The organism is Leucobacter edaphi, assembly GCF_016522535.1.
GTDB classification, from domain to species: domain Bacteria; phylum Actinomycetota; class Actinomycetes; order Actinomycetales; family Microbacteriaceae; genus Leucobacter; species Leucobacter edaphi.
In genome coordinates this window covers 1-207,629 of sequence record NZ_JAEHOI010000009.1, presented here as the reverse complement: position 1 = coordinate 207,629, position 207,629 = coordinate 1, and the positions used below count along the sequence as shown (strand labels likewise).

At 69.6% G+C, this 207,629-nt stretch carries 172 protein-coding genes, 4 tRNA genes, 1 other RNA gene, 1 pseudogene and 1 riboswitch; of the genes and pseudogenes, 67 read left to right on the top strand and 111 right to left on the bottom strand.

The window, feature by feature from the left end; genetic code table 11:
- Together JD292_RS10060 and JD292_RS10055 are read right to left on the bottom strand one after the other, a co-directional pair.
- A partial coding sequence (locus tag JD292_RS10060) for an HtaA domain-containing protein (protein ID WP_200132606.1) occupies positions 1-1,004 on the bottom strand: 1,004 nt, incomplete at its 3' end.
- Positions 1,005-1,422: 418 nt separating this feature from the next.
- Entirely contained in the window at positions 1,423-3,981 is a 2,559-nt protein-coding gene (locus JD292_RS10055; RefSeq protein WP_200132605.1) for an HtaA domain-containing protein, read from the bottom strand.
- Positions 3,982-4,378: 397 nt separating this feature from the next.
- Between JD292_RS10055 and msrB the strand changes: the two genes are divergently transcribed.
- Positions 4,379-4,816: a peptide-methionine (R)-S-oxide reductase MsrB gene (msrB, locus tag JD292_RS10050; RefSeq protein WP_200132604.1), complete on the top strand. Its 438-nt coding sequence runs from the start codon at positions 4,379-4,381 to the stop codon at positions 4,814-4,816.
- Complete coding sequence (locus JD292_RS10045) at positions 4,813-5,388, top strand: nitroreductase family protein (protein WP_200132603.1); 576 nt, start codon at positions 4,813-4,815, stop codon at positions 5,386-5,388. Before msrB ends, JD292_RS10045 begins: the two co-directional genes overlap by 4 nt.
- Here JD292_RS10045 and JD292_RS10040 read toward each other — a convergent pair.
- The 4 genes from JD292_RS10040 to secA form a co-directional block, all read right to left on the bottom strand.
- Positions 5,351-6,292 carry a DMT family transporter gene (locus tag JD292_RS10040; RefSeq protein ID WP_200132602.1) on the bottom strand — a complete coding sequence of 314 codons (942 nt, stop codon included), beginning with the start codon at positions 6,290-6,292 and terminating at the stop codon, positions 5,351-5,353. The genes JD292_RS10045 and JD292_RS10040 overlap by 38 nt on opposite strands.
- 82 nt (positions 6,293-6,374) lie before the next feature.
- Positions 6,375-6,447: transfer RNA gene (locus JD292_RS10035), tRNA-Thr, on the bottom strand.
- A gap of 32 nt (positions 6,448-6,479) precedes the next feature.
- Complete coding sequence (locus tag JD292_RS10030) at positions 6,480-7,451, bottom strand: DsbA family protein (RefSeq protein ID WP_200132601.1); 972 nt, start codon at positions 7,449-7,451, stop codon at positions 6,480-6,482.
- 59 nt (positions 7,452-7,510) lie between these two features.
- Entirely contained in the window at positions 7,511-10,306 is a 2,796-nt protein-coding gene (gene secA / locus JD292_RS10025; protein ID WP_200132600.1) for a preprotein translocase subunit SecA, read from the bottom strand.
- 164 nt (positions 10,307-10,470) lie between these two features.
- Here secA and JD292_RS10020 point away from each other — a divergent pair, with 164 nt between their 5' ends.
- On the top strand, positions 10,471-11,223 hold the full coding sequence (locus JD292_RS10020; protein ID WP_369411228.1) for a polyprenol monophosphomannose synthase: 753 nt from the start codon (positions 10,471-10,473) through the stop codon (positions 11,221-11,223).
- A gap of 81 nt (positions 11,224-11,304) precedes the next feature.
- On the opposite strand, the gene hpf is transcribed toward JD292_RS10020, so the two are convergent.
- From hpf to mtrA, 5 genes are all read right to left on the bottom strand, one after another.
- Positions 11,305-11,934, bottom strand: a complete 630-nt coding sequence (gene hpf / locus JD292_RS10015) for a ribosome hibernation-promoting factor, HPF/YfiA family (RefSeq protein WP_200132599.1) — start codon at positions 11,932-11,934, stop codon at positions 11,305-11,307.
- 118 nt (positions 11,935-12,052) lie between these two features.
- On the bottom strand, positions 12,053-12,811 hold the full coding sequence (locus JD292_RS10010; protein ID WP_200132598.1) for a ComF family protein: 759 nt from the start codon (positions 12,809-12,811) through the stop codon (positions 12,053-12,055).
- A gap of 132 nt (positions 12,812-12,943) precedes the next feature.
- Positions 12,944-14,620 carry an LpqB family beta-propeller domain-containing protein gene (locus JD292_RS10005; RefSeq protein WP_200132597.1) on the bottom strand — a complete coding sequence of 559 codons (1,677 nt, stop codon included), beginning with the start codon at positions 14,618-14,620 and terminating at the stop codon, positions 12,944-12,946.
- The gene (gene mtrB / locus JD292_RS10000) at positions 14,617-16,317 is read right to left on the bottom strand and encodes an MtrAB system histidine kinase MtrB (RefSeq protein ID WP_200132596.1); all 1,701 of its coding nucleotides are present in this window, start codon (positions 16,315-16,317) and stop codon (positions 14,617-14,619) included. The genes JD292_RS10005 and mtrB overlap by 4 nt, the downstream gene beginning before the upstream one ends.
- Positions 16,318-16,320: 3 nt before the next feature.
- Complete coding sequence (gene mtrA, locus JD292_RS09995) at positions 16,321-17,004, bottom strand: MtrAB system response regulator MtrA (protein ID WP_200132595.1); 684 nt, start codon at positions 17,002-17,004, stop codon at positions 16,321-16,323.
- A 125-nt stretch (positions 17,005-17,129) separates the two neighbouring features.
- Between mtrA and JD292_RS09990 the strand changes: the two genes are divergently transcribed.
- Positions 17,130-17,771: an MIP/aquaporin family protein gene (locus tag JD292_RS09990; protein WP_200132594.1), complete on the top strand. Its 642-nt coding sequence runs from the start codon at positions 17,130-17,132 to the stop codon at positions 17,769-17,771.
- Positions 17,772-17,853: 82 nt separating this feature from the next.
- On the opposite strand, the gene JD292_RS09985 is transcribed toward JD292_RS09990, so the two are convergent.
- From JD292_RS09985 to truB, 6 genes are all read right to left on the bottom strand, one after another.
- Complete coding sequence (locus tag JD292_RS09985) at positions 17,854-18,291, bottom strand: hypothetical protein (protein ID WP_200132593.1); 438 nt, start codon at positions 18,289-18,291, stop codon at positions 17,854-17,856.
- 96 nt (positions 18,292-18,387) lie between these two features.
- Positions 18,388-19,779 carry a DUF5719 family protein gene (locus JD292_RS09980; protein ID WP_200132592.1) on the bottom strand — a complete coding sequence of 464 codons (1,392 nt, stop codon included), beginning with the start codon at positions 19,777-19,779 and terminating at the stop codon, positions 18,388-18,390.
- A complete protein-coding gene (locus tag JD292_RS09975; protein ID WP_200132591.1) occupies positions 19,776-23,105 on the bottom strand; it encodes a glycosyltransferase in 3,330 nt (1,109 codons plus the stop codon). The genes JD292_RS09980 and JD292_RS09975 overlap by 4 nt, the downstream gene beginning before the upstream one ends.
- 70 nt (positions 23,106-23,175) lie before the next feature.
- Positions 23,176-23,472, bottom strand: coding sequence for a WhiB family transcriptional regulator (locus JD292_RS09970; RefSeq protein WP_200132626.1), 297 nt, complete (start codon positions 23,470-23,472; stop codon positions 23,176-23,178).
- Positions 23,473-23,699: 227 nt separating this feature from the next.
- Positions 23,700-24,056, bottom strand: a complete 357-nt coding sequence (locus JD292_RS09965; RefSeq protein WP_200132590.1) for a hypothetical protein — start codon at positions 24,054-24,056, stop codon at positions 23,700-23,702.
- Positions 24,053-25,012: a tRNA pseudouridine(55) synthase TruB gene (truB, locus tag JD292_RS09960; RefSeq protein ID WP_200132589.1), complete on the bottom strand. Its 960-nt coding sequence runs from the start codon at positions 25,010-25,012 to the stop codon at positions 24,053-24,055. Before truB ends, JD292_RS09965 begins: the two co-directional genes overlap by 4 nt.
- A gap of 50 nt (positions 25,013-25,062) precedes the next feature.
- On the opposite strand from truB, the gene JD292_RS09955 reads away from it, so the two are divergent.
- Positions 25,063-25,944, top strand: coding sequence for an iron-sulfur binding domain-containing protein (locus JD292_RS09955; protein WP_200132588.1), 882 nt, complete (start codon positions 25,063-25,065; stop codon positions 25,942-25,944).
- Between the two features lie 113 nt (positions 25,945-26,057).
- Here JD292_RS09955 and rbfA read toward each other — a convergent pair whose 3' ends face one another.
- Positions 26,058-26,489, bottom strand: coding sequence for a 30S ribosome-binding factor RbfA (gene rbfA, locus JD292_RS09950; protein ID WP_200132587.1), 432 nt, complete (start codon positions 26,487-26,489; stop codon positions 26,058-26,060).
- 92 nt (positions 26,490-26,581) lie between these two features.
- Between rbfA and JD292_RS09945 the strand changes: the two genes are divergently transcribed.
- The 4 genes from JD292_RS09945 (at position 26,582) to JD292_RS12485 (ending at position 30,218) form a co-directional block, all read left to right on the top strand.
- Entirely contained in the window at positions 26,582-27,268 is a 687-nt protein-coding gene (locus JD292_RS09945; RefSeq protein ID WP_200132586.1) for a DUF805 domain-containing protein, read from the top strand.
- 76 nt (positions 27,269-27,344) lie between these two features.
- Positions 27,345-28,355 (top strand): DUF805 domain-containing protein, encoded by a 1,011-nt coding sequence (locus tag JD292_RS12495; protein ID WP_200132585.1) that lies wholly within the window; start codon positions 27,345-27,347, stop codon positions 28,353-28,355.
- A 105-nt stretch (positions 28,356-28,460) separates the two neighbouring features.
- Positions 28,461-29,060, top strand: a complete 600-nt coding sequence (locus JD292_RS12490; protein ID WP_200132584.1) for a DUF805 domain-containing protein — start codon at positions 28,461-28,463, stop codon at positions 29,058-29,060.
- A 192-nt stretch (positions 29,061-29,252) separates the two neighbouring features.
- Entirely contained in the window at positions 29,253-30,218 is a 966-nt protein-coding gene (locus JD292_RS12485; protein ID WP_200132583.1) for a DUF805 domain-containing protein, read from the top strand.
- 323 nt (positions 30,219-30,541) lie between these two features.
- Here JD292_RS12485 and infB read toward each other — a convergent pair whose 3' ends face one another.
- From infB to JD292_RS09905, 5 genes are all read right to left on the bottom strand, one after another.
- On the bottom strand, positions 30,542-33,286 hold the full coding sequence (infB, locus tag JD292_RS09925) for a translation initiation factor IF-2 (protein WP_200132582.1): 2,745 nt from the start codon (positions 33,284-33,286) through the stop codon (positions 30,542-30,544).
- A gap of 74 nt (positions 33,287-33,360) precedes the next feature.
- Positions 33,361-33,618 carry a YlxR family protein gene (locus JD292_RS09920; RefSeq protein ID WP_200132581.1) on the bottom strand — a complete coding sequence of 86 codons (258 nt, stop codon included), beginning with the start codon at positions 33,616-33,618 and terminating at the stop codon, positions 33,361-33,363.
- Between the two features lie 308 nt (positions 33,619-33,926).
- Positions 33,927-34,922 carry a transcription termination factor NusA gene (nusA, locus tag JD292_RS09915; RefSeq protein WP_200132580.1) on the bottom strand — a complete coding sequence of 332 codons (996 nt, stop codon included), beginning with the start codon at positions 34,920-34,922 and terminating at the stop codon, positions 33,927-33,929.
- A gap of 101 nt (positions 34,923-35,023) precedes the next feature.
- A complete protein-coding gene (locus JD292_RS09910; protein ID WP_369411227.1) occupies positions 35,024-36,283 on the bottom strand; it encodes a DUF418 domain-containing protein in 1,260 nt (419 codons plus the stop codon).
- A 350-nt stretch (positions 36,284-36,633) separates the two neighbouring features.
- On the bottom strand, positions 36,634-38,400 hold the full coding sequence (locus JD292_RS09905) for a proline--tRNA ligase (protein ID WP_200132579.1): 1,767 nt from the start codon (positions 38,398-38,400) through the stop codon (positions 36,634-36,636).
- A 78-nt stretch (positions 38,401-38,478) separates the two neighbouring features.
- Between JD292_RS09905 and JD292_RS09900 the strand changes: the two genes are divergently transcribed.
- Positions 38,479-39,978, top strand: a complete 1,500-nt coding sequence (locus JD292_RS09900; RefSeq protein WP_233613985.1) for a dolichyl-phosphate-mannose--protein mannosyltransferase — start codon at positions 38,479-38,481, stop codon at positions 39,976-39,978.
- A 51-nt stretch (positions 39,979-40,029) separates the two neighbouring features.
- Here JD292_RS09900 and JD292_RS09895 read toward each other — a convergent pair whose 3' ends face one another.
- Entirely contained in the window at positions 40,030-40,713 is a 684-nt protein-coding gene (locus tag JD292_RS09895) for a LuxR C-terminal-related transcriptional regulator (RefSeq protein WP_200132577.1), read from the bottom strand.
- Entirely contained in the window at positions 40,710-42,299 is a 1,590-nt protein-coding gene (locus tag JD292_RS12215) for an ATP-binding protein (protein ID WP_233613979.1), read from the bottom strand. Before JD292_RS12215 ends, JD292_RS09895 begins: the two co-directional genes overlap by 4 nt.
- 114 nt (positions 42,300-42,413) lie before the next feature.
- On the opposite strand from JD292_RS12215, the gene JD292_RS09880 reads away from it, so the two are divergent.
- On the top strand, positions 42,414-44,147 hold the full coding sequence (locus JD292_RS09880; protein ID WP_200132576.1) for a PspC domain-containing protein: 1,734 nt from the start codon (positions 42,414-42,416) through the stop codon (positions 44,145-44,147).
- A complete protein-coding gene (locus JD292_RS09875; protein ID WP_200132575.1) occupies positions 44,144-44,695 on the top strand; it encodes a hypothetical protein in 552 nt (183 codons plus the stop codon). The genes JD292_RS09880 and JD292_RS09875 overlap by 4 nt, the downstream gene beginning before the upstream one ends.
- Before the next feature lie 82 nt (positions 44,696-44,777).
- Here JD292_RS09875 and JD292_RS09870 read toward each other — a convergent pair whose 3' ends face one another.
- The gene (locus JD292_RS09870) at positions 44,778-46,289 is read right to left on the bottom strand and encodes a sensor histidine kinase (protein WP_200132574.1); all 1,512 of its coding nucleotides are present in this window, start codon (positions 46,287-46,289) and stop codon (positions 44,778-44,780) included.
- A 198-nt stretch (positions 46,290-46,487) separates the two neighbouring features.
- Between JD292_RS09870 and JD292_RS09865 the strand changes: the two genes are divergently transcribed.
- Complete coding sequence (locus JD292_RS09865; RefSeq protein WP_200132573.1) at positions 46,488-46,997, top strand: Rv3235 family protein; 510 nt, start codon at positions 46,488-46,490, stop codon at positions 46,995-46,997.
- Positions 46,998-47,038: 41 nt separating this feature from the next.
- Here the strand turns inward: JD292_RS09865 and rlmB are convergent, their stop codons facing one another.
- The 3 genes from rlmB to phoU form a co-directional block, all read right to left on the bottom strand.
- Entirely contained in the window at positions 47,039-48,037 is a 999-nt protein-coding gene (gene rlmB / locus JD292_RS09860) for a 23S rRNA (guanosine(2251)-2'-O)-methyltransferase RlmB (RefSeq protein WP_200132572.1), read from the bottom strand.
- Complete coding sequence (gene cysS / locus JD292_RS09855; protein WP_200132571.1) at positions 48,034-49,458, bottom strand: cysteine--tRNA ligase; 1,425 nt, start codon at positions 49,456-49,458, stop codon at positions 48,034-48,036. Before cysS ends, rlmB begins: the two co-directional genes overlap by 4 nt.
- A gap of 185 nt (positions 49,459-49,643) precedes the next feature.
- Positions 49,644-50,285: a phosphate signaling complex protein PhoU gene (gene phoU, locus JD292_RS09850; protein WP_200132570.1), complete on the bottom strand. Its 642-nt coding sequence runs from the start codon at positions 50,283-50,285 to the stop codon at positions 49,644-49,646.
- Positions 50,286-50,424: 139 nt separating this feature from the next.
- Here phoU and JD292_RS09845 point away from each other — a divergent pair, with 139 nt between their 5' ends.
- On the top strand, positions 50,425-51,750 hold the full coding sequence (locus JD292_RS09845) for a sensor histidine kinase (RefSeq protein WP_200132569.1): 1,326 nt from the start codon (positions 50,425-50,427) through the stop codon (positions 51,748-51,750).
- Complete coding sequence (locus JD292_RS09840) at positions 51,750-52,445, top strand: winged helix-turn-helix domain-containing protein (RefSeq protein ID WP_200132568.1); 696 nt, start codon at positions 51,750-51,752, stop codon at positions 52,443-52,445. The genes JD292_RS09845 and JD292_RS09840 overlap by 1 nt, the downstream gene beginning before the upstream one ends.
- 172 nt (positions 52,446-52,617) lie before the next feature.
- Here JD292_RS09840 and JD292_RS09835 read toward each other — a convergent pair whose 3' ends face one another.
- Positions 52,618-53,196: a DNA modification methylase gene (locus tag JD292_RS09835; RefSeq protein ID WP_200132567.1), complete on the bottom strand. Its 579-nt coding sequence runs from the start codon at positions 53,194-53,196 to the stop codon at positions 52,618-52,620.
- A gap of 168 nt (positions 53,197-53,364) precedes the next feature.
- Between JD292_RS09835 and JD292_RS09830 the strand changes: the two genes are divergently transcribed.
- Positions 53,365-53,850, top strand: coding sequence for a CarD family transcriptional regulator (locus JD292_RS09830; protein ID WP_200132566.1), 486 nt, complete (start codon positions 53,365-53,367; stop codon positions 53,848-53,850).
- Positions 53,851-53,978: 128 nt separating this feature from the next.
- A pseudogene (ispD, locus tag JD292_RS12550) lies at positions 53,979-55,234 on the top strand (2-C-methyl-D-erythritol 4-phosphate cytidylyltransferase).
- Positions 55,235-55,257: 23 nt separating this feature from the next.
- On the opposite strand, the gene purM reads toward ispD, so the two are convergent.
- Positions 55,258-56,367 (bottom strand): phosphoribosylformylglycinamidine cyclo-ligase, encoded by a 1,110-nt coding sequence (gene purM / locus JD292_RS09815; protein ID WP_200132564.1) that lies wholly within the window; start codon positions 56,365-56,367, stop codon positions 55,258-55,260.
- 115 nt (positions 56,368-56,482) lie between these two features.
- On the opposite strand from purM, the gene purF reads away from it, so the two are divergent.
- Positions 56,483-57,943, top strand: a complete 1,461-nt coding sequence (purF, locus tag JD292_RS09810; RefSeq protein ID WP_200132563.1) for an amidophosphoribosyltransferase — start codon at positions 56,483-56,485, stop codon at positions 57,941-57,943.
- 618 nt (positions 57,944-58,561) lie between these two features.
- Positions 58,562-60,034, top strand: coding sequence for a helix-turn-helix transcriptional regulator (locus tag JD292_RS09805; RefSeq protein WP_200132562.1), 1,473 nt, complete (start codon positions 58,562-58,564; stop codon positions 60,032-60,034).
- Positions 60,035-60,094: 60 nt separating this feature from the next.
- Here JD292_RS09805 and tatA read toward each other — a convergent pair whose 3' ends face one another.
- The 4 genes from tatA to JD292_RS09785 are packed head-to-tail and all read right to left on the bottom strand — an operon-like array spanning position 60,095 to position 61,563.
- Positions 60,095-60,427, bottom strand: coding sequence for a twin-arginine translocase TatA/TatE family subunit (gene tatA, locus JD292_RS12385; protein ID WP_200132561.1), 333 nt, complete (start codon positions 60,425-60,427; stop codon positions 60,095-60,097).
- A 33-nt stretch (positions 60,428-60,460) separates the two neighbouring features.
- A complete protein-coding gene (locus tag JD292_RS09795) occupies positions 60,461-60,724 on the bottom strand; it encodes a twin-arginine translocase TatA/TatE family subunit (protein ID WP_200132560.1) in 264 nt (87 codons plus the stop codon).
- A gap of 33 nt (positions 60,725-60,757) precedes the next feature.
- Positions 60,758-61,138, bottom strand: coding sequence for an MFS transporter (locus JD292_RS09790; RefSeq protein ID WP_200132559.1), 381 nt, complete (start codon positions 61,136-61,138; stop codon positions 60,758-60,760).
- Between the two features lie 56 nt (positions 61,139-61,194).
- Entirely contained in the window at positions 61,195-61,563 is a 369-nt protein-coding gene (locus JD292_RS09785) for a sterol carrier family protein (RefSeq protein WP_200132558.1), read from the bottom strand.
- Positions 61,564-61,691: 128 nt separating this feature from the next.
- On the opposite strand from JD292_RS09785, the gene purD reads away from it, so the two are divergent.
- Positions 61,692-62,945: a phosphoribosylamine--glycine ligase gene (gene purD / locus JD292_RS09780; RefSeq protein WP_200132557.1), complete on the top strand. Its 1,254-nt coding sequence runs from the start codon at positions 61,692-61,694 to the stop codon at positions 62,943-62,945.
- 140 nt (positions 62,946-63,085) lie between these two features.
- Here purD and JD292_RS09775 read toward each other — a convergent pair whose 3' ends face one another.
- Positions 63,086-64,249 carry an SRPBCC family protein gene (locus tag JD292_RS09775; RefSeq protein ID WP_200132556.1) on the bottom strand — a complete coding sequence of 388 codons (1,164 nt, stop codon included), beginning with the start codon at positions 64,247-64,249 and terminating at the stop codon, positions 63,086-63,088.
- A 244-nt stretch (positions 64,250-64,493) separates the two neighbouring features.
- On the opposite strand from JD292_RS09775, the gene JD292_RS09770 reads away from it, so the two are divergent.
- The 3 genes from JD292_RS09770 to purQ all read left to right on the top strand — a co-directional run bounded on the left by JD292_RS09770 (position 64,494) and on the right by purQ (position 66,441).
- Complete coding sequence (locus JD292_RS09770) at positions 64,494-65,411, top strand: phosphoribosylaminoimidazolesuccinocarboxamide synthase (protein WP_200132555.1); 918 nt, start codon at positions 64,494-64,496, stop codon at positions 65,409-65,411.
- A 68-nt stretch (positions 65,412-65,479) separates the two neighbouring features.
- Entirely contained in the window at positions 65,480-65,737 is a 258-nt protein-coding gene (gene purS, locus JD292_RS09765) for a phosphoribosylformylglycinamidine synthase subunit PurS (RefSeq protein ID WP_200132554.1), read from the top strand.
- Positions 65,737-66,441: a phosphoribosylformylglycinamidine synthase subunit PurQ gene (gene purQ / locus JD292_RS09760; RefSeq protein ID WP_200132553.1), complete on the top strand. Its 705-nt coding sequence runs from the start codon at positions 65,737-65,739 to the stop codon at positions 66,439-66,441. The genes purS and purQ overlap by 1 nt, the downstream gene beginning before the upstream one ends.
- A gap of 88 nt (positions 66,442-66,529) precedes the next feature.
- Here the strand turns inward: purQ and JD292_RS09755 are convergent, their stop codons facing one another.
- The 5 genes from JD292_RS09755 to JD292_RS09735 all read right to left on the bottom strand — a co-directional run bounded on the left by JD292_RS09755 (position 66,530) and on the right by JD292_RS09735 (position 71,634).
- Positions 66,530-67,309, bottom strand: a complete 780-nt coding sequence (locus tag JD292_RS09755) for an iron ABC transporter ATP-binding protein (RefSeq protein WP_200132552.1) — start codon at positions 67,307-67,309, stop codon at positions 66,530-66,532.
- Entirely contained in the window at positions 67,306-68,334 is a 1,029-nt protein-coding gene (locus JD292_RS09750; protein ID WP_200132551.1) for an iron chelate uptake ABC transporter family permease subunit, read from the bottom strand. Before JD292_RS09750 ends, JD292_RS09755 begins: the two co-directional genes overlap by 4 nt.
- A complete protein-coding gene (locus tag JD292_RS09745) occupies positions 68,327-69,352 on the bottom strand; it encodes an ABC transporter permease (RefSeq protein ID WP_200132550.1) in 1,026 nt (341 codons plus the stop codon). The genes JD292_RS09750 and JD292_RS09745 overlap by 8 nt, the downstream gene beginning before the upstream one ends.
- On the bottom strand, positions 69,349-70,350 hold the full coding sequence (locus tag JD292_RS09740; RefSeq protein ID WP_200132549.1) for a siderophore ABC transporter substrate-binding protein: 1,002 nt from the start codon (positions 70,348-70,350) through the stop codon (positions 69,349-69,351). Before JD292_RS09740 ends, JD292_RS09745 begins: the two co-directional genes overlap by 4 nt.
- Positions 70,351-70,596: 246 nt before the next feature.
- Entirely contained in the window at positions 70,597-71,634 is a 1,038-nt protein-coding gene (locus JD292_RS09735; RefSeq protein ID WP_200132548.1) for a hypothetical protein, read from the bottom strand.
- A 186-nt stretch (positions 71,635-71,820) separates the two neighbouring features.
- Between JD292_RS09735 and purL the strand changes: the two genes are divergently transcribed.
- Positions 71,821-74,154, top strand: a complete 2,334-nt coding sequence (gene purL, locus JD292_RS09730) for a phosphoribosylformylglycinamidine synthase subunit PurL (protein WP_200132547.1) — start codon at positions 71,821-71,823, stop codon at positions 74,152-74,154.
- A gap of 104 nt (positions 74,155-74,258) precedes the next feature.
- On the opposite strand, the gene tmk is transcribed toward purL, so the two are convergent.
- From tmk to JD292_RS09700, 6 genes are all read right to left on the bottom strand, one after another.
- On the bottom strand, positions 74,259-74,888 hold the full coding sequence (gene tmk, locus JD292_RS09725) for a dTMP kinase (protein WP_200132546.1): 630 nt from the start codon (positions 74,886-74,888) through the stop codon (positions 74,259-74,261).
- Between the two features lie 49 nt (positions 74,889-74,937).
- Positions 74,938-77,763 carry a type I DNA topoisomerase gene (gene topA / locus JD292_RS09720; RefSeq protein WP_200132545.1) on the bottom strand — a complete coding sequence of 942 codons (2,826 nt, stop codon included), beginning with the start codon at positions 77,761-77,763 and terminating at the stop codon, positions 74,938-74,940.
- A gap of 273 nt (positions 77,764-78,036) precedes the next feature.
- Positions 78,037-78,828, bottom strand: coding sequence for a M23 family metallopeptidase (locus tag JD292_RS09715; RefSeq protein WP_200132544.1), 792 nt, complete (start codon positions 78,826-78,828; stop codon positions 78,037-78,039).
- Between the two features lie 498 nt (positions 78,829-79,326).
- Positions 79,327-79,662 (bottom strand): DUF4244 domain-containing protein, encoded by a 336-nt coding sequence (locus JD292_RS09710; RefSeq protein WP_233613971.1) that lies wholly within the window; start codon positions 79,660-79,662, stop codon positions 79,327-79,329.
- Positions 79,663-79,887: 225 nt separating this feature from the next.
- Positions 79,888-80,784 (bottom strand): type II secretion system F family protein, encoded by an 897-nt coding sequence (locus tag JD292_RS09705; RefSeq protein WP_369411226.1) that lies wholly within the window; start codon positions 80,782-80,784, stop codon positions 79,888-79,890.
- 1 nt (position 80,785) lies between these two features.
- Positions 80,786-81,859 carry a TadA family conjugal transfer-associated ATPase gene (locus JD292_RS09700; protein ID WP_200132542.1) on the bottom strand — a complete coding sequence of 358 codons (1,074 nt, stop codon included), beginning with the start codon at positions 81,857-81,859 and terminating at the stop codon, positions 80,786-80,788.
- 322 nt (positions 81,860-82,181) lie between these two features.
- On the opposite strand from JD292_RS09700, the gene acs reads away from it, so the two are divergent.
- A complete protein-coding gene (gene acs / locus JD292_RS09695; RefSeq protein WP_200132541.1) occupies positions 82,182-84,164 on the top strand; it encodes an acetate--CoA ligase in 1,983 nt (660 codons plus the stop codon).
- A 138-nt stretch (positions 84,165-84,302) separates the two neighbouring features.
- Here the strand turns inward: acs and JD292_RS09690 are convergent, their stop codons facing one another.
- From JD292_RS09690 to sp36, 3 genes are all read right to left on the bottom strand, one after another.
- A complete protein-coding gene (locus JD292_RS09690) occupies positions 84,303-84,692 on the bottom strand; it encodes an MmcQ/YjbR family DNA-binding protein (RefSeq protein WP_200132540.1) in 390 nt (129 codons plus the stop codon).
- Positions 84,693-84,859: 167 nt separating this feature from the next.
- The gene (locus JD292_RS09685) at positions 84,860-85,336 is read right to left on the bottom strand and encodes a RidA family protein (protein ID WP_200132539.1); all 477 of its coding nucleotides are present in this window, start codon (positions 85,334-85,336) and stop codon (positions 84,860-84,862) included.
- Position 85,337: 1 nt separating this feature from the next.
- The gene (sp36, locus tag JD292_RS09680) at positions 85,338-85,505 is read right to left on the bottom strand and encodes a Sp36 family protein (RefSeq protein ID WP_200132538.1); all 168 of its coding nucleotides are present in this window, start codon (positions 85,503-85,505) and stop codon (positions 85,338-85,340) included.
- A gap of 103 nt (positions 85,506-85,608) precedes the next feature.
- On the opposite strand from sp36, the gene JD292_RS09675 reads away from it, so the two are divergent.
- Both JD292_RS09675 and JD292_RS09670 read left to right on the top strand, forming a co-directional pair.
- Positions 85,609-88,227, top strand: coding sequence for a transglycosylase domain-containing protein (locus JD292_RS09675; protein ID WP_233613969.1), 2,619 nt, complete (start codon positions 85,609-85,611; stop codon positions 88,225-88,227).
- Between the two features lie 8 nt (positions 88,228-88,235).
- Positions 88,236-89,228: a metallophosphoesterase gene (locus tag JD292_RS09670; RefSeq protein WP_200132537.1), complete on the top strand. Its 993-nt coding sequence runs from the start codon at positions 88,236-88,238 to the stop codon at positions 89,226-89,228.
- Positions 89,229-89,315: 87 nt separating this feature from the next.
- Here the strand turns inward: JD292_RS09670 and JD292_RS09665 are convergent, their stop codons facing one another.
- The 14 genes from JD292_RS09665 to JD292_RS09600 all read right to left on the bottom strand — a co-directional run bounded on the left by JD292_RS09665 (position 89,316) and on the right by JD292_RS09600 (position 110,171).
- On the bottom strand, positions 89,316-91,700 hold the full coding sequence (locus JD292_RS09665) for a helix-turn-helix transcriptional regulator (RefSeq protein WP_200132536.1): 2,385 nt from the start codon (positions 91,698-91,700) through the stop codon (positions 89,316-89,318).
- A gap of 726 nt (positions 91,701-92,426) precedes the next feature.
- Entirely contained in the window at positions 92,427-93,488 is a 1,062-nt protein-coding gene (locus tag JD292_RS09660; RefSeq protein WP_200132535.1) for an aspartate-semialdehyde dehydrogenase, read from the bottom strand.
- An 88-nt stretch (positions 93,489-93,576) separates the two neighbouring features.
- Positions 93,577-94,854 carry an aspartate kinase gene (locus tag JD292_RS09655; RefSeq protein WP_200132534.1) on the bottom strand — a complete coding sequence of 426 codons (1,278 nt, stop codon included), beginning with the start codon at positions 94,852-94,854 and terminating at the stop codon, positions 93,577-93,579.
- A gap of 129 nt (positions 94,855-94,983) precedes the next feature.
- A complete protein-coding gene (gene recR / locus JD292_RS09650) occupies positions 94,984-95,580 on the bottom strand; it encodes a recombination mediator RecR (protein ID WP_200132533.1) in 597 nt (198 codons plus the stop codon).
- A 66-nt stretch (positions 95,581-95,646) separates the two neighbouring features.
- The gene (locus JD292_RS09645) at positions 95,647-98,712 is read right to left on the bottom strand and encodes a DNA polymerase III subunit gamma and tau (protein WP_233614019.1); all 3,066 of its coding nucleotides are present in this window, start codon (positions 98,710-98,712) and stop codon (positions 95,647-95,649) included.
- A 135-nt stretch (positions 98,713-98,847) separates the two neighbouring features.
- Complete coding sequence (locus JD292_RS09640; RefSeq protein WP_200132531.1) at positions 98,848-100,077, bottom strand: acetate/propionate family kinase; 1,230 nt, start codon at positions 100,075-100,077, stop codon at positions 98,848-98,850.
- Complete coding sequence (pta, locus tag JD292_RS09635; protein WP_200132530.1) at positions 100,074-102,194, bottom strand: phosphate acetyltransferase; 2,121 nt, start codon at positions 102,192-102,194, stop codon at positions 100,074-100,076. The genes JD292_RS09640 and pta overlap by 4 nt, the downstream gene beginning before the upstream one ends.
- A gap of 94 nt (positions 102,195-102,288) precedes the next feature.
- Positions 102,289-103,767, bottom strand: a complete 1,479-nt coding sequence (locus tag JD292_RS09630) for a phytoene desaturase family protein (RefSeq protein WP_200132621.1) — start codon at positions 103,765-103,767, stop codon at positions 102,289-102,291.
- Positions 103,768-103,894: 127 nt separating this feature from the next.
- Positions 103,895-103,991, bottom strand: an RNA gene (gene ffs / locus JD292_RS09625) — signal recognition particle sRNA small type.
- Positions 103,992-104,004: 13 nt separating this feature from the next.
- A complete protein-coding gene (locus JD292_RS09620; protein ID WP_200132529.1) occupies positions 104,005-106,125 on the bottom strand; it encodes an ABC transporter ATP-binding protein in 2,121 nt (706 codons plus the stop codon).
- Positions 106,125-107,861 (bottom strand): ABC transporter ATP-binding protein, encoded by a 1,737-nt coding sequence (locus JD292_RS09615; protein ID WP_200132528.1) that lies wholly within the window; start codon positions 107,859-107,861, stop codon positions 106,125-106,127. The genes JD292_RS09620 and JD292_RS09615 overlap by 1 nt, the downstream gene beginning before the upstream one ends.
- Positions 107,862-108,126: 265 nt before the next feature.
- On the bottom strand, positions 108,127-108,507 hold the full coding sequence (gene rplL, locus JD292_RS09610) for a 50S ribosomal protein L7/L12 (protein ID WP_200132527.1): 381 nt from the start codon (positions 108,505-108,507) through the stop codon (positions 108,127-108,129).
- Positions 108,508-108,583: 76 nt separating this feature from the next.
- Positions 108,584-109,093 carry a 50S ribosomal protein L10 gene (gene rplJ, locus JD292_RS09605; protein ID WP_200132526.1) on the bottom strand — a complete coding sequence of 170 codons (510 nt, stop codon included), beginning with the start codon at positions 109,091-109,093 and terminating at the stop codon, positions 108,584-108,586.
- A gap of 355 nt (positions 109,094-109,448) precedes the next feature.
- Entirely contained in the window at positions 109,449-110,171 is a 723-nt protein-coding gene (locus JD292_RS09600; protein ID WP_200132525.1) for a response regulator transcription factor, read from the bottom strand.
- Between the two features lie 321 nt (positions 110,172-110,492).
- On the opposite strand from JD292_RS09600, the gene JD292_RS09595 reads away from it, so the two are divergent.
- Complete coding sequence (locus JD292_RS09595) at positions 110,493-111,023, top strand: YqaJ viral recombinase family protein (RefSeq protein WP_233614015.1); 531 nt, start codon at positions 110,493-110,495, stop codon at positions 111,021-111,023.
- Between the two features lie 23 nt (positions 111,024-111,046).
- On the opposite strand, the gene JD292_RS09590 is transcribed toward JD292_RS09595, so the two are convergent.
- The 7 genes from JD292_RS09590 to JD292_RS09560 all read right to left on the bottom strand — a co-directional run bounded on the left by JD292_RS09590 (position 111,047) and on the right by JD292_RS09560 (position 120,701).
- A complete protein-coding gene (locus JD292_RS09590; RefSeq protein ID WP_233613967.1) occupies positions 111,047-111,730 on the bottom strand; it encodes a PH domain-containing protein in 684 nt (227 codons plus the stop codon).
- Positions 111,731-111,840: 110 nt separating this feature from the next.
- Complete coding sequence (locus JD292_RS09585) at positions 111,841-113,616, bottom strand: flotillin family protein (protein WP_200132523.1); 1,776 nt, start codon at positions 113,614-113,616, stop codon at positions 111,841-111,843.
- 8 nt (positions 113,617-113,624) lie between these two features.
- A complete protein-coding gene (locus JD292_RS09580) occupies positions 113,625-114,197 on the bottom strand; it encodes an NfeD C-terminal domain-containing protein (RefSeq protein ID WP_200132522.1) in 573 nt (190 codons plus the stop codon).
- Positions 114,198-114,371: 174 nt separating this feature from the next.
- The gene (locus JD292_RS09575; RefSeq protein ID WP_233613965.1) at positions 114,372-116,921 is read right to left on the bottom strand and encodes an ABC transporter ATP-binding protein/permease; all 2,550 of its coding nucleotides are present in this window, start codon (positions 116,919-116,921) and stop codon (positions 114,372-114,374) included.
- On the bottom strand, positions 116,918-117,880 hold the full coding sequence (locus tag JD292_RS09570; protein WP_369411223.1) for an ABC transporter permease: 963 nt from the start codon (positions 117,878-117,880) through the stop codon (positions 116,918-116,920). Before JD292_RS09570 ends, JD292_RS09575 begins: the two co-directional genes overlap by 4 nt.
- Positions 117,881-117,969: 89 nt before the next feature.
- The gene (locus JD292_RS09565) at positions 117,970-119,556 is read right to left on the bottom strand and encodes an ABC transporter substrate-binding protein (protein ID WP_369411222.1); all 1,587 of its coding nucleotides are present in this window, start codon (positions 119,554-119,556) and stop codon (positions 117,970-117,972) included.
- Complete coding sequence (locus tag JD292_RS09560; protein ID WP_369411221.1) at positions 119,553-120,701, bottom strand: amidohydrolase family protein; 1,149 nt, start codon at positions 120,699-120,701, stop codon at positions 119,553-119,555. Before JD292_RS09560 ends, JD292_RS09565 begins: the two co-directional genes overlap by 4 nt.
- Before the next feature lie 129 nt (positions 120,702-120,830).
- Between JD292_RS09560 and JD292_RS09555 the strand changes: the two genes are divergently transcribed.
- The 3 genes from JD292_RS09555 to JD292_RS09545 all read left to right on the top strand — a co-directional run bounded on the left by JD292_RS09555 (position 120,831) and on the right by JD292_RS09545 (position 122,694).
- On the top strand, positions 120,831-121,196 hold the full coding sequence (locus tag JD292_RS09555) for a YrdB family protein (protein WP_200132520.1): 366 nt from the start codon (positions 120,831-120,833) through the stop codon (positions 121,194-121,196).
- A 159-nt stretch (positions 121,197-121,355) separates the two neighbouring features.
- Positions 121,356-122,453, top strand: coding sequence for an LLM class flavin-dependent oxidoreductase (locus JD292_RS09550; protein WP_200132519.1), 1,098 nt, complete (start codon positions 121,356-121,358; stop codon positions 122,451-122,453).
- A 46-nt stretch (positions 122,454-122,499) separates the two neighbouring features.
- The gene (locus JD292_RS09545) at positions 122,500-122,694 is read left to right on the top strand and encodes a hypothetical protein (RefSeq protein WP_200132518.1); all 195 of its coding nucleotides are present in this window, start codon (positions 122,500-122,502) and stop codon (positions 122,692-122,694) included.
- 45 nt (positions 122,695-122,739) lie between these two features.
- Here the strand turns inward: JD292_RS09545 and JD292_RS09540 are convergent, their stop codons facing one another.
- Together JD292_RS09540 and JD292_RS09535 are read right to left on the bottom strand one after the other, a co-directional pair.
- Positions 122,740-123,807, bottom strand: a complete 1,068-nt coding sequence (locus tag JD292_RS09540) for a C45 family autoproteolytic acyltransferase/hydrolase (RefSeq protein ID WP_200132517.1) — start codon at positions 123,805-123,807, stop codon at positions 122,740-122,742.
- 101 nt (positions 123,808-123,908) lie between these two features.
- Positions 123,909-125,123 (bottom strand): NADP-dependent isocitrate dehydrogenase, encoded by a 1,215-nt coding sequence (locus JD292_RS09535; protein ID WP_200132516.1) that lies wholly within the window; start codon positions 125,121-125,123, stop codon positions 123,909-123,911.
- Between the two features lie 233 nt (positions 125,124-125,356).
- On the opposite strand from JD292_RS09535, the gene JD292_RS09530 reads away from it, so the two are divergent.
- The 5 genes from JD292_RS09530 (at position 125,357) to JD292_RS09510 (ending at position 129,337) form a co-directional block, all read left to right on the top strand.
- Complete coding sequence (locus JD292_RS09530; RefSeq protein ID WP_200132515.1) at positions 125,357-125,809, top strand: GNAT family N-acetyltransferase; 453 nt, start codon at positions 125,357-125,359, stop codon at positions 125,807-125,809.
- A 3-nt stretch (positions 125,810-125,812) separates the two neighbouring features.
- A complete protein-coding gene (gene rarD, locus JD292_RS09525) occupies positions 125,813-126,721 on the top strand; it encodes an EamA family transporter RarD (protein WP_200132514.1) in 909 nt (302 codons plus the stop codon).
- A gap of 110 nt (positions 126,722-126,831) precedes the next feature.
- Positions 126,832-127,194 (top strand): metal-sensitive transcriptional regulator, encoded by a 363-nt coding sequence (locus tag JD292_RS09520; RefSeq protein WP_200132513.1) that lies wholly within the window; start codon positions 126,832-126,834, stop codon positions 127,192-127,194.
- Between the two features lie 196 nt (positions 127,195-127,390).
- Positions 127,391-128,356 carry a polyphosphate kinase 2 gene (ppk2, locus tag JD292_RS09515; protein ID WP_200132512.1) on the top strand — a complete coding sequence of 322 codons (966 nt, stop codon included), beginning with the start codon at positions 127,391-127,393 and terminating at the stop codon, positions 128,354-128,356.
- 165 nt (positions 128,357-128,521) lie between these two features.
- Positions 128,522-129,337 carry a chlorite dismutase family protein gene (locus JD292_RS09510; RefSeq protein WP_200132511.1) on the top strand — a complete coding sequence of 272 codons (816 nt, stop codon included), beginning with the start codon at positions 128,522-128,524 and terminating at the stop codon, positions 129,335-129,337.
- A 75-nt stretch (positions 129,338-129,412) separates the two neighbouring features.
- Here JD292_RS09510 and ccsB read toward each other — a convergent pair whose 3' ends face one another.
- From ccsB to JD292_RS09485, 5 genes are all read right to left on the bottom strand, one after another.
- Positions 129,413-130,465, bottom strand: a complete 1,053-nt coding sequence (ccsB, locus tag JD292_RS09505; RefSeq protein WP_200132616.1) for a c-type cytochrome biogenesis protein CcsB — start codon at positions 130,463-130,465, stop codon at positions 129,413-129,415.
- Between the two features lie 198 nt (positions 130,466-130,663).
- Positions 130,664-131,377: a DedA family protein gene (locus tag JD292_RS09500; protein WP_369411220.1), complete on the bottom strand. Its 714-nt coding sequence runs from the start codon at positions 131,375-131,377 to the stop codon at positions 130,664-130,666.
- Between the two features lie 156 nt (positions 131,378-131,533).
- Positions 131,534-132,409, bottom strand: coding sequence for a bifunctional methylenetetrahydrofolate dehydrogenase/methenyltetrahydrofolate cyclohydrolase (locus JD292_RS09495; RefSeq protein WP_200132510.1), 876 nt, complete (start codon positions 132,407-132,409; stop codon positions 131,534-131,536).
- Positions 132,410-132,412: 3 nt separating this feature from the next.
- Positions 132,413-133,696 (bottom strand): serine hydroxymethyltransferase, encoded by a 1,284-nt coding sequence (glyA, locus tag JD292_RS09490; protein WP_200132509.1) that lies wholly within the window; start codon positions 133,694-133,696, stop codon positions 132,413-132,415.
- Between the two features lie 49 nt (positions 133,697-133,745).
- Positions 133,746-133,830: riboswitch (ZMP/ZTP riboswitch) on the bottom strand.
- 48 nt (positions 133,831-133,878) lie between these two features.
- Entirely contained in the window at positions 133,879-135,204 is a 1,326-nt protein-coding gene (locus JD292_RS09485) for a hypothetical protein (RefSeq protein WP_200132508.1), read from the bottom strand.
- An 87-nt stretch (positions 135,205-135,291) separates the two neighbouring features.
- Between JD292_RS09485 and purU the strand changes: the two genes are divergently transcribed.
- Positions 135,292-136,176: a formyltetrahydrofolate deformylase gene (gene purU / locus JD292_RS09480; RefSeq protein ID WP_439649271.1), complete on the top strand. Its 885-nt coding sequence runs from the start codon at positions 135,292-135,294 to the stop codon at positions 136,174-136,176.
- 27 nt (positions 136,177-136,203) lie between these two features.
- On the opposite strand, the gene JD292_RS09475 is transcribed toward purU, so the two are convergent.
- Entirely contained in the window at positions 136,204-136,962 is a 759-nt protein-coding gene (locus JD292_RS09475; RefSeq protein WP_233613959.1) for a TetR/AcrR family transcriptional regulator, read from the bottom strand.
- Between the two features lie 212 nt (positions 136,963-137,174).
- On the opposite strand from JD292_RS09475, the gene JD292_RS09470 reads away from it, so the two are divergent.
- The 3 genes from JD292_RS09470 (at position 137,175) to JD292_RS09460 (ending at position 141,860) form a co-directional block, all read left to right on the top strand.
- Positions 137,175-138,584, top strand: a complete 1,410-nt coding sequence (locus JD292_RS09470; protein ID WP_200132506.1) for an APC family permease — start codon at positions 137,175-137,177, stop codon at positions 138,582-138,584.
- A 94-nt stretch (positions 138,585-138,678) separates the two neighbouring features.
- Positions 138,679-140,304, top strand: a complete 1,626-nt coding sequence (locus JD292_RS09465) for an amidohydrolase (protein WP_200132505.1) — start codon at positions 138,679-138,681, stop codon at positions 140,302-140,304.
- A gap of 143 nt (positions 140,305-140,447) precedes the next feature.
- A complete protein-coding gene (locus JD292_RS09460) occupies positions 140,448-141,860 on the top strand; it encodes an APC family permease (RefSeq protein ID WP_200132504.1) in 1,413 nt (470 codons plus the stop codon).
- A gap of 86 nt (positions 141,861-141,946) precedes the next feature.
- Here the strand turns inward: JD292_RS09460 and JD292_RS09455 are convergent, their stop codons facing one another.
- On the bottom strand, positions 141,947-142,810 hold the full coding sequence (locus tag JD292_RS09455; protein WP_200132503.1) for a biotin--[acetyl-CoA-carboxylase] ligase: 864 nt from the start codon (positions 142,808-142,810) through the stop codon (positions 141,947-141,949).
- An 86-nt stretch (positions 142,811-142,896) separates the two neighbouring features.
- On the opposite strand from JD292_RS09455, the gene JD292_RS12380 reads away from it, so the two are divergent.
- The 6 genes from JD292_RS12380 (at position 142,897) to JD292_RS09425 (ending at position 150,044) form a co-directional block, all read left to right on the top strand.
- On the top strand, positions 142,897-144,858 hold the full coding sequence (locus JD292_RS12380) for a TPM domain-containing protein (protein ID WP_200132502.1): 1,962 nt from the start codon (positions 142,897-142,899) through the stop codon (positions 144,856-144,858).
- A 130-nt stretch (positions 144,859-144,988) separates the two neighbouring features.
- Positions 144,989-145,723, top strand: a complete 735-nt coding sequence (locus JD292_RS09445) for a PspA/IM30 family protein (protein ID WP_200132501.1) — start codon at positions 144,989-144,991, stop codon at positions 145,721-145,723.
- A 168-nt stretch (positions 145,724-145,891) separates the two neighbouring features.
- Positions 145,892-147,217 carry a hypothetical protein gene (locus JD292_RS09440; RefSeq protein ID WP_200132500.1) on the top strand — a complete coding sequence of 442 codons (1,326 nt, stop codon included), beginning with the start codon at positions 145,892-145,894 and terminating at the stop codon, positions 147,215-147,217.
- Positions 147,218-147,342: 125 nt separating this feature from the next.
- Entirely contained in the window at positions 147,343-148,947 is a 1,605-nt protein-coding gene (locus JD292_RS09435; protein ID WP_200132499.1) for an acyl-CoA carboxylase subunit beta, read from the top strand.
- Positions 148,944-149,339, top strand: a complete 396-nt coding sequence (locus tag JD292_RS09430; protein WP_233613957.1) for a hypothetical protein — start codon at positions 148,944-148,946, stop codon at positions 149,337-149,339. Before JD292_RS09435 ends, JD292_RS09430 begins: the two co-directional genes overlap by 4 nt.
- Positions 149,340-149,342: 3 nt before the next feature.
- Positions 149,343-150,044 carry an NUDIX hydrolase gene (locus tag JD292_RS09425; RefSeq protein WP_200132498.1) on the top strand — a complete coding sequence of 234 codons (702 nt, stop codon included), beginning with the start codon at positions 149,343-149,345 and terminating at the stop codon, positions 150,042-150,044.
- Between the two features lie 22 nt (positions 150,045-150,066).
- Here JD292_RS09425 and JD292_RS09420 read toward each other — a convergent pair whose 3' ends face one another.
- The 3 genes from JD292_RS09420 to JD292_RS09410 all read right to left on the bottom strand — a co-directional run bounded on the left by JD292_RS09420 (position 150,067) and on the right by JD292_RS09410 (position 153,668).
- On the bottom strand, positions 150,067-151,308 hold the full coding sequence (locus JD292_RS09420; protein ID WP_200132497.1) for a hypothetical protein: 1,242 nt from the start codon (positions 151,306-151,308) through the stop codon (positions 150,067-150,069).
- Positions 151,309-151,410: 102 nt separating this feature from the next.
- Entirely contained in the window at positions 151,411-152,052 is a 642-nt protein-coding gene (locus JD292_RS09415; protein ID WP_369411219.1) for a class II aldolase/adducin family protein, read from the bottom strand.
- On the bottom strand, positions 152,049-153,668 hold the full coding sequence (locus tag JD292_RS09410; protein ID WP_200132496.1) for a deoxyguanosinetriphosphate triphosphohydrolase family protein: 1,620 nt from the start codon (positions 153,666-153,668) through the stop codon (positions 152,049-152,051). Before JD292_RS09410 ends, JD292_RS09415 begins: the two co-directional genes overlap by 4 nt.
- A gap of 97 nt (positions 153,669-153,765) precedes the next feature.
- Between JD292_RS09410 and JD292_RS09405 the strand changes: the two genes are divergently transcribed.
- The 3 genes from JD292_RS09405 (at position 153,766) to JD292_RS09395 (ending at position 156,215) form a co-directional block, all read left to right on the top strand.
- The gene (locus tag JD292_RS09405) at positions 153,766-154,338 is read left to right on the top strand and encodes a hypothetical protein (RefSeq protein WP_200132495.1); all 573 of its coding nucleotides are present in this window, start codon (positions 153,766-153,768) and stop codon (positions 154,336-154,338) included.
- A 65-nt stretch (positions 154,339-154,403) separates the two neighbouring features.
- Complete coding sequence (locus JD292_RS09400) at positions 154,404-155,378, top strand: diacylglycerol/lipid kinase family protein (protein WP_200132494.1); 975 nt, start codon at positions 154,404-154,406, stop codon at positions 155,376-155,378.
- Positions 155,379-155,501: 123 nt separating this feature from the next.
- Complete coding sequence (locus JD292_RS09395) at positions 155,502-156,215, top strand: YceI family protein (RefSeq protein WP_200132493.1); 714 nt, start codon at positions 155,502-155,504, stop codon at positions 156,213-156,215.
- A gap of 66 nt (positions 156,216-156,281) precedes the next feature.
- Here the strand turns inward: JD292_RS09395 and JD292_RS09390 are convergent, their stop codons facing one another.
- Together JD292_RS09390 and JD292_RS09385 are read right to left on the bottom strand one after the other, a co-directional pair.
- On the bottom strand, positions 156,282-156,890 hold the full coding sequence (locus tag JD292_RS09390; protein ID WP_200132492.1) for a hypothetical protein: 609 nt from the start codon (positions 156,888-156,890) through the stop codon (positions 156,282-156,284).
- A gap of 184 nt (positions 156,891-157,074) precedes the next feature.
- Complete coding sequence (locus tag JD292_RS09385; protein WP_200132491.1) at positions 157,075-158,268, bottom strand: RimK family alpha-L-glutamate ligase; 1,194 nt, start codon at positions 158,266-158,268, stop codon at positions 157,075-157,077.
- Positions 158,269-158,292: 24 nt separating this feature from the next.
- Here JD292_RS09385 and JD292_RS09380 point away from each other — a divergent pair, with 24 nt between their 5' ends.
- Complete coding sequence (locus JD292_RS09380; RefSeq protein ID WP_200132490.1) at positions 158,293-158,772, top strand: ATP-dependent zinc protease family protein; 480 nt, start codon at positions 158,293-158,295, stop codon at positions 158,770-158,772.
- 22 nt (positions 158,773-158,794) lie between these two features.
- On the opposite strand, the gene JD292_RS09375 is transcribed toward JD292_RS09380, so the two are convergent.
- Positions 158,795-159,247, bottom strand: a complete 453-nt coding sequence (locus tag JD292_RS09375) for an META domain-containing protein (protein WP_200132489.1) — start codon at positions 159,245-159,247, stop codon at positions 158,795-158,797.
- A gap of 287 nt (positions 159,248-159,534) precedes the next feature.
- Between JD292_RS09375 and JD292_RS09370 the strand changes: the two genes are divergently transcribed.
- The 4 genes from JD292_RS09370 to JD292_RS09355 all read left to right on the top strand — a co-directional run bounded on the left by JD292_RS09370 (position 159,535) and on the right by JD292_RS09355 (position 166,054).
- Positions 159,535-161,796, top strand: a complete 2,262-nt coding sequence (locus JD292_RS09370; protein WP_200132488.1) for a hypothetical protein — start codon at positions 159,535-159,537, stop codon at positions 161,794-161,796.
- Positions 161,797-161,964: 168 nt separating this feature from the next.
- Positions 161,965-163,326, top strand: coding sequence for a heparan-alpha-glucosaminide N-acetyltransferase domain-containing protein (locus JD292_RS09365; protein ID WP_200132487.1), 1,362 nt, complete (start codon positions 161,965-161,967; stop codon positions 163,324-163,326).
- Positions 163,327-163,400: 74 nt separating this feature from the next.
- Positions 163,401-164,651 (top strand): MalY/PatB family protein, encoded by a 1,251-nt coding sequence (locus tag JD292_RS09360; protein ID WP_200132486.1) that lies wholly within the window; start codon positions 163,401-163,403, stop codon positions 164,649-164,651.
- Positions 164,648-166,054, top strand: a complete 1,407-nt coding sequence (locus tag JD292_RS09355) for an O-acetylhomoserine aminocarboxypropyltransferase/cysteine synthase family protein (RefSeq protein ID WP_200132485.1) — start codon at positions 164,648-164,650, stop codon at positions 166,052-166,054. Before JD292_RS09360 ends, JD292_RS09355 begins: the two co-directional genes overlap by 4 nt.
- 46 nt (positions 166,055-166,100) lie before the next feature.
- On the opposite strand, the gene panB is transcribed toward JD292_RS09355, so the two are convergent.
- From panB to JD292_RS09320, 7 genes are all read right to left on the bottom strand, one after another.
- Entirely contained in the window at positions 166,101-166,958 is an 858-nt protein-coding gene (gene panB / locus JD292_RS09350) for a 3-methyl-2-oxobutanoate hydroxymethyltransferase (protein WP_200132484.1), read from the bottom strand.
- 85 nt (positions 166,959-167,043) lie between these two features.
- Positions 167,044-167,988 carry a pantoate--beta-alanine ligase gene (gene panC / locus JD292_RS09345; RefSeq protein WP_200132483.1) on the bottom strand — a complete coding sequence of 315 codons (945 nt, stop codon included), beginning with the start codon at positions 167,986-167,988 and terminating at the stop codon, positions 167,044-167,046.
- Positions 167,985-168,758: a DUF2520 domain-containing protein gene (locus JD292_RS09340; protein WP_369411218.1), complete on the bottom strand. Its 774-nt coding sequence runs from the start codon at positions 168,756-168,758 to the stop codon at positions 167,985-167,987. Before JD292_RS09340 ends, panC begins: the two co-directional genes overlap by 4 nt.
- A 5-nt stretch (positions 168,759-168,763) precedes the next feature.
- Positions 168,764-169,870: a UDP-N-acetylmuramate dehydrogenase gene (locus JD292_RS09335; protein WP_200132610.1), complete on the bottom strand. Its 1,107-nt coding sequence runs from the start codon at positions 169,868-169,870 to the stop codon at positions 168,764-168,766.
- Between the two features lie 62 nt (positions 169,871-169,932).
- Positions 169,933-170,358 (bottom strand): MaoC/PaaZ C-terminal domain-containing protein, encoded by a 426-nt coding sequence (locus tag JD292_RS09330; RefSeq protein ID WP_200132482.1) that lies wholly within the window; start codon positions 170,356-170,358, stop codon positions 169,933-169,935.
- Positions 170,359-170,361: 3 nt separating this feature from the next.
- On the bottom strand, positions 170,362-170,805 hold the full coding sequence (locus tag JD292_RS09325) for an FAS1-like dehydratase domain-containing protein (RefSeq protein ID WP_200132481.1): 444 nt from the start codon (positions 170,803-170,805) through the stop codon (positions 170,362-170,364).
- Between the two features lie 133 nt (positions 170,806-170,938).
- A complete protein-coding gene (locus tag JD292_RS09320; protein WP_200132480.1) occupies positions 170,939-171,586 on the bottom strand; it encodes a DUF937 domain-containing protein in 648 nt (215 codons plus the stop codon).
- A gap of 186 nt (positions 171,587-171,772) precedes the next feature.
- Between JD292_RS09320 and JD292_RS09315 the strand changes: the two genes are divergently transcribed.
- The 3 genes from JD292_RS09315 (at position 171,773) to JD292_RS09305 (ending at position 176,172) form a co-directional block, all read left to right on the top strand.
- Positions 171,773-173,542, top strand: coding sequence for an acetyl/propionyl/methylcrotonyl-CoA carboxylase subunit alpha (locus JD292_RS09315; RefSeq protein ID WP_200132479.1), 1,770 nt, complete (start codon positions 171,773-171,775; stop codon positions 173,540-173,542).
- Positions 173,543-173,759: 217 nt separating this feature from the next.
- Positions 173,760-175,133 (top strand): MFS transporter, encoded by a 1,374-nt coding sequence (locus tag JD292_RS09310; RefSeq protein ID WP_200132478.1) that lies wholly within the window; start codon positions 173,760-173,762, stop codon positions 175,131-175,133.
- 46 nt (positions 175,134-175,179) lie between these two features.
- Positions 175,180-176,172, top strand: coding sequence for an LLM class flavin-dependent oxidoreductase (locus JD292_RS09305; RefSeq protein WP_200132477.1), 993 nt, complete (start codon positions 175,180-175,182; stop codon positions 176,170-176,172).
- Here JD292_RS09305 and JD292_RS09300 read toward each other — a convergent pair.
- From JD292_RS09300 to JD292_RS09290, 3 genes are all read right to left on the bottom strand, one after another.
- Positions 176,162-177,601 (bottom strand): LssY C-terminal domain-containing protein, encoded by a 1,440-nt coding sequence (locus JD292_RS09300; protein WP_233613955.1) that lies wholly within the window; start codon positions 177,599-177,601, stop codon positions 176,162-176,164. The two genes, JD292_RS09305 and JD292_RS09300, sit on opposite strands and share 11 nt — an antisense overlap.
- A 29-nt stretch (positions 177,602-177,630) precedes the next feature.
- The gene (locus tag JD292_RS09295; RefSeq protein ID WP_200132476.1) at positions 177,631-178,488 is read right to left on the bottom strand and encodes a class I SAM-dependent methyltransferase; all 858 of its coding nucleotides are present in this window, start codon (positions 178,486-178,488) and stop codon (positions 177,631-177,633) included.
- 64 nt (positions 178,489-178,552) lie between these two features.
- A complete protein-coding gene (locus tag JD292_RS09290) occupies positions 178,553-179,815 on the bottom strand; it encodes a glutamyl-tRNA reductase (RefSeq protein ID WP_200132475.1) in 1,263 nt (420 codons plus the stop codon).
- 115 nt (positions 179,816-179,930) lie between these two features.
- Here JD292_RS09290 and hemE point away from each other — a divergent pair, with 115 nt between their 5' ends.
- From hemE to JD292_RS09255, 7 genes are all read left to right on the top strand, one after another.
- Positions 179,931-181,034, top strand: a complete 1,104-nt coding sequence (gene hemE, locus JD292_RS09285; protein ID WP_200132474.1) for a uroporphyrinogen decarboxylase — start codon at positions 179,931-179,933, stop codon at positions 181,032-181,034.
- A complete protein-coding gene (locus JD292_RS09280) occupies positions 181,027-182,649 on the top strand; it encodes a protoporphyrinogen/coproporphyrinogen oxidase (RefSeq protein WP_200132473.1) in 1,623 nt (540 codons plus the stop codon). Before hemE ends, JD292_RS09280 begins: the two co-directional genes overlap by 8 nt.
- A complete protein-coding gene (hemC, locus tag JD292_RS09275; protein WP_200132472.1) occupies positions 182,646-183,710 on the top strand; it encodes a hydroxymethylbilane synthase in 1,065 nt (354 codons plus the stop codon). The genes JD292_RS09280 and hemC overlap by 4 nt, the downstream gene beginning before the upstream one ends.
- On the top strand, positions 183,707-184,504 hold the full coding sequence (locus JD292_RS09270) for a uroporphyrinogen-III synthase (RefSeq protein WP_200132471.1): 798 nt from the start codon (positions 183,707-183,709) through the stop codon (positions 184,502-184,504). Before hemC ends, JD292_RS09270 begins: the two co-directional genes overlap by 4 nt.
- A 37-nt stretch (positions 184,505-184,541) precedes the next feature.
- Positions 184,542-185,519 carry a porphobilinogen synthase gene (hemB, locus tag JD292_RS09265; protein ID WP_200132470.1) on the top strand — a complete coding sequence of 326 codons (978 nt, stop codon included), beginning with the start codon at positions 184,542-184,544 and terminating at the stop codon, positions 185,517-185,519.
- Positions 185,516-186,901: a glutamate-1-semialdehyde 2,1-aminomutase gene (gene hemL / locus JD292_RS09260; protein ID WP_200132469.1), complete on the top strand. Its 1,386-nt coding sequence runs from the start codon at positions 185,516-185,518 to the stop codon at positions 186,899-186,901. Before hemB ends, hemL begins: the two co-directional genes overlap by 4 nt.
- 235 nt (positions 186,902-187,136) lie before the next feature.
- Positions 187,137-189,287 (top strand): acyltransferase family protein, encoded by a 2,151-nt coding sequence (locus JD292_RS09255; RefSeq protein WP_200132468.1) that lies wholly within the window; start codon positions 187,137-187,139, stop codon positions 189,285-189,287.
- A gap of 84 nt (positions 189,288-189,371) precedes the next feature.
- Here JD292_RS09255 and JD292_RS09250 read toward each other — a convergent pair whose 3' ends face one another.
- The 3 genes from JD292_RS09250 to JD292_RS09240 form a co-directional block, all read right to left on the bottom strand.
- On the bottom strand, positions 189,372-190,871 hold the full coding sequence (locus JD292_RS09250; protein ID WP_200132467.1) for an alanine/glycine:cation symporter family protein: 1,500 nt from the start codon (positions 190,869-190,871) through the stop codon (positions 189,372-189,374).
- Between the two features lie 520 nt (positions 190,872-191,391).
- Positions 191,392-191,468 (bottom strand) — tRNA-Met (locus tag JD292_RS09245).
- 27 nt (positions 191,469-191,495) lie between these two features.
- A tRNA-Thr gene (locus tag JD292_RS09240) sits at positions 191,496-191,567 on the bottom strand.
- A 142-nt stretch (positions 191,568-191,709) separates the two neighbouring features.
- Here JD292_RS09240 and JD292_RS09235 point away from each other — a divergent pair.
- Entirely contained in the window at positions 191,710-192,192 is a 483-nt protein-coding gene (locus tag JD292_RS09235) for a hypothetical protein (protein ID WP_369411217.1), read from the top strand.
- Positions 192,193-192,254: 62 nt separating this feature from the next.
- Here the strand turns inward: JD292_RS09235 and JD292_RS09230 are convergent.
- The 3 genes from JD292_RS09230 to serS form a co-directional block, all read right to left on the bottom strand.
- Positions 192,255-192,345 (bottom strand) — tRNA-Ser (locus JD292_RS09230).
- Between the two features lie 394 nt (positions 192,346-192,739).
- Positions 192,740-193,630 (bottom strand): HAD family hydrolase, encoded by an 891-nt coding sequence (locus tag JD292_RS09225; RefSeq protein ID WP_200132466.1) that lies wholly within the window; start codon positions 193,628-193,630, stop codon positions 192,740-192,742.
- Between the two features lie 12 nt (positions 193,631-193,642).
- Entirely contained in the window at positions 193,643-194,914 is a 1,272-nt protein-coding gene (serS, locus tag JD292_RS09220; protein WP_200132465.1) for a serine--tRNA ligase, read from the bottom strand.
- A 181-nt stretch (positions 194,915-195,095) separates the two neighbouring features.
- On the opposite strand from serS, the gene JD292_RS09215 reads away from it, so the two are divergent.
- Complete coding sequence (locus tag JD292_RS09215; protein ID WP_200132464.1) at positions 195,096-196,097, top strand: diacylglycerol/lipid kinase family protein; 1,002 nt, start codon at positions 195,096-195,098, stop codon at positions 196,095-196,097.
- Between the two features lie 21 nt (positions 196,098-196,118).
- On the opposite strand, the gene pheA is transcribed toward JD292_RS09215, so the two are convergent.
- Complete coding sequence (gene pheA, locus JD292_RS09210) at positions 196,119-197,078, bottom strand: prephenate dehydratase (protein WP_200132463.1); 960 nt, start codon at positions 197,076-197,078, stop codon at positions 196,119-196,121.
- 42 nt (positions 197,079-197,120) lie between these two features.
- Positions 197,121-198,767 (bottom strand): phosphoglucomutase (alpha-D-glucose-1,6-bisphosphate-dependent), encoded by a 1,647-nt coding sequence (gene pgm / locus JD292_RS09205; RefSeq protein WP_200132462.1) that lies wholly within the window; start codon positions 198,765-198,767, stop codon positions 197,121-197,123.
- A 75-nt stretch (positions 198,768-198,842) separates the two neighbouring features.
- Here pgm and JD292_RS09200 point away from each other — a divergent pair, with 75 nt between their 5' ends.
- Complete coding sequence (locus JD292_RS09200; RefSeq protein WP_200132461.1) at positions 198,843-199,631, top strand: HAD-IIA family hydrolase; 789 nt, start codon at positions 198,843-198,845, stop codon at positions 199,629-199,631.
- Between the two features lie 41 nt (positions 199,632-199,672).
- Here the strand turns inward: JD292_RS09200 and JD292_RS09195 are convergent, their stop codons facing one another.
- The 7 genes from JD292_RS09195 to JD292_RS09165 form a co-directional block, all read right to left on the bottom strand.
- Positions 199,673-200,887 carry an amidohydrolase gene (locus JD292_RS09195; RefSeq protein ID WP_369411216.1) on the bottom strand — a complete coding sequence of 405 codons (1,215 nt, stop codon included), beginning with the start codon at positions 200,885-200,887 and terminating at the stop codon, positions 199,673-199,675.
- The gene (locus JD292_RS09190) at positions 200,880-202,331 is read right to left on the bottom strand and encodes an amidase (protein ID WP_200132460.1); all 1,452 of its coding nucleotides are present in this window, start codon (positions 202,329-202,331) and stop codon (positions 200,880-200,882) included. The genes JD292_RS09195 and JD292_RS09190 overlap by 8 nt, the downstream gene beginning before the upstream one ends.
- Positions 202,332-202,476: 145 nt before the next feature.
- Positions 202,477-203,256 carry a sulfite exporter TauE/SafE family protein gene (locus JD292_RS09185; RefSeq protein ID WP_200132459.1) on the bottom strand — a complete coding sequence of 260 codons (780 nt, stop codon included), beginning with the start codon at positions 203,254-203,256 and terminating at the stop codon, positions 202,477-202,479.
- Positions 203,257-203,311: 55 nt separating this feature from the next.
- Positions 203,312-204,874 carry a gamma-glutamyltransferase family protein gene (locus JD292_RS09180; protein WP_200132458.1) on the bottom strand — a complete coding sequence of 521 codons (1,563 nt, stop codon included), beginning with the start codon at positions 204,872-204,874 and terminating at the stop codon, positions 203,312-203,314.
- Positions 204,871-205,593, bottom strand: a complete 723-nt coding sequence (locus JD292_RS09175; protein WP_200132457.1) for a FadR/GntR family transcriptional regulator — start codon at positions 205,591-205,593, stop codon at positions 204,871-204,873. The genes JD292_RS09180 and JD292_RS09175 overlap by 4 nt, the downstream gene beginning before the upstream one ends.
- 242 nt (positions 205,594-205,835) lie before the next feature.
- A complete protein-coding gene (gene pyrE / locus JD292_RS09170) occupies positions 205,836-206,390 on the bottom strand; it encodes an orotate phosphoribosyltransferase (RefSeq protein WP_200132456.1) in 555 nt (184 codons plus the stop codon).
- An 88-nt stretch (positions 206,391-206,478) separates the two neighbouring features.
- On the bottom strand, positions 206,479-207,417 hold the full coding sequence (locus JD292_RS09165) for an ABC transporter substrate-binding protein (protein WP_200132455.1): 939 nt from the start codon (positions 207,415-207,417) through the stop codon (positions 206,479-206,481).
- Positions 207,418-207,629 lie beyond the last annotated feature (212 nt).

Here is a 207,629-nt window from a genome sequence, read left to right as displayed (position 1 = left end):
GGATGCGCCTCAGGATCAAACCCGGACCCCCGCACAACGATCTCATCGCCCTCATACACCGTCGCACCCGACGCCAACGCCTTCCCATCAACCGTCGACACCGCAAGCTTCGGCGCCCACACCTGGGCAGGTGCCGCAGGGGTGGAGAAAGTGAACGGGTCCGTGGCCTGGCCCGAATACCGCGAGATCCCGCTGGGAGCAAGGGAAGGAGCGAACGTGCCGTTTGCTCCGGTCCAGGTGATCTTCCCGTCCGCCGTAGCCGGGGTCCCGACCGCGGGAATCGTAGCAACGATAATGCGCGCGACCGAGCTCGCACCCGCGGTGTCCGCGGTGCTGCTCTCCGCGGACACCGTCGCGGAGCCGTCGCCGTGAACGTCAACGCGCGGGTTCTGGAGCGCGATCGAGAAGCCGTGGGCCGTGCTCGTCCAGAGCACTCCGCCCGTGTAGGCGATCGTGCCGGTCCCGGCCACCGGATCGAACGTCGAGGCCGTGGACTCGGGGAAACGCGTGGTGCCGTCTGCGTTCAGGGTCGCGCCGCCGAACGGGGTCTGCGTGCCCGATGCCCAGTCGGACAGGTAGGTGCGCCAGCTCGCTTTGAAGCCCCAGTTCAGATTTCCACCCGAGTTGCGAATGTTCTCGAGCGATGCGGGGGCCGATGTTGCGATCGCCGGGGCCTTCGGCTCGCTCGGCTGCTCCGCCGCGGGCTTCTGGGGTGCACTCGGAGGCGACGCCTCGCCCGCCGGCTTGGTTGCGGGGGCCGGCGGCAGAGCGCCCTCGTTCGGAGCGCCTGGCTGGGACTTGGTCTCGGTGCTGCCCACGCCCGCTGAAGCACTGCCCGCCTGATCCCCCGTCGGTGCCGCTTCGTCCCCGCTGGCCACCACTGCCGGGCCCTGAGGAAGCTCCTCTGCCGACGCCGCAGGGATGCCCGAGGCCATGCCGCCGAGCACGAGCGTCGCGGTGATCAGTACGGATAATGCGCCTCGGAGTGTCCGGGCTTCAGCCATGGTGATTCATCCTTTGAGCCTGCGCGCTTCGGCGCTGTGCAGCACTCAATTGAGCCGAGTGAAATGGCCGATCAACGCTGAGAGGGTGACGGTTCTCCGTCCGTTCATAAGTCTGATGTTTTTCATCTGATGATGCAAGTCACGGTGTTTCTTTCGCCTCTGCAGGCGTTCGGAAGGCCTCACTGTTCTGCTGAGTGCGCGCCGTTTCTGCCCGTGGGAGCTCCGGAGGCAACTGGCGCTGAACGCGCACTCAGCGCACGTGGATCGCAGTGAGGCATTGCTATGTGCCCCAAATGGAATACTCCGGCAGTTCCGTGGCGAGTGACACCGAACGGGTCGTTTCGTCGCAACGCAAGAGCGTCACGGATCCTGGTCCATTTGCCCCAGAACCCGTGACGCTCTCAGCGCTCAGCGGGACTTACGCCTCTCGCTCGGTCCTGCTGCGGCGGCGGATGACGAGCGCGCCTCCACCGAGCGCGAGCAGGATTCCGGCCGCGAGAAGCGCTGACGTGAGCTCTTCGCCGCCGGTCTTCACGAGCCCCTTCTTCGCTTCTGCAGCGGGCACGCCGGGCTTCGCGTCAGCCTTGGGCGCCACGGTGACGGCCTCGGACTTCGGATCCGGCTTCGCCTCGGGCTTTGCCTCGGGCTTTGCCTCGGGCTTCGACGCGGGGGCCGGAGCAGGCTTCACCTCAGGCTTCACCTCGGGCTTCACCTCAGGCTTCACCTCGGGCTTCACCTCGGGCTTCACCTCAGGCTTCACCTCGGGCTTCACCTCAGGCTTCACCTCAGGCTTCGGAGCCGGTGCCGGTGCCGGAGCCGGAGCCGGGGCAGGCGCCGGAGCCGGAGCAGGAGCCGGAGCCGGGGCAGGCGCCGGAGCCGGAGCAGGTGCCGGGGCGGGCGCCGGAGCCGGAGCGGGCGCCGGAGCCGGGGCAGGCGCCGGAGCCGGGGCGGGAGCAGGAGCCGGAGCAGGTGCCGGAGCGGGCTCAGGCTTCACCTCAGGCGCAGGCGCAGGCGCAGGTGCGGGCTCGGGCTTCACCTCGGGCTTCTCAGGCACGGCGGGTGCCGCAGCCTTGTCTACGACGAAGGGCGCTTCGAGCGACTTCGCACCCGCGGTGAAGACAACCTTGTGGTCGCCCACTGCGAAGTCGCTGGGCACCTTCCACGTGACGCGAGCGACGCCTTCGGCATCCGCGATAACCTCGCCGACGGAGGTCGGCTCAGAGTGCACAGAAACCGCGACCTTCTCGTGCTTTCCGAACGGGCCGGCAACGAACGTCACTTCCTTACCCTGCTCCGCCTGGGTAGCAGGCTTACCCGCGACCTCGACTCGAGCCGCGGCCTTCGCCGCGTCCCACTCCCATGCAACCTGGAGCGGGGACGCCGGCTTGCTCGCGTCACCCTGCGCGCCAGAGTCGTAGTAGAACGAGCGGATATCCTTCGGCACCAGGTGCACGAACGGATTGGCCCAGGCTCCGCTGCGGCCCTCGCTCCAGCTGCCCGCCGCGGCTCCCTTCGCGTAGTCGAAGGCGACCGAATCGTTGATCTTGGCCGCCCCGAAGTCGGGAGCCTTGCCACCGATCACCTTTGCGACGACGACAGACTTCGATGCCGTCGGCGTGAGCGTTCCGGAACCGACGCTCACCTTGCCGGACCAGCTCCCCGTTCCCTGTCGATCGACCGCGAGCACAGGGTTCTCGATCTCGACCCAGTAGCCGTGCTCTGCCTGCGCGGATCGGTAGGCTTCCACGCGCATCTTGCCGGTGAAGGCGATGGAGGTGCAGTTGTCCGCCACCGTTGCCGTGCCGCCGGACAGGACGAAGTCCTTGTCATCGACCGCGATGTTCCCCTCGGCGACCTTCGCCCACTGGTAGCCGGACCCCACGTGCGCCGGGGAGTTCGAGTAGTCGCTCCACGCCCACTTCGCCGTGACGCCGGAGTACTCGCGCGTCGGCGTGAAGGGCTGGCAGGGCGCGGGAACGTCGGGGCTGACCACGCCGAAGCTCTTGGCCTTCTGGGAAACGCTCGCGCCGTACGCACCGGTGGGCACGTAGTTCGCGCCGAACACGTGTCCGCCGGCGTCAAGGGACTTCGTGCGGAGCACGGCCTCGCCTCCTGCGACCTCGACGGGCTTGCCCAGCTGGCGGTCTCCATCGGTGAACTGCACGGCCCCCGTCGCGCTCGCTGGCTCGACCTTCGCGGTGAGGACGACTTCCTCGCCGGTCAGTACCGGCGAGGCGGGGCTGACCTCGAGTGTCGTCTTCGTGTCGACGATCTTGGCGGGCACCGGAAGCGTGAAGCTGACCGGGTCCATGCTTTCGCCGGCCTTGTAGTGCCCCTCGAACACCTTCTGGCCGGCTTCGGTGAGCGTCGTCTTCGCCTGGGTGAACTGCTGCTTTCCGTCCGAAAGGACCGGAGCGGGAAGTTCGACCTTCGCGATTTCCACCCCCGCCTTATTGATGGCTTCACCGATTGCTTCGTCATCTTCGCTCAGCTGACGGCCTGCCACGTCCATCTTGAGGGTGGCCGTGGTCTTCCCGGAGAGTACCAGGTGGAGGTTCGTGAACTTGAGGTCCATCGCGTAGTTGGTCGTGTCCTGGGCGTCCTTCTTCGGGTGCGCCTTGAAATGCACACCGTTCGCTGCGCCGAAGCCGATATCGCCCGTCATGGTGTTGGGGTCGAAATTGCCCGAGCCCGCGGGCCACTGATAGGGACCGGCGATGACTTCCTGTTCGACACCGCCCAGCGTCTCGATCGAGGCGCCCCGCGAGACGAGGTTGCTGACGTACCGCTGCAGCGAGGCTCTGATACCCCAGCTCATGTCGACGCCCGATACGGTCTGCTCGACCGCCTGTGCGGTGGCCGGCAGGCTGATCACCCCACCCAACATCACGACACTCGCGGTTGCGAGGCTTATTGCGCGGCTCAATCGCCGCCGGATCCGCGGCACTCCCGGTGCCGCTTCGTATGGATGTGCCATATGACTCTATTCCTCTGCAGATAGAATCAGCGTGGCCGGAAAGCCTCGCTGTTTTCGAATGCGCTCACGCGCGTACGGCTCGCGGATCCGGCCGGGTGCGGGCGTGCTTCTTGGAGGGAGAGCGTCCGCACCACCACTGCAGCCCAAGGGCCGCACAGGAGCAACGAGTTCGCGGCGGACTCCGCACCGCCGGGCATTCTGTTACTGCTCGGCTCGCGAAGGCAACCGAGGCTCAACCTAATTCACATCTGATGAATCGGCCAGGGCGTTTGTGCCACTCGCCGTGGCTCATACTCCTTTCGCCTCATTTGTCGTGGCGCCAGCGCGGATCGATCCTGTCGCACCGGGGTGCCACGGGGATACACTGGCCACGGCAGTCAACCCCCGGGAGCGAACCATGAGCACCGAGCACCACAGCGGCGAATACCCGATCCAGCGCAGCGAGGATGAGTGGCGGCAGCGCCTCTCGCCGGAGGAGTACGCAATCCTCAGACAGGCCGCCACCGAGCGGGCCGGCACCGGCGAGCTCCTCGACGAGGAGCGAGACGGCCTGTACCGCTGCCGCGCGTGCGGAAACGAGCTCTTCGTCGCCGGCACCAAGTTCGATTCCGGCTGCGGCTGGCCGAGTTTCTACGAGAGCGTCCGGCCCGAGGCGGTGGAACTCATCGAGGACCGCAGCCTCGGGATGGTGCGCACCGAGGTCCGCTGCGCACGCTGCGGCTCCCACCTCGGGCACGTGTTCCCCGATGGTTTCGGCACCCCGACCGGAGATCGCTACTGCATGAATTCGCTCGCCCTGAGCTTCGACCCCGGCGCAGCCCCTGAGGCGTCATGAGCCAGAAACCCCCGGTCCAGGCCGCTGTCGAGGCGCGTCGCTCCTATTCCAAGGTCACCGACGAGGCACCCGGACAAGCCGAGCTCGAGCGCATGATCGCCTCGCTGGTCTCCCTTCCGGATCACTCGGGACTCCGCCCCTGGCGCTTCATCGCGCTCCGCGGCGCGGCGCGCGACCGTCTCGGCCACGGCCTGGCCGCCGCCGCGAAGACCGATCCCGAGAAGTACGTTTCCAAGGCGAGGCGCGCACCGCTCGTCATCGCGATCGTGGTCAGCCCGCGCCCGAGCGACAAGGTGCCCCTCTGGGAGCAGGAGGCGGTTGCGAGCGGGGCCGCCCACACGCTGGCCCTGCTGCTCCACGAAGCCGGTTGGGGCGTGATCTGGCGCACGGGCGAGCTCACGCGCAAGAAAGCCGTCCGCAAAGCGCTCGGTATCAAGAAGCCCGAGTACCTGCTCGGCTGGCTCTACGTCGGAGGAATCCCGCCGCGCAACAAGACGCCGAAACCCCGGAAGCCGCTCCAGGTGGAGCGGCACCTCACGACGCTCGTGAGCGGCCCGGAAGCGCGGCGATAACCACCGCGAGCAAGGCAATCAAGGCGCCGATGATCATGCCTTGCGAGAGACCGCCCGCGAGCGGGAGCCCCGCTTCGAACGCGACGGCCGCGATGAGCTGACCCGCAACGTTCGACATGCTCAACAGCAGCACCCCCGCGGCGCGCACGAGCATCGCGGCAACGGCGATGAAGACCGTGCCGACGAGTCCGCCCAGGTAGTACACGGGCGAGGTCGGCCACGTGGTCGGCCATCCCTCGATCGCCACCGAACCGGCCGCGATCACGAGCAATAGCGCGGCCCCGACGATGAAGTTGATGAGCGTCGAGGTGATCGCGCTCTGCGCTGAGGCGCGGACGAGACCGTTCACCATCGATTGCCCCGCAACAGCGACTCCGACGAGCACCGGGAACACCACGAGCGCGGTGGCCCGGCCGGCACCGGAGCCGAGCCCGGCGGCGAGCACCACGGCAACGATCGCGAGCGCGGTTCCCGCGACACGCGTGAGCGTCGGATCGATCCTGCCGCCAGGCCCCAGGCCCACGCGATCGAGCACGAGCCCACCGAGCACCTGCCCGGCCACGATTCCGACGGTGAAGAGCGCGAGACCGGTGAGCGGAGCGACGAGCCCCTGGCAGAGGACGAAGAAGGCACCGCCCGCACCCCCGAGCAGCGTCCACACCGGCAGCCTGCCAGCGCGAATGTCGGCACGCACCGAACGGAGGCCGGTGCGTGCTCGCCGGGAGCAGAGCGTCACCGCGATCATGATCACCAGCCCGATCGAGAAGGAGAGCGCGGCCGCGACGAACCCGTTGCCGAGCTGTTGGCTCAGACCTCCGTTGATGCGAGACTGCACGCCCACGAGAACGCCGGCCAGGCCGGACCCGAGGAGCGCAGCCCAGACCGGGATTCCGCGTCGCGCCATTCGTTCGCCCTTCCGTCTCACCGCACGGCCCCAACGCCGGAGGCCCGCACGATCACTCGCGCGGGCCTCCGCGTGTTGCCAGAGCCGCCTGTCGGACTCGAACCGACCACCTGCGCTTTACAAGGGCGCTGCTCTACCAGATGAGCTAAGGCGGCGAAGCGGGACGGCCGAGGCCGCCCCGAGAAGTCTACTGGGACTTCTTCGTATCTCCGGCGCCCTGCTCGGCACCGGCCTTCTGCTCGATCTCGCCCTTGACCTTGAGGAGGTAGGCCTCGAGGTCGCCGTCGCGGTTGGACACCCACTGCTGACCGTTCACGATGACGGTGGGGGTGCTGCGGAGACGCTGCGGCTCGCCCGCCTTCTGCAGCTCGCCCGTCGTGGGGTCGCCGACGACCTGAGCGTCCTTTGCGAGACCCTTGATCCCGACCTCGCTCACCGACTTGTAGTTCGCGGCGATAAAGCTGCCGAAGCGGACATCCTTCACGCACTGCTTCAGCTCGGTGTTGACGTCGGCTCCCGCCTTCTTCGCAACGTCGAGGAGCTGATCGTCCGTGAGACCAGGCGTGTTCTCCTGCGGCTGCTCCTCCTTGCTGAGCAGGAGGTTATGCAGCTTGAACGCAACGTCCGGCTGCTCCTCGACCACGCAGGCGAACATGTTGCCCGCTCGCGTCGAGTACTTCGTCCCGAGCGAGGAGGAGTCGAGGAAGTTCAGCGGGTACACCTGGAGATTCACGTCACCGGATCCCACGTAGTTCTCCAGCATGGTGCCGTACTGCTGCTCGAAGGCGCCGCAGGCGGGGCACATGTAGTCGACGTAGACCGTGACGTCCAGGGGAAGCTTCTCGCGGTCCGTCGAGACCGCCTTCCGCTGACCATCCGCCTTGAGCGCCGGGCCCTCCACGACCTTGAGATCCTTGGTGAACACGACTCCGCCGGACGCCATGTTCTTCGGGCCGGGACCGGCAGGTTTCATGGTCTGCGTGAGCACGAGACCGATGATCGCGAGGATCGCGAGCACACCGAGGACGATCCCGCCCTGGATGAAGAGGCGGTTCCGCTTCTCCCGCTTCTTCTCCTGTTCACGGGCGATGCGGGCCTGTTCGCGGGCCTGGTTGCGTCGTTCGTTCTTCGAGGGTCGACTGCCGGTCTCGTTTGCCATGAATGCTCTCCGTGTTCAGGGCCGCTTCGCGGCACCCGGTGATTCGTGGGGGTGGTGCACTACTTCTTCTTGTTGGCGCGACGCTCGGCGCGGTTCGCCGGGGCATCGTCCGCGGGGACCGCCTGGCCGAACGCTCCACGCTGCTGCGGCTCGGCCGGAGCCTGCTGGGCGTCGCGGCGCTCCTGCGCACGCGCCGCCTTCGCGGTCCGCGCCGAGGCGCCCTGCTGAGCCTGTGCGGGCGCGCCGCTGAGCGCGGGGGCGCCGTCCTCGTCGGGGGCGCTGTAGCTGAGCTTCGTGGTGTCCGGCGCGTCCTGATCCTCCAGGCCGCCGCCCTCGAGGTGCACGTGGTCCTGCGGGCCCTCGGCCGGACGAACCTTCACCTCGAGGTTGTAGAGGAGGCCCATGGACTCCTCCTTGATCTGGCCCATCATGCCCTCGAACATGCTGAAGCCCTCGCGCTGGTACTCGATGAGCGGATCGCGCTGGGCCATGGCGCGCAGGCCGATGCCCTCCTTGAGGTACTCCATCTCGTAGAGGTGATCGCGCCAGCGGCGGTCGATCGTTGCAAGAACGACGCGGCGCTCGAGCTCGCGCATCGCCTCGGAACCGAGCGCGGATTCGCGCTTCTCATAGGCGACCTTGGCGTCGGACATGATCTCGCGGCGCAGGAACGCCTTGTCCACGCGCTTGGAGCCGGCCTCGGCGAGCAGCTCGTCAACCGTGATGTCGATCGGGTAGACCTGGCGGAGGTCGCTCCAGAGCGCGTCGAAATCCCACTCGCCATCGGAACCGTGCGAGTCGAGGATCGCGTCGATCGTCTGCTCGCGGAACGCGTCGATCCGCGGCTCGATCTCCTCGCCGTCAAGAATCTGCTGACGGTCGCCGTAGATGGCCTTGCGCTGGCGATCGAGAACGTCATCGTACTTGAGGACGTTCTTCCGGATCTCCGCGTTGCGCTGCTCGACCTGGCTCTGCGCGCTCTGGATGGCGCGGCTCACCACCTTCGACTCGATCGCGAGATCGTCGGGGAAGCTGTCGCGGTTCATGAGCGCGGCGGCGGCCCCCGAGTTGAAGAGGCGCATCAGATCGTCGGCGAGCGACAGGTAGAAGCGGCTCTCGCCGGGGTCGCCCTGACGGCCGGAGCGGCCGCGGAGCTGGTTGTCGATGCGGCGCGACTCGTGCCGCTCCGTGCCGAGCACGTAGAGTCCCCCGGCTGCGACGACCTTCTCGGCTTCGGCGCCGACGGTCTCCTTGACCGCTGCGAACACGTCATCCCACTCGGCCTCGTACTCGTCAGGCGTCTCCGTGGTCGACAGGCCGCGCGCTGCCATCTCCTGCACCGCGAGGAACTCAGCGTTGCCGCCGAGCATGATGTCGGTACCGCGGCCGGCCATGTTCGTGGCGACGGTGACGGCACCGAGGCGGCCAGCCTGAGCGATGATCGCGGCCTCGCGAGCGTGGTTCTTCGCGTTCAGCACCTCGTGGCGGACGCCCGCCTTCGCGAGGAGGCGCGAGAGGTACTCGCTCTTCTCGACGCTCGTGGTGCCGACGAGGACCGGCTGGCCCTTCTCGTGGCGCGCCGCGATGTCGCGGACGACCTCGGCGAACTTCGATTCCTCGTTCTTGTAGACGAGGTCGGGCTGATCCTTGCGCTGCATCGGCTTGTTCGTGGGGATGGGGACCACACCGAGCTTGTAGGTCGACATGAACTCGCCGGCCTCGGTCTCGGCCGTGCCCGTCATGCCGGAGAGCTTCTCGTAGAGGCGGAAGTAGTTCTGCAGCGTGACGGTGGCGAGCATCTGGTTCTCGGCCTTGACCTGCACGCCTTCTTTCGCCTCGATGGCCTGGTGCATGCCCTCGTTGTATCGGCGGCCGGCGAGGATACGACCGGTGTGCTCGTCGACGATGAGCACCTCGCCGTTCAGCACGACGTAGTCCTTGTCCCGCGTGAACAGGGCGTTCGCCTTGATCGAGTTGTTCAGGAACGAGATCAGCGGGGTGTTGACCGACTCGTAGAGATTCGTGATGCCGAGGTGGTCCTCGACCTTCTCGATACCCGGCTCCAGGACGCCGATGGTGCGCTTCTTCTCGTCGACCTCGTAGTCGACGCCCGGCTCGAGCTTGCGCGCCACGCGGGCGAACTCGGCGAACCAGCGGTTCGCCTCGCCCGAGGACGGACCCGAGATGATGAGCGGGGTGCGCGCCTCGTCGATGAGGATCGAGTCGACCTCGTCGATGATCGCGAAGAAGTGGCCGCGCTGCACGCGCTCCGAGGCCTCGGACGCCATGTTGTCGCGGAGATAGTCGAAGCCGAACTCGTTGTTCGTGCCGTACGTGATGTCGGCGTTGTACTGCTCGCGCCGCTCGGTCGGATCCTGACCGGAGACGATGCAGCCGGTGGTCATGCCGAGGGCGCGGAACACGCGGCCCATCAGCTCCGACTGGTAGCTCGCGAGGAAGTCGTTGACCGTGACGATGTGCACGCCCTTGCCCGCGAGCGCGTTGAGGTACGCGGGCAGCGTGGCGACGAGGGTCTTGCCCTCACCGGTCTTCATCTCGGAGATATTGCCGAGGTGCAGGTTGGCGCCGCCCATGACCTGGACGTCGAACGGGCGCAGGCCGATCGTTCGCTTCGCCGCTTCGCGGACCGCGGCAAACGCCTCGGGCATGAGGTCGTCGAGGGACTCGCCCTTCGCGAGCCGCGCGCGGAACTCGTCCGTCTCCGCCCGCAGCTCCTCATCGCTGAGCTCGGAAAACGAGTCTTCGAGCTCGCCGACGAGCTTCGCCTGTCGCTCAAGCTTCTTCAGGGTGCGCCCTTCGCCGACGCGAAGGAGCTTCTCGAGAACTGTCGCCACGTTGTCTCTCCTGTAGGGTTCTGCACGGTGACCGGGCTATTGAGCCGGGTTGCCGGCGTTGCCAAATTGTGACAACTCCTCAGCTTAGCAAGGCCGGGACATGATCCTGCTGGGGAGAAGCCCAAGAGCGACGCGGATTCCTGAAACAACCCGGAGGCGAGCGAGTGCACGAGCGAAATGGCGAAGTGCTCGTCATCATGCCCACCTATAACGAGGCGGAAACACTCGAAACCGTGCTCCGGGGCGTCCGGCGGGCGGCCCCGCACGCCGACATCCTGGTCATCGACGACGGCAGCCCAGACGGCACCGGCGCGATCGCGGATCGAGCGGCCTCAGAAGATTCCCAGATCACGGTGCACCATCGCGCGGGCAAGCTCGGGCTCGGCACGGCGTATCGGCACGGCTTCCAGCACGCGCTGGCCCACGGCTACTCCACGGCGGTCGAAATGGACTCCGATGGATCCCACCTCCCCGAGCAGCTGCCCGATCTCATCTCGGCGGTCGCCTCAGGTTCGGACCTCGCGGTGGGGACCCGCTGGATCCCCGGTGGCGAGATCGTGAACTGGCCCTGGTACCGGCGGCTGATTTCCCGGACCGGGACCGGCGTCGCGCGCGTCGCGCTGCGCTCACGACTCCGCGATCTCACGAGCGGCTACCGCGCGCTCTCGGCCGACGCCCTGCGCGAGCTGGATCTCGACCGGCTCGATTCCCAGGGCTACGGCTTCCAGGTTGAGACGGCGTGGCTCCTCGAGCGCGCGGGTCTCCCGATCGCGGAGGTGCCGATCACCTTCGTCGAGCGCGCAGGTGGCAGTTCCAAGATGTCGCCGGGGATCGTGCTGGAGGCGCTGCGGAACGTGATCCGCTGGGGCTTCGAGATCCGGTTCGGCCGCTTGTCGGGAAGAGGCTCGCGAGTCTGAGCGCGAATGACAGCGGGGCGGGCCATCGCTGACCCGCCCCGCTGCTTCGTTCGACCGGCAGAACCGGTCACATCTCGCGCGCTACGCCTCCGAGAGGGTGATCACGCCGTAGTTCCAGCCCTTGCGGCGGTAGACGACGCTGGGCCTTCCGGATTCGTGCTCCACGAAGAGGAAGAAATCGTGGCCGACGAGCTCCATGAGATCGACGGCGTCCTCGACCGAGAGCCGTTCCTCCGGGAACTCCTTCGATCGGATGACCACCGGGGTGTACTGGGCATCGCCCTCGGCGAGCTCCTCCGGGGCCTCCCCCGCTGCGACCTTCTCGAGCACCTCGAGCGGTGCGGGGGTGACATCGACCATGTCGAAGTCGTTGGAGGCGGCGTCGCCGAGCGACGTCCGGCCGCGGCCGCGGCGATCCTTGCGACGATCCTTCATGCGCCGGATCCGCTCGAGCACGCGAGCGTACGCCATGTCGAAGGCCGAGTACTTGTCCCCTCCCTCGGATTCCGCTCGGATCACGGGCCCCGGTCCGATCAGAGTGATCTCGACGAGGTCCCCGGACTTGGGACTGCGATCACTCTTGCGGGAAACCCGCACCTCGAACGCCTGAGCTCTGGGGAGCAGACCCGCAATCTTCTCGGACTTCGATTCGACATAGTTCTCGAATCGGTCCGTGATTCCGACGTTCTTGCCGCGGATGTTCACTTCCATGGTGACCTCCAGAGGACTCGGGCGGGTGCGCCTGATTGGCGCGCCGTCACGCCTTTCTCGAACTTTACTCCACCCCGCGATTGGGTTTCCACTCGAAACGCGCCTCGCTTTCCCCACCTCATCTGGGACGCTGTTCCGGGACTGCGCACAGCACTGCGATCGCGGCGACGTGCGCTCCTGCGGCCTCGACCGCACGCGCCGCGGCGTTCGAGGTGGCCCCCGTGGTGCGCACATCGTCGACGATGATCACGCTCCTCCCCCGAAGCACGCCGCCGCGGCCGTGCCGGACCGCGATGAGCGCGGCGTTCTTCTCGCGCTCGGCCCTGGAGAGCCCCCGCTGCGGGACGCGCCCACGGGTCACCCTGAGCGCGTCGACCCTGAGCGCCGGGAGACGCACCGCGCGCAGGGCGGAGCGCAGCAGCAGGCGCACGGGATGGCATCCTCGCTGTCTGGCGTGCGCCGCGCGCGAGGGCACCGTGACGATGACCGGCGCGTGAGGTCCGCGGCAGTGCTGAGCTGCGGCGAGGAGGGACGGACCGAGGGAGGCACCGAGCTCGCCGGCGAGTCGGGTACGGCCCCCGTATTTCAGCGCGAGCAGCGCGCCGCGGAGCGCCCCGGAATACGATCCGGCCGCGTAGCAGGGCGGCTCAGCACCGGGAAGCGCGAGCGGCCGCTCCCCCGCGAGGCGCAGCTCGGCCCTGCAGCTCACGCAGAGCTCCCGGTCGGGGAAGCCGCACCCGACGCACGCTCCCGGCCAGAGGATCGCGGCGAGGTCGGCACCGACCTCGCGAAGGGCACGCGCGGCCGCCGACCGCGGACGGGCCCGCTGCCGGATCGCCGCATCGCTTCGCCTGGGGTGGGGTGAGCCTCGTGACATGGCTCCATGCTGGTGCGGCGCCGCGGCTCGCGGAGTCCTGCGGCGAGAACTGTGGAGAATCGCGGGAGCAGTGGCGACGTGTCGATCTGTGCACGACGATCGCCAATGTGACCGCGCCCACAAAATTCCTGATCAGCCCCGTTTCGCAAGCAATTGCACGTCGCCCTTGACCCGCTGCCAACCGCTCGCCTGCGGCGCGAACAGTCCACCACCCTCACCGAGCACCCTGATCTGAGCCGAGCTTCCACCCCCGGAGATCCGCGAGCCGCCGGGCACGGACCCCTGCTCGGTCGGGAACGTGCCGAGCCCGCCGCGGGTCACCTTCGTCGCCGTATCGGCCCGGGACAGGACGGCGAAGCGCATCGTTCCCACCCAGTCGAAATCGACGGGACGGCCCTTCGCCCACAGCAGCGCGTCCGCCTCGGCCGAGGTCCTGAGCGGCTGGCCGGTCTTCTCACGCACGATGCCGCCGACGAGGATCTCGCTCCCGCCGTCATCCTCGACGAGCGCCGCAAGCCGGCTCCCGTCCGGGGAGACGCGGAGCGCGACGGTGCGCCGCCCGGTGAGCCACGGCACGGCGATCGAGGCCGGGGTCCCATCGGGCGCCGTCACCCTGACCGTGCGGCCGGCGTCCACCGTGGTGGTCCAGGCGTAGCCGAGCAGATCATAGCTCGGCGACAGCAGGCCCGGCCGATTATCGATCAGGTCCGTTCCCTCCTCTCGCACGAGGCTGACGCCGTGCGCACCGAGCACGAGCGCGCGCTTCTCGTCGTGAGAGAGCGAGATCGATCTCGCGTCCAGCGCCGGAATCGTGTCCAGCGGTTCGGGGAGCTTCTTGAATTGCCCCGTGACCAGGTTCCCGAGTTCCTTATTGACGACGACGGCCGGATTCGAGATGTCGACCGACGCCAGGAGCTCACCCCCCGGGTTCACGGAGGTCTCGCGGACGGCGGTTCCCTCGGCGAGCAAGTCGAAGCCGTTCACGGCGCGCACGGCCTGCAGGCTCGCCTTGAGCTGCTGACGCATCTCGGAGGCAGCGGCCGGGCCGGCAGAGAGCATCGCCCCGCTGAGGTCGATCTGCGCGCGCCCGTCGACGATCGGCACGGTTCCGCTCGCGAGCTCGGTACCCGCGGGGAAGCCCGTGCGAGCGGACTCGCGCAACCGCTCGCTCGGCCCCTCGATCAGGGCGTTCACGATCTCGGTGGCCGTCGAGGCGCGGATCAGATACCACCGCGATTCCGGCACGAGAACCTTGCCAGGGCCGATGAAATAGAGCTGATGCTGCGACCAGATCGTCTGGAACATCGCCGTGTCGAGTACGATCCCGCTCGGGGCGGAAGAGATGCGCCACTCCGAGCCGATCTTCTCGAACTCGAAGCGCAGCTCGGTCTTGCTGCCCGGTTCGACGGGGAGCATCAGGCCCTGGGCGTCGACCTTCGCGGTCGCCGAGACCGACAGCGCTCCCGATCGATCGCCCTCGGAGTGGTACGGACGGCTGCCGTTGTCCACGAGCACCCCGTAGTCCGGATCCCACTGTTCCGCGTACGCCGGCGTGAGGTACTCGCGCGCGATCGCGTAGTCATCGGCGGGGGCGCTTCCCGCCTGCAGGAAGCCGGCGACGAGATCCGCTTGACTCGCGCCGGTGATCGGGCGCTGCGGATTGAACTGGATGTACTGCTCGGCCTGCTCGAGGTCCGGGAGCCCGTTCTGCACCGGCCCTGCGGAGGGGATCGTCGAGCAGCCCGTCAGGGCGAGCCCGGCGAGCACCGCGGTCGCGATCATCCGACGCCAGCGGGATCTGGTCCTCATCGGCGCCCCTCCTTCCGGATCCTGCGGCCCGGCCTGCGCAGCCAGCCGCCAGTTGCCTTCGGATCTCCCCCGGCGTCAACGTCCTCGGGGATCAGCGGCAGCGGAGACATGTAGCTCGTGACCCCATCGGTACGGGGCAGCGTGAGACGAAACACGGTTCCCACCCCGATGCGGGACCAGGCCTCGATCGTTCCGCCGTGCACCGCAGCGTCCTCCTGGGCGATCGCGAGGCCGAGGCCCGTGCCGCCGAGCGTGCGCTTCCGCGAGGGATCGGCGCGCCAGAAACGGTCGAACACGTGCTCGACGTCCGCCGCGGCCATGCCGATGCCCCAGTCGCGCACCGTGAGCGCGACCGCCGAGGCGTTCGAATCGAGCGCAACGACGATCGGCTTCCCCTCGCCGTGCTCGATCGCGTTTCCCACGAGGTTCGACACGATTCGCCTGATCCGACGGGCATCCACCTCGACGGGCACGTAGCCGCCCATCGCCCGCACCTCGATCACGCCCGCGCTCAGCGGCTGCAGCGACCCCACGACCTCGTTCGCGAGCGCCACGAGGTTCGTCGGCTCAGTCTCGAGAGTCACCCGCCCGGCGTCGTACCTCGAGATCTCCAGCAGGTCGGTGAGCAGCGACTCGAAACGCTCGACCTGGCCATTGAGCACCTCCACTGCGCGCTGATTGACCGGCCCGAGATCGCCCGCCGATCCCTGCAGCACCTCGCTCGCGAGGCGGATCGTCGTGAGCGGCGTTCGGAGCTCGTGCGAGACGTCGGATACAAAGCGCTGCTGCATCTCGGAGAGCGTGTCGAGCTCGGTGATCCGCGCCTGGAGAGTGTCCGCCATGTCGTTGAAGCCGTCCGAGAGCACATCGAAGTGCTCATCGTTCATGCGGGGCATCCGAGCATCGCTCTCGCCCGCCGTGATCTTCCGGCTCGTGTCGGCCGCGGCGCGGATCGGCCGGAACGCGAACCGGGACATCACCCAGACGAGGATTCCGATGAACGCCATCATCGCCGCAGCGGTGATCAACAGCGTGCGCTGCACGAAATTCAGGGTCGACTGGGTGTCCGACAGGTCGTACCCAATGAACAAGTCATAGGTACCGGCTCCCGCGGGGAAGGTGAGGCTCGAGGCGACGACGATGCCCGGCGATGACTTCCCAGTGTCGTCGGTGAGCGTGACGGCCTGCCAGTGCTGCGGCGCATCGCCCCTCGCGACGGCGGACGCCAGATCGGCGCTCACGGCCTCGCGCAGCTTCATGTCGGTCGTCGACGGCGGCGGCGCCTCCGCGAACGCCGGCTGCCCCGGTTGCCTGCGCAGGTAGACCATCTGGCTCGACGAGCTGTCCTGCACCGTGCGCCGCACCGTGACCGCGAGATTCGAAAGCCCTCCGCGGTCGACCGCGTCGGACGCGTCGATCTGCCGCTGTGCCGCGAGCGTTGCGCGCGCCGAGTCCTGCAGCGCCTGGTCCTTGCGGGAGGAGTAGAGGTCGCCGCCAACGCTCGACAGAATGAACAGCCCCGCGACGAGAACCATGAAACCCGTGATGAGACCAGTGATCGTCATCGTGCGGAACATCAGCGACCGGCGCCACCGGCTCCGGTACGGGCCGAGCACCGGCTGCGTCGCTCGCAACCAGTGCAGCCGCAGTCGCCTGAGCGCGGTCAGGATCCGCGAACGCCCCCGTCGAGCGGACATGGGCTAGCCCGTGGGCGTACCGGCGCGATAGCCGACGCCGCGCACGGTGGTGACGATCGTCGGCCGATCCGGATCGATCTCGATCTTGGCGCGCAGCCGCTGCACGTGCACGTTCACGAGTCGCGTGTCCGCCTTGTACTGATAGCCCCACACCTTCTCGAGCAGCACCTCGCGGGTGAACACCTGCTGCGGCTTCTGGGCGAGCAGGGTGAGCAGGTCGAACTCCAGCGGGGTGAGGGCGATCACCTGGTCGCCGCGGCGGACCTCGTGTGCGGCGACGTCGATCGTGAGGTCGCCGACCCGCAGCGACTCGTTGACCTCCTGCTGGGGCTCGCGCAGGCGGGCGCGAATGCGCGCGATGAGCTCCGCGGGGTTGAAGGGCTTGACCACGTAGTCGTCGGCGCCGGCCTCGAGGCCGCGCACCACGTCACGCGTGTCGGTGCGAGCCGTCAGCATGATGATCGGCACGCCCGATTCGGCGCGGATCCGCTCGCACACCTCCACGCCGTCCAGGCCGGGGAGCATGACGTCGAGGAGCACGAGGTCGGGACGCATCTCGCGGAAGCGTTCGAGCGCTTCGGCACCATCGGCCGAGGTCTCCGTGGCGAAACCCTCGCCCTGGAGCACCATCCCCAGCATTTCGGCCAGGGCCCTGTCGTCGTCCACCACCAGGATGCTTGCGCTCATGCCCCCATTATGTCGGGAACGGCGGGGAAACTCCGGCATGCGAGGTTCCGCGCCGTGGCGAACGCTGTCTGCGATACTGGACGCGAAATAAATCCCTAGCAGACAGCAATTGAAAGTGAGCTGACATGACTGGAACCGTACGCAAAGCGGTGACCGAAGCCCTCGCTACCTTCCTCTTCGTATTCGGCATCATCGCAGCGGTGAACGCCGAGGTGAATGCCGCGGCCGCGATCGGCTTCATGCTCATGGTCCTCGTGTACGCGACCGGCCACATCTCCGGCGGCCACCTCAACCCTGCGGTTTCGCTCGCCATCCTCATCCGCGGCGCGATGTCCGTCACCGAGTTCTTCGCCTATGTGGTCGCGCAGTGCGTCGGCGGCGTGATCGGCGCCGTGCTCTCGATGGCGATCTTCCAGCGCCCGGTTCCCGGCGATCCGATCAACATCGGCCCCTCGTTCCTCGTCGAGGCGTTCTTCACCTTCGTCCTCGTGTTCGTCGTCCTCAACGTCGCCACCTCGAAGGATCACCCGAACAACTCGTTCTACGGCCTCGCGATCGGCGCAACCGTCTTCGTCGGCGCGACCACGGTCGGCGGTATCTCCGGCGGCGGCTTCAACCCGGCCGTGGCCCTCGGCCTCGCCGTCAGCGGCCAGTTCGCCTGGAGCAGCATGTGGCTCTACATTCTCGCCCCGCTCGTCGGCGCAGTGCTCGCCGCGCTCGTGTTCCGCTTCCTCAGCCCGAACGATCACGTGAAGGCAGAGGCCTGATCACAGCGCCCTGATCGACGGCCCCGGCGGAGTATCCGCCGGGGCCGTCGCCGTTCCTGGATCCGGCGGGCGGACAGCGCACTCAGTAGTGGTCGAAACGGCCGGGGAGCAGCTCCCACGGCTCGCGCTGCAGGTACTCGCACACGGCGAGATAGACGCAGTGCTCAACGAAGTAGCGACGGTGCTCGTCGTCGTTCACGTGGAGCCCGCGCGCCCGCTGGATCGGCATTCGATACAGCATGATCGAGCGCGTGGAGCGATCCACTGAGTAGAGCATCGGGAGACGGCTCTCGCCCTCTTCCACCGGCGCGGTGCGGAAGCTGATCCGGACGCCCCGGAGTTCGTCGGGGAAGTGCGACTGCAGCACCTGGACGGCGCCGCGCGCGTACACGTCGAACCGCGACACCCTGCCGTCGGGATCGGGGAGCGTCGGCCCCGCGAGGGAGGAGCGGACCGGGCGCCGCCCGTGGCGCCTGGTGACGCGTGAGGAGGCGCGCGCAGCGCGTCGACGACCGAACATGCCAGCCATTCTACGCGCGGGAGCCCCGCAGGCCCGATCCACGCGCTCCGCGGTCCGAGCGCCGGTGCGGATCCGCTCGGACGACGAGCGCCCCGATCAGCGGTTGTAGACCGTGAGCGTTCCGTCTCGCGGATCGAGCGGCAGCACGGGATAGCCCGCGAGATCTCCGTTCGACAGGACGCGGACGCCCGCGTGGATCGACCGGTCCGAGGTGACGAGCGCCGCCGGTGGAGCCGACACCTCCGTCGCGGATCCGGGGTTCAGCCGGACCTCCGTGGTCTTCGCCTTCTCCTTCGCGTCGGCGATCCTGACGGTCGCGGACTCTTCCCCGGGGTTCACGAGGACGAGCTTGCCGCCGTCAACGATCGGAACCGCCGTCGCGGCGTCCGGCAGGATCTCCGGTGCGGGGACGAACCACTCGTTGTCGTGATCGTCGTCGTGCTGGACCGAGCCCTGCACCGCCGCAACGATCGGGAGATTCGAATCGATCACCACGGCGTTCGCCCCGGCGGGCCAGTGCTTGATCGTCAGCTCGGCGACCCCGCCGGCGAGGAGCGAGAGCTCTCCGACGTCGGTGCTCCGGCCGGCCTCGTCGAGCGCGCGCACCTTCGCTTTCCCGATGTCACCGCTCGGAGCGATCGCGCGGACGATCACCGGGAACTGGTCGCCCTCCCCCGCATCGCTCGGGCCGGCCTTCCGGTTGCTCTGGTTCGCGACACCAGGGATGACCAGGTGCTTTTCCGGCTCGCCCTGACGCGTGACGCTCGACACCGCGAACGGGTTGATCCCCGAGACCTGGCCGACCCCGAGACTCGCCGTGACCGGGGCACCCGAGCTCGACACGCGAACCGCGATTCGATCCCGCTCCGGCGCGTACCCGTTCAGGGAGATGATCTGCTGGGTCCCCGGCGCGAGGATCACGCCTGCGGTCTTGATCGCCGCGACCGGGCCCTCGCCGTCGTACAGGCTGATCTTGACCGTGGCCGTGACCGTTCCCGGGTTGCCGAGGGAGAGCGTGGTTGCGGAACCGACCGCGGTGCTTCCGCCGATGAGCCACTGCTCATTGCGCGGCTCGGCGCAGGCGCTCGCCGTGGAACCGCGCAGGTTCTCGGTCTTCACGCTCTGAATCTGGGCCGCGCCGAGGGTCTCGTGGGCGTCCGCACGGAGCACGGTCGGATCGCCGCCACCGCTCGGGCGCGTGAGCTTCGAGGCCTCCCCCGTTCCCGAGACCGCGACCGTGGCGAAGCCCTGCGGGACGGCGGTGCTGGGGTGCTCCGGATCGGCGCCGAGTTCGGCGAAGGATCCCGCGCACGCGAGGGTCCGCTGCGCCTTCTGGGTCGTATCGACCGTGACGGCGGCCGGTTTCGTGCTGACCTCGGGAAGCTTCACGGTTCCCAGCAGCGTGACGGCCGCCGCGGCAGCCCCGATGACGACGAGGCCCGTGACGGCCCGCGCGCCTCCGCGCAGCAGCCGGTTGTTGTCGCTCATCGCTCGTCCTTCCGCTGCTCGTCGTTCTCGTCGGTGTCCACGGAGTCCGCGGCGTTTGCCTCATCCGCTGCGTTCGGGGCGCGGCTGGCGTCGGCCGCATCCGCAGCCGCGGCGTCGTCACCGTCCGCAATCGATGCCGCATCCGCATCCGCATCCGCAGCCGCACCCGCATCCGAGCTCGGCTCAGAATCGGGGGCGGCCATGGTCTCGGGGTGCTCGACGGGCTCGGCGTGCTCGGTCACGACGTGCGCGTTCTCAACGTGCTCGGTCTCGGCCGGTGCATCGGTCGCGGGTGCCGCAATCGCGGGTTCCTCGCCCACGGCCTCGGCGGAGGCGTGCGCCTCGCCTTCCGTGCGGGCATCGTCGGCGAATTCGGTATCGCCTGTCTCCGCGTGGGGCGCGATCACGGTGCCGCCAGCTGCCGCTTCCTCGGCCCCGGCGATCTCGCGCTCATCGCGTTCAGCAGGCTCGTCGTGCTCCGCGAGTTCGCGACCATCAACCGCGACGGGGGCGACGACGGTCGTCTCCGGGGCGCGACCGCCGCGGCGCTTCGAGGGCTTCCTCCTGCGCTCGGGGCGGTACGTGACCTCACCGGTCGGCAGCGCGAGCAGCAGCACGCCGAAGAGGACGACGAGCTGGATGATCCAGATGGTCGTGCCGGGAAGCGTGGTGCCGAACAGCTTCTCGTTCGCGTCGCCGGGCGCGGGCGTCGCGCCCTTCGGCTCCCCGACGCGCCAGAGCAGGCCCTGCTCGGTGATGCCGGTGCTCACGAGCGCCTGCTGCTGATCGAAGATCTTCTGCAGGACGGCACGCTCCGATGCGTCGCCGCCGGTGGTCAGGAGGACGAAGCCGATCCGCTCCTCCGCGAGCTCCGCGGTGATGTCGGCGCCGCCGGCGCTCGCGAGTCCACCGACGAGCTTTGCGGTGACGCGGTCGGCGTCGGACACGCGCTGCGTCTCGGCGGCGGTGCGCATCTGGTCGAGGCGGAGGCCGGTGCCCGTGACGACGTGCGCGCGCACGCTGTGCGAGCCGTCGGCGTCGATCACGATGGTGCGCAGGCCCGGATCGTTCTCGCCTGCGGCCTGCACAAGTGCGGGCATCTGCGAGTACCCGGGGCTGAACGGGGTGTCGTTGGTGATGAGGCGGGCGCCGAGCGGCGCGATCGCGACGAGCGCGGTGACGAGGCCCACCGCGACGATCGGCCCGGCCGCTCGGCGGAGGACCCCTGCGCCGGTTGCGGCAAGGCCGAGGATCGCGATCCAGTACAGCGCGAGCCCGGATCCGGTCCAGATGCTCACGCTCTGCGAACCGATCGCTGCGAGCTGCAGCTGCGCTGCCGCGACCGCGGTGATCATGCCGAGCCCGCCGAGCAGCGCGAGCAGCATGGTGCGGCCCACGCGACCGGTGAACAGGCCGAGGAGGGCGAGCAGGGCGATCGGAAGCATGAGCACGCCGACGAGCAGCGTCGCCGGCGGGCCGCCGAGGCCGATCCCCTCGAGGATGCCAGCCCAGCCTTCAAGGCCGAAGGTCGGGAAGCCCAGCAGCAGGTGCCAGTTCGTGCCCGGCTCGAAGACCGAGACGATCCCCGGATCCATGAAGAGTTCAAGAGGCTGCTTCGAGGTCAGCGCCGCGAACGCCTTCGGGGCGAAGAGCACGGCCGGCACGAGTGCCGTCGTGAGCACGCGCGCAATGCCCCGGATCGTGGTGAAGAGCCCGACCACGAGGACCACGATCGCTGCCGGGATCAGGATCGGGGCCGAGGCGAGCGCCACCGCGGCGAGCAGCGAGGCCGTGCCGGCCCAGCTCCAGGACTCGCGGCAGCGCGAACCGGCGAGGAGCAGCCACGGCAGCACCACGGCGAGCACGAGCGTGGGAAGTCGGCCAGCGTCGATCGAGCCGAGCAGCACCGGGCTGAGCGCGAATCCGATGCCGAGCAGCGCGCGACCGGCGCGCGACTCCGTCAGCTGCGCCGCCCAGATCCATCCGCCGAGCGCCGCGAGCGGGATCGCCAGGATCATGAACAGCACCACCGCGTGCGACGGATTCCAGAACGTCAGGGTGCCGAGCAGCGCGAGCACCCACGTGAACGGATCAGCGGGAACGCCGTCGAGGGTCCTCGTGTTCCACCACAGCTCGCCGATCGGGCTCAGCGGGGCGAGCCCGCCTCCCGTGAGGCTCGTCTGCGGGAGCGCCCACCAGGTCAGCGCGATCGCGGCGACGACGGCCCCGATGAGGGTTGCGAGTCCGCCAGACGAGATGAAATGCAGTTCCCGCCGTTGCATGCCGTTCGAGGCAAGGATCGCCTCGCGGTCGATCATTCTCGCGGTGCGGACGGCCTTCGGATCGACCCTCAGCTGCCGGATCGACGACCATCCGGCGGTGTTGTTCTGCCTGATCCTGCGACGAGACGCGATGAGCGCATGCGGCTTGAAGAATACAGCGAAGGCCGACACGAACTCGCCCAGCATCTGGCCGGGCTGCTCGCGGATGAGGGCCCACAGGACGCGTGCGATCGCGTACAGCGGAAGCCCGAGCCACTCGAAGAACGCGACGAGCGCTGGAGCGTAGGCGATCCGCCGGTGGAGGTGCGAGGTGCGGGCTTGCCGGTGCGCGGCTCGCATGACGGAGCGGCGGCGGTCGATGCGCGGCCCTGCGACGCCGCTCTGGGCGAAACGGACACGCGAGGTCGGCGCGACCTCCACGCGGTAGCCGGCGAGGCGGGCGCGCACGGAGAAGTCGAGTCCGTCGTCGTAGACGGGAAGCGCGGGATCGAATCCGCCGAGCTGGTCCCATACGTCGCGGCGAACGAGCATGCCGACCGGGCCGACGCCCAAGACGTCCTGGAGGTGGTCGTACTGCTGCTGGTCGAGTTCCTGGCGGCGAAGCAGCCAGCGCGCGCCGTACCGGGTGAGACTCTGGCCGAGCTCGATGATGCGCTCGGGATGATCCCAGTCGACGAGTTTCGGTCCAGCGACCGCGACGGAGGGCGCCTTCTGCACCGCTCTCAGGATGCGCTCGAGCGCCTCGGGCTCCGGGCACGCGTCCTCGGGGAGGAGCCACAGCCACTCGTCGGTGCCGCTCGTGGGTTCGGGGATGGCCTGCACGCCCTGCGCGACGGCGCGGCCGAAGGAGACCCTGTTGGTGATGCCGACGACGCGGTCGGCGCCGCTCGAGAGCAGCTGCTCACCGACGCTCTCGGAACCGCCGTTATTCACCGCGACGATCGTGGCGGGCGCGACGGACTGCGCCGAGATCCCGGCGATGGTCTGTTCGAGCCACTCGCCACCGCGCTCGGCGACCAGAATGGCAGTTACTCTTGTGCGCATCGCCGCTCAGTCTAGGACCGGAACGCGCGGCAGCGGCTGTGCCGTGCGGCGAGGCGCGCAGATGCGCGTGTTACATGGCCTCCCGGCGGAGCTTTCGGCGCTCACGCTCGGAGAGTCCGCCCCAGATCCCGAAGCGTTCGTCGTTCTGAAGTGCGTAATCGAGGCATTCGGAACGGACCTCGCAGCCCTCGCAGATCTTCTTCGCCTCGCGCGTCGAGCCGCCCTTTTCGGGGAAGAAGGCCTCGGGGTCCGTCTGCGCGCACAGCGCGTCAGCCTGCCACGAAAGCGCCTCGTCTTCCTCCTTGCGCACCCCGGGGACACCGAGGAACACGGGATCGACGAACCAGTTACCGGGGACTGGAGTCATCGGTGAATCGTTCACGTAGTGCTCCTCTCCTCGCAGTCGATGTGCCGCGGGGCCGCGGCGATACCTCACAATTACACCGTTGTGATTCGTTCAAGTCAAGCCGGGAAGTGTAAACCCTCAAGTGCAACTTGAGGCTCTTTGACACGCCAGCGTGTTGGAATCGCGATCTCGGGGACGCGGTACATTCAGCGAGTTATGGCTTTCCCATTGGCGACACGCCGCACGCCTCACCCCCAGATGACGAGCATCCGGTAGGTCATCACCGCCGCGGAAAAATGTACGACGGCCAGCACGAGATTCGCCCAGCGGGTCCGGTCCATGAGCGCCCAGAAGCCAGCTCCGAACGGCAGAATTGCCGCGACGATCAGGTACATCCAGAACTCGAGCGGGTCTCCGCGCGACGGATTCCCGACGAGCGGCTGCACGATGCCGATGACGATCTGCACCAGAAGGAGCACGCCGACGAGCAGCGTCGCACCCATGGTCCAGTCATCCGGACCGCGTTTCCTGAGCGCCCACACGAGGCAGAGCACGGCGCTCGCCAGTGCGATGGCGATGAGCGCGATGGCGTACCAGGTGATCATTTACTGCCCCCATCGGGAGTGGGGAAGTTGGTCACGACCCGCGTGCGCCCCTTCCGCACCTCGATCAGGCCGATCAACGCGCCCCCAGGAGCGATCGCCGCAACGAGTGGGGCATCGGCCACGCGATCGGGAGCGACCTCGAAGCGCTTGCCGTGACCGAGATCGATCGTCTCGCCGGCCGTCAGCTCGAGGACCGGGAAGAGCTCTGAAGCGACACTGGCCGGTTCGAGGAGCACACCCGCGCGGCCCTCCGCGAGCTCGCTGTTGGGCGTGGCCGCCGACACGTCGAACGGGCCCACCCGGGTGCGTCGCAGCGCGGTGAGATGGCCGCCGACGCCGAGCGCGGCCCCGAGGTCCCGCGCCAGCGCACGAATATAGGTGCCGGACGAGCAGACGATAACCGCGTCGAGATCGAGAACCGGCGCACCGTCCGCCTCGCTCGCCGCCCGCGGCTCCCCCGCCGCGAACTCGTGCACGGTGACCGGACGCTTCGGAAGCTCGACGTCCTCGCCGCCCCGCACCCGGTCGTAGGCGCGCCTGCCATCCACCTTGATCGCGCTCACGGCGCTCGGGGCCTGTTCGATCGGGCCGGTGAGCTGCGCAATCCCCGCCGCGATTCTCCCGGGATCGGCCGCGAGCGCGGCAATCGCGGCGGGGTCCGCCGCGCTGATCCGATCGCCCTCGCGATCATCAGTGACCGTCGCGGTGCCGAGCCGGATCGTCGCCTCGTACGTCTTGTCGAGCCCGACGAGATGGGTCAGCAGGCGCGTCGCCGGGCCGGCCCCGAGCACGAGCAGGCCCGTGGCCATGGGATCGAGGGTTCCCGCGTGGCCCACCTTCCGCGTTCCGAGCGCGCGACGGGCCTTCGCGACGACGTCGTGGCTCGTCCAGCCGTCGGACTTGTCCACGAGCAGAATGCCGCCTTGCGGCGGGAGCGGGGCGGGGTCGATCGTCACCGCACCAGCCTAGCCGCGTCCACTGACTCCGAACTCCCTAGACTGGTGCGATGCGCGCAGCGGAGATCTCGGGGCCGATCATCGCCTGGTACACCTCGTCGGCGAGGGAGCTGCCCTGGCGCGAACCCGGCGTGAGCGCGTGGGCGATCCTCGTGTCGGAATTCATGCTGCAGCAGACGCAGGTCGACCGCGTCCTCCCCCGCTGGCAGGCCTGGCTGGAGCGCTGGCCCACCCCGCAGGCGCTCGCGGGCGAGGAACCCGGCGAGGCGGTGCGCGCGTGGGACCGGCTCGGCTACCCGCGCCGTGCCCTGTGGCTGCATCGCGCCGCGGTCGAGATCACCGAGCGGCACGGCGGGATCGTGCCCGCCGAGGTCGAGGACCTGCTGGCGCTGACCGGGATCGGGCCGTACACGGCGCGCGCGGTCGCCGCCTTCGCGTACGGCGAGCGGCACCCCGTCGTCGACACGAACACGCGGCGCGTGATCGCCCGCGCCGTTCACGGTCGAGCCGCGGCCGGAATACCTGCGCAGGCCGATCTCGCCGACATGTCCGCCCTCCTCCCGGGAGATCCCGCGGATGCCGCGCTCTTCAACGCCGGCGCGATGGAACTCGGCGCCGTCGTCTGCACCGCTCGCGCGCCGCGCTGCGGAGAATGCCCGATCGCGGACCTGTGCGAGTGGCGGGGCGCGGGCTATCCCGACAATGCTCCCGAGAAGCGACTGAGGCAGGCGCGCTTCGAAGGCAGCGACCGCCAGGCGCGCGGCAGAGTGCTCGCGCTGCTCCGTCGGGCGACGGGCCCGGTGGCGCGCACCGAGGCGATCACCGCGGCGGCCGACGATCCTGCGCAGGCGCAGCGGGCCGTCGATTCACTGCTCGCCGATGGCCTGCTGGTTCTCGACGGTCCCGGGCCCGATCGGCTCAGGCTTCCCTGATCGCCCCGCGCGGAAAGCGCAGCTGAGGCGCCCGGCGGGCACGGCTCGCGCGGACGGATCGGGGAGCCTCACCGGCGAACGCCGAGACGGGCCGTCCCTCGATCGGAGGCGAGCTAGGCCTCCTCGTCCTCGCGCGGCTTCACGTAGGGATCCGCCTCACCAGCGAACTTCGCGCCTGCGGCGAGCGCCGCGGACTCCTCGTCGCGGCGGCGGGCCTCGGCCAGGAGGTCGTTCATGTGCTGCGCGGACTCCGGCAGTTCATCGTGGATGAACTCGAGGGTCGGCGTGAGGCGAGTGCCGAGCTGCTTCCCCACCTCGCTGCGCAGCATCCCCGTGGCGGCCTTCAGCGCGGCGGCCGTGTCGGTCTGCTCCTGCTCGTCTCCGTAAACGGTGTAAAAGACGCTTGCGTGCTGCAGATCGCCCGTCACCCGGACGTCGGTGATCGTGACGAAGCCGAGGCGCGGGTCCCGCAGCCCCTTCTCGAGACGTCGCGCGATGATCTGCTGGATGCGCTCTGCCACCTTGCCGGCACGTGGATTGCTCATGGCGTCGATTGTAGCGTTCGCAGCCGCCTTCCGAAGTTCGGCCATACGCTGGAGACAGGCGCGCCAGCGCTGCTGAACGGGAGGCGGGATTCATGACTGACTCGAACGCAGGCGGCCAGCCGCGCTACGCGCCGCCCAGCCAGCCGCCGCAGTACGCCGCACCCCAGTACGGGCAGCCGCAGTATGTCGACGCGAGCGCCTACAGCTACGCGCAGCAGGTGCCGCCTGGCGGCCTGTACCCGCCGCCCGGTCCCGGCGAGCCCTTCGACGGAGCGTTCACCGCGGAGGATCTCACCCGCCCGCTCTACGGCGCGACCTTCGGGCAGGCGGTCAGGCGGTTCTTCCGCTCGTACGCCCGCTTCAGCGGCCGCGCCTCGCGGAGCGAGTACTGGTGGGCGATGGCCTTCATCGCGATCGTGCAGTTGATTCCCCTGATCCTGCTCATCGTCGGGATCGTGATGACGATCATCGGTGCGAGTGTTGCGAGCGAGACCGCCCTCGCGCGGCCGAGCGACAGCGGCATCGGTGTGGCACTCCTCGTGATCATCCTTGCTGGCGCGATCAGCGGACTCATCGGCCTCGCACTCGTCGTCCCAGCACTCGCGGTCGCGTGGCGCAGGCTGCACGACGCCGACTTCGCGGGCCCGCTCGCGCTGCTCTCGTTCATCGCCGTGATCCCGTACCTCGGCTGGGTGTTCGGCTGGATCGGGAGTATCGTCGTCCTCGTCTTCATGCTCATGCCGTCGAAGCCCGAGGGGCGGCGCTTCCTCGCCCACTGACGCCGCATCGGGCCGCGCAAGTGCGGGGCAACTACCATGGGAGGTTCCCGAGTTCTTCGACCCTGGAGTTGGTACCGTGACGCACCCCCCGCAGTCTCAGCACCCTGAACCCACGGCCGGCGACGGATCCGACCCGACGACGTCGCCACAGGCGCCGCAGCAGCCGGAGCCCTCCGTGCAGCGGGGACCGGCCGTGCCGCAGCCGCCGATCGATCCGCAGCAGGGACAGCCCGGCGCCGATCCCGGGGTCCCTGGACCGCATCCCCAGTCGCCGCAGCAACAGGGCCCGCAGCCCTACGGACCGGCGTACGGGCAAGAGGGCTACTGGCAGCAGGGGTATGGACAGCAGGGCTACGTGCAGCAGGGGTACGGCCAGCCGGGCTTTGTCCAGCCGGGCTACGGGCTGCCCACTCCTCCGCACGGCCCTCAGGCGCCATACACCGGCGCCACCGGCTACGGCCACCCGGCCGCCCCGCATCAGGCGTACCCGGCGCCGTACCCCGTCGCCGCGGCTCAGCGCCCGTCCTACGTCGGCCCGTTCCCTGCCCCGGGGCCCGGCGAACCCTTCAACGGCGCGGTCAACCCCGACGATCTCACGCGTCCCCTCTACGCGGCCACCCTGCCGCAGGCGTTGAAGCGTTTCTTCCGCTCCTACGTGCGGTTCTCTGGCCGTGCGTCGCGCAGCGAGTTCTGGTGGTCGATGCTGTTCGTGGGGCTGCTCACGATCGTGCCGTCCATGTTGCTCGACTATCTCTCCGAGGTTCAGCATCGTCACGGCGGCGGTTACGGCGGCCCGGCGGTCTTCGACTCGCTGCACACCGCGGCGATCGTCGCCCCGGCGAGCCCGCTCATGCCGGGCACCGAGACCGCCCTCACGTCATTCCTCGGTCTGGTGACCGTGGTCGCGTTCCTCGGACTCCTGCTGCCCTTCCTCGCGATTACCTGGCGGAGACTTCACGACGCCAACCTCGCCGGCCCCATGTATTTCCTGAGTTGGATCCCCTACGTCGGCGTCATCGTCTTCCTGGTGTTCACGCTGCTGGCCTCGAACCCGAACGGCCGTCGCTTCGACACGGCGCTCCACTGAGCGAGTCCTCGCGTTTCACCCGCGGGTGAATTTCCGCGACACGCGTCTGTTTCGGTCTACGATTGCTCCATTGCAGAGCGAAACACCCGTTGAGGAGGCACTTACGTGACTCAGACCCCGCCCCAGCCGCAGTACGCGTATCAGGCTCCCGTGCCGGTGCTCGCATACGGGGTTCCCGGCCCCGGCGAGCCGTTCAACGGCGCGGCCGACCCGAGTGATCTCACCCGCCCGCTCTACGGCGCCTCGCTCCCTCAGTCGCTGAAGCGCTTCTTCAGCTCATACGTCCGCTTCGGCGGACGCGCCTCTCGGAGCGAGTTCTGGTGGATGGCCCTGGTCACGACCGTCCTCCAGGCGATCCCGGTCATCCTGCTCATGATCGGCCTCGGCCTCGTCCTGAACAACTCCGGGGGCACCTACCAGTCGAGCGCGTTTGATCCCTCCTACGGCGGCGCCGTGGTAACGCCCGAGAACGAGGCCGCAGCTGCGCTCGGTTCGACGCTCTGCGGGATCGCGTGGATCCTGATCTTGGTGCTCGGCCTCGGATTGCTCCTGCCCACGATTGCCCTGATCTGGCGTCGGCTGCACGACGCGAATTTCCCCGGTCCTCTCTATTTCCTCGGTCTGATCCCCATGATCGGCCCCCTCGTCTTGCTCGTCTTCATGTTCCTGAGCCCGAACCCGAGCGGTCGTCGCTTCGACACCTGAGCGGCAATTCTGCAGTTCCCACCGGCCCCGCAGCTCATGCAGTTGCGGGGCCGAATCATTGCATCGCGGCAACACATCGAGACGGCCGATCACGAGTCGGAAACAACAAGCAAACACAAAGCAGACAGAAAGACTTGGAACTAGTATGGAGTCCGATCGACTCGTAACCCTAGGCCCAGGAGGCAAGACAACGTGACCAATCCGCCGAACCCCGATCCCTCGGGCGAGCAGGACGCCACCCCGCGGGACCCCGCGCAGCCGGAGACGCCCGAAACGGCGAACGCCGCCGCCCCTGAGTCCCCCGCAGCGCCCGGCGACCAGGCCCCGGGAACGCCCGAGCAGCCGTCGGCACCCACAGCGCCTCCGGCTCCGCCCGCCCCGCAGTACCAGGCCCCGCAGCCTCCTTCCGCCCCGCAGTACGGCGCGCCGCAGCAACCCTCGGCACCCCAGCAGCCTGCCGCCCCCGGCTACGGAGCCCCCGGCCAGCCCCAGTACGGCCAGCCCAACCAGCCCCAGTACGGCCAGCCCGGCCAGCCGCCCTACGGTCAGCCGGCACCGCCGCAGTACACCGCGGCCGCGCCGATGGGGCAGCCCGGCGCCTACCAGCAGCCCGTTTCCCCGGCGGGCCCGTACCCCCCGCCCGGACCGGGAGAACCCTTTAACGGCGCGATCAGCCCCGACGACCTCACCCGCCCCCTCTACGGGGCGACCTTCTCGCAGGCGGTCAAGCGGTTCTTCAAGTCCTTCGCGAAGTTCTCGGGCCGCGCCTCGCGCAGCGAGTACTGGTGGGTAGCGCTGTTCACGTTCCTCATCAGCCTGATTCCGCTGACACTCTACTTCGGCGGCGCCATCATCCTCGCGAGCACGAGCGCCTCCGCCTCCAGCGGCTACAGCGGCTACGACGGCACCATGAGCCCGGCGACGGCCCCCGCGAACGGCCTCGGCGTAACGTTCTTTGTCCTCGGCGGGATCCTGCTCCTCATCGTGAGCCTCGGCCTGCTCGTACCCAACCTCGCGATCACCTGGCGCCGGCTCCACGACGCCAACTTCGCTGGACCCTTCTACTTCATCGCGCTGATCCCCTACGTCGGGGGCCTCGTGGTCCTCGTGTTCACGATCCTCGGATCGAACCCCGCGGGCCGTCGCTTCGACGTCTGATCGGTCGCACCCGAACGGCAGCGGGCCCCCCCCCCACCCCGGGCGGGGCCGCGGGCGTTTGCGCTGACCACCCCGCGGGCCGTCGCTTCGACGTCTGATCGGTCGCACCCGAACGGCAGCGGCCCCGCACCACACCCGGTGCGGGGCCGCTGCCGTTTCCGCTTCCCTCACGCAGGGCTCTCGGTTCACGCGGTTCACACCGGGCGCCTCGTCGCAGGGGCGAAGCGCCTCACGGCGCGGAACCCCCTGGGATCGGATCCGGGAACGACGAAGCGGCCGGAGGCAATCGCCCCCGGCCGCTTCGCAGTCTCACCGCATCGACGCTAGTCGCGCGGCTTCTCGACCATCTCAGTCGTCTCGATCTCGTCGCCGATCTGGATGTCGTTGTACTTGCCCAGGCCGATACCCGCCTCGAAGTCAGTCTTGACCTCGGTGACGTCGTCCTTGAACCGGCGCAGCGACTCGATCGCGAGCCCGTCGGCGATCACGACACCCTCGCGGATGACGCGAGCCTTCGCGTTGCGCGTGATCGTTCCGCTGCGGACGATGACACCCGCGATGTTGCCGAACTTGGAAGAACGGAACACCTCGCGGATCTCCGCAACACCCGACTGGACCTCCTCGTACTCGGGCTTCAGCATGCCCTTGAGCGAGCTCTCGATGTCGTCGAGCGCGTTGTAGATGACGTTGTAGAAGCGGATGTCGATCCCCTCGCGCGCTGCACGCTCGCGGGCCTTGACATCGGGACGGACGTTGAAGCCGATGACGATCGCATTGTCGATCGTCGCGAGATCCACGTCGCTCTCCGTGATCGCACCGACGCCGCGGTGCAGGATCCGGAGCTGGACCGAATCGTCGACCTCGATCTTCATCAGCGATTCCTCGAGCGCCTCGACGGCACCCGACACGTCGCCCTTGATGATGAGGTTGAGCGACTCGACCTTGCCGTCCTCGAGCGCCTTCGTGAACTCCTCGAGGCTGATCCGCTTGCGTGCCTTCGCGAGCTGCGCGTTGCGCTCGGCGGCCTCGCGCTTCTCAGCGATCTGACGGGCGGTGCGATCCTCGGTCGTGACGATGAAGTTGTCACCAGCGCGCGGAACGCTCGAGAGACCCTGCACCTGCACCGGACGCGAGGGCAGAGCCTCGGCCACCGGATCGCCGTTCTCGTCGCTCATCGCGCGGACGCGACCGTAGGCCGTGCCAGCAACGATCGCGTCTCCGACGCGGAGCGTACCGGACTGGATGAGCACGGTCGCGACCGAGCCACGACCCTTATCGAGCTTCGCCTCGATGGCGACGCCGCGCGCGTCCTTGTCCGGGTTAGCGCGCAGATCAAGACCGGCGTCCGCGGTGAGGAGCACCGCGTCGAGCAGATCGTTGATGCCGACGTTGTTCTTCGCCGAGACATCGACGAACATGACGTCGCCGCCCCACTCCTCCGACACGAGGCCGAACTCGGTGAGCTGCTGACGCACCTTCTCCGGGTTCGCACCCTCCTTGTCGATCTTGTTGACCGCGACCACAATCGGCACGTTCGCCGACTGGGCGTGGTTCAGGGCCTCGATCGTCTGCGGCATGATGCCGTCATCCGCCGCGACCACGAGGATCGCGATATCGGTGACCTGAGCACCACGGGCACGCATCGCGGTGAACGCCTCGTGACCCGGGGTATCGATGAACGTGAGCGCGCGCTCGACGCCCTCGTGCTCCGTGTGAACCTGGTAGGCGCCGATGTGCTGCGTGATACCGCCGGCCTCGCCGCCGCCAACGTTCGCCTTGCGGATCGCGTCGAGCAGTCGGGTCTTACCGTGATCGACGTGGCCCATGACCGTGACCACGGGGGGACGCGGCTGCAGGACGTCGTCGCCCTCTTCCTCGAGCTCCGCCTCGATGTCGATATCGAAGCCCTCGAGCAGCTCGCGATCCTCGTCCTCCGGGGAGACGATCTGGATCTTGTAGCCGAGCTCCTCGCCGAGGATCTGGAACGTCGCCTCGTCGAGCGACTCCGTCGCCGTAGCCATCTCACCGAGGTGGAACAGGACGGTGATCAGGTTCGATGCACTCGTGTTGATCTTGTCGGCGAAGTCCGAGAGCGACGCGCCGCGACGCAGGCGAACCGGCGTCGACCCGTTGCCGCGGGGAACGCTCACGCCGCCGAGCGACGGGGCCTCCCGCATTTCGAACTCTTGCCGCTTCGCCCGCTTCGACTTGCGCGCCTTGCTCTTGGAGCCGCCACGACCGAACGCGCCAGCCGTACCGGCACCGCGGCCACCGCGACCGCGACCGGCAAAACCGCCGCCGGGACGGGGCCCGCCGAAGCCGCCGGGACCGCCGGTGCCGCCACCGGGACGGTTGAAACCGCCGCCACCGCCCGGACGACCGCCGCCGCCGGGACGACCGGGACCGCCCGGACGACCGGCACCCGCACCCTGGGGGCGCGGAGCGGGCCGCGGGATGTTCCCCGGATTCGGGCGACCGGCGCCGCCACCACGGCTCATGCCCTGGTTCGGAGCGAACGGGTTGTTCCCCGGGCGCGGGGGACGGGGAATCCCCATGCCCTGGCTCGAGGCGAACGGGTTGTTCCCGGGACGCGGGCCGGAAGGCTTCGGCGCACCGGGCTTCGCAGCACCGGGCTTCGCAGCGCCCGGCTTCGCACCGGAGGCCGGCTTCGCAGCACCGGGCTTGGGCGCACCGGGCTTCGCAGCACCGGGGCTCGGGGCACCGCTGACCGCGGGCGTAGCCGCGGACTTGGACTTGGGAGCCGGGGCCGACGGGGCCGCGGCAGGGGTCTCGGCGGGGGCAGCAGCCTCCTTCTTCGGGGCCGGCTTCGGGCCCGGCTTCGGAGCGCCTGCGCCGGGCTTCTTCGCGGCGGGCTTCGGGGCCTCGTCGCTCTTCGCCTGTGTGACGCCTTCAGCCTCGAGCGCTGCCTTGACCTTGCGCGCCACCGGGGGCGCGACGGCGGACGAGGACGCTTTCACGAACTCGCCCATTTCTTTCAGTTTGGCCAGAACGACCTTGCTATCGACACCGATCTCCGCAGCGATCTCGTGTACGCGTGGGTTTGCCACTTTTCTCCTGTCTGGGTTCACGCCAGACAGGCGAGAACCATAATTATCGGACGGGCCTCATCGTGAGCCGCTCATTAGTTGTCCATGAGTGTTTTCAGCCTGTTCTCTAAAGGGCCGGCATCGAGTTTCCCCGACACCTTCAATGCGCGCGACAGGGCGCCGCGCGACACCGCGAGTTCGAGACACCGAGCAGTGGGATGCACCCACGCACCGCGCCCCGGAAGTACCGCGCGATCATCGGGAATCAACCGACCATCGCGCACCACGATCCGAAGCAGAACTGTGCGCGCCTCGCGCTTGCGACACGCAACACAGGTCCGAACCGCATCCATCTTACCAGCTTCCCACTTTCGCGTTGTGTCCGCGCTGGGCGCGATCAGGAGAATTCACGGAGTTGTTCGCCGCGAGAACACGGCCGGCGCGCGCATCCGCCGAGATCGGCGGACACGCGCCGCTCCGCTGGTCGGATCACTGCGACGCGCGCATCCCGCGTCACGCCCGTGGGCGCTCCGCGGGATGCGCGAAGATCGACATCCGACTCAATCATTCATGATTGAATCCGGCTGAATCACTGCGATCCGGACATCCCGCGTCACGCCGGTAGGCGCTCCGTGGGATGCGCGAAGATTGATATTCAGACTCAATCATTCATGATTGAGTCTGGCTGAATATCAATCTTCGCGCCCGTCAGCTTCGCAGCGAGGCGGGCGTTCTGACCCTCCTTGCCGATCGCGAGGGAGAGCTGGAAGTCCGGGACCAGGGCGCGCACCTGCTTGAGCGCCGCGTTCAGCATGAACACGTCCGTCACCTTCGCGGGAGACAGCGCGTTCGCAACGAAAGCCGGCAGTTCAGGCGAGTAATCGACGATGTCGATCTTCTCCTCGCCCAGCTCGCTCATCACCGCGCGCACGCGGCTCCCCATCTCACCGATGCAGGTGCCCTTCGCGTTGATTCCGGCCTGCTTCGCGCGCACCGCCACCTTCGTGCGATGCCCCGCCTCGCGTGCCAGCGACACGATCTCGACGAGCCCCTCGGCGAGCTCGGGCACCTCCCGCTCGAACAGCTTGCGCACGAGTCCGGGGTGGGTACGCGACACCACGACCTGCGGGCCCTTCGTGCCCTTCGACACGCTCGTCACGTAGACGCGCATGCGCGTTCCGTGCGCGTACTTCTCGCCGGGCACCTGCTCCTCGGGAGGCAGGATCGCCTCGAGCTCACCCAGGTCGATGTGCACCATGCGCGGGTTGGGGCCCTGCTGCACGACACCGGAGACGATCTGCCCCTCCTTGTCCTTGAAAGAGCCGAGCACGGCATCGTCCGTGAGATCACGGAGACGCTGATTGATGACCTGCTTCGCAGCGCTCGACGCCACGCGTCCGAACTCATCGGTCGTGACGTAGGCCTCGCCGATCACGCCACCCTCATCGTCGTGCTCGGGAATGAGCACGGAGATCTCGCCCGACTTGCGATCGAGGGTCACGCGGACCTCGTCCTCGCGCGGGACGGGAAGGTTCTGGTTCTCCGCGTGGCGGATGTAGGCGGACTGGATCGCCTGTTCGATAATCTCGACCAGTTCGTCGAAGGGGATCTCCTTCTCACGCTCGATCTGTCGCAGCGTGACGAGTTCGATCTTCACAGTGGGCCTCCTGGGTATTGAGATGTCTATTCAGCTATGCACCCGCACGGGGGTGAAACCGAGATTCTACCTCAGACCGCCGATACGGGGCCGGGCGCCGATCACCCGAGCGTTTCCCGTCCCGGGCTCGCACCGGCGCCGGACGTGGCCATCGCATTCGGCGCGGCCGGATCATACTTTCCGTAGGTGAGCCGGCGCAGCAACACCTCGGCGGGCCCGCGTGCGCCCCGCCGCTCGAGCAGTGCCGCGATCAGGATCGAGAGCAGCCAGTACCCGATCGCGATCGCGTACGCGGCCGCGGTACCGATCCGGCTGCCGAGCCCGAAGCCCCACGCCGACAGCAGCGGGGCGAAAATCACGGACTGGAGCAGGTAGAAGCTGAGGGAGCGCTTGCCCACGGCGGCGATCGCTCGCGTGAGACCGGACTCCCTGCCCTGCAGCCGCTGCCCGATCAGGCCGAAGAGCGCTGCGTAGCCGATCCCGCCGGCCATTCCGGTGAACTGCACGACGCCGACGAACGCCCACGGTGCGGACTCGAAGCCGCGCAGCTCGCCCAGGAAGGCGAGCACCTGCGGGATCCCGCCGAGCACGCCGACGGGGATCCCGATCGCCGCGACGAGGCCGAGGCTCGGGCGCACCCCGGAGACCTCGAGCCAGCGGTGGCGCGCCGCGAGGACGCCCAGCAGCATGCTCGCGGGAACGAACACCATTCCGACGGTCATGGGCACGCTCAGGAGCCACATGCCCACTCGGAGGAGCATCGCGAGCAGGAAGTGCGATTCCCCGGCCATCAGATCGGCGTTGCTCGTGTCGTTGATCCCCATGCCGCCCATCTGCTCGAGCGATTCGACGGGGAACTGCGCAAACAGCGCTCCCATACCGATCGTCAGCAGCGAGAACAGCGCGGCAAGCCCCACCATGATCCAGACGGTGAGCTTGATCGCCCCGTCGCTGCGTCCGAAGAAGCAGGCGGTGAGGATCAGGCCCGCGAGCCCGTAGGCGCCCAGGATGTCGCCGCCGAACAGGAGGAGCGCGTGCACCGCGCCGAAGGCGATCAGCCACCAGTGGCGCCGCTGCAGCATTCGCTTCACGTTCTGCGCCGGCACACCGCGAGCGACGCGGGAGCGGGCGAACTGCACCATCCCGTACCCGAAGAGGAACGCGAACATCGGGTAGGTGCGCTGCTCGACGATGAGCATCCCGAAGATGGAGAGTCCCCGATCGAGCGCGGTTCCGTCGCTGGGGTGGTTCGTCGGCTGGTTCACGCGCTGGCCCCACAGGTAGACCATGATGTTGGCGAGCGCGATGAAGAGGAGCATCCATCCGCGCGCGAGGTCTGGCGCGAGGACGCGTGTGCTCACCCGTCGTGCGGCCGCGCTCTGCGTCGTACCTGTGGTCGTATCCTGCGGCGCACCGATGGTGACGCACCTCCTTCTCTCGGGGCGATCCGGGTGTGGTGCTCGCGCACTGGGCCCGGATCGGTTTCGATCACCTCAATCCTGACGGGGCGCGGCGGCTGGCGCCTCCCCCGAGCGATTGAGTTCCTCGAAGTAACGTAACCCAAAACCTCCGCCTCCGGGTGGAACACCGTCCACGAAACACACGAAGCGGGACGCCGCCCCAGGCAGCGCCCCGCTCAGTGCCGAGGTCCGGATCCGGGCAGGGATCGACTCCCCCGCCCGGATCCGAGAATCTCAGAGAGTCAGCTCGATCAGGCTCCGAACAGGGCAGGAACGTCCGCGAGCGCGACCTTTTCCTTGGCCCCGGTACGACGGTCCCAGACCTCGGCGAAGCCCTCCGCCGCGTCACGGCCCACGACCACGACGCGCGGCACGCCGAGCAGTTCGGCGTCCCCGAACTTCACACCGGGCGACACTTTCGGACGGTCATCGAACAGGACCTCGACGCCCGCCCGATCGAGCGTCTCGGCCAGCTCGGCGGCGATCTCGGCGATCGCGGCGTCCTTGCCCGTTGCGACCAGGTGAACATCGAACGGCGCAACGGCGTCGGGCCAGATCAGGCCGCGATCGTCGTGATGCAGCTCGGCGAGGATCGCCATGATGCGGGTGACGCCGATGCCGTAGGAACCCATCGTGACCGTCACGAGCTTGCCGTTCTCGTCGAGCACTTTGAGGCCGAGCGCCTCCGCGTACTTGCGGCCGAGCTGGAAGACGTGTCCGATCTCCATGCCGCGCGCCGTCTCGATCGGGCCCGAGTCGTCGGGCGCGGGATCGCCGTCGCGCACCGTCGCGAGGTCTGCGACGCCGTCGGCCGAGAAGTCGCGGCCGACCACGAGGTTGGCCACGTGCTTCTCGTCGATGTTCGCGCCCGTGATCCAGGCGGTGCCGTCGACGACGCGGGGATCGAGGAGGTAGCGGATCCCGGTCGTTCCCTCAAGACCGAGCACGGCCTCCTCGCCCCTCACCGGGCCGATGTAGCCGCGGACCAGGCCCGGGTGCTTCTCGAAGTCGGCGGCCGTTGCGGGCTCGACCTCGAAGCCCGCGAACGCGACCTCGGCGCGCTTGAGGTCTGCGTCGCGATCGCCGGGGATGCCGACGACGACGACCTCCCGCTCGCCCGCGGGCGAGGTGATCGCGAGGACGATGTTCTTGAGCGTGTCAGCCGCGTTCCACTCGCGACCGTCGGCGCGCGGCAGCACCGCGTTCGCGTGCGCGACGAGCGTCTCGATCGTGGGCGTGTTCGGGGAGTCGAAGACCTCGGCCGCGGGCTGTCCCGCGATCGGGAGCGCCTCGGGAGCGGGCACCTGGTATGCCTCGACGTTCGCCGCGTACCCACCGGCGGAGCGCACGAAGGTGTCCTCGCCGATCTCGGTCGGGAGCAGGAACTCCTCCGAGCGGGAGCCCCCCATCGCGCCAGCGTCTGCCGACACGATCACGTACTCGAGGCCGAGGCGGGTGAAGATCCGCTCATAGGCGTCGCGCTGCGCCTGGTAGCTCGCGGCGAGCCCCTCGTCAGTGGCGTCGAAGGAGTAGGCGTCCTTCATCGTGAACTCGCGGCCGCGCAGGAGGCCGGCGCGGGGCCGCGCCTCATCGCGGTACTTGTCCTGGATCTGGAACAGCGACAGCGGGAGATCCTTGTAGGAGCTCACGATGTCCTTCACCATCAGGGTGAAAGCCTCCTCGTGCGTGGGCGCGAGGAGGTAGTCGGCGCCGTGGCGGTCCTGGAGCCGGAAGAGCGCGTCGCCGTACTCCTCCCAGCGGCCGGTCGCCTCGTAGGGCTCTCGCGGCAGCAGGCCGGGGAAGTGGACCTCGTGGGCGCCCGCGGCGATCATCTCCTCGCGGATGATCGTCTCGAGCTTGCCCTTCACGCGCAGGCCGAGCGGCATCCACCCGAACACCCCTGGCGCCTGTCGGCGAATGTACCCCGCCCGGACCAGCAGCTTGTGGCTGGCGACCTCGGCGTCTGCGGGATCCTCACGGAGGGTCTTCAGGAAGTAGTTGCTGAGCCGTGTAATCACCCCCCTATCGTAGCCGCCGCGGGCACCCGGCTCGCTAGCCTGGGATGCATGCGGGTGTTCGAGCGTCACGGATGGGTCTTGCCCGCCGCGGTTCTCGTCGTCGCCGCGGCGCTGCGCTTCTTCGCGCTCGACCGCCCGGGCACGCTCGTCTTCGACGAGCTGTACTACGTGCGCGATGCGATCTCGCAACTCGCGCACGGTTTCCCCACGTCGTGGCCGGATTCGGAGCCGGGGATGAGCGGCGGGAGGGCGACCGCCTTTCTCGACGACCCCTCGTACGCGGTCCACCCGCCTCTGGGAAAGTGGCTGATCGGGATCGGCGTTCTCGCGTTCGGGCCCGACAACGGGTGGGGCTGGCGCAGCGCCTCCGCGCTGTTCGGCGCGCTGACGGTGGCGCTGGTCATGCGGCTCGGCTGGCATCTCTCGAAGAGCCTGATCGTCGCGTCGATCGCGGGCCTTCTGCTCGCGCTCGACGGCGTTCACGTGACGCTCTCGCGGGTGGGACTTCTGGACGGCTTCCTCACCTTCTTCGTGCTGCTCGGTGCGCTGTTCGTGTGGAAGGGTCTCGTCGCGAGCGGCCGGATCGTCGCGAGCGCTGCTGGGCCCGATGGGCGCCCGGCTGCGGCGCACCCCGGGGAGCCTCCCCCGGCGCCGATCAGGATCCCGATCACGTGGGGCCGCCCCTGGCTCGTCGCGGCGGCGCTCACGTTCGGGGCGGCCGCCTCGGTGAAGTGGTCGGGGTTGTATCCGCTCGCGGCGTTCCTGATCCTGATCGCGCTCCGCGATCTCGCGAGCCGGCTGCGCGCGCACGAGCGGTTCGCCGTGCTGCGCTCCCTCGCCCAGGCTGGGGTCACGGCCGTTCTGACGCTGCCGCTCACGGTGCTCGTGTACGCGGCGAGCTGGGTCGGCTGGATCGTGACTCCCGGCGGGTGGGGACGCGACCCGGCGGTTCCGTGGTGGTCCTCGCTGCTGAAGTACCACGCCGACATGCTCTCCTGGCACGGAACGCTCGACGCGCCGCATCCCTACCAGTCGAATCCGCTGACCTGGCCGCTCGCACTCCGGCCGACCGCGATGTACGAGACCCGCTGGACCGACGGCTGCCCGTGGCACGAGTGCGTCGCCGCGGTCACGCCGCTGCCGAACCCGATCCTGACCTGGGGCGGGGCGCTCGCGATCTGCGCGCTCGCCTGGTTCGCGGCGCGCGCCAGCTCGACGGGGAGCATCTCACTGCCGACGCGGGCCGCGACCTTCGTGGTCGTCGGCTTCCTCTCGGGGTGGCTGCCGTGGGTACTCACGTTCTCGCGCCCCGCGGTGTTCCAGTTCTATGCGGTCGTGCTGACGCCGTTCACGGCGCTCGCGCTCGCGCTCGTCTTCGCGAGGCTGTGCCGATTCGGCGAGACGGAGCCGGGCCTCGAGGCGCTGTCTCGCGACGAGCTGGGCAGCCGTCGCGCGGCCCTCGGGGTGTTCCTCACGATCGCCCTCGCCCTAGCACTGTGGTTCTTCCCGCTGTGGTCGGGGATGCCGGTCACCGACTGGTTCTTCCGATTGCACGTGTGGCTCCCCGGCTGGGACTGATTCCTCCGGTCGGAGCGCACCCCCGGGACGGCCTGCGGGAGGAACTCCTGTTCAGAGCAGGCGCCGCGACAGGGCCCACGCCGTGAGCTCGTGCCGGTTCGAGAGCTGCAGCTTACGGAGCACGTTCGACACGTGCGTCTCGACGGTCTTCACCGAGAGGAACAGCTCGGCGGCGACCTCCTTGTAGGCGTAGCCGCGCGCGATCATCCGCATGACCTCCTGCTCTCGCGCAGACAGCCGGTCGAGCTCGTCGTCCGCGGCCGCGGTCTCTCCGGTGCCCGCGCCGAACGCGTCGAGCACGAAGCCGGCGAGCCGCGGCGAGAACACGGCGTCGCCGTCACGCACGCGCAGCACGGCGGCCGTGACCTCGGCGCCCGACGACGTCTTGGTGAGGTAGCCGCGCGCGCCCGCTCGGATCACGCTCACCACGTCGTCTGCCGCGTCGGAGACGCTGAGCGCGAGAAAGCGGGTCTCCGGGGCCGAGCCGGCCGCGGCGAGCGCCCGGACCACCTCTGCGCCGCCACCGCCCGTACCTCCGGGCAGGTGAACGTCGAGGAGCACGACCGCCGGCCGGGTCTGCGCGATCACGGCGACGGCCTCGTCCACGGTTGCCGCCTCGCCGACGACATCGAGCTCGGCACCCAGTTCAGCGCGGAGGCCCGTGCGGAAGATCTGGTGATCGTCGACGATCACGATGCGGATCGCCGTTTCGGCTCCCGGCTGCTGTTCGGTCATGGCTGCGTTCCTTCCGTGGTCGGGTTCGCTGGCTGTGCGGGGCCGTGAGGCCCCTGGCCGTGGTCTCCGCCCGAGAGCGGCGTGCGCGCGATTCCGAGGCGCACCGAGGTCCCCCCGCCCGGGCCGGGAACGATGCGTGCGGTGCCGCCCGCGCGCTCCATGCGGCCGAGGATCGACTCGCGGACGCCGCCGCGATCCTCCGGCAGGTTCTCGGGGTCGAGACCGGGTCCGCGATCGGTGACGTCGATCGAGAACCGCTCGGGGGTGCCCTCGACGTACACGGTGACCTCTCCCCCAGCGTGGCGGGCCGCGTTGAGCATGGCCTCGCGGGCGGCTGCGATGAGGGGTTCTGGAGCCTCGGCGCGGTCGCCATCGCCCACCGAGACGACTTCGAAGCGCACCTCGTGCCGCTCCTCGAGCTGGGCGGCGTGCGTTCGGAGTTCGACCGCCGCGGCCTCGCGCGGCGGCGCTTCGCCGCCGTCTGCGGTCATGAACAGCCAGTCCCTGAGCTCTCTCTCCTGACCGCGGGCGATCCGCGCGACCTCGCTGCCCGGCTCGGAGCGCTGCTGGATCAGTGCGAGCGTCTGCAGCACCGAATCGTGCAGGTGCGCGGCGATCTCCGCGCGCTCCGCCTCCCGCGCCCGCGCCGAGCGCTCGGCGACGAGCTCCCGGTTGATCCGGAGGAGCAGCGGCGCGAGGGCGAGGGCGACGCCCGCAAGGACGGCGAGCGATGCGACGATCACCGTCCACACGCTCGGCTCCCGCGCCGTGACGAAGAACATCAGCACGCCGACCGCCACGAGCGCGAGAGCGCCGAGTACGCGGGGAATCTGGTTGCGATCGGGACGCTCCCGGTCGACGATCTGCCACCAGGCGAGGCCGACACCCGCGAGCACCGCGAGACCGGGGAGCACGATACCGAGGTCGATTCTGACCCCGAAGCGGGTCAGCACGAGACCGATCCCAGCCACGAGGAACGCCGTTCCGAGCAGGAGTTCTGCGATCGGGAAGCGGCGCCTCGCCTGGCGCTCGGCTGCCGGCACCTTGCCGCTGGCCCGGGCTCGTTCCCCGGTGGATCCCGCGGCGCCCCCGGCCCCGGGGGCTGCGGCGGAGTCCGGAGCCCGGAACCCCGGCGCGTTCGCGGCTCCGCCCGATCGCGCCGCGGGGTCCGCGGTTCGCGGCCCGGCCTGAGCTGGCGGGGGAACGGGAACCGCGGTCGGCGCCGCGGTGAGAGCGGCGGCCTGCGGGGCGATCGGACCGGGGCGAGCCGGGGCTTTCGCTCCGGGTTGCGCGGCGCCCGCCGCGCTCGGTGCGGCCGCCGCCGCGCCGGACCCCGCGGGGGCCGCGGGTCGCTCCGGCGCCGTCAACGCACTTCTCATACGCGGCGTCGCCGCCGTTTCGCCCTCTGCCGGGATCATGATCCAGAACCAGGCGTAGAGCATCGCGCCGGCGCCGCCGAAGAGCGTCAGCAGGAGGAGTGCGGCGCGCACCCCATTCACGGGCACGCCGAGGTGCGCCGCGAGGCCCGCGCTCACTCCAGCGAGCAGGCGGTCCTGCTGCGCACGCACGAGCGGAGGACGTTCCATACCCACTATCAAAGCAGGGACCGCCGACCCCGAAGCGCGCTGAGCCGATATCTCAGGGTCGCATCAGGGGGAACCCCCATAGCCCCGAAATCCCAGCGACGGCAGACTCGAAGCATGAACTCGACACCCGATCCCCAACCCTCCAACGCCGGCTCCGGCGCCGGAGCCCCCATGGGCGGTTCCGGCAGCGGTTTCTTCGCCTGGCTGCGCGGTCTCGGAGTCGTTCGCGGCGACGATCGCTGGTTCGCCGGCGTAGCGGGCGGCATCGCCCATCGCCTCCGCATCGATCCGCTGATCGTGCGCGGCGCCTTCGTCGTCCTCGCCCTCATCGGCGGGGCCGCCATCCTCGCCTATCTCATCGGCTGGCTCCTGCTGCCCGACAAGTTCGGGCGCATCCACCTGGAGGAGATGTTCCGGGGGCGAGCGCAAGCCGGAGTGATCATTGCGGCAGTCGTCATCGCGGCGATGCTCGTCACTCCGGTGATCTTCGGCCAGGGATCCCCGTTCGGGATCGCGAACCTGGTTCTCCTCAGCCCCTTCGGCCTCCCCGGCTGGCTGACGGCGACGCTCACCTGGATCCTGTGGATCGGTGTGATCGTCGGACTCGCGATCTGGCTGCCGCGCATCATCAAGGAGCGGGGCTCGGGATCTGCGGGAACTCCGCCGGCCGGTCCGCCGTCAGCCGGTGATCCGGGAGCCGCTGGCGCCCAGGGAGGGTACCCTGGCGCGCCCCGGTCCGGCGGAACGGAGGCACCGGCAGCGGCCGCGCACACGCAGAGCTTCGCGTCCGCGCCCGGGGCCTGGACGGCTCCCGCCGCCGGAAGCCCTGATCCTGGCGCCACACCGACCTCCTCCGGCGCACCGACCGCCTCCGGCGCGCCCACCGTTCCGCTCGACCCCGACGCGTTCCCAGCTGGTCCCGGCCCGGGAGCCGCTCCTGGCGCCACCGCGGGGGCCAGCGCCACCGGCGGCGCGGACGGCTCCGCCGAGAGCTTCGCGAGCCGCGCCGACGAGTGGGGCCGCCGCACCGGCGAGCAGGCCACCGAGTGGGGGAAGAAAGCGGGCAAGCGAGCGGAGGCGTGGGCCGAGGACGTGGGTAGGCGCTCCGAGGAGCGGGGCGCCAGATACGCGGCCGAGCACGAGGCGCGCAAGGCCGGCCCGGTGTTCACGCTCGTCTCGCTCGCGGCGGCGCTGCTCGCCGCGGGAGGCGCCGCCGCGTTCGGGCTGGCCTCCGGCCTGCCCAGCCATGATCTCCTGCTCGCCGGCCTGATCGCGGGACTCTCAACGCTCGCGCTCGCGCTGATCGTCGCGGGCATCCGCGGCAGCCGCACCGGGTGGGTCGGGTTTCTCGCGGCCTGCGGCGTGGTCGCGCTCACGGTGGCCGCGATCCTGCCGTCCGGAAGCCGCTTCCAGGCCTTCGGGAACGTGGTCACGAACGGATCGGAGCCCGGGGTTCTCGCGGTCTCCGGCAACGTCCAGCTCGACCTGAGCGAGGACACCCCGCTCAGCGACGGCAGCGGTCCGCACGCGTTCACCGCCTCGCTCGTCGCAGGGAACCTCTATGTCACCGTCCCCGAGGATCGCCCCGCGGTCGTCAACGTGCGCGTGCTCGCCGGCGTGATCGAGGACGAGGTCACGGGTTCCGGCGGCATGCACACGGGCGGCCCCCTCCTCCTCCGCACGATCACCAGCGGCGGGGCGAACGCCGCACATCCGACGAGCGATACGCTCCTGGTGACGGTCTACGTCGCTGCGGGCCGGGTCGCGGTCGACCACGCGGTACCGGGATCGGCCCCGAACGCGACCACGACGGCTCAGCTCCAGCTCGATTCGGAGAACGCACGATGAACACCCAGTACCCCACCCCCGAACCCGAGGACCGCGCTGACCCCCAGCGAACGACCCCGCTTCCGGAGCTGCCCGGACGGCAGGCGGAGTCCCCCGACGCCGGAGACGCGACGCCCGCGGGGACGTCGGCGGCAACCGCGCCAGGGTCCGGTGACCTCCCGGTGCCCCCGGCGGCCCCGGCGGCCCCGGACCCAGACCCGGCCTTCGAACGGTCCGTCCCGCCGGTCCCGCCGTCCGCTCCGGCCCCGCCCGCAGGCGAGCCCGCGCCGTCGCCCGCAGGAGAGTCTGCGCCGTCGCCCGCGAGCGTGCCCGCCTCCACACTGCCCCGCGCTGACGGCGCCGTCCCGCAGCGGCACCGATTCAACCCGCGGCCCAGTCCCATCATCTGGGGCGTCATGATCCTGGCGTTCTGCGGCTACCTCGCGCAGCGCCGCTTCGGCCCCTCGGCGAGCGAGCCCGAGATCTGGGCCATCGGCGGGATCCTCTCCGTCGGAGTGCTGCTCCTCACGATCGCTGCCGTGGTCCTGATCCGGAACCGAAAACCCTGATCGGCCCTCTTGCACGCGTGAGGCCCGTCACCGAATAGCCCCGGGAAGGGCTCGGTGACGGGCCTCACGCGATCGCTCGCCGCTACACGTTGATGCGCGGAATCTCTCTGGTCTGAGCAGAAATCCAGTGCAGGGGAACCGCCACGGCGACCTTCGTGCCCCCGCTCTCGGCCGGGCCCCAGACGATGCTTCCGCCGAGCTCGCCCTCGATGAGCGTGCGGACGATCTGCGTGCCGAGCCCGTCGCCCACCGCTCCGTCCGGCAGACCGGCGCCGGTGTCGATGACCTCGACCGTCAGCCGCTCATCCGTGCGATTCGCCCGAATCGAGACGTCGCCTTCACGCCCGGCGAGACCGTGCTCGACCGCGTTCGTGACGATCTCCGTGAGCGCGAGCGCGAGCGGCGTCGCGTACTCGGAGGGGAGCTCGCCGAACTTGCCGTCGCGGTGAAGATGAACGGTCGTATTGTGCAGGCTCGCGACCTCGGCCGCGAGGCCGAGCACGCGGTCGAACACCACGTCGAAGTCGACGATCTGCGACAGCCCGGTGGAGAGCGTGTCGTGCACGACGGCGATCGCCGCCACGCGCCGCATCGCCTGCCCGAGCACCTCCTTCGCCTCCTCGCTGCGCGCGCGGCGCGCCTGGACGCGCAGCAGCGACGCGACGGTCTGCAGATTGTTCTTCACCCGGTGATGGATCTCGCGGATCGTCGCGTCCTTGGTGATGAGCTCCTGGGCCTGCTGGCGCAGCTCGGTCACATCGCGCGTGAGCACGATCCCGCCGATGCGGACGCCGTCGCGGATCACGGGGATCGACCGCAGCGTGACGGTGCGCCCGCGCGCGTCGATCTCCACGCGCTTCGCGATCTTTCCCTGCGCGATCAGGGGAAGCGATTCGTTCGTGTCGAACTGTCCCGCGACGACCTCGGCAACGACCTCGGCGAAGTTCTCGCCCTCGATCTCGTCGCGGTAGCCGAGCGAGGAGAAGATGCTCTGGGTGTTCGGGCTCGCGAACGTCGCGATGCCCTCGGGATTGATCCGGACCAGGCCGTCCGATGCCCGCGGGGAGCCCTGCTCGCCGCCGCGCCCGCTCACCTTCGACGGGAACAGGCCGAACTGGATCATCGCTGAGAGATCCTGGGCGACCTCGCGGAACGCGGCTCCGATGCGAGAGGCCCGCTGCGTATCGCCGATGCTCGTGTGCACCGTGACGACCGCGAACGGCCCCTTCAGCTCGTCATGTTCATCGACCCGGCTCACCGAGTAGGCGGCGAGCCGCATCGGGTTCTCCTCGTACCAGGCCGGGGAGGTGGAGACGGCAGGTTGCCTCGTCTCCATCGCCTCGTCGACGAGCTCGCGCCACTCGGGGCGCAGGAAGTCACCGATGACGTCCCGGTAGAAGAGCGTCACCGAGCCAGCGGGGCGCGCGTGCGCGACCGCGAGGTACCCGTCCTCCTTCGTCGGGATCCACAGCACGACGTCGCTCAGCGCGAGGTCGGCGAGAAGCTGCCAATCAAGGACGAGCGTTTCGAGCCACTCGATCTCCGCTTCGTCGAGGTTCGAGTACTTGGTCGCGAGGTTCCGCAAAGATGCCACGCGACCAGCCTAAGGCACTGATGAGGCCGCGCGGAGCAGATGCCGAGGCGGACGGTTGAGGCACCGCGAACCACCTGTCTCGCGGAGCCTGAGCAGCCCGCTCCGCGCCCGAGCCTGGGAGCTTCCTCCATAGTGTTGATCTCCCGGCTTGCCATCCGGATCGCCACCCAGGTCGATCGCCCCTCGAGGAGAATCGTCATGCCACCTGCTCTGCGCGCGCACCTCCGCCCCGTCGCGGATCCGCCGCCCCTCGCACCGTCGCCTCCCCCGCTCAGGCCGGTCCCGCCGCTTCCCCCGGATCCGGGAGACGCGGCGGATGCCGGGGCGCATGCTCAGGAGCCCGCAGAGGCCTGGGAGGCTCAGGATCCTCTCCCCGAGCCTCCGGGGGCCGGCACCCTGCGCACGCTCGCGCTGATCGCGTTCGAAGCGCTCGAGGGGGTGCGCGCGATCGCGCAGCTCGGTCCGTGGATCACGACCGGGGTGGCGCAGCAACTGCGCGAGCGGCGAGCGGCGCGAACCGAGTTGCGGACGCTCACCCGAGACGCTCGGCGCACGGTCGCCCGGCCGGGGCGCGCGCACGCGGTGCGCGACGGCGGGGTCATCGAGGCGGTCGTGGTGCTGCACGCCGAGGCGCGCGCAACGGCCGTCGCGCTGCGCCTGGAAGTGGTCGGAGGTCGCTGGCGCGCAACCGACCTCGTGGTGCTGTGATGCGGCGGCCAGGGGTCCTGCCCGGCCGCCGCATCACCGGATCAGGCGCCGTTCTCGGCGCGGAGCTTCGACACCTCGTAGAGGGCGACGCTCGCGGCGATACCGGCGTTGAGCGACTCGGTCGCCGAGCTGATCGGGATCGAGACGATCGCGTCGCAGGTCTCGGTGACGAGGCGCGACAGCCCCTTGCCCTCGCTGCCGATGACGAGGAGCAGCGGGCGATCCGCGAGCTCGAGGCCCGGCAGCTCCACATCGCCGCCGCCATCGAGGCCGACGACGAAGACGCCCTGCTTCTTGAACTCCTTGATCGTCTGCGTGAGGTTCGATGCCATCGCGACGGGGATCCGCGCAGCGGCCCCGGCGGACGTCTTCCAGGCCGCGGAGTTGAGGGCGGCCGAGCGGCGCTGCGGGACGATGACGCCCTGGCCGCCGAACGCCGCGACGGACCGGATGATGGCGCCCAGGTTGCGCGGGTCGGTGACCCCGTCGAGGGCCACCATGAGCGGGGTCGCGTCGCTGTCGACGATCTCATCGAGCATTTCCATGGGGTGCGCGTACTCCATGGGCGGCACCTTGAGGACGACGCCCTGGTGCACCGTGTCGCGATCCGTCATGCGGTCGAGCTCGGGGCGCATGACCTCGAGGACGGGCGTGCCCCGGTTCGTCGCGAGGCGCAGGATCTCGCGCATGCGGTCGTCCATCTCGACGCGGGCCGCGATGTAGAGCGTGGTCGCGGGAATGCGCGCGCGCAGCGCCTCGAGGACGGCGTTGCGTCCGGTCACGAGCTCGGAGTCGTCGCTCTTGCGGGGGCGCGAGCCGCGCTCGGGGGCCCGGCCGCCTCGGGCCGCGTGACGTTCCTTCGCGGCCTCGTAGCGCTCGCGCGACTTCTTGGCCTTGTAGGCGGCGTGATACTCGCGATCCTCGGCCTTCGGCGTCGGGCCGCGGCCCTCGAGCGCCTGACGCCCCTGACCGCCGCTGCCGACGGCCTTGCCGAGGCCCTTCTTGCGCACGGCTCCGGTGCGGCTCTTCTTGTTCGTCATGTCAGGCTCCAGCGTGTTCCGTTCGAAGTGTCTTCCAGAGCGATGCCCGCGGCCGCCAATCGGTCGCGGATCTCATCGCTCCGTGCAAAGTCCTTTGCCGCGCGCGCCTCCGCGCGCTCGGCGGCGAGCGCACCCACGAGGGCGTCCAGCGCGTCGCGCGAGCCATCCCCCGAGGCGGACTCCCCGGCCCACTCGGCCGCGAGCGGGTTGATACCCAGCACGTCGAGCATGGCGATGGTCTCGCCGGCGTGCAGCGCGAGCGCCGCGCGATCGCCGGCTTCGAGGGCGGTGTTGCCCGCGCGCACGGTGCCATGCACCGCGGCGAGGGCCTGCGGCACCCCGAAGTCGTCAAGCATAGCGGCACGGAACTCCTCGGGCAGTTCGCCGGGCTCCGGCTCGGCCCCCAGCGCCTCCGCCGCGCGCGCGAGGAACCCCTCGATCCTGTCGAAGGCCGCCGCCGCCTCGGCGAGCGAGGACTCCGAGTACTCGAGCACCGAGCGGTAGTGCGCCGAGCCCAGGAAGTAGCGCAGCACGATCGGTCGCGCCTGCGCGAGCAATTCGGCTGCGAACAGGGAGTTTCCGAGCGACTTCGACATCTTCTGGCCGCCGGTGTTGACGAGGCCGTTGTGGATCCAGTGCCGCGCGAACCCGTGACCGGCGGCGCGTGACTGCGCGAGCTCGTTCTCGTGGTGTGGGAAGCGCAGGTCGAGTCCGCCGCCGTGGATATCGAACTCCTCGCCGAGGTAGCGCGTGGCCATCGCCGAGCACTCGATGTGCCAGCCGGGACGGCCGCGACCCCACGGCGATTCCCACGACGCCGAGGCGGGCTCGGAGTCGCGGTGCGCCTTCCACAGCGCGAAATCGCGCGGGTCCCGCTTGCCAACGGGCTCCGAGTCCGGGGCGTCCTCCATCTGCTCGCGGCTCTGCCTGGTGAGTTCGCCGTATGCCGGCCAGCTCCCGGTGTCGAAGTACACGCTCGCGGAGCCGTCGCCGGCCTGGTAGGCGTGGCCTCGCTCGATAAGCGTCTCGATCAGCGCGATCATCTCGGGAACGTTGGCCGTGGCGCGCGGCTCGTAGACGGGCGGAAGCACCCGCAGCGCGTCGTAGGCCTCGGTGAACTCCCGCTCGACGCGGTACGCGAGCGCCCACCACTCCTCGGACGAGCCCTGCTCCTGCGCCAGCCGGGCGTGCTCGAGGATCTTGTCATCGATGTCGGTGACGTTGCGGATCAGGGTGACGTCGTGCCCTGTCGCAGCGAACCAGCGCCGCATCTGGTCGTAGACCAGGGCGCTGCGCAGGTGGCCGATGTGCGGCGACGACTGCACGGTGGGTCCGCAGACATACAGCCCGACCTTCCCGGGCTCCCGGGGCTCGAAGTCGGTGACGGCCTGCGTGCGCGAGTCGTAGAGGCGTTGTTTCACGCTCCAAGCCTAGGTCATCCGGGTGGCTCCGGCCCGGGGAACGATGGCGTGGCCCTCTCGAGTCGTCCGCGCGGCGTGTCCCCCCTGGGAACGCCGAAGGGCCCGGTCCCGCGGCGTGTAAGCGACGCGCGGGATCGGGCCCTTCGGGAGGCGGTCCCGGATCCTGATCCGGGTTCGGCGCTTCCTTACTCGGCGACGCCGTGCAGGAAGAAGGCCATCTGCTTCGCCACGCTCACCGCGTGATCGCCGAAGCGCTCGTGGTAGCGGCTCGCGAGCGTCGCATCGACAACGCCGGTGGGGTTATCGGCGAGCTTGTCGCTGAGCACCTTCTCGAACACCTTGGCGTGCAGCTCGTCGAGATCGTCGTCGAGGTCGCGGATCTCGTCGATCGTGTTCGGATCCTGATCGCGGAGCAGTTCGACGACCTTCGCCGCCATCTCGACGTCGAGGGCGCCCATGCGGACGAAGGTCTTCTTCAGGCCCTTCGGGATGGCGCTCTCCGGGTAGCGGTAGCGGGCGAGCTGCGCAATGTGCTGCGCGAGATCGGCCATCCGCTCGAGCGAGGCGCTCATGCGGAGCGCGCCGACCATCAGGCGCAGGTCCGATGCGACCGGCTGCTGCCTGGCAAGGATGTCGAACGTCTGCTGATCGAGCTCGGCGACCAGTACTTCAACGGCCTCGGACCCGTCGATGACCTGCTCCGCCAGAGCGACGTCGGAGCTGCCGAACGCCGTCGTCGCATTATCGATCGCGACCTCCACGAGCTCGGCGATCTTCACGAGGCCGTCTTGGACCTCGCGCAGCGACTGCTGAAAGACCTCACGCATTCGGTATTCCCTTCCGTAGTTCAGCGCTGACGCGCACTCACCCAGTGTGATCTGCTGCTGTGAACCATGCCGCACCAGCAGGTGAACAACAGTTGAACACTACCGTTTGCGCAGACACCCCCCATCTACGATGAGAGTCATGGACCCGGTCATCATCGTGCTCGCCTCCACGGCCCTGGGCGTGGTGATCGGAGTCGCCGTCACCCTTGCGATCATGGGGGCCCGCCGCGCCGGCCGCCGCCGCTCCGCCGAAATGCGCCCCGAACTCCCCGAGGTGGCCACCGCGATCCTCGACGAGATCGACACGTTCGCCGTCGTACTGGACGCCGCGCTCGCGCCCGTCTACGCGAATCCGACGGCCCGGCAGGAACGGCACATCACCGACGAGCAGCTCACGGATCCCGAGTTCCTCGGGCGCATTCGCAGGGTCATGACCTCCGGCGTCCCCGACACCCACGAGCCGGATCCGAGCGACCCGAGCGACACGGTCCGCATCCACATCGTGCGCCTCCAGCGCCGCTTCGTGGTCATCCTCGCGGAGGACCTCGGAGAGGAACAGCGGGTAAACGCGATGCGCAGGGACTTCATCGCGAACGTCAGCCACGAACTGAAGACCCCGATCGCCGCGATCGGTCTCCTGGCGGAGGCCGTCCAGCAGGCGGCGGATGATCCGACGGTCGTGCGCGACTTCGCCAAGAGCATGGTGAAGGAGTCGCGCCGTCTCGGGGAGCTCAGCCGCGACATCATCCAGCTCTCCGAGGCGCAGTCCACGCTCCGACCCGAGGACCGCGAGGAGGTCTCGATCCGAGACCTCGTGCGCGGCGAGGTCGAGTCGCACCGAGCATTCGCCGCGCAGCACGGCGTCGAGCTCGTCGTCACCGACGAGGGCGACGAGGATCGTCCCGCGCTCGTCACCGGCCGACCGGCCTCGCTCGGCGCCGCCGTCGCGAACCTGCTCAGCAACGCGATCCGCTACTCCCCCGACGGCGGCCGCGTTGGCGTCGGCATGAACTTCGAGCGTCGCGCGTTCACCGTCACCGTGACCGATCAGGGCGAGGGCATCCCGCCCGAGCATCTGCCGCGCATCTTCGAGCGCTTCTACCGGGTCGACGGCTCCCGCTCCCGCGGCGGCGAGAGCGGCGGCACCGGACTCGGCCTCAGCATCGCCAGGCACACCATGCGCGCCCACGGCGGCGACGTCGATGTCTGGTCGCAGCTCGGCGTCGGCTCGAGTTTCACGCTCACCTTCCCGATCAGCGATGATCCGAACGAGGCGCGCGGCGGTCGATCCGGCAGGAACGGCAAAGCGGGCAAGTCGGGCAAGGGCGGGAAGTCCGCGAAGAGCGCCCGCGCGGCCAAGTCCCGCGCGGAGAAGCCGACCAGGTCCTCAGAATCCACCACGGCAGGCGATCCAGCGGCCGTCAACATCCTCTCGACACCGGACTTCCAGAAGGGAACCCGCTAATGGCACAGCACATTCTGCTCGTGGAGGACGAGGAGTCGATCTCGCGTCCCCTGTCGTTCCTGCTCGAACGCGAGGGCTACCGGGTCACCGTCGTCGCCGACGGCGCCGCCGCAGTGACCACGTTCGCCGCTGCGCAGCCCGACCTCGTGCTCCTCGACCTGATGCTTCCGAGCCTGCCGGGAACCGAGGTCTGCCGCACGATCAGGCAGAGCTCGCAGGTCCCGATCATCATGCTGACCGCGAAGGACAGCGAGATCGACATCGTCGTGGGTCTCGAACTCGGCGCGGACGACTACATCACGAAGCCCTACTCGACGCGTGAGCTCCTCGCCAGGGTCCGGGCGGCGCTTCGACGCTCGGGTTCCGTCGACGAGGAGCGCGTCGACGATCAGGAAGTCCTGGTGCTCGACGAGCTCGGCGTCCGGCTGGACTCCGAGCGCCACTCGGTCGAGGTGCGCGGCGAGGAGATCCAGATGCCGCTGCGCGAGTTCGAGCTCCTCGAGATGCTCATGCGGCACGCCGGGCGAGTGCTCACGCGCGGGCAGCTCATCGATCGCGTGTGGGGCAGCAACTACTACGGCGATACGAAGACGCTCGACGTGCACATCAAGCGGATCCGGGCGCGGATCGAGGAGGAGCCGTCGAAGCCGCAGCTCATCTCCACCGTCCGCGGGGTCGGGTACCGTTTCGGCTGATCCGCAAGGAATCGCGGGCGTCCTGCGCCATCTGGCCCCTCCCTGCTCGCGCAGGGTCAGTGCCTGGATCGCGCCCGTGAACGCGAACGGACCCCGTCGCCCTGAGGGCTGACGGGGTCCGTTCGCGTTGCCGGAGTTGCGCGGACTCGCTGTGGGGCGGATCCGCTGCGACTTACGGCTGCTGGTCGTCGTTGATCGTGGACTCGGAGGCCTTCTCGTCCGCGGTCTCCTGCTTGACCGCGGAGGGCTTCTCGTCGGCCTTCGTGAAGTCGATCGGGAGCACGTAGTCCTGGTACTCCTTGAGCGTGCCGTCGAGCACGGTCACGTTGTGGTTCTTCTCATCGGCGCCGGGCACCTGGAAGTAGGCCTTGATGGTCGATCCGACCTTCAGGCCGGGGAGGTTCACGAGCACTGGGGCCTCTTCGCCTTCGGGGTTGCCGAAGAGGGTGTTGCCGGTGGGCAGGGTGAAATCGGCGCTCGCCGTGTCGGATCCCTCGCCCGCGAAGTTGATCGTGAGCTTCGCCGGCTTGCCGGTGCGGTTGACCGCGCCGAAGACGACGTTGAAGTTCTCGCCAGACTCATCGGCGATGAGCATGACGTTGCGCAGGTCGACCCCCGTCATGGAGACGTCGACGCCGTCGCTCGGTGCGTATACCTCGAGCGTGCTCTGCGGCGCGACGAGGCCGCAGCCGGTCGCTCCGAGCCCGATTGCCGCTGCGATGGCGACGGTTGCGGCGATCCGAATCTTCAAAGTAGTCCTCCGAGCCGAGTATCGATTCGTGTGACCGTCCTCGCGTTCGCGGGGCACAGGTCGTAACCGATCATATCCGCCTTCTCAGCATGTACGCAGCTTAGGGTACCCTAACTCCGTGTCGGGGAATGTGGTATTCTAGTGGTTGGACTGTAAAGGAGTCGCTCCATGCAATTTGAGGTCGGAGAGACCGTCGTCTATCCCCACCACGGTGCCGCGAAGATCATCGAGGTCAAGAAGCGCAAGCTTGGCGGCGAAGAGAAGCTGTTCTTGAAGCTTCAGGTCAACCAGGGTGATCTGACGATCGAGGTGCCCGCTGAGAACTGCGATCTTGTCGGCGTGCGCGACGTGATCGACCAGGAGGGTCTCGAGCGCGTGTTCGAGGTGCTGCGCGCCCCGTTCACGGAGGAGCCCACCAACTGGTCACGCCGGTACAAGGCGAACCTCGAGAAGCTCGCCTCTGGCGATGTGATCAAGGTGTCCGAGGTTGTCCGCGACCTGTGGCGCCGCGACCAGGAGGTCCGTTCGCTCTCCGCCGGCGAGAAGCGCATGCTCGCCAAGGCGCGTCAGATCCTCGTGTCCGAGCTCGCGCTCGCCGAGAAGACCGACGAAGAGAAGGCCTCCGAGGTGCTGGATCAGGTGCTCGCCTCCTGATCGAGCGAGGCCCCGCGCCGCACGTTCTCCCAGAGCGCCCCGTCACTGCGACGGGGCGCTCTGCTGTTTCCGGACACTTCACCGCCCCTGGGCCGCGGCGCGCAGGCGCCGGCGGGTACGCTGGCCGCATGAGCAGCAATTCCGGATCCGGCACCGCGCGCGGCTCGGTCCCCGACGCCGCCGCCCCCCATTCCCTCCCCTCGCTCGGGGTGGTCCTCGTCGCGGCGGGACGTGGCGAGCGGCTCGGAGCCGGCCGCCCGAAGGCGTTCGTCGAGCTCGCGGACGAGACCCTCGTGGAGCGCGGGATCCGGACCGTCATCGCCCTCCCGCACGCCGGCCACCTCGCCGTCGTGGTCCCCGAGGAATGCGCAGCCGAGACGCTCGAGATCATCGACGCCGTGGCCCCGGAGGGCTCGGGGTGGGAAGTGTCAGTCGTCCACGGCGGCAGGGAACGCCACGAGTCGGTGCGCTTCGGCCTCGCAGCCCTCGCCGACACGGTCGACACGGTGCTCGTGCACGACGCCGCACGCCCGCTCGCGAGCCGTGAGCTGTTCGAGCGCGTCGCGGCGGAGGTGCATCGCACGGGCGATGCCGTCGTGCCCGCACTCCCCGTCGCCGACACGCTGAAGCGCGTCGACGCGCAAGGGGTGGTCCACGAGACCGTCGACCGGGCGCCCCTCGTCGCGGTGCAGACGCCGCAGGGTTTCCCGCGCGAACAGCTCGACTCCGCGCACGCGACCGCCGCGCTCCACGCGGAGCTCCCCACCGACGACGCCGAGGTCGTGCAGCGCGCGGGCGGCCGGGTCCGGATCGTCTCGGGCGAGGCGAGAGCGCACAAACTCACTACTGCGGAAGACCTGATCCTGCTCGAGAACTGGATCGCATCTGAGCGACGGGGAGGCGAACGATGAGCGCGATGATCCGCGTCGGCACCGGCGTCGACGTGCACGCCTACGACCCCGAAGCACCGCTCTGGCTGGCCGGCCTCGAGTGGCCGGGCGAGCCGGGGCTCTCGGGGCACAGCGACGGCGACGCGGTCTGCCACGCCATCGTGGACGCGCTCCTCGCGGCCGCGGGCCTCGGCGACATCGGCGGCCTGGTCGGCATCGACGAGGCCGGGACCGCCGGCGCGGCCAGCACGGGTTTCGTCACGCAGGCGCTCGCGCGGCTCGCAGAGCACGGGTGGCGGCCCGTCAACGTCTCCGCGCAGATCGTGGGCAATCGACCGCGGTTCTCGGCGCGCAGGGATGAGGCGCAGAAACTGCTGACCGCGCTCGTGGGCGCGCCGGTGTCGCTCTCCGCGACGACGACGGATCGGCTCGGTTTCACGGGCCGCGGCGAGGGGGTCGCCGTGATCGCGACCGCCCTCATCGAGGCGGCGTAGCTCAGCGCTCTCCGCCCGAAGCGTTACGCGGTGTAGGAACCCACGAGGCGCACCGCGCCGCCGTCGACACCCTTCGCCCCCTGCTCAAAGCCGCTGAAATCGCGCTCTGACGTGGAAATCTGCCCGGCGACCCAGGTGTCGAGACCCTGCGCCGTGAGGGCCGCGGCCACCTGCGGTGCGCGCGCAGCCTCAACGACCGCGAACATGCCGATGCCGAGGTTCCAGGCCCCCTCGAGCGAACCGAGCTCGTGCCCGCCCAGCTCCGCGAGATGACGGAAGACGGGGAGCGGCGACCAGGACGAGCGCTCGATCTCGATCCACGCCCCCCGCGGGAGTACGCGGGCGAGGTTCGCGGCGATCCCGCCGCCGGTGACGTGGCTGAGCGCGTGGATCGCGCCGTCGAGCGAGGGCTCGTCGAGCACCGCGAGCAGCGGCGAGGTGTAGAGCGCTGTCGGCGTCAGCAGGGCCTCGCCGTAGGTCGCGCCAAGCTCCTCGCTGCGGTCGCCGTAGCCGATCCCGCGCTCGGCAAGAATGTGGCGGACCAGGGAGAAGCCGTTGGAGTGGAGACCCGAGGCGGCCATCGCGAGCACGACGTCGCCGTCGCGCACGAGGTCAGGGCTGAGCATGCGATCCGCCTCGACCACGCCCGTCGCGGCACCCGCGACGTCGTAGTCGTCGGGGCCGAGGAGTCCGGGGTGCTCCGCGGTCTCGCCGCCAACGAGCGCGGTGCCGGTGGCCTCGCACGCCTCGGCGATGCCGCGCACGATATCGGCGATCCGCTGCGGGACGACCTTGCCGCACGCGATGTAGTCGGTCATGAACAGCGGCTTCGCGCCGACCACGACGATGTCGTCGACGACCATCGCGACGAGGTCCTGCCCGATCGTGTCGTGCTTGTCGATCGCCTGGGCGATCGCGACCTTGGTTCCGACGCCGTCGGTGGAGCTCGCGAGCAGCGGGCGCTTGTACCCGGTCAGGGCCGACGCATCGAACATTCCGGCGAAGCCGCCGACGCCGCCGATCACCTCGGGACCGTGGGTGCGGGACACCGCCGACTTCATCAACTCGACGGCGAGGTCACCCGCCTCGGTGTCGACTCCGGACTGGGCATAGATCGACGCGTTCTCGCTCACCCCTCCAGCGTACCCTGCGTCAGCGGAATCGCTGCTCCCACCCGGGTTCGATGTGGGACACTAGACGTTGCGTCTGCCCGACGCTCCACGAACCCCAGGGAGCAGATCCACCAGCATGTGCGGCATCGTCGGTATCGTTTCGTCAGAACCCGTGAACCAGCAGATCTACGACAGCCTGCTGCTTCTCCAGCACCGCGGCCAGGATTCCACGGGAATCGCGACGCTCGACGGCGACTTCTTCCACATGGTCAAGGCGAAAGGCCAGGTCCGCGAGGCATACCGCACGCGCGACATGCGCTCCCTCGCGGGCAACGTCGGCCTCGGTCACGTCCGCTACGCGACCCGCGGCGACGCCTCGCGAGAGGAAGAGGCGCAGCCGTTCTACGTCGGCGCCCCCTACGGCATCATCCTCGTGCACAACGGCAACCTGACGAACACCCGCGAGCTCACCGCCGACCTCTACAACGTCGATCGCCGCCACCTGAATACGCACTCGGATACTGAGCTCCTGCTCAACGTGCTCGCGAACGAGCTGCAGTCCGGGATCTCCGGGCTCTCGCTCGATGCGGAGCAGGTCTTCGGTGCGGTCGCCCGCGTCCACGAGCGCGTCGAGGGATCCTACGCCGCGATCGCGCTCATCGCCGGCTACGGCCTCCTCGCCTTCCGCGATCCGTTCGGGATCCGCCCCCTCGTCCTCGGCCGCCGCACCAACTCGGAGGGCAATGACGACTGGGTGGTCGCCTCGGAGTCGCTCGTGCTCGAGTCGGGCGGGTACGAGATCGTCCGCGACGTCGAGCCGGGTGAGGCGATCCTGATCCGCCCCGACGGCTCGATGGAGTCACGCCAGGTCGCGAAGAACCCGAAGCTCGTGCCGTGCGCGTTCGAGTACATCTACCTCGCCCGTCCCGACTCGGTGCTCAGCGGCATCTCCGTCTACGACGCGCGCCTCCGCCTCGGCGACGTGCTCGCGGAGCAGATCATGGCGGAGCTTCCCGATGCTGAGATCGACGTCGTCATGCCGATCCCGGACTCGGCTCGGCCGAGCGCCATGCAGGTCGCCCAGAAACTCGGTATCGAGTACCGCGAGGGCTTCTTCAAGAACCGCTACGTCGGCCGCACGTTCATCATGCCGGGCCAGTCGGTGCGCAAGAAGAGCGTGCGCCAGAAGCTCAACGCGATGAGCGTGGAGTTCAAGGGGAAGAACGTCCTGATCGTCGACGATTCGATCGTGCGCGGCACGACCTCTCGGGAGATCGTCGAGATGGCCCGCACCGCTGGCGCGAAGTCCGTGATCTTCGCCTCGGCCGCGCCGCCCGTCGTCTTCCCGCACGTCTACGGCATCAACATGCCGTCGCGCGGTGAGCTCATCGCGCACGATCGCAGCGCCGCCGACATCGCCGCCGAGCTCGGGGCCGATCATCTCGTCTACCAGACCGTCGAGGGCATGAACCGCGCGATCCTCGCGGGCCAGAGCGAGGTCACGGAGCTCGAGGAGAGCTGCTTCACTGGCGAGTACATCGCCGGCAACGTTGACGAGGAGTACCTGGCCTGGGTGGAGGCCACGCAGGAGAGCTGATCGGAGATTCCCGGAACGCGGGGCCCGCAGGGGCGTTGGTCCCTCCGAGCCCCGCTGCGTTGCGGGGGCCGTCGAGCCGCTCAGGGAGCGGCTGCAAATGGGGGGGGGTGAGGCGACCCCCGCAACGCCGCGACCCGGCCGCTGAGACTCGCGCCGCAGCGATCGCGTCGCCACCGCGGGGCACGAGACGCGCCCCGTATCTGTGGCGGGCAGTGCTCGTGGGAGCACCGCCCGGACCATGGTCCATCACGAGGCCCCTGGAGCGCTCCCCTCTGCCCCGTTTTCCACCCGGTTTTCGTACCGCGATTCTCAGCGGACACCCATTTCCACCTTGATTTCGTCCGGGCATGCTCGACCGTCCAAAATTCGCATTTTCCTGCGGTTTCGCACGGTCTTTCGTGCGCCGATGCCGCCTTCCGCGGCTCATTTTCGGAGGCCATTCAGGGTGAGTGGAGGATTGCGTGTTTGCGCACCTGGGATTATTGTCCAAAACAATCACCTGTAGTCAAAGTCATGGGGATGACCAAGACTCGCGCCGGGCTCAGCGGCCCGATTGGGAAGGGGACCCACAATGCGCGTCGGAAGCGTGCTGCCGTTCAATAGTTCGGAGTCGCCTTGTTGACCGCGGCCCAAGCGCTCATTGAGTCGACACTGCAGGGGGGCATCTTCCCCAGCCTCCGGCAGCTCGAACTCCTGCGCGGCGCCCGGCCAGTGATGCTCCGCGACTTCGAACACGAGGAGCGCCGGATCATCACCGCCGGAATGATCCTCGCCCGCCTCCGCACGGACGACCTCACCGGGGCCGTCGAACTCGCCGACGCCGTCGTCGCCGCAGGCTCCGACGTGCGCGATCTCGATGCCGCGCCCACCACCTTCCTCGCGCTCGAGTGCGCGCTCGCGGAAACCTACCTCACCGCAGGGACCACGGTCGGGCTGCACCGGCGCATCGACCGAATCCTGTCGATCATCGACGAGGTCGCCGATCCTCGCTGGTGGTACCGCGTCCTCGGTATCGCCGCAACATCCCGCGCGTTCGAGGGCGACATCGAGGCGGCCGAGGGCTATCTCGACGCCGCGCACGCGGTCGCGATCGAGCACGACGAATCCCGGAGCCAGGAAAGCGTCCCCGCCACGACCGCACGCCAGCCGGGGCTCGCCATTTCGGACGAGGAGGCGGATTTCATGTGCGTCATCGCCAACCTCGTCGTCGGGGCTTCTTCCCTGGACGTCGAGCGCATCAGCGGCACCGTCCCGCTGCTGCACGATCTCGTGGTTTCCGATCCGCGAGCGCTCCTCTTCGCACAGCTCGCAGAATCGGCCGTTTCGCTCCTGACCGGGGATCTTTCGGCCGCGCTCGCGCTCGCGGGCCGCGTCACCCGTGTGTCAGACGACCGCGGAAAGCCGGGAATCCTGCACTATGCGGCCCGCTGTCTCGAGGCCGAGATCCTGATCGCCCGGGGCGAACCGCTGCACGCCCTGAAGCATATCTCCGCGATTGAGTCCCCCGGCTCGCACGTGCTCTGCCCCGGAGTAGTCCGCGCCTCCGCGCGGCTGCAGCTCGGCGATTACCGCGGGGTCCTTGTCGCGACGACGAGCTGCGCGAAGATCCGCACCAAGCACAGCCAGTGGACGCTCCCCGGCGTCCTCGCGCGTCGCGCAATCGCGAACATGCGCCTCGGACACGAGGCCACCGCGATGAACGACATCGAGGACACGATGCAGCTTCTCAGGCCCACCGGGGCGGCCGCGACATTCTTCCTGATCCCGCCGAACGAGATGGCCGCTCTGCGCGACTTCGTCGAGGTGCGGAACCCCGTGTTGGGTGAGCGGCTCGCTGCGGTGCAGCAACTCCTTGACCAGGAGCTCGCGTCGCAGGGGCCCACGGTGAAGCTCCCGAGGCTCTCGGCGAGAGAGCAGGTGATCGCCGGGCTGCTCCGTTCCCCTCGCAGCTACCCGGAGATCGCGGACGCCGAGCACGTTGCGCTCAGCACGGTGAAGTCCCAGGCGCTCGCGGTGTTCAAGAAGCTCAACGTGAACACGCGAGAAGAGGCGGTGCTCCTCCTCGAGCGAGCCGGGTTCTACGAGACCTGAACACGACGTTGCCCCCGGCCGCTTGCGCGGACGGGGGCAACGTCGAAGAGCGGGCCTCGCTCAGGCCTTCGGCTGCGGACCGGAACCGGGATCGGTGGGATCCTCGGGCGAGGGCTTCGGCGCCTCAGGGGCCGGGGGCACGGGCGGAGCCGGCGGCGCGGGCGGAGCCGGTGCCTCGGGCGCCGCGGGTGCGGGAGCCGCGGGAGTCGCTGGCTGCTCGGGGGCCGCGGGCGCTTCGGGCTTCTCCGAATCGTCCCCGCGCACCTCCTTCTTCAGGATCTTCATCGACTGCCCCAGGCTCTTCGCGAGGCCGGGAAGCTTCGGCGCACCGAAAAGCAGCAGCACGATGAACAGGATGACGATGAGCGTGGGACCGCTCAGATTTCCGATCATTGAGGATGTACTCCGGTTCTCGGCCGATGCGGGCTAGGCCGCGTCGGTCGGCTTTGCGGCGGGCGACTGCTCCGTCGCCACAGCCTGAGCGGGCGTGCTGGCAGGCGCTGCGGGAGCGGGCGCGGGCGCAGCCGCGGTGGTCTCGGGAGCATCGGCGTCGGGGCCGACCTCCTTCTTCAGGATCTTCATCGACTGCCCGATGCTCTTCGCGAGCGCGGGAAGTTTCGGCGCACCAAAGAGCAGAAGGACGACCGCCAGAATGGCGATGAGGTGCACACCCGAAAGATTGCCCAGCATGAGGATCCCCGATTCTTTACCGTGATGTGGTGATTATTGCACGTCGGACTGGACGGCAACGGCACTGCCCCGACGCTTGCGGGCGCCGATCGACAGGATCAACGCGAAGAGCCCGGCGAGACCGAGTCCGATTGCAGCACCGATCAGCGCCATGAAGCCGGCCACCTCGCCGAGGGTGTATTCAGCGCCCTCAAGAACGGGGAAGAGCAGGCTCGCGACGATCGCGATCAGCGCGCCGAGGACTGCGCCCACGATGAGGATCCGGCCGTAGCGCACCGAGCGCACAACCGTGACCTCGCGCTCCACAGAGGTGACGGTCGGCTGATGCTCGTCTTGCTGCGTCTCCGGGACCTGGACCGCGTCTTCATTCACTGCACCGGCATCTTTCTCTCCGCCGGCTTCGGGCATAGTCATGGTTCTATTCTCTCAGGCTCCGGCTGCGAGTCCGACCACTGAGGAATTCGCCGCGATCAGCCCGTTCGACGCACCAGTGGCAGGATGGCAATGAGGTCGGCGCGCGACCCCGAGGCGATGACCCTGGCGTCGGCCACCGCCGAGTCCCAGTCCTCCCGGCCCGTCGCGAGCGCGATCCACGTCGCCGGATCCAGTTCCACCACGTTCGGTGGCGTGCCGCGCGTGTGCCGGGGCCCGGCGACGCACTGCACCGCGCCGAACGGCGGCACGCGCACCTCGACCGAGTTGCCCGGGGCGATGGCCGCGAGTTCCTCGAGGAGGTAGCGCACCGCGGTCGCGAGCACGGGCCGTGGCGGCGTCTCCTCCGCGAGCGCGCGATCGAGGGCGGCCATGCCCGCTTCGTGTGAGATCTTCCGCCGTGCCATATCCCCACTGTACGGGCCCGCTGTCCCCGGCGGGCCCGTGGACGGCGCCCCCTCGGACGGAGCCCGCCGCGCGCGGGACCCCCGGCCCCCGTTCCCCTCGGTTTCGCGCTCCGACTAGGCTTGACGCCGTGAAGATCCTCGTCCTGGGGCCGGGTGCCCGCGAACACGCCATCGTCCTCGCTCTCCTCGCGGAGTCCGCCGACCACGAGGTCGTGTGCGCGCCCGGAAACGCCGGAATCGCCGCGAGCGGCGTGGAGACCCCCGCACTGGCCTATACCGATCCCGCCGCCGTCTCGGCCTTCGTCGCCGAGCGCGGCTTCGATCTCGTCGTGATCGGGCCGGAGGCGCCCCTCGTGGCGGGCGTCGCCGATCCGCTCCGCGCTGCAGGCGTGCCGGTCTTCGGTCCTGACGCTGCCGCCGCAGAGCTCGAGGGCTCGAAGGCGTTCGCGAAGCGGATCATGGACGAGGCCGGCGTGCCCACGGGCCGCGCCGTTCGGGTGGCGTCGGTCGACGCGGCCGGCCCCGTGCTGGATGAGTTCGGCGCTCCCTACGTGGTGAAGGCCGACGGCCTCGCCGCGGGCAAGGGCGTGCTCGTGACCTCGGATCGCGCCGCAGCGCTCGATCACGTCGCCACCTGGGCGCCCCACGGCGAGGTGCTCGTCGAGGAGTTCCTCGACGGGCAGGAGGTCTCGCTCTTCTTCTTCGCCGACGGCCACGACGTGCTCCCCCTCAGCCCCGCCCAGGACTACAAGCGCATCTTCGACGGCGACGAGGGCCCCAACACGGGCGGCATGGGCGCCTACTCTCCCCTGCCCTGGGTCGCCGATGACTTCGTGGAGGAGATCGCCCGCACCGTAGCCCTTCCGACCGTGCGCCAGCTCGAGGCCGAGGGGACGCCGTTCGTCGGTCTCCTCTACTGCGGCCTCATCGTGACCACCGCGGGCGTGCGCGTGATCGAGTTCAACGCACGTTTCGGCGACCCTGAGACCCAGGTCGTGCTCGCTCGTATGGAATCCCCGCTCAGCCAGTATCTCCTCGCGGCAGCGCGCGGCGAGCTCGCGGGCCTGCCAGCGCCCTCGTTCTCGGAGGAGCCCGCGGTGATCGTGGTGGTCGCGAGCGAGGGGTACCCCGGCGAGGTCGTCGCGGGTCGCCCGCTCACCGGGCTCGACGAGGCCGCGGAGGTTCCCGGCGTGCATCTGGTGCACGCCGCGACCGCTCGCGACGCCGACGGCGGCTGGATCGCGACGGGCGGCCGCGTGCTCGGCGTCGTCGCGCGTGGCGCGACCTTCGCCGAGGCGCGCGATCGCGCCTACCAGGCGGTCGATCGCATCGAGCTCGAGGGCGGCCAGCACCGGTCCGACATCGCGGCGCGCGTCGCCTAGCCGCGGCGCCGTCCCTGCAGCAGGAGTCTCCGCGGGGCGCGCGGGCGCGCACGGATCGCGTCCGCCCCGGGCTCACGCGGTTCGGCCCCGCTGCGCACCGTCACCGGGATGCAGCGGGGCCGAACGCGGGCGCTGAGTACTTAGCGCTTCTTCCGCTTCTTGCGCGGCTTCTTCACGAAGTCGCCTCTGATCAGTGATTCAAAGTCGGGATCCGCGTTCTCGTCCTCGGAATCCCGTGCCGCGTCCGGAGCTGAGCTCCCGCTGTCCGCGGCAGGATCCGCCGCGTGCCCGTCCTCCGCGGCCGCGGGCTCGTCAACCGAGTCGGCTTCCTCACCGGCGCTGGTTTCCTCACCGGCGCTGGTTTCCGCACCGGCGCTGGTTTCCTCGTCGGTGCTGGCTTCGTCGTCCGTGCTGGCTTCCGCACCGGAGCTGAGTTCTGCGTGGGCATCGGCCGCATCAGCGTCGGCACCCGCTGCGGGGTCGGTGTCTTCGTCCGCGTCGGCACCCGTGTCGGTGGCGGATTCCCCGCCCGCGGCTGCTTCCGACCCGAGATCCTGCGCAGGATCGGGGGTTTCGCCCTTGGCGTCGTCCGAGTCCGCCTCGGAGGCCGCCGCTGATCCGGAGCCCGCTTCGGCGCCCTCGGGCTCCGCGTCCTCGCGCGCGTCCCCGCCGCTCCCCGGCTCCTGCACCGGCTCATCCGCTGAGGGCCCTTCCGCGTCGTCCGCGCCAGGCGCATCGGCCGTGTCCTGCGCTTCGGGACCCGCGGACCCGGCGCCCTCGGCGCTGGAGAGCTCCGCGGACTCCGCGGCCTCCGCCGACTCGCGGCGCGCCAGGTAGGCGGCGACCCCGTCCGCGGTGAAGGCTCCCGCCTCGTCCGCCGCGGTGATCGCGGCGGTGAGGTCGCGGAGCAGCACCGACCAGCCCTCCTGCGAGGCCGCGGCCCGATCTGCCGCGCCGGGAAGCGCGTCGAAGCCGGTCTCGGTGACCGTGATCCCCGTCTCGGCGCCCTGCGTGCGCAGCGTCAGGAGCACGGCGGTGTCCCGCTCGTCTCCGGCCTCGCGCCAGGTGAAACCGATCGCGTGCCCATCGACCCAGACATCGATCACGCCGGAGGCGTCTCGGCTGACCGCCGACTCCCCCTCGCCCTCGGACCAGCGCTCGGCGACGACGCCGCCGACCCCGCCATCGAGCCTGAGCTCAGGCCACCACTCCGCGCGACGCTCGCGATCGGCGAGAAACGTCCACACGTCAGAGCGGGCAACACCCACTCTGCTCCGCGCCACCACCGGCCCCAGCGGGATCATAGCTCTCCTCGATCTCGATGCCACCCGGGCGAACACCCGCACTCTGGGGCACCCGTATATCTGTAGACAATAACCGTGACCCCTGACACGGACATGGAGGGCCGCGGAATGTCCGCGTTTTCGTCGGCGCGTTCGGTCCCTCCACCGGCCCACGGTTTCGTCCACAGACCGGCAGGGAATCGCACCGATCCACAATCCCGCCGCGCCCGCGCAGCGGTGCGGAGCGAGATGAAAGAATAGCCGAGTGACCAACATCGCTCCCGCACCCGCGCTCCCCGGCTGGACCCACACCTACTCAGGCAAGGTCCGAGATCTCTACGTGCCCGCCAATGGCGACGACCGCTTCCTCCTCGTCGTCGCGAGCAACCGCGTGAGCGCGTTCGACCACGTGCTCGAGCCGCCGATCCCCGGCAAGGGCGGGCTGCTCACGGAGCTGTCGAACTGGTGGTTCTCCAGGATCCCCATGCCGAATCACCTCGCCACCGGGCACCCGGAGGCGCCGGCCATGCCGAGCGAAGTGGCCGATCGCGCGGTCGTGAGCCGTCGCCTGGAGATGTACCCCGTGGAGTGCGTCGTGCGCGGCGCACTGACCGGCTCCGGCTTCGCGGAGTATCAGCGCACCGGCGCGGTCTGCGGCATCCCGCTCCCCGAGGGGATCGAGGACGGCGATCTGCTCGACGAGCCGATCTACACCCCCGCCTACAAGGCCCCGCTCGGGGAGCACGATGAGAACATCACCTTCGAGCGCAGCGCCGAACTCGTGGGGCCCGAGGTCGCTGCCGCGCTGCGTGAAGCCTCGCTCAGGATCTTCACCGAGGCTCGGCAGCTCGCGGCTGAGCGCGGCGTGATCCTCGCCGACACGAAGTTCGAGTTCGGCCGAGACCCGGAGACCGGCGAACTCGTGCTCGCCGACGAGGTGCTCACAAGCGACTCTTCGCGCTACTGGGACGCCTCGCTGTATCTCGACGCGGCGCTGGATCGCTCAGCGCGACTCGCCTCCTTCGACAAGCAGATCGTCCGGAACTGGCTTGCGGCGCACTGGGACCGCACGGGCGAGCCGCCCGCGCTCCCGGCCGAGATCGTGTCCCGCACCTACGATCGCTATCGCGAACTGTTCGTGCGCCTGACCGGGACCGAACCCTCGGCGACCCCCGGGGCCTGAGCGAAAACTTCCCGCCGCGATCCATGCGAGAATGGACGCGATCCTCACACGAGAAACGGAGATCCCGGGTGCCCACGATTGTCGTTGATGTCATGCCGAAGGCCGAACTGCTCGATCCGCAGGGCAAGGCCACCACGGGCGCGCTGGATCGCCTGGGCCATGGCAAGTTCCAGAACGTGCGCATCGGCAAGCGCTTCGAGTTCACCGTCGACGGCCCCGTCGACGACGCAGTGCTCGCCGAGGTCCGCAAGGTCGCCGACGAGATCCTCTCGAACTCGGTGATCGAGGACGTCGTGTCCATCACCGTCGACGGCGAGGCCAAGTAGTGGCGCCCCGGATCGGGGTCGTCACCTTCCCCGGTTCGCTCGACGACCGCGACGCGCAGCGCGCGATCCGCATCGCGGGGGCCGAGCCCGTTCCGCTGTGGCACGCCTCGCACGACCTCGAGGGCGTTGACGCGATCGTCCTGCCCGGCGGCTTCAGCTACGGCGACTACCTGCGCCCCGGCGCGATCGCCGCGATCTCCCCGATCATGACCGAGGTCATCGGTGCCGCCCGCGCTGGCATGCCCGTCCTCGGCATCTGCAACGGCTTCCAGGTCCTCGTCGAGGCGCACCTGCTTCCCGGCGGCCTCATTCGCAACGCTCACCAGCAGTTCATCCGCCGCGACCAGAAGCTCGTCGTCGAGAACGCCGACACCGCGTGGACGCACCTGTTCGAGCCAGGCGAAGAGATCGTCATCCCGCTGAAGAACGGCGACGGCGGCTACATCGCCAACGAGGAGACCATCAAGCGTCTCGAGGGCGAGGGCCTCATCGCCTTCCGCTACCGCGGAGTCAACCCCAACGGCTCCCTCGACGACATCGCCGGCCTCACGAACGCCGCGGGCAACGTCGTCGGCCTCATGCCGCACCCCGAGCACGCCGTCGAGCCCGGCTTCGGCCCGGACATGCCCGAGGCAATGCGCTCCGGCGTCGACGGTCTCCGCTTCTTCGAAAGCGCGATTCAGGCGCTCGCAGCGCGCGTCTAGACCGGCCGCGGCGACCGCCGCCCCCGCGCCAACGCGATGTGGCCCCGCTTCCGACAAGGAAGCGGGGCCACATCGCGTCACGGCATGATCAGCGCGCGGCCTCCTGCACCGGACGGTAATACACCGCGACCCGATGTCCTTCGTGCTCGAGCACCTGCACCGGCGTCTCGAACACCCGCTCGAGCACGTCCGGCGTGATGATTTCCTCCGGCGCCCCAGACGCCACGATCCTGCCGTCGGCGAGCGCGATAATCCGATCCGCGTACGCCGCCGCAAAGTTCACGTCGTGAACCACGAGAACGATCGTCTTCCCCAGGGCGTCCGCGGCTGCCCGCACCTGCGACATCATGCCCACAGCGTGCCGCATGTCGAGTCCCGTGAGCGGCTCGTCGAGCAGCAGGTAGTCGGTGTCCTGGGCGAGCACCATCGCGACAAACGCGCGCTGCCGCTGCCCTCCGGACAGCTGGTCGATGAAACGGTCCTCGAGGCCGGCGAGATCGAGGAACGCGATCGCGGCGTGGATCGCGCGCCGATCCGTCTCGGTGACGCGGCCAGCAGAGTGGGGGAACCGGCCGAACGTGACGAGCTGGCGCACGGTCAGGCGCGCGACGAACGTGTTCTCCTGCTTCAGGATCGACACGACCCTCGCGAGCTCGCGCGGCTTCGCCGCCATCACGTCGAGCCCGCCGATCTCGACCCAACCCGAGTCCGGCTCGAGAAGGCGTCCGATGATCGTGAGCATCGTCGACTTCCCGGCGCCGTTGGGGCCGATCAGCGCGGTCACACCACCCTCGGGAATCTCGAGATCGATCGGCCCGAGCACGTGTTGGCCGGCGTAGTGCTTCTCGATGCCGCTGAGCCGGATCATCGGAGCCCCTTTCTGAGCAGGACGATGAGGAAGAGCAGACCGCCGGCGAACTCGATGATCACGGTCACGAGGCCCGCAGCGGAGAAAATGTGTTTGAGCACGAACGTCGCGCCGAGCAGGGTCACGAGCGCGATACCGATCGCGAGCGGCAGCACCTGCCCGTGGCGATCGCCGGGCGCGAACTGGTAGGCGAGCGTCGCGACGAGGAAGCCGAAGAACGTCATCGGCCCGACCATCGTGGTCGACACGGAGACGAGCACGGCGACCAGCACGAGCAGGATCACGACCTCCCGCCGGTACCTCACTCCGAGGCCCACCGCCACATCGCGACCGAGCGCCACGACGTCATAGGTGCGCCTTCGCAGCCACACGAATACCAGCACCAACCCCACGATCGTTGCCGCGATCGGGAGATACTCCGGATTGCCCTTGCCGATGGAGCCGAACAGTCGCGCGCTCAGCACGTCGAACTCACTCGGGGTGAGCATGCGCTGCATAAACGACGAGAACGAACCGAAGCCGATCCCGAGCACCACTCCGACGAGCAGCAGCAGGTGCAGATCGGCCCGCGGTCCCGAGAACAGCCAGCCGTACAGGATCGAGGCGAACACGACCATAATCGCGCTCTGCGCAACGATCTTCGGAATCCCCTCCATCGAGGAAGCCGAGGTGCCGAACACGAAGACGAGGGCGGTCTGCGTGAGCACGTACAGAGCGTCAAAGCCCAGGATCGACGGGGTCAGGATGCGGTTCGCCGTGGCGGTGTGGAACATCACCGTGGCGACGGCCTGCGCAACCGAGACGAGTGCGATCGTTCCCAGGGAGGTCCAGCGCGTCTGCACGATCACCCAGAACCCCGCGCTTCCGGGCTCGGCGGGGTTGCCGTAGACGAGAATCGCGACGGCGAGGGCGATCGCCGCTCCGAACACGGCGATGACCGGGAGTTCCCGAAGAAAGGCGCGGCCAACCGGGTGGCCCGCGAGCGGTTCTTCTCCGGTGCTCGCGAGCTGAACGATGCTAGCCACGGCGCCTCCTGAGGAGGAGCACGATGAAGACGACGGCACCGATGGTCCCGAGGATCAGCGACACGGGGATCTCGAAGGGCAGCCGGATCGTGCGCCCGACGAGGTCGCAGACCGCGACGAGCGCAATCCCGCCGAGACACACCCAGGGGAGGTTGCCGCGCACGTTGTCACCGCGGATCATCGAGACGATATTCGGCACGACGAGCCCGAGGAACGGCAGGAAGCCCACGACCACGGTGGTGACACCGGCGGCGACGGCCACGAGCGCGGTGCCGGCGATGAGCGTGGCCTCATACCGGACGCCGACGCTCGTTGCGATGTCCTTGCCGAGGCCGGCGACCGTGATGCGATCCGCGAGGAGAAAGACGAGGATGGTGACTATCGCGACGACCCACAGGACCTCGTACCGCCCGCGAACCACCTGGGTGAAGCTCCCGAGGAACCAGGTGCTCACCATCTGCAGCAGGTTGAACTGCGCGGCGAGGAAGGTGGTGAGCGCGCTCACCACGGCGCCGAGCATGATGCCGACGAGCGGGACCACGAGCGTCGAGCGGATCACGATCCGGCGCAGGATCAGCATGAACGCCATGGCCCCGACGAAGGCGAAGAGGCTCGAGACGATCATCTTCCCGACGAGCCCCATCGAGGGCGTGAGCAGCGCGGTGAGGAGCAGCCCGAGGGAAGCCCACTCGGTCGTGCCGGAGGTGGTTGCATCGACGAACCGGTTCTGCGTGAGCATCTGCATCACGAGCCCGCTCGTCGCGAGGGCAGCGCCCGCGAGCATGAGTGCGAGCGTGCGCGGCACGCGGGTGATCCAGAACATCTCGGCGCCGAACGCGCCGTCCCCGATGTCGTAGACGCCGACGAAGAGCGACGCGACGAGGAGCCCCAGCACGATGACGATCGCGATCGCGAGGGCGAGCGGACCGCCGGGGACGCGGCGCTCGGGGCGCCGACTCTCCTGAGTCGACGCCCCGGCTGTCTGGGGTTCCTCACCCCGTCGGGTGGTGCGGATCATGCTGCGGCGAATGCGCCCTTGATCTGCTCGAAGAGAGCCGTGTAGGTCTGGATGTCTTCGGTGAGGTAGAAGTTCGGGTCGAGTACGATCACGTGACCATTCTTCACTGCCGGGACGTTCTTCAGGGCCTCGGAGTTCTTGATGAGCTCCTCGGCGGGCTTCGAACCGGCCTCGCGGTCCTCGGGGGTGAACGCGGCGTCGCGGTCGAGCGCGATGATCCACTCGGGGTTCGACTTGGCGATGGCCTCGACGGAGATGTCGTCACCCTGGTGGTTGTTGCTCGCGCCCTCGATCTCGAGCGCGGGCTTCAGGCCGAGCGGCTCGAAGATCGGGCCGAGGCCGCGGCCGACGCCGGGAGCGATGTAGCCGATCTTGCCCGCTGAGGTGTTCACGGCCATGACGGTGTCTTTGCCGTTGTAGGCACCCTTCGCGTCCGCCATTGCGGTGTCGAGCTTGTCGTTGAGCTTCTTCGCGTCGGCTTCCTTGTTGAAGATCTTGCCGAGGATCTCGCTCTCGCGCTTCAGCTCGGAGAAGGTGTCCTTACCGTCGCGGGGGTTGATCTCGATGACCGTCGCCTGCGGGTTCTGCTTCTTGATCTCGTCGTAGGACTCGCCGAAGCGGTAGCCGCCGATGATCAGCTCGGGCTGCGCCGCGACGATGGCTTCGAGGTTGGGCTCGCGGTGCGATCCGATGTCCGTGACGTTCTTGTCGTCGGTGTACTTGGGGAAGGCGCTGCCCATGATCCCCTTGGGTGCTGCGACGAGCGGAACGTCCCACTCGCTGAGCGTCTCGAACACGTGGTTGTCGAGGGCGACGACCTTCTTGGGATTGACGGGGACCTTCACCTCGCCGTGGTTGTCCGTGATCGTGACCGTACCGGATGCTTCAGCCGGCTTGTCACCGCCGGCGGGCGAGGAGGATGAACACGCGGCGAGCGCGAGCACGGCGCTCGCTGCGAGCACGGTCAATGCGGCGGATCGGGTCCTACGGATAGTCACTTCGGCTCCTCAGTCTTCGGTCACAACAGAAAAGCGCCACTGCCTGGCGGCAACGACGCACGTGTGGGCGACCCCGCGATTCTGACTCACGAAGGCGCCAACCCTGGGGAGAGCCTACCCTTATATTCATCTGACGTTCAAGCGAAATTATGAGATCGCTTGCTAGATGGTCAAGAAGACCCGATCCAGGTGCGGAAACGGACCGGGGTCAAAATGCCCGGCCCGTCTCCGCTCGGCGTTGCGCGGCTACTGATTCGGCTGTTGCAGAACCGAGAAGTCCGGCTGCCCATCGGGGCCAGCGGGGAGCGGGCGTCCGTCGGCGAAGGTCGGCCACGGAAGCAGCTGCGGCTGCTGCTGGACGGGCGGCTGCTGGGGCTGCTGGGGCTGCTGGGGCTGCTGCACCGGCTGCGCGGCGGGGAACTGCTGCAGCTGCTGCGCCGGGTAACCCGCGGCCTGCTGCGCGGCCTGCACCTGAGCCTGGGCCTGCGCCTGCGCCTGGGCGGCCTCGCGGGCCTGACGAGCCTGCTCGCGCGCGCCCGCGCCGTAGTTCCAGCGCAGGAGCATCGTGATCGACAGGCCGAGGGCGGTCAGGATCAGCAGTGCCGTCGCGATCTTCCAGTACAGATCGGGGATCCGCAGGTCGAAGGCTTCGAGGCCGACGGGCGCGGTGAAGAGGATCCCGGACAGCACCGCGAGGATGCTCGTGATGAAGGCGAAGCGGGCGATCACGGTGGTGAGCTTCTCCCCCATCTGCAGGAGCAGCTGGCAGCACAGGATCACGAGCCTGGTCACCAGGATCACGAACAGCGACTTCCAGAAGATCTCCCAGAGCAGGAGGTACTGGTCGTACTTGGTCATCCAGATGACGATGAGCAGGAGCCCGAGAATGTAGGCGTTCGCGATGAGTGCGACGGGCGCGTACCACTCGGACCTCTGCTCGCGCCGGGTGTCGAGCGCCGTGAAGCACACGAACACGGCGAACAGCACGAAGGTCGAGAAGACCCGCTCGAATTTGCCCTCGAAGTCGCCGATGAAGAGCAGCGAGATCGACGCGATCGTGAGACCGGCGAGGAGAATGATGCTCACCTTCAGGAAGGTCGAGAGCCCCTCCTTCTTCTCGCCAGCGGCCCTGGCAGGCTTCGGAGCCTTGCGCGCCTTCGCGGCCTTCGCCGGCGCGGCGGGGTACCCAGCCGCGACTGGCGCGCCCTGCGGCGCCGCCTGCTGCGGGGATACCTGCTGCGGCTGACCCTGCGGGACCGGGGCATTCTGATTCGGATCGCTCATAAGAACAGTTTCCCGTCTCCGCCTGTGAATCGCCACCCCGGGCCCATTCCGAGCGCTCGGACGACCCTGTGGCGCCGGTTCTCGCGACGGGCGTCCCACCGGGCCTTTCCCGCGTAGACTGGTGGGGACCTGACGGCCCATCCGCGGCCGTCGATCCTGGATTCGATCAAACGGAGCACATCGAGCGTGACTGAACAGGCCGCCCCCATCACCGGTCCCCGCCCCGACACCGTCGCAGACGCGATCGCGACGCCAGAGAAGGAGCAGCCGTACGAGGCGCTCGGCCTCAAGGCGGACGAATACGCGAGCATCCGCGAGATCCTCGGGCGCCGCCCCACCTCGGGCGAGCTCGCCATGTACTCCGTCATGTGGTCGGAGCACTGCTCCTACAAGTCCTCGAAGATCTACCTGCGCCAGTTCGGCAAGAAGGTCAACGACAAGATGCGCGAGCGCCTGCTCGTCGGCATGGGCGAGAACGCCGGCGTGATCGACATCGGCGAGGGCTGGGCCGTCACGTTCAAGGTGGAAAGCCACAATCACCCCTCCTACATCGAGCCGTTCCAGGGCGCCGCGACCGGCGTCGGCGGCATCATCCGCGACATCATCTCGATGGGTGCACGCCCGGTCGCGGTCATGGATCAGCTGCGATTCGGCGCGATCGACGATCCGGACACCGCCCGCGTGGTCCACGGCGTGGTCGCGGGCATCAGCTCCTACGCCAACTGCCTCGGCCTCCCGAACCTCGGCGGCGAGACGGTCTTCGACGGGGTTTACCAGCAGAACCCGCTCGTCAACGCCCTCGGCGTCGGCGTGCTCCGCCACGAGGATCTCCACCTCGCGAACGCCTCGGGAACGGGGAACAAGGTCGTCCTCTTCGGCGCGCGCACGGGCGGCGACGGCATCGGCGGCGCGTCGATCCTCGCGTCCGACAGCTTCAGCGAGGGCGGACCGACGAAGCGCCCCGCCGTCCAGGTGGGCGATCCCTTCGCGGAGAAGGTCCTGATCGAGTGCTGTCTTGAGCTCTTCGGCGGCGAACTCGTCGAGGGCATTCAGGATCTCGGTGCCGCGGGCATCTCCTGCGCGACGAGCGAGCTCGCCGCGAACGGCGACGGCGGCATGTTCATCTCGCTCGACGACGTGCTCCTCCGCGATCCCTCGCTCACGGCCGAGGAGATCCTCATGTCGGAGAGCCAGGAGCGAATGATGGCGATCGTGAAGCCCGAGAAGCTCGACGACTTCCTCGCGGTCACCGCGAAGTGGGATGTCGAGACGAGCGTGCTCGGCGAGGTCACCGACACGGGCCGCCTCGTGATCCACTGGCGCGGCGAGGAGATCGTGAACGTCGATCCCAGCACCGTCGCCGTCGACGGCCCCGTCTACGAGCGTCCCGTCGCCTACCCGAGCTGGATCGACGCGCTACAGGCCGACACGGTCCGCGCAGCCGGCCTCGCGCGCCCCGAGTCGGGCGAGGACCTGCGCGCGCAGATGATCGCGGTCGCCGCGTCCCCGAACCAGGCCGACGTTTCGTGGGTGACGAACCAGTACGACAAGTACGTGCTCGGCAACACGGCGCTCTCATTCCCCGATGGCGCCGGAATGATCCGCGTCGATGAGGAGAGCGGCCTCGGCGTCGCCATCTCGACCGACGCGAACGGTCGCTACTGCCAGCTGGATCCCTACGTCGGATCGCAGCTCGCCCTCGCCGAGGCGTACCGCAACGTGGCGGCCTCGGGAGCCGTGCCCACGGCCGTGACCGACTGCCTGAACTTCGGCAGCCCGGAGAACCCCGAGGTCATGTGGCAGTTCTCGCGCTCCGTCGAGGGCCTGTCCGACGCGTGCCTCGCGCTCGAGGTGCCCGTCACCGGCGGCAACGTCTCCCTCTACAATCAGACGGGCGACACCCCCATCCACCCGACTCCCGTGGTCGGCGTGCTCGGCATCATCGACGACGTGGCGCGCCGCGTCCCGAGCGGCTGGCAGGATCAGGGCGAGCACCTGTACCTGCTCGGCACGACCCGCGACGAGCTCGACGGCTCCGCCTGGGCGGGCACCGTTCACGACCACCTCGGCGGCGTGCCCCCGATCGCGGACCTCGACGCCGAGCGCAAGCTCGCCGATCTGCTGCAGGCGGCGACGATCGGCGGCCTCGTCTCTGGCGCCGTCGACCTCTCCGAGGGCGGCCTCGCGCAGGCCCTCGCCGACGGGGCGCTCCGCTTCGGTGTGGGCGCCCGCGTGTGGATCGACGAGATCATCTCCCGCGACGGCGTCGACGCCGCCGCTGCAATGTTCTCGGAGTCGCAGGGCCGCGTGCTCGTCGCGGTGCCCCACGAGGAAGAGGTCAAGTTCCGTGGGCTGTGCGAGGGCCGCGGCTACCCGGTGCTGCGCATCGGCGTGACCGATGGCGCTGGCGCCGACGCCCAGATCGAGGTGCAGGACCGCTTCACCCTCCCGCTCAGCGAGCTGGGTGCCGCGGTGCGCGACACGCTCCCCTCGCGGTTCGGCGCGGTGATCTCGGAGTAATCCTCCCGAATTTCGGAATCCGGATCAGGACCGGGGCCTCGGCGCGCTGCGCCGGGGCCCTTGCCGTGTGCGGGCGGCCTCGGCCGGGCGTGATCGGGCCGGGCTCAGCCGCGAAGCGAGCTGTAGGCGTTGATGACCTTCGCGTGGATCTCGTCGGCCGGGAGCGATGCGTCGACGATGAGATAGCGGTCGGGATCGGCCTTCGCGAGGGCGCGGAAGCCCGCGCGCACGGCCTCGTGGAACTCGGCGTCCTCTCCCTCGAGCCGGTCGGTGGCTCCGCCGCGCTCTGCGCGTCGCGCCGCGGCGGTGTCGGCGTCGACGTCGAGCAGCACCGTGAGATGCGGCCAGAGCCCCTCGGCGGCCCACTCGCTGATCCGGCGCACCTCGGCGGTGTCGAGGACGCGTCCCGCGCCCTGGTACGCCAGTGAGGAGTCAATGTAGCGATCCTGGACGACGACGGCGTCTCGTTCGAGGGCGGGGCGGATCACCTTTGCGACGTGCTGCGCGCGGTCGGCGGCGTAGAGGAGCGCTTCGGCCCGGGGATCGACGTCGCCGATCTCGTCTCCGCCGTGGAGCAGGAGCCGCCGGATCTCGACGCCGAGGCGAGTGCCGCCCGGCTCGCGGGTGCGCACGACCTCCTCGCCACGTTCCTCGAGCCAGGAGCCGAGGAGATCGGCCTGCGTGGTCTTGCCAGCGCCGTCGCCGCCCTCGAAGGTGATGAAGGTTCCGCTCATCGTGTTCCTGACCTGTTCGCTGCTCGGTTACGTTCTCGGATCGGCCGTGTCAGCCCGCAGCCTCGGCGGCGGCCTTCTTCGCGGCCGCGTTGGCCGCGCGCGTCGCCGCGGCCTTCTTCGCGGCTGCGGAGCGGGCCGGATCGACGGTCTTCTTCGCTGCGGCGCCCGTCTTCTTGGCTGCCGCGCTCGTCTTCTTTGCGGCGGGCTTCTTGGCGGGAGCCTTCTTCTTGGCCGGGGCCTTCTTCTTCGCGGGGCCCTTGGCGCGCTTGATGGCGAGGAGCTCGATCGCGCGCTCGAAGGTGATGTCCTCGACGCTGTCGCCGCGCGGGATCGTAGCGTTCGTCTCGCCGTCCGTGACGTACGGCCCGAAGCGACCGTCGCGCACCCGCACGGGCTTGCCGCTCACGGGGTCGGCATCGAATTCTTTGAGGGCGCTGGCGGCCTTCCGCGCCCCGTATTTGGGCTGCGCGAAGAGTTCCTGTGCACCCGCGAGGTCGATCGTGAAGATCGCGTCCTCGCTGGGCAGCGAACGCGTGTCGGTCCCCTTCTTCAGGTAGGGCCCGTAACGGCCGTTTTGGGCCGTGATCTCGGCGTTCGATTCCGGGTCGACGCCCACGACGCGGGGCAGGTCGAGCAGGGCGACCGCGGTGTCGAGGTCGATCGTGGCGGGATCCATCGTCTTGAACAGGGACGCGGTGCGGGGCTTCTGGCCCTTCGGGAGCTCTTCACCCTCGGCGAGAAGCTCGGTGACGTAGGGGCCGAATCGGCCGTTCTTCGACACGATGCTCTTGCCGGTGCCCGGGTGGATGCCGACGACGCGATCCTCCGCTGGTTCCGCGGCGGCGAGTTCGCGTGCACGCTCCGCCGTGAGCTCGTCGGGGGCGAGCCCGTCGGGAATGTTGACGCTGCGCGGCTTCAGCGCTCCGTCCTCCCCGACCTCGCTCTTCTCGTCGAAGACCTCCAGGTAGGGGCCATATTTGCCGTTGCGGAGGTTGATCGAGTCGTCGATGCGAATGGTGTTGATGGCGCGCGCGTCGATCTCGCCGAGGTTGTCGACGACGCCGCGGAGGCCGGGATGATTGTCGGTGCCGAAGTAGAACTCACCGAGCCAGGTTCCGCGGTCGGTTTCGCCCGCGGCGATCCGGTCGAGGTCGCTCTCCATCTCGGCGGTGAAGTCGTAGTCGACGAGGGCGTTGAAGTGCTCCTCGAGAAGGCGCACGACCGAGAACGCGATCCAGCTCGGGACGAGGGCCTGCCCCTTCTTGGCGACGTAGCCGCGATCCATGATCGTGCTGATGATCGCCGCGTAGGTGGAGGGGCGGCCGATCCCGAGCTCTTCGAGACGCTTGGTGAGGCTCGCCTCGGTGTAGCGCGGGGGCGGGCTGGTCTCGTGGCCCTTGGCTTCGGGGTTCGTGACGCCGAGCTTTTCGCCGCTCGCGAGCTGCGGGAGCGTGACGTTCTGCTCCTTGTCGCCGCGCTTCTCGTCGCGCCCCTCTTCGTATGCGAGGAGGAAGCCGGGGAAGGTGATGACGGTGCCGCTCGCCGTGAATTCGGCCGCGGTGGGTGCGGGGCGCTCGGCCTCCTGCACGTCGATGCCGATCGTGACGGTGTCGGTCGAGCCCTTCGCGTCGGACATCTGGCTGGCGACGGTGCGCTTCCAGATCAGCTCGTACAGCGCGAACTCGCCCTGGTTGAGCTTCCCTCGGAGTTCGCTCGGACGCTGGAACACGTCGCCCGCGGGGCGGATCGCCTCGTGCGCCTCCTGTGCGCCCTTTGACTTGCCCGTGTAGACGCGAGGCTTCTCGGGCACCGTCTCCGCGCCGTAGAGCTCGGCGGCCTGCGAACGGGCCGCCGCGACGGCCTGCTTCGACAGGGTCGGCGAGTCGGTTCGCATATAGGTAATGTGGCCGTTCTCGTACAGGGACTGGGCGAACGACATCGTCTGGCGCGAGCTGTAGCGGAGCTTGCGCGACGCCTCCTGCTGGAGCGTCGACGTGGTGAAGGGTGCGGCGGGGCGACGCGTGTGCGGCTTCGTCTCTACGGACAGCACCTTCGCGGCGACTCCGGCCCCGATCAGGGATTCGATCGCGCGTGCCCGATCCTCGCCGAGGGCGAGGACGCCGGCCTTCGCCGACTTCTCCTTGAGCGCGCCGTCGTCACCGAAGTCGCCGCCGGTGGCGAGGCGCTGCTGGTCGAGGCGGACGAGGCGAGCCTCGAACGCGTTTTCCCCGGCTGCGGGGCTGAAGATCGCGGTGAGATCCCAGTACTCCGCTGCGTTGAAGGCTTGGCGCTCCCGCTCCCGATCGACGACGAGGCGCGTCGCGGCGGACTGGACGCGGCCGGCCGAGAGCTTGGGAGCGACCTTGCGCCACAGCACGGGCGAGATGTCGTAGCCGTAGAGGCGGTCGAGGATGCGGCGCGTCTCCTGCGCGTCGACGAGCGCGATGTCGAGGTCGCGCGTGTTGGCCTTCGCCTGCTCGATCGCTTCCTTGGTGATCTCGTGGAAGACCATGCGGCGCACGGGAACCTTGGGCTTCAGGACCTCGAGGAGGTGCCACGCGATGGCTTCGCCCTCGCGGTCCTCATCCGTTGCGAGCCAGACTTCATCGGCACCCTTCAGCGCTCGCTTCAGCTCGGCGACGGTCTTCTTCTTGTTGTCGTTGACGACGTAGTACGGGGCGAAGCCGTTCTCCACGTCGACGGCGAACTTGCCGAACGCTCCCTTTTTCAGGTCTGCGGGCAGCGCTGAGGGTTCGGCGAGATCCCGGACGTGACCGACCGAGGCGATGACCTCGTATCCGTCGCCAAGGTAGCCGCCAATCGTCTTCGCCTTCGTGGGCGACTCGACGATCACAAGTTTCTTCGTACCCGACACGGGGCTCCTTCTTCACTGCTTGACGTCCGCCGCGGCGCTCTGGCCCCCGGTAACTGACGATTCTGCATCGACACGATACACACTCTCGTGTGAGATTCCACCCGTGCCGTGATGCTCCCTACCCATTTGTACCACCCTTGTCGGGCCCGACCGGACCGGGTCGCACGCTGTTCGCACTGCGCACGCGGAGATGCGCTTCCCCCGGGGTGGCCACCGGGAAGATGCCGATGTTTCTTCACCTCGACGGGATGGATCATGTGCCTGAGGTGGTCCTCAGGGCCTCCCGAGCAGCGTGAAGGGATCTATGTCCGGATTCGTGTTCCGCGGTCCGCTGGCGATCGTGAAATGGCTGTGCGGTCCCGACGTGCAGCCGCTCATTCCCGCCCTCGCTACCTGCTGGCCGGCTCGGACGCGCACGCCCGGGGCGATGCCCAGGGCCTCTGGCGATCCCGGTTCGATGTGGTTGTGCGAGCTGAACACCGCCCGCCCGTTGGCAACGTGCCGGATCAGCACACTGTAGTTCGGTCCGTGCCACCAGTCGGGATGCTCCACACACGGCCCGGGCACCCCTCCGGGATCCAGCCCAACCGAGACCACAACCCCCGCAGCGGGTGAGCGCAGCGCCCCGTCCGCACCGACCGCGAGGTCGATCGCGTAGCCGTCGTGGTGGTCCTGGGTGATTGCGCGCACGTCGGACGGCCACACCCATCCTGCGTTCCTCCCCCGGTCGAGGATCTCGGCGACGAGGCCAGGCACACCGGCCCTCGCCCGGGCCGTGATGAACGCGAACGGCCACCCCGCGTGCAGTTCGACCTCGGCTCTCAGCTCCGGAAGACTCGTCCTGCAGGCGACAACGTCGGTGCCGTTGCTCTGCGCAATCTCGGCTGCCAATCCGCACGGGTTTCCTGGGGCCCAGCCGCTCGCGGCATCGGCTGCGGCGAGCGCCGCGGCGTCGGCAGCAGCAGCGGTTCTCGCGTGCACCACGAAGCCCTGTGACGCGCCAATCGCGGCCATCCCCGCGCACACCACAGCCGCGGCGCACCCCAGCAGCACCGGTGCACTCATGTCCCGGCATCGTCCGTTCCCGGTCGCTCTTCCGCTGACGCCACTGGACCGCCCGAGGTAATCGCAGCGCAGGACCTCCCGGAGACCGGGATCACGGCCAGCGGGCCACGGCCGGGTGAGGCCGTCACGGTGACGCAGTGCACCGCGCCACTGCGCTCCCGCGTTGCCGAGGCCTTTGGCAGGGCCCGTTCCGAGAGCAGGGCTTCGGCTCCGGCACGATCCCCTCGGGCCTCGAGTCTCGCGATTTCACCGGCCAGGGCGGTCAGGCTCACCCGATGGGAGGCGAGGGCGATCGCTCCGATCATGAGTGCGAGGACGGCGATACAGGCGGGCAGCACGAGGGCGAACTCCGCGGTGATCGCTCCGCGTTCATCGCGCCACAGCCGGAGTGCGTCCGCCCGCGCCTTCGCGATGCCCAGCCACCTCGGGCGCTTTGGCAGCCTCGAGCGGCTCGGGGCCCCGGGGAGGGTCAGCGGCGCCGGTTCTCCCCTCCCCCGCCTAGCCGGTCGTGCCCAACGCATTCTGCACCAGTGTCACGAGCATCGCCCGAATCTCGTCCGATCGGAGGATCGCTACGAGCAGTCCGGCGAAGGCGACCCCCGCCATGATGACGATCGCGTATTCCGCGGTGACCGCTCCGCGCTCGTCCTTTCGGAACCTGCTGAGGAGCGACGCGATTCGGCCGGGCCTCGGATGCGGAGGCTCGACCTCGTTGATGTGTTCGCGAGTCCGGAGATCGATCACCGGGCAGAGCCCTTTTCCTGCGGGATGCAGTCGACGGGCAAGGAGTTGCTGCGGCGCCATGGTGTGGTGCTGGGGGATCGGGCTGGTCATGGGGTTCCTCTCTCATGGTGTTGGTCGAAGCGGTGTGGGTCGAAGCGGTAAGGGGGCGAAACTGCGGTCGGCTTTACCTGCGCCGCAGGCGAAAGGATGCTGCGGTGAATGAATCCTCGCCCGCCGTCGCCTCGTGCGGGGCGGCGCGGGGAAATCTGTGGAGAACTGTTCACGCGAATGCGCTGCAGTTGCTTGGGGGCGACGCTTCTTTCCGCGCGAACCACGTCAATACCCCGCGAGCATCGAGACCACGACCGGCGCAACACCGATCACGACGAACGACGGCAGCACGCAGACGCAAATGGGGACCAGTATCCGGACGCCGAGTTTCTCGCACGAGCGCTCCATCTCACTCAGCGAGGCGGCGACTCGTTGCCGCGACTCGGCCGCGAGCAGATCACCCATCGGCGCCCCCGTGGCGCGCGCCGATGCAAGGAGCCGTGATAGCGGGGCGCAATCAGCGAGGGCGTCGAACCGGATCCACTCTGCCCCGGCCGAATCGACGGCGTCGGCAATGCGTCTGCGGATAACCGCCGCGCTCGCCCCTCCCCCGAGTGCGATCTCGGCCAGATCGAACTCCAGCCCGGAAACGGAGCGCGGCCCGACAGCGCCGCGGATGAGTGCGCGGCCCCACGCGTTTCCCGCGAGCAGGAGCGTGAAACCGATGAGCAGGAGCACCCACCCCCACTCGCCGAAGAGGACGCGGAAGGGATCGAACCCGAGCAGCCACCCCATTGCCAGGGCGAGCGGGGGCAGAGCGATGACCGTGCGGATCGTTGCAACGGGCCCGGACAGCAGCACGGCGCGCCGCTGTGCGACCTCCGAAAGTCGCACGAGGCTCGCGGCGATCCGCTCGAGCGACACGGCGAGCGGCGCTCCGCTCCCCTCCGCCAACGACCAGGCCGCGCCGAACACGCGCCACTCCGGCCCCGGTCCGGCGGAAAGCGCGATGGCAATTCCCTGCCCGGCAGCGATTTCCCCGGCGATCCTGACGACCTCAGGATCGGCACCCTCCTCGCTTGCGAGAGCGCCGAACGCTCGGTGAGCCGGCACTCCCCCTGCCAGCAGGGACGCGATGCGCCCGGCAACACTCGTGACCTCACTTCTTCCGTGGTCAGCCACCTCATCCCGCCCTCCGCAGGGCGCGCCCCCTACTGAACGGGACAATGGACAGATTTCCGGATTCGCGGACGAAAGACCCGAGCGCCGCCAGCCGATGCGCTCCCTCGACGCGCTCGACATGCACCACGAGCCCGATCGCTGCGGTGACCTGGCGCGCGACGGTCTGCGCATCAAGCCCGGCGAGGCGCCCCAGCATCTCGAGCCTCGCCGGAACCTCGGCGAGCGCGCTCGCGTGGAGTGTTCCCGCGCCTCCGTCGTGGCCGGTGTTCATGGCCGCGAGCAGGGTGACGGTTTCGGCGCCCCGACACTCCCCGAGAACGATCCGATCCGGCCGCATCCGCAGCGCCTCGCGGAGAAGCCGATCGACGCCGACCTCCCCGGCGCCCTCCGAGTTCGCCTGCCGCGCCTCGAGCCCGACAACGTGCGGGTGAGCAATCCGCAATTCGGCGACGTCCTCGATCGTGATGATGCGCTCGCTGCCGGGTACCAGGCCGAGGAGGGCGGAAAGGAGCGTTGTCTTGCCGCTCCCCGTCGCCCCGGTGATGAGCACATTCTGTCTCCGGAGCACTGCGCTCCGGAGGAGGTGCTCCGCGGTTGCGTCGCAGAACCCGGACGACACCATTTCCGTCCAGGAGACTCGCCTGAGCGCGGGCAGGCGAATCGATACGGCCGCGCCCGAGCAGCCGACGGGTGGCAGCACCGCGTGCACCCGAATTCCGTCCCCGAGCCTCACATCCGCCATGGGGCACAGCTCGTCCAGGTGCCTTCCTCCCGCAGCGATCAGGCCGCGGGCCAGGGCCGCGACGACCGCCGGACCGGCCTGCCACTGCTCGATCTCCTCAACGCCACGGCCCTGATCGACCCACAGCACGCCACGCCCGTCACGGACCTGCACGAGGACATCGCGCATGGTGGGCTGATCGATGAGCGGGAGCAGGCCGCCGAAGGCTCTGCGCGCGGCAACGCTCAGGTGCGCCGACCGCGGGCGTTCTCGTGCGCGGGCGGCGACTGATGATTCGATCGAGGTGTGTGGCGTGTGCGCGGAGTCTGGGACGAGCGTGAGTGGCGAGTTCATGCGCCCATCGAACCTGTTCTCGGGCGCTGAGAACAGACCCGAATGAAGTCTGTGGATAACTCGCGGATTCTGCCCCGTTGCTCCGTGCTTGTGCGCGAATCCCACGCGGGCACGATCCGGGGCGATCGGCCTCCGGTTTGCGGGCCCCGCGCGCCGATTCCTGCGCAACTCCCTGATCACCCCCTCCGGAAGTAGGTAGTCACACGAACCGCCCATGATGCGGATTCGTCGCCGGGTATAGCCTGGTGGCGCACTGAATGCCCCGGCGAGCGGCCGAATCCCGCACCGGTGGCGCAACACCCACGAACGGATAAGGGCGTCCATGACTGATCAGAGCGGAACTATCGAGAGCCACCCCCTGCGCGCGGGCGAGGATCCTACGACGTATCCCCCCACCGCGGAGTTCCGGGAACAGGCCAACATCAACGACCCGTCGATTTATTGGCGAGCGGCCGAGGATCCTGAGGGCTACTGGGCCGAGCAGGCGCAGAAGCTCAGCTGGACCAAGCCGTTCACGGAAATCCTGGACTGGTCGAACCCCCCGTTCGCGAAGTGGTTCCAGGACGGAGAGCTGAACGTCGCGGCGAACTGCCTCGATCGTCACGTGCAGGCGGGCCTCGGGGATCGCGTCGCCATTCACTTCGAGGGCGAGCCGGGCGATACCCGTTCGATCACCTACGCGGAACTCACGCACGAGGTGAAGCGCGCCGCGAACATGCTGACGAGCCTCGGCGTCGAGCCGGGCGATCGCGTGGCGATCTACATGCCGATGATCCCGGAGACCGTGATCGCGATGCTCGCCGTGGCACGCCTGGGCGCGGCGCACTCGGTCGTGTTCGGCGGGTTCAGCGCGGAAAGCCTCCGCGCCCGCATCGACGATGCACAGGCGGAGATCGTGATCACGGCTGACGGTGGCTTCCGCAAGGGCCGCGCCTCGGCGCTCAAGCCGACCGTCGACGACGCGCTCGCGCTGCACGGCGGCGGATCGAGCGTGCAGAAGGTGCTCGTGGTGGAGCGCACGAAGAACGACATCTCCATGACCGAGGGCCGCGACCTGTGGTGGCACGAGGAGATCACCGCGTACGACGGTGAGCACGAGGCGAAGGGCTTCCCCGCGGAGAATCCCCTGTTCATCCTCTACACCTCGGGAACCACCGGGCGGCCGAAGGGCATCCTGCACACCTCGGGCGGCTACCTCACGCAGGCATCGACCACGCACCGCGACGTGTTCGATCTGAAGCCGGAGACCGACGTCTACTGGTGCACAGCTGACGTCGGCTGGATCACGGGCCACAGTTACGTGGTCTACGGTCCGCTCGCGAACGGCGCCACCCAGGTCATGTACGAGGGCACCCCGGAAACCCCTGATTGGGGCCGCTGGTGGTCGATCATCCAGAAGTACGGCGTCACGATCTTCTACACGGCCCCCACCGCGATCCGCGCGTGCATGAAGGTGGGACGCCAGGTTCCTGAGCAGTACGATCTCTCCTCGATCCGGGTGCTCGGGTCGGTGGGCGAGCCGATCAACCCGGAGGCGTGGCGCTGGTACCACGAGGTGATCGGCGCCGGCACCGCCCCGATCGTGGACACCTGGTGGCAGACGGAGACGGGCGCGATCATGATCGCGGCGCTCCCGGGCCTGACGTCGCTCAAGCCGGGCAGCGCTCAGGTTGCCCAGCCCGGCATCCGCGTGAACGTCGTCAATGACGCTGGCGAGCGCGTCGAGCGCGGCCAGGGCGGCCTGCTCACGATCCAGCGCCCCTGGCCCTCGATGGTGCGGAACATCTGGGGCGATCCCGAGCGATTTATCGAGACCTACTGGGAGAAGTTCGGCGACATGTACTTCGCCGGCGACGGCGCGCGCGTCGACGACGACGACGGCGACGTGTGGCTGCTCGGCCGCGTGGACGACGTGATGAACGTCTCGGGCCACCGCCTCTCGACCGCGGAGATCGAGTCGGCGCTCGTCGAGCACAACTCCGTTGCAGAGGCCGCCGTGGTCGGCGCGACGGACGAGACGACCGGCCAGGCCGTCGTGGCGTTCTGCGTCCTGAAGTCCCAGCAGACCGCGCTCACGCCCGAGGACGCCGAGGCAGCGCTGAAGGCGCACGTCGCGGCGCAGATCGGGGCGATCGCGCGCCCGCGCCAGATCCTGATCGTGACCGAGCTCCCGAAGACCCGCTCGGGCAAGATCATGCGCCGCCTCCTGAAGGACGTGGCCGACGGCAAGGAGGTCGGCGACACCACGACGCTCGCCGACACCCGCGTCATGTCGACGATCCAGGAGCAGATCCGCGTCCCGTAGGCCGCTCCTGAGCGCTGGGAGGGCCCGGAACCGCCGCGCGCGGTCCGGGCCCTCCTGCGTTCTGCGCAGCGTGAGCGCGAATCCCGGATCAGGGTCCCCGACGGCCGGGAACTGGAGCGGGCCAGCCTCGGCGGCCCGTCATTCTGGGCGCTGCCCGAAAGTCGCGGGGTCAACCGGCCACTCGCTCCGGGGAAGGTTCTTCTCGATGACCAGGAGATAGGACTCGGTGACGAGGTCCTCGACGAGCTGCCTCCCGAGCGTCCCACCGGAGCGCAGGGAGATCCAGTGTCGCTTGTTCAGGTGGTATCCGGGGGTGATCTCGGGAAACGCCTCCTGCAGCGCAACAACGTCCGCCGGGGTCGCTTTGAGGCTCGTGAGCGGCACGCCCGTGACGTCGGAGACGATCATGAACATCTTCCCCCGCACCCGGTACACGTGGGTCTCCGGCCCGAACGGGTGCTCGAGGAGCGCGCCCGGGAGTTCTCGCGTTCGTTCCGCTGCCCAGTCCTGCACCTCGTCGCCGTACATGCGAACCCCTCCCGGACGAACTCACGCCCTGATCATGCTCCTGATCCTCGCTGGCCCGAGTGTACTGCCGACCACCGACACGCTCGTCCGGCGCACAAGAAAGGGGCGGAATCTCTCGATCCCGCCCCTTTCTTGTGCTGATCAGGCGACCTTTCGGCCGCGAGCGCCTAGTCCTCCACGCGGAAGATGAACTCGATCTCCACCGGGGCATCGAGCGGCAGCACCGAGACACCCACGGCCGAGCGGACGTGGATCCCCAGGTCCCCGAACACCTTGCCGAGGAACACGGACGCGCCGTTGGCGACGCCGGGCTGCCCGGTGAACGACGGATCCGATGCGACGAACGCCGTCACCTTCACGACCTGCGTGATGCGGTCGAGCGATCCGAGCACGCCGCGTGCGGCGGCGAGCGCGTTGAGCGCGCAGAGCTGCGCGAGCTCCTCGGCGCGCGCGGGGCTCACGAGGCCCTCGCCCTCGCCGACCTTGCCGGTCTCGGGCAGCTTTCCGTCAACGAACGGCAGCTGGCCGGCCGTGTAGACATAGTTTCCATCGCGCAGCGCCGGGACGTACGCGGCGACCGCCGCGGCCACCTCGGGCACCTCGAACCCGAGCTCGCTCAGGCGTTCCTCGATCACGGACGTCATTTCAGGCCTTCCTCTTCAGGTATGCGACATTGCCGCCGGCTGGACCCTCGATGATCTGCACGAGCTCCCAGCCCTGCTGACCCCAGTTGTTCAGAATCTGCGCCTCGTTATGCAGCAGCAGGGGGGTCACAAAATACTCCCAGCGAGGGGCATCAGGTGTTTCGCTCACGTCTCATCTCCTTGGAATCATGCCGAGCGGCGGGCGACAGAGTTCTCCACACCTTGGGGTGCGGTGGCGGTGTTTGCCAGCAATGTCGCTTACGCTTGATTCTATGACCCGTCAGACCTCATCGTCTTCGCGCGTGCGCTCAGTGAAGCCACGCTCCGCTGGGGGCGCCATCGGTGGCTTCTTCGGCGCGATCGCCATGAGCGCGATCGCAGGCGTGCTGCTCACCGCCGCGGTGACGCCCGTCGTGGCGCTCAGCGGCACCGCAGCCACCTCAGCAATCGACATCTTCCAGAAGCTCCCGGATCACCTGAATCCCGGTCGCCTCGCCGAGCCCTCAACGCTCTACGCGAAGCAGGGCAAGAAGGACGTCCCGATCGCCGTGTTCTACGATCAGGACCGCGAGACCGTCAAGTGGGACCAGATCTCGCAGTTCGTGAAGGACGCCGCGGTCGCCGAGGAGGACCCGCGCTTCTACACGCACGGCGGCGTCGACGTGATCGCGAGCTCCCGCGCGGTGCTGCAGAATGCGGCCGGCACGGGCTTCTCCGGCGCCTCGACCATCACGATGCAGTACGTCCGCAACGTGCTCATCCAGGAGGCCATCGCCATTCCTGACAAGGAAGAGCAGAAGAAGGCGTACGAGAATGCGATGCGACAGGACGTCGACCGCAAGCTCAAGGAGATGAAGTACGCGATCAGCGTCGAGAAGAAGTACCCGAAGGACGAGATTCTGCTCGGATACCTCAACATCGCACTCTACGGCCGCCAGATCTACGGCATCGAGTCGGCCGCGAACTACTACTACAACAAGTCGGCGAAGGATCTCAGCCTTGCTGAGTCCGCGAGCCTCGTGGCAATCGTCAATAACCCGTCGAAGTTCCAGATCGACGTCGCGGACAACATCCCGGCGAACACCGAGCGCCGCAACAAGATCCTCGATTCGATGCTGCGTCACGGCAAGATCACCGAGGCACAGCACAAGGAAGCCAAGGCCACCCCCGTCACGCCGAAGATCACACCGCGCGTGCAGGGCTGCAACGTCGCCGAGCAGAAGTACGGGCTCGGCCACTTCTGCGACTACGTGCAGCGCTACATCAAGGCCGATCCCAACTTCGGTGACACGCCCGTCGACCGCGAGTTCAACTTCGCGCGCGGCGGCTACAGCATTCACACGACGATCGACCTCGACATGCAGAAGGCCGGCAACGACGCGACGCACGCGACCGTGCCAGCGCAGATGCAGGGCATCGACGTCGGCTCCGCCTCATCGAGCGTTCAGGTCGGCACCGGCCGCGTGCTCACAATGGTGCAGAACAAGCCGTTCAACAACGCAGAAGACTTCCTGAAGAAGCATCCGGGCTACACGACCGTCAACTACAACACCGACCAGGAGTTCGGCGGTTCGAGCGGCTTCCAGATCGGATCGACGTTCAAGCCCGTCACGCTCACGGAGTGGATCAAGACCGGCCATTCCGTCCGCGACATTGTGAACGTCAACGGCCGGACGGTGCAGGAAAGCTCGATTGCTGCTTCCTGTATGCCCGACGGCGTCTACGGCTTCGGCAGCTTCACCTTCTCGAACGATAACCTCGGCGTGAAGGGCAATCAGTCCGTGCTCACGGCGATCGCGCAGTCGGTCAACGGTGGTCTCGTGTCGATGCAGCAGAAGATGGACCTCTGCGGCACATTCGATACCGCGAAGAAGCTCGGTCTCCACCGCGCCTCGCCCGCTGCGAACCCCGACCTGCCCAACTACGGCACGACCGATCTCACCATGGTGCCCTCGAACGTGTACGGCGGCATCGACGAGATTGCGCCCATCACGGTCGCCTCGGCCTACGCCGCATTCGCTGGCGACGGCAAGGTCTGCACCCCGGTGCCGATCGACAGCATCACCGATTCGGACGGCAAGAACGTACCGTTCCAGAAGAGCAAGTGCTCCGAGGCGATCTCGCCCGAGGTTGCCGCGGGTGTGGCCTATGCGCTGCAGTACACCGTGACGAATGGTCTGGCCCGTCACGCGGGCTCGGCCTTCGGCACCCCGCACCTCGCGAAGACCGGTACGACGGATGACGTCGTCGACAACTGGACCGCTGGCGCCAGCTCCAAGGTCGCCACCGCAACCTGGGTGGGCAACGCCGGCCCCGTGAAAATGCCCGACGGGACCTGGAGCCGCGTTTCGACCCAGGGCTTCGGCAACCTCATGTACGCGGACCAGACCATCTGGCCCGCCATCATGAACACCGCCGATTCCAAGTACGGCGGAGACCCCTTCCGCGAGCCCTCCGCCACCGCGATCCAGCAGACCATGGTCGGCGTCCCGGATCTCAAGGGCAAGTCCTACGACGAGGCCGCGAGGGCGCTGACCGATCTCGGATTCACTCCGACGGACGGCGGCGACGTCGACTCGACCGTGCCGAAGGGCAAGGTCGCGAGCACCGACCCCGCAGGCGGCGGACAGGCTCCGCTCGGCTCGAGCGTCGCGATCCACAAGAGCAACGGCCAGGGAACCAAGGTCCCGGACGGGCTCGTGGGTCAGACCGGAAACAAGGCGAAGAAGGCGCTCAACGACGCCGGATTCAAGTCGGTCGACTTCGCCTGCGACTCCGGAGACACGGCGTACCCCAACTCCAACCGGGTCATCTCGGTCAGCCCCGACAGCGGCGCGGACGCGAAGAAGAGCGCCAAGATCACCCTCACGCTCGCGTGCAAGAAGGACTAAGTACACCCGTGCCACGTAATTCACCGCGCCCCGCCGCGGCCGCCCTCGGGCTGGCCGCGGCGGGCGTCGCCGTCTGGTCCACCGTCATCGAGCGCCGCCTCTTCACGATCCGACGCTCGACACTCCCCCTGCTCCCCGCCGGAGCCGCGCCCGTGCGCATCCTGCAGCTCTCCGACCTGCACCTCGCACCGTGGCAGACGAACAAGATCAACTGGGTGCGCTCCCTCGCGGAGCTGCGGCCCGATCTCGTCGTCCTCACGGGTGACCTGATGGGCCATCTGCAGGCGCGCAGCTCGCTGCTGCAGGCGCTCGCTCCGATCGCGGCAAGCGCGCCCACCGTGTTCGTCAACGGCTCGAACGACTACTACGGCCCGGTCCTCAAGAACCCGTTCAAGTACCTGACGGCCCCGAGCCGCCTCGCCACCCGGGTGCAGGACATCGACAACATCGCCCTCACGGAGGGTCTCGAGGAAATCGGCTGCCTCGACCTGAACAACGCCGCCGCCGAGTTCGAGATTCGCGGCACCCGCTTCGAACTCCTCGGGCTGAACGACCCGCACATCCGCTACGACGACGCAGACGCCATGCGCGCCTCGCTCGCGGCGCTCGTCGCCCAGCGCGAGGCTTCCGACTCGTCCGTGGGTGCGGCGGAGGCCGGGGATCCCGCGTCCGAGACCGCTGCCGAGGAGCGCGCTGCGGTCCGCATCGGAGTAGTCCACGCGCCCTACCAGCACGTGCTCGGCGAGTTCCTCGACGACGGCGCGGAGCTCATCCTCGCCGGACACACGCACGGCGGCCAGGTCCGCGTGCCCGGCGTCGGCGCCCTCACCTCGAACTGCGATCTCCCCGCCGATCAGGCACGCGGCATGAGCGTCTGGTACGACGCGCACCGCGCCGCCTTCCTCAACGTGAGCGCGGGCCTCGGCAACTCGATCTACGCGCCCGTGCGCTTCGCCTGCCGCCCCGAGGCGTCACTCATCACGCTCGAGGCCGCGCGCTAACGGCGACACCCGCCGCGGGGTGTGCCGCGCCCCACCCCGCCCGTGCGGTGCGGCACACCATACGGCGCGAGCGGCGCACCTGAGCGCTCACTCCACCAGCCCGTACACCTCCGCGATCCGCACCGCCTCCTTGCGCGTGTTGACCCCGAGGCGTGCGTACAACCGGCGGACATGCGTCTTCAGCGTGTTCGCCGTGATGTGGAGATCGGCCGCGATCGCGGCGCTGCTGTTTCCGAGGGCGATGAGGCGCAGCACGCGCTCCTGCTGCCCAGTGAGCGACGGGAGCCGGCGCTCGAAGAACAGCGGCCGCGACAGGATCCGCGCCCGGCCAGCGACGCTCAAGCCCTCGGGGAGATCCTCCTCGGGGAGTTCCTCGAGCCACCTGCGGTACTCGGGGGTTTCACCGCAGAGCAGGACGATCCAGGCATTGACCTGGGCAGCGACGAGCGTTGCCTGCCTGAACAGGGACTCGCCCATTTCCCGCGCCCCGTCGCGCACGAGCGCCGATCCGCGCAGCACGAGCGAGGCCGGCAGGTAGCGGGTCGCCCGCGAGCGCGCCAGTCGCTGCTCCCCCAGCGGGCCGTCCGGTTCGGTGGCCTGCAGGATCGCGGCCGTGTCGCCGACCGCGTCGCGGAGGTAGAGCGCGAAGAGCTCCCGCTGCGTCGGGAACGTTCCGGCCCCCTCCGCCTCGGTCGGCGCCCGGAGCCCGGCGAGCTGGCGCCGCGCCGCGGCGAGATCCCCGCTGCCCGCGAGATGGAACGCGTGCGACAGCTCGGCCTGGGCGTGCAGTGACGGGCTGTGCCGCTCCCACACCCCGCTGCGCTGCAGCTCCGCATAGTTGTTCGCCGCTGCGTCACGGTCGCGCGTCGCGTAGCAGACCGACATCATGATGAGGTTGTGGAACGGGCGCAGGTAGGTTCCCCGGCTGTTGCGACCGGATCGCTCGATCAGATCGGCAAGCGTCTCCGGCGTCGTGTCCGGATCCGCGCCCGTGAGCAGGAGTTCCGAGATGTCGCGGGCCGCGCGGGCCGCACCCCCAGCCCCCAGCTCATCGATCTGGGTGCGAGCCTGGGCGAAGAAGACCTCGTGTTCGACGGTCTCACCGTAGAGCGAGAGGGTCAGCATGACGAGTCCGAGCATCTCGGCGACGAGGGCGGGATCGGCTTTCGCGCTGCGCGGATCCTGCAGGAGTTCCCTGAGACGACCGAACCCCGTGGGCACGTTCGTCGTGACGAGGCCCGTGATCGCCGCGACGAACTCCGCTTCGAAGCACTCGCACTCATCGAGATCGCTCGCCGCTGCGTCCTCGAGGAGCCGCTGGGTGACGGCAAGAGAGTGCGCGGCCTCGGGAAAGTCCATTGCTGCCAGCGCGAGTCGCTGTCCGAGTACCGCGAGTTCCAGCGCGAGTGATGGGGTGAACGCCCCGCTCGTGCCGAGCGTCGCCGCGGACGCCTCGATCGCCGTCCTCAGCTGCAAGTACACGCCCAGATCGAGCTTCGGATCGCGCTCCTCCGACGCAGACCGTTCCCGCAGCGCGCGCACCTTCCCCACGAGCTCGGGAAGCGGCTCGGCCGCCACCTGGGCGATGGTTCCTCCCCTGGACTGGAAGTCCAGCACGGAGGCGGTATCCGGCAGCTCGGGGCGGGCGGAGGCGTCCGGCGCCGCACTGACGGGCCCCGCGAGCCTGCGAATCTCGCGGTCGATCTCGTGCACGCTCTTGCGGTGCGCGTCGGCGACATCGATCGCGCCGAGGATCAGCTGGGTGGAGTGCGCCCGCGCCGCGGGCATGAGCACGGCCTCGTCCGTCCGCTTCCGATAGGCCAGGATCTCGTCAATGAGGGGGCGTTTCGCGCGATCGAAGATCCCCTCGAGCACCCCTCTGAGGCGGACACCGTCCTCGGCCCGAAGCTGCGCAGGGGTGGGGTACACGCGGAGGACGGCCAGGGATTCCGGCGGCAGAACGCCCTGATGCACCAGGACGCTCGCGTACCCGGGATAGGTCTTGACGAGGTGCCGGACAGACTCGTCGATGGCGCGCTGCCCCTGCCGCACCTGTTCGCGGCGCAGGCTCAGCAGCGGATCGATCTCGGTCATCTCGGATTCCGCGAGCCGCGCGCGGTTCTGCGCCGGAATGCTCGACCAGGCTCGCGCGAGCGCGATGAACCCGTGCTGTTCCGACCCGCTCCCGGCACCGCTCACCTGGCTGCGCGGGGGAAGCAGTTCGACGGCGCGATCCGCGCTCAGTCGGAAGAGTTCGGGCCGGGACAGCAGCGCGTAGTCCGCGACGACGATGTTCTCCCCGGCCGGAGCATCCCCGGGAAACCGCCCGCTGCGGACGATCGAGCCGTCGCGTTCCGCGAGGCCGAAGCGGAGCCCGTTCCCCTCGACGACGAAGAGCGCTCGCCCGGGTTTCCCCGGTTTCGCGCCTCTCCCGCCAACGGTCACCCCTGTGTCACCCGTTTTCGAGCTCATGTCACCCCCTAATCATCCCCCATGACGACTCTAGCGACCCCAACGGTTGGCAGTGTAGGAGCGGGGGGAGATCGCGTGGACGCCTCGAGCGATCGGGGTGTCCACGCGACCTGTCCGAGTGACGACGAGAACCGGGGAGGCGATCACGATGCCGAGTGTTCTTCGAGCCGTGCGCCCAGCTTCGCCGCTCCCCGCGACCCCCTCTCCGCGACGCGAGCGCCGAGCTCCGGTCGCGGTCACCCCGAGCCGCTGCCGGGCGACGCCGCCCGCGCAGTCATCGACGCCGGGCCTCGTTCCCCACCTATGCGAGGACCGGCCGAACCGACGCTAGCGACCGCCTTCCCCGAAATTCGGGCGGGACGCCATGATCGGTTCCCGGGAGGCCCTGTTCCCCGCACTTCCCCACGGACAGGGAACAGGGCCTTCCCCCTTCACCCATATCTGCATCCACATCTGCACCTGCATCTGCACCTGCACCTGCATCCGCGGTCGCCGCCGGATCCGCCGGGAGGCGCAGCCGCTGTGGGAGCGACCCCGCGCCACAGGGACCGAGATTCCCGGGCGATCGCGGACCCTTCGAGACGTCCGCCCTGCGGGCACCTCGGGCGCCTCGGGCGCCAGAGCTGCCCCCTCGATTCCCCAGCAGATACGACGAAGGGCCGGCGATCCGTCGATCGTCGGCCCTTCGTTTCGCGCGGCGCGGGCGCCGGTGAGCGCTGCTCTGGCTCAGCCGGCCAGCTTCTGCGCGGCGACGAGCTCCGCGATCTGCACCGCGTTGAGCGCTGCACCCTTGCGGAGGTTGTCGTTCGAGATGAACAGCGCGAGGCCGCGACCTGCCGGTGCCGACTGGTCCTCGCGGATCCGGCCGACGAAGGAGGGATCCTGGCCCGCCGCCTCGAGCGGGGTGGGCACGTCGCTGAGCTCGACACCGGGCGCCTCGGCGAGCACCTCGCGGGCGCGCTCGGCGCTGATCGGACGCGCGAATTCGGCATTGATGGAGAGCGAGTGGCCGGTGAACACGGGAACGCGCACGCAGGTGCCGGAAACCAGCAGCTCAGGGAGCTCGAGGATCTTGCGGCTCTCGTTGCGGAGCTTCTTCTCCTCGTCGGTCTCGCCTTCGCCGTCGTCGACGATCGATCCCGCGAGCGGGAGCACGTCGAACGCGATCGTCTGGGTGTAGACCTCGGGCGCGGGGAAGTCGACCGCTGATCCGTCGTGGACGAGGGCCTCGAGGTTCCCGGACTCGACCGCGGCCGTTGCCTGCCCGGCGAGCTCGCGCGCACCGACGAGGCCCGATCCGGAAACCGCCTGGAAAGTGGTCACGATCAGGCGTTCGAGACCGGCCTCGGCGTCGAGCGCCTTCATCACGGGCATCGCGGCCATGGTGGTGCAATTGGGGTTCGCGATGATCCCCTTCTGGGCCTCGTCGATGGCGTGGGGGTTGACCTCGCTGACGACGAGCGGGACCTCGGGGTCGAGGCGCCATGCGCTCGAGTTGTCGATCACGGTCGCGCCCGCGTCGGCGAACGCCGCCGCGTACTTCTTCGAGGCGGCGCCGCCAGCGGAGAAGAGGGCGATGTCGATGCCCGACTTGTCTGCGGTCTCGACGTCCTCAACGACGATCTCCTCGCCGCGGAACTCGAGCGTGGTGCCCGCGGAGCGCGCGCTCGAGAAGAAGCGGATCTTGCCGATCGGGAACTCGCGCTCCACGAGGAGGCGGCGCATCACCGCCCCGACCTGACCGGTCGCGCCAACGACGGCGATCGAGAGGCCCTGCGTTTCAGCCATGAGTCTGTTCCTGTTCGTTCGTGATCGGTACGTGCGCTTCGGCGCTCCCGATCGGGGGTACGTGTGTGGGCGGCGGGTCGCCGGGACGCTAGCGGCCGGTGCCGGCGTACACGGTCGCGTCGGTGTCGGAGTCGAGCCCGAATGCGGTGTGGAGCACTCGGACGGCCTTCTCCATGAGGTCAGCGCGCGTGACGACCGAGATCCGGATCTCGGAGGTCGAGATCATCTCGATGTTGATGCCCGCGTCGAAGAGGGCGCGGAAGAGCTGGGCGGAGACGCCGGTGCTCGTGCGCATGCCCGCGCCGACGACGGCGACCTTGGCGATCTGGTCGTCGTACTGGAGGCTCTCGAACTCGAGCGCCTCGCGCTCGGCCTCGAGGGCCTGAATGACGGTGCGGCCGTCGCCGAGGGGCACGGTGAAGGAGATGTCGGTGCGGTTCGTGTCGGCTGCGGACACGTTCTGCACGATCATGTCGATGTTCGCGTGCGTCTTCGCCACGATCTCGAAGATCTGCGCGGCCTTGCCGGGAATGTCGGGGACACCGCCGACGGTGACCTTCGCCTCGCTCTTCTCGGCTGCGATTCCGGTGATGATCGGCTCTTCCACCTGATCTCCCTTCGGGTGCCCCTTGGCGGGGTCGTAGACGATGGTGCCCTCCTCGTGCGAGAACGAGGAGCGGACGTGCAGGACGACGCCGTGGCGGCGTGCGTATTCGACGGCGCGCAGGTGCAGCACCTTCGCGCCGGAGGCGGCGAGTTCGAGCATCTCCTCCGCCGTGATCGCATCGATCTTCTGCGCCTTCGCGACGATGCGCGGATCGGTGGTGAAGACGCCGTCGACGTCGGTGTAGATTTCGCAGACGTCGGCGCCGAGGGCCGCGGCGAGGGCGACGGCGGTCGTGTCGGAGCCGCCGCGGCCGAGCGTGGTGATGTCGCGGGAACCGCGGTTGAAGCCCTGGAAGCCGGCGACGATCGCGATCGCGCCGCTGTCGAGGGCCTCGCGGACGCGGCCGGGGGTGACGTCGACGATCTTCGCGGATCCGTGCTCCGCTGTGGTAATCATGCCGGCCTGGCTGCCGGTGAAGGACAGCGCCTCGAGGCCCATGCCCTTGATCGTCATGGCGAGGAGTGCCATGGAGATGCGCTCACCCGCGGTGAGGAGCATGTCGAGCTCGCGGGGTGCGGGAATGGGCGTGCAGTCGGAGGCGAGGTCGAGGAGCTCGTCGGTGGTGTCGCCCATCGCGCTGACCGCGACGACGACCTCATTGCCCGCCCTGCGGGTCTCGACGATGCGCTTGGCGACACGCTTGATGCTTTCCGCGTCCGCGACCGACGAACCACCGAACTTCTGCACGATCAAGGCCACGCGGGATCCTCCTCAAATTGCACCGCCAAGCTCCAAGTCTAGCGGTTTCATATGCGCCCCTCCGCGGGCGACTTGTCGTGTGACGCAGAATTCTGCGGCGCCCCGATCCGGTAGGGGCGGGCCACGGCCCTATTCGACGGCGCGGCGCCCTTCGAAGGCGCGACCGAGGGTGACCTCGTCCGCGAATTCGAGGTCGCCGCCGACGGGGAGGCCGGAGGCGAGACGCGATACGGGAACCTCGATCGCGGTGAGGAGGCGCGAGAGGTACGCCGCGGTGGCCTCGCCCTCGAGATTCGGATCGGTGGCGAGGATGACCTCAGTGACCTCTCCCTCGCCGAGGCGCCGCATGAGCGCGGGGATGCTGAGGTCGTCGGGTCCGATGCCGTCGATCGGGCTGATCGCCCCGCCGAGCACGTGGTAGAGGCCCCGGAACTGTCGCGTGCGCTCGATCGCGACGACGTCCTTCGGCTCCTCGACGACGCAGATGAGCGTCTGATCCCGGCGCGGATCCCGGCAGATGGAGCAGCGCTCCTGCTCGGTGATGTTGCCGCAGACCTCGCAGAACCGGACCTTCTCGCGGACCTCGGTGAGAAGTTCGGCGAGGCGGGTGACGTCGAAGTTCTGCGTCTGCAGGATGTGGAAGGCGATGCGCTGGGCCGACTTGGGGCCGATCCCTGGCAGGCGACCGAACTCGTCGATCAGGTCTTGGACGATGCCGTCGTACACGGGGGTTTCCTCCAGATCAGCGGGGTCGCGGCCGCGATCCCGTGGTGAGTTCGAGTGTACGCGCCACTACTGACGCGGAAGGGGACGCTCCTCGACGAAGCGCGCGCCGAGCACCTCGCGCACGACGGCTTCGCCGTAGCGGGTGAACTTCGGGGCGGCCGCGCGAGGCTGAGCCGGTTCGGCCGGTTTCGCGGCGCCGGGCGCTGCGGGAGCTGGCGCCGTTTCGGCGGGAGCTGGCGCCCCCTGAGCGAGCGCTGCCGGGGCAGGGACCGTCGCGGCCGGACCCGACGGGGCGGCGGGGGCGGAGGATTCCGTGCGCCCGGGCGTCGAGTAGGGATCGCCGCCGCCGTAGGGGTCGGCCGATCCGTAGGGGTCGCCTTCGCCGTCGTCGCTCGGTTCACCGGCGTTGGGATCTCCCGCGTAGGGGTCGTCGAAGTCTCGCGCGGACCCACTCGGTGCGCCGGACGGCGTCGACTGCGGTGGCACCCGCTCCGACGCTGCAGCCGGGGCGCTCGGGGCGTCTGCCCCGTCCTGCCGCGGCTGTGCGGCGGGCGCGGCAGGCGCCTCCCCGCCGGGGATTCCGGAGGGCCCATCAGGCCCGTTCGCCTCGGACGTCGCCGACCGGGCCGGAACTCCCGGTGCGAACTCGCCGCCAACTTCGGCGCCCGATCCCGGGCCAGCCGCGGTTCCTGCGCTCGTGGGGTCGGCCGTCGGATCGGGAGCGGGTGTCCCCGGCGACCCGGCGGCCGCGGGCGCTCCGGGCGTCCCATCTGCGCGTTTCTGCCGCGGCGCCGCGTCGGCGAGTTCGGCCGCGGTCATTCGCTCGGGCGCGGGCGACTGGGGCGGGTTCGGGTCCGCCCAAGCCGGGGCGGCGAGCGCGGGCCCGAACGCGCTGAGGCGGCGTTCCGCCCGCTGCAGCGGATCTTCGGAGGCGGCTAGGTCGGGCTCCTCTGCTTCGGAGCTGCGCGAGTGCTCCCGCGGAGCGGCAGCGGCGCCGGCCCCGGGGTGCGCTCCCGCGGACGCTCCGGCCGGGAGCTGCTTGGGCTGATACTTGACGCTCATCCCAACGGTCGAGCTGATCGCCTCGCGCAGGGGGCCGGCGCCCGTCGTCTTGAACACGGCGAGGTCGGAGCCGTTCGCGAAGCCGAGGGACAGGATCTCGCCGTCGAGTGACAGCGGCACCACGTTCTTTACCGCGTTCCAGGCATCGCGATCCTGCTCGAGAATCTCTTCGAGGAGGTCGGGCCAGACCTCGAGGAGGTCGTCGAAACCGCCGACCTCGCTCTGATCGTCCGCCTCCTCGACCGGATCGGTGCTGGCCTCCGCGGGACCGCCAGCGGTGTGCGGCGACGCCGCTGGGGCCTGCGACGCCTCGGGCGCTGCAGGCGCAGCCTCCGGCGCGCCTGCCTGCGGCGCGGGGCGCTGCTCCGCGGGAGCGGACGGCTGGGGTGCCGCGGGAGCCGGAGCCGGAGCCGGCTTCTCGGTGCCGATGCTCTCGATCTGCGCGGCGCTCAGCACGTCGGAGATGGGTCGGCCGAAGCCCGCGGCGCCCTCGTTGGGGTGCCGCTCCCCCTGGGTCTCCTGCGAAGCGGCCTGGGCCGGGCGCACCGGCTCGGGCTGCTCCCCGCCCGGGGCCTCGACACGGCCCTCCGCGGCGCCCTGGCCCGGCGTGGGTCCCTGCTGCTGCGGCCCCTCCGGCGCCTCGGCCTCGGCAGTGGGCGTCGCCCGGGTCTCGGCCGCTGGCGCCCCCTGGGGCGCGTTCCCGGCCGCTGACGCGCCCTCGCCGCGCAGGAACTCGCGGATCGATGCCGCGGTCTCCGCTGCGGTCGGGGCTGGACGCTGTTGGGCCGCGCCGGGCGCGCCGGCGGGCTGCGCGGGCGCGGGCTGGGGCGGAACGCTCTGCGCGCCCTGGGGAACCTGCTGGGACCTCTGGGGGGCGTCCGCCCGGGGCGCGCCGGTCTGCGCGGCCTGCCCGTGCGGGGCAGCCTGCTGCTGCGCAGCCTGCTGCGGCAGGGTGCGTTGCGGAGCGGCGCCCTGCGGCACGGCCCCTCGCTGCGCGCCGCCTGCTGCGGGCTCGCCAGCCTGAACGAGGGCGCGCGCGATCATGAGTTCGAGCTGCATGCGCGGCGCGGTGGCGCCGGACATCGCGTCGAGGCCCGCGCTCACCACGTCGGCGAGGCGAGAGAGCTCTCCGGGCCCGAAGGAACTCGACTGCTCGAACATCCGGTCGAGCTGGTCCTGGGGGACGCCGCGGAACACCGCGGCGGCGCCGTCGACGCTCGTGGCGCCGACCACGATCAGGTCGCGTAGGCGCTCGAGGAGGTCTTCGACGAAGCGGCGAGGATCCTGGCCGGTCTGGACCACGCGGTCCGTCGCCTGGAACGCGGCTCCGGCGTCCTGCGCACCGAGCGCGGCGACGACGTCGTCGAGGAGCTCGGTGTGGGTGAAGCCGAGCAGGCCTGCGGCGCGCTCGAGGCTCACGCGATTGCCCTCGGATCCGGCGATGAGCTGGTCGAGGATGGAGAGTGTGTCGCGCACCGATCCACCGCCGGATCGCACGACGAGCGGCAGCACGCCCGGCTCGATCTCGACGCCCTCGCTGTCGCACAGCTGCTGCACGTAGTCGATGAGCGTTCCGGGCGCGATCAGGCGGAACGGATAGTGATGGGTGCGGGATCGGATCGTGCCGATCACCTTTTCCGGCTCCGTGGTCGCGAAGATGAACTTCACGTGGGGCGGCGGCTCCTCGACGATCTTGAGCAGGGCGTTGAAGCCGCCTGCGGTGACCATGTGGGCCTCGTCGATGATGAAGATCTTGAAGCGGTCTCGTGCCGGGGCGAACACCGCGCGCTCGCGCAGGTCACGCGCGTCGTCAACGCCGCCGTGGCTCGCCGCGTCGATCTCGACGACGTCGAGCGAGCCGCCGCCGTCGCGGCCGAGCTCGACGCAACTGGGGCAGACGCCGCACGGGGTGTCGGTGGGACCCTCCGCGCAGTTGAGGCAGCGCGCGAGGATGCGAGCGGAGGTGGTCTTCCCGCAGCCGCGCGGGCCGCTGAACAGGTACGCATGCCCGACACGACCCGTGCGCAGTGCGGTCATGAGTGGATCGGTCACCTGGGACTGACCGATCATCTCGGAGAAGGCTTCTGGCCGGTAACGGCGATAGAGTGCGGCAACCACGGGGTCAATGCTACCCGCGGCCACTGACACTGACGGAGTCGGTACCGCTCGCGGCGCGCGCGACGCCGAATTCGCGGGGCGAACGGCTCAGCCCCGCACGAGCTCCCACGCCTGTCGAGCGATCTCGGCTTCCTCGTCCGTCGGGATCACGAGCACCTCGACGCGGGAGTCGTCGGAGGAGATGCGGCGCGGGCCACGAGCGTCTGCTTCGTTGCGATCGGGGTCGATCCGGATCCCGAACCAGTCGAGATCGGCGCAGATCTCTGCGCGCACCGCGGCGTTGTTCTCGCCGACCCCTGCCGTGAACACGATCGCGTCGGCTCCGCCGAGCTCGAGGAGGTAGGCGCCCAGATAGGCCCTGATCCGGTGCACGTAGACCGCGATCGCGAGCTGCGCGTCGGCGTTGCCGGCCTCGGCCGCTGCGCGCACGTCTCGGAAGTCGTTCGTGCCGGCGAAGCCGAGCAGGCCGGAGCGCTTGTTGAGGAGCTCGTCGATGTCGTCGACGTCGAGCCCCCTCCGCAGCAGGTGCAGGATCGCACCGGGGTCGATGTCGCCGCTCCGCGTGCCCATGACGAGCCCGGCGAGCGGGGTGAGCCCCATCGAGGTATCGACCGATCGGCCGCCGTCGATCGCGCACGCCGAGGCCCCGTTCCCCAGGTGGAGCACGATCTGCTTGAGCGAGGCGAGCGGGCGCCCGAGGAACTCGGCGGCTCGGCGCGACACCACCTGGTGAGAGATGCCGTGGAACCCGTAGCGGCGAATCCCGTGGTCCGCGGCGATCGCCGGGTCGATCGCGTAGCGGGAGGACTCTGGCGGCATCGTCTGGTGGAACGCCGTGTCGAACACGGCGACCTGGGGCAGGCCGGGGAAGAGTCGTCGCGCCGCGACGATGGCCTGGTAGTGGCCGGGGTTGTGGAGGGGCGCGAGCTCGCCGAGCTCGTGAATGCGGTTGGCGACCCCGTCGTCGAGGAGAGTCGGCTCGATGAAGTCACCGCCGCCCTGCACGACGCGGTGGCCGAGCGCGGTGATCCCGAGCGAGTCGACCGGGTGCCCCGTCGCGGCGAACGCCTCGACCATCGCGGCGAAGCCCGCGGTGTGATCAAGGACGGGGAGCTCACGCTCGACCACGGTCTCGCCGCCGTCGCCGCTCCCGCCCGCGCCGTGCGCGTCGTTGATCAGGCTCTGATGCACGACGTGCCCGAGCGGCTCGCCGATCCGCTCGACGAGTCCCGAGGCGAGCCGCTCCCCCGTGTCCGCCTCGACGAGCTGGTACTTGATCGACGACGATCCTGCGTTGATCACGAGCACTCGAGTCATGCGGTCGCTCCCTTCGACTCCCCGGCCTGCACCGCGGTGATCGCGACCGTGTTCAGGATGTCCTGGACGGTTGCGCCGCGGGAGAGGTCGTTCACCGGCTTGTTGAGGCCCTGCAGCACGGGGCCGACGGCCACCGCACCGGCCGAGCGCTGCACCGCCTTGTACGTGTTGTTGCCGGTGTTGAGATCGGGGAAGATGAACACGGTCGCACGGCCCGCGACCTCCGAGCCGGGAAGCTTCGCCCTTCCCGTGTCTGGATCGCTCGCGGCGTCGTATTGGATCGGCCCTTCGATCAGGAGTTCCGGCGCGGCATCGCGCGCGAGCGCCGTGGCCTCCCGCACCTTGTCGACGTCCGCGCCCGAGCCGGACTCGCCCGTCGAGTACGACAGCATGGCGATCCTCGGCTCCACGCCGAACTGCGCAGCCGTTTCCGCGGAGGACACTGCGATGTCGGCGAGCTGCGGGGCCGTCGGATCGGGATTGACCGCGCAGTCGCCGTAGACGAGCACGCGATCGGCAAGGGCCATGAAGAAGACGCTCGACACGACCGAGACGCCCGGCTTCGTCTTGATGAACTCGAGGCTCGGGCGGATCGTGTGCGCCGTGGTGTTTGCCGCGCCAGACACCATGCCGTCCGCGTACCCGAGGTGCACCATCATGGTGCCGAAGTAGCTGCCGTCCCGCATGATCTCGCGCGCCCGGTCGATGGTCATTCCCTTGTGCGCGCGAAGCCGCGCGTACTCCTCGGCGAACCCCTCGAGCAGCGGCGAAGCGGCGGGATCGATGACCTCAGCGGCGTCGAGGCCGAGGCCGAGTTCGCCGCCGCGCTTGCGCACGGCCGCCTCGTCGCCCAGGAGGGTGAGGCGCGCGATGCCGCGGGCGAGCAGCGTGCTCGCCGCGCGCAGGATCCGGTCGTCGTGACCCTCGGGCAGCACGATCCGGGCGTCGGCCGCTGCGGCGCGCTCGAACAGCTCGTACGCGAACATCACCGGCGTGCGCACCCCTCCGCGGTGCAGCCGCAGCCGCTCCCGCAGCGCGGCAGCGTCGACGTGCTGAGCGAACAGGGAGAGCGCGGTGTCGAACTTCGCCGGAGACTCCTCGGTGAGGAGCCCCCGCGTCCAGGTGATCCGCTGCGCGGTGTCGAAGGTGCCGAGCGGGGTGCGGATCACGGGCAGCGTCGAGTCGATGCCGTCGAGCAGCCGCTCGACGTCGGCGGAGAGCTCGAAATTGCCGTTCAGGATCACTGCGGCGATCGTGGGGAAGGTGGGCGCCTCGTGCGCCATCGTGACCGCGAGCAGCGTCTCCCCGCGGTCGGCGGCGATCACCACGGCCGATCCCTCGAGCAGCCGGGGCAGCACGTGCTCCATCGACATGCCAGCGACCACGACGTCGAGCACCTCGCGCCCGAGGAGCGCGGAATCGCCGCGCACGAGGGTGCCGTCGACCGAGGCCATGATTCCGGAGACGGGCGGCGCAACGAGCAGGATCGCCTCGGGAACGGCCCACACCGGCAGCTCGGCGGGCAGTACCCCTGCGACCGCGGCGCGGATCTCCTCGAGCGTCTCGGGGTCCGCGCGGTTCACGAGCACCGCGATCGGCACGGCGTGCTCGGCGCGCAGCTCCGCGATGCCGAGCTCCGCGATCTGCGCGATCTCCGCCGGCGTGCGCGCCTCCTGCTGCCCGAGGTGCTCCGGAGACCCCGCCGCGCGGCCGCCGAGCACGAGCAGGACGGGGGTGTCGAGGTTGGCGGCGATTCGCGCGTTGAACGCGAGCTCGGTGGGCGCCGCGACGTCGGTGAAGTCGGATCCGACGACGACGATCGCGTCACACCTCCCCTGCAGCGCGCGATACGCCGCGACGATCCGGGTCATCGCCCCCTCCGGGTCGCTGTGCGCCTCCTCGTAGGTGGCGCCGATGCACTCGGCGTATGCGGCCTCCGCAGTGGCGCGGTCGAGCAGCAGATCGAGTACGCGGTCACGCTCGTTTCCCGATCGGATCAGGGGGCGAAACACCCCGACTCGGGGAGCGTCCGCGCGAAGCGCGTCCAGCACGCCGAGCGCCACTGCGCTCTTGCCCGTGCGACCTTCTGCTGAGGTGAGGTAGATGCTCGCTGCCACGCGTTCCAGCCTACTCGGCGGCGTGCTGCACAGCCCGTCGCGCACCGTCGAATAGATCGGTTTCCCACCCGGGTTTCGGGCCGATCGCCGCGCGTCAGCCGGTGATCCCGAGCGCGGGGGCTCCCATGCCGAACTCGTTTCGCAGCGCCGATTTCGCCGCGTACCATCCCGGCAGTCCGTGCACCCCGGGACCGGGTGCGGTCGCCGACGAGCACAGGTACAACCCCTGCACGGGCGTCCGCCAGGGGTCGCGCGCGAGCGTCGGCCGCGCGAGGATCTGCCGCAGCGAAATCGCTCCGGCGCTGATGTCGCCACCCGCGTAGTTCGCGTTGTACTCGCCGAGCTCCGCCGCGGTCGTTACCCGGAAATCCCGGATCAGATCACGGAACCCCGGGGCGAAGCGTTCGATCTGGGCGATGACTGCCCCCGAAACATCGCGATCGGAGCCCGCGGGCACATGCGTGTAACTCCACACGGCGTTCACCCCGGCGGGATTGCGACCAGGATCGAACTCCGTCGGCTGCGCGAGCAGCACGAACGGCCGCTCCGGATGGATCCCGCGCGCGACCGCGTTCTCCGCGGCGGCGACCTCGGCGCGCGTGCCCCCGAGGTGGACGGTCGGCGCCTCCGCCACGCGCGGATCGGCCCACGGAATCGGGGCGTCCAGCACAAAATCAACCTTCGCCGCGCCGTCCCCGAAGCGGAACGACTCCAGGCGGCGCGCATACCCGCGCGGCAGGGCCCCGCCCGCGATTCGCGCGAGCGCCGGCGCCGAGGTGTCGAAGAGCTTCACCCTGAAACCGTCGAGCTCTCCGATATCCCTGATCGTCCAGCCGGTCTCGAACCGCCCGCCGTGATCGATGAGGTCGGCGGCCAGCGCGTTCGTGATCGCCCGCGAGCCGCCGATGGGAACCGGCCACCCGCGCGCGTGCCCCATCGCTCCGATCACGGCGGCGACGCCGGCCGGCGCGAGTCCCGGCAGCCGGCCCACCGCGTGCGCGGCGACGCCGGCGAGGAGCGCCGGGGCGGCCTCCTCCCGGAACCGGCGGTTCCACAGCGCCCCGGAGCCCTGCTCGAGCGCCCGCGCACCCAGGGCGATCGCCCCGAGCGGGTCGGCCGGAATCCGCAGCGGCGCGCCCCCGAGCGCGGCGTCCTGAACGCCATCGAGACGCGCGAGCAGCGGCCGGTACAGGCGCGCGTAGGCCGCGCCGTCACGGCCGAGCTCCTGAGCGGTGCGATCGAGGTCGCGGTACGCGACCGCCGCCCACGGCCCCGCCGCGCCGTCGAGCGGTTGCGCGTACGAGGCGTCGGGGACCGCGAAGCGCACCCGCCGCTCGAGCTCGAACTCCCGGAAGAACTCGGTTGCGAGCGCCATCGGGTGGATCGCCGAGCACACGTCGTGGAGCACCCCGGGCGTCACCCGCTCGAGCGTGCGCGCGCCGCCGCCGATCCGGTCGGCAGCTTCGAACACCGTCACGGGAATTCCTGCTCGCGCGAGCGTCACCGCGGCGGCGAGGCCGTTCGGCCCCGATCCGACGATCGCCGCACCGTGCGCACTCTTCACACCCGCCATGCTATTGGGCGAGCCGGTGAGCGCGACGACGCGCGGCGCGGTCTTGCGCGAGGCCGGTCCCGCGATGGGAAAGTGGCCGGGAGCGGAGGCCGGAGCGGCAACCGGGGCGACGGGCATCCTCCGGAAACGAAAAGACTCCCCACGCACCCGCTAGAGCCCGAGTACCCTTGCTGCATTTCTGCCCTGGGGGAGTTCCTCGAGATAGCGCCACGTGGGGAGCCTGATCAGTCTAGCGGACTATTCCCGGTCGCCGCGCCACTCCCCCGACGCCCCCGGCTCATCCGGCGCCTCGGCGTGTGCGCCCGAAATCGCTGCGGGCGCGACCGCGGGATCGACCGTGCCCTCGGCGACCGCGAGCTCACGCTCGAGTTCGTGCTCCTCTTCTTCGCCGCCGCTGAACTGCGATTCGTACAGCTCGAAGTAGGCGCCTCGACGCGCGAGGAGCTCATCGTGGGAGCCCTGCTCCACGATCCGGCCGTTCTCCATCATGAGGATCATGTCGGCGTCACGAATCGTCGACAGGCGGTGCGCGATCACGAACGAGGTGCGGTCCGAGCGAAGCGCCCGCATCGCCTGCTGCACGAGCACCTCGGTGCGCGTGTCGACCGAGGACGTCGCCTCGTCGAGGATCAGCAGCGACGGGTTCGCGATGAACGCGCGCGCGATCGTCAGCAACTGCCGTTCACCGGCCGAGAGCGACGCGGCGTTCTCGCTGATCACCGTGTCGTATCCCTCGGGGAGCTGGCGCACGAACCGGTCGACCATCGTCGCCTTCGCGGCCTCGACCACCTCGTCGTCGGAGGCGTCGAGCCGCCCGTAGCGGATGTTCTCGCGGATCGTCCCGTCGAAGAGCCACGCGTCCTGCAGCACCATTCCGACGTGCCCGCGAAGGTCGGCGCGAGACAGCTTCGTGATATCGACGCCGTCGAGAAGGATCCGGCCGCCGTCGAGCTCGTAGAACCGCATGATGAGGTTCACGAGCGTCGTCTTGCCTGCGCCCGTTGGCCCGACGATCGCGACGGTGTGGCCCGGGCTCGCCTCGAGGGAGAGGTCCTCGATCAGGGGCTTCTCCGGGTCGTAGCTGAAGTTCACGCTCTGGAACTCGACGTGCCCGTCGGTGCGATCCGGCAGGTCGTCGACCGGGGTGTCCGGATCCTGCTCCTCGGCATCGAGCAGTTCGAACGTGCGCTCCGCCGACGCGACGCCCGACTGCAGCATGTTCGCCATGCCCGCCATCTCGCCGATCGGCTGGGAGAACTCGCGCGAGTACTGGATGAACGCCGTCACGTCGCCGAGGGTCATCTGGCCCGCCGTCACCCGCAGGGCGCCGACGACCGCGATGAGCACGTAGCTGAGGTACTGCACGAACTGCATCGCTGGCATGATCGTTCCCGACAGCGCCTGCGCCTGGTACGAGGCCGTGAACAGGCCCTCGTTGCGCCGGTCGAACTCCTCGACCATCTCGGCGTCGCGGTTGAAGATGCGGATCAGCTCGTGCCCGGTGAACGACTCCTCGATGTGGCCGTTCAGCTCGCCCGTGTACTTCCACTGGGCGACGAACAGCTTCTGCGCGCGCACGCCGACGACGCCGGCGATGACGCCCGACAGCGGGAGCGCGATCAGCGCGATCAGCGCGAGCTGCCACGACACGATGAACATCATCGCTGCGATGCCGATCACCGTGAGCATCGACTGCACGAGCTGCGAGAACGCCTGCTGCAGCGCCTGCTGGATGTTGTCGACGTCGTTCGTCACGCGCGAGAGCACGTCGCCGCGCTGACGCCCATCGAAGTAGCCGAGCGGCAGCCGGTTGATCTTCGCCTCGATGTCCCTACGAAGGTTGTAGATGATGCGCATGACCAGGCGGTTCAGCAGGAAGCCCTGCAACCACATGAGCAGCGAGGCCACGAGGTACAGCGCGAGCACGATCAGGATCAGCCGCCCGAGCAGCCCGAAGTCGATGCCCTCGCCGGGAACGACGTTCGCACCTTCGAGCATGTCAGCGAACTGGCCGTGGCCGGTGTCGCGCGAGTTCTTGATGATCTCCTCGATCGGCACGCCCGCGGGAAGCTGCTTCCCGATCACGCCGTTGAAGATCACGTCCATCGCCTGGCCGAGGATCCTCGGGGCGATCACCGTGAGCACTACGGAAGCGACCACGAGGATCACGACGACCGAGAACAGGCCGGCCTCGGGTTTCAGCAGCCCGGCCAGGCGCTTCACGGACGGCCAGAAGTGCTTCGCCTTCTTCGCGGGGGCCCCTCCCGCCCAGTCGTCTGCCGGGGGCGAATAGTCCTCGGGAAGCTCGTACTCCTCCTCGGCAGTGGTCGCCGGAGACGTCGCTTTCTTCTTCGCCATCAGGCTGCCTCCGCCTCTTCCATCTGCGAGCGCACGATCTCTTGATAGACCTCGCTCGACAGCAGCAACTGCTCGTGGGTGCCGCGATCCACGATCTCGCCGTTCTCAACAACGAGGATCTGATCCGCGTCGAGGATCGTCGCGACGCGCTGCGCCACGATGATCGTGGTGGCACCTCGCGTGGCGTCCGGGAGCGCCGCACGCAGGCGGGCGTCCGTCGCGACATCGAGCGCGGAGAAGGAGTCGTCGAACAGGTAGACACGCGGCCGCGCCACGAGAGCGCGGGCGATCGAGAGCCGCTGGCGCTGGCCGCCAGACACGCTCGTGCCGCCCTGCGCGACAGGCTCGTCGAGGCCCTTGTCCTTGGCGCGCACGAAGTCGTCGCCCTGGGCGACGCGCAGCGCCTCCCAGAGTTCCTCGTCGCTCGCGTCGGTTCGACCGAAACGCAGATTCGATCCGATCGTGCCCGAGAACAGGTACGGACGCTGCGGAACGAGGCTCATCACCTCGGCGAGCTGGGCGCGCGTGAGCGACTCGAGCGGGACGCCGTCGATCGTGATGCTCCCCTGCTGGCGGTCGTAGAGCCGCAGCATGAGGTTGAGCATCACCGTCTTGCCCGCGCCGGTCGAACCGATGATCGCCGTGGTGCGTCCCGGCTCCGCCACGAAGCTCGCGTTCTTGACGACGGGCTCCTCGGCGCCCGGGAAGCCGAAGGTGACGTTCGCGAACTCGATCCGCCCGTTCGCCGGCGTCGCAGCCGACTCGACCGCGGGGAACTCGAGCGTGGAGCGGGTGTGCAGCAGCTCCGAGATGCGCTCGGCGCACACCACCGCGCGCGGGATCATCATCGTCATGAACACGCCCATCATGACCGCCATCAGGATCTGCAGCAGATACTGCAGGAACGCGGTCAGCGAGCCGACCTCGACCTGACCGGCGTCGACGCGATGTCCGCCGAACCACAGCACCGCGGCCGTCGCGACGTGCAGGACCATCATGATCACCGGGAACATGAGCACGAAGATGTTGCCGACCCGCACCGAGACGTCGGTGATGTTGCGGTTCGCTACGTCGTAGCGTTCGGATTCGAAGTCCTCGCGCACGAACGCGCGCACCACCCGGATGCCCATGATCTGCTCGCGCAGCACGCCGTTGATCGCGTCGACGCGATCCTGCATCTTGCGGAACAGGGGCAGGAGCAGCCACACCAGGAAGCCCACGATCACGGCGAGCATCGCGACCGACACCCACACGAGCCACGACAGGCCGGCGTCCTCGCGCAGCGCCATGATGATGCCGCCGATCGCCATGATCGGTGCCGTCACCATGAAGTTGAAGGTCATGAGCACGAGCATCTGGATCTGCTGCACGTCGTTCGTGCCTCGCGTGATCAGGGTCGCCGCGCCGAACTTGGTCGCCTCGAGGGTGCTCAGAGAGTCGACCTTGCGGTACACCTCACGGCGCAGGTCACGCCCCACGCCCATGGCGGCGCGCGCGCCGCAGTAGACCGCGATCACCGCTGAGGCGACCTGGCCGAGGGAGATGAGCAGCATCTGGCCGCCCGTGCCCCAGATGAAATCGGTGTCGCCCTTGGCGATCCCCTGATCGATAATCTTCGCGTTCAGGCTGGGCAGCCAGAGCGCCGCGATCGTCGACAGCAACTGCAACACGAGTACGGCCGCAATCAGGGGCCAATATCGTTTCGCATGCCGAAACGTGAGCTGGATAAGGGCCACGAGGATCCTTTCTTGGTGGTCCTGGTGCCGGGGCCCGGCCGCCGCCGATGGCGGACCGAAGCCGGGATAGACGGAAAACAATACCAGTTTGATCAGCGCAAAACCAGGCGACAACTGGTGAGAAGCAGGAGGAAAGCGAGGGGGCCGAACCGCGGCTCGCGCCGTGTGTGAACGCCTCCGCGTGTCATTCTGTCACGCTCCCCGGACATGCAAAAGGGCGGCCCTCCCGAAGGAGAGCCGCCCCGTTTCGCCTGAGCGAAAAGACTTAGGCGAGCTTGACGCCCGCGCCTGCCTCCTCGAGCTTGGCCTTGGCCTCCTCGGCGGCCTCCTTCTTCGCACCCTCGAGCACGTTCTTGGGAGCCTCCTCGACGAGGGCCTTCGCCTCGCCAAGGCCGAGGCCGGTCAGCTCACGCACGACCTTGATGACCTGGATCTTCTTGTCGCCAGCCGACTCGAGGACGACGTCGAACTCGTCCTTCTCCTCGACGGCCTCAGCGGCACCGGCGGCCGGGGCAGCGGCAACGGCGACCGGAGCGGCAGCCGAAACGTCGAAGGTCTCCTCGAACGCCTTGACGAACTCCGAGAGCTCGATGAGGGTGAGCTCCTTGAACTGCTCGAGCAGCTCTTCAGTCGAAAGCTTAGCCATTGTGTTTCTCCTTGATGTTTGCCCTCAGCGCGTGAGGGCGGGTCTTGTTGTTGGTATGTATCCGAGTGATCGGAACTTACGCGTCCTGCTTCTCCTGCAGCGCGCCGAAGCCGCGTGCGGCCTTGGCGGGCAGAGCGTTGAACAGCTGTGCTGCACCGACGAGAGCAGCCTGCATGGCGCCTGCGGCCTTGGCCAGCAGCACCTCGCGGCTCTCAAGATCGGCAAGCTTGCCAACCTCGGCGGCGGAAAGGGCGTTGCCATCGAAGTAGCCCGCCTTCACCACCAGAAGAGGGTTGGCCTTGGCGAAGTCACGCAGCGCCTTTGCGACAGCGACGGTGTCACCGTGAACGAAGGCGAGGGCCGAGGGACCGGCGAGCTCGTCATCGAAAGCGGTGATCCCGGCGTTGTTTGCCGCAATCTTGGTGAGCGTGTTCTTCGCCACGGCGTAAGTCGCGTGCTCGCGGATGCTGTTGCGGAGATCCCGCAGCTGGGCAACCGTGAGTCCGCGGTACTCAGTCAGCAGAACGGCGTCCGACTCTTCAAACTTGCGCTGAAGATCGGCGACCGTAGCGTCCTTCGTAGCCATGGCGCTCCCTAGCTTGTCGTACCCGAGCGACGGACGTCGCGCGGGGGCCGCGCCGCCGAAGGCCTCCCCTGAAACAGGAAGAAGCCCCGGCGCGCACGCACGGAGCTTCGCAAGATTCGGATCGAGGATCCGGCTCTCAAGGAGTTCGTACCTGCGCTGGTCTCCGCTTGCGCGGACGTTCCGGAGTTCTTGCGAACTCTACCGGCGGTCTTGGGCCAGGGACGATCGTAGCACAGATTCAGGGGTCCCGCGGCGGCCCGTGAGGCGCGGGGAACACGCGAGAGACCCCCGAGCGAATCCGCCCGGGGGTCTTGCAGCGCCGGTCAAGAAGTCAGACCGGCCGCGCCAGCGCCGATCAGGACGCCGGCTTGAGCATGTAGCCAGCCCCGCGCACGGTGTGCAGCATGGGGGCGCGGCCGTTGTCGATCTTCTTGCGGAGGTACGAGACGTAGAGCTCGACAACCGTCGACTTGCCCGTGAAGTCGTAGGCCCACACGCGGTCGAGGATCTGCGCCTTCGACAGCACCCGGTTCGGGTTGCGCATGAGGTAGCGGAGCAGCTCGAACTCGGTGTTGGTGACCGTGATCGGCTCACCAGCGCGCTCGACCTCGTAGCTGTCCTCGTTGAGGGTGAGGTCCCCGACCTGCAGGATCGGATCGGGCTGGGCGTTGAGCGTCATCTGCGAGCGGCGGACGAGGCCGCGCAGGCGCGCGATGAGTTCCTCGAGGCTGAACGGCTTGACCACGTAGTCGTCTCCGCCGGCGGTGAGGCCGATGACTCGATCCTCGACGGCATCGAGCGCGGTGAGGAACAGCACGGGGAAGGTCTGCCCCGTGGCTCGCGTGCGCGAGAGCAGCTGGATCCCGTCGAAGTCGGGAAGCATGATGTCGAGCACCGCAACGTCTGGCTTGAACTCCCCCACGAGTTCAAGAGCCTCATGACCGGTCGACGCGGTCATGACTTCCCAGCCTTCATAGCGGAGCGCCATCGCGATCAGCTGTGTAATCGATTCCTCGTCATCGACGACGAGCGCACGTACTTTTCCCCCGTCGGCACGTGCCAGCTTCTGCGCATGCATACTGTTCGATTATTCCTTCCGGACCCGGTTCCTTGAGTCTCGCGGAAGTTCCCCGGTGCGCGACTCCCCCATCGGCACACCATCGTTTTCCACGATCGCCCCCTCGACCTGCGCGGCGGCGACTCATTATCGCCCAGCTTAGCGGCACAGCCTGTCCATATGCAGCCCATGCAGATTACAATCGCGACATATGTCTCATCCGTGGGGCCTCCGGCGCTTTTCGGGGCCGCGTGGGAGGATACCCGGGTGACCGCTCCGATTCCGCCCGCCCATCCCGCCTCTCCGCTGCTGCAGCGCGTCGTCACCGACGGCAGCGACCGGATGGCGTGGATGCGGGCTCGCGCGCGCGGGATCACCGCGACCGACGTCGCGAAACTGTCGACTCCGCGATCGATCGAGTCCGCGGCGTTCGAGAAACTGCACGGCAGCCGGTTCACGGGCAACGCGTTCACCGAGCACGGGAAGGCCCGGGAACCGGAGATCGCGGCCTGGGTGCTCTCGGAGCACGGAATCGAGCCGAGCCGCGCCCTGTTCCACGCGGAATTCGACGTCCGTCACCTCGCCACTCCCGACGGCCTGGTCGAGCGCAGCGGCGGAACGGTGGAGCTCGCCGAGATCAAGACGACGAACAAGGTCTGGCGTTCGATCCCGCGGAACTATCTCCGCCAGGTGTGGTGGCAGCAGTACGTTCTGGGCGCCGAGCGCACCCTCATGGTGTGGGAGCGACACGAGAACTTCGTGCCGGTCGGCGATCCGGAGTGCCGCTGGATCGAGCGCGACGAGAACGAGATCGCGCGGCTCGTCTCGCTCGCGGGGCAGCTGATCGACGTGCTGCACGCCCGCACCAGCTGACCGGCAAGGCCCGAGCCGGGCCCTCAGAGGTCCATGAACCCCTGTACGCGAGTCTGATCGGCAGGCCCGGCGGGTCCCGCTGCGACGCCCGCACTCGGAAACGCGGAGCCGGATCCGGGCGGGAACCCCGCGCCGCCGAGCCCCGGTCCGCCCGTGAAACCCTGCCCGAACGCGGCCCGCTCGGCCTGTGCGTAGTTGCGCACCATCAGGTCCTGCATGGCGTCGGCAATGCGCGTGACCGCCGGGACGTCCTCGAGCCGCAGCGTCTCGGCGCCGTGCAGCAGCAGGACATCTCCCGCTCCGAACAGCCGCTGGGCCGGGCTGCGACGCGTGCGTACCTCGCGCACCCTCGTGAGCGCGAGCTCGGTGCGGCTGCGCACGAACAGCCCGCGTCTCACGATGACGCGCCGCGTCGAAACGGTCGTCGTGCCGGCGAGCCAGGTGAGCACCGGCATGATGCCGAGCAGGAGGCCGAGGGCCGCGGCGACGGCGGCCGCCGTGAGATCGATCCAGGGATCGTTGAACGAGCCCACCCAGAACCCGGCAGCCCCCGCCAGCGCGACGAGCGCAATGACGGGGAGGACGAGCCTGCGGCCGTGCCGCCGGAAGCGCAGCACCACGACCTCGGGCTGGGCGTAGCTTGCGGGCGCCGGCCCGAGCACGGCGTCGACGTCCTGCGTCACCGTGGTGTGCTTGCGAGCGGCCATGGACCTATTCTGCCGGAACCGCCTGCGAGCCGAGGAACCGGCGGGCGAGAACGAAGTCAGCGGGCCCCGAGAATCGCTCGGGGCCCGCTCACGGCGTTTTTCGGTGCGGCCTACTCCTCCGTTGCCCGCCGCGCGGCCGAGCCGAGGTCTCCGGCGGCCCGTCCGAGGTCGTCCGCGGCGCGGCGCGCGGCCGACTCGACGGCGGCACCCGCGGCGTCGATCGACGCGCCTGCCGAGTCGAGCGCGGTGCCAGCGGCATCGAGCGCGGTGCCAGCCGAGTTCAGCGCGCCGGCCGCGGCGGAGCCGGCGGCCCCGGTGCGAGCGGAGTCGGTGCGAGCGGAGTCGGCAGCCGAGGGGTCGGAGTGGCCTGCGCGGTCGCCGTGCGCGTGCTCGGGGCTGGACTGGTTCTCCGCCTCGGCCGAGTGCCCGGTGCCTGCCGCGCGACGAGCGGTGGGCTGCTCGCCCCGATCGCCCCGATCGCCCCGGGCGGCGCGCCCGGCGGCGGCGCCCGCAGCTCCCCCGGCGACGACGCCGTTGAACATGGCCGCGAGGTCGATGCCCACGGTGTCCTTCGCCATCTCCATCAGGCCCTTGATGTTGCCCATCGCGTCGGCGGCCACCTTGCCCGTTCCGTCCGCCGAGACGACCGTCATGCTGTCGATCGCGCCGATCGCGTTCGCGTACTCGCCTGCGATCTCGGGCAGCAGGTGGATGAGCTCCTGGGCGAGGACCGCCTGCGACTGCGTCTCGAGGGCGCGGGCGCGGGCGTCGATCGCGGCGGCCTCCGCGGTTCCCTTCGCCTCGATGGCCTCGGCCTCGGCGCGACCCTCGGCCGCGAGTGCTTCCGAGGCGGCGATGCGGGCGGCGCGATTCGCGAGGCCCTCGCGCTCGACGGCGGTTGCGCGGCCCTCCGCAGCGGAGACGGCCGCGGCGGCATCGGCCTTCGCGAGCGCTTCGACCCGGTACGCCTCCGCCTCGGCGACGGCGCGGACGTCCGCGTTCAGTTTCTCGGTGCGGAGCGCGACCTCCTTCTGCGCGGTGATCTGCTGCTGCTCAACAATGGCCTGCTGCTGAATCGCCTGCTCGAGGGGCTCAGCCGCCGATGCCTGCGCGGTCGCCTTGTCGGTCTCCACCTGGATCTCGGCCTGGCGCAGCTTAAGTTCGCGGTTGCGGTCGAGCAGCACGCGCTCAGCGGCGATCTTCGCCTCCTGCGAGGCCTGATACGCGTTCGTCTCGGCGATGTCGGCCTGCTGACGCACCTTCGCGGCCTCCGGGCGGCCGATGTTGGTGATGTAGTCGGCGCCGTCGCGGATCTCCTGGATCTGCAGGGTGTCGACCACGAGGCCCTGCTTCGTGAGCGCCTCCTCGGCCGCCTCGAGCACGCTCTGCGCGACGACGGCGCGGTCGCGGATGATCTGCAGGACGGTGAGCCCGCCGATGATCGAGCGGAGCGAACCGGAGAGCACCTCCTGCGTGGACTCGTCGATCTCGTCCGAGTTGGAGAGGAATCGCTGGGCGGCCGCGCGGATCATCTCCTGCGTCCCGCCGACCTTCACGACCGCGACCGCCTGGGCCTGGATCGTGATGCCGTCGGTGGTCTGGGCCTCGGTGGTGATGGAGAGTCGGCGCGAGCGCAGGGAGATGGTGAACGACTTCTGCACGAACGGGAGCACGAACACGCCGCCGCCCGTCACCACCTTCTGGCCCGACAGATCGCGGGTGCGCTGACCCGAGGCGTCGACGACCTCCTTGCCCTTTCCGCCGGTGACGATGATCGCCTCGTCTGGTTTGGCGATCTTGTAGCGCTTGATGATCACCAGGGCGATCAGGACGAGCGCGATCACGGCTCCGAAAATGCCGATGATGGCGGGGCTAGCCAAGATCATGGGGACTCCTATTCGACTTCGTCGTTGTGCGGTGCAGGACTCGCCTCGACCGGCGCGACGCGCACGGAGGTGGAGGTAACGGTGTGAGTGATGCGCACGGCGGCGCCGCGCGGGATCGCGGAGTCCGCCGTCGCGGAGAGCGAGATCCGCTCGCCGTTGCGGATCACCGCGACCTCGCCGAGACCGCCCTCAGGGATCTGGAGCACGACGGCTCCGGTCACCCCGACGAGATCCCCCGAGCTCACGGCGGTCGATGATTCAGCGCCCCTGATCAGCTTCGACAGCCAGAACGCCGCCGCGCCCCCGACGAGCCCGGCGAGCGCGCCGACGACCGCGGCGAGCGGCGTCGACATTCCGGCGCCGACACAGGCGAACGAGGCGAAGCCGAAGATCGAGGTGAATGCGGCGATCGTGGTGAGGCTGAGCGGGCCGTCGCCGAAGTCGAAGGCGTCGAAAATGCCGTCGAGTACGAGCGAGATCAGCAGGAGGACCCCGCCGACGATGCCGATGATCAGGAAAATTCCGCCCGCGACAAGCGATCCATCGAAGAGCCGCTCGAACCACTGCATGATGCCGTCCATGCGCGCCTCCTCTGCCGCTGTCTCACGATGTGTTGCATTGAGCGTACCAAGAGCGCGCGGCGCGCGAACGGGTCGGTTTCGCCGGGTGAAGCTGAATCGCCGACCGCCGCATGCGCGATCGGGAATACGGATGGCAAGGCGGGGCCTCCTGCACCCCCGATTCAGGCGGTCTGATCAGCGAGTTCCCGGAAGCCGCGGCACCGCGGCGAGGAGCTCCCGCGCGTACGGGGTCTGCGGGCCAGCGAAGAAGTCGCGGCCGGAGTGCTCCACGATCCTGCCCTCGTGCATCACGAGCACCTCGTCGCAGAGCGCGTGCACCACGGCGAGGTCATGGCTCACGAACACCAGGGAGAGTCCGAGGTCGCGACGCAGATCTCCGAGGAGTTCGATGATGCTGGCCTGCACCGAGACGTCGAGCGCGCTCGTGGGTTCGTCGGCGACGAGCACCTCGGGCTCGACGGCGATGGCGCGCGCGATCGCGACCCGCTGGCGCTGGCCGCCCGAGAGCTCGTGCGGTCGTGAGCCCGCGATCGCGGGATCGAGCCGCACGAGCCGCAGGAGCTCGGCGACGCGGTCCGGCACCGCGCTGCGCTCGACGATCCGGTTCGCGCGCAGCAGTTCGCCGAGTGTTCCGCCGACGGTCATGCGCGGGTCGAGCGAGGAGGCGGGGTCCTGCGGCACGAGCTGGATCGCGAGGCGTTCCTCCCGCGTGCGGTGGGCGCTCAGCGGACGGCCGTCGAGCAGGATCTCCCCCTGCGCCGGTCGCAGCTGGCCGACGATCGCGCGGGCGAGCGTGGTCTTTCCGGATCCGGACTCGCCCACGACGCCGATCGCCTCGCCTGCGGCAAGCGCGAAGTCCGCGCCCCAGAGCGCGAGTCCGCGACCGTAGCGGACCTCGAGCCCGCGCACCTCGAGGCGGGGCGCGGCGGCCGGCGCGGTGGGCGCGGCCGGCGCGGCGGGCGCGGCAGGCTCCACGGACGGCTCGGCTGGCCCGGTGGGCGCTGCGGCCGGCGCGGCGAGCGAGGAAGCGCCGTCGATGGGCACGGAACCGGGCAGCCGCGGCACCGCTGCGACGAGTTCTGCCGTGTACCCGGCGCCCGGCTCGCCGACGATCCGGGCGGTCGGACCCGCCTCGACCTCGCGGCCGCCGCGCAGCACGAGGATGCGTTCGCAGACGGCCGCGGTGACCGCGAGATCATGGCTCACGAAGAGCAGCGTCATCCCGCGGGAGCGCCGCAGCTCCGCGAGGAGATCGAGAATTTCCCGCTGCACCGTGACGTCGAGCGCGGTGGTCGGCTCGTCGCAGAGCAGGACATCGGGTTCCGCCGCGAGCGCCATGGCGATCACGAGCCGCTGCCGCTGTCCGCCAGAGAGCTGATGGGGGTAGCGGCGGGCGAGGCGCGCCGGCTCGGGAAGCCGCACGAGCTCCATGAGTTCGCGCGCGCGTGCTGCCGGGTCGGGCGCGGGCACGCCGAGCGGGATCGCCGCCTCGACGGCGTCCCTGAGCTGGGACCCGACCCGCGTGAGGGGGTCGAGCGCGGTGAGCGGGTCCTGGAAGACCATCCCGACGGATCCGCCCACGGCGACCGTGCCGCCCGTGACGCGGGTGCCCTCGGGCAGCTGGCCGAGGATCGCGCGCAGGGTGAGGCTCTTCCCGGATCCGGACTCGCCGACGATGCCGAGCGAGCCGCCCGGCTCGACCTGGAACGTCACGCCATCGACGAGGGGTCGCCCGTCGCTCGCGGCGATCCGGAGCCCGTCGACGCGGACCGCGCCGGGCGTCCCGCCGCCGGCCGGGGTGGCGGCCCCAGCGCCCGCGCGACCCCGCGGTGTCCGCCGCGAGCGGGTCTCGGGGACCACCCGCGACGCGTTGCGGCGCGGCATCGCAGGCCGGGCACGGAGCGCATCGGCGATGCCGTCGCCGAGCAGGGAGCAGGTCACGCCCGTGAGCACCACGGCGAGGCCGGGGAACGCAGCGAGCCACCACTGCGTCGTGAGGAAGGGCTGCGCGTCGGCGATCATGGTGCCCCAGTCGGGCGTGGGCGGCCTGATCCCGAGCCCGAGATAGCCGAGGGTCACGATCGCGACCATGATGAGGACGATCTCGGTGGCGAAGAGCACGATCGCCTGCGGCAGCACGTTCGGGAGGACGTGGCGCAGCAGCACCCTCGCGTGGGAGAGCCCTCCGCCGCGGGCGGCCAGGACCCAGCCGGACTCGCGCAGCGCCGCGCTCATCGACCTGATGACGCGCGCGTAGCCGACCCAGCCCACGAGGGCGAAGGCGAGGATGATCCCCCCGGGCCCGGCCCCAACCGCGAACACGATCGCGATCACGATGACGTAGAACGGGAAGGCGATGACCGTGTCGGTGAGCCGGGAGGCCACCCAGTCGACCGCGCGACCGAAGTAGCCGGAGACGAGCCCGACGGTGACGCCGATCACGAACGGGGCGATCGCCGCGAGCACGGCCAGTCCGAGGTCCGTTCGGGCCGCGTAGAGCATGCGGGACAGCACGTCGCGGCCCAGCTGGTCCGTGCCGAGCGGATGCGCACCGCCCGGGGCAGCGAGCCCGTTGGCCAGGTCCTGATCCCCCGGCGCGTATGGCGCGAGAACGGGGGCGAGGACGGCGACCGCGATCAGCACGAGCGCGAGCGCACCGCCCGCGATGAGCGCCGGCGATCGGCGCCGACGCGACGCGCTTGCGATTCCATCCCGCGCGCTCATCGATCGCCCTCCCCCGCCGCGCGCAACCGCGGGTCGAGCAGGGCCGACAGCCCGCTCGCGACCGCGGTCACCGCGACGACGAGCACGGCGCAGTAGAGGGCGACCCCCTGTACGACCGGGAAGTCCCTGCTGCCGATCGCCTGGAAGAGGAGCGTGCCGATCCCGTTGATCCCGAAGACCTTCTCGACGACGAGCGTGCCGCCGATCAGGTAGGCCGTGTTCACGCCGAGGAGGGCGAGCGTGGGCAGGGCGGCCCCGCGGAGGACGTAGCGGAACAGGATTTTCCGCTCGGGAATCCGCGCGGCGCGCAGCGTCGTGACGGAGTCGGCGGAGAGCGCCTCGATGAGCTGGGAGCGCAGCGACCGGATCAGCGGCGGGGCGAGGCCGATCGCGACGGCGAGCGCCGGAAGGAACAGGCTGCGCAGAGGTTCCCCGGGACCCGAACCGATCCCGCCTACGGGGAACCAGCCGAGCTGCACGGCGAACACGAGGATCAGGATCAGGCCGACCCAGAACAGCGGCAGCCCCATTCCAACCGCGGGCAGCACGCGCACGAGGTGATCGACGAGGCCGTCGCGCCGCAGGGCGGCGGCGAGGGCGAGCGGCACGGCGATGAGCACGGCCAGCACGACGGCGAGCCCCACGATGCCCAAGCTGACCGGGGCCTTTTCGAACACGAGATCGCGCGTCGGCACTCCGGAGACGAGGGAGGGTCCGGTATCGAACCGGGTGACGATCCCCCACAGGAACTCGCCGAACTGCCGTGCGATCGGCTGATCGAGGCCCAGCTGGGCGCGCAGCGCCGCGGTGGCCTGCGGCGTGGCCCGCTCGCCGAGAATCATCGCGGCCGGATCGCCGGGAACGAGCCGGAGCAGGAAGAAGACGGCCACGACGACGCCGAGCATCACGGGGAGTACGCGGCCGAGGCCGCGGCCCAGCCCTCGCATCACTCGTGCCACCGCGCCATCCATCCTGCAAATCTATCCGGAACCCGGAACGGGGCGGGGACCGTCAGCCGGTCCTCGCCCCGCGCGCGGGTATCGGGGAACTACTTCGCGTCGACCCAGGCTTCCTCGAAGCGCACGGACCCGTTCGGGAGCACCGTGAAACCGTGCACCCGGTCGGTCGTCGCCTTCAGGTTCGACGGGAAGAACAGGGGAATGTAGGGGGCCTTGTCCGCGAGGATCTGCTGGATCTCTGCATACGTCCGCTTCCGCTCGTCGCCGTTCGGCTGCGTGCGGCCCGCGTGCATGAGCTTGGTCACGCGGTCGTCGGTGAAGTGGGTCCAGTAGGACTTGCTGAAGCCCTCGGGATCGGCCTGGAAGGTGATGAAGCCGTTCGGGTCCGGGGAGTCCGACTGCCCGCTGTTGAGCATGAAGTCGTAGTCGTAGGCGAAGAAGCGCTCGCGGAACGCGGCGATGTCGATCTGCTCGATCTTCACGGTGATCCCGATCTTCGCGAGCGACTCCTGCACGATCTGCGCGATCTGCGCCCGCTGCGAATTCCCGGAAGCGATGAGCAGGGTCGTGGAGAAGCCCTTCGGGTAGGCGGACTTCGCGAGTTCCTTTTTCGCGGCCTCGACATCGAAGTCGAGCGCGACGCCCGGGTCGTTCGCCGAGTACTGGATCGTGGGCGGCAGCAGCGCGTTTGCGACCTCTGCCGTGCCGAAGGTCGTCGCCTTCGTGATCCCCTCGCGGTCGAGCGCGTGCGCGATCGCGCGGCGCACGTGCTCGTCCTCGAATTGCTTCCGCTGCGTGTTGAAGAACACCTGCTCAGTCGACCATCCCGGGGTGTTCGAGAGCACCGTTTTGCCGGCCTGCTCGACCTCGGTGGCGTTCGCGGCCGGCACCGTGTCGATCGCGTCGATCTGTCCGGCAGCGAGCTGCTGGCGCAGCTGCGTGTCATCGGCGATGAACTTGTAGACGAGCGAGTCGACGTGGGGCTTGCCCTGCTGCCAGTAGTGCTCGTTCTTCACGAAGGTGAGATCCCCGTTCGGGTCCCACTCCTTCACTGCGAACGGGCCGGTGCCGATCGGCGCCTTGAAGAAAGCCTTCTCGTCCGCGCCCCCGAAGTCCTTCGGCATGATGCCGTTCGAGAAGTTCGACAGCTCGGAGAGGAACGGTGTGTAGGCGGATTTCAGCGTGATCGTCACCTCGCGCTCGCCCGTCGCGGCGATCGATGCGATCGGCGCCGAAAGCGGGAGCGGGCCGCCGACCGTGATGTGGCGCTCGAGCGAGAACACGACGTCCTCCGGGGTGACGTCCGCGCCGTTCGAGAACTTGAGGCCGTTGCGCAGCGTGAAGACGTACTTCAGGCCGTCGTCCGACTCCGTGTACTCCGCGAGCCACGGGATGAGCTTCCCGTCCTTGTCGAAGCTGACGAGCGGCTCGAACACCTTGTCGATCGCGAAGGCGTTGTTCGCGGTGATCTGCTGGTTCAGATCGAAGTCGGTGACCGAGGCGACGCGGCCGAAGGTGAGCGTGCCGCCGTCGACCGGCTTCGCGCCAGCGTCGGCGCCTGCGCCGCCGGATGCCCCGCCAGCGCAAGCGGAGAGCAGGAGGCCTGCGGCGAGCGCCGCGGCGGCCGCAGCGATGCGGCGCCGGCTGCGCGGGGTGCCGTGGGTTCTGATGGTCACTTCGGGTTCCTCTCGGTGGGTTCGGTGATGAGATCGGGTGCTCCGCCGCGGATCACGGCTGCGACGAGTTCGGGATCGCGGAGGGCCTCCGCGGAGTCGGGCGCGCGGGTGAGGAGCACCGCGTCAGCTGCCAGGCCGCCGCGCGGCCCGTCGAGGAGGGCCGCTCCGACGGCGGTTGCGGCCTCGAGCGCCTCGCCGGGGGTGAGGCCGGCTTCGACGAGTGCGGCGAGTTCGTGCCAGCCGCTTCCGTGCTGCTCCGGGGTTCCGGAGTCGGTGCCGACCGCGATCGGCACCCCGGCGTCGCGCGCCACGCGCACCGCGACGGGGTGGGCGGCCACGGCGTCCGCGACGCGCGGGCGGAACGCGGCGGGGAGTTCGCCCCGGTCGATCATCGCGAGCACGAGCCGGTAGATCCTGATCGTGGGCACGAAGAACGTCCCGCGCTCGGCGGCGCGGGAGGCCTGCGCCGCGCTGAGGTACATGCCGTGCTCGATGCTGCGGACGCCGGCCTCGATCGCGTCGTCGATCGCGGCACCGCCCCAGGCGTGCATCATGACCTCGGCGCCGGCGGCGTGCGCGCGCTGCACGGCGTCGCGCACCTCCGCGGCGGTGAACACGGGCTCGAGCCGGGCCCCCGCGGGTGCCGCGACGCCCGCGGTGCCGACGAGCTTCACCCAGTTCGCACCGTCGGCGAGCACGCCCTCCACCGCGGCGTCGAGTCCGCCGGCGGCCGCGGCCGCGGCGCGATCGAGCAGTGCGTGGGAGAGCTCGGCCCGGGCCGCGAAGGGGCTCGCACCGGACCCGCCCGCGTGCTCCGCGGCCTCGGCGAGCTGCCCGGGGAGCAGCCCGCCAGCGTCTCGGACGCGCGTGAATCCGGCCGCGAACATGGTCCGCAGTGCCGCGCTGGTGAGGCGCGTCGTCTCCCGCGCGGATCGCGCCGATCGGTCGGCGGCGTCGAAGTCGTGCCAGGCCGCGTGCACGTGCGCGTCGACGAGCCCCGGCACGGCCCAGAGCTCGCCGCTTCCGGGGAGTTCCGCGGGCACGGGCAGCTCGATCGCCGGCGCGAAGCTCCCGTCCGTGCGCATTCGGCGGACGGCGCGCGTCGTGCCCGAACGGCGCGCGGCCTCGGCATCGAATACGGTCACGTTCCGCCCCTTCGGCGTCATCGCCCTGCGGCGAACAATCTTTGGTCTATTCGGATACGCTAATGGACCAGAAATGCATGAACCACTTGCGTGGCGATCGGCTGAACCACAGGCGGGTAGACTGTCCGGGTGACCAGCACCTCCGACCACCGCACCTCCTCCTCGGCCACGATCCTGCAGCTCGCCCGCTCGGTCTGCCACCTGATCGCCGTGGTCGCCGTGACCATCTGGGGCTTCCTCGCCTGGCCGCTGCCGTTCCCCGGGATCCTCACCGGCGTCGGCCTCCTCGCGCTCTCGGTGCTGCTCTGGGCCCTGTTCCTGTCCCCCCGCCCCGTTCTCCGCGTGGATCGTTTCGGTCAGGCACTGTTCGAGCTGCTGCTCATCGCCGGCGCCGTCGGTGCGCTCCTCGCCCTGGGCGTGTTCTGGGTCATCCCCGCGGCGTTCGGCGTCATCGCGGCCGCGATCGGCTTCATCGCTTCATCGCGCGTTCGGTAACGGCCGGCACGCTCCGGCAGCCGAGCCGACGCCCGATCCGCCTCCCGGCCGGCGCAGGCACTCCCCGAACCCAAGAACGAGTGCGAGTGCGAGACGGGCGCCTGCGCCCCTGATCCGCCGCGCAGGAATAGCCCGGCTCACGAACCCGTTGAGGGGTGCATGACGAACCACTCCCCCGCGGCGGACGCCCCGCGTGCGATCGCAGGCGCCTCACCCGAGCAGGTCGTTCTCGGGCTCGATACCTTCGGCGACGTCGCCCTGGGCGCGGACGGCAGGCCGCTCCACCACGCCCAGGTGCTGCGCGACGTCGTCGAGCAGGCCGCCCTCGCCGACCGGCTCGGCGTCGATGCGATCACCCTCGGCGAGCACCACCGCGCGGACTTCGCGGTGAGCTCGCCCGAGATCGTGCTCGCGGCGATCGCGTCACGCACCCGGCGCATCCTGCTCGGAACGGGGGTCACGGTGCTCTCGAGCGACGATCCGGTTCGCGTCTACGAACGCTTCGCCACTCTCGACGCCGTCAGCTCCGGACGAGCCGAGGTGATCCTCGGAAGAGGCTCGTTCACCGAGTCGTTCCCGCTCTTCGGGTACGACCTCAGCGACTACGACACCCTGTTCACCGAGAAACTCGACCTCTTCACGAAGCTCCGCTCCGAGGGCCCGGTCACGTGGTCGGGGCGCCATCGCGCGCGGCTGATCGAGCAGGAGGTCTTCCCCAAGACCGAGCAGCCGGACGGGGTCCGCGCGTGGATCGGCGTCGGCGGCAGCCCGCACTCGGTGCTCCGCACGGTTCAGGTGGGAATTCCCATGATGCTCGCGATCATCGGCGGCTCCCCCGACCGTTTCCTGCCGTTCGCGAACCTCTATCGCGAGGCCCAGGGGGAACTCGGGTCCGATCCGATGCCGCTCGGCGTCCACTCCCCAGGCCACGTGGCCGCAAGCGACGCCGAGGCCCGCGAGGAACTCTGGCCGCACTGGGAGGCGAATCGCAATCGGATCGGCGCCGAGCGGGGCTGGGGACCCGCAACGCGGCGCGACTTCGAGGCCGAAGCCGACGCCGGGTCCCTCTACGTCGGCTCACCCGAAACGGTTTCCGAGCGGATCGCGCACACCGTGACCACCCTGGGCGCCGACCGCTTCGACCTCAAATACGCCACGGGCGGGCTCGGGCACGGCTCCCTCATGCGCAGTATCGAGCTCTACGGCTCCGAGGTGATCCCGCGCGTACGAGCGCTCCTCGGCAGCGCACAAAAATAGCCTCTGATCTGGGGAACTCACCCGACGCTACTTGTACTGTAGAGGCATGACACAGAAATCACTCGGCGTTCTCGCCGCCTGCGTCGCCTCGTTCGCCGTGGTGCTCCTCGCGCTCTCGGTCGCCCTGTCGCTGCCGCTGTGGCTGAGGATCTCGCTCATCGCAGTGGCCGTGCTCGCGCTCGGTGCGGCCGGCGCCGCGATCGGCCTGGCCGTCTCCGCCCACCGCCGCTCGCGCGAGTAACGACGCCCCTCGCCCCGAGCCGCGCCGTGCAGCGCGACCGAGAGCTCAGATCTCGAGCACGCGCCAGGCACCCGTCTCGGCCTCGGTGGGCATCCCGTCCAGGATCCTGATCCGCCCCCGCTCCGGCTCCGTCACGACCGTGGCGAGCGTGGCCCAGTGCTCGCCAACGGGAAGCGACAGGTCGGGTCTGCAGGTGAGCGGAGCCTCGCCCTCGCCCGAGACGAGCAGGTCGACGAGCCCGGCCTCGTCGCGCGGTAGGCCGCCCTCGAGCCGGCTCCGGATCAGGGCGAGACGCGCCGAGGAGTCGGGCTCGGCCTGCGCCGTCTTCTGGCCGGCGAGCGGCGTGGAGTTCAGGAAGTGGTTCGTGCGCTGCACCGAACCGTCGACCTCACCGATCTCGAATACCCCGACGGGGCTGAGCTCGAGGGCGACGGCGCGCTCACGGTCGAGGAGGGTGAGCGCGGAGGAGGATCCGATCGGCGCGTCACCGAGCAGCTCGAGCGCCTCCTCGACGGAACGGCACTCGGTGAGAATGGCGTGCGAGAGCAGGTGCATGGGCACCCCGCCCGCCCCGTCCTCGGCGTGGAACAGAATGTTGAAGTGCAGCGCGAGTCCGCCCTCGTTGATGCCGATCTTGCTGAGGATCCCCTGCTCGGTGAGGCCCGCGTAGCTGAGGCCGGTGCCGTGCACGACCTGGGTGTGCCAGAAACGATCGAGTTCGATGTGCCAGTCCCAGGTCTGCGCCCCCACCCTCGCGCCGTCGATGACGGCGGTGACGGTGGAGCACTCGGGAGCCCCGCCCGCGAGCGCGAGGATCTCGGTGCGCGCGTTGAGCGCCACGACCTCGGCCAGCTCGACGCCGGCTCCCTCGGCCACGCCGCTCAGCTCGGCCACGACGGCGGGGCGCCACTCGCTCAGGGTCCGCAGCACCTGCTCAACGGCGACCGCCTGCGCCGCAACGGTCACGCCGACGCTGCGGAAGAGCGCATCGTAGGCGGCCGAGGCTTCAGCGAGGCTGCCGGCGAGCGCGCGCCCCCGGCTCAGCCCGATCTCGAACGGGGTGGCCCCCGTCACCTCGATGTGCGGACGTTCGGTTTCGCTCTTCCATCCCATCTGGGTATCTTCTCGCAGGATCGAGTGGGGCGAAACCCCCGAAAACGAAACGCGGGGCCGGCGCTCAGCGCCGACCCCGCGGTCTCGTTCAGTGCGACGCGTTACGCGAGGCGAGCCTGCAGGTTCTCGTCGATCGCCGCGAGGAACTCCTCGGTGGTGAGCCACTGCTGCTCGGGGCCGACGAGGAGCGCGAGGTCCTTCGTCATCTTGCCGGACTCGACCGTCTTGATGACGACGTCCTCGAGGGTCTGCGAGAAGTCGATGAGCTCCTGGTTGCCGTCGAGCTTGCCGCGGTGCGCGAGGCCGCGCGTCCAGGCGAAGATCGAGGCGATCGGGTTCGTCGAGGTCGGCTTGCCCTGCTGGTGCTGACGGTAGTGGCGCGTGACCGTGCCGTGCGCAGCCTCAGCCTCGACCGTCTGGCCGTCCGGGGTCATGAGCACGGACGTCATCAGGCCGAGCGAGCCGAAGCCCTGCGCGACCGTGTCGGACTGCACGTCGCCGTCGTAGTTCTTGCACGCCCAGACGTAGCCGCCCTCCCACTTCATGGCGGAGGCGACCATGTCGTCGATCAGGCGGTGCTCGTAGGTGAGACCGCGCTCGTCGAACTCCTGCTTGAACTCTGCGTCGAAGACCTCCTGGAAGATGTCCTTGAACTGGCCGTCGTAGGCCTTCAGGATCGTGTTCTTCGTGGAGAGGTAGACGGGGTAGTTGCGCGACAGGCCGTACTTGAAGGAGGCGCGAGCGAAGTCGCGGATCGAGTCGTTGAAGTTGTACTGGCCCTGGATCACGCCGCCGCCCTCGGGGAGCGTGACAACGTCGAACTTCTGCGGCTCGGAGCCGTCCTCCGGCTCGAAGGTGATGGTGACCTTGCCGGGACCGGCCTTGAAGTCGGTGGCCTTGTACTGGTCGCCGTGCGCGTGGCGGCCGATGATGATCGGCTTGTTCCAGCCGGGGACGAGCCGCGGGATGTTGGAGATGATGATCGGCTCGCGGAACACGACGCCGCCCAGGATGTTGCGGATCGTGCCGTTGGGGCTCCGCCACATCTTCTTCAGGCCGAACTCCTCGACGCGCGCCTCATCGGGCGTGATCGTCGCGCACTTGACGCCGACGCCGTGCTTCTTGATGGCGTTCGCCGCGTCGATCGTGACCTGGTCGTCGGTCTCGTCGCGGTGCTGGATTCCGAGATCGTAGTATTCGAGATCGACGTCGACATACGGGTGGATCAGGCGATCCTTGATGAACTGCCAGATGATCCGCGTCATCTCGTCGCCGTCGAGTTCGACGACGGTGCCTTCTACCTTGATCTTCGCCAACGCTTCTCCCATTGTCGTGATGTGTGAGCTCGGGAGCGCGCGGCTCTGATTGGACGCCGCGCGCCGATTTCCTCGCGAATTCTCGGCCTGATCGCCGGTTCCGCGTGCTGGGTCCGATTGGGACCGCGGACAAGTCTACCGGAGTCCCCGGTTTCTCTCGACATCGAGAGAAAATCGACCGAAAATCGCCGTTCCGGACTTGCGAACACCCCGGCAAACGTTAGCCTTGTCACATGACCGCCCTGAGACTTGAAGAGCTTTCCGCCGCGACCATCGTCGCTGTGAACAGCCTCGGCCTGAAGCCTGGCCAGGAGCAGTTCATCACTCCCGTGTCCTACGCAGCAGCAGCAGCCGTCACCCCGGCCCACAGTGCGTGGCAGCGGGTTGTCCTCGAAGGCGACCGCGTGGTCGGCTTCATCCACGGAAACTTCGATCCCGACGCCTCGCAGGAGGAATTCCGCGCGGCCCTGTGGCGGATCAACGTCGACGCCGAGGCCCAGGGCATGGGCGTCGGCACCTTCGCCGTCGGTGCCCTCATGGATGAGGCGCGCAGCCGCGGCGTCAAGCGCCTCACCGTGCTCTGGGAGCGCGGCGAGGACGGCCCGGAGGAGTTCTTCCTGCATATCGGCTTCGTTCCGGTGGGCGAGACGCCCTACGGCGAGGTCATCGGCGCGATCGACCTGTAAGGGGTGCGCGGCGCCCTCAACAGCACCGGCGGACGCGGCGCACTCGCCTCGGTCGCCTCTTCGGTGTTTTTCGGGGGCGTCTATTTCGTCACCCCGATGCTCGCCCCGGCCTCGGCCGAGGCGATCTGGGGCATCCGCAATCTCGTCGCCATCCCGATGATCGCGCTCGCCCTGATCTCGCTCAGGCAGTGGCGCTTCGCGGCGGAAATCGGCACGCGCATCAAGCGGAACCCGCTGCTCATCCTGCCGATCCTGGTGTGCGGCACGATCATCATGGGGCAGCTGTGGGTGTTCAGCTGGGCACCGATGCACGGCCGCGGACTCAACGTGGCGCTCGGCTATTTCCTCCTGCCGCTCGTGCTCGTCGTGGTGGGCCGCTTCCTCTACAGGGACCAACTGACCTGGTGGCACTGGACCGCGGCGGGGATCGCGGCCGCCGGTGTCGCCTTCCAGATCGTGCGGGTGGGCGGTATCTCCTGGGAGACCCTCCTCGTCGGCTTCGGCTATCCCGTCTATTTCGTGCTGCGCCGCGCCATGGGCATGGCCCATCTCGGGGGGATGTTCTGGGAGTTCCTCCTACTCTCCCCGCTCGCGCTGTTCTTCCTCGTCCGCGAACTCGTCGACGGCTCGACCCTCGCAGCGAATCCGGCGCTCGTGTGGTCCGCTCCGCTGTTCGCGCTGTGGACGGGCGTCGCGCTCATGCTCTACGTCGTCGCATCGAGAATGCTGCCGATCAGCATCTTCGGCCTGCTCAGCTACCTCGAGCCGGCGCTGCTCGTGGTGGCGTCGATCCTAATCGGGGAGAGCATCCAGCGGGGCGAGTACGTGCTGTACGGGGCGATCTGGATCGCAGTCCTGATCGTCGTGATCGGCGGCCTCGCGCAGTTGCGGCAACGACCGAATCCCAGCTGAGCGCCCTGGCGACGCGGTTTCGCTGGGGACACGGGACAACCCCGTTCCGCCGCGCTCAGCCCGCGGCGAACCCTCGCCACCGGCCCCGGAAACCCGTGTACTGTGCTGGCATGAGCGAATCGACCGGGGCGGGTGAGCCGACCGCCGACGCGGGAGCCGCCGCCCCCGCGGCCGGCGAGGCCTGCGCGCACGAGACCCACGGGTACATCGACCACAAGGACGAACTGCTGAAGCGCCTTCGTCGTGCGGAAGGCCAGGTCCGCGGCGTCCACCGCATGGTCGAGGAGGACGTCTACTGCATCGACATCCTCACCCAGGTCTCGGCGGCAACCAAGGCCCTCGAGCGCGTGGCGCTCGCGCTGCTGGACGATCACCTCCGCCACTGCGTGGCCTCCGCGGCCGCCGAGGGGGGCGAGGTCGCCTCGGACAAGATGGCCGAGGCCTCGGCGGCGATCGCCCGCCTCGTGCGCTGATCGCCCACTCCCCGCTCCTCGCTGCCGGCGCTCGAGGGGACGATCCCCCGGTCACGCACCGGATCCGCGTGGGCTCCGCCACCGCGGTGAGCGGAAAATCCGCTGATCCGGAAATGAATCCGGGATCGCAGAAACCCTCATACGTAAATTAGAGTGGGTGGTGGAGGACGCGAGCGCTCCTCCGGAGAGGCATCGCATGGCAGACGAGACCGAGAAGACCCAGGCCCCCGAGGCAACCGAGTTCGAACTGGCCGAGCCCGGTCAGATCGACGTCACCCCGGAGATCGACGAGATCGGCGAGCTCCTCCGCCACGATCTCCCGAGCGACAACAGCCCGGACGCCGCGTGGCGCCAGGGCTACCCGTACGACGAGAAGATGTCCCGCAAGGACTACGAGAAGCAGAAGCACACACTGCAGATCGAGCTCCTGAAGCTGCAGGCGTGGGTGAAGGAGTCCGGCGAGAAGATCGTGATCCTCTTCGAGGGCAGGGACGCCGCCGGCAAGGGTGGCGCGATCAAGCGCTTCACCGAGCACCTCAACCCCCGTGGCGCGCGCGTCGTCGCGCTCGAGATCCCCACGGAACGCGAGCAGACCCAGTGGTACTTCCAGCGCTACGTGCAGCACCTCCCGGCCGGGGGCGAGATCGTGCTGTTCGACCGCTCCTGGTACAACCGCGCCGGCGTCGAGCGCGTCATGGGCTACTGCACCCCGCAGCAGTACCTCGAGTTCACCCGCGCGGCGCCCGAGTTCGAGCGGATGCTCGTGAACTCCGGCATCCACCTCGTCAAGTTCTGGTTCTCGGTCGGCAAGGCCGAGCAGCACGAGCGCTTCATGGCGCGCTCGCAGGACCCGGTCAAACAGTGGAAGCTCTCCCCCACCGACCTCGCGTCGCTCGACAAGTGGGACGACTACACGGCGGCGAAGGAGGCCATGTTCTTCTACACGGACACGCCGCAGACGCCGTGGACCGTCGTCAAGTCGAACGACAAGAAGCGCGCCCGCATCGAGGCGATGCGCTGGGTCCTGTCGCAGTTCGACTATCCGAACAAGGACCACGAGGTGGTCGGCACCCCCGACCCGAAGCTCATCGGCCCGCCCGACAGCGTCTACGATGACGGCGAGACCCCGACCGGCACCTTCCCGGTCGTCGGCGGCAAGTAGCCGAATCGTCAAGGGGCGGCCGGGCGAGCACTTCGCCCGGCCGCCCCTCGCGCGTTCCGAGCGTGCGTTCCGGGGCGCGTCGGCGCGCCGAACGCCACCAGACCGCCCCCATTCAGACACCATCAGACTCTTGCGCTCGCTCCCGGGCACGGGCACGATGAGAACATGAGCGAATCGCGAGCCGAGCAGCACATCACACCCGAAACCGAGACCGCGGCGGGCGCCGCACCAGACCTCGTGTCCGACGCAGAGCTGAACGCACAGGAACCGGGAGCGGTCCTCATCTCGGTGTTCCGGCAGAGCTCTTCCCACCCTCTCGTCCTCGACGCCCGCGAGGTGGGCGGGGCCGTGCAGGAGCTCGAGGACGTGATCGGGGTCGTCGAGAGCGAGGGCGCGTCGATCCGCGGGTGGTACGACACGAGCGGGCTGCGCGGCGACGCCGACCTCATGCTCGTGCTCACCGGCGCTGCCATCGAGGATCTGCAGTGGGCGGTCCGCGAACTGCGCCGCACCTCGCTGCTGCGCCCCCTCATTCGCACCTGGAGCACCGCCGGCTTCTCCGCGGGCTCCGAGCAGTTCGCCGATGTACCGTCCAAGCAGTGGTTCACCGTCTCCCCGGCGCTGCCAGGCGGCTTCGACGGGCTCGAGGATCTCCTGGACGAGGAGTCCGAGGACGAAGAGTGGGATCCGGAGCTGGACGGCGACTGGGAGGGCGACGCGGAGCTCGACAGCGACCTCACCGATGCGAGCGACGCCGAAGAAGACGGGGACGACGACGAAGACGAGATCGCCGTCCACCACCTCACGGCGGCCGGCCTCGGCGATCAGTCCTGGCTCCTCGCCCTCGAGTCTGACGACCTCCTCGAACTCGTCAGCCTCGTCTCCGACCTCACGGACGACCCCGACGGGCCCATCCTCGACGAGCCGCGCTTCACCGGCAGGCAGATCGAGGTCGTCGAGATCGTCGAGGTGCTGCAGTAGAGAGCAGCATCCAGAGACGCTGATGGGGCGGGGATCCACGGAGATCCCCGCCCCATCAGCGTCTCCAGCAACGGTTTACAGGCCCGAGTAGGCGTGCAGTCCCTTGAAGAACACGTTCACGATCGTGAAGTTGAAGATCACCGCGGCGTACGCCACGATCGACAGCCAGGCCGAGCGGGTGCCGCGCCAGCCGCGCGTCGCCCGCGCGTGGATGAAGCCGGCGTAGAGCACCCAGATCACGAAGGTCCAGACCTCCTTCGTGTCCCAGCCCCAGTAGCGGCTCCAGGCCGCCTCGGCCCAGATGGAGCCCGCGATCAGGGTGAAGGTCCAGAACACGAAGCCGATGATCGCGATGCGATAGGCGAGATCCTCCAGCCGGACCGCGCGCGGCAGGGTCGTCAGGAAGGCCATGCCACCGGGCTCGCCCGCGGCGAACCGGTTCTCACGCCGGGTCTGCAGGAGCTGCAGCACCGAGAGTCCGAAGGAGAGCGTGAAGAACCCGACCGCGAGGACTGCCACCAGGATGTGGATCACGAGCCAGTACGAGTCGAGGGCCGGCTGCAGCGGCACGATCTCAACGTAGTAGTTGACCTTCGAGACGCCGAGGAACAGGACCGTCATGCCGGTGACCAGGGTTCCGAGGAAGCGAAGATCCACGAAGAACTGCACCAGCAGGAAGATGAGGACGATCGCGCAGGTCGCGGTGAGCGCGAACTCGTACATGTTGGCCCACGGCACGCGCTCGGCGCCGATGCCGCGGAGCACCGTCGCGCCGAGGTGCAGGAGGAAACCGAGCACGGTGAGCGAGAAGCCGATGCGGAGCGCCTTCGAGCGGCCGCCGCCCTGGCCGCCGCTGCTCGGTCCGCCGGCGACGGGGGCGCCGCCACCCGTGGCGCGCGCGGCCTGCGGGCGCACGCGCGTCGCGACGCCGCCCGAGGCCGAAGCCTCGGCGGTGCGCTCGCTGAGCGCCTGCGGCTCGACGCTCGCATCGGCGGCGGCCGCAACTCGTTCCGAGACCGTGGCCCGCTTGGCCGCCGCGGCGCCCTCGCGCTGCGCGGCGCCGGCATCGCCGCTCCGGTTGGCCAGGTCCACCGCGTAGAAGACGAACGCGATCGCGTACACGATCATCGCGGAATACAACGCGATCGTCGAGAAGTTCTCAAGCTCACTCAGCACAATGCTCCAGAGTAGCCGCTCGTGCCGCGGGATGCCTGGGAAATTCGCCAGGTCATGGCCGAAGAACGGGGCGAACGGGAAGGCGCGGCCCTGCCCGTCACGCGGCCCGCGCGGGCCGCGGCTCGACCGGGAAGGGCCGAGGCGTGAGCGCTACTCGCCCTCGGCGGGTGCCTGAACGGCGCCCGCGCGCCGCTTGGCGCGCCAGTTGCGGAAGGCACGGATGGCCTCGATCAGGATCGGGATGCCCGGGATCAGCACGAGCACGATGATGAACACCTCGCTGTACTGGCGGACGAACGGGATCTGCCCGAGGAAATAGCCGAGGAGCGTCACGCCGACGCCCCAGAGCAGCGCCCCGATCGCGTTGTACGCCACGAAGTGCCGGTAGTGCATCTTGCCGACGCCTGCCGCTGCGGGCACGAAGGCGCGGAACACGGGGAGGAAGCGGGCGATGATGATCGCCTTCGGGCCGTGCTTCTCGAAGAACGCGTGCGTGCGCTCCACGTTCTCCGGGTTGAACAGGCGGCTCTTCTCCCGGTTGAAGATCGTGGGACCGAGCTTTCGCCCGATCATGAAGCCCATCTGGTCGCCCGCGAACGCGAAGATGAAGAGCAGGACGCAGGTGATCCAGATCGGGATGTCGATGATCCCCGTGGCGGAGAACAGGCCGACGGTGAAGAGCAGCGAGTCGCCGGGGAGGAACGCGAGCACGAGCACGCCGGTCTCGAGGAACACGAACGCGCAGGCCAGCACGAGCGCAACCCAGCCCCCGGCCTTCAGCAGCGTCTCGGGGTCGAGCCAGTCGATGCCCAGGAGCGCAGGAGTCACGGTGGCCGCGTGGAGCGCGGTCGTCAGGAAGGACACGGGGCGGATCGCCTTTCGATCAGTGCGGGGTCGGGAGGGCCGCGAAGGCCGATCCAGGTCCAGTATTACCGATTCCGCTGAGCCGTACCTTTGACCGCCCCGGGAATGCGCGAAGACCCGGCCGCACGGACCGGGTCTTCGCGATGTCTGTCAGGATCAGGCCCGCTCGGCCATCTCCACGACGTTCTTGAGGAGCAGGGCCCGGGTCATCGGGCCGACGCCGCCGGGGTTCGGCGAGATCCACGCCGCGACCTCGGCGACCGCGGGATCGACGTCGCCGACGACGCGGCTCTTGCCGGTCTCGGGGTCGGTCTTGCGGGAAACCCCGACGTCGAGCACGATCGCGCCAGGCTTGACGTCCTCGGCGCGGACGATGCCCTCGACGCCAGCTGCGGCAACGATCACGTCGGCCCGGCGCAGTTCAGCGCCGAGATCCGCGGTGCCCGTGTGCGTGAGCGTGACGGTCGCGTTGTATTCGCGGCGGGTCAGCAGCGGGCCGATCGGGCGGCCGACCGTGATGCCGCGGCCGACGACGACGACGTGCTTGCCCGCCCAGGACAGGCCGTTGCGCTCGACCAGCTCGATCACGCCGCGCGGCGTGCACGGCAGCGGCGAGGTGATCTCCGTGTTGGCGTTGAGTACGAGGCGGCCCAGGTTTGTGGGGTGCAGGCCGTCAGCGTCCTTCGCGGGATCGATGCGCTCGAGGATGCGGTCGGTGTCGATGTGCTTCGGCAGCGGGAGCTGCACGATGTAGCCCGTGCACTCCGGGTTCGCGTTCAGCTCGTCGAGGACGGCCTCCAGCTCCTCCTGCGTGACAGACTCTGGCAGCTCGCGCTTGATCGACGCGATCCCGACCTCGGCGCAGTCGCGATGCTTTCCGGCGACGTACCACTGCGATCCGGGATCGGATCCGACGAGCACGGTCGCGAGCCCGGGGACGATCCCGCGCTCTCCGAGGGCCGCGACCCGCAGAGCGAGCTCCGACTTGATTTCCGCGGCGGCGCGCTTGCCGTCGAGAATCTCAGCGGCCAAGGCTTACCACTCCTCGAGGCCGGGGTACAGCGGGAAGCGGTCCGCGAGCGCGGTGACGCGGGCCTTCAGCTCCTCGAGGTCGCCCGCCTGCTGCAGCGTGAGGGCGATGATGTCGGCGACCTCCGCGAACTCGGGGTCGGCGAAGCCGCGGGTGGCGAGCGCCGGCGTGCCGATGCGGAGACCGCTCGTGACCATCGGCGGGCGCGGATCGAAGGGAACCGAGTTGCGGTTGACCGTGATGCCGACCTCGTGCAGCGCGTCCTCCGCCTGCTGCCCGTCGAGGGACGAGTTGCGCAGGTCGGCGAGCACGAGGTGGACGTCGGTGCCGCCCGTGAGCACGTCGACGCCCGCGGCGCGCGACGCCTCCGTGGTGAGGGCCTCAGCGAGGAGCTTCGCGCCGGAGAGGGTGCGCTCCTGGCGCTCCGTGAACTCGTCGGTGGCCGCGAGCTTGAACGCCGTGGCCTTCGCCGCGATCACGTGCATGAGCGGGCCGCCCTGCTGACCGGGGAAAACGTTCGAGTTGATCTTCTTGTGCAGCTCGAGGTCGTTCGTGAGGATGAAGCCGGAGCGGGGGCCGCCGATCGTCTTGTGCACGGTCGAGGAGACGACGTGCGCGTGCGGCACCGGGCTCGGGTGCAGGCCAGCGGCAACGAGGCCCGCGAAGTGCGCCATGTCGACCCAGAGCGTCGCGCCGACCTCGTCGGCGATCTCGCGGAACGCCGCGAAGTCGAGCGTGCGGGGGTAGGCCGACCAGCCGGCGATGATGACCTTGGGCTTGTGCTCGCGGGCCTTCTCGCGCACCACGTCCATGTCGACGAGGAACGTCTCGGGATCGACGCCGTAGGAGACGACGTTGTAGAGCTTGCCCGAGAAGTTGAGCTTCATGCCGTGGGTGAGGTGGCCGCCGTGGGCGAGCTCGAGGCCGAGGATCGTATCGCCCGGCTCGGCGATCGCCGACAGCACCGCGGCGTTCGCGGAGGCGCCCGAGTGCGGCTGAACGTTCGCGTACTTGGCGCCGAACAGGGACTTCGCGCGCTCGCGTGCGAGATCCTCCGCGATGTCGACGAACTCGCAGCCACCGTAGTAGCGGCGGCCGGGGTAGCCCTCCGCGTACTTGTTGGTGAGGACCGAGCCCTGCGCCTCGAGGACGGCGCGCGGGACGAAGTTCTCGCTCGCGATCATCTCGAGCGTGCCGCGCTGGCGGCCGAGCTCCTGCTTGAGGACCTCCGCGATCTCGGGATCGACGACCTCGATGGGCTCGTTGAAGAAGGAAGACTGGTTGGACATGGTGCTCCTCATCGCATAAACATTCCACGAACGGAATTCATCTCGGAAATTCTCAGACCCAGGCGAGCGGCCATTTCCTGACGAGTTGTCGTTCCCCGATGGTGACCATCTGTACGCCAGTCACGACCTTTCCAGTCTAGACGGTCGAGTGGAGCCGGGCCAGGCCGAATCGAGCCGGAGGGTCACCGCTCCCACTCGCGCGACCAGCCGGCGTCGACGGCCAGGAGCCCGGGCCACTCGTCTCCGCGGAACGTCGGCGGCTCGTTCGACCACAACCGTTGCGCCTCCGGGCTGTCCATGGAGGTCGGGACGTCACCGGCAAAGGACGGGTTCCCCTCCCAGTACACGCCGCTCTCGACCTCGACGCGCAAGTAGCTCTTCGGAACGGGGGTTCCGGGGACGCGTTCGTCCTGGGCGGGCGACACGGGAATCGCGGCCCGCAGCACCATGACGTAGCCGTCGTCGTTCCGCAGGCGATACCCCTTCCGCAGCAGCACGCCGGCCTCGTCGGTGTCATCCCACTCCGCGGGACCGGTATCGGTGGATGAGGCATCGAGCGGATCGGCCGGCCCGGAGGCATCCCGCAGGTCGCGCTTCCAACCCTGCGCCTCCGCCACGCTCAGCGCCCGCTTCGCGACGCTCCCCGGATCCCCGTCGAACAGGATCTCCCAGCTCGCCGCCAGCCGGTAGCGCTCCGGTTCATCGGCCGTCACCGAGCGCACCCCGCCGTGCGAGGCCACCAGCCACCCCTCCCGCGCGATCCCGGTGCGCACCGGCGATGCCTGCTCCTGCAACCGGTCCCAGGAGCGCTCTCGCTGCGCTTCGAAAGCGGCCCGGTCGAGGGCCACCGTGTTCGCCTCGGACGCGCCGGCGAAGTCTCTCGGACCGTTCCGCATGATCGCCGTTCCGACGCCCGCTGCGACCGCGGCGAGGACCGGGACCAGCACGAAGACCCCGATCGGGATGAGATCACGAGCCCGCATCCACCCGGCCGACTTCGGCGGCTGCGCCGTTGACTGATGAGCGGCTTCGCGGCTGGGACCGCGCGTTGCGAGCACGATCGCGACGACCAGCGCCGCGAGATAGCAGGGGAACGCGAGCATCGAGCCGAATCCGGCGATCATCCCCTCGGCCCGTTCCGAAAGTCCCGAGAAGAAGGTCCTGAGCGGGGAATCGATCGTGCCGGAATCCCCCGAGCCCCGCACCGCGAGGGACATCAGCGCGAGCCCCCAGGCGCTCGCGATCAGCAGCGAGGAGACCGAAGCGGGAGCGTACCGCCAGCCGCGGCGACGCAGGATGAACCGGGGCAGCGCAGCGAGGAGCGCGATGCCCGGGACGACCACGGGCGAGAGCATGACGAGGAACAGGGTCTCCCATCCGCCGCTCGAGAAGCGGAGCAGGATGAGGAGCACGGGGAGGAACCAGGCGACGGGCAGCCAGAGGTACCAGATCGCTCTCAGGAGGGGCGATCCAACAGCCCGGCTCAAAATCCCCGATGAGGTGGTCATGATTCAGTGTAGGCACGACGATCGGGGCGCGCGTGCCCGCCCTCGGGACGCGCCGCCGCACGCCACGATCCACTACTCTTGAGGACCGTGAACAGCATCGCGACGACCCCCGAGAACACCCAGTGGGTGCTCACCCTCTCCTGCATCGACGGACCCGGGATCGTGCACGCGATCAGCGGCGCGATCGTTGCGGCCGGTGGCAACATCGCCGAGAGCCAGCAGTTCGCCTCCGCCGACACCGGTCGCTTCTTCATGCGCCTCCAGGTCGAGGCCGTCGCGCAGCCCGAGACCTTCGAGGAGCGCTTCGCCGGTTCCCTCGCGCCGGTCACCGAGCGCTACAACATGACCTGGCGCCTCGACCGGGTCGGACGCCCCGTGCGCACCCTCCTCCTCGCCTCGACGGCGACGCACTGCGTCAACGACCTCCTCTTCCGCCATCGCGGCGGCCAGCTCCCCATCGAGGTCCCGCTGATCCTGTCCAATCACGAGACGGTGCGGGACATCGCCGAGTTCTACGACGTCCCCTTCGAGCACCGCGCGATCGCGAGCCCGGAGGACCGCGCGGCGTTCGAAGCTCGCGTGCTCGAGGCCGTCGAGGAGTTGGACATCGAGCTCGTCGTCCTCGCCCGCTACATGCAGATCCTGTCGCCCGAGCTGTGCGAGGCGCTCGCGGGCCGCGCGATCAACATTCATCACTCATTCCTGCCCGGTTTCAAGGGCGCGAACCCCTACAAGCAGGCGCACCAGCGCGGCGTCAAGCTCATCGGCGCGACGGCGCACTTCGTCACCACCGATCTCGACGAGGGCCCGATCATCGAGCAGGACGTCACCCGCGTCGATCACTCGTACACGCCGCGCGAGCTCGTGCAGCTCGGCCAGGACGAGGAGTCGCGCGTGCTGCGCCGCGCCGTGAACTGGTACGCCGAGAACCGCGTGCTCCTCGACGGGGACCGCACGATCATCTTCCGCTAGTTTCCCGGGGCGCGGATCCCTCGTCGGTTATTCGTCTGCCGCCGACAGCCCCGCGAGCTCCGCCCGGAAGCCCGCGAGCATCGCCCGGAGGCCCAGCGCGAACGAGGCGTCCGCGGCGCTCGTGCCGGTCTCCTCGATCCGCGCGGCACGCGCTGCGTATGCCGCGGAGTAGGCGGGGACATCGCCCCGCGGCCCGGGGTTCATCATGTCGGGATCCGCGGCGAGGTCGAGGGCCGCCCCCAGGATGAACGCCTCGAGCGCCACGAGGAGCTCGAGCGCGCGGGCCGGGGGCCAGCCCGCGCCAACGAGCTTCGCGATCACGTCCTCGTACATGACGGTGGTGATCGAGTCAGCGGAGAGCGGCAGCACCGCGAGCATCGCGATCGTCGGCGGATGGGCGGCGAACGCGGCACGGTAGCGATGGGCCCAGGCCTCGAGTGCCTGATCCCAGGGCAGATCGGCGAACATCTCCGAGCCGATCCTGTCGCTGATGAGCTCGCGGATCCCGGCCATCAGCTCGGCCTGACCCCCCACGTGGTTGTAGAGGGCGGACGGCCCGACGCCGAGTTCGTGCGCGATCGCCCGCATCCCCGCCCCGTCGGCACCGCGCTCGTCGATGAGGCGGAGTCCGGTCTCGAGGATCAGCTTCCGCGAGAGGATCCCGGTGCGCGGGCGTCCGGCTCGGCGGCGCACGGGCGGCTCGGACGCCGCGCCGGGCGTGTCCCCGGCCTCGGTCCCGGGCATTCCGGCCCGACGCGCCGCCTCATCAGCGCTCTGTGCCGTCATCGCCACTCTCCTGTCCGGGTCTGCCCCGCCGCCAAGCTATCGCCTTCGCGCGGGGGATTCTGTGGATCGAGTCGCGCGGGCGAGGAATTCGTACTATTCTCATCCCGATTCATTAAACGAACCGTGTTCATTTATGACACTATCGAACTCGCGCAAGGGTTCGAGCCGCATCACTGCCGCATCACAGCTGCCGCATCAAAGGAGATACACCGGTGTCCGAAACCGTCCAGCCCACACACCTCAGGAGAGAGCTCGGTCTCGGCGGCCTGATTCTCTTCGGCCTCGCCTATATGGCCATCGCCACGGTGTTCACGACCTACGGCATCGTGAACCAGATCACCGAGGGCCGGCTGCCCCTCTCCTACGTGGTCGCGCTGCTCACGATGCTCTTCACGGCGAACAGCTACGCGGCGATGGTGCGGAAGTATCCCGTTGCCGGATCGGCGTACACCTACGTGCAGCAGGGCTTCGGCGGCGGCATCGGCTTCCTCACCGGGTGGGTGCTGCTGCTCGACTACCTCTTCATCCCGATGATCAACTTCATGATCCTCGGCCTCTACGTGAGCACGCAGTTCCCGAGCATCCCGGCGTGGATCCCGTCGCTGCTCACCCTGATCGGCGTGCTCGTCTTCAACGTCCTCGGGATCAGCCTCGTGAACAAGCTCAACGTGGCGATCATCAGCCTCTCGGTCGCCGCGATCATCCTGTTCACCGTGTTTGCGGTGAAGACCGCGGTCGCCGATCCGAACGCCCCGGGCATTTTCGATCCGTTCATCCCGGGCCACGCGGGCTTCAGCCCGATCTTCACCGGAGCCGGCGTGCTCGCGCTGTCGTTCCTCGGTTTCGACGCGGTCTCCACGCTGTCCGAGGAGGCCAAGCACCCGCGCCGCGACATCCCGCGCGCGATCATCCTGACCACGCTCATCGGCGGCGCCCTCTTCATCTTCGTGTCCTGGATCGGCGCGATGTCCTACCACCTCGACGACTGGAGCACGGCTCCCCGCGAGCTCCTCGACGCCGCCGGAATCGTGCTCGCGAACCACGTCGGGGGCGAATGGCTCGGCGTCCTCTTCGCCGTCATGTCGGTCGCCGGCTGCTTCGGTTCGGGGCTCGCCGGCCAGGTCTCGGTCGCGCGAATCCTGTACTCGATGGGCCGCGATGGCACGCTGCCGCGCCCGCTCGGTATCCTGTGGTCGCGCTACGGCACCCCGGTCGTCGCCGCCGTCACCGTGTCGGTCTTTGCGCTGGCGAGCCTGTTCCTCACGCTGGATCAGGCCGCGTTCATGATCAGCTTCGGAGCCCTCGCAGCATTCGCGATGGTGAATCTCTCCGTGATCAGGGTGTATCTCTTCCCCAAGGGTGGGCTGCGCAGCCGGCTGAGCCCGAAGGACATCATCCTCACCGGCGTCTTCCCGCTCGTCGGACTCGCGCTCACGATCTGGCTCTGGACCTCCCTCAAGCCGATGACGTGGATCGTCGGCGGCATCTGGTTCGCGCTCGGCTTCGCGATCCTGCTGTGGAACACCCGCTTCTTCCGCCGCCCCGTCCCGAAGATGGACTTCTCGGAAGGGCCCGCGACCGAGGTCATCGACGCGATGGCCGAGAGCACTCCCTTCAAGTGAGCGACACGGGCTCCTCGGTTCGCCGGGGAGCCCGTTGTCGCAGGTCCCCCCCTAGTCTGAAACCAACCCTGCACCGCCGCGAGGAGGCCAGCACATGAGCATCACCGTTTTCACCGGAGGAGAAATCCTCGTCGATCCAGCCGCCGGATCGGAACCGATCCGCACCACGGCGATCGCATTCCGCGACGGCGTCGTCGCGGCGCACGGCCCTGCGGCCGAGGAGCTCGCCGCGGAGGATGGCGCCGAGCAGATCGACCTCGCGGGCGGCACCCTCGCCCCCGCCGTCGGCGACGGCCACGCGCACCCCCTCCTCGGGGGCTCCGAGGCGCTCGGGCCCAATATCCGCGCGGCGCAGGACCTCGCGGGCATTCTCTCCGCGGTCGCCGAGTGGAAGGCAGCGCACCCCGAGGCCGAGTGGATCATCGGGGGCAGCTACGACGCCACCTTCGCCGAGGGCGGCAGCTTCGACGCCCGCTGGCTCGACGAGGTCACGGGAGACACCCCCACGATTCTCCGCGCCTGGGACTACCACACGGCGTGGGTCAACTCGGCGGCGCTGGCCGCTGGCGGCATCACCGCAGAAACCCCTGATCCGCCGCTCGGTCGTTATGTGCGCCGCGAGGACGGATCACCGCTCGGCACGCTCCAGGAGACCGCGGCGAACAACTTCCTCGCCGAGGTTGCGCCGGCCTTCAGCCTCGAACAGCGGCTCTCCGCGATCGAGAGCGCCACGCGCGCCTACGCCGCCCAGGGCACCACCTGGATCCAGGACGCCTGGGTGCAGCTCTCCGACCTCGAGGTGTACCGCGCAGCGGTCGCGGAGGGCCGCCTCCACACCCGGGTCAACCTCGCGTTCGTCGCAGATCCGCTCAGCTGGCGCGACCAGGTCGACGGGTACGTTGCCGCCCGCGAGGGGATCCGCGAGCTCGGCGAGGACCGCCTCAGCGCGGAGACGATCAAGATCTTCGTCGACGGGGTGGTCGAGAGCCACACCGCCGCGCTCCTCGAACCCTACGCCGACCGGCCGGAGGAGATGGGACTCCCGAACTGGAGCAGCGAGGAACTCGCCGCGGCGGTGGAGCGCTACGACGCGCTCGGCTTCCAGATCCACCTCCACGCCATCGGCGACGGCGCCAACCGCCTCGCGCTCGACGCGCTCGAGTCCGCCGCGGCGAACAACCCGGAGCGCGAGCGGGACCACGTGATCGCGCACGTCGCCCTCCTCGACCCCGCTGACGTGCAGCGCTTCGCCGAGCTCGGCGTGATCGCGAACTTCGAGCCCTACTGGGCGCAGTGCGACGCCGTGATGCGCGACCTCACCATCCCGCACCTCGGCCAGCCGCGAGACGAGTGGCAGTACCTGATCGGATCGATCGTGCGCAGCGGCGCCACCGTGTCGTTCGGCAGCGACTGGCCGGTCACCACGGTGGACTGGCGGCCGGCTCTCGCCACGGCCATCACCCGGCGGAGCACCGACGAGCCGGACGCCCCGTCCTGGATCCCCGACGAGCGCATCGACCCGGCGGCCGCTTACGAGGCCTACACGAAGGGCATCGCACGCCAGGCCCTCGCGGCCGACACCAGGGGAACGCTCGCGGTCGGCCGCACCGCGGACGCCGTGTGGCTGACGGGCGATCCGCTCACCGTCGATCCCGATTCGATCCCGGAGCTGCGCGTGCGCGGCACGTGGCTCGGCGGCGAGCGCACCCACAGCGGATAGGACACACCGCAGAGCTTCGCGGCGTTGCCGGGGCAACCCGGCACCGCCACGGAAACACAGAAGAATATTCGACGCGAGTCGGCCGGGTTTCCCAGCGGGGGACGCGGCGGGGGACGACGGAGCACACCAGCAAGGGAGCAGTAGTGAGCGACACCACCCAACCGCATCTCAAGCGGGCCCTCGGCCTCACCGGCCTCACCCTGTTCGGGGTGACGTACATGACGGTGATCACCGTCTTCACCACGTACGGCATCGTGAACAAGGCGACCGATGGGCACCTGCCAGCCGCCTACGTCGTGGCGGTGATCACGATGCTCTTCACCGCGGGAAGCTACGGAGCCATGGTCAGGCGCTATCCGGTCGCAGGCTCGGCGTACACCTACGCGCAGCAGTCGTTCGGCGGCGGCGTCGGGTTCCTCACCGGCTGGGTCATGCTGCTCGACTATCTCTTCATCCCGATGATCAACTTCATGCTCATCGGGATCTACCTGAACACCCAGTTCCCCGCCGTGCCGGCGTGGGCCTTCACCCTCGCGGCGCTGCTCCTCGTGCTGCTGTTCAACATCCTCGGCATCAACCTCGTCAGCAAGGTCAACATGGCGATCATCGCCCTGTCGGTCGTGCTCGTCGCCGTGTTCATGGTGCTCGCCTTCAAGTACGCGCTCGGCGGCGACGAGTCGGTGAGCCTGATCGAGCCGTTCACCACGGGGAGCGGCGGCATCGCGGCGATCGCGAGCGGCGCGGCGATCCTGGCGCTCTCGTTCCTCGGCTTCGACGCCGTCTCGACCCTGTCGGAGGAGGCCAAGCGTCCGCGCAAGGACATCCCGCGCGCGATCGTGCTTTCCACCCTCGTCGGCGGGTTCTTCTTCGTGCTCGTCTCGTGGGCCGGCGCGATCGCCTACCACCCCGACTGGACGAAGCTCTCGGAAACGGAGCTGGAGGCGGCGGGCGTCACCGTCATGAACAACATCGGCGGCGAGGCGTTCACCGCGTTCTTCGTCGCGGTCTACGTGGCGGGCGCGTTCGGCTCCGGCATGACCGGCCAGGTGTCGGTGTCCCGCATCCTCTACGCGATGGGCCGGGACGGGATGCTGCCGAAGCCGCTCTCCGTGCTGAACCGCCGCTTCGGAACGCCGATCGTGGCCGCGGTCGTCGTCTCGGTGTTCGCCCTGTCGAGCCTGTTCCTGAAGCTCGAGGCGGTGAGCTTCATGATCAGCTTCGGCGCCCTCGCGGCGTTCTCCGTCGTGAACCTGTCGGTCATCCGCACCTACCTGTTCCCCAGCGGCGGCCGCCGCGAACCGGTCACCGCGTGGCGGATCATCCGCTACGGCGTCCTCCCCTTCATCGGGTTCTGCCTCACGATCTGGCTGTGGAGCGAGCTGCACCCCGAGACCTGGATCGTCGGCGGTATCTGGATCCTCATCGGGTTCGGCATCATCGTGATTGTCACCCGCGGCTTCAAGAAGCCCGTCCCCAAGATGGACTTCTCCGAGGGCGACCCGACCACCCAGCAGATCGACCAGCTCGGCGAGGAGTATCCGCTGAATCCGCGCTGACGCAGCGTGCCCTTTGGTGCGGTCCGGGAACGCCGGACCGCAGCAGAGGGCGCCGCGCGGCGTGGCGCGCGGCGGGCGGCGCGAGGTCAGTCGCGCGAGCGCAGGTGCTCCACGTCGCCGGCGGAGACCGTGAGCATACCGCCCGTCGGCAGATCAACCACGAGCGAACCGTCCTCCGCGAGGTCTCGCGCGCGCCCGTCGACGATCTCCCCGCCAGGCAGGTGGACGCGCACCTCCGCTCCGAGCGTGAGCGAGCTCCGGCGCACGCGCACGCGGGCCGAGTCGGGATCCCCCGCCGCGAGTTCCACGACGGAGAGCAGCCGGGACGCGTAGTCGGAGAGCAACGCGTCCGCGAGCGCGGGCCCCGGTCCGTCCTCGAGCGACTCAGCGCCGTTCACCTCGGCGCCCGCGGCGAGCAGCGACGTGGCGCGCTCGGTGGGCAGCTCCCACTCGTCGACGAGCACATTGATCCCCGCCCCGACGATGATCGAGCCGTCCGGGAGCATCTCGCACAGGATCCCGCACAGCTTCTGACCGGGACGACCGGCGATCGCGTCCTCCTCGTCGCGCACGTGCACGTCGTTCGGCCACTTCACGCCGACCCGGAGCCCCTCGGGGAATCGTGGCTGCAGCGACGCCGCCATCGCGGAACCGACGAGCAGCGGCAGCCAGCCGGGACCGAGCGCGCTGCCCGGGCCCGATCCGGCAGCGACACTCCCGGACCCAGCGAAACCCCTGATCAAGATCGAAGTTGCGAGGGATTTCCCAGGCGGGGTCACCCAGCCGCGCTCGAGTCGCCCGCGCCCGGCCGTCTGATCGGCCGTCGCGAGGAGGGTGCCGTGCGGCAGCTCCTCCGACCGCGCCAGTTCGCGGAGCTCCGCGTTCGTCGAGCCGACGGCATCGCGCCAGATCACGCGGGGCAGGAGGTCTCGGGTACTCGCCAGGTCCATGCCACCGAGGCTAGTGCAGGCATCGTTCGCAATTCATCGGGATCTTCCCTGGTCCTGCGCGACCGCCACGCAATACACTGCGAAGTGTGAGCCAGAAGAAAATCCCGCTCCGGCGACTCCTCGCGGGCGCGGTGCTGGGCGCGGGGTGGATGCTCGCCGCGGCCGGGATCGCCTCCGCCACGCCCCCGGTCACGCTCGACGACACCTACATCACCGACGATGTCGGGGTGATCGCGCCGGCCGACGAGGCGGCGGCCGACCAGCGGCTCGCGGCGGCGCACGAGGCGACGGGAATCGACCTGTACGTCGTCCTCGTCGACCACTTCACCGCCCCTGAAGACCGTATTCAGTGGGCGGATCAGGTTGCAACGAGCAACGGGCTCGGCAACAACCAGTATCTGCTCGCCATTTCCACCGAGGGCCGCCAGTACTTCATCTCGGCCTCCAACAGCGGCCCGTTGAAGGAATCGCAGATCGCGGCTATCGAGAAGGCGATCGTCCCGGATCTGAAGAGCGCGGACTGGGCCGGCGCCGTCACCACGGCGGCCTCCCAGCTCGAGGAGCAGCACGCGGCCCCGGGACGCAACACCGCGATCACCACCGGCGTCGTCGCGGGCGGGATCGGCGTCGCCGGCGCCGGCTACGGGGTGTGGCGCGCGGCGAAGAAGCGTCGCACGAAGCGCGAGATCGAGGAGGAGCTCCAGCAGCTCACCCAGCGCGCTGGCGCGGGGCTCGTCGCCGTCGACGACGCCGTGAAGACGGGCGAGCAGGAGCTCGAATTCGCCCGCGTGCAGTTCGGCGAGGAGACCACCAAGGACTACGCAGCGGCCCTCGCCGACGCCAAGCAGAAGCTCATCGAGGCGTTCGCGCTGCAGCAGAAGCTCGACGATGGCGATCCCGACACCGATGAGGAGCGGCGGACCTGGCTCAGCCAGATCATCGCGAGCTGCGAAGAGGTGCAGGGCCGCCTCGCCGAGCAGGCGACCTCCCTGAAGGAGCTGCGCGACATCGAGCGGGACGCCCCGGAGGCTCTCGCGAGGCTCGATCGGGGCCTGCTCGAGGCGGAAGCCTCTGGCGGCGCCGAGGCGGCACTCGCGGCGCTCGCGCAGCGCTTCTCGGCCGAGGCAATCGCCCCGGTCCGGGAGAATCCCGCACAGGCGGCCTCCCTCCTCACCTTCGCCAAGGAGCGCGCCGAGCGCGCCCGCACCGCGCTCGCGGCGAGCAGCACCGGCGAGGCCGCGACCCTCATCCACGAGGCCGAGCGGGCCGTCGCGCAGAGCGGCGCCCTGACGGCGGCGGTCACCCAGATCGGCCCGCAGCTCGACGAGGCGGGAGCCCAGGCTGAGGCCCTGATCCTCGACATCGAGGGCGACGTGAACAGCGCGCCGGGGATCAACGACCCGAGCGGTCAGGTCGCCTCGGCGGCCGCGGCCGCCACGCAGGAGATCGCGCGAGCCCGTGTCGATCTCGGGACCTCGCAGCGGAATCCCGCGCGTGCGCTGCAAGCCCTCGAGGCGGCGAACGCCGCGATCGACGGCGTGATCGCGACCGCGCGCGAGAACGAACGCGCGCTCCAGGTACTCGATGGCACGATCACCCGCGTGTCCGGCCTGATCCAGCAGACCGAGCAGTTCATCAATTCCCGGCGCGGCGCCGTCGGCTCGACCGCGCGCACCCGCGTCGCCAAGGCCAGGGCTTCGCTCGACGGTGCCGAGGCGATGCGCACGAGGTCACCGAAGGACGCGCTCGCCGAGGCGCAGCGCGCCGAACGCTACGCGAACGAGGCCATGCAGTCAGCCCAGAGCGACATGAACGGCTGGAATGGCGGGGGCGGCGGCTTCGGCGGGGGCTCGGGCAGTTCCGACCTCTCCGCGATCCTGAGCGGCATCATCATCGGCAGCAACTGGGGCGGCGGCTCGCGCAGCAGCGGGGGCGGCTCCAGCTGGGGCGGAGGCGGCTCCCGCGGGGGTGGCGGCTTCGGCGGTGGCGGAGGCGGCTTCGGCGGCGGGGGCGGCGGTCGCCGATCCAGCGGCGGCGGGAGATTCTGACCCGGCGGCCGAGACGCTCCCGGACCGAGATCCGGGCATCGATCCGTCCGCGCACTCGCACTGCGCCCTTCACCTCACCAGACACACTCCGTAAACTCACCAACCACCAGCCACTGCGAAAGGAATCCGCATGAGCAAGCAGTCCATCTTCGGTCGCATCACCACCCTGATCCGGGCGAACGTCAACGCAATGATCGACTCGGCAGAAGATCCTCAAAAGATGATCGACCAGCTGATCCGCGACTACACGAGCAACATCTCCGACGCGGAGGCGGCGATCGCCGAGACGATCGGCAACCTGCGCCTGCTCGAGCAGGACTACCAGGAGGACATCAGCACGGCCGAGGAGTGGGGCCGCAAGGCGATCGCCGCGAGCACCAAGGCCGACGAGCTGCGCACCTCGGGCTCCTCCGCCGACGCCGACAAGTTCGACAACCTCGCAAAGGTCGCACTGCAGCGACAGATCGATTCGGAGAACGAGGCTCGCGCCGCGGCTCCCACGATCGCGACCCAGCAGGAGACCACCGAGAAGCTGAAGGCCGGCCTCAACGGCATGAAGGAGAAACTCAAGGAGCTGCAGAACAAGCGCGCCGAGCTGGTCGCGCGCGCGAAGACCGCCGAGGCGCAGAACCGGGTCGCCGACGCGGTCAAGTCGATCGACGTCCTCGATCCGACGAGCGACCTCGGCCGCTTCGAGGAGAAGATCCGCCGCCAGGAGGCCCTCGCCCGTGGCAAGCAGGAGATCGCCGCCTCGACGCTCGACGCCCAGTTCAACGAGCTCGAGAACATCGACGCGGTGACCGAGGTCGAGGCGCGTCTGGCCGCGCTGAAGGCCGGCAAGCCGCAGCAGGCGCTCGAGCAGTAATCATCCAGGGCCCTCCGGGGCCGTGAACGCCGAAGGGGCGGGGACCGCAGCGAGCGGGTCTCGCCCCTTCGGCGCGCACGGCGGGATATTCCGCTGTCAGCGCAGGCCGCCTCCCGCAACCGCGAGGTTTCCGGCCCACAGCACAGCTGCCGCGAATAGGATCATGCCATGGCCGGATTCTGGGGGCGCCGCGCGCGCGAGGAAGAGGAGCGGCTCACGGCCGCAGACGAGGCGCTGTCGAAGCGGGCGCGGGTCGCGCTCGTCGCCGCGGACGAGCGGATTCGCACCACGGGCGACGAGCTGGACTTCGCCACGGCGGAGCTCGGCGAGTCCGCGACGGCGGAACTCCGCGCCGGGCTCGACGCGGTGCGCACCCACATGTCCGAGGCCTTCCAGCTGCACCAGCTGAACCACGACGAGATCCCCGATACGCCGGAGGAGCTCCGCACCCGGAACGCCCGCATCGTGCAGCTGTGCGAGTGGGCGGAGGCGGTCCTCGACGAGCGCACCTCCGCACTGCAGGCGCGGATCGCCCGCGTGCGCGAGGCGCCCTCGGTGCTGCGGGGCGTCCGCGCTGAGGCTGCGCGCCTGCGGGAGCGCCTGCCCGAGATGCGCGACACCCTGGCGCGACTCGCGGACCGCTACCGGAGCGACACGCTGCAGCGCGTGCGCATGTCGGCCGAGGAGGCCGAGCGCCTGCTCGACTTCGCCGATCACTCCGCCGAGGTATCGGAGCGCCGTCGCTCTGCCGGCCGCCCGGAGGAGGCCAACCTCGCGCTCGAGGCCGCGACGGAGTCGGTGCGCCGCGCGAACGCCGTGTTCGACGGCGTGGACAGCTTTGAGATCGAGGCGCTGCGGGCGCAAACGACGCTGTCCGACGTGATCGACGACTCGCGCGGCGACATCGCCGAGGCCATCGCGGGGCCGCGGACTCCCGCGATCGATGAGGCGCTGCGGGCCCTGCAGGAGGCGCTCGCAACCGTGACGAGCGGCGGCGACCGCGATCCATTCACCGACCTCGCGCTCCTCTCCGGGGCGAACGCCGCGCTCGATGCGGCGCGCGCCGAGGCGGCGCGTCCCGTGATCCCGCTCGAGCGGGTCCAGCACGAGATCTCTGCATCGGATCATTCGATCGGCGTCGCGACCGCGCTCATCGAGGGCCAGCGCGGCTGGATCGGTGCGGACGCGCGCACCCGCCTCGCAGAGGCCCGCCGCATCCGCCAGGGCATTGACGGGCTGGAAACCGACGTCGATGCCCGCGAGCAGGTCATTCAGCTCGCGCGTCGCGCCACGACCCTCGCGGACGAGGCGCTCCGCCTCGCCCAGCGCGACATCGATTCCTCGCGCCCCGACGGCGACGACTGGGGCTGGGGCGGCGGCGGCCGCGGTTACGGCGGCCGCGGAGGCCAGCGCGGCGGCAACGGCTCGGGGATGCTCGGCCCGATCCTCGGCGGAATGGTGCTCGGCGGACTGCTCGACGACATCTTCGACTGACCCACGGGCCGATCCTCGGATCGTTCCTGCGACGCTCGTTTTCGTAGGGTCCCAACCAAGGTTTTTCGATTCCATTGGAGAGAGTCGGAGGGTCGCGGCATGACCCCCGCGCTAGGCTGGCAAGCGTGACTGCAGAGAATGCCACCGAATCCGGCGCCCCCGCGACCACCGCGGGACGTATCGCCGATCACCGCCGCAAGTATCAGGAAGCGGTGGGTGACCGTGATGCGGCAGCCGCTGCGAAGCAGCACCCGCGCGGGAAGATGACCGCGCGCGAGCGCATCACCGCGCTCCTCGACCCTGGCTCGTTCGTCGAGTTCGACAAGTACGTGAAGCATCGCACCCAGGGCTTCGGCATGGAGAACTCGCGGCCCTTCGGCGACTCGGTCGTCACGGGCGCCGGCACGATCCACGGCCGCCAGGTCGTCGTCTACTCGCAGGACTTCACCACCTTCGGTGGCTCGCTCGGCGAGGTCGCCGGCGAGAAGATCGTGAAGGCGATGGAGTTCGCGCTCAAGACCGGCGCCCCCGTCCTGGGCATCCTCGACTCCGGAGGGGCGCGCATCCAGGAGGGCGTCGTCGCGCTGTCGAAGTACGCGAGCATCTTCCGCCTGAACACCATGTGCTCGGGTGTGATCCCGCAGATCTCGATCGTCATGGGCCCCTCGGCCGGCGGCGCGGTCTACTCCCCCGCGCTCACCGACTTCGTGATCATGGTCGACCAGACGAGCCACATGTTCGTCACCGGCCCCGACGTGATCAAGACCGTCACGGGCGAGGAGGTCGGCTTCGAGGAGCTCGGCGGCGCCCTCACCCACAACAAGACGAGCGGCGTCTCCCACTACCTCGCGAGCGACGAGCACGACGCTCTCGACTACGCGCGGGCGCTCATCAGCTACCTGCCCGACAACAATCTCGCCGAGGCCCCCGTCTACGACACGGACACGGCGCACGAGATCACGGCGGCGGATCGCAAGCTGAACACGATCATCCCCGACAGCCCGAACCAGCCCTACGACATGAAGGTCGTGATCGAGGCGATCCTCGATGCCGGCGAGTTCCTCGAGGTCCAGCCCCTGTTCGCACCGAACATGCTCATCGGCTTCGGCCGCGTCGAGGGCCGCACGGTCGGCATCGTCGCGAACCAGCCGAACCAGATGGCCGGCACCCTCAACATCGACGCGAGCGAGAAGGCCGCGCGCTTCGTGCGCTTCTGCGACTCGTTCTCGATCCCGATCCTCACCCTCGTCGACGTCCCCGGCTACCTTCCCGGCACCGACCAGGAGTTCCAGGGCGTGATCCGGCGCGGAGCCAAGCTGCTCTACGCGTACGCCGAGGCCACCGTGCCGCTTGTCACGATTATCACGCGCAAGGCCTACGGCGGCGCGTACATCGTGATGGGGTCGAAGCAGATGGGCGCCGACTTCAACATCGCGTGGCCGACCGCCGAGATCGCCGTCATGGGCGGCGCCGGCGCCGTGAACATCCTCTACCGCAAGGAGCTCAAGGCCGCGGAAGAGGCCGGTCAGGACGTGGAAGCGCTGCGCGCCGAGCTGACCGCGAAGTACACGGCCGACGTGACGAGCCCGTTCCTCGCGGCCGAGCGCGGCGAGCTCGACAACGTGCTCGAACCGGCGGGTACCCGCCTCGCGGTGATCAAGTCGCTGCGCGGCCTCCGCGGCAAGCGCACGGAACAGCCCGCCAAGAAGCACGGTAACATCCCGCTGTGAGCGAGACTCCGATGGACGAGACGACGCCCAGGCAGCGGGGTCGGCACCGGGCAGACGCGCCCGCTGATGCCGCCGCGCCGGTCCCCGGCCCGGACGCGGAAGCGATCGCGGTCGCGGCCGATGACGCTGACCTGCCGCCCGACGCCGCCGAGCGCGACGCCGCGAAGCGCGAGGAGCTCGGCGAGACCGACCCCGCCATCACGGGAGACGACGTCACCTTCGTGACCCGGCTCGTGAGCGACGATGAGCGCGCAGCCGTGATCGCGGTGCTCACCCGCGTCCGCGAGGAAGAATCGCAGCAGGTGAAGCGTGTGGCGCGCCGCGACCGCGAGCCGTGGGCCCGCTCGCAGCGCGTCCCCGAGGGCATCTCGGACCTGCTCACCGAGGGCTGACCCGTGCCCCGCACCGTCGCCGACGCGCAGCGCGAGCTCCGCGAGCTGCTGCGCCGCGACGTGCCGATCGACTACATCCCGCAGGGTGCGCTCGCGGATCGGCCCGTGCGCAGCTCCGCCGTTCTCATCCTGTTCGGGGCGCTCGATCAGGTGCCCGCGCGCGGTGCCCTCGCGGGGTCCGAGCGCGAGGGCGTTCCCGCCGAGCTCGACGTGCTACTCACGCGGCGCGCGGACGGCATGCGGCACCACCCGGGCCAGATCGCGTTCCCCGGCGGCGGCGTCGAGGCCGGCGACGCGGATCGCGGGGCGACGGCGCTGCGCGAGGCCCACGAGGAGACGGGCCTCGATCCCGCGGGCGTCGAGCTCCTCGGATCGCTCCCCGAGATCCACATCCCGGTGAGTAACAACCTGGTCACTCCAGTAATCGGCTGGTGGTCGCGGCCCAGCGAGGTCGCCGCGGATCACTCGGAATCGGTCGAGGTGTTCCGCGCGCCCGTCGCCGAGCTGCTAGATCCGGCCTCGCGCGGCACCTCCGTCCTGCGCCGTCCCGGCGCGACATTCCGCGGCCCGGCGTTCCGGCTCGACGAGCGTTTCGGCGGCCGCATCGTGTGGGGGTTCACGGGGATCCTCCTGTCGGCGCTCTTCGACGAGCTCGGCTGGGCAGTGCCGTGGGATCGGGAGCAGCGCTTCGAGGTGCGGGGCTGACACGTCGACCAGCGCGCGGCCGTCAGCGCCCGCACTCGCCGATCTCGAACGGCCCGAGGTCGAACGAGCAGCGCTCGATGTGGGTTTTCCGCTCCAGCGCGTCCTGATTCGACACGAGGCGCGTCTCGGGCTCCCGCGTGAGATAGGGCCATCCCCACAGCCCGTACTCGTCGAGCGCGGTGAGGCACTGCGTGTCGCACTTCGCGTACTCGGCGCGGGAATCGGCGACGAATTTCTTGAGGGACCGGCACACGTCGGCAGCGTGCTCCGTGTATTCGTCGTCCGCAGCGCAGGCCGACTGGTAGACCGCGTCGTGTTTGTTCACGCAGGCGAGGTAGTCCTCGTCGCCCCCGCAGATGCGGCGGTCCTCCTCCTCGATGAGCTCGATCCGCCCGGTTGGCTCCTCCCGCTGGGTTGCGGCGCGCGCCTCCTGGTCGACCACCTCGACCGAGTAGCCGCGGCTCACGCCCGCCGCGATGACGATCCCGATCAGCACCGCAAACGCGACGATGATCGCGGACAGCCGGAGCGGTGTCAGCGCCGATCCGCGCCCGAACGCGAACGCCGGAGCACCCGCGGCGGCCGGGCTGGTGGCCGCGCCCGTGCCCGTCGCGATCGGGGCTGCGCTCCGCGGCGGAACGGGGGGAGCGAGCGGGATCACGGGCTCGTCGCCGGGGGCGGCCGGAGCGGAATCGGCGCGGCGCGCTCGATCCATCTCGGTCGGCGTCGGGGTCGCGAGCGGGTAGTCCTCCGCGGCCAGGAATGCGGAACCGGCCCTGCCGACCGCGTCGGCGAAGTCCTGCACCCTGGCCCGGCCCGCCTCGGAGAAACCCCCGGTGCCGAGTGAGAACTCCCAGCTCGGCTCCGTGGGGAGCAGCCACGGCTCCCCGAGTGGCTCGACGCGCGTGTAGACGGTGCGGACCGCGCCTCCTGGCCCGCGGAGCGCGGTGATGTCGACCCGGTTCTCCTCGGCGGCCGACTCGGCTGCGGCGGAGATCCACTCCTGCTCAGCGGCGTCGCTGGCCCGCCAGGTTTCGCCGGCCCAGGACGGCACGGCGAGCAGGAGCACCTCGCGCCGCCCCTCGTCGAACAGGGCGAGCACGCCGTGCTCGAACACGATCCGGTGCTCGGGATCCGCGGTGTCCGCGGGGAACTGCTCGGCGAGCTGCATCGGGCGGGCTCCCGCGAAGGCGTCGGGGACGCTCAGCCGGCGGTCGATCGTGAGGAGTTCGCGCCACTGCGCGGCCCACGTCTGCGCCGACATCCGGATCCTCTCCTCGGCGGGGCGAACGCCCCACGCACAGGAACCCAGATTAGCCGAGCATTCGGGCGATCCGAGCGTGCCTCTGCCCGGCGTCCGTCCGGTCTACGCGTGCGTCGCCCCGAGATCCGGGAACACGGTCGTCTCGTCACCCAGCTGCAGCGCGAGCGCAGTCGCCTGAGCAGCGTCCTCGAGGTTGAGGGCCCGCCGGTAGGCCATGTCGACGGTGTCGGCCACGACGGAGCAGCCGTGATGCTGCATGATCACGCAGTTACTGTCACGGAGCGCGTCGGCGGCCGTCGCCGCGAGCTCCTCGCTGCCGTTGTGGAAGAACGGGACGACGGCGATCCGGCCCAGGTAGTAGGCGTGATCGAGGGTGAGCATCCGGATCTCACGACCGAGGCTCGCGAGGACGACCGCGTTGCGCGGGTGCAGGTGCAGCACCACCTCGGCGTCGGGCCGGGCACGGTAGGCGTGGTGGTGGAGCTTCCACTCGCTCGACGGCTTCGCGCCGCCATCGCGGGCGGATCCATCCTCGTCGGGATCGAGAGTGAGCACCGCGAAGTCCTCAGGAGTGAGCCGATCGAGCCAGGTGCCGCTGCCGGTGACGGCGAACTCAGTGTCGGAGATCCGGGCGGAGAGATTGCCGGCGCTCGCGAGCACGAGCCCGCGCTCCACGGCGTCACGCCCGACGGCGATCAGCTCGGCGATCCTGGCGTCTCGATCCCGGTGCGCAGTGTCGGTCACAGCCCTGCCCCTCCTGTCAGCGTCCGATGCGTGGTAATGGCCTGCTGGTCGCTGAGCGAGGCCACGTAGTCGAGTATCGCGCGGCTGCGGCCCTGCCGCACGAGGCCGGCGTCGCTCGGATCCCCGAGCAGGAGATCGGGGCGGGTGCGGCGCAGCTCGAACGCCTCCGCGGTCGTCTCCGCGACCCACTCGATGAGGCGGCGGGGTGCGCGCCCGGAGTCGTCGGGATCCGAGAGCCAGTCGTCGAAGGCGAGCACGAGTTCCTCGACGATCCGCGCGAGCCCGCGCTGCGGCTGGCCGAGCTCGGGCCGGTCGAGCACGAAGTGCGCGTGCACGAACTTCAGCACCACGACCTCGTGCCAGGCGCGGGCGTCGAGGCGCACGTGGCCGCTGCGGATGTTCGGGCGCTCCTCGACCACGATCGAGGTGCGGAGGCGCTCGATCCACCGCCGGGTGAAGCCGGAGACGGCGCGCTCGCTGTCGATCCCGCCGTCGTACGGGGCCGCGAGCAGCGAGCCGCCGATCTCCTCGCTCACCACGCGGACGGCATCGGCGAAGGCGTCGCGATCCGCGATCCACGCGTCCTTCACCCTGATCCGGCGCCAGAGCAGCTCGAGCGCCCGCCCGGGAGCCCGTGAGTCGGCGCGCAGTTCGGCATCGTCGATCGCGGCGAGCGCGCCAGCCCCGGCGATCCAGGCGTGGAATTCGCCGAGCACCGCGGAGTGCTGCAGCACGCCTGCGCGGGTGAAATCGTCGAGGTCGTGGACGGCGTAGGCGATATCGTCCGCGAGGTCCATGACGGCGCACTCGACGGTCTGCATGCCGGACGGGATCCCGGGGAACGCCGCGAGCGCGGTCTCCATCTCGTCGGCGTCGAGCGCGTAGCTCGAGAATTTCTCCGCCCCCGTCGCCGGATCGGCGCCGACGCCGCGCGGGCGCTCCCAGGCGGGCACCTCGGCCTCGCTCACCCCGACCCACGATCCGCGGGTCCAGGGGTACTTGAGGGTCGCCGCGCGCGTCGCCGCGGTGAGGTTGAGGCCGGGGAAGTCGCGGCCGAGCGTGTCGAGCCGGGTGAGGATGCGGAAGCTCTGCGCGTTCCCCTCGAAGCCCTCGGCGAGCCCGAGCCGTTCGCGCGCCACCCGGTCGAGCACCCGCTCGCCGAGGTGCCCGAACGGCGGATGCCCGAGGTCGTGGGCGTGCGCCGCTGCCTGCGCGACGATCGTGTCGCAGCCGCCGAGCCTGGTAATGATCGCGCCGACCTCGTCGGCCGGGGCCTCGCCGCGGAGGCTCGCCCGATGCTGCGCCGCGCGGCCGGCGAGCTGCGCGGCGATCACGCGGGCCACGGCGCTCACCTTGAGCGAGTGGGTGAGCCGGTTGTGCATGACGGGGCCGACGCCGGACTGCGGCACGACCTGGGTGACGTCGGAGAGCCTGGCGAAGAAGGAGGAGAATCGGATGCGCTCGAGGTCGACGCGGTACTCCTGCGGGTCGCCGTCGATCGCCAGGCCGGCCGCGTCGCCGTCCTCGGCGCCGGATCGATGCTGCGAGGTCTCGACTTCGATGTATGTGCGCGCCTCGCGCGGGTCTGGATCGCGCACCTCGACGGATTCCTGCATACCCCCATTCAAGCACCCGACCGGGGGCGAATCGGCACCGCCCCGCGCGGGGCACCGCAGATACACTGGGCGCACACGGTTCGAAGGGGGACGGTTCATGACGAAGAAGTCTGCGGCTGCTGGCAACGAGACGCGGGGCACGAGTATCGCCGGGATCGAACGCGCGACCGGCCGCGACTGGGCTTCCTGGATGGCCTACTTCGACGCGAACAACGCCCGCGAGCTCGCCCACCCCGAGATCGCGAAACTCGCCCTGGCCGCCACCCCCGAGGACATGCAGAGCAGGCACTGGTGGGCGCAGGGCGTCGCCATCGCCTTCGAGCAGCAGGTCGGGCTCCGCGTGCCCGGGCAGTCGTCGACCGGAACGTTCCGGGTGAGCGCCACGCGGACGCTTTCCCTGGACCGCGACGCGGCGGTCGCCTCGTGGGTCGCGGCCCACGGCGAACGGACCGAGCACCTCGGCCACGCCGCGGGAGTGCCGCGCCCCTCGCGCACCGACAAGCGCACCTTCTGGCGCCTCCCGCTGGAGGGAGCAGGGAAGGTCGAGGTCGCGGCAGTCGCGAAGGACGCCGATCGCTCGATCCTCACCGTCAGCCAGGACGGGATCCCCGATCAGGAGCAGATCGAAGCGTGGCGCGCGCACTGGAAAGCGCTCCTCGTCGAGCTCTGAGCGAGCCGGAACCCGACCCATCCCCTCCCCCCCCAGGAACACTCGAGAGAAAGAACGAGAACGAAATGACCGAACCCGTTGGGATCGTATGGAACCCCTCGAAGATCTCCGAGGACGAGTTGCGAGCGGCCTGGGAGGCCGCAACGGAGGAGCTCGCGGGCGCCTCGGGACCGGAGGACAGCCCTGAAGCGCTGTGGTTCTCCACGAGCGAGGACGATCCGGGAGCGTCAGCGACCCAGGAGGCTCTCGCCGCGAGGTGCGGACTGATCATCGCGGCCGGCGGGGATGGCACCGTGCGAGCCGTCGCGGCGGAACTGGGCGCGGGCAAGCGCGTCGATCAGGGTGCGGAACTGGGGATTCTGCCCCGGGGAACGGGCAATCTCCTCGCGCGCAACCTCGATGTCCCCCTCAACGACCCCGCTGCGGCGCTCGTTCGAGCCCTGTCGGAGCGTGCACGGCCCATCGACCTCTGCGAGCTCGAGCTCGAGCGCGCCGATGGCTCCACGGAGACCCAGGCCTTCGTGGTCATGGCGGGTTTCGGGATCGACGCGCAGATGATCGTGGAGACCGACGACGAGCTGAAGTCCCGGGCGGGGTGGCTCGCCTATGTTGAGTCGCTCGGACGCGCCGTCGCCGGCAGCGACGTGACCGACTTCACGATCACCCTCGGCGACGACGATCCCGTGCACGATCGGGCCCACACGGTGCTGATCGGGAACTGCGGCACGCTCCAGGGCGGGGTCACCCTGCTTCCGGACGCCGAGCCGGACGACGGGAAGCTCGATCTGCTGCTGCTCCGCGCCGACGGCGTCGTCTCCTGGATGGAGACCCTCAGGAACGTCGTGTGGGACAACGGCGTGAAGCGCCTCATCTCGGGCGCCGACCAGGCAGAGAGCACCGAATCGACCGAGCACGCCCAGGCCGAGCGCGTGAGCCTGCGGCTCGATCAGCCGCTCGAGCTCGAGGTCGACGGCGACGAGGTCGGCGAGGTCGTGGCCTTCACGGTGGTCGTGCGCCCCGGGGCGCTGCGGGTGCGCTGATCCGGCGGCGCGCTCCCGGCCGCCCTCGCTGGCGGGATTGTCAGGCTCCTCACGACTCCCTCGGAGGTCCCTCCTCGGCGGGGCTGCGATGCTGAGTGCGTTGAACCCCCGTCTGGAGCGCACGTGAAGAAGTCCCACAAAGTCCTGATCGTCACGGGCGCCGCGGTGCTCGCGGTGGTCGCTGCCGCGGCGATCGCCGGTCCCCTCATCTATCGGGACCTCGTCGCTGGGCAGGCCGCGAGCGCGCCGACGCTCTCCGCGAAGGAGGGCGTCCTCGGCGGATCGGCCGTCGGTGACGCCCTCGAGCCGTCGGCGGTCGCCGGCGAGTGGACCGTTTCCGAGGGCTCGGAGGCGGGGTACCGGGTCAACGAGGTGCTCAACGGGACCGATGTCACGGTGACGGGTCGCACCTCCGACGTGCGGGGCACCTTCACGATCTCGGAGGACGGCAAGACGCTCTCGGCCGCGCGGATCGAGGTCGATGTCGCCTCGATCCAGACCGATAGCTCCTCACGCGACAGCTATTTCCGCGACAACGCCCTGCGCACCGCGGAGCATCCCACGGCAACGTTCACGCTCACGAAGCCCGTCACCCTCGCCGAGACGCCGAAGTCGGGCGACGCCGTTCAGGCGACCGCCGTCGGCGACCTGTCGATCGCGGGCACCACGCGCAGCGTCGAGGCCGCCGTCCAGGTGCAGAGCGATGGCAGCACGGGTCAGCTCGCGGGCAGCATCCCGATCACCTTCGCGGATTTCGGCGTCGAGGCTCCCGACCTCGGGTTCGTGAAGGTCGAGCCGAAGGGCGCGGTGGAGTTCCAGCTGAACGTCGCGCACTGACCGGCAGGCGCGTGCCGACCGCGGCCGTCGCACCGGGCGACGGACCGCACCCGGGGTCTCTTCTGCTTACTTCCCGAGCGGGGTGAACGGCTGCGTCCGGCCGTCGCCGCAGCGATAGGTTTCGGGCTGGCCGCCCGTTCCATCGTCGACGTAGAGCGATGGCGTCCAGGTGGTCGGCGGGGTCTGCTCAAGGGAGGGAATCGGCTTCGGGTACTTCGCCGTGAACGCGCCGTCCTCCAGCTTCACCTCGGTCTTCAGCGGGGTGATCTCGGCCTCCTCCTGGAAGCCGCTCTGCGCGAGCGTACCGCGCTCGTACTGGAAGATGAGCGCGGTCGAGTCGCCGTTCTCCGGGTCCCACAGGCTGACGCCGAAGGTGGTGCGTCCCTCCTTCGGCTGCATGGTCTCCGGGGTGATGAAGTCGCCGGTGAAGGTCACCTCGTAGGCGTCCGCCGTCTCCGTGATCGTGGCGGTCTTCGGCCCGTCCCCGCTGAAATCGCAGGTGGCGGTGCCCGGCGTTGCGGCGGCCTCGGTCTTGGTGCCGTCGGCTTTCTGCTCGGGTTCCGCCCCCGTTCCTGCGCCGGAACAGCCGACGAGCGCGAGCACGAGCGAGGAGCCTCCGGCGAGGCCGAGCATTGCGGGGCCGCGCGAGCGCGCGGCACGAAGACTGATCGCCATATGGAATCCCCCTGATCGCTTCGGTGCGGGTGCCGGATCTGTCCGACTGCACTCCTCACCCTATGGGATTGCTATGGGCGATTCGCAAATCGAGCGGGCGGGGCGCCCTCGCGCCGGAGCCGACACCGGTACCGGTACCGGGTCGGGCCCCCGTGTGCGCCCCCGTCTCCGCCTCCGCCTCCGGTCAGGATCCGAAGTCCTGCGCCCCCTTCGGCAGCTTCCGCACGCGCGCCCTGCGGCGCTTCTTGTCCGGAATCATCGACCGCATCTCCTCGAGCCGGCCGAAGCACAGCAGCCGGTCCTCCGCCTCGAGCACGAGGTGCTTGCGCGGGTTCGGGATCACCTGCGCCCCGCGATGCAGGGTCAGCACCGTGATGTCCCTGTCCCACAGCCCGAGATCGCCGAGCGTGCGTCCCACGTGATCGGTTCCCGCGTGCATCGTGAGCTCCGCAACGCCGTACCCCGTCGAGACGCTGAGCCGCTGCCGAACGTCAATCTCGGGGAAATTGACCTGGTTGGCGATGAAATCGACGATCGCGCCCGCGACGTCCAGTCCGGTCGCCGTCTCGATCCCCTGCAGGCCGGGCGAGGAGTTGACCTCCATCACGAGCGGCCCGTCCTCGCCCTCCAGCATGTCGACGCCGGCGACCCGCAGACCCATGATCTGCGCCGCGCGCACCGCGACCTGCTCGTAGGCGGAGTCGAGCTGCACGGCCTCGACGGTTCCGCCGCGGTGCACGTTCGAGCGGAACTCGTCGCCGCTCGCGATCCGCCGCATCGCGGCGACGACACGGTCCCCGACCACGAGCGCCCGGATGTCACGCCCCCTGCTCTCGGAAATGAAGCGCTGGATCAGGACGTTCTGGCGAGTCGAGTGCAGCGTCTCGATGATCGCCTCCGCGACCTTCACCTGCGGCGCGAGGATGACCCCGATGCCCTGGGTGCCCTCGAGCAGCTTGATCACCACCGGCGCGCCGCCGACGCTCTCGATCGCCGGTCGCACGTCGGCGCGATTGCGCACGAACGCCGTTGCGGGCATGTCGATGTTGTGTCTCGACAGAATCTGAATCGCGCGCAGCTTGTCACGCGCGTTCGAGATGCCGTTCGCGGTGTTCGGAGTGTAGACGTCCATCTGCTCGAACTGGCGCACGACCGCGGTGCCGAAGTAGGTGATGGAGTTGCCGATCCGGGGAAGCACCGCGTCGTAGTCGCTCAGCTGCTTGCCCCGATACTGCAGGTCGGGTTCCTCTCCCGCGAGGTCGATCGCGAAGCGGAGCGTGTTGAGGACGCGGACCCGGTGACCGCGCTGCTCGGCGGCGGCGACGAGCCGCTGCGTCGAGTACGCCTGGGGTGCGCGCGAGAGAAGAGCAAGTTTCACGGAGTTCCCTGCCAGAATAGGAGCATGGTGGATCCCTCCTATTCAAGCACTCCCATCGGGTGGCGGGAGTGGGTGAATCTGCCCAGTATCGGGATCCCGTGGGTCAAGGCCAAGATCGACACGGGCGCTCAGACCTCCGCGCTGCACGCGACGGGAATCGAGGAGTTCGAGCGCGACGGCGCGCCGTGGGTGCGCTTCCTCGCGCATCCCTGGCAGCGGGCCGATTCGGACGAGGTCGCGGTCGAACTCCCGATCCACGATCGCCGGATCGTGCGCAGTTCCTCGGGCCACGCCCAGGAGCGTCCGGTGGTGCTCATCGACATCAAGATCGCGGGCCGCACCGTCCCAGCGGAGGTCACGCTCACGGATCGCGAGGAGATGGTGTTCCGGATGCTCATCGGCCGCGAGGCGCTGCGACGCGGCTACCTCGTCGACTCGGCCTCGTCGTTCCTCGGCGGCAAGCCGAAGCGGGCGATCCGGCGCCGCAATCGCGGTCGCGAGTAGCGGCTCCCGGATCGCGATCGGATCAGGCTTTCCGCTCGAGCGCGCCGATCTCCTTGCCCGCGTGGTCGAGCACGTGCAGCTGCGTCCCGTCGACGCGGACCTGCGCGACCCCGCTCAGCCAGGTGTCAACGCCCTGGCAGGCCTTGAGCGTGGAGGCCCGCAGCTTGACGTCGGCCCCCTCCGCGGTGGCCTCGTAACTGCCGACGATGCGGTTGCAGCCGTCCGTTCCGTTCACGACGCCCTTCGGCTCGAAGTTGAGCTCGGGGTTCCCCTCCTGCTGCGAGGTCCAGGTGCCGAGCACGGCGTCGCTGCCCGGCTGTGCGGTCGTGTCGGTCGTCATTTTTCCCTGTTCTCCGTCCCCTGCGCCCTTCGAGTTCTCGGGTCCCTGCGCCCCCGGTGCGCAGGCGGTCAATCCCGCCAGCAGGATCCCTGCGGCGATTGCCGCAATGGTCGTGCGTCGTGTGTTTCGCATCATGGTCCGCATTCCCCTCTCGAATGAACTCATCGTAACCAGGAAGAAAATCCGGAATCCTGAGCATCGAATTTTTATGGCGTTCTATCAGGTGTTTTTCCATTCCTATGAATGACCCGAATAATCACTGTGTGTTGCGGCATAGTCTCCCAGCGATTACGTTGGATAAGGCTCTATCACTTCTGTTGGTGTGGTCTCCCCCCTGAATGTCTCATTCGAGCATTCGACCTGAATCAACTACGGATAAAGCCAAACTTTGCACCTTGTAAGTAACTGGGAGGACTCCACACGTGACGAAACGTCGCCCGCTCGCCTTCGGCGCAGCTCTCGCGATCGGTTTCGGCAGCCTCTTTGCCGCCTCACCCGCGATGGCAGAGAGCACCGAAGCGCCGAACGATCAGAACATCGCCGATTCCGGCGCCGCACCCTCGGAGGCGAAGACCGCCGAGACGACCGCCCCCCGGGCGGACGCCCCGACCACCGACGCCACGGACGACGCGAAGGCCGCACCCCAGGCTCCGGCCGCGGAGAAGCCCGCGACGAAGCCGAGCGACGACGCCGTCGCCGCGCCCTCCAAGGAAGAGGTCAAGAACCTCGACCAGGCCGGAGTGGAGCTCGTCGCCGTCGGCCTGAACGACGAGGGCAAGACCGTCGTCGTCACGACCGCCGCTCCCGAGACGAAGGAAGCCGACCAGGCGATCCAGTCCTTCGCCGAGACGCGCGGGGCCGAGACCCCGTCCGACGTCGTCACGGTCGAACTCCCCAACGCCCCGAAGTCCTTCGCCGCCGGTGACGTCGTCGCGGGCGCGGGCTACATCACGCTCGACGTGACGAACAACAAGATGTTCGCCTGCTCGATCGGCTTCAGCGCCTGGGGCGCAGGCAAGAAGCCCGCCGTGCTCAGCGCGGGCCACTGTGGCTTCGGTGCGACGGACAACCCGCTGAAGGACACGATCCTCTCCATCCCGGACCAGGAGCCGGCAGTCGGCGGCGAGGGCTACGGGTACGAGAAGGACCCCGTCCGCTTCGGCAGCTTCAACTTCGTCCAGTTCGGCGGCCCCGGCAGCACGATCGGTGCGAACAACGACCAGAACTCGACCGACGTCTCGGCGATCGACGTCAACACCGATGGTGGCTGGAACCTCAAGCCCGAGGTCACCACCTGGAAGACGGCCGGTCCCTCGCTCGACTCGCTCGGCGGCGACACCGTGAAGATCAAGTCCGTCGGCGACGCGACCCGCACGGGCGTCACGAAGTCGGGCCGCACCACCGGTTACACCTCGGGCACCGTCTCCAACGAGGACATCATCAACGGCTGGAGCCGCATCGAGGACAAGTGGGTCAAGGGCTTCTCGAGCGACGTGAAGGCCGCGCCGGGCGACTCCGGCGGCTCCGTCATCCAGGGCACCAAGGCGGTCGGCCTCATCAGCGGCGGCCTGACCCCCGACCAGAACAACGGCAAGCAGTGGACCTGGTCGACCTCGATCCTGGACGCCACCCGCATCGCCGGCTACGAGGTCGCGCTCGACATCGACGCCCCCAAGGTCGCAACGGGAACCACCGTCGCGCCGGGCGCCTCGATCGTCGTCAACGCGCCGACGAACGCCACCAAGGTCGCCGAGTCGACCTCCGGCGCCTCGGCCAACGTGAGCGGCGGCAACGCCACCTTCACGGCCCCGACCACCGAGGGCACCTACACCTACTCGTTCACCGCGCAGAACGGCATGAGCTCCTCGAAGGCCACCTCCTTCGCGTTCACGGTCGAGAAGCCGGACACGACGGTCGGCGCCCCGACGATCAAGAACGTCGACTCCGAGCTGAGCGATGTCACGATCACCGGCACCGGCACCCCGGGCGCCACGATCACCCTCGGCGGCGACGCCACGGGCACCGCAACGGTCGACGCGAAGGGCAACTGGAGCGTTAAGGCCGGCTTCGAGATCGGCAGCCACTCGGTGACCGCGACGCAGACCATCGACGGCAAGACCGGCCCCGCCGCGACCGGCAAGGTCGTGGTGCGCCCGGTCGCTCCGAAGATCACCTCGATCAAGGACGGCCAGAACTTCAAGGACACCAACGCGCCGAGCACGATCTCGGGCACGGGCATCGAGGGCGCGCGCGTCGACGTCGCCGTCGAGGGCAAGCTCGCCAAGGCCATGGCCGAGGCTGGCAAGGCGCCCTTCGCCGACGGCGCGGCCGGTGCCGATGGCACCTGGACCGTCGACTTCGGTGAGAAGTTCAAGCCGGGCACCTTCACGGCGTCCGCGACGCAGACCGTCAACGGCGTGAAGTCGAAGCCGACCGCGGTGAAGTTCACGGTTGAGGGCGGCGTCGCCGTGAACCCCAACCCGAACCCGAACCCGGGCACGAACCCCGGCACCGACCCGGCCGGCAACCCCGGCGACGGCAACACCGGTGGAGACGACGGCAATCTCGCCGTCACGGGCGGCGACGCCCTCCTCCCCCTCGGGATCGCCGCTGGTGCCGCGCTGCTCCTGGGCGGCGGCGTGATCGCCTTCGCCGCGCGCCGCATGCGCGCTGACCGGATCTAATCCGATCGCACCCGTGAAGGGCCTCCGGCGTTCTCGCCGGGGGCCCTTCCGCTGTGTTCGGGGATCCTGAACCCGGCCCGCTGCCGCTCCGGCACCAAGGTACCCGGGTACCACGCGCAGGCACCCCGGGCCGATCCGGGGCGGAATGCTTCCGACGAAGCTGGAACCATGACTGCCAGCATCCCGACCGCCGCACCCCCCGTGTCCGCGCCATCGCCCCGCACCGCGTCGGCGGCCGACACCGTCCCGGACCGCGCGTCCGCGAGTCGCGATGCGGCCCTCGACGGATCGGGCGCCCGCCTCGTCGGCGTCGATATCGCCCGGCTGCTCGCGATCGTCGGCATGATGGCCACCCACCTCATCGCGACGACGACCGCGGTCTCCGCTTCTGGGCCCGTCGGCGCGGTCGCCGCTGAGGTGGTCAACCTCACCGCCGTGGGGATCGCCGCTCCGCTGTTCGCCGTGCTCGGCGGGGTGAGCAGCGCGCTCGCCTCCCGCCGCCTCCTGGAACAGGGCCGGGTCGGCGCGGCAATCGCTGCGATCGCGATCCGGGGCTCCGTGGTGTTCTTCATCGGGCTGCTCCTCGGCATGCTGGCGAGTCCGGTCGCGGTGGTGCTGTGCTTCTTCGGCGTCGCGATGATGCTCGTCGCGCCGCTGATCGCGGTTCGCGGGCCGCTGCTCGCCCTGATCGCAGTCGTGGTCGGGGCCGCGAGCGGGCCCGTGAACGCGTTCGTGCGCCAGTCCATCGGGGAGGTGACCGAGGGCGGATCCCCCACGTTCGAGACGCTGTTCACCGCGCCGATCGAGTCGCTGCGGGCGCTCTTCGTGACGGGGATCTATCCGGCGCTCACGTGGTTCGTCTACCTCACCGCGGGAATTCTGCTGGCGCGCGCCCTCATCGCTGCGATGCGGCGGGGAACGCTGGGCCGGGTCGCTGCGCTCTTCGCCGGCGGCGGGATCGCGGTCGCGATCGCGGGTCAGGCCGTCTCCGAGTGGGCGATCTCCCACGTTGCGCTGCTCGGCTCGAGCCTGCCCGACCACGTCGATCAGGCGCTCATCCGGGTCCTCCTCGAATCGCCCGGGTATGGGGCACCGGCGGGCACCGGGCTGTGGGCGCAGCTCGTCGCAACGCCGCACTCCGGATCGGGCATGGATCTCGTGCGGACCATCGCGATCAGTTTCGCGGTGATCTGCGTCCTCGTCCTCGCCTTCGATGCGCGCGGCAAGCGACCCGGCCTGATCACGGATGTGTTCCGCGCGGCCGGAGCGGCTCCGCTCACGATCTACGTGCTGCACATCGTGCTCGTCGCGCTGACGCTCGGGGTCGCGGAGTCGGACCCGCAGGCCTTCGGCGGCTCGCTCCCCTGGTGGACGATCGGCGTCGGCGGCCTCGCGGTTCAGTTCGCGGGGGTCCTGCTCATCGGCTTCGTGCTTTCCCGCACCGGCCGATCCGGCCCGCTCGAGACCCTGATCTCGCGCGGCGTCACGAACACGATCGCGATCACCACGCGAGCGCGCACGCGAATGTGACACTGAGTGACCCTCGATGACTCCGCTTTACCGCGGCGCTGGAAGTTCGCTTTCCATGGGGTCATCATGGGGTCATGAGTGAGGCAGCGTGTATCGAGGCTCAGCAGCGCGGCGCGGGCGGGGTATCGGCTACCGCCGACCCGGGCGGGGTTCCGTTCGCGGAGCTCACCCCCGAGCGGCTGCGGCAGCGACGCACGAGCATCAAGTGGACGCGGTTCCCCGACGACGTGCTTCCCCTCTACGTCGCCGAGATGGATTACGAACTCGCGCCCGCGATCAAGCGCGCCCTGATCGAGCGCGTCGAGGCGAGTGATACCGGCTACCTCGATGGCCCCGGGCCGCTGGCAGCGGCGTTCGCCGGCTTCGCGGAGGATCGCTTCGCCTGGGCCGTTCCCGAACACCGGGTCCATCTCGCGACGGATGTCGCGACGGGCGTCGTCGAGGCGCTCAGGGTCGCTCGCCCGAATGGCGGCCGGCTCGCCCTCGCGACGCCCTGCTATCCGGGCTTCTTCGAGATGCTCGAGGAGGTGCCGTTCGAGACGGTCCAGCTGCCCCTGATCAGCGCGGACGGCAGCGATTTCCGCCTCGACCTCGCGGGAATTGCCGCGGCATTCGCCACGGAACCGGGGATCGACGCCTTCATCCTCTGCAACCCGCACAATCCGCACGGCACCGTGCACAGCGAGGAGGAGCTCGCCGAGCTCGCGCGCCTCGCAGCCCGCCACGACGTGTTCGTCGTCTCCGACGAGATCCACGCGCCGCTCACGCACCCGGGAACGACGTTCACCCCGTTCGCGCCGCTCGCGGCCGCCGCCGGAGCCCTGTCCGTGACGACCACCTCGGCGAGCAAGGGATGGAATCTCGCGGGGGCGAAGTGCTCCGTGATCGTCGCCGCCGACGATCGCGCCGACGCGCTCCTGCGCGGCCTCCCCCCGGAAACCACAACCCGCGCGAGCATCCTCGGCCTCCACGCCGGCGTCGCGGCGTTCGCCGAGTCCCGTGACTGGCTCGACCGCGCCATCGCGCTCGTCCGCGCGAACGAGGCGCGGCTCCACGAGCTCGTCGCGGAGCGGCTCCCGGGAGTGCGGCTCATCCGGCCGCGCGCGGGCTATCTCGCCTGGCTCGACTTCACGGGCTCGGGCCTCGGCCCCGGTCCCGCCGGACGCATTCTCGCGGAGGCGCGCGTCGCGCTGAACGACGGGGCGGCATTCGGCGTCGGCGGGGCCGGGCACGCGCGCATCAATCTCGCCTGCGCACCCGACACGCTCGAGCGCGCGATCGACCGGATCGCCGGGATCCTGCCCGGATCGGGGGCGGAAGCATGAGCCCCGAACTGGCGGCGGCAGAGCTTGCGCGCGAGGCCGGTGCTGCGGCGACCCCAGCGCGACCACCGGCGGCGAGCGCGCCGAGCCCTGCCGAGCCCCCGGTCGACGACTGGGACGGCTTCGGCTTCGACACCAGGCAGGTCCACGCCGGCGAGTACGCCGATCTCAACACGGGCCTGCGCGTCCCGCCGCTCGCGCTGTCCGCAGGCTACGTCTTCGACGACTTCGACGATCAGGTCGATCGCTTCGCCGGCCGCTCCATCGACCCCATCTACTCGCGCCAGGGCAACCCAACGAACGGGGTGGCGGAGGCCCGGCTCGCCTCGCTCGAGGGCGGGACGGTCGCTGTCGCCGTGTCGAGCGGGCAGGCCGCGATCTCCTCGGCGCTGTTCGCCCTGGCGCAGCACGGCGATCGGATCGTGTCGACCGCGTCGATCTACGGCGGCACGCGCATCCTGTTCGGGCGGAGCTTCAAGCGCTTCGGCATCGAGGTGGATTACGTCTGGGACGCGGACGACGACGCAGAGTGGGATCGCGCGATCGGCCCGGACACCCGGGCGATCTACACCGAGACGATCCCGAACCCGCGAAACGACGTCACGGACCTGCGCAGGATCGCGGCCGTCGCCGCCCGGCACAACCTGCCCCTCGTCGTGGACAACACCGTCGGCACTCCCGCGCTGATCAGGCCGTTCGAGCACGGCGCGAGTATCGTCGTGCACTCGACGACGAAGTTCCTCTCGGGGCACGGCGCCTCGATCGGCGGCGCGGTCGTGGACGGTGGGAACTTCGACTGGGAGGCGGCCGAGCGCGCCGGGCGCAGCTATCCGCTCATCACCCGCGCTCCCCGCCCCGGCCTCGGGTCGATGCTCGACCGCTTCGGGAGTGGCGCCTACGCGCGGGCCGTCCGCGAGGCCGTCGTCAACGACATCGGCCCCTCGCTCGCCCCGTTCAACGGGTTCCTGCTCCACCAGGGCATGGAGACGCTGTCGCTCCGCATGGAGCGTCACGTCGACAGCTCGCTCCGCATCGCAGCGTGGCTGGAGGAGCAACCGGAGGTCGAGTCGGTTGACTACGCGGGCCTCCCCTCGCACCCGCTGCACGGCATCGCGCGCCGCGACTACTCCGGCCGGACGGGCTCCGTCTTCGGCGTGACCGTGCGCGGCGGAATCGACGGCGCCCGCGACTTCGTCAACGGGCTCCGGGTGTTCTCGCGCATGACGGGCATCGGGGATACCCGCTCGATGATCATCCACCCGCTCACCTCGACGCACGCGACGTTCGCCGGCGAAATCAACGAGCGGCTCGGGATCACGCCGGGGCTGCTCCGCCTCTCGGTCGGACTCGAGTCCGCGGATGACCTGATCAGGGACCTACGAGCGGGACTCGACCGGGTACGGTAGCGCGCCGCGCCTGCCATTTCCGGCGCGGCGCGGGCACGCGCCTTCGCTACTCCGACGCGTGAGCCGCGAGGGCCTGGCGCGCCGCCTCAAGCGCCTCCGGCGTCCCCGCGTAGCCGTGCTCTTCCGCGGGGAAGGCGCGCGAGCGCACCTCCTCGCCGTAGGCCGTGATCGCGGCGACGGCGTCGGCGCCGATCGTGCCGAACTGCTTCACGAACTTGGCGGTGTGCCCCTCGGTGATCCCGAGCAGATCGTGGAGCACGAGCACCTGCCCGTCGGTGGGCCCGGCGCCGATCCCGATGATCGGGATCGTGAGCGCCTCCCGCAGCACCTCGGTGATCTCGGAGGGGACGGCCTCGACGACGATGCAGAACGCGCCGGCGGCCTCGATCCCGATGGCTTCCTCGACGAGACGGGAGGCACTCGCGACGGTCCGTCCCTGGGCGCGGAAGCCGCCGAGGGCCGTCGCCGTCTGCGGGGTGAGTCCGATGTGGCCGACGACGGGGATCCCGGCCGCGACGATCGCCCGGATCCGGCTGAGCCGCTCCGCTCGACCGCCCTCGATCTTCACGGCGTCGGCTCCGGCCTCCTTCACGAAGCGGACGGCCGTCTCGACGGCCTGCGCGTCGGAGGTCTCGGTCGTACCGAATGCCACGTCGCAGACGAGGAACGCGGTTTCCGTGCCGCGGCGCACCGCGCGCGCGAGCACGAGCATCTCGTCGGTCGTGACGGGAACGGTGGAGTCGTATCCGAGCACTACCTGGGCGCCGGAGTCTCCGACGAGCACCATGTCGACTCCGGCGCGTTCGGCCCAGCGCGCGCCGGGGAAGTCGTACGCGGTGACCATCACGATCGGTTCGCCTGCTTCCCGCTTGCGCGCGAGCTCGGGGATCGAGATCTTCGGCATTTCCATCACTCCTCGGTTGTGCGGTGCGGGGGTGCTGCGTCCGCGGGGACGGCGCCGCAGCGAGGCGTTTGCCCCATTGGGTCGGTCATCGGGGAACGGGGGTCCCGGTATCCACTACTACGTTATCGATCAGGCGCGTATTCCCCGCCCGCGCCGCAGCGAGCACGAGCACCGCGCCTCCAGCCGGCGGAGCGTCCACGGGCGTCAGGTCCTCGGGATCGACGATCGCGAGGTACTCCGGATCGAGCCCTGCGGCACTCAGCTCCGCGAGCCCGCGCCGCCTGGCCGTTTCGAAGGCGCCGTGATCCGCGAGCGGCTCGGCGCCGGTCGGAGCAGGATCCCCCGATGGGGCCGCCGCGGCTGCCTTCCCTGCTGCCCCGATCCGGATCGCCTCGGCGACCCTCCGCAGCACACGCGGGATGGCGAGCGCCCGCTCGCGCTCCTCGGCGGTGAGCCTCGTGTTGCGACTCGACAGGGCGAGCCCGTCGGCGTCGCGCTCGGTGGGACAGGCGACGATCCGGCACGGTATCCCGAGATCGCGCACCATCCGGCGCACCACGAGCACCTGCTGGGCGTCCTTCATACCGAAGTACGCCGCATCCGGCAGGGCTGCGAGCAGCAGTTTCGACACGATCGTCGCGACGCCGTCGAAGTGCCCGGTGCCGCGCCCCGCGGCCTCGAGGGTCGCGGTGAGCGGGCCGCCGACGTGCACGGTGGTCGCGAAGCCGTCCGGATACATCTCGGCGGCCGACGGCGCGAAGATCACATCGGCGCCCGCCGAGCCAGCGAGTTCCGCGTCGCGCTGCTCCGTGCGCGGGTAGGCGGCGAGATCGCTCGGGTCATCGAACTGCGTCGGGTTCACGAAGATCGAGAGCACGACCAGCGCATTCTCTGCCCGTGCCGCGCGCACGAGGGACAGGTGTCCCTCGTGGAGCGCCCCCATCGTCGGGACCAGGGCGATACCCGTCCCCGTCGTCCGCGCGGCCAGCGTGGCGTCACGCAGCTCGGCCACCGTGCGCACAATCCTCATGACGGCTCCCCCGTGTCTGCGTTCCGCGCGCGGTCAGTGGTTCGATGCGCTCGCGTCCGGCCCGCGAGCCGCTCGGTCGCGGCGACGAGCGCGTCGAACAGCGCGAGTTCACCGTGAAGCCGCTCCGCGACGGCCGCGCGCTGGCGGGCGACCGTGTCAGCGTCTCCGCGCACCACGGGACCCGTGAGCGCTTCGGCGGCCCCCACCCGGCCCCAGTTCTCGAGCGAGCCGCGCGCGAGCGCGAGCAGCGCCTCCCGGGGAACGCCCGCTGAGCGGCCGAGATCCTCGGCGGCGCCTTCAAGCGTGATCAGGAAGTTCGCCGCGATCGATGCCGCGGCGTGATATGCGGCGCGATCGTGATCAGCGACGGAGAACGGACGCAGGCCGAGGGCCTCGACGATCACGGCGGCTACCGAAGCAGAGGACGGACTGTCGGAATCGACCGCGGCCCACGAACCGGCGAAGTCCGTCTCGGGGCCCGTCACCGAGAGCAGCGGGTGCACGCTGAACACGCCGGAGCGCCCCGCGAACACGGAGAGCGGCGTCGCCCCGGACAGATGCCCGATCAGCGGCCCGTCGCAGATCAGCGCCGCGGCGTCCGCGATTGCGGCGTCGGGCACGGCGAGCAGCACGACGTCGACGGGCGCGCCACTCGGGTCGCGCCCGTCGGCGCCGCGCCCGGCCGGCGGCAGCACCTCGTGCCCCGCCGCGGCGAGCGCGGGCACGAGCGCGCGGCCCATCCGCCCGCGCCCCACGATTCCGACGCGCACGGGCGCTACAGCTCCAGGCCGTACAGGTTCGGTTCGGGCTGCAGGATCACGCCGAACTCCTGCTGAACCCGCTGCACGACCAGCCGGCCGAGCTGCGCGACCTCATCGGCGGTCGCGTTGCCGCGGTTCGTGATCGCGAGCGTGTGCTTGGACGAGATCGCAGCGCCGGAACCCGGGATCCGGAATCCCTTCCGCACGCCCGACTGCTCGATCAGCCACGCCGCTGAGAGCTTCACGAGGCGTTCCCCAGTCGGCTCGGGCACGCGCAGCGGCATTCCGAGCGAGAGCTCCTCGAAGGTGGTCACGGCCGGGGCGTCGTCCTCGTCGCCGATCTCGAAGCGGGGCGCGTCGGCGGGCAGCGTGCGCGCGAAGCGCTCGGACACGATCGGGTTCGTGAAGAACGATCCGGCGCTCCAGGTGTCGTGATCAGCGGGATCGAGCACCATGCCCTTCGAGGCGCGCAGCTTGAGCACCGCGTTGCGGACCTCGCGCAGGGGGGCACGATCGCCGATCTCGGCGCCCAGCGCCGCGGCGAGCTGCCCGTAGGCGATCGGCGCCGAGCCGTCGGCATCGCCCTCGGCGGTCGGCGTGAGCAGCAGGTCGATCGAGAGCACGACGCCCTCGCGGCCGCGTTTGAGATCCGAATCCCGATACCCGAGCCCCAGCTCCGCCGCGGGAATCCGGATCACCTCGTCGAGATACCGGTCGAGGAACTCGATCGAGTGGAGCACGTCGGAGAGCTCCTGACCGTACGCGCCGATGTTCTGCACGGGCGCCGCACCGGCGCGACCGGGAATCCCCGACAGCGCCTCGATCCCCGCGAGCCCGCGCTCCACGGTCGCGGCGACCAGGTGATCCCAGTCGTGGCCGGCCTGCACGCGCAGGCGCACGCGCCCCTCGGCGGCCGCCGCCTCGTCCGCGATCGGCGAGATCCCGGTCGAGCGGACGAGCAGCACGGGACCGGGGTATCCGTCGTCGTGGACGACCGTGTTCGAGCCGCCGCCGAGCAGCAGCCAGTCCTCTCCGTCGTCCCAGAGTTCGCGAGCGTGCTCGACGAGTTCCTCGGAGCTGTGCGCCGCGAGAATCCGCTCAGCTGGCCCGCCCACGCGCATCGTCGTGAGCGCCGAAAGCGGAGTCTCCTCGCCGACCGGTTCCGGCCGAATATCGGGAAAACTCACGCGAAGGCCGCCACGAGCTGCGATTTTCCGAGCACCGTCGAGCCGTCGAAGACCACCTTCAGGTCGATCCGCGCGGTTCGCGCCTCGGTATCGAGCGCGCCGATCGTCGCGGTGACCGTGAGGGGGGCGCCGCCCTCGGCCTGCACCGGAACGGGGCGGGTGAAGCGCGCCTGGAAGTCGGCCACCGTTGCAGCGGCGCCGAGCCAGTCGGTGGCGACGGAGCCTGCGACGCCCATCGTGAGCATTCCGTGCGCGAGCACGCCGGGGAGGCCCACGGAGGTCGCAACATCGTCTCGGTAGTGGATCGGGTTGAAGTCCCCGGAGGCACCCGCGTAACGAACGAGTGCGTCTCGGCCCAGCTCGATCTCGCGCTCGGCGACGACGTGCCCGACGGACAGTTCAGAAAAGTTTGGGGCGGTCATGCGTTACTCCTCCCCGCGCACCACGAGCGTGGAAATGGCGGTGACGACGTGCGAGCCCGCGGCGTCGACGACCTCGGACGATGCCGTGACCATCGAGTGGCCGCCGAGCTGTTTCACGGCGGCGATCGTGAGGGTCGCCGTGAGTTCGTCGCCCGCCACGATGGGGCGGGAGTAGGTGAAGCGCTGGTCACCGTGGACGACGCGCGAGAAATCGACGCCGGCCTCCTCGTCGGCGAGAAGCTGCGCCAGCGTGGCCTCCTGCACGACGACCGCGAAGGTCGGCGGGGCCACGACGTCCGCGAAGCCCGCGGCGCGGGCCGCCTCAGGATCGAGGTGGAGCGGCGAGGCGCTCAGAACGGCGCGCGCGAACTCGCGCACTTTCTCGCGCCCGACGAGGTACGGTTCGGTCGCCGGATACACCCGGCCCTGGATCTCTGGATTCACCACGCCGACAGTCTACCGAGCGGGGCATCCTCGCGGCAGAACGAGCCGCGGATCAGGGAAGGAACGGGCCCGGAACGGGATCGGCGCCCGCCGTGCGCCGCCGCACGAAGGACGCCGATCCGGAACCGCTCCTCGACTACTTCCCGCCGAGCAGGCCGCCAAGGAGACCGCCGAGGCCGCCGCCGCCCGAACCGGAGCTCGAGCCGCCGCCGAGCAGGCCGCCGAGCAGGTCATCGAGTCCGCCGCCCTGGCTCTGCTGCGACTTGGCCTGCGGCTGCGAACCGCCGCCCAGCAGCCCGCCGAGGAGATCACCGAGGATCCCGCCGAGGCCGCCGCCGCCCTGCGCCGGCTGGCTCGCCACGGTGCCGTTGGACCCGCCGCCGAGCAGCTTCCCCGCGAGGAACTGCATCACAATCGGGGCGAGCAGCGGGAGGAGCTTCGGGATCAGGCTGCTGATCACCGAGCTGCCGGCGTTCTGGCCGAGCGCGTGGGCGACATCGCTCTCCTTGTCACCGAGCACGTGGGTGACGATCTTCTGGCCGTCCGCCTCGTCAATCGCGTCGAGCGAGATCCCGCCCTCGGCTCCGCTGTGCTTCTCGAGCGCGGCCTCGAGCTTCTGCGCGCCCTCCTGGTCGCTCGCGTTGACCGCCATGCCGCCGACGAGTCCGGGGAGCGCCTGCTGCACCGCCTCCCGCATCGTCGCGTCGTCCACGCCGAACTTCGCGGCGAGATCGCCGATCGGCACCTGACCGAGCAGTGCCTGGAGTTCCGAATCGCTTGCCATGTGTTCCCTCCATCGGGGTCGGTGCACCGTCCAAAAAGCGCGGTCACTGGGTCAAGGCTAGCGCCTGATGGGGGCTTCGGGGCGGGAAGATTCGCTCGGTTGATCTGTGGATTCCGAGAAGGAATCCGGAAAAGGTTGTGCGATATATCCAAGGGAGGCACCACCCCCTCCAATAGGCTGTACTCCATGTCGCGCATTCGTAAAGTCCTCGTCGCCAACCGGGGAGAGATCGCCGTCCGCATCATCCGAGCCGCAGCGGACAGCGGGATCGCCTCCGTCGCCGTGTACGCCGATCAGGATCGGGATGCGCTCCACGCTCAGCTCGCCGATGAGGCCTACGCGCTCAACGGCACCACCAGCGCGGACACCTACCTCGTGATCGACAAGATCCTCGCCATCGCCCGCCGCTCCGGCGCCGATGCCGTGCACCCCGGCTACGGCTTCCTCGCCGAGAACGCGGACTTCGCGCGCGCCGTGATCGATGCCGGACTCACCTGGATCGGCCCCGGCCCCGAGGCGATCGAGCGCCTCGGCGACAAGGTCTCGGCGCGGCACGTCGCAGAGAAGGTGGGGGCGCCCCTTGCCGCGGGCACGAGCGATCCCGTCCAGAACGCGGAGGAGGTGCTCGCCTTCGCGGACGAGGTCGGCCTCCCGATCGCGATCAAGGCGGCGTTCGGCGGCGGCGGACGCGGCCTGAAGGTGGCCTACGATCGCGACGAGGTCGCCGAGCTGTTCGAGTCGGCCACGCGCGAGGCGGTCGCCGCATTCGGCCGCGGCGAGTGCTTCGTGGAGAAGTACCTCGAGAAGCCCCGCCACGTCGAGACCCAGTGCCTCGCGGATCAGCACGGCAACGTCGTCGTCGTGTCCACTCGCGACTGCTCCCTGCAGCGCCGCCACCAGAAGCTCGTCGAGGAGGCGCCGGCGCCGTTCCTCAGCGAGGCGCAGATCGACTCCCTCTACTCGGCGTCGAAGGCGATCCTGAAGGAGGTCGGCTACGTCGGTGCCGGCACGTGCGAGTTCCTCGTCGCCAAGGACGGCACGGTTTCCTTCCTCGAGGTCAACACGCGCCTCCAGGTCGAGCACCCGGTCTCCGAAGAGGTCACGGGCATCGATCTCGTCCGCGAGCAGTTCCGGATCGCGGAGGGCGGCGTCCTCGACTACTCGGACCCGCAGACGATCGGCCACTCCTTCGAGTTCCGCCTGAACGGCGAGGACCCTGGCAACGGGTTCCTCCCAGCTCCAGGGCCCGTTTCCCTGTTCAAGCCCGCGCTGGGCCCCGGGGTGCGCGTCGACACCGGCGTCGCCTCCGGCGATGTCGTCTCGGGTTCCTTCGACTCGATGCTCGGCAAGCTCATCGTCACGGGCGCCACCCGCGAGGAGGCGCTCGAGCGCTCCCGCCGCGCGCTCGATGAGTTCGAGATCCAGGGCCTGCCCACCGTGCTCCCGTTCCATCGCAGGATCGTCCGCGATCCCGCGTTCACCGCACCCGATGGCCGCTTCGGCGTCTACACGCTGTGGATCGAGAGCGAGTTCGAGAACGACATCGAGCCGTGGGAGGGCGAAGTTCCCCCGCTCGCGCAGGACGAGAAGCGCCGCAACGTCGTCGTCGAGGTCGAGGGCCGCCGCGTCGAGGTGACAATGCCCGCGACGCTGCTCCCCCTCGTTGACCAGGAGGTCACTCGCGGCCCCGCACCGAAGCGCGCGAAGGGCGCCGGTGTTGCCTCCGCCGCCGGCGACGCGGTAACCGCCCCGATGCAGGCCACCGTGGTGAAGGTTGCCGTGGAAGACGGCCAGTCCGTGACCGAGGGCGATCTCATCGTCGTGCTCGAGGCGATGAAGATGGAGCAGTCGCTCTACGCGCACCGCTCCGGTGTCGTCGTCGGCGTCGATGCCCCGGTCGGCCAGACGGTCGCCAACGGCCATGTGCTGCTGTCGATCGTCGATCAGGCGGAGTAGCCGGACCGACCCGGCTCCGCTCAGGCCCGCGAATCCACTCACGGATTCGCGGGCCTTTGTGCGTGTCGACGCTGGCGTCGACACGCACAACCTGCTACTCACGTGTCGCCTAATGTCACAGCTCGATTACACCCGAATCTCACCCTCGCGCTGAGCGAGAAATTGACTTAGGCTCGAATGCGATAGCTATTCAATAGTTGGACAAGGATGTCACATAATGACTGCACCCGCCACAGTTCCGTATGAGTCAACCCCACGCGAGCGGCGAAAGGTCGTCGCTGCCTCCATCGTGGGCACCACGATCGAGTGGTACGACTTCTTCATTTACGCCTTTGCAGCGAACCTCGTGCTTGCAAAGCTGTTCTTCGAACCGGCGGGCCCGCAGATGATGCAGCTCCTCTCGCTCGTTACGATCGGCCTGTCCTTCCTCTTCCGCCCCCTCGGCGCGTTCCTCGCCGGCCACTTCGGCGACCGGCTCGGCCGCCGCCCCATGCTCGTCATTACGCTGCTCCTCATGGGCATCGCCACCGTCGGCATCGGCTTGCTCCCCACCTTCCAGAGCATCGGCTACGCGGCGCCGGTGCTGCTGATCCTGCTCCGCATCCTGCAGGGCCTCTCGGCCGGCGGCGAGTGGGGCGGCGCCGTGCTCATGTCGGTCGAGCACGCGCCCCCCGGCAAGCGCGGCCTGTTCGGCATCTACCCGCAGCTCGGCGTGCCGTTCGGCATGCTGCTCGCCTCCGCGGTGCTCGCGCTCATGCGCTTCCTCGCTCCCGGCGCGGCGTTCGAGGCCTGGGGCTGGCGCGTGCCGTTCCTGTTCTCCGTCGTCCTCATCGTCGCTGGCTTCATCATCCGCCGCACCGTGGACGAGTCGCCCGTGTTCAGCGAGATCAAGGAGTCGCGTCAGCAGGAGAGCGCGCCGATCGCGCAGGTCTTCCGCCAGCACTTCCCCCTCGTGATCCTGTGCGCCCTCCTCTTCGCCGGGAACAACGCGGTGGGCTACATGCTCACGGGCGGCTACGTGCAGGGCCTCGCGTCGCGTCCGCCGAGCGAGGGCGGCCTCGGCTACGACCCGGTTCAGGTGCAGCTCGCGGTGCTTCTCGCCGCCGCCGTCTGGGCGGTCTTCACCTACCTCTCCGGCCCGCTCTCCGACCGTTTCGGCCGCAAGATGGTCATGAACATCGGATGGATCCTCCAGGCCGCCGCAGTCGTGCCCCTCTTCCAGTTCGTCTTCAACGGCGGTGTCACGGGCGTCCTCATCGGGACGTGCCTGCTCGCGATCGGCCTCGGCATCACCTACGGTCCCGCGGCCGTGTGGTTCGCGGAGTCGTTCCCGGCTTCGATGCGCTACTCGGGCATCTCGATCAGCTACGCCCTCGGCGGCGTGCTCGGCGGCGCTTTCGCCCCGACCATCGCGCAGCTCCTGCTGCAGACCTTCGGCACCACCTGGGCCATCGTCGTCTACCTCCTCTTCATGACCTCGCTCGGTTTGCTCGCGAGCATTCTCCTCAAGGATCGCTCCAACATTCCGCTCGACATCGAGTTCGAGCGCACCGGGCAGATCGCCGTCTGGACCCCGGAGCCGCGCAGGTAGCGCGCCGCGGGGGAATACCCGGAGCGGGGTGGAGGTTGTGCTGAGCATGACCGCCACCCCGCTCTCGATTCTGGACCTCGCGACCGTCGAGGCCGGCGGGAGCATCGGCGACGCGCTCCACCACTCGGAGGTGGTCGCCCGGCTCGCCGAGCGCAGCGGCTACACGCGGATCTGGTACGCCGAGCACCACAACATGCGCTCGATCGCGTCGAGCGCCACCGCCGTGCTCATCGCCCACATCGCAGCGCGCACCGAAACGATCGGGCTCGGCGCCGGCGGGATCATGCTGCCGAACCACTCTCCGCTCGTCATCGCCGAGCAGTTCGGCACCCTCGCGGAACTGCATCCGGGCCGCATCTCCCTCGGGCTCGGCCGCGCGCCAGGCACCGACGGCGCCACCTTCCGGGCGCTCCGCCGCTCCCTCGAGGCCTCCGATCGCTTCCCGGAGGATGTGCTCGAGCTGCAGAGCTACCTGTCATCGGAAATCCCGCAGAACCGGGTCAACGCCTATCCCGGCCGCGGCACGAACGTTCCGCTCACGATCCTCGGCTCGAGTCTCTTCGGCGCGAGTCTCGCGGCGCAGCTGGGACTCCCCTACTCGTTCGCCTCGCACTTCGCCCCGCAGCAGCTCCGCCCGGCGGTCGAGCTCTATCGCGGATCCTACGTGCCGAGCGAGCGCCATCCCGAGCCGTACGTGAGCGCCGGCGTCAACGTCGTTGCCGCTGCCGATGACGCCGCCGCCGAGGAGCTCTTCGCGCGCACCGAGCTCAACCGGGTGCGCACCTTCCTCTCGCGCGGGCGCGAGCGCGAGCTCACGATGGACGAGGCAAAACCCCTGATGGACACCCCGGCCGGACGCGAGATCCGGGCCATGCTGAAGCACACGGCCATCGGCGGGCCGGAGCGGGTCCGCGCGGAACTCGAGGCGTTCGCAAACTACGCCGGGGCCGACGAGCTCATCACGGTCCACGCTGCGCCGACGCGCGCGGAACAGCTCGATTCGATTCGGCACGGTTCGCCCTCCGCGCTCACCGCCTGAGTGATCGGCGGCCGCCCGGAGGCTCCCCGCGGCCGCGCGGCCGCCGCGAACGCCGCGCCCACGCCCCGGCTGACTCGCTCGAGAGCGCGAGCAGCGCGAGGCACATGAGCGACGCCGTGAGCAGCGTCGCGTTCAGCTGCAGCGGTGAGGTCCCATCGAGATAGTTGATCGCGGTTCCCAGAATCCCGACGAACAGCAGCACCATGAGCACGACGCGGGCCCTCCTGCCGCCGCGGAGCACAAACCACCCCATCAGGAGCTGTGCCACGGTGAGCAGGCCGCCGATCGTCGCGACGGTGCCGTAGGCGATCGATTCGAGCTCGTCTCCGCCCCACAGCGCGCGCACCTCCGGATCGAGCAGGAGAAAGACCAGGTCGAGAAGCCCGCCCAGCACGATGATCCCGACGGCGACGCTCACGGAAAGCGGCACCCGCTCGAGCAGGTATTCGGCGGACTGCGTCTCGAACGCCGGGACGCGGCCAGCGGGAGGTTCGGGGGCTCCGCCCGGGTCGGGGCTCGCGGCAGCCGGCGCCCCCGGCGCACGGTCCCCGGCCTCCTCGGCGAGCGGGACCCCGGTCACGTCGAGGATCGGGAGATTTCCGTCCGTGATGAAGCGGTCGCCGCCGCCGTTCCGGGAGTGATAGCCGGTCGTGAAGTCGTGCAGCGTGCGCACCCGGACCTCGGGGTTCGCGGACGTTGCGCTGTCGACAACGAAGTCGCGCTCCTCGTCGGTGTTCTCATCGATACGGTGGGTGATCTGCAGTGTGAACAGGGAAAGCCCAACGTCGGTGTCGTAGGTTCCTGCACCGAGCCAGTCGGCGTGCGCGCCGCCGGGCAGCAGCCACCCGGGTGGGCAGTGCCAGAAGCGCACGTGGTGACGCTGCTTCGGGTTGCCCTCGACCTCCTGCTGATAGGCGACGTCGTGGCGCCGTCCGAACAGCATGAGCGGTGAAACCGGGGCGGACGGGTAGCTCCTGCGCGTGAGCGTTGAGGCGATGATCCGCCACGTGGATCCCGCCGTGATCTCGTCGGCCCGGATCCAGCCGGCGCGCCGCATCGCGGTGTCGAGCTGCTCCGCCGAGCCGTCCACGCCGAGATTGACCGGGTCTCCGAGCAGCCCGTCCGCGGTGCGGGTGCGGCCGAAGAAGTAGTCGGGGACGTACAGGTCGGAGAGCAGCCGGTGCAGGCGCGGCAGCACGAGATAGGCCATGATCGCCCAGACCGGGATGAACAGCAGCAGCGCCCACCACGATCGGAATCCCTGCACGGCGAACACCGCAGCGAGCCAGATCGCGCAGACGGTACCGACGAGGAATGCGACGCGGTCGACGATCGTCGCCGTGGGGAGCGGCTGCTGCATCTGCATCGCGAAGCGGCGCTTCGAGGCGTGCTGCTCGTCGCGCCGGTCGGCCCCCTCGGATGCGGACATGCCGTCAGCCTAGCCGGAGCGCCGCCCATTCACCCGGCGGGTTTCACGGCCCGCAGGGTGTAGCTCAGCGGCATCGACTGCGCGTGCCGCGCGAGCGCCCACTCGCCGCCGTCACGGCGCTCCATCTGCCCGGGGAGCGCCTCCCACGGCACGCTGTCGTGCTCGACGAGGAGCTCGATCCTGAGCCCCTCGTCGATGAGGGCCGTCACGATCTCGCCGAGCGAGTGATTCCACTCGTAGGTGCGCGTCGAGGTGAGCGCCGCCGAGGTCGACACGTAGCTCTGCTCGTCATCCCACTCGAGCGGCTCGACAGCCTCGAAGTAGGGGAATCGGAGGTGCGGTTCGCCGGCGATGGTCTCGTCGACCGCCCACAGGATCGGGTGTCCCTCGCGCAGGAACAGCACGCCGCCCGGTGCGAGGAGCTTCGCCACGACCGCCGCCCACTCGCGGATCACCGGAAGCCAGCACAGCGCGCCGATTCCCGTGTAGACCAGGTCAAAGCTTCCCGCGGGAAGCCGGTGGGGTGCGGCCATCACGTCCGCCTGAACGAAGTCGACCGCGTCGCCCGATTCCGCGACGAGCTTCCGGGCCTCCTCGATCGCCGTCTCCGAGAAGTCGAGGCCCGTCACGCGAGCGCCCAGCCGCGCCAGGGAGAGCGTGTCGGTTCCGATGTGGCACTGCAGGTGCACGGCGCGCGATCCCGCGATGTCCCCGAGCAGGGGCAGGTCGAAGCGCACCACGTCGGAGAGCAGCTCGGGGTCCTCGACGAAGCGGCCGGTCGCGTAGCCGGATCCGGAGCGAGCCGCGTGCAGGGTTGCGCGCTCATCCCAATTGGCCTGATTGGCCGCGAGATACTCGGCGTTAACTGCGGCGGTGTTCTCGGTCATTGCGCCCCTTCGCATCGGCTTACGAGCCCAGTATCCCCGATCCCGCGGGGGCGCCGCCCCCGCCTCAGCGCGCTTCGAGACCGAACAGCGCCTCCGCGGCGATGCGGGCCTCCTCCGCGCGGCCGGCGCGCCCGAGGGCCCGGATCCGCTCGCTCGGCTCGTGGAGGAGCCGGCCGGTGAAGTGCCTGAGGGCGCTCTCAACATCGGGATCGGGGCTCTTCTCCGGGTCCCCCTCCGCGGCGGACGGATCACCCGGCCGCCGGGAGCGTGCGCGGCAGAGTTCCTCCTCGAGGATGCCGAGCACGTGTTCTCGCAGAATGACGAGCGTGGGCACGGCCTCCCGCTCGGCGCGGTCCGCGCTGAATTCCTCCGCGGCGCCCCGCACGAGACGCCGGGCCTCGGCCTCCGCGCTGAGCTCGGGAACCGGGGCGTGTCGGGAGATCGCCTCGATGTCGAGGAGCTCGGTGCCGAGGATTCCCGTGACGTCCGGATCGATGTTGCGGGGCATCCCGAGGTCGAGGAACAGTCGCGATCGATCGGGAATCTCCGCGAGGTCTTTGGGCGTGATCAGGGGGTCTTTCACGGCGCTACACGCGATGAGCAGGTCGGCCGAGGCGAGCGCAGCCGGGAAACCGTCGGGCGCGACCGCCCCGATGCCGCGCGCGTCGGCGAACCCGGCCGCCCGGCCTGACGGGGAGTGCACGGCGATTCGTTTCGCGCCGCGCTCGCGGAGCGCCGCGACGGTCGCGCCGGCGTAGGCGCCCGTGCCGACGAGGAGCACGCGCGCGTCCCGCCAGGAGTCGATCCGGCGCTCGGCGAGGAGCAGCGCGAGCCGCACGAGCGAGCGCCCCTCCCCCTGCAGCGCCGTGCGGTGCTTCACATCTCGGGCCACGCGGTGCGCGCTCTGGAAGAGGCGCTCGAGCAGGTGGGTGACGCGGCCGGCCTCGCGGGCGTCTGAGTGCGCGCGACGCACCTGACCGGCGATCTCCCCCTCGCCGACGGCCGCGGACTCGAGCCCGCTCGCCACGGCGAACAGGTGCTCGGCCGCGACCTCGTCGGTGAAGCGTCCGAGCCCGGCCGAGAGGGTCTCCGTCTCGATCCCCGCGACGAAGGAGAGGTCGGCGAGCAGCGCGGCCGCCGCGGTTCCACGCGAGCCACCAGGAACTTCAACGTAAGCTTCAAAGCGGTTGCAGGTCGCGAGCACGACGGATCCCCGCACGTCGTCACGCCCGTCGAGTTGCAGCGCGATCTCGTGCGTTCGACGCTCGAGCTGCTCCAGGATCGGGATCGGGGTTCTGCGGTAGTCCGCGGACAGGCAAATGAGCATTCTCTAGAAATCCTCGTCAGTCGTTCGACCGAGAATGGAAGAATTCGGCCGCAGGAATAGTACACCTCATAGATCTGATCTATCTCATCAGATCTATGAGCTACCATCCTTCTCGATGAATACTCACACCGAGAACGCGTCCCTGGTCCTCTCAAATGAACACCCGCTGAACGACGGTCGTACCGCCGCGTCGCCGCTCGTGCGGGCACTTCGCGGCGATCGCCCCGACCGTCCGCCGGTGTGGTTCATGCGCCAGGCGGGCCGGTCACTGCCCGAATACCGGGCGCTGCGCGCGGAGACGCCCATGCTCGAGGCGTGCCTCACCCCCGAGCTCGCCGCCGAGATCACCCTGCAGCCCGTCCGCCGTCACGGCGTCGATGCCGCGGTCTTCTTCAGCGACATCGTCGTCCCGATGCTGCTCGCCGGACTCGACGTCGAGCTCGTCGCGGGCCGCGGCCCCGTCTTCGCCACGCCCGTGCGCACCGCGGCCGACGTGGCCCGCGTGCGGGCCGAGCACCCGGTCGAGCGCCTCCGCGAGCGCCTCGGCCCCATCTCGGAGGCCGTCGGCCAGTGCATCGCGGAGCTGGGCGGGACGCCCCTCATTGGTTTCGCGGGCGCCCCGTTCACGATCGCGGCGTATCTCGTGGAGGGAGGCCCGTCGCGGGATCACCTGCGCGCGCGTTCGCTCATGCACTCCGACCCCGAGGCCTGGCGTGATCTCCTCGCGTGGACGGCCGAGCTGAGCGGGGCGTTCCTCGTGGCGCAGGTCGAGGCGGGCGCGAGCGCCGTGCAGCTGTTCGACTCGTGGGCCGGCTCGCTGAGCCTCGCCGATTACCGCGAGCGCGTCGCCCCCGCCTCCCGCGCGGCTCTCGCGCCGGTACTCGGGTCCGTCCCGGCGATTCATTTCGCGGTGGGATCGGGGCATCTGCTCGAGGAGATCGCGCTCGTCGGGGGCGAGCCCGGGGCCGTCGCCGTTGGCGTCGACTGGCGGACCCCGCTCGACGAGGCGATCGCCAGGCTCGGCAACCGCACGCCGGTGCAGGGCAACATCGACCCCGCGTTCCTCGACGCCCCTCCCGCCGTCCTGGAGGCGCACGTTCGCGATGTCATCGCCCGCGGCGCCTCCGCCCCCGGTCACGTGCTGAATCTCGGCCACGGGGTACCCCCGACGGCGGATCCGACCGTGCTGACCCGGATCGTGGAACTCGCCCATGCCTGATGCTCCGATCCGGATCGCGGTCGTCGGAGGCGGCATCGCCGGCCTCGTCGCGGCCCGCGATCTCGCTCGGGCCGGTGCCGAGGTCGTCGTGTTCGAGGCCGAGGATCGTCTCGGCGGGAAACTCCGCGCCGCGCCCCTGGGGAGCGGGGCGTTCGACATCGGCGCCGAGGCGTTCGCAACGCGCACGGGCGCGGTGGCCGAGTATCTCGGCGAGCTCGGCCTCGCGGATCGGGTCTGCACCCCAGCGCCCCTCGGCAGCTGGTGCGTGGCCGGTGGCCGCGCCTACGCGATGCCAGAGTCCGGCGTGCTCGGCATTCCGGCCGCCCCGCTCTCCGCCGCGGGCCGCCGGGCGCTCGGGCTCGCTGGCGCGCTGCGCGCCGCGGTGGAGCCGCTGCTCCACTCGGGCGTGGGGCGCGATGCGACCTCCCTGGCGGAGCTCGTCGAGTCCCGCCTCGGACGTCGCGTCCTCGACCGTCTCGTGCGCCCCGTCGCGCTCGGGGTGTACTCGAGCGATCCGGCCGACCTCCCCGTGTCGGCCGCTCCGGGGCTCGCACCGGCATACGCCGAGGAGGGATCGCTGCTCCGCGCCGCTCGCCGGCTTCGAGACCGCGGGCGCGCAGCCGGCAGCGCCGTCGGGGCGCTTCCCGGCGGGATGGCACCCCTCGTCGCCGCCCTCGAATCGGAACTCCGAGGTCTCGGGGTCGCGTTCCGTCTCGGAGCAGCGGTGACGGCGCTCACCGAGGTCGCGGCGGACGCTCCCGGGCACACCCCGGTCCCCGCCTCCGACGCCGCCACTGACGCGGCTCCCGGCCCCGCAGCGGCTCATCCCGCAGCAGCTCACCCCGCATCGGCTCACTCCGAAGCGGCTCACCCGGCACCGTCCCACGCCGACGCCATCCACCCCGCACAGCCCGGCTGGCGGATCGAGACCGCGACTCCTGCCGGTCCCGCAAGCTGCGGTTCATTCGACGGCGTCCTCCTCGCGGTTCCCGAGCGGCAGGCACGCACGCTGCTCCGAGCGGAGGATTCCGCGGCGACACCCGCCGATCAAGATCCGCAGCTCGTCGAGGTGATCGCGCTGCTCGTCTCATCCCGCACCCTCTCCGCAGCACCCCGCGGCACGGGCGCTCTCGTTGCGCCCGGCGGCGAGATCCGGGCGAAAGCCCTCACGCACGTCACGGCGAAGTGGCCCGATCGCGCAGGGAGTCTCGGCGTCGACGAGCACGTGATCCGGCTCTCCTACGGCCGCCGCTCCGAGGCGCCAGCCACGCTCGCCCTCGACGACGATGCGGCCCGCGCGCAGGCCATCCGCGACGCCGCGCTCATTCTCGGCGTGCCCCTCTCACCCGACGAGGTCACCGACTTCGCGCGCCGCACCTGGGAAATGCCCGCTCCCCCCGCCGCATCGGCGGCTGAGCTGCCGGCCGGCCTGCTGCGCTCCGGCGATGCCGTCGCCGGGACCGGCCTCGCCGCCACGATCCCGCACGCGCGCCGCACCGCGCGCGACCTCTTTGCGCAGCTCTCAGCACGCACCGAACCCACCGACCGAACCGATTCGCCTCACACCACCCCAGCCGGCGCCGCACCGGCGCCACACCAGGAGCATCACGCATGACCACCCCGTCGTCCATCGACACCGTCTCCGACACGCAGCCCGGCCGGGTCTTCCGGTCCGACGGGCCGCTCGCCGCCTCGCCGACCACGCTCAGGGTCGCCACCCGAGGGAGCCGGCTCGCGGTCACGCAGACCACGACGGTGGCGGAGGGAATCGCCGCCGCGACGGGACTCGACGTTGCGATCGTCATCGTCAGGACACAGGGCGACATCTCGCGCGCCCCGCTCGCGCAGCTCGGCGGCACGGGCGTCTTCGTGAGCGCGCTCCGCGAAGCGCTGCTCGCGGGCGAGTGCGACTTCGCCGTGCACTCCCTCAAGGATCTGCCCACGGGGCCGTGCCCCGGAATCGCGCTCGGGGCGATCCCGCCGCGCGCGGACGCCCGCGACGCGCTCTGCGCCCGGCCGGGGAAGACGCTCGCCTCGCTCGCCCCCGGTGCCCGCGTGGGGACCGGATCGCCGCGCCGCGCCGCGCAGGTCCTGGCACGTCGCCCCGATCTCGAGGTCGTCGATCTGCGCGGCAACGTCGATACCCGGCTCGCACGCGTCGAAAACGACCTCGACGCGGTGATCCTCGCCGCGGCGGGCCTCGATCGCATCGATCGCGGCGAGGCGATCTCCGAGCGCTTTTCGCTCGCGGAGGCCCCGACGGCGGCCGGCCAGGGAGCCCTCGCGGTCGAGGTTCGCGAGGAGGATCTCCTGGACACGCGGGTCTCCGTTGCGCTCGCGGCGCTCGATGATCCCGTCTCTCGCGCCACCGCGAACGCCGAGCGCGAGATGCTGAACGCGCTCGAGGCCGGCTGCGCCGCCCCCGTCGGCGCGGCGGCGAGCGCCGACGACGGGAGACTGTCGCTGCGGGCGACCGTCTACCGACTCGACGGTTCAGCGTCGCTCACGGCCGAGGCCTCTGTTCCGTGGACCGCCAGCGGCGGAGCCGCCGCCGATTCTCCCGGAATGCCTCCGGGATCAGGAAGTCCTTTGCCGGCCAACCTCGGTCGCGAGGTCGCAGCCGATCTACTCAACCAGGGCGCAGCAGCGCTCGCCCCGCTCGGAGGTCCACAGTGAGTCTCGCCGGAAATAGCATCCTGATCCCGCGCGGCGGGAGCTCCGCCGACCGCTGGTCGGCCGCGGTCACCGCGCGGGGCGCGACCCCGCTCGTGCTCCCCCTCATCGAGTCGGCAGCGCCCAGCGACCCCGGCCCGCTCGCGGAGGCCGCTGCCCGCTGGAACCGTGGCGACTACGACTGGGTCGCGATCACGAGCGCGACCGGTGCGAGCGCCTTCGCCGAGGCCGGGGCCCGCCCGCACACGTCCTCCCGTCCGGGATCGCAGCGGCCTCGCGTCGCGGCCGTCGGACCGGCAACCGCCGCGGAGCTGCGCCGCCACGGCTTCCCGATCGACCTCGCTCCCGCGTCGGATTTCTCCGGCGACGGACTCGCTGAGGCGTTCCGCGCCGCGGAGATCGCCCCGTCCCTCGTCCTGCTGCCGGCCTCCGAGATCGCCGACGACACGGTCGAGTCCGGGCTCACCGCTGCGGGGCACCGGGTCGAGCGCGTCACCGCGTATCGCACGGTCCCAGCCGCCACCGATCGACGAGCCGCTCGCGAGCGGGCGCGCGAGGTCGACATCGTGCTCGTGAGCAGCGGTTCCGTCGCTCGTGAGCTCGCAGCGACCCTCGCCCCGCTGCCCCCGCTCACGACGGTGATCGCGATCGGCGGACCCACCGCCCGCGCGCTCGACGAGCTCGGCATCCTTCCCGACGCGGTCGCGGAGGAGCACACGGTCGACGGCATGCTCGATGCCGCAGACGCGCTCCTGTCGCCCCGCCGCACCCCTCCCCATGCTCCTCAGCACGCATAGCTCCCCGCCGCCCCCACCCCACACCAGGAAGCCTCCTATGACCCCCGCACCCACGCTTCGGCCGCGCCGCCTCCGCCGCACCCCCGCGCTTCGCCGTCTCGCCACCGAGACCCGGCTCCATCCCGCCGAGCTGATCCTCCCGGCCTTCGTCCGCGAGGGGATCGACGCTCCGCGCGACATCGTCTCGATGCCCGGCACTCCGCAGCACTCGCTCGACTCGCTCCGCCGCACCGCGAACGCGGCCGCGGAGGCCGGGATCGGCGGGATCATGCTGTTCGGCATTCCCGAGCGGCGCGACGCGATCGGAAGCGCCGCGGACGATCCGAACGGGATCCTCAATGTCGCCACGCGCGCGGTGGCCGAGGAGGTCGGCGACGCCCTCGTCGTCCAGACCGATCTCTGCCTCGACGAGTTCACGGATCACGGGCACTGCGGGGTCCTCGATCCCGACGGCGGCGTCGACAACGACGCGACGGTCGACCGGTATCGTGCGATGGCGATCGCCCAGGCCGACGCCGGTTCGGCCGTGCTGGGCCTCTCGGGCATGATGGACGGGCAGGTCGCCGCGGTGCGCGACGCGCTCGACCTCGCCGGGCACGAGGAGGTCGCCGTGCTCGCCTACTCCGCGAAGTACGCCTCCGCGTTCTACGGCCCGTTCCGGGACGCCGTCGAGTCGGAACTGACCGGCGATCGCCGCACCTATCAGCAGGATCCGGCGAACCGGCGAGAGGGGCTCCGCGAGGCCAGCATCGATCTCGACGAGGGTGCCGACATCGTGATGGTGAAGCCGGCGATGTCCTACCTCGACGTGCTCTCCGACGTCGCATCGATCAGCCCGGTGCCCGTGTGGGCCTACCAGGTGTCTGGTGAGGCCGCCATGATCGAGGCCGCGGCCGCGAACGGCTGGATCGATCGTCGCCGCGCGATTGAGGAGTCCATCGTCAGCATCAAGCGCGCCGGAGCCGATGCGATCCTGAGCTACTTCGCCATCGAGCTCGCGGGGTGGCTCCGATGAGCGCCGCGGCCTTCGCTGCGGGCGAGCGGCCGGGCTCCCGGCCGACGACCGTCAGCCGGGACCTTGCGGCCCGCGCGGCGCGCGTGATTCCCGGCGGAGTGAATTCCCCGGTCAGGGCATATGGATCCGTCGGTGGCACGCCTCGCTTCCTCGTCTCGGGATCCGGCCCGTACGTCACGGATGCCGACGGCAACAACTACGTCGACCTCGTCGCCTCGTGGGGCCCCGCGCTGCTCGGGCACGCCCATCCCGACGTCGTCGCGGCCGTGCGCTTCGCCGCAACGCACGGCCTCGGCTTCGGCGCGTCCGTCCCGCAGGAGGCCGAGCTCGCCGAGGCGATCATCGAGCGCGTGCCGCTCGTGGAGCGGGTTCGCCTCGTCTCCACCGGCACGGAGGCGACCATGACCGCGATCCGTCTCGCCAGGGGCGCGACGGGCCGCCCGCTGCTCGTGAAGTTCGCGGGCCACTACCACGGGCACTCGGACGGCCTGCTCGCCGAGGCCGGATCGGGGCTCGCAACGCTCGCGCTCCCCGGCTCCGCGGGAGTGACCGCCGAGACCGCGGCGCAGACCTTGGTCGTGCCGTACAACGACCTCGACGCGCTGCGCGCAGTTTTCGCCGAGCACGGCGATCGGATCGCCGGTATCATCGCCGAGGCTGCCGCCGCGAACATGGGCGTGCTGCCGCCGGCGCCCGGGTTCACGCGCGCGATGATCGAGCTCGCCCACTCCCACGGAGCGCTCGTGATCCTCGACGAGGTGCTCACGGGCTTCCGCGCGAGCGCCGGCGGCTACTGGGGTATCGAGGCTGCTCAGGATCCGGACCTGATCAGCGACGGGGTCACGCCGGACCTCTTCACCTTCGGCAAGGTCGTCGGCGGCGGCCTCCCGCTCGCGGCACTCGGTGGCCGCGCCGAGATCATGGACCTGCTGGCACCGCTCGGCCCCGTCTACCAGGCGGGCACCCTGTCCGGGAACCCGATCGCTGTTGCGGCCGGGCTGACCACCCTCTCGCTCGCCGACGACGCGGTGTACGCCCGCCTCTCCCTGGTGTCGGACGCGATCGCCGACGGCCTCGGCGATGCGCTCGCCTCCGCCGGCGTGCCGCACCGCATCCAGCGGGCCGGGACCCTGTTCAGCCCGATTTTCGGTGATTTCTCCGAGGCACCGAGGGGGTACGCCGACATGCAGCGTCAGGAGACGTGGCGGCACCGGGCGTTCTTCCAGGCCATGCTCGATCGGGGCGTCAACCTGCCGCCGAGCGCGTTCGAGGCCTGGTTCGTGACCGCTGCGCACAACGACCTCGCCGTGGAACTCGTGCTCGCGGCCCTCGGTCCGGCGGCGCGAGCCGCGGCTGCGGCGGAGGCGCCCGCTGCGGGGTAGCCTGCGCCGGGGGTGCGCGTCGCATGGGGGCTCGGCGGCGAGCGCCCGCGGATCCGGCGGCCGGCGGCGCCGGCTCACCGCAACACCGGTCGAATGCCCCGAATACTTGAGGCGTCCGGCGTAGTGTGCACACAGCGCAGCGAACGCTTCGCACGAGTGCGGTATCGTCTCGTGCTTGTTCCCACCCGTGGCACCCGCGCCCCGGGTGCCACGTGACCCCGCAGGAAGGCCCGGGATGACCGCAACGTCGCAGCAGACGGCCGTGAGCAGCGGCCAGGCGTCCCGGACGGCCCAGACGCCCGGGTCGCCCCGCAGCGCCCGGGGCATCCGTCTCGACGTGCAGGGGCTGCGAGCGCTCGCGGTGGTCCTCGTCGTGCTGTTCCACCTGTTCCCGAAGCGCCTCACCGGCGGCTATATCGGCGTCGACGTGTTCTTCGTCATCTCGGGGTTCCTCATCACCGCCCATCTGCTCCGGGAGGTCGAGGCGACGGGGAAAATTCGCCTGGCGAGGTTCTGGGCGCGGCGCGTCCTCCGCCTGATCCCTGCGGCGATGCTCGTGCTCGCCGTGTCCCTCGTCGCCGTGCTCACGTTGCTCCCGGCGATCACTCGCGGCCGCAGCCTCACCGAGATCGGCTTCGCCACCACCTACCTCCTCAACTGGCGTCTCGCCGCCGACTCGGTCGACTACCTCGGCTCGACCAACCAGCCGTCGATCGTGCAGCACTACTGGTCGCTCTCCGTCGAGGAGCAGTTCTACCTGGTCTGGCCGATCATCATCGTGCTCGCGCTGCTCCTCGCCGCCCGGGTCGCGGGCCGCCGCGGACGCACTCTGAATGTCCACCACCGGCGCACCGCCGTGGCGGTCGCCCTGATCGCCGTCTTCGCCCTGTCGCTCGCGTTCTCCATCTTCGAGACGGCTCGCTCGCAGCCCTCTGCCTACTTCATTACGACGACGCGCGGATGGGAGTTCGCGGTCGGCGGGATCGCGGCGCTCTTCCCCGCGCTGAAGCTCGGGCGGATACTGCACGCTGGCCTCAGCTGGGCCGCGCTCGCGGCGATCCTGCTCTCCGCGCTCCTCCTCGGGGCCGGATCCCCGTTCCCCGGATCAATCGCGCTGATTCCGGTCGTAGCGACGGCGATCCTGCTCGTCGTCGGCGACACCGATGCCGGGCTCTCCCCGCAGCGGCTCATGCACCCCCGCTTCGTCCAGCTCACAGGCGACCTCTCGTACTCCATCTACCTCTGGCACTGGCCGCTCATCGTGATGGCCCCCGCGCTCTTCCACGCTCCGCTCAACAACTGGCAGACCGCGCTGTTCGTGGTCCCGGCGACCGCGGTGCTCGCCTGGCTCACGAAGAAGTACGTGGAGGATCCCATCCGTCGCGGCCCGGGCGCGCTGCAGAGCACGAGGGTCACGTTCTCCCTGCTCGCGATCGCGATGATCGCGATGCTGACCGTCGTCGTGACGCAGTCTCAGGCCGTCGCCGCTCAGATCCGCGAGCAGCAGGCCGCGATCGAGGAACAGCTCGCTGGCGGGAAGCAGCACCGCTGCCTCGGCGCCGGCGCGATCCTGAACGACTGCGAGAAGCCGTTCGAGTGGACCGCGACCATCAACCCCGCCACGGCGCAGGCCGACGAGCCGTGGCTCTGGTTCAGCGGCAAGACCGGGAAGCCGCACTGCTCGCAGAAGAACGCCGCGAACGGGACCGAGCGCAGCTGCGACTTCCCTGGCAAGACGAAAAACGTGATCGTGATCGGGGATTCGCACGCCGAGCACGTCTTCGCCCCGATCCAGCGCGTCGCCGCGGAGCACGACTGGCGGCTGCGCCTCGAGAGCCGCTCCGGCTGCCAGATCGCGCCGGATCCGGACCGGAACGGGGGCCTGAACGCGGATCAGACCCGCTGTCTCGAGTGGGGCAAGCAGCTCGTGGATCGTGTCGTTTCGGATCGCTCGATCGACGCGGTCATCGTCGGCCTGCGGACGAGCCCCGGCTACGACAGCGGGGCAAAACTCGGCCCCGCCATGCTGACCCAGCTCAAGGAGTCGGGGAAGCAGGTGATCGTGCTCGGCGATGTCCCGGTCGTCGGCGTTCCAACCGCCAACGGATCCCAGCAGACCGGCCCCGCCTGCCTCACCATCGCCGGCCCTCAGGATGACGCCTGCCGCTGGAAGGATCAGCGCCCCTCCGACTGGCTCACCTCCGCGGCCAAGAGCCAGCAGCTTCCCGTCATCGAGCCGCGGAAGATGGTGTGCCCCGGCGGCACCTGCCACCTCATCGAGGGCGGCCTCGTCACCTACACCGACGACAACCACCTCACCGGGGCCTACAGCACGAGCCTTGCACCGTGGTTCGCCCGGGAGCTCACCCCGCTGCTCCAGGGGTGAGTCTCGGGCTCACCCGCCTCGCACACGCACGCACGAGGGGCCCGGACGCCGCGCGCCCAGGCCCCTCGACCGATCAGTCCGCGGTCACCTTCGGGTGCGTTCCACCTCCGCGTTGAAGTCCATCGCGATCTGAATGCTCGCGGTCGGGGTTCGCATATCCCAGGCCTCCGTTCCCCTGATCCCGAGGCTGATCGGATCGAACACCGGGTCGAGGCCGAGCTTGCGCTGCCGGTCGTAATCCTTGAGCGTCTTCCGGACCACGGGAGCGAGCAGCAGGATGCAGATCATGTTGATCCACCCGAGCGTCCCGTACCCGATATCGCCGAGGCCCCAGATGAGATCCGCTGGTGCGATCGCACCGAGGAACACCATGACGAGCATGATCACCTGCACGCCGCGCATCACCGCGGGGAGCACCCGCTCGGGGATCAGGTATGCCGCCGCGGAGCTCGCGATGTAGTTGAACGCGATCAGCGTCGTGAACGCGAACAGGAAGAGCGCGACCGCCACGAAACCCGGACCGAAGCCGGGAAGGATCGTCTCGATCGCCGACTGCGTGAACGCCGTGCCCGCCTCGACACCGGGGAGGTTCTCGGTCAGCTTCGGTCCCTGCTCGGGGATCACGTTGTACGCCCCGGTCATGAGGATCATGATCCCGGTCGCCGAGCACACGAGCACGGTGTCGATGTACACGGAGAACGCCTGCACAACGCCCTGCTTCGCCGGGTGGGAGACGGCCGCGGCCGCGGACGCGTACGTTCCCTCGCCGACACCGGCGACGTTCGAGAACACCGCGCGACGCACACCCCACGCGATCGCCGCGCCGACGATGCCGCCGAAGACCTGGTGCACCCCGAAGGCGCTCTGGAAGATGAGCGAGAAGACCTCGGGCACCTTCTGGATGTTGACGCCGATGATCACGATCGCCATCAGGATGTACCCGATCGCCATGACCGGAACAACCTTGTCAGCGACGGCCGCGATCCGCTTGGTCCCGCCCATGATCACGAGCGCGAACAGCGCCGTGACGCCGATACCCGTGATCCACTCGGGGAGGTTGAAGCCGACTTTCACGCTGTTTGCGATGTTGTAGCTCTGCACGCCGGGGGCAAGCGCGGCGTACAGTGCCAGCGTGGCGCACGCGGAGATGACGGCCAGCCACTTCTGCCCGAGGCCCTTCTCGATGTAGTACGGGATGCCGCCGCGGTACTCGCCGCCGACGCGACGCTTGTAGATCTGAGCGAGCGTTGACTCTGCGAAGGCGGTTGCGCCGCCGAGCAGCGCCATGACGACCATCCAGAAGAGCGCTCCGGGGCCGCCCGCGGCGATCGCGGTCGCGACGCCGGCGATGTTGCCGACGCCGACCCGGCTGGACAGGGTGAGCATGAGCGCCTGGAAGCTTGAGATCTCGCCCTCCCCCCTCCCGGCTTTCTGCCGGAGCACCGAGACGAGCGTCGGGAGGTGTCTGATCTGCACCGCCCCGGTCCAGACGGTGTAGAACAGGCCGAGCCCGAGTGCCAGATAGGCCATCGGGTTCCAGATCCACGTGTTGATAGTGCCGATGGACGCGAGAATATCTTCCAAAAGTGAGCTCCTTTGCGCACTGGTCGTCGGGCGTTTCCTTCTGCGCCATGTACCATATCACATGATATTCCGTGCGCGGCGGGAACGCGCATTGACGGCGCCAACGCGGCCCGGACCGCGGCCGCAAATCTGCGTCCGCCAGGGCGAGCGGGTGGCCCTCGGCGAGCGGGGCCCAGGCCGTCGCAACGCGCACGGGGTCGGACCCGGGGCGCTGCCGGATCGGCGGCGGGGACTGCCGGATCGGCGGCGGGGACTGCGGGATCGCTCGCGGGGCATCCGGATCGCTCACGGGGCATCCGGATCGGCGGCTGGGCTCCCAGATCGGCGGCTGGACGGCCAGATCGGCTGCGGGGCTCCCCGGATCGACACTGGGCCGCCTGGCCGCGTGTGGGCGCTTCCGCGCGGTATCCCGAGGAACCTCCGGATCGACGAGTCCACCGGAGTCACACGGGCCGTCCGGATCGGCGGAGCCGCCGCGTACAGCAGAACCCCCACCTGAGGCAGGGGTTCTGAGTGACTCTGGTAGCTGAGGCGGGGCTCGATCCCGCGACCTCACGATTATGAGTCGTGCGCTCTAACCAGCTGAGCTACTCAGCCAAACTTCCGGCGAACCGGCAGAGTCAGAGCCCCGAGCCAGGATTGAACTGGCGACCCCTTCCTTACCATGGAAGTGCTCTACCACTGAGCTATCGGGGCGCGGCCATCTCTCGATGACAACCGTTAGAGCGTAGCACTTTTCGCATCCCGATGCGAAATCTGCTTGGCTAGTACGGGACGCCCTCGCGTTTCGCCGCAGTGGGCGGGGAAAGCCAGGGTTTTTGTCTGCTGAGGAGGAATCGTGAACGGCCGGATCGTGGCGATCGTCGGAGTGGTGCTCGCGCTGTGGATGGCGGCGGGCCGCTGGCTTTTCGGCATCGGCGGATCGCTCACCTGGTGGTATGCGCCGACGATCGGGCTCATCTACGCGGCGCTCAGCATCTGGCTCGGGGCACGGATCCGGATCACCCACGCGCGCGGCAAGCGAACTGGCCGGGCGACGATCGCGAGCACCGTCCTCACCTGGTTGTGCGCGATCGGCTTCGGCCTCACCGTGCCCGACCTCGCGGGCGGGCAGCTCGTCTCGATCCTGAGCCTCGCCTCCGGTTCGGCGTTCTCAGCGGAGATGTCGATCGCCCTGTGCAACCCGCTCGGGATCATCGCGTTCGCGATCATCGTCGCGGCGCTCGCGTTCGCCTACGCGGACGCGCGGGATCCGAAGCCCGAGGAGGACGAACTCGACGGCGGCGGCGAGGGCGGCATGGTCGCGCACCCGCTGGCGTAGCGAGCGGGTCGGCCCGAGAACGAACGATGCCCGGCCAGAATTCGCTTCTGACCGGGCATTCGTGGCGGAGGGTAGGGGATTTGAACCCCTGAGACGGGGTTACCGCCTGCTTGTTTTCAAGACAAGTTCCTTCGGCCGCTCGGACAACCCTCCGCGGAGAAGCCTAGCAAAGCCGGGCGCGCGGGCCTTCCACCCCGGCGCCGCCGCCGCACACACGCGGTTACCCGGCCGCCTCTCGCCGCGGGGCGTGCCTCTGCCCTGCCGCCCGCTCCTCGGGCGGCAGGGCGTGCAATAACTGAGCGATGTGCGTTTAATAAGCCCGAATCCGCGATTCTGGGCTTATTAAACGCACATCGCTTATTTTGTGAACCGGACCGGCCGGGCACGGCACGGCCCCAACAACCGGCGCGGCCCGCAATGCCGACGCGGCCCGCAACGCGGCACGGCCCCAACAACCGGCACGGCCAACAACGCCAACAGGGCGCGGCCCCAGGCCCGCCCGCCCCGGATCAGCACCGGGCGCCGGGCGGCCGCGGCGGCACCGCCGTTACGCCCCGAGCACCTCGGGGAATCGCTCGCGCAGGGCCGCGAGCAGGCCGTTCTCCTCGATCGTGCCGGTGACGCGGCGCGCCGCGGCCTGCACCTCGGGTACGGCCTGGCCCATCGCGGCGGAGTCGCCGTGGCGCCCGGCCCACCGGAGCATGTCGATGTCGTTGCGGCCGTCGCCAGCGGCGAAGACGCGGCTACGGTCGATGCCCATGCGGCTCGCGATCACGTCGAGGGCGCTCGCCTTGGTGACACCGTCGGGTGCGATGTCGAGCCAGGAGGTATTCCCAACGGCGTAGGAGACGTGGGTGAGCCCGAGCGTCGAGACAGCGTCGAGGAACTCTTCGAGGTCGTGATCGGGGGAAACGACGACAACGCGGGAGGCCTGCACCCCGAGGAGTTTCTCGAAGGGCACGAGGCGCTGCTCCGAGGGGAGGGTGCCAGTGGGGATCGGCTGCGTGTAGAGGAACCCGCCGTCGGCGAGTTCGACCGCGAAGCTCGCCGTGACGAGCCGGGTGCGGATCTTCTTGAGCGCGTCGCTCGGGTCGAACGCCTCGACGTATTCGCGGCGGTAGGCCCGATGGGCGAGGGGATCCCGCTTCAGCGTGACGGCCCCGTTCGCGGCCACCATCCACTCGGGACGGATGCGCAGGCGCTCGGCGATCGGGATCGTCGCGTCGACGGATCGCCCGGTCGAGAGCACGATTTCATGGCCGGCGAGGTAGAGGGCGCGGATCGCCTCCGCGAGATCGGGGTCGATGTGACCGCCGAGCGCGTCGTCGCCCGCGCCGCCGAAGCCGTGGCTGAGCACGGTCCCGTCGATGTCGAGCGCGACGATGTGCCGTTCGGAAACGGGAAGCCGATCCGCCTGTTCTGACGAGATGCGGGCCATTCCGATCCCTCCTTATCCGTCCGTGACCGGGGTCAGGACCTCGAGCCCGCCGAGGAATGGGCGGAGCGCTTCGGGGACGAGCACGCTGCCGTCCTCCTGCTGATGGGTTTCCAGGATCGCGACGAGCCAGCGCGTGGTCGCGAGAGTGCCGTTGAGGGTCGCGACCGGGGCCGTCTTGCCGGATTCGGTGCGGAAGCGGGTGGCGAGGCGGCGCGACTGGAACGTGGTGCAGTTGCTCGTGGAGGTGAGCTCGCGGTAGGCGTCCTGCGTGGGCACCCAGGCCTCAATGTCGAACTTGCGGGCGGCGCTGGATCCGAGGTCGCCTGCGGCGACGTCGATCACGCGGTAGTGCAGGCCGAGCGCGGTGAGCATCTCCTCCTGCCAGGCGACGAGGCGATCGTGCTCGGTCTCGGCGTCGGCGGGGTCCGTGTAGACGAACATTTCGAGCTTGTTGAACTGGTGGACGCGCAGGATCCCGCGGGTGTCCTTGCCGTGCGAACCGGCCTCGCGGCGGTAGCAGGTGGACCAGCCGGCGTAGCGGATCGGGCCGTCGGCGATGTCGATGATCTCGTCGGAGTGGTAGCCGGCGAGGGCGACCTCGCTCGTGCCCGTGAGGAACAGGTCGTCGGCCGGGAGGTTGTAGACCTCGTCCGCGTGCTCCCCGAGGAAGCCGGTGCCGCGCATGATCTCGGGCTTCACGAGCGTCGGGGTGATGAGCGGGATGAAGCCGTGGGCGAGCGCGCGTTCGAGCGCGAGGTTCATGAGCGCGAGTTCGAGCCGGGCGCCGACGCCGCGCAGGAAGTAGAAGCGCGCGCCGGAGACCTTGGCGCCGCGCTCCATGTCGATCGCGCCGAGCATCTCTCCGAGCTCCAGGTGATCGCGTGGCTCGAATTCGAAGGTCGGCTTCTCCCCCACGGTGCGCAGGGTGACGAAGTTCTCCTCGCCGCCGGAGGGCACGCCCTCGATCACGATGTTCTCGATCCGCATCGCGAGGGCGTCGAACCGCTCGCCCGCCTCCTTGGCTCTGGCGTCCGCGGCCTTGACCTGAGCGGCGAGTTCCTGCGCCTGCGCGATGAGCGCGGGCTTGTCCTCGCGCGAAGCGGTCTTCACCCGCTTGCCGAACTCGTTCTGCTCGGCGCGCAGCGTCTCGTACTCGGTCAGCGCGGCCCGGCGGGCGGCGTCTGCGGCGAGCGCCTCGTCGACCACCGCCTCGTCGTTTCCACGGGCGCGCTGCGAACGCTTGACGGCATCGGGATCGTTGCGGAGGAGGACTGGATCGATCACCGCACCAGCTTATCGGGGACGGGCTGAGCGGGGGCGGCGGATTGGACGCGGCCGGGCCGGTCGGCCCGCCGTGAGGTGCTTGGACCAGCCGCTCGCCTCGCACCGCTGCACGCCGAACAAAAGCCCACCGTTTTTTGTTGCTACCAGGTGACTCCAGCCTCGACGAGGATACGATTTAGCCATGTCCGCCGCCCCCGATCGCCACCAGCCGCGAGCCGCGGTGGTCTATCAGCCGCACAAGACCGATGTCGCGGCGCTGCGCTCCCTCGTTGCCGAGCAGGAGAACATCGCCGGGTGGAGCGCCACCCGCTGGTACGAGACCGAGGAGGCGGACGCCGGGCTCGGGGCCGCACGACGGGCGGTGGCCGACGGCGCGAGCGTCGTACTCGCGAGCGGCGGCGACGGCACGATCCGCGCGGTTGCGGAGGGTCTCCGCGACACGGGAGTGCCCCTCGCGGTGGTCCCGCAGGGCACGGGCAATCTGCTCGCCCGCAATCTCGGGATGCCGCTCGGTCGCATGGAGGATTCGGTTCGGGCCGCGTTCTACGGCAGGAATCGGCCGATCGACCTGGGGATCGTCACGATCGTGCGCGAGAACAATGTCGAGGAGGAGCGCGTATTCCTCGTGCTCGCGGGGATGGGGCTCGACGCCCGCACCATCTCGGCGACGAGCGCCACACTCAAGAAGCGCCTCGGCTGGCTCGCGTACGTGGACGCCGGGGTGCGCACGATGCTCAAGGACAAGCCACTGCAGATCCACTACTCGGTGAATCGCTCTCCCGTGCGCACGCAGTCCGTCTACACGGTCATGATCGGGAACTGCGGCCTCCTGCCCGGCGGTGTGCTGCTCATCCCCGACGCGAAGCTCGACGACGGGCAGCTCGACGTCGTGGCGCTCCGACCCCTCGGCCCGTTTTCCTGGCTGCGGATCTGGCGGAAGATCGGGTGGGAGAACGGCGTGCTGCGGAAGTCGAAGGCGGGCCGCAAGATCATCGACCTCGTGAACGACAGTCGCTCGGTGACCTACCGCCGCGCTGAGCGGTACGCGCTCGCGGTTTCGGAGCCGGAGCCCCTGCAACTCGACGGCGATGATTTCGGGCTCGCGCTCGCGGTGCGCGGCGCGGTAGACCCGGGTGGGTTGATCGTGCGCGTGCTGCCGGAGTGGAGCGAGCCGACGCTCTAGGAAGCGCTCGCCGGCGCGGGATCAGGACTCCCCGTCCGGCGTTCCCTCGATGACTCCGCGCAGCCAGTCCCTGGCGTCGCGGAAGGCGTCGTTGTCGTGCACGTCGCGGGTGGTGGCGGCGATGCGGTCGGCGCGCGGGTAGGAGCCGAGGAAGACGACGCGCGGGCTGAAGCGCTTCACGCCGAGGAGGGCGTCAGCGACGCGCTCGTCCTTCACGTGCCCCTCGGCATCGATGACGAAACGGTACCGACCCATCCGGTCGCCGATCGGCCGGGAGGCGAGGAGGGTGAGGTTGACGCCGCGTGCCGCGAACTGCTCGAGGAGGTCGAGCAGCGCGCCGGAGCGGTCCTCCGGGAGCTCGACGATGAGGGAGGTCTTGTCGGCTCCGCTCGGCTCGCCGACCGGGACCGTGCGGCTGACCAGGACGAACCGGGTGACGGCGTCGGGATTCTCGGCGATCCCCTCGGCAAGGACGTCGACGTCGTAGTGGTCCTGGATCCCGGGTGGGGCGATCGCCGCGTCGACGCCCTTCTCCGCGGCGAACAGGTCGGCCGCCGCCTGCACGTTCGAGGTCGCAGGGAGGTGCCGGTGCGCGGGCGCGTGCGCATCGAGCCAGGCGCGGCACTGCCCGTAGGCGACGGGGTGACCGGCCACGACGCGCACGTCCTCGAGCTTCGTTCCCGGCCGCACGACGAGCACGAAACGCACGGGAACCAGGTATTCCCCGATGATCCGAAGTCCGGGGATCGTGGCGAGCGCGTCCTGCGCGACCGTGACGCCGCCGTCGATCGAGTTCTCGATCGCGATCATCGCTGCGTCGCTCGCCCCGGTCACGACGTCATTGAGAGCCTCGCCGAGGTTCGCGACGGGGTTCCAGGTCTGGCCGGCCGCCTCGGGCACCTGCTTGAGCGCGGCCTCGGTGAACGTGCCCGCGGGGCCCAGGTAGGAGTAGCGGCGGGTTCCCTCGGGGGTGTGCGACATTCCCCCAGGGTATCGTGCGGTTCGCGGGTCGGCTCGGCGGCGCTATCCGAGTACGCGGGCGACGAGCGCCTGCGCCGCCGCCTGCACCTCGGCGAGGTGCTCCGGCCCCCGGAACGACTCGGCGTAGATCTTCATGACGTCCTCGGTGCCCGAGGGTCGGGCGGCGAACCAGGCGTGCTCCGTCTGCACTTTCAGGCCTCCGATCGGGGCGTCGTTGCCGGGTGCGCGGGTCAGGATCGCCGTGATCGGGTCGCCTGCGAGTTCGGTGTCGGTGACGTCGGCCGGCGACAGCGCGCCGAGCCTCACCTTCTGCTCGGGGGTCGCGGCCGCGTCGATCCGCGCGTAGGCCGGTTCGCCGAATTCGGCGACGAGCTCGCGGTAGCGCTCGGAGGGCGACTTCCCGGTCACCGCGAGAATCTCGGCCGCGAGCAGCGCGAGCAGGATCCCGTCCTTGTCGGTGCTCCACGCCGATCCGTCGAAGCGCTGGAACGATGCCCCCGCGCTCTCCTCGCCGCCGAATACGACGCTGCCGTCCGACAGTCCGGGCACGAACCACTTAAAGCCGACGGGCACCTCGAGGAGCGTGCGGCCGCGCGCGGCGACCACGCGATCGATCAGCGCCGACGACACGAGCGTCTTCCCGATCCCCGCCGTGACCGGCCAGTCCGGGCGATGCTCGAGCAGGTAGTCGATCGCAACGGCGAGGAAGTGGTTCGGGTTCATGAGGCCGCCGTCTGCGGTGACGATCCCGTGCCGATCCGCGTCGGCGTCGTTGCCCGTCACGATCGCGAAGCCCGGGGCGTCCGCCTCAACGGTCGCCATGACGTGCGCCGATGACGGATCCATCCGGATCTTGCCGTCCCAGTCGAGGTGCATGAACCCCCACTGCGGGTCCACGCCCGGGCCGAGCACGGTGAGGTCGAGATCGTAACGGTCCCGGATCGCCGCCCAGTAGGCGACGGAGGCGCCCCCGAGCGGGTGCGCCGCGAAGCGAATCCCTGAGTCCCTGATCGCGGCGAGGTCGATGGCATCACTGAGGTCCTCGACGTAGCCGCCGAGGAAGTCGTAACGTCCCAGCGCCGCCCGCTCGTCGCCGGCGAAGGCCCGCGGGATGTTCTCGATTCCGGCCTCGAGCAGCTCGTTGGCGCGGGCCGCGATCCAGTTCGTCGCGTCCGTGTCGGCGGGGCCGCCGTGGGGCGGGTTGTACTTGAAGCCGCCGTCGGCCGGAGGGTTGTGGCTCGGGGTCACGACGATGCCGTCGGCGCGCATCGGATCGTCGGCCGCGCGGTCGCTGTTGTGCGTGAGGATCGCGTGACTCAGCGCGGGCGTCGGAACGAACGCCTCATCGCCGGTGCCGGACGCCGCGAGGACGTGCACGTCGGCCGCGAGCAGCACCTCGCGCGCGACGCGCTCGGCCGGCGCGGACAGCGGGTGCGTGTCGGCGCCGATGAACAGCGGCCCGCGGATCCCCTGTTCGGCCCGGTACTCGGCGATCGCGGCGCTCATCGCCACGATGTGCGACTCGGTGAAGGATCCCTTGAGCGAGGATCCCCGGTGTCCCGACGTGCCGAAGACCACGCGCTGCGCGGGATCGCTCGGATCCGGGGTCCGCTCGGTGAACGCTGCAAGCAGCGCTTCGACGTCGATCAGGTCTTCGGGGCGCGCGGGGCGGCCGGCTCGCTCGTGCATGGACCCAGTCTGCCAGGGAATCCAATGAATGACCCGGGTCACCTCGCGTTCATCCGCGCTGGCTATCCTGGTGCCATGGCGCAGAGCGATCCCCACAACCGTCGCGACGAGATCGAGTGCTGGCTCACCGACATGGACGGAGTGCTCGTCCACGAGGATCGCGCGATCCCCGGAGCTGCCGAGCTCATTCAGAGCTGGCGCGACCAGGAGATGCCGTATCTCGTGCTCACGAACAACTCGATCTTCACGGCCCGAGACCTGAGCGCGCGGCTCGCGGGCTCAGGCATCGACGTTCCGGAGGACCGGATCTGGACGAGCGCCCTCGCGACCGCGGCGTTCCTCAAGCAGCAGAAGCCGGGGGGCTCGGCGTTCGTGATCGGCGAGGCGGGGATCCTCACCGCCCTGCACGATGCCGGCTACGTGATGACGGAGACCGATCCCGACTTCGTCGTGGTCGGCGAGACGCGCAACTACTCCTTCGAGGCGATCACGAAGGCCATCCGCCTCATCATCGGCGGTGCTCGCTTCATCTCCACGAATCCTGATGCGACCGGACCCAGCCCCGAGGGGCCACTCCCCGCGACGGGATCGATCAACGCGCTCATCACGAACGCGACGGGCAAACGCCCCTACATCGTGGGCAAACCGAACCCGATGATGTTCCGTTCGGCGCTCAACCGGATCGGCGCCCACTCCCACAACACGGGAATGATCGGCGACCGCATGGACACCGACGTCGTCGCGGGCATGGAGGCCGGGCTCCACACCGTGCTCGTCATGACCGGGATCTCCGACCTCGCCGAGATCGAACGTTTCCCGTTCCGCCCCGACGAGGTGCTGCCCTCGGTGGCCGACCTGCTGTAGGCCGCGCGCCCGGCGCACCCCGAGCCTCCGGGGCGTCTCTGCTACGCCTCCCGGGTCTCCCCCAGTGCCGCGCGAATCCCACCGATCGCGGCGCGCGCGCCCGTGACGAGCGGGAGCTCGCCGTCCGGCAGGAACTGCGGCGAGTGGTTGACGGGCTGCTCGGTCGCATCTGCGGCGTACGCCCCGAAGAACCAGTAGACGTTCGGCACGCCGATGCTCGTTGCGAGGCCGCCGAAGTCCTCCGACCCCATTCCCGGTCCGACCGTCAGCACCCGCTCGGCGCCGAGTTCGGCGGCGATGCCCGCGCGAACCACGCGCGCCTGCTCGGCGTCGTTGACGAGTGCCGGGAAGCGGTAGAGCTCCTCGACCTCGGGCTCCGGCGCACCGGAGGCGGCGGCCTCCGCGCTGATCACCCGCCGGATCGCGGGGATCAGCGCGTCCCGAACCTCGTCGGTGAGCGTTCGCGTGTTGAGGGTGAGTTCGGCCCGATCGGGGATGATGTTCTCCTTCACCCCGGCGTGGAACGTTCCGCAGGTCACGACGGCCGCCGACTGCGGCGCGATCTCCCGCGCCACGATCGTCTGCAGCCGGGTCACGATGAACGCGCCGAGCACGATCGGGTCGATCGAGTCCTGCGGCTGCGAGCCGTGGGACTGCTTGCCGTGGATCGTGACCTTGAGCGCATCCGCGGCCGCCATCGCGGGACCCTCGCACAGGGCGACGGATCCAGCCGGGACCGCGGGAACCACGTGCTGGCCGAGCACCACGGCGGGCCGCGGGGCGCGATCCCAGAGCCCGTCGGCGACCATCGCGTTCGCGCCAGCCGCGGTCTCCTCACCCGGCTGGAAGATCCACACGATCGTGCCCGACCACCCCGCGCGATCGCGCTCGAACACTCCGCACGCGGCGAGCGCGGCAGCGGTGTGCGAGTCGTGGCCGCAGCCGTGCATCACGGGAACCTCGGTGCCATCAGGGAGAGTGCCGCGCGCCTCGGAGCGGAACTCCGCGCCCGTCTGCTCCTCGATCGGGAGCCCGTCGATGTCGGCGCGGAACGCCACGACCGGGCCATCGCCGTTGCGCTGCAGGCCGACGACGCCCGTGCCGCCGCAGCGGAAGTGCTCGATCCCGAGCCGATCCAGCGCCGCCTCAATGAACTCGGCGGTGCGATGCTCCTGCATCGAGAGCTCGGGATGGCGGTGCAGCTCACGGTAGGTGTCGGTGAGTTCGATTCGATCCTGATCTGCGAGTTCAAACACGTTCGGTCCCTTCGTACGTTTTCTCGGTCCACGGCGGCCCGGTTTGCCACACCGGCCGCTCGCGCTCGAACTGCCTGGCGAGCGCGAGCAGCTGCGCTTCGCTTCCCGGTCGGCCGACGAGCTGCAGGCCAACGGGTAGGCCCTCCTCGCTGAACCCGCACGGTATGCTCAGCGCCGGGTACCCCGTGAGCGAGATCCGCCAGGAGGCCCTCATCCAGTCAAGGTAGTCGTGCTGCGCAACCCCGCCGACCTCTTTCGGCCAGATTTCATCCGCGAGGAAGGGCAGGGCCATGGTGACGGGCGCGGCGAGTACGTCGATGCGGGCGAACAGCTCGACGAACCGCTCGTGCACGCGCTGCCGGGCCCGCCGGGCGGCGTGAAAATCGTCGAGGCTCAGGCCGAGGCCGAACTCGGTGTTCTGGACGAGTTCCGGCCCGAGCAGCTCTCGGTGCTCGGCGAGCATCTCGCCGAAACCGTCGGCGTAGTTCAGCCCGCGCAGCACGCGGAACGCGCGATCCGCGCCGGTGAAGTCCGGTTCGACGTCGATCACGCGGTGGCCGAGCCCCGCAAGGGTCGGCCGCCCGTCGCGCTCGAGAACGCTGCTGATCTCCGCCTCGATCTCGAGGCCCCCGAGCGTGCGGCTCCACCCGATCAGGAGCGGTGCCGACTCAACCACGGGAATACTGGCGGGCAGCGACCCGGCAATCGCGATCGGCGAGCGTCCGTCGGCCCCCGAGAGCACGCTGAGCAAGAGCGCCGTGTCGGCGACGGTGCGGGCCATCGGCCCATTCGTCGCGAGTGTGTCCCAGCTGTCGCTCCCGGGCCAGTTCGGCACCCTCCCGGCGGTCGGTCGCAGGCCCACGACGTTGCAGAACGCCGCCGGATTCCTGAGGGATCCGCCCATGTCCGAGCCATCGGCGACGGAGGTGAAGCCCGCGGCGAGCGCCGCCGCGGCGCCGCCGCTCGAGCCGCCAGCGCTGCGCGCGGGGTCGTAGGGGTTCACAGTGGTGCCGAACACCCCGTTGTAGGTGTGCGATCCCGTGCCGAACTCCGGCGTGTTCGTTTTCCCGATGATGATCGCACCGGCAGCGCGCATCCGTTCCACGACGAGGGAATCCCGCACCGGCACGTGATCCGCGAAACGCCTCGACCCGTAGGTCGTGCGGAGCCGGGCCGTATCCTCCAGGTCTTTCACCGCGACCGGAAGGCCCTCGAGCGGCCGCACCGGGAGCTCCGCGGCACGCCGCCGATCCGACGCCGCAGCGGCAGCCTCCGCCGCGCCGAAGTCCGTCGTCACCACGGCGTTCAGCACCGGATTGCGGATCTCGATCGCGCGCCTGGTTTCCGCGAGCAGTTCGACGGCGGAGAGCTCGCCGCGCGCAAGCAGCTCGAGCTGCTCGAGCGCGGGCCGCCGCACGAGCTCCTGATCTGAGGTTTCGCTCATTGATTCTCCCGGGCTGATCGGCGCCGCTGCTGCAACGCGCCTCCGCAACCGATGCTCCGCTCACGGGCCGGAAGTGTCAACCGAAAGAATCGCGGAGCCGGGGCGAACACCCCGAAATTCTGCGCGCTCCCGGCTCAGCCCCGCTTCAATCCCGCTTCGAGGACCGCATCTTCAGCAGCATCTGCACCAGGACGAACACGAGTAGCAGGGAGAAGGCCACGTTCGACCAGAACGGGGTGATGTGCGTCGCCACGATCGAGCCGACCGGCGACAGCGCCGCGGCAGCGATCCCGACGATGGCCGCTGTCCGCAGGTCGACGTTCTTCCTGCGAGTATTCCCGATCGTGCCCGAAATCGAACCGGGGATCAGCATCACGAGCGAGGTCCCCTTCGCGATCAGGTCGCTCGCACCGAAGAAGAACATGAGCACGGGCACGACGATCACGCCGCCGCCCACGCCCAGCAGCCCGGACAGCACGCCGGTCACCACTCCGACGAGCACGAGCATGATCCCCATGAAGACCGTCATCGAGATCGCGGCATCGCGCTGCGGGACCACGAACCACAGGCTCACCGCGACGACGAGCAGGAAGCTCATGAACAGCCAGCGGAGGAACGCCGTCGGAACGCGCGCGAGCAGATAACTCCCGATCTGCGCCCCCACGACGACACCGGCCGCGAGCAGCACCGCGGCGAGCCAGTCGACGTTCCCCTGCACCGCATAGCCGATACTGCCCGCGATCGCGGCTGGCAGAATCGCCGCGACGGACGTTCCCGCCGCGAGCCGCTGCTCGAAGCCGAGGAACATGACGAGCAGCGGGACCAGGACGATGCCGCCACCGATCCCGAACAGCCCGGAGAGGAGACCGGTCAGACAGCCGAGCAGCAGGAGGATGAGGACGTTGGGGCGTTGAAGCTGTGCCATTCGTGGGTTCGATTCTGTGCAGAGGGTGGGATGGGTTCGAGTGCGATGCTCCGCGTCAGCCGCCTCCGCCGACAACGACCGCAGACCCGTCCGAGCGCGGATCGCTCGCAGCGTCCACGCGAGCAGGTGCTGCCTCGCGTCGGATCCTGATCAGGTTCGAGTGGCCGAGTTCCTCGGAGAACGGGGCGACCTCCTCGAGCGTAAACCCCGCGGCTCGGATCGCGTCCTTCGCGGTCTCCGGCACGTCCCGCTCGGCGAGCACGCGCGGTGCTTCGCCTGGGCGTCGCTCGGTCACCATCCAGCGGGGCGCGTGCGTCGCCTCCGCGGGCGAGGCTCCCGCGACGCTGCGGAGCAGCAATTGCGCGTGGATCTGGGGTTGTGCTGCGCCACCCATGGTCGCGGGCACCCAGGCGACCTCGTCGCCGTCGAGCACGAGCACCGGCATGAGGGTGTGCCTCGGCCGCTTGCCCGGGCCGAAGGCGTTCGGCGATGCGGGGTCGAGGGAGAACGAGGTGCCGCGGTTCTGGAAGATGATGCCGGTCTCTGGCTCGAGGATATGCGAGCCGAAACCCCAGTACACGGAGTTAATGAGGGAGACGGCCCAGCCGTCGGCCGTCCAGGCGGAGAAACCGACCGTGTCGCCGCTCGCCTTCGGGTCGCCCGGCAGCTGCTCCTCGACCGGCGGAGCGGCGTGCGCGACGAGTGCTTCGCCGGAGGCGCCCGTCCTGGGATCCGCGAGCAGCGCTGCCCGGATCGCGTTCGCGTCGCGGAACGCCTGAGCGAGCTCGCCGGCACCCGCGCCCAGCGGATCGTCGATCCCGTCGGTCACCGCGCGCAGCGCCCGCAGCAGCATGAAGCCCGAGGTGTTGGGCGGGCCGGTGAGCACGCGCAGGCCCGCGAACTCGCCCTCGAGCGGGTCGGCCCAGAATGCCTGATAGTCGATGGCGTCCTGTGCCGTGATCCGGGATCCGAGTCGCTGCAGACCGGCGATCCACTTCGCCGCGGTCTCGCCCTCGTAGAACTCGGCGGAGCCCCCCTCCGCGAGCCGTCGCAGCGTCCGCGCGAGCGCTGGCTGGACGAGCGGCTCGCCCTCCGCGATGGGCTCGCCGTCCGGGTAGAAGACGGCGCGCGCGCCGGGATCCTGGGCGAGCGACTCGCGGTCCTCGACGAGCGCGGCCGCAACCGATCGCGAGTTCGGGAATCCCTGTTCGGCATACCGGATCGCGGACTCGAAGTGCGCGGCCCATGGGCGCGTCGCGCCGTACTCGTGGAGCGAATTCCAGCCGCAGATCCCTCCCGGGACGGTGATCGTGTCGATGCCGCGCAGCGGGAGCGCGTCGCCGTGCTTCTCGCGCAGCGCCTCGATCGTCTGCCCGGCCGGCGCCGCGCCCGTCGCGTTGAGGAAGCGCACCTCCCCTTCCGGGCTCCGCACGAGCGCCACGAGGTCTCCGCCCAGCGCGACGTTGTTCGGGTAGACGACGCACAGCGTCGCCGCGGCGGCGAGGGCCGCGTCGACCGCGTTCCCGCCGGCCGCGATCACGGCCGCTCCGGCCTCGGTGGCAAGGTAGTGCGAGGTCGAGATCGCGCCTCGCGGGGCGGTGGTTGCGGATTCGGTCACTGCGTCGTCTCCTGCTCCTGTGATGCGCGCGCGATCTGGTGCCCGATATCGAGCACGTGATCGCGGGCCTCGTGTTCGGCGAGGTCGCCGTCGCCGGTGGCGATGGCTTCGTAAATGCGCCGGTGGGCAGCGCTCGATGCGGCCCGTCTGGCGCGTGTCTGATACCGGCTGGACCTGCTCGGCGCGATCTGCTGAGCGATCTTCTCGTTGATCAGGGCCAGCAGCGGGTTGTGCGCGTACTGCGCGATGGCCTGGTGGAAAGCTCGGTCGAGTTCCGCGTAGCGCTCCTGCGATACGTCGGCTTCCATGGCCTCGACGAGCTCCCGGAGCTGGGCGAGATCGCGGGCCGTCGCCCGCTTCGCCGTGATGCGGGCGATCGGGGGCTCGAGAATCGCTCGAAGCTCCATGATGTGCTGGATCTCGGGGTTGAGTCCACTCACGGATTCGGAGAGCCCCTCGGCGATGCTCGAGCCCTCCCCCGGCGCGAGCACCACGGTGCCGCGGCCGGGCCTGCGGTCGATGAGCCCGCGGTTCTCGAGCTCACGCAATGCCTCGCGGATCGAGACGCGGGAGACCCCGAGATGCTCGGCGAGCTCCCGCTCGGGCGGAAGCCGATCGCCTGGGGCGAGTTCGCCCTCGAGAATCAGTCGTTCGAGGTCGACCGAGAGCCGGTCCGGAAGTGACAGGGTCGTCGCGTGACCGATCTTGCTCCAGTCCATCGAACCCTCCCGCGCCGCGCATCACCCTCATTGGTAGGACCAACTAATGATCTACCCTATCCGATTTCGCGGGGATCGGCCCCATCCAGAGGGTATGCGAGGCGGAACTGTTCGGCGGTCGGGCCCGGCGCGCAGTGCACGATTCGCTCGCAATACCTGCACGGCGGATCAAGCCCTGTCGCATCGGGAACGCAAAAGGCCGGGCCCCGCCACGGGGTCCGGCCTTTCGCGGGATCGAGCAACTACTGCGGCGAAAGCCCCAGATCCTCGAGCCCGATCGCGAAGCGGTATTCGTAGCCCTCGCTCTCGATGCGCTCCTTCGCGGGCGCCTGGCGATCGACGACGACGGCGACGGCAGCGATCTCCGCACCGACCTTCTTGAGCGCCTCGATCGCCTTCAGCGGCGATCCGCCCGTCGTGGACGTGTCCTCCACGACGACGACCCGCTTCCCGTTGAGGTCGGGGCCCTCGACCTGCCGCCCGCGCCCGTGGTCCTTGGGCTCCTTTCGGACGACGAACGAGTCGTAGACCTCGCCGCGGGCGACGCCCTGGTGCATGATCGCGGACGCGATCGGGTCGGCGCCCATGGTGAGCCCGCCGACGGCGACGACGCCGTCGATGTCGCCGATGAGGTCGAGCATGACCTGTCCGATCAGCGGTGCCGCGCGATGGTCGAGGCTCAGCTTGCGCATATCGATGTAGTAGGTGGCCTTCTTGCCGCTCGTGAGCGTGAAGTCGCCGTGGAAGACGGCCTCGTCCTTGATGAGCTCGATGAGCTGTTCGCGTGCGCTGGTCATGGCTTCGATTCTAGCGGCGGGGCGTCACGCGAACGGCCCCGCCCCTGATCCGGCGCTGGATCTGGGGCGGGGCCGGGACGGCGCTCAGCTACGAGGCGTTTGCCGCCTGGTTCACCTCGGCGGACTTCACCGCGTAGGCCGCGATCTTGTTGCGCTCGAGCACCTTCTGGTAGCTGCCCTCGTCGATCAGCGCCTGGAACGCCTTCTGGATCGCGGTCACCATCTCGGTGTCCTCCTTCAGGACGCCGATCCCGCTGTAGACCGGGTTGAATCCCGCGGGGTTCTTCGGGTCGCGGACGATGTCGAAGGTCTTGCCGTTGCCCGTCGAGGCGACGACGTACTCGACCACGACGGCATCGGCCACGTAGGCCTGACTCTTCCCGGCGCGGAGCGCGGTCTGCGCGTCGAGGTCCATCGGCAACTCCATGAGCGTGATCCCGCAGTTCATGTTGCGCAGCAGTTCGACCTGCACGGTCGCCTTCTGCACCGAGACGGTCTTGCCGCAGAGGTCCTGCTGGGTGGTGATCTTGTCGGGGTTGCCCTTGCGGACGGCGACCGCGAAGCCGCCGTGGGAGTAGTCGATGAACGAGAGCGTCTTCTCGCGCTCAACGGTGTCGTTCATGCCGCTCATGATGATGTCGTTCTTGCCGGCCTGCAGCGACGGGATCACCGAGTCGAAGGGCTGCTTGTTGATGGACACGTCGATCCCGAGTTTCTGACCCAGGAGCCGGCCGAGTTCGGGATCGAAGCCGATCGCGCGGTTGTCGGCGTCGTACATCGCCATGGGCGGCGCGGGGATGTCGACGGCGATGTTGATCTTGCCCGCCGCGGTGATTTTCTCCGGGAGGAGCTTCGTCAGTTCGGGATCGGCCTTCGTGGTGATCTCGTCGCCCGCCGGTTTGGCAGAGCTCGCGTTCGAGCTCGCGGCGGAGTCCTTCGCGGCGGAGTCCGCGCCGCCGGAACAGCCGGTGAACGCGAGTGCCGCGGCGGCCGCGAGCGCGAGGAGGGACAGCTGGGTCTTTTTCATGTGTGATCCTTCGTCGTTGGAGGTCAGCAGTGGGTGGAAAGGAAACCTGGGGTGGTGTCGGCTGAGGCGGTCAGCTGGCGGCATGGCGGGTCCCCGGGCCGCTGGCGCCGCCTGCCGCACACGCGAGCGGCGGGGGGGGCGCGGGGCGGGGGGGGGGGGGGGGGGGGGGGGGGGGGGGGGGGGGGGGGCGGGGGGGGGGAGGGAGATGGAGG

Bases quoted from the DNA above. Each gene is read 5' to 3' on its own strand.
- JD292_RS09310 (WP_200132478.1), top strand. From the start codon at position 173,760: ATGACTGCACCCGCCACAGTTCCGTATGAGTCAACCCCACGCGAGCGG.
- hemC (WP_200132472.1), top strand. From the start codon at position 182,646: ATGACCACCCCGTCGTCCATCGACACCGTCTCCGACACGCAGCCCGGC.
- JD292_RS09675 (WP_233613969.1), top strand. From the start codon at position 85,609: ATGACCCGTCAGACCTCATCGTCTTCGCGCGTGCGCTCAGTGAAGCCA.
- JD292_RS10045 (WP_200132603.1), top strand. From the start codon at position 4,813: ATGAGCCAGAAACCCCCGGTCCAGGCCGCTGTCGAGGCGCGTCGCTCC.
- JD292_RS09865 (WP_200132573.1), top strand. From the start codon at position 46,488: ATGCCACCTGCTCTGCGCGCGCACCTCCGCCCCGTCGCGGATCCGCCG.
- rplL (WP_200132527.1), bottom strand. From the start codon at position 108,507: ATGGCTAAGCTTTCGACTGAAGAGCTGCTCGAGCAGTTCAAGGAGCTC.
- JD292_RS09640 (WP_200132531.1), bottom strand. From the start codon at position 100,077: ATGACTCGAGTGCTCGTGATCAACGCAGGATCGTCGTCGATCAAGTAC.
- JD292_RS09600 (WP_200132525.1), bottom strand. From the start codon at position 110,171: ATGCATGCGCAGAAGCTGGCACGTGCCGACGGGGGAAAAGTACGTGCG.
- hemB (WP_200132470.1), top strand. From the start codon at position 184,542: ATGACCCCCGCACCCACGCTTCGGCCGCGCCGCCTCCGCCGCACCCCC.
- JD292_RS09975 (WP_200132591.1), bottom strand. From the start codon at position 23,105: ATGCGCACAAGAGTAACTGCCATTCTGGTCGCCGAGCGCGGTGGCGAG.
- JD292_RS09880 (WP_200132576.1), top strand. From the start codon at position 42,414: ATGAACTCGACACCCGATCCCCAACCCTCCAACGCCGGCTCCGGCGCC.
- tmk (WP_200132546.1), bottom strand. From the start codon at position 74,888: ATGAGCGGAACCTTCATCACCTTCGAGGGCGGCGACGGCGCTGGCAAG.
- JD292_RS09380 (WP_200132490.1), top strand. From the start codon at position 158,293: ATGGTGGATCCCTCCTATTCAAGCACTCCCATCGGGTGGCGGGAGTGG.
- JD292_RS09520 (WP_200132513.1), top strand. From the start codon at position 126,832: ATGAGCGAATCGACCGGGGCGGGTGAGCCGACCGCCGACGCGGGAGCC.
- JD292_RS09185 (WP_200132459.1), bottom strand. From the start codon at position 203,256: ATGGCACAGCTTCAACGCCCCAACGTCCTCATCCTCCTGCTGCTCGGC.
- JD292_RS09980 (WP_200132592.1), bottom strand. From the start codon at position 19,779: ATGAGCGACAACAACCGGCTGCTGCGCGGAGGCGCGCGGGCCGTCACG.
- JD292_RS09305 (WP_200132477.1), top strand. From the start codon at position 175,180: ATGACCGCCACCCCGCTCTCGATTCTGGACCTCGCGACCGTCGAGGCC.
- JD292_RS09295 (WP_200132476.1), bottom strand. From the start codon at position 178,488: ATGACCGAGAACACCGCCGCAGTTAACGCCGAGTATCTCGCGGCCAAT.
- JD292_RS09745 (WP_200132550.1), bottom strand. From the start codon at position 69,352: ATGATCCGCACCACCCGACGGGGTGAGGAACCCCAGACAGCCGGGGCG.
- hemL (WP_200132469.1), top strand. From the start codon at position 185,516: ATGAGCGCCGCGGCCTTCGCTGCGGGCGAGCGGCCGGGCTCCCGGCCG.
- JD292_RS09300 (WP_233613955.1), bottom strand. From the start codon at position 177,601: ATGTCCGCATCCGAGGGGGCCGACCGGCGCGACGAGCAGCACGCCTCG.
- phoU (WP_200132570.1), bottom strand. From the start codon at position 50,285: ATGCGTGAGGTCTTTCAGCAGTCGCTGCGCGAGGTCCAAGACGGCCTC.
- rplJ (WP_200132526.1), bottom strand. From the start codon at position 109,093: ATGGCTACGAAGGACGCTACGGTCGCCGATCTTCAGCGCAAGTTTGAA.
- JD292_RS09455 (WP_200132503.1), bottom strand. From the start codon at position 142,810: ATGGACCTGGCGAGTACCCGAGACCTCCTGCCCCGCGTGATCTGGCGC.
- JD292_RS09290 (WP_200132475.1), bottom strand. From the start codon at position 179,815: ATGCTCATTTGCCTGTCCGCGGACTACCGCAGAACCCCGATCCCGATC.
- JD292_RS09595 (WP_233614015.1), top strand. From the start codon at position 110,493: ATGGCGTGGATGCGGGCTCGCGCGCGCGGGATCACCGCGACCGACGTC.
- JD292_RS09945 (WP_200132586.1), top strand. From the start codon at position 26,582: ATGACTGACTCGAACGCAGGCGGCCAGCCGCGCTACGCGCCGCCCAGC.
- JD292_RS09665 (WP_200132536.1), bottom strand. From the start codon at position 91,700: ATGAGCTCGAAAACGGGTGACACAGGGGTGACCGTTGGCGGGAGAGGC.
- JD292_RS09790 (WP_200132559.1), bottom strand. From the start codon at position 61,138: ATGACTATGCCCGAAGCCGGCGGAGAGAAAGATGCCGGTGCAGTGAAT.
- JD292_RS09175 (WP_200132457.1), bottom strand. From the start codon at position 205,593: ATGGACTGGAGCAAGATCGGTCACGCGACGACCCTGTCACTTCCGGAC.
- JD292_RS10055 (WP_200132605.1), bottom strand. From the start codon at position 3,981: ATGGCACATCCATACGAAGCGGCACCGGGAGTGCCGCGGATCCGGCGG.
- JD292_RS09630 (WP_200132621.1), bottom strand. From the start codon at position 103,767: ATGGCGGGTGTGAAGAGTGCGCACGGTGCGGCGATCGTCGGATCGGGG.
- tatA (WP_200132561.1), bottom strand. From the start codon at position 60,427: ATGATCGGAAATCTGAGCGGTCCCACGCTCATCGTCATCCTGTTCATC.
- JD292_RS09700 (WP_200132542.1), bottom strand. From the start codon at position 81,859: ATGAACTCGCCACTCACGCTCGTCCCAGACTCCGCGCACACGCCACAC.
- JD292_RS09190 (WP_200132460.1), bottom strand. From the start codon at position 202,331: ATGAGCGAAACCTCAGATCAGGAGCTCGTGCGGCGGCCCGCGCTCGAG.
- panC (WP_200132483.1), bottom strand. From the start codon at position 167,988: ATGAGGATTGTGCGCACGGTGGCCGAGCTGCGTGACGCCACGCTGGCC.
- JD292_RS09990 (WP_200132594.1), top strand. From the start codon at position 17,130: ATGACTGGAACCGTACGCAAAGCGGTGACCGAAGCCCTCGCTACCTTC.
- JD292_RS09620 (WP_200132529.1), bottom strand. From the start codon at position 106,125: ATGGCGAAGAAGAAAGCGACGTCTCCGGCGACCACTGCCGAGGAGGAG.
- JD292_RS09335 (WP_200132610.1), bottom strand. From the start codon at position 169,870: ATGCGCGTGGGCGGGCCAGCTGAGCGGATTCTCGCGGCGCACAGCTCC.
- JD292_RS09320 (WP_200132480.1), bottom strand. From the start codon at position 171,586: ATGGCAAGCGATTCGGAACTCCAGGCACTGCTCGGTCAGGTGCCGATC.
- ccsB (WP_200132616.1), bottom strand. From the start codon at position 130,465: ATGATCGTGTACGCGATCGCGTTCGTCTTCTACGCGGTGGACCTGGCC.
- JD292_RS09585 (WP_200132523.1), bottom strand. From the start codon at position 113,616: ATGATCTTGGCTAGCCCCGCCATCATCGGCATTTTCGGAGCCGTGATC.
- rbfA (WP_200132587.1), bottom strand. From the start codon at position 26,489: ATGAGCAATCCACGTGCCGGCAAGGTGGCAGAGCGCATCCAGCAGATC.
- JD292_RS09215 (WP_200132464.1), top strand. From the start codon at position 195,096: ATGTCCGCCGCCCCCGATCGCCACCAGCCGCGAGCCGCGGTGGTCTAT.
- JD292_RS09710 (WP_233613971.1), bottom strand. From the start codon at position 79,662: ATGACCAGCCCGATCCCCCAGCACCACACCATGGCGCCGCAGCAACTC.
- JD292_RS09225 (WP_200132466.1), bottom strand. From the start codon at position 193,630: ATGGCCCGCATCTCGTCAGAACAGGCGGATCGGCTTCCCGTTTCCGAA.
- JD292_RS10030 (WP_200132601.1), bottom strand. From the start codon at position 7,451: ATGGCAAACGAGACCGGCAGTCGACCCTCGAAGAACGAACGACGCAAC.
- JD292_RS09970 (WP_200132626.1), bottom strand. From the start codon at position 23,472: ATGACTCCAGTCCCCGGTAACTGGTTCGTCGATCCCGTGTTCCTCGGT.
- JD292_RS09685 (WP_200132539.1), bottom strand. From the start codon at position 85,336: ATGACGTCCGTGATCGAGGAACGCCTGAGCGAGCTCGGGTTCGAGGTG.
- JD292_RS09485 (WP_200132508.1), bottom strand. From the start codon at position 135,204: ATGACCACCTCATCGGGGATTTTGAGCCGGGCTGTTGGATCGCCCCTC.
- JD292_RS09540 (WP_200132517.1), bottom strand. From the start codon at position 123,807: ATGGGATGGAAGAGCGAAACCGAACGTCCGCACATCGAGGTGACGGGG.
- JD292_RS09660 (WP_200132535.1), bottom strand. From the start codon at position 93,488: ATGGCTGAAACGCAGGGCCTCTCGATCGCCGTCGTTGGCGCGACCGGT.
- mtrA (WP_200132595.1), bottom strand. From the start codon at position 17,004: ATGAGCGCAAGCATCCTGGTGGTGGACGACGACAGGGCCCTGGCCGAA.
- JD292_RS09840 (WP_200132568.1), top strand. From the start codon at position 51,750: ATGGCACAGCACATTCTGCTCGTGGAGGACGAGGAGTCGATCTCGCGT.
- JD292_RS09715 (WP_200132544.1), bottom strand. From the start codon at position 78,828: ATGAGTGCACCGGTGCTGCTGGGGTGCGCCGCGGCTGTGGTGTGCGCG.
- JD292_RS09365 (WP_200132487.1), top strand. From the start codon at position 161,965: ATGACTGCCAGCATCCCGACCGCCGCACCCCCCGTGTCCGCGCCATCG.
- JD292_RS09445 (WP_200132501.1), top strand. From the start codon at position 144,989: ATGAGCAAGCAGTCCATCTTCGGTCGCATCACCACCCTGATCCGGGCG.
- JD292_RS09475 (WP_233613959.1), bottom strand. From the start codon at position 136,962: ATGACGGCACAGAGCGCTGATGAGGCGGCGCGTCGGGCCGGAATGCCC.
- pgm (WP_200132462.1), bottom strand. From the start codon at position 198,767: ATGCACGAGCGAGCCGGCCGCCCCGCGCGCCCCGAAGACCTGATCGAC.
- JD292_RS09375 (WP_200132489.1), bottom strand. From the start codon at position 159,247: ATGATGCGAAACACACGACGCACGACCATTGCGGCAATCGCCGCAGGG.
- hemE (WP_200132474.1), top strand. From the start codon at position 179,931: ATGAATACTCACACCGAGAACGCGTCCCTGGTCCTCTCAAATGAACAC.
- JD292_RS09530 (WP_200132515.1), top strand. From the start codon at position 125,357: ATGACCGCCCTGAGACTTGAAGAGCTTTCCGCCGCGACCATCGTCGCT.
- JD292_RS09390 (WP_200132492.1), bottom strand. From the start codon at position 156,890: ATGGCGATCAGTCTTCGTGCCGCGCGCTCGCGCGGCCCCGCAATGCTC.
- JD292_RS09465 (WP_200132505.1), top strand. From the start codon at position 138,679: ATGAGCATCACCGTTTTCACCGGAGGAGAAATCCTCGTCGATCCAGCC.
- JD292_RS09775 (WP_200132556.1), bottom strand. From the start codon at position 64,249: ATGATCCCGCTGGGGCCGGTGGTGGCGCGGAGCAGAGTGGGTGTTGCC.
- pheA (WP_200132463.1), bottom strand. From the start codon at position 197,078: ATGTCGCACACCCCCGAGGGAACCCGCCGCTACTCCTACCTGGGCCCC.
- ppk2 (WP_200132512.1), top strand. From the start codon at position 127,391: ATGGCAGACGAGACCGAGAAGACCCAGGCCCCCGAGGCAACCGAGTTC.
- JD292_RS09280 (WP_200132473.1), top strand. From the start codon at position 181,027: ATGCCTGATGCTCCGATCCGGATCGCGGTCGTCGGAGGCGGCATCGCC.
- JD292_RS09440 (WP_200132500.1), top strand. From the start codon at position 145,892: ATGGCCGGATTCTGGGGGCGCCGCGCGCGCGAGGAAGAGGAGCGGCTC.
- JD292_RS09355 (WP_200132485.1), top strand. From the start codon at position 164,648: ATGAGCCCCGAACTGGCGGCGGCAGAGCTTGCGCGCGAGGCCGGTGCT.
- JD292_RS09410 (WP_200132496.1), bottom strand. From the start codon at position 153,668: ATGCAGGAATCCGTCGAGGTGCGCGATCCAGACCCGCGCGAGGCGCGC.
- JD292_RS09545 (WP_200132518.1), top strand. From the start codon at position 122,500: ATGACACAGAAATCACTCGGCGTTCTCGCCGCCTGCGTCGCCTCGTTC.
- JD292_RS09590 (WP_233613967.1), bottom strand. From the start codon at position 111,730: ATGGCCGCTCGCAAGCACACCACGGTGACGCAGGACGTCGACGCCGTG.
- pyrE (WP_200132456.1), bottom strand. From the start codon at position 206,390: ATGACCAGCGCACGCGAACAGCTCATCGAGCTCATCAAGGACGAGGCC.
- JD292_RS09315 (WP_200132479.1), top strand. From the start codon at position 171,773: ATGTCGCGCATTCGTAAAGTCCTCGTCGCCAACCGGGGAGAGATCGCC.
- JD292_RS09845 (WP_200132569.1), top strand. From the start codon at position 50,425: ATGGACCCGGTCATCATCGTGCTCGCCTCCACGGCCCTGGGCGTGGTG.
- rlmB (WP_200132572.1), bottom strand. From the start codon at position 48,037: ATGACGAACAAGAAGAGCCGCACCGGAGCCGTGCGCAAGAAGGGCCTC.
- JD292_RS09510 (WP_200132511.1), top strand. From the start codon at position 128,522: ATGAGCGAATCGCGAGCCGAGCAGCACATCACACCCGAAACCGAGACC.
- JD292_RS09360 (WP_200132486.1), top strand. From the start codon at position 163,401: ATGAGTGAGGCAGCGTGTATCGAGGCTCAGCAGCGCGGCGCGGGCGGG.
- JD292_RS10005 (WP_200132597.1), bottom strand. From the start codon at position 14,620: ATGAGGACCAGATCCCGCTGGCGTCGGATGATCGCGACCGCGGTGCTC.
- glyA (WP_200132509.1), bottom strand. From the start codon at position 133,696: ATGTCCAACCAGTCTTCCTTCTTCAACGAGCCCATCGAGGTCGTCGAT.
- JD292_RS09165 (WP_200132455.1), bottom strand. From the start codon at position 207,417: ATGAAAAAGACCCAGCTGTCCCTCCTCGCGCTCGCGGCCGCCGCGGCA.
- JD292_RS09200 (WP_200132461.1), top strand. From the start codon at position 198,843: ATGGCGCAGAGCGATCCCCACAACCGTCGCGACGAGATCGAGTGCTGG.
- purF (WP_200132563.1), top strand. From the start codon at position 56,483: ATGTGCGGCATCGTCGGTATCGTTTCGTCAGAACCCGTGAACCAGCAG.
- JD292_RS09955 (WP_200132588.1), top strand. From the start codon at position 25,063: ATGCGCGCAGCGGAGATCTCGGGGCCGATCATCGCCTGGTACACCTCG.
- JD292_RS12215 (WP_233613979.1), bottom strand. From the start codon at position 42,299: ATGGAACGTCCTCCGCTCGTGCGTGCGCAGCAGGACCGCCTGCTCGCT.
- JD292_RS09795 (WP_200132560.1), bottom strand. From the start codon at position 60,724: ATGCTGGGCAATCTTTCGGGTGTGCACCTCATCGCCATTCTGGCGGTC.
- JD292_RS09895 (WP_200132577.1), bottom strand. From the start codon at position 40,713: ATGACCGAACAGCAGCCGGGAGCCGAAACGGCGATCCGCATCGTGATC.
- JD292_RS09645 (WP_233614019.1), bottom strand. From the start codon at position 98,712: ATGATCGGTCAGTCCCAGGTGACCGATCCACTCATGACCGCACTGCGC.
- JD292_RS09405 (WP_200132495.1), top strand. From the start codon at position 153,766: ATGACGAAGAAGTCTGCGGCTGCTGGCAACGAGACGCGGGGCACGAGT.
- JD292_RS09875 (WP_200132575.1), top strand. From the start codon at position 44,144: ATGAACACCCAGTACCCCACCCCCGAACCCGAGGACCGCGCTGACCCC.
- JD292_RS09735 (WP_200132548.1), bottom strand. From the start codon at position 71,634: ATGAGCGATCCGAATCAGAATGCCCCGGTCCCGCAGGGTCAGCCGCAG.
- JD292_RS09575 (WP_233613965.1), bottom strand. From the start codon at position 116,921: ATGAGCGCGCGGGATGGAATCGCAAGCGCGTCGCGTCGGCGCCGATCG.
- JD292_RS09690 (WP_200132540.1), bottom strand. From the start codon at position 84,692: ATGTACGGCGACGAGGTGCAGGACTGGGCAGCGGAACGAACGCGAGAA.
- JD292_RS09830 (WP_200132566.1), top strand. From the start codon at position 53,365: ATGCAATTTGAGGTCGGAGAGACCGTCGTCTATCCCCACCACGGTGCC.
- panB (WP_200132484.1), bottom strand. From the start codon at position 166,958: ATGCCGAAGATCTCGATCCCCGAGCTCGCGCGCAAGCGGGAAGCAGGC.
- JD292_RS09965 (WP_200132590.1), bottom strand. From the start codon at position 24,056: ATGATCACCTGGTACGCCATCGCGCTCATCGCCATCGCACTGGCGAGC.
- mtrB (WP_200132596.1), bottom strand. From the start codon at position 16,317: ATGTCCGCTCGACGGGGGCGTTCGCGGATCCTGACCGCGCTCAGGCGA.
- hpf (WP_200132599.1), bottom strand. From the start codon at position 11,934: ATGGAAGTGAACATCCGCGGCAAGAACGTCGGAATCACGGACCGATTC.
- JD292_RS09255 (WP_200132468.1), top strand. From the start codon at position 187,137: ATGACCGCAACGTCGCAGCAGACGGCCGTGAGCAGCGGCCAGGCGTCC.
- JD292_RS10010 (WP_200132598.1), bottom strand. From the start codon at position 12,811: ATGTCACGAGGCTCACCCCACCCCAGGCGAAGCGATGCGGCGATCCGG.
- msrB (WP_200132604.1), top strand. From the start codon at position 4,379: ATGAGCACCGAGCACCACAGCGGCGAATACCCGATCCAGCGCAGCGAG.
- JD292_RS09755 (WP_200132552.1), bottom strand. From the start codon at position 67,309: ATGATCCGGCTCAGCGGCATCGAGAAGCACTACGCCGGCCAACACGTG.
- JD292_RS10040 (WP_200132602.1), bottom strand. From the start codon at position 6,292: ATGGCGCGACGCGGAATCCCGGTCTGGGCTGCGCTCCTCGGGTCCGGC.
- acs (WP_200132541.1), top strand. From the start codon at position 82,182: ATGACTGATCAGAGCGGAACTATCGAGAGCCACCCCCTGCGCGCGGGC.
- JD292_RS09400 (WP_200132494.1), top strand. From the start codon at position 154,404: ATGACCGAACCCGTTGGGATCGTATGGAACCCCTCGAAGATCTCCGAG.
- JD292_RS09330 (WP_200132482.1), bottom strand. From the start codon at position 170,358: ATGACCGCCCCAAACTTTTCTGAACTGTCCGTCGGGCACGTCGTCGCC.
- JD292_RS09985 (WP_200132593.1), bottom strand. From the start codon at position 18,291: ATGTTCGGTCGTCGACGCGCTGCGCGCGCCTCCTCACGCGTCACCAGG.
- JD292_RS09420 (WP_200132497.1), bottom strand. From the start codon at position 151,308: ATGTCGGCGCAGACGTGGGCCGCGCAGTGGCGCGAACTCCTCACGATC.
- JD292_RS09550 (WP_200132519.1), top strand. From the start codon at position 121,356: ATGACGAACCACTCCCCCGCGGCGGACGCCCCGCGTGCGATCGCAGGC.
- JD292_RS09785 (WP_200132558.1), bottom strand. From the start codon at position 61,563: ATGGCACGGCGGAAGATCTCACACGAAGCGGGCATGGCCGCCCTCGAT.
- JD292_RS09580 (WP_200132522.1), bottom strand. From the start codon at position 114,197: ATGGACGGCATCATGCAGTGGTTCGAGCGGCTCTTCGATGGATCGCTT.
- JD292_RS09920 (WP_200132581.1), bottom strand. From the start codon at position 33,618: ATGGATGCGGTTCGGACCTGTGTTGCGTGTCGCAAGCGCGAGGCGCGC.